The sequence below is a fragment of the Gayadomonas joobiniege G7 genome (assembly GCF_000300815.1).
Lineage (GTDB): Bacteria > Pseudomonadota > Gammaproteobacteria > Enterobacterales > Alteromonadaceae > Catenovulum > Catenovulum joobiniege.
The window spans coordinates 115343-346028 of the sequence record NZ_AMRX01000008.1; the positions used below are offsets into that span (position 1 = coordinate 115343).

The 230686-nt window shown below is 41.3% G+C and carries 163 protein-coding genes, 1 tRNA gene and 6 pseudogenes (1 of these 170 only partly in view); 126 read left to right on the forward strand and 44 right to left on the reverse strand.

The annotated features are described in order from the left end of the window. From C727_RS0115285 to C727_RS20040, 4 genes and pseudogenes are all read left to right on the forward strand, one after another. Nucleotides 1–218, forward strand: the final stretch of a protein-coding gene (locus C727_RS0115285; protein WP_017446526.1) for an arylsulfatase. 1396 nt of this gene lie to the left of the window's left edge; the window shows 218 of its 1614 coding nt (coding positions 1397–1614); the start codon falls outside the window, past its left edge; the stop codon is at nt 216–218. A gap of 81 nt (nt 219–299) precedes the next feature. Then, nucleotides 300–953 (forward strand): DsbA family oxidoreductase, encoded by a 654-nt coding sequence (locus tag C727_RS0115290; protein ID WP_017446527.1) that lies wholly within the window; start codon nt 300–302, stop codon nt 951–953. A 564-nt stretch (nt 954–1517) separates the two neighbouring features. Further along, nucleotides 1518–2150: pseudogene (locus tag C727_RS20035) on the forward strand (PAS domain-containing protein); the annotation flags it as partial. A gap of 159 nt (nt 2151–2309) precedes the next feature. Continuing rightward, nucleotides 2310–2738: pseudogene (locus C727_RS20040) on the forward strand (methyl-accepting chemotaxis protein); the annotation flags it as partial. 112 nt (nt 2739–2850) lie between these two features. Here the strand turns inward: C727_RS20040 and C727_RS0115300 are convergent. Further along, nucleotides 2851–3687, reverse strand: a complete 837-nt coding sequence (locus tag C727_RS0115300) for a helix-turn-helix transcriptional regulator (protein WP_017446529.1) — start codon at nt 3685–3687, stop codon at nt 2851–2853. A 139-nt stretch (nt 3688–3826) separates the two neighbouring features. On the opposite strand from C727_RS0115300, the gene C727_RS18690 reads away from it, so the two are divergent. Further along, nucleotides 3827–4132 carry a SemiSWEET transporter gene (locus C727_RS18690; RefSeq protein ID WP_017446530.1) on the forward strand — a complete coding sequence of 102 codons (306 nt, stop codon included), beginning with the start codon at nt 3827–3829 and terminating at the stop codon, nt 4130–4132. A 51-nt stretch (nt 4133–4183) separates the two neighbouring features. Here C727_RS18690 and C727_RS0115310 read toward each other — a convergent pair whose 3' ends face one another. Together C727_RS0115310 and C727_RS0115315 are read right to left on the reverse strand one after the other, a co-directional pair. After that, on the reverse strand, nt 4184–6043 hold the full coding sequence (locus tag C727_RS0115310; RefSeq protein ID WP_017446531.1) for a DUF5060 domain-containing protein: 1860 nt from the start codon (nt 6041–6043) through the stop codon (nt 4184–4186). A 207-nt stretch (nt 6044–6250) separates the two neighbouring features. Beyond that, nucleotides 6251–8680 (reverse strand): TonB-dependent receptor, encoded by a 2430-nt coding sequence (locus tag C727_RS0115315; RefSeq protein WP_017446532.1) that lies wholly within the window; start codon nt 8678–8680, stop codon nt 6251–6253. Nucleotides 8681–8929: 249 nt separating this feature from the next. Here C727_RS0115315 and C727_RS0115320 point away from each other — a divergent pair, with 249 nt between their 5' ends. The 14 genes from C727_RS0115320 (at nt 8930) to C727_RS0115395 (ending at nt 23155) form a co-directional block, all read left to right on the forward strand. Further along, on the forward strand, nt 8930–9832 hold the full coding sequence (locus C727_RS0115320; protein ID WP_017446533.1) for a cation diffusion facilitator family transporter: 903 nt from the start codon (nt 8930–8932) through the stop codon (nt 9830–9832). 234 nt (nt 9833–10066) lie between these two features. Beyond that, nucleotides 10067–10927, forward strand: coding sequence for an AraC family transcriptional regulator (locus C727_RS0115330; protein ID WP_420196326.1), 861 nt, complete (start codon nt 10067–10069; stop codon nt 10925–10927). A 96-nt stretch (nt 10928–11023) separates the two neighbouring features. Then, nucleotides 11024–12007, forward strand: coding sequence for an MbnP family copper-binding protein (locus C727_RS18695; RefSeq protein WP_017446535.1), 984 nt, complete (start codon nt 11024–11026; stop codon nt 12005–12007). 56 nt (nt 12008–12063) lie between these two features. Continuing rightward, nucleotides 12064–13194, forward strand: a complete 1131-nt coding sequence (locus C727_RS0115340; RefSeq protein ID WP_017446536.1) for an MbnH family di-heme enzyme — start codon at nt 12064–12066, stop codon at nt 13192–13194. A 5-nt stretch (nt 13195–13199) separates the two neighbouring features. Further along, nucleotides 13200–14381, forward strand: coding sequence for a hypothetical protein (locus tag C727_RS0115345; protein WP_017446537.1), 1182 nt, complete (start codon nt 13200–13202; stop codon nt 14379–14381). Nucleotides 14382–14392: 11 nt separating this feature from the next. Next, complete coding sequence (locus C727_RS18700; RefSeq protein WP_017446538.1) at nt 14393–15655, forward strand: sensor histidine kinase; 1263 nt, start codon at nt 14393–14395, stop codon at nt 15653–15655. Then, a complete protein-coding gene (locus C727_RS0115355) occupies nt 15648–16181 on the forward strand; it encodes a response regulator transcription factor (RefSeq protein ID WP_017446539.1) in 534 nt (177 codons plus the stop codon). The genes C727_RS18700 and C727_RS0115355 overlap by 8 nt, the downstream gene beginning before the upstream one ends. 60 nt (nt 16182–16241) lie before the next feature. Further along, on the forward strand, nt 16242–18080 hold the full coding sequence (locus C727_RS0115360) for a monovalent cation:proton antiporter-2 (CPA2) family protein (RefSeq protein WP_017446540.1): 1839 nt from the start codon (nt 16242–16244) through the stop codon (nt 18078–18080). A 66-nt stretch (nt 18081–18146) separates the two neighbouring features. Then, nucleotides 18147–19331, forward strand: a complete 1185-nt coding sequence (locus tag C727_RS0115365; protein ID WP_017446541.1) for a DUF3095 domain-containing protein — start codon at nt 18147–18149, stop codon at nt 19329–19331. An 88-nt stretch (nt 19332–19419) separates the two neighbouring features. After that, nucleotides 19420–20568 (forward strand): hypothetical protein, encoded by a 1149-nt coding sequence (locus tag C727_RS0115370; protein WP_017446542.1) that lies wholly within the window; start codon nt 19420–19422, stop codon nt 20566–20568. A gap of 254 nt (nt 20569–20822) precedes the next feature. Then, nucleotides 20823–21341 carry a hypothetical protein gene (locus C727_RS0115380; protein ID WP_017446544.1) on the forward strand — a complete coding sequence of 173 codons (519 nt, stop codon included), beginning with the start codon at nt 20823–20825 and terminating at the stop codon, nt 21339–21341. Nucleotides 21342–21493: 152 nt separating this feature from the next. Then, nucleotides 21494–21769, forward strand: coding sequence for an HU family DNA-binding protein (locus C727_RS0115385; protein ID WP_017446545.1), 276 nt, complete (start codon nt 21494–21496; stop codon nt 21767–21769). 51 nt (nt 21770–21820) lie between these two features. Beyond that, nucleotides 21821–22186, forward strand: a complete 366-nt coding sequence (locus tag C727_RS0115390) for a hypothetical protein (protein ID WP_017446546.1) — start codon at nt 21821–21823, stop codon at nt 22184–22186. A gap of 75 nt (nt 22187–22261) precedes the next feature. Beyond that, nucleotides 22262–23155 (forward strand): DNA replication terminus site-binding protein, encoded by an 894-nt coding sequence (locus tag C727_RS0115395; RefSeq protein ID WP_017446547.1) that lies wholly within the window; start codon nt 22262–22264, stop codon nt 23153–23155. A 5-nt stretch (nt 23156–23160) separates the two neighbouring features. Here the strand turns inward: C727_RS0115395 and C727_RS0115400 are convergent, their stop codons facing one another. Together C727_RS0115400 and C727_RS0115405 are read right to left on the reverse strand one after the other, a co-directional pair. Continuing rightward, nucleotides 23161–24096, reverse strand: coding sequence for a ParB N-terminal domain-containing protein (locus tag C727_RS0115400; RefSeq protein ID WP_017446548.1), 936 nt, complete (start codon nt 24094–24096; stop codon nt 23161–23163). Between the two features lie 3 nt (nt 24097–24099). Further along, entirely contained in the window at nt 24100–25329 is a 1230-nt protein-coding gene (locus tag C727_RS0115405) for a ParA family protein (RefSeq protein WP_017446549.1), read from the reverse strand. A gap of 645 nt (nt 25330–25974) precedes the next feature. On the opposite strand from C727_RS0115405, the gene C727_RS0115410 reads away from it, so the two are divergent. The 7 genes from C727_RS0115410 to C727_RS0115440 all read left to right on the forward strand — a co-directional run bounded on the left by C727_RS0115410 (nt 25975) and on the right by C727_RS0115440 (nt 33968). Continuing rightward, nucleotides 25975–27468 (forward strand): replication initiation protein, encoded by a 1494-nt coding sequence (locus tag C727_RS0115410; RefSeq protein ID WP_017446550.1) that lies wholly within the window; start codon nt 25975–25977, stop codon nt 27466–27468. A gap of 117 nt (nt 27469–27585) precedes the next feature. Then, on the forward strand, nt 27586–28758 hold the full coding sequence (locus C727_RS0115415) for a XylR family transcriptional regulator (RefSeq protein ID WP_017446551.1): 1173 nt from the start codon (nt 27586–27588) through the stop codon (nt 28756–28758). Between the two features lie 121 nt (nt 28759–28879). Continuing rightward, on the forward strand, nt 28880–29710 hold the full coding sequence (locus tag C727_RS0115420; protein WP_162131406.1) for a UbiA family prenyltransferase: 831 nt from the start codon (nt 28880–28882) through the stop codon (nt 29708–29710). Nucleotides 29711–29717: 7 nt separating this feature from the next. Continuing rightward, the gene (locus C727_RS19180; protein ID WP_017446553.1) at nt 29718–30455 is read left to right on the forward strand and encodes an EboA domain-containing protein; all 738 of its coding nucleotides are present in this window, start codon (nt 29718–29720) and stop codon (nt 30453–30455) included. Between the two features lie 16 nt (nt 30456–30471). Then, a complete protein-coding gene (locus tag C727_RS0115430; RefSeq protein ID WP_017446554.1) occupies nt 30472–31350 on the forward strand; it encodes a TatD family hydrolase in 879 nt (292 codons plus the stop codon). Further along, complete coding sequence (eboE, locus tag C727_RS0115435) at nt 31347–32552, forward strand: metabolite traffic protein EboE (RefSeq protein WP_017446555.1); 1206 nt, start codon at nt 31347–31349, stop codon at nt 32550–32552. The genes C727_RS0115430 and eboE overlap by 4 nt, the downstream gene beginning before the upstream one ends. 9 nt (nt 32553–32561) lie before the next feature. Continuing rightward, a complete protein-coding gene (locus C727_RS0115440) occupies nt 32562–33968 on the forward strand; it encodes an alkaline phosphatase family protein (protein WP_017446556.1) in 1407 nt (468 codons plus the stop codon). 87 nt (nt 33969–34055) lie between these two features. On the opposite strand, the gene C727_RS0115445 is transcribed toward C727_RS0115440, so the two are convergent. Then, nucleotides 34056–36470 (reverse strand): beta-galactosidase, encoded by a 2415-nt coding sequence (locus C727_RS0115445; protein ID WP_017446557.1) that lies wholly within the window; start codon nt 36468–36470, stop codon nt 34056–34058. A 327-nt stretch (nt 36471–36797) separates the two neighbouring features. On the opposite strand from C727_RS0115445, the gene C727_RS0115450 reads away from it, so the two are divergent. The 3 genes from C727_RS0115450 to gnd are packed head-to-tail and all read left to right on the forward strand — an operon-like array spanning nt 36798 to nt 40310. After that, on the forward strand, nt 36798–37877 hold the full coding sequence (locus C727_RS0115450; RefSeq protein ID WP_017446558.1) for a glycoside hydrolase family 117 protein: 1080 nt from the start codon (nt 36798–36800) through the stop codon (nt 37875–37877). 25 nt (nt 37878–37902) lie between these two features. Next, the gene (locus C727_RS0115455) at nt 37903–38835 is read left to right on the forward strand and encodes a sugar kinase (protein ID WP_017446559.1); all 933 of its coding nucleotides are present in this window, start codon (nt 37903–37905) and stop codon (nt 38833–38835) included. Nucleotides 38836–38843: 8 nt separating this feature from the next. Then, nucleotides 38844–40310, forward strand: coding sequence for a decarboxylating NADP(+)-dependent phosphogluconate dehydrogenase (gnd, locus tag C727_RS0115460; RefSeq protein ID WP_017446560.1), 1467 nt, complete (start codon nt 38844–38846; stop codon nt 40308–40310). Between the two features lie 119 nt (nt 40311–40429). On the opposite strand, the gene C727_RS19185 is transcribed toward gnd, so the two are convergent. From C727_RS19185 to C727_RS0115485, 4 genes are all read right to left on the reverse strand, one after another. Next, a complete protein-coding gene (locus C727_RS19185; protein ID WP_017446561.1) occupies nt 40430–44047 on the reverse strand; it encodes an Ig-like domain-containing protein in 3618 nt (1205 codons plus the stop codon). Between the two features lie 64 nt (nt 44048–44111). After that, nucleotides 44112–44723, reverse strand: a complete 612-nt coding sequence (locus tag C727_RS0115475; protein ID WP_017446562.1) for a hypothetical protein — start codon at nt 44721–44723, stop codon at nt 44112–44114. A 217-nt stretch (nt 44724–44940) separates the two neighbouring features. Then, entirely contained in the window at nt 44941–45753 is an 813-nt protein-coding gene (locus C727_RS0115480; protein ID WP_017446563.1) for an alpha/beta hydrolase, read from the reverse strand. Nucleotides 45754–45756: 3 nt separating this feature from the next. Continuing rightward, nucleotides 45757–46869, reverse strand: coding sequence for a Zn-dependent alcohol dehydrogenase (locus C727_RS0115485; protein WP_017446564.1), 1113 nt, complete (start codon nt 46867–46869; stop codon nt 45757–45759). Nucleotides 46870–47010: 141 nt separating this feature from the next. Between C727_RS0115485 and C727_RS0115490 the strand changes: the two genes are divergently transcribed. Further along, the gene (locus tag C727_RS0115490) at nt 47011–47886 is read left to right on the forward strand and encodes an AraC family transcriptional regulator (protein ID WP_017446565.1); all 876 of its coding nucleotides are present in this window, start codon (nt 47011–47013) and stop codon (nt 47884–47886) included. A 932-nt stretch (nt 47887–48818) separates the two neighbouring features. On the opposite strand, the pseudogene C727_RS19410 reads toward C727_RS0115490, so the two are convergent. After that, a pseudogene (locus C727_RS19410) lies at nt 48819–49489 on the reverse strand (transposase); the annotation flags it as partial. Between the two features lie 73 nt (nt 49490–49562). Here C727_RS19410 and C727_RS19415 point away from each other — a divergent pair. Then, nucleotides 49563–49739: pseudogene (locus C727_RS19415) on the forward strand (integrase core domain-containing protein); the annotation flags it as partial. Nucleotides 49740–49761: 22 nt separating this feature from the next. Here C727_RS19415 and C727_RS19595 read toward each other — a convergent pair. The 3 genes from C727_RS19595 to C727_RS0115520 form a co-directional block, all read right to left on the reverse strand. Next, nucleotides 49762–49899 carry a hypothetical protein gene (locus C727_RS19595; protein WP_017446567.1) on the reverse strand — a complete coding sequence of 46 codons (138 nt, stop codon included), beginning with the start codon at nt 49897–49899 and terminating at the stop codon, nt 49762–49764. Next, a complete protein-coding gene (gene tnpA / locus C727_RS0115510) occupies nt 49896–50204 on the reverse strand; it encodes an IS66 family insertion sequence element accessory protein TnpA (protein ID WP_017446568.1) in 309 nt (102 codons plus the stop codon). Before tnpA (C727_RS0115510) ends, C727_RS19595 begins: the two co-directional genes overlap by 4 nt. Nucleotides 50205–50630: 426 nt before the next feature. Continuing rightward, entirely contained in the window at nt 50631–50879 is a 249-nt protein-coding gene (locus C727_RS0115520) for a hypothetical protein (RefSeq protein WP_017446570.1), read from the reverse strand. 301 nt (nt 50880–51180) lie between these two features. Between C727_RS0115520 and C727_RS0115525 the strand changes: the two genes are divergently transcribed. From C727_RS0115525 to C727_RS20045, 4 genes and pseudogenes are all read left to right on the forward strand, one after another. Continuing rightward, nucleotides 51181–52746 carry an IS1182 family transposase gene (locus C727_RS0115525; protein ID WP_017446571.1) on the forward strand — a complete coding sequence of 522 codons (1566 nt, stop codon included), beginning with the start codon at nt 51181–51183 and terminating at the stop codon, nt 52744–52746. Nucleotides 52747–52991: 245 nt separating this feature from the next. Beyond that, nucleotides 52992–53738, forward strand: a complete 747-nt coding sequence (locus C727_RS0115530) for a hypothetical protein (protein WP_155949284.1) — start codon at nt 52992–52994, stop codon at nt 53736–53738. Continuing rightward, nucleotides 53724–53822: transfer RNA gene (locus C727_RS19600), tRNA-OTHER, on the forward strand. Before C727_RS0115530 ends, C727_RS19600 begins: the two co-directional genes overlap by 15 nt. A 139-nt stretch (nt 53823–53961) precedes the next feature. Then, a pseudogene (locus C727_RS20045) lies at nt 53962–54174 on the forward strand (transposase zinc-binding domain-containing protein); the annotation flags it as partial. A gap of 40 nt (nt 54175–54214) precedes the next feature. Here C727_RS20045 and C727_RS0115535 read toward each other — a convergent pair. Beyond that, nucleotides 54215–54760, reverse strand: a complete 546-nt coding sequence (locus C727_RS0115535; RefSeq protein WP_017446573.1) for a redoxin domain-containing protein — start codon at nt 54758–54760, stop codon at nt 54215–54217. 12 nt (nt 54761–54772) lie between these two features. Beyond that, entirely contained in the window at nt 54773–55354 is a 582-nt protein-coding gene (locus C727_RS0115540) for an NAD(P)H-dependent oxidoreductase (protein ID WP_017446574.1), read from the reverse strand. 124 nt (nt 55355–55478) lie between these two features. Between C727_RS0115540 and C727_RS0115545 the strand changes: the two genes are divergently transcribed. Next, nucleotides 55479–55841 carry a winged helix-turn-helix transcriptional regulator gene (locus C727_RS0115545; protein ID WP_017446575.1) on the forward strand — a complete coding sequence of 121 codons (363 nt, stop codon included), beginning with the start codon at nt 55479–55481 and terminating at the stop codon, nt 55839–55841. 273 nt (nt 55842–56114) lie between these two features. Here C727_RS0115545 and C727_RS18725 read toward each other — a convergent pair whose 3' ends face one another. The 4 genes from C727_RS18725 to fdhD all read right to left on the reverse strand — a co-directional run bounded on the left by C727_RS18725 (nt 56115) and on the right by fdhD (nt 60471). Further along, nucleotides 56115–56501: an energy transducer TonB gene (locus C727_RS18725; protein WP_017446576.1), complete on the reverse strand. Its 387-nt coding sequence runs from the start codon at nt 56499–56501 to the stop codon at nt 56115–56117. Nucleotides 56502–56757: 256 nt separating this feature from the next. Beyond that, complete coding sequence (locus tag C727_RS0115560) at nt 56758–57417, reverse strand: HAD family hydrolase (RefSeq protein ID WP_017446578.1); 660 nt, start codon at nt 57415–57417, stop codon at nt 56758–56760. Nucleotides 57418–57482: 65 nt separating this feature from the next. Then, nucleotides 57483–59723 (reverse strand): FdhF/YdeP family oxidoreductase, encoded by a 2241-nt coding sequence (locus tag C727_RS0115565; protein WP_017446579.1) that lies wholly within the window; start codon nt 59721–59723, stop codon nt 57483–57485. Beyond that, on the reverse strand, nt 59710–60471 hold the full coding sequence (fdhD, locus tag C727_RS0115570; protein ID WP_017446580.1) for a formate dehydrogenase accessory sulfurtransferase FdhD: 762 nt from the start codon (nt 60469–60471) through the stop codon (nt 59710–59712). Before fdhD ends, C727_RS0115565 begins: the two co-directional genes overlap by 14 nt. A gap of 130 nt (nt 60472–60601) precedes the next feature. Between fdhD and C727_RS0115575 the strand changes: the two genes are divergently transcribed. Then, on the forward strand, nt 60602–61483 hold the full coding sequence (locus C727_RS0115575; RefSeq protein WP_017446581.1) for a LysR family transcriptional regulator: 882 nt from the start codon (nt 60602–60604) through the stop codon (nt 61481–61483). Between the two features lie 3 nt (nt 61484–61486). On the opposite strand, the gene C727_RS0115580 is transcribed toward C727_RS0115575, so the two are convergent. Continuing rightward, on the reverse strand, nt 61487–62095 hold the full coding sequence (locus tag C727_RS0115580; RefSeq protein ID WP_017446582.1) for a GntR family transcriptional regulator: 609 nt from the start codon (nt 62093–62095) through the stop codon (nt 61487–61489). A 362-nt stretch (nt 62096–62457) separates the two neighbouring features. Here C727_RS0115580 and C727_RS0115585 point away from each other — a divergent pair, with 362 nt between their 5' ends. From C727_RS0115585 to C727_RS0115630, 9 genes are all read left to right on the forward strand, one after another. Then, nucleotides 62458–63609, forward strand: coding sequence for a mandelate racemase/muconate lactonizing enzyme family protein (locus tag C727_RS0115585; RefSeq protein WP_017446583.1), 1152 nt, complete (start codon nt 62458–62460; stop codon nt 63607–63609). An 11-nt stretch (nt 63610–63620) separates the two neighbouring features. After that, nucleotides 63621–64649 (forward strand): zinc-dependent alcohol dehydrogenase, encoded by a 1029-nt coding sequence (locus tag C727_RS0115590; protein WP_017446584.1) that lies wholly within the window; start codon nt 63621–63623, stop codon nt 64647–64649. A gap of 9 nt (nt 64650–64658) precedes the next feature. Next, entirely contained in the window at nt 64659–65423 is a 765-nt protein-coding gene (locus C727_RS0115595) for an SDR family oxidoreductase (RefSeq protein ID WP_017446585.1), read from the forward strand. Between the two features lie 4 nt (nt 65424–65427). Further along, nucleotides 65428–66879: an aldehyde dehydrogenase gene (aldA, locus tag C727_RS0115600; RefSeq protein ID WP_017446586.1), complete on the forward strand. Its 1452-nt coding sequence runs from the start codon at nt 65428–65430 to the stop codon at nt 66877–66879. 127 nt (nt 66880–67006) lie between these two features. Next, a complete protein-coding gene (locus tag C727_RS0115605; protein WP_017446587.1) occupies nt 67007–67879 on the forward strand; it encodes a hypothetical protein in 873 nt (290 codons plus the stop codon). A 370-nt stretch (nt 67880–68249) separates the two neighbouring features. Beyond that, the gene (locus C727_RS0115615; RefSeq protein WP_017446589.1) at nt 68250–71897 is read left to right on the forward strand and encodes a TonB-dependent receptor; all 3648 of its coding nucleotides are present in this window, start codon (nt 68250–68252) and stop codon (nt 71895–71897) included. Nucleotides 71898–71959: 62 nt separating this feature from the next. Next, nucleotides 71960–74026 (forward strand): hypothetical protein, encoded by a 2067-nt coding sequence (locus tag C727_RS0115620; protein WP_017446590.1) that lies wholly within the window; start codon nt 71960–71962, stop codon nt 74024–74026. Between the two features lie 96 nt (nt 74027–74122). Beyond that, nucleotides 74123–75679 (forward strand): tryptophan halogenase family protein, encoded by a 1557-nt coding sequence (locus C727_RS0115625; RefSeq protein WP_017446591.1) that lies wholly within the window; start codon nt 74123–74125, stop codon nt 75677–75679. A gap of 36 nt (nt 75680–75715) precedes the next feature. Beyond that, complete coding sequence (locus C727_RS0115630) at nt 75716–76432, forward strand: SapC family protein (RefSeq protein ID WP_017446592.1); 717 nt, start codon at nt 75716–75718, stop codon at nt 76430–76432. Here C727_RS0115630 and C727_RS0115635 read toward each other — a convergent pair. Beyond that, a complete protein-coding gene (locus C727_RS0115635; RefSeq protein WP_017446593.1) occupies nt 76404–77120 on the reverse strand; it encodes a DUF6445 family protein in 717 nt (238 codons plus the stop codon). The two genes, C727_RS0115630 and C727_RS0115635, sit on opposite strands and share 29 nt — an antisense overlap. Before the next feature lie 244 nt (nt 77121–77364). On the opposite strand from C727_RS0115635, the gene C727_RS18730 reads away from it, so the two are divergent. From C727_RS18730 to C727_RS0115650, 3 genes are all read left to right on the forward strand, one after another. Continuing rightward, on the forward strand, nt 77365–78429 hold the full coding sequence (locus C727_RS18730; RefSeq protein ID WP_017446594.1) for an efflux RND transporter periplasmic adaptor subunit: 1065 nt from the start codon (nt 77365–77367) through the stop codon (nt 78427–78429). Between the two features lie 3 nt (nt 78430–78432). After that, entirely contained in the window at nt 78433–81531 is a 3099-nt protein-coding gene (locus C727_RS0115645; RefSeq protein WP_017446595.1) for an efflux RND transporter permease subunit, read from the forward strand. A gap of 95 nt (nt 81532–81626) precedes the next feature. Next, the gene (locus C727_RS0115650) at nt 81627–82061 is read left to right on the forward strand and encodes a ferritin-like domain-containing protein (RefSeq protein ID WP_017446596.1); all 435 of its coding nucleotides are present in this window, start codon (nt 81627–81629) and stop codon (nt 82059–82061) included. Here the strand turns inward: C727_RS0115650 and C727_RS0115655 are convergent. After that, entirely contained in the window at nt 82058–83086 is a 1029-nt protein-coding gene (locus C727_RS0115655) for a LacI family DNA-binding transcriptional regulator (RefSeq protein ID WP_017446597.1), read from the reverse strand. The two genes, C727_RS0115650 and C727_RS0115655, sit on opposite strands and share 4 nt — an antisense overlap. A 216-nt stretch (nt 83087–83302) precedes the next feature. On the opposite strand from C727_RS0115655, the gene C727_RS0115660 reads away from it, so the two are divergent. The 9 genes from C727_RS0115660 (at nt 83303) to C727_RS0115700 (ending at nt 95643) form a co-directional block, all read left to right on the forward strand. Then, nucleotides 83303–83788, forward strand: coding sequence for a gluconokinase (locus C727_RS0115660; protein ID WP_017446598.1), 486 nt, complete (start codon nt 83303–83305; stop codon nt 83786–83788). Further along, nucleotides 83785–85074 (forward strand): nickel-dependent putative hexonate epimerase, encoded by a 1290-nt coding sequence (locus C727_RS0115665; protein WP_017446599.1) that lies wholly within the window; start codon nt 83785–83787, stop codon nt 85072–85074. Before C727_RS0115660 ends, C727_RS0115665 begins: the two co-directional genes overlap by 4 nt. Then, a complete protein-coding gene (larC, locus tag C727_RS18735; RefSeq protein ID WP_017446600.1) occupies nt 85064–86332 on the forward strand; it encodes a nickel pincer cofactor biosynthesis protein LarC in 1269 nt (422 codons plus the stop codon). Before C727_RS0115665 ends, larC begins: the two co-directional genes overlap by 11 nt. Next, nucleotides 86316–87137, forward strand: coding sequence for an ATP-dependent sacrificial sulfur transferase LarE (larE, locus tag C727_RS0115675; protein WP_017446601.1), 822 nt, complete (start codon nt 86316–86318; stop codon nt 87135–87137). Before larC ends, larE begins: the two co-directional genes overlap by 17 nt. Next, on the forward strand, nt 87124–87786 hold the full coding sequence (gene larB, locus C727_RS0115680) for a nickel pincer cofactor biosynthesis protein LarB (RefSeq protein WP_017446602.1): 663 nt from the start codon (nt 87124–87126) through the stop codon (nt 87784–87786). The genes larE and larB overlap by 14 nt, the downstream gene beginning before the upstream one ends. A 152-nt stretch (nt 87787–87938) precedes the next feature. After that, nucleotides 87939–89168 carry an MFS transporter gene (locus C727_RS0115685; RefSeq protein ID WP_017446603.1) on the forward strand — a complete coding sequence of 410 codons (1230 nt, stop codon included), beginning with the start codon at nt 87939–87941 and terminating at the stop codon, nt 89166–89168. 9 nt (nt 89169–89177) lie between these two features. Further along, a complete protein-coding gene (locus C727_RS18740; protein WP_017446604.1) occupies nt 89178–90626 on the forward strand; it encodes a glycoside hydrolase family 32 protein in 1449 nt (482 codons plus the stop codon). 343 nt (nt 90627–90969) lie between these two features. Next, on the forward strand, nt 90970–93435 hold the full coding sequence (locus tag C727_RS0115695) for a TonB-dependent receptor (RefSeq protein WP_017446605.1): 2466 nt from the start codon (nt 90970–90972) through the stop codon (nt 93433–93435). 234 nt (nt 93436–93669) lie between these two features. After that, nucleotides 93670–95643 carry a glycoside hydrolase family 97 protein gene (locus C727_RS0115700; RefSeq protein ID WP_237742360.1) on the forward strand — a complete coding sequence of 658 codons (1974 nt, stop codon included), beginning with the start codon at nt 93670–93672 and terminating at the stop codon, nt 95641–95643. A 31-nt stretch (nt 95644–95674) separates the two neighbouring features. Here C727_RS0115700 and C727_RS0115705 read toward each other — a convergent pair whose 3' ends face one another. Continuing rightward, nucleotides 95675–97129, reverse strand: coding sequence for a helix-turn-helix transcriptional regulator (locus tag C727_RS0115705; protein WP_017446607.1), 1455 nt, complete (start codon nt 97127–97129; stop codon nt 95675–95677). A gap of 208 nt (nt 97130–97337) precedes the next feature. Between C727_RS0115705 and C727_RS0115710 the strand changes: the two genes are divergently transcribed. The 7 genes from C727_RS0115710 (at nt 97338) to C727_RS0115740 (ending at nt 105707) form a co-directional block, all read left to right on the forward strand. Further along, nucleotides 97338–98765, forward strand: a complete 1428-nt coding sequence (locus C727_RS0115710) for a sulfatase (protein ID WP_017446608.1) — start codon at nt 97338–97340, stop codon at nt 98763–98765. Nucleotides 98766–98791: 26 nt separating this feature from the next. Continuing rightward, the gene (locus C727_RS0115715; RefSeq protein WP_017446609.1) at nt 98792–100252 is read left to right on the forward strand and encodes a sulfatase family protein; all 1461 of its coding nucleotides are present in this window, start codon (nt 98792–98794) and stop codon (nt 100250–100252) included. A gap of 392 nt (nt 100253–100644) precedes the next feature. After that, nucleotides 100645–101646 (forward strand): family 43 glycosylhydrolase, encoded by a 1002-nt coding sequence (locus tag C727_RS0115720; protein WP_017446610.1) that lies wholly within the window; start codon nt 100645–100647, stop codon nt 101644–101646. A 418-nt stretch (nt 101647–102064) separates the two neighbouring features. Continuing rightward, the gene (locus C727_RS0115725) at nt 102065–102760 is read left to right on the forward strand and encodes a spondin domain-containing protein (RefSeq protein WP_017446611.1); all 696 of its coding nucleotides are present in this window, start codon (nt 102065–102067) and stop codon (nt 102758–102760) included. Nucleotides 102761–102772: 12 nt separating this feature from the next. Then, on the forward strand, nt 102773–103489 hold the full coding sequence (locus C727_RS0115730; RefSeq protein WP_017446612.1) for a spondin domain-containing protein: 717 nt from the start codon (nt 102773–102775) through the stop codon (nt 103487–103489). 53 nt (nt 103490–103542) lie between these two features. Then, nucleotides 103543–104232 carry a response regulator transcription factor gene (locus C727_RS0115735; protein WP_017446613.1) on the forward strand — a complete coding sequence of 230 codons (690 nt, stop codon included), beginning with the start codon at nt 103543–103545 and terminating at the stop codon, nt 104230–104232. A gap of 20 nt (nt 104233–104252) precedes the next feature. Continuing rightward, nucleotides 104253–105707 carry a sensor histidine kinase gene (locus tag C727_RS0115740; protein WP_017446614.1) on the forward strand — a complete coding sequence of 485 codons (1455 nt, stop codon included), beginning with the start codon at nt 104253–104255 and terminating at the stop codon, nt 105705–105707. Nucleotide 105708: 1 nt separating this feature from the next. Here C727_RS0115740 and C727_RS0115745 read toward each other — a convergent pair whose 3' ends face one another. Continuing rightward, entirely contained in the window at nt 105709–106587 is an 879-nt protein-coding gene (locus C727_RS0115745; protein WP_017446615.1) for a LysR family transcriptional regulator, read from the reverse strand. 98 nt (nt 106588–106685) lie between these two features. On the opposite strand from C727_RS0115745, the gene C727_RS0115750 reads away from it, so the two are divergent. After that, a complete protein-coding gene (locus tag C727_RS0115750; protein ID WP_017446616.1) occupies nt 106686–107750 on the forward strand; it encodes a YeiH family protein in 1065 nt (354 codons plus the stop codon). 88 nt (nt 107751–107838) lie between these two features. On the opposite strand, the gene uxaC is transcribed toward C727_RS0115750, so the two are convergent. After that, on the reverse strand, nt 107839–109269 hold the full coding sequence (gene uxaC, locus C727_RS0115755; RefSeq protein ID WP_017446617.1) for a glucuronate isomerase: 1431 nt from the start codon (nt 109267–109269) through the stop codon (nt 107839–107841). Between the two features lie 220 nt (nt 109270–109489). Next, nucleotides 109490–111739, reverse strand: a complete 2250-nt coding sequence (locus C727_RS0115760; RefSeq protein ID WP_017446618.1) for an arginine/lysine/ornithine decarboxylase — start codon at nt 111737–111739, stop codon at nt 109490–109492. 436 nt (nt 111740–112175) lie between these two features. Between C727_RS0115760 and C727_RS0115770 the strand changes: the two genes are divergently transcribed. Then, nucleotides 112176–113087, forward strand: a complete 912-nt coding sequence (locus tag C727_RS0115770) for a 2OG-Fe(II) oxygenase family protein (protein WP_017446620.1) — start codon at nt 112176–112178, stop codon at nt 113085–113087. Between the two features lie 2 nt (nt 113088–113089). Here C727_RS0115770 and C727_RS0115775 read toward each other — a convergent pair whose 3' ends face one another. Both C727_RS0115775 and C727_RS0115780 read right to left on the reverse strand, forming a co-directional pair. Continuing rightward, a complete protein-coding gene (locus C727_RS0115775) occupies nt 113090–114652 on the reverse strand; it encodes an alpha-L-fucosidase (RefSeq protein ID WP_017446621.1) in 1563 nt (520 codons plus the stop codon). An 11-nt stretch (nt 114653–114663) separates the two neighbouring features. Next, complete coding sequence (locus C727_RS0115780; RefSeq protein WP_017446622.1) at nt 114664–117495, reverse strand: glycoside hydrolase family 2; 2832 nt, start codon at nt 117493–117495, stop codon at nt 114664–114666. A 261-nt stretch (nt 117496–117756) separates the two neighbouring features. On the opposite strand from C727_RS0115780, the gene C727_RS18745 reads away from it, so the two are divergent. From C727_RS18745 to C727_RS0115865, 14 genes and pseudogenes are all read left to right on the forward strand, one after another. After that, complete coding sequence (locus C727_RS18745) at nt 117757–119220, forward strand: mannitol dehydrogenase family protein (protein WP_017446623.1); 1464 nt, start codon at nt 117757–117759, stop codon at nt 119218–119220. A gap of 73 nt (nt 119221–119293) precedes the next feature. After that, nucleotides 119294–120538 carry a glycoside hydrolase family 16 protein gene (locus C727_RS0115790; protein ID WP_017446624.1) on the forward strand — a complete coding sequence of 415 codons (1245 nt, stop codon included), beginning with the start codon at nt 119294–119296 and terminating at the stop codon, nt 120536–120538. 24 nt (nt 120539–120562) lie between these two features. Further along, the gene (locus C727_RS18750) at nt 120563–121159 is read left to right on the forward strand and encodes an RNA polymerase sigma factor (RefSeq protein WP_017446625.1); all 597 of its coding nucleotides are present in this window, start codon (nt 120563–120565) and stop codon (nt 121157–121159) included. Further along, entirely contained in the window at nt 121152–122711 is a 1560-nt protein-coding gene (locus tag C727_RS0115800; RefSeq protein WP_017446626.1) for a LamG-like jellyroll fold domain-containing protein, read from the forward strand. Before C727_RS18750 ends, C727_RS0115800 begins: the two co-directional genes overlap by 8 nt. Nucleotides 122712–122778: 67 nt before the next feature. After that, entirely contained in the window at nt 122779–125145 is a 2367-nt protein-coding gene (locus C727_RS0115805; protein WP_017446627.1) for a hypothetical protein, read from the forward strand. Between the two features lie 303 nt (nt 125146–125448). Continuing rightward, nucleotides 125449–126951: a sulfatase family protein gene (locus C727_RS0115810; RefSeq protein WP_017446628.1), complete on the forward strand. Its 1503-nt coding sequence runs from the start codon at nt 125449–125451 to the stop codon at nt 126949–126951. A 70-nt stretch (nt 126952–127021) separates the two neighbouring features. Then, nucleotides 127022–128437 (forward strand): sulfatase family protein, encoded by a 1416-nt coding sequence (locus C727_RS0115815; RefSeq protein WP_017446629.1) that lies wholly within the window; start codon nt 127022–127024, stop codon nt 128435–128437. 130 nt (nt 128438–128567) lie between these two features. Then, nucleotides 128568–128957, forward strand: a complete 390-nt coding sequence (locus tag C727_RS0115820; RefSeq protein WP_017446630.1) for an MbcA/ParS/Xre antitoxin family protein — start codon at nt 128568–128570, stop codon at nt 128955–128957. Further along, a pseudogene (locus C727_RS18755) lies at nt 128941–129624 on the forward strand (RES family NAD+ phosphorylase). The gene C727_RS0115820 and the pseudogene C727_RS18755 overlap by 17 nt, the downstream one beginning before the upstream one ends. Before the next feature lie 780 nt (nt 129625–130404). Further along, entirely contained in the window at nt 130405–131319 is a 915-nt protein-coding gene (locus C727_RS0115845) for an alpha/beta hydrolase (protein WP_017446636.1), read from the forward strand. 85 nt (nt 131320–131404) lie between these two features. Continuing rightward, nucleotides 131405–132343 carry an alpha/beta hydrolase gene (locus tag C727_RS0115850; RefSeq protein ID WP_017446637.1) on the forward strand — a complete coding sequence of 313 codons (939 nt, stop codon included), beginning with the start codon at nt 131405–131407 and terminating at the stop codon, nt 132341–132343. Between the two features lie 134 nt (nt 132344–132477). Then, on the forward strand, nt 132478–133377 hold the full coding sequence (locus tag C727_RS0115855) for an AraC family transcriptional regulator (protein ID WP_017446638.1): 900 nt from the start codon (nt 132478–132480) through the stop codon (nt 133375–133377). Between the two features lie 108 nt (nt 133378–133485). Then, nucleotides 133486–134127: a flavodoxin family protein gene (locus C727_RS19190; protein WP_017446639.1), complete on the forward strand. Its 642-nt coding sequence runs from the start codon at nt 133486–133488 to the stop codon at nt 134125–134127. A gap of 28 nt (nt 134128–134155) precedes the next feature. Continuing rightward, nucleotides 134156–134752, forward strand: a complete 597-nt coding sequence (locus tag C727_RS0115865; protein ID WP_017446640.1) for a tyrosine-type recombinase/integrase — start codon at nt 134156–134158, stop codon at nt 134750–134752. A gap of 45 nt (nt 134753–134797) precedes the next feature. On the opposite strand, the gene tnpC is transcribed toward C727_RS0115865, so the two are convergent. From tnpC to tnpA (C727_RS18765), 3 genes are all read right to left on the reverse strand, one after another. Further along, a complete protein-coding gene (gene tnpC, locus C727_RS0115870; RefSeq protein ID WP_017446641.1) occupies nt 134798–136309 on the reverse strand; it encodes an IS66 family transposase in 1512 nt (503 codons plus the stop codon). Nucleotides 136310–136385: 76 nt separating this feature from the next. Next, the gene (gene tnpB, locus C727_RS0115875) at nt 136386–136736 is read right to left on the reverse strand and encodes an IS66 family insertion sequence element accessory protein TnpB (protein WP_017446642.1); all 351 of its coding nucleotides are present in this window, start codon (nt 136734–136736) and stop codon (nt 136386–136388) included. Next, on the reverse strand, nt 136733–137050 hold the full coding sequence (gene tnpA, locus C727_RS18765; RefSeq protein WP_017446643.1) for an IS66 family insertion sequence element accessory protein TnpA: 318 nt from the start codon (nt 137048–137050) through the stop codon (nt 136733–136735). The genes tnpB and tnpA (C727_RS18765) overlap by 4 nt, the downstream gene beginning before the upstream one ends. A gap of 397 nt (nt 137051–137447) precedes the next feature. Here tnpA (C727_RS18765) and C727_RS0115885 point away from each other — a divergent pair, with 397 nt between their 5' ends. Next, nucleotides 137448–137960 carry a hypothetical protein gene (locus C727_RS0115885; RefSeq protein ID WP_017446644.1) on the forward strand — a complete coding sequence of 171 codons (513 nt, stop codon included), beginning with the start codon at nt 137448–137450 and terminating at the stop codon, nt 137958–137960. A gap of 131 nt (nt 137961–138091) precedes the next feature. On the opposite strand, the gene C727_RS0115890 is transcribed toward C727_RS0115885, so the two are convergent. Continuing rightward, nucleotides 138092–141382: a TonB-dependent receptor gene (locus tag C727_RS0115890; RefSeq protein ID WP_017446645.1), complete on the reverse strand. Its 3291-nt coding sequence runs from the start codon at nt 141380–141382 to the stop codon at nt 138092–138094. Nucleotides 141383–141752: 370 nt separating this feature from the next. On the opposite strand from C727_RS0115890, the gene C727_RS0115895 reads away from it, so the two are divergent. Next, a complete protein-coding gene (locus C727_RS0115895; RefSeq protein WP_017446646.1) occupies nt 141753–144206 on the forward strand; it encodes an alpha-amylase family protein in 2454 nt (817 codons plus the stop codon). Nucleotides 144207–144263: 57 nt separating this feature from the next. Here the strand turns inward: C727_RS0115895 and C727_RS0115900 are convergent, their stop codons facing one another. Together C727_RS0115900 and C727_RS0115905 are read right to left on the reverse strand one after the other, a co-directional pair. Further along, nucleotides 144264–145778: a tryptophan halogenase family protein gene (locus C727_RS0115900; RefSeq protein ID WP_017446647.1), complete on the reverse strand. Its 1515-nt coding sequence runs from the start codon at nt 145776–145778 to the stop codon at nt 144264–144266. A 46-nt stretch (nt 145779–145824) separates the two neighbouring features. Continuing rightward, nucleotides 145825–148641: a TonB-dependent receptor gene (locus tag C727_RS0115905; protein WP_017446648.1), complete on the reverse strand. Its 2817-nt coding sequence runs from the start codon at nt 148639–148641 to the stop codon at nt 145825–145827. Nucleotides 148642–148875: 234 nt separating this feature from the next. Here C727_RS0115905 and C727_RS0115910 point away from each other — a divergent pair, with 234 nt between their 5' ends. The 8 genes from C727_RS0115910 (at nt 148876) to C727_RS0115945 (ending at nt 162956) form a co-directional block, all read left to right on the forward strand. Further along, nucleotides 148876–149649 carry an IclR family transcriptional regulator gene (locus tag C727_RS0115910; protein WP_017446649.1) on the forward strand — a complete coding sequence of 258 codons (774 nt, stop codon included), beginning with the start codon at nt 148876–148878 and terminating at the stop codon, nt 149647–149649. 199 nt (nt 149650–149848) lie between these two features. Next, entirely contained in the window at nt 149849–152722 is a 2874-nt protein-coding gene (locus C727_RS0115915; protein WP_017446650.1) for a TonB-dependent receptor, read from the forward strand. 33 nt (nt 152723–152755) lie between these two features. After that, nucleotides 152756–157072, forward strand: coding sequence for an alpha-1,6-glucosidase domain-containing protein (locus tag C727_RS0115920; RefSeq protein ID WP_017446651.1), 4317 nt, complete (start codon nt 152756–152758; stop codon nt 157070–157072). A gap of 261 nt (nt 157073–157333) precedes the next feature. Then, nucleotides 157334–158353, forward strand: coding sequence for a hypothetical protein (locus C727_RS0115925; RefSeq protein WP_017446652.1), 1020 nt, complete (start codon nt 157334–157336; stop codon nt 158351–158353). Nucleotides 158354–158575: 222 nt separating this feature from the next. Next, nucleotides 158576–159388 carry a hypothetical protein gene (locus C727_RS0115930; protein WP_017446653.1) on the forward strand — a complete coding sequence of 271 codons (813 nt, stop codon included), beginning with the start codon at nt 158576–158578 and terminating at the stop codon, nt 159386–159388. A gap of 9 nt (nt 159389–159397) precedes the next feature. Continuing rightward, nucleotides 159398–160435 carry a type 2 periplasmic-binding domain-containing protein gene (locus C727_RS0115935; RefSeq protein ID WP_017446654.1) on the forward strand — a complete coding sequence of 346 codons (1038 nt, stop codon included), beginning with the start codon at nt 159398–159400 and terminating at the stop codon, nt 160433–160435. Further along, nucleotides 160432–161952 carry an ABC transporter permease gene (locus C727_RS0115940; protein ID WP_017446655.1) on the forward strand — a complete coding sequence of 507 codons (1521 nt, stop codon included), beginning with the start codon at nt 160432–160434 and terminating at the stop codon, nt 161950–161952. Before C727_RS0115935 ends, C727_RS0115940 begins: the two co-directional genes overlap by 4 nt. Then, nucleotides 161952–162956, forward strand: coding sequence for an ABC transporter ATP-binding protein (locus tag C727_RS0115945; protein ID WP_017446656.1), 1005 nt, complete (start codon nt 161952–161954; stop codon nt 162954–162956). Before C727_RS0115940 ends, C727_RS0115945 begins: the two co-directional genes overlap by 1 nt. Nucleotides 162957–163012: 56 nt before the next feature. Here C727_RS0115945 and C727_RS0115950 read toward each other — a convergent pair whose 3' ends face one another. Together C727_RS0115950 and C727_RS0115955 are read right to left on the reverse strand one after the other, a co-directional pair. Further along, a complete protein-coding gene (locus tag C727_RS0115950) occupies nt 163013–163882 on the reverse strand; it encodes an EamA family transporter (RefSeq protein ID WP_017446657.1) in 870 nt (289 codons plus the stop codon). A gap of 4 nt (nt 163883–163886) precedes the next feature. Next, complete coding sequence (locus C727_RS0115955; protein ID WP_017446658.1) at nt 163887–165740, reverse strand: TonB-dependent receptor plug domain-containing protein; 1854 nt, start codon at nt 165738–165740, stop codon at nt 163887–163889. A 92-nt stretch (nt 165741–165832) separates the two neighbouring features. Between C727_RS0115955 and C727_RS0115960 the strand changes: the two genes are divergently transcribed. From C727_RS0115960 to C727_RS0115990, 6 genes are all read left to right on the forward strand, one after another. After that, complete coding sequence (locus C727_RS0115960) at nt 165833–166303, forward strand: peptide-methionine (S)-S-oxide reductase (RefSeq protein ID WP_026052757.1); 471 nt, start codon at nt 165833–165835, stop codon at nt 166301–166303. Between the two features lie 85 nt (nt 166304–166388). Beyond that, entirely contained in the window at nt 166389–167693 is a 1305-nt protein-coding gene (locus C727_RS0115965) for a hemolysin family protein (RefSeq protein WP_017446660.1), read from the forward strand. Between the two features lie 165 nt (nt 167694–167858). After that, entirely contained in the window at nt 167859–169919 is a 2061-nt protein-coding gene (locus C727_RS0115970; RefSeq protein WP_017446661.1) for a Sip1-related alpha-galactosidase, read from the forward strand. 121 nt (nt 169920–170040) lie between these two features. After that, nucleotides 170041–171282, forward strand: a complete 1242-nt coding sequence (locus C727_RS0115980; RefSeq protein WP_017446663.1) for a hexokinase family protein — start codon at nt 170041–170043, stop codon at nt 171280–171282. 185 nt (nt 171283–171467) lie between these two features. Next, nucleotides 171468–173039 carry an MFS transporter gene (locus tag C727_RS0115985; protein ID WP_017446664.1) on the forward strand — a complete coding sequence of 524 codons (1572 nt, stop codon included), beginning with the start codon at nt 171468–171470 and terminating at the stop codon, nt 173037–173039. Nucleotides 173040–173112: 73 nt separating this feature from the next. Then, entirely contained in the window at nt 173113–174081 is a 969-nt protein-coding gene (locus C727_RS0115990) for a GGDEF domain-containing protein (protein ID WP_017446665.1), read from the forward strand. A 24-nt stretch (nt 174082–174105) separates the two neighbouring features. On the opposite strand, the gene C727_RS0115995 is transcribed toward C727_RS0115990, so the two are convergent. Continuing rightward, nucleotides 174106–175869: a metallophosphoesterase family protein gene (locus C727_RS0115995; protein ID WP_026052758.1), complete on the reverse strand. Its 1764-nt coding sequence runs from the start codon at nt 175867–175869 to the stop codon at nt 174106–174108. 435 nt (nt 175870–176304) lie between these two features. Here C727_RS0115995 and C727_RS0116000 point away from each other — a divergent pair, with 435 nt between their 5' ends. The 8 genes from C727_RS0116000 (at nt 176305) to C727_RS0116035 (ending at nt 188041) form a co-directional block, all read left to right on the forward strand. Beyond that, complete coding sequence (locus C727_RS0116000) at nt 176305–177000, forward strand: 3-keto-disaccharide hydrolase (RefSeq protein WP_155949285.1); 696 nt, start codon at nt 176305–176307, stop codon at nt 176998–177000. A 10-nt stretch (nt 177001–177010) separates the two neighbouring features. Next, the gene (locus C727_RS0116005; RefSeq protein ID WP_017446668.1) at nt 177011–179452 is read left to right on the forward strand and encodes a PVC-type heme-binding CxxCH protein; all 2442 of its coding nucleotides are present in this window, start codon (nt 177011–177013) and stop codon (nt 179450–179452) included. Nucleotides 179453–179509: 57 nt separating this feature from the next. Beyond that, a complete protein-coding gene (locus tag C727_RS0116010; protein WP_017446669.1) occupies nt 179510–180817 on the forward strand; it encodes a helix-turn-helix transcriptional regulator in 1308 nt (435 codons plus the stop codon). 115 nt (nt 180818–180932) lie between these two features. After that, nucleotides 180933–181949 carry an NHL repeat-containing protein gene (locus C727_RS0116015; protein ID WP_026052759.1) on the forward strand — a complete coding sequence of 339 codons (1017 nt, stop codon included), beginning with the start codon at nt 180933–180935 and terminating at the stop codon, nt 181947–181949. Between the two features lie 3 nt (nt 181950–181952). Further along, nucleotides 181953–184979, forward strand: coding sequence for a PSD1 and planctomycete cytochrome C domain-containing protein (locus C727_RS19195; protein ID WP_017446671.1), 3027 nt, complete (start codon nt 181953–181955; stop codon nt 184977–184979). 4 nt (nt 184980–184983) lie between these two features. After that, nucleotides 184984–186462 carry a DUF1501 domain-containing protein gene (locus C727_RS0116025; protein ID WP_017446672.1) on the forward strand — a complete coding sequence of 493 codons (1479 nt, stop codon included), beginning with the start codon at nt 184984–184986 and terminating at the stop codon, nt 186460–186462. An 11-nt stretch (nt 186463–186473) separates the two neighbouring features. Then, on the forward strand, nt 186474–187391 hold the full coding sequence (locus tag C727_RS0116030; protein WP_017446673.1) for a c-type cytochrome domain-containing protein: 918 nt from the start codon (nt 186474–186476) through the stop codon (nt 187389–187391). Continuing rightward, nucleotides 187391–188041 carry a cytochrome b/b6 domain-containing protein gene (locus C727_RS0116035; protein ID WP_017446674.1) on the forward strand — a complete coding sequence of 217 codons (651 nt, stop codon included), beginning with the start codon at nt 187391–187393 and terminating at the stop codon, nt 188039–188041. The genes C727_RS0116030 and C727_RS0116035 overlap by 1 nt, the downstream gene beginning before the upstream one ends. 38 nt (nt 188042–188079) lie before the next feature. Here C727_RS0116035 and C727_RS0116040 read toward each other — a convergent pair whose 3' ends face one another. After that, nucleotides 188080–190497, reverse strand: coding sequence for a hypothetical protein (locus C727_RS0116040; RefSeq protein ID WP_017446675.1), 2418 nt, complete (start codon nt 190495–190497; stop codon nt 188080–188082). Between the two features lie 191 nt (nt 190498–190688). Here C727_RS0116040 and C727_RS18780 point away from each other — a divergent pair, with 191 nt between their 5' ends. Next, nucleotides 190689–192452 (forward strand): tetratricopeptide repeat protein, encoded by a 1764-nt coding sequence (locus C727_RS18780; protein ID WP_017446676.1) that lies wholly within the window; start codon nt 190689–190691, stop codon nt 192450–192452. A 145-nt stretch (nt 192453–192597) separates the two neighbouring features. After that, the gene (locus C727_RS0116050) at nt 192598–193602 is read left to right on the forward strand and encodes an aldo/keto reductase (RefSeq protein ID WP_017446677.1); all 1005 of its coding nucleotides are present in this window, start codon (nt 192598–192600) and stop codon (nt 193600–193602) included. 835 nt (nt 193603–194437) lie between these two features. Here the strand turns inward: C727_RS0116050 and C727_RS0116055 are convergent. Further along, nucleotides 194438–195574, reverse strand: a complete 1137-nt coding sequence (locus tag C727_RS0116055; protein ID WP_017446678.1) for a 3-dehydroquinate synthase — start codon at nt 195572–195574, stop codon at nt 194438–194440. 271 nt (nt 195575–195845) lie between these two features. Here C727_RS0116055 and C727_RS0116065 point away from each other — a divergent pair, with 271 nt between their 5' ends. The 3 genes from C727_RS0116065 to C727_RS0116075 are packed head-to-tail and all read left to right on the forward strand — an operon-like array spanning nt 195846 to nt 199448. Then, nucleotides 195846–196991: a Gfo/Idh/MocA family protein gene (locus C727_RS0116065; RefSeq protein WP_017446680.1), complete on the forward strand. Its 1146-nt coding sequence runs from the start codon at nt 195846–195848 to the stop codon at nt 196989–196991. A gap of 14 nt (nt 196992–197005) precedes the next feature. After that, nucleotides 197006–198370, forward strand: coding sequence for a divalent metal cation transporter (locus tag C727_RS0116070; RefSeq protein WP_017446681.1), 1365 nt, complete (start codon nt 197006–197008; stop codon nt 198368–198370). A gap of 1 nt (nt 198371) precedes the next feature. Beyond that, nucleotides 198372–199448, forward strand: coding sequence for a Gfo/Idh/MocA family protein (locus C727_RS0116075; protein ID WP_017446682.1), 1077 nt, complete (start codon nt 198372–198374; stop codon nt 199446–199448). 362 nt (nt 199449–199810) lie between these two features. Here the strand turns inward: C727_RS0116075 and C727_RS19200 are convergent, their stop codons facing one another. Next, a complete protein-coding gene (locus tag C727_RS19200) occupies nt 199811–200662 on the reverse strand; it encodes a LytR/AlgR family response regulator transcription factor (RefSeq protein ID WP_017446684.1) in 852 nt (283 codons plus the stop codon). Between the two features lie 228 nt (nt 200663–200890). Here C727_RS19200 and C727_RS19205 point away from each other — a divergent pair, with 228 nt between their 5' ends. After that, nucleotides 200891–202402: a LamG domain-containing protein gene (locus C727_RS19205; protein ID WP_017446685.1), complete on the forward strand. Its 1512-nt coding sequence runs from the start codon at nt 200891–200893 to the stop codon at nt 202400–202402. 40 nt (nt 202403–202442) lie between these two features. On the opposite strand, the gene C727_RS0116095 is transcribed toward C727_RS19205, so the two are convergent. Then, a complete protein-coding gene (locus C727_RS0116095) occupies nt 202443–202733 on the reverse strand; it encodes a putative quinol monooxygenase (RefSeq protein ID WP_017446686.1) in 291 nt (96 codons plus the stop codon). Nucleotides 202734–202878: 145 nt separating this feature from the next. Between C727_RS0116095 and C727_RS0116100 the strand changes: the two genes are divergently transcribed. From C727_RS0116100 to C727_RS18795, 8 genes are all read left to right on the forward strand, one after another. After that, a complete protein-coding gene (locus tag C727_RS0116100; RefSeq protein ID WP_155949287.1) occupies nt 202879–203256 on the forward strand; it encodes a hypothetical protein in 378 nt (125 codons plus the stop codon). A 116-nt stretch (nt 203257–203372) separates the two neighbouring features. After that, complete coding sequence (locus C727_RS0116105; RefSeq protein WP_237742361.1) at nt 203373–205331, forward strand: TonB-dependent receptor plug domain-containing protein; 1959 nt, start codon at nt 203373–203375, stop codon at nt 205329–205331. Between the two features lie 147 nt (nt 205332–205478). Next, on the forward strand, nt 205479–208808 hold the full coding sequence (locus tag C727_RS0116110; RefSeq protein ID WP_017446689.1) for a transglutaminase family protein: 3330 nt from the start codon (nt 205479–205481) through the stop codon (nt 208806–208808). A 25-nt stretch (nt 208809–208833) separates the two neighbouring features. Further along, a complete protein-coding gene (locus tag C727_RS0116115; RefSeq protein WP_237742362.1) occupies nt 208834–211368 on the forward strand; it encodes a circularly permuted type 2 ATP-grasp protein in 2535 nt (844 codons plus the stop codon). Then, nucleotides 211358–212239, forward strand: coding sequence for a transglutaminase family protein (locus C727_RS0116120; protein ID WP_017446691.1), 882 nt, complete (start codon nt 211358–211360; stop codon nt 212237–212239). The genes C727_RS0116115 and C727_RS0116120 overlap by 11 nt, the downstream gene beginning before the upstream one ends. 27 nt (nt 212240–212266) lie before the next feature. Further along, nucleotides 212267–213721, forward strand: a complete 1455-nt coding sequence (locus tag C727_RS0116125; RefSeq protein ID WP_017446692.1) for a circularly permuted type 2 ATP-grasp protein — start codon at nt 212267–212269, stop codon at nt 213719–213721. Continuing rightward, nucleotides 213721–214641, forward strand: coding sequence for an alpha-E domain-containing protein (locus tag C727_RS0116130; RefSeq protein ID WP_017446693.1), 921 nt, complete (start codon nt 213721–213723; stop codon nt 214639–214641). The genes C727_RS0116125 and C727_RS0116130 overlap by 1 nt, the downstream gene beginning before the upstream one ends. A 142-nt stretch (nt 214642–214783) precedes the next feature. Next, nucleotides 214784–216481, forward strand: coding sequence for a metallophosphoesterase family protein (locus tag C727_RS18795; RefSeq protein WP_017446694.1), 1698 nt, complete (start codon nt 214784–214786; stop codon nt 216479–216481). Between the two features lie 37 nt (nt 216482–216518). Here the strand turns inward: C727_RS18795 and C727_RS0116140 are convergent, their stop codons facing one another. Both C727_RS0116140 and C727_RS0116145 read right to left on the reverse strand, forming a co-directional pair. Then, a complete protein-coding gene (locus C727_RS0116140) occupies nt 216519–217298 on the reverse strand; it encodes a LytR/AlgR family response regulator transcription factor (RefSeq protein WP_017446695.1) in 780 nt (259 codons plus the stop codon). Continuing rightward, nucleotides 217295–218431 carry a sensor histidine kinase gene (locus tag C727_RS0116145; RefSeq protein ID WP_040459420.1) on the reverse strand — a complete coding sequence of 379 codons (1137 nt, stop codon included), beginning with the start codon at nt 218429–218431 and terminating at the stop codon, nt 217295–217297. The genes C727_RS0116140 and C727_RS0116145 overlap by 4 nt, the downstream gene beginning before the upstream one ends. 252 nt (nt 218432–218683) lie before the next feature. Between C727_RS0116145 and C727_RS0116150 the strand changes: the two genes are divergently transcribed. The 7 genes from C727_RS0116150 to C727_RS18805 are packed head-to-tail and all read left to right on the forward strand — an operon-like array spanning nt 218684 to nt 230610. Next, a complete protein-coding gene (locus C727_RS0116150) occupies nt 218684–221335 on the forward strand; it encodes a glycoside hydrolase family 16 protein (protein WP_017446697.1) in 2652 nt (883 codons plus the stop codon). Between the two features lie 54 nt (nt 221336–221389). Further along, complete coding sequence (locus tag C727_RS0116155; protein ID WP_017446698.1) at nt 221390–224335, forward strand: TonB-dependent receptor; 2946 nt, start codon at nt 221390–221392, stop codon at nt 224333–224335. A 56-nt stretch (nt 224336–224391) separates the two neighbouring features. Further along, on the forward strand, nt 224392–225933 hold the full coding sequence (locus C727_RS0116160) for a tryptophan halogenase family protein (RefSeq protein WP_017446699.1): 1542 nt from the start codon (nt 224392–224394) through the stop codon (nt 225931–225933). 12 nt (nt 225934–225945) lie between these two features. Next, nucleotides 225946–226674 (forward strand): SapC family protein, encoded by a 729-nt coding sequence (locus C727_RS0116165; protein ID WP_017446700.1) that lies wholly within the window; start codon nt 225946–225948, stop codon nt 226672–226674. Beyond that, complete coding sequence (locus C727_RS0116170) at nt 226664–227683, forward strand: cupin-like domain-containing protein (RefSeq protein ID WP_017446701.1); 1020 nt, start codon at nt 226664–226666, stop codon at nt 227681–227683. Before C727_RS0116165 ends, C727_RS0116170 begins: the two co-directional genes overlap by 11 nt. Nucleotides 227684–227701: 18 nt before the next feature. Next, nucleotides 227702–229432 carry a glycoside hydrolase family 9 protein gene (locus C727_RS18800; RefSeq protein WP_017446702.1) on the forward strand — a complete coding sequence of 577 codons (1731 nt, stop codon included), beginning with the start codon at nt 227702–227704 and terminating at the stop codon, nt 229430–229432. Further along, on the forward strand, nt 229429–230610 hold the full coding sequence (locus C727_RS18805; protein WP_017446703.1) for a GDSL-type esterase/lipase family protein: 1182 nt from the start codon (nt 229429–229431) through the stop codon (nt 230608–230610). Before C727_RS18800 ends, C727_RS18805 begins: the two co-directional genes overlap by 4 nt. The last annotated feature ends 76 nt before the right edge of the window (nt 230611–230686 follow it).

A 230686-nucleotide genomic window follows, 5' to 3' on the forward strand; every position in this document is an offset into this window, starting at 1 on the left:
GAAAAGCTGCATGGAAAGCGCTGCGTACATTTGATAAAAACCATCGTTTGGATCCGCCAGTAGAATTATATGATTTAAAAACGGATCCCGGTGAACAAAATAATTTGGCATCAGAATACCCAGAGGTTGTTGCCCAAGCGAAACAACTAATGCAATCGTCGAGAACGCGATCGACTTTTGAGTACTGGAATTTTGATTATTTACAGCCAGCAAACTAAATTTATTACAAGAGGTAATTTGTTGAGTGATCGTTCAAGTTTGTTTATAGTAAGCATACATATTAAGTTGGAGTTTAAAACGTGAAAGACAAAATTAAGCTGGATATAGTCTCTGATGTTGTTTGTCCTTGGTGCATTATCGGCTATAAACATCTGTCTGCGGCGATTGAATCTTTAGGGATTGAAAACCAAATAAACATTGAGTGGCAACCATTTGAACTCAACCCTGATATGCCAGCGGAAGGCGAAAACCTAGTTGAACATGTTGCGCGTAAGTACGGGGCATCAAAAGCAGATAGCGAACGCGCTCGCGCCCAAATCACACAAGCTGGCGCTGATTATGGATTTACATTTAACTACTTTCCAGAAATGAAAATTGTAAATACCTTTGATGCGCATGTTTTATTGACTTATGCGCACTCAATAGGTAGACAAACTGAGTTAAAAATGCGCTTGTTTGAAGCCTTTTTTAGTGAACAAAAAGACGTGTCTAAACCTGAAGTTTTAATAGAGGCCGCAATTCAAGTTGGCATAGCAGAGGATGAAGCAGCAGCGGCGATTAAAAGTAAACAGTTGCAAACTACAGTGAAATTACGTGAATCTAATTGGCTATCATTGGGAATTGATGGTGTGCCAACTGTTATCATAAATGGCAGTCAGGCGCTCACGGGCGCACACCCAGAGCACAGTTTTAAAGCCGCTCTAAAAAAGGTCATTGCTCAAGCGAACCAATAAATTTAAATCGGTTTAATACAACTAGGTTTGTTATTATGGCTAACCCAAGAAGCAGTTTAATCTCGTTCGCTGATGGGCCTTATTATCATCGTATCCCGATGCGTGCGTCGCAGCTAAGTCAATATAATTAATATATTGATTTATAAAAGGCGCTTTTTGAATCTTTAAGCTGGGTCAACATATTTGCTTTTTATAATATGAGCGGCCGAACTTTCTAAAGAGGAGTATGCTGGCTTTTGCGACGGTTGAGATAAAGCGACTAGTGGGAGGTCATTAAACGTACCGAATAGATGAACTATTTGAAGCGTCAATTAACATAGGGTATTGTATTTAACATAACGTACATTATCGGGTATTTGAAAAAATGCAAAGCAAGTCATGTTTAGTTGTTTTTGTCATATTTAATTGTGGTTTTTAAGTCTATACTTATCAAGAATCCTAGTTAAGTAATCAGGTAGCGTTACGATGTTTTTCGGAAAAAACAAATTATTAAAAGAAGAAAATGCAAGATTATCTGCCGAAGTGCAAACTTATCGGCAAATAAAAGAAAGTTTACAGTATGAAATGATTCATATTGGTTTAAATCAACAAGGCCAAATTACAGATATCAATGATAACTTCACCAAGACTGTTAAACTGACATCTAATCAGACGATAAACCGTCCATTTAAAGATTTGTTAGCACCTGCTTCATTGCAATCTGAGCACAGCCAAGAATTGTTACGCGCTATAAAAGATAAAAAACATTGGCATGGCGCAGTACAAATGCTCGATGGCCAAAATCAACCGGTTTGGTTGCGTGCAATTTTGCAACCCGTTAAATTGAGTGATGGTAATACGAGTCACTTTTTAATTTATGCTACTGAGCTGACTAATACTATCCAATTAGCATTTGAGCATGAAGATTTGGTTAAAGCTCTATATCGTTCATCTGCTGTTATTCAATTCGGTTTAGATGGCATCATATTAGACGCAAACGATAATTTTCTATCTGCCGTTGGTTATTCAAAATCGGAGGTTATCGGTCAACACCATCGAATGTTCTGCCGCCAAGAAGACGCAAACTCAACAGAGTACAAAGAGTTTTGGCAAAAACTGCAGCGCGGTGATTATGTCAGCGGACGTTTTCAGCGTTTGAATAGCCGCGGAGAGCCTTTATGGCTAGAAGCTAGTTATAACCCAATTCATGACTCACAAGGTCGTCTTTATAAAGTTGCTAAATTTGCGACAAATATAACAGAGCAAATGGAACGAGAGTTTGCGATTTCCGAGGCCGCTGAGGTTGCTTATGCAGTCTCCGAAAAAACAGATGCAAATGCGACCCAAGGTCGTCAAGTTATTGATACAACTAAAGATACTATGGAGTCTTTGTCTAAACAAATGGGCTCAGCCGCGCAAGGAATAAGTGAATTAGATAAACAATCACAAAGAGTGACTGAGTTAGTTAAAAGTATCAGCGGTATCGCTGATCAAACAAATCTATTGGCCTTAAATGCTGCGATTGAAGCAGCCCGCGCCGGAGAACAAGGTCGTGGTTTTGCGGTGGTGGCGGATGAAGTTCGACAGTTAGCTTCTCGCACTAATGCAGCAACCGAAGAAATTGTTTCGGTGGTTGCTGAAAATCAAAAATTGACAGTTAAAGCGGTTGAGTTGATACAAGAAAGTCAGAAAAAAGCCGAAGAAGCACTACAATATTCACAAGAATCCGGCAATGTGTTTAATAATATTCAAATAGGTGCACGGGAAGTAGTCGATGCAGTCGGTCAATTTACAAAAAAATTATAAATTAAAATCTCAAGCAGTGTTTAAAATCGCTAAGTTTAATACACTGCTTAACGAAGTTTGTATACGCGTCCTCTTGTCTGACACGCTGTGGTCAATTCAATCATATCGGTGCTTAAAGGCCGCCGGATTTTCGATATTGGCCCGGCGCTAATCCCACCGATTTTTTAAAGCGTTTTGCAAAATTAAACACATCCGAATACCCTACTTGTTCGGCTATTTGTTGGATGCTCCACTGGCTGTTAGTTAACAGATACTTGGCGCGCTGCATCCTGAGCTTAATCAAATATTGAATTGGGCTAAGTTGGAAATGCCTTTTAAATAGTTTATGCAGGTGTGGACTTGAATAATGAATAGTTTGTGCCATTGTCTCTACTGTCCAATCGTAGTGCAGTGATTTTTCAATATCACGCCTTAATTGTTTAAGTTTGGCTATTTCTTCTGATATGGGTGTCGCGTTAAAGGTTTGGTTTAAATAATGAGCCAATAACTTAATACTCGGCGCTCTAAGTTCAGCTGAGCTTTCATAATATAAATGGCCTAACAAGTGAAAAATTTGTTTTCCGTTTGCACAACTATGTATACCTGGGGCCAAATTGTGAAAAGATTGCCAATTAGCGGTATCGTCTAATGCAAACCAAGCCATTTCCCAGTAATCAGCCTGCAACTCTAATAAAAATGATTGACCCGCTGGTATCACTATAATTTGTCCTTTGCGAGCGATGAGTGTTTGTTGATTCATAGTGACAGATATCTCACCGTCGTTGCAGTAAAATAAACTATGTGTATACGGACTAATACGGCCGACTTTATAGTGCCCTCTAAGATGCGATATCCCAGATAGGTGAATGTTTAAACTTTCTAATTCTGGTACTTTTTCGCAATCGACAAAGCGTTCTTTACACGCTTCACCGATCTCTAAAATATCCCCAATATTGTTTGCTAGAACCATATTTTAAGTCCTTATGATAGTTTTGAACATATTAAAGATAGTCTAAACCATACTGTAAAAAGTGCCAGTTTGAGAGAATATACTCATGGCTTAGCAATAAAGCTAACGCCACTTGTTTATTTAAGTGAGGAAGCAAACCATGTCTAACATTGAGCTTTTAGGCTTTGTATCTGCGTTTTTAACAACTATTTCATTTTTGCCACAAGCGATACAAGTGATTAAAACACGCAATACCGAGTCCTTATCACTGGCGATGTATAGCCTGTTCACTTTCGGTGTGGCTGCTTGGACAGTTTATGGCTTCATGATAGGTAACATTGCGGTGATAGCTGCGAACATTATTACCTTCGTTCTTGCTGCTATTATTTTAACTATCAAAATAATCAATGAGTTGAATAAACGTCAAGTTGTCGATGAAACATTAACTGGGAAAGTACAAGGATAATTAGACTTTTAGTTGATCACCGCTGGAAAACCAGCGGTGGATCTTACGATCTTATTGTTCAGCTTCTTTAACAAAGATCACCCAGTCTTTATGCTGATCTTTTGGTGGTTTACCTAAATCGTAAAAGTCAGGCTGCCAATACCCTTCATCTTGCGTATCCGCTTGAAAAGATTTTATGCTACCGGTTTGCAACTCACCACCTTCACGTGGGTTGTACCAATGGATGTTATATTGTCCTTTAAAGCCACGCATTTTTATTTTTAATTCTTTTTTTGCACTTTTTGCAAACATAATATAAAACTCGCCATCTTTTGCTAAAGCCCAACCATGATTCAGTGCTTCGTCTTGATTGACAGCATTTTGATAATCTACATCGATAAGTTTAAAAAAATCTAACGCATATTTGGCTTGGGTCCAGAAATTATCCCGGCTTCTAAAATCTTCAGCTGTTAAGTCTGAATGAGGTCGTTTATATCCAAAATACCATTCTGTCCCCCAGGCGCCAGCTGTTAATGCACCCCAGAGACCATTGGTTCGAGCGTCGTTATGTAAAGGATCAAACTCATCGGGCTGTAATGCATATTCGGCATCACCAGGCTCATCAACTGCCACTGCCAATGGCCGTTCATTGACTACTGGCCAGCTCCGTAATCGTTTAACTTGGTCGTGCACACTGCCAAAATCTTTGCGCCCTGTTTGCAAAGAAACGCCAGTATAATAACTGTCGTTGCCAGTAATATCTTCAAAAAAGTTACCATTGTGGATGACAACATGATGCTTATACGGGTCATTTAAATAAAAGTATTTTGCCATCGCCAAACGTTGCTGGGTGTTTTGAGGCGGCGTTTGATGGTTTGCATACCATTCTCCGTTTTCTTCACCCATGTTCCAGTTCAGAGCCAAATGATGAGAAAACCTAGCAATTAATTCACGATAATAAACTTGCCGCTGCAGGCCCAATCCCCCATTATCTAATAAGCCCTGGTTTTCTACTTCTTGAGTTTTAAAATGTAAAAACAAACCTTTATGTTGAGCGTGGCTGAATATGATATTCCACTGCGCGAGTTTTGATACATCGTACCTATCATAAGTCTCATAATTGATAAATGGGTATACGTTTTGATCGTCGCCTTTAATATTCAAAGTTAAAAAAGAGATTGAATTCATGCCTTTTTGACTTAAATAATTGATCGCACCGATAAGGCCTTTCCCCTTACCATTTTGCCAGCTTGGATCACCTGGTTGCCAATCTTTAATATGTGGTTGCCAAGTTTTTACTAAATGATCTTTATGACCATCATTATGAAAGTCTCCATCAAAATCTTTATATGAAAGCAGATTCTCAGGGGCATCTGGGCCCGCTTTAATAAAATAACCGCCCTGCTCTGAAAATTTTAGGTACGGTTCCCCAACATATTTAAGGCGGCCACGCTGACGAAAGTCTGGATACGGTTTATCTGAAACTTGCACCGTAAATTTGCCTCGTTGGCCATCTAATGGCTGAACGATTTTACCCGTTAATACATTATCAGAGATTGCAACATACGGGCCTGTTCGAAAGCTAATTCGCCAAGACCAGACACCTATTTCATCTGGGCTGAATCTAACGCGCCATTTATTGCCATCAGTTGCACCTGTTTGTGCGGCGTTACCGTCCGCTGCAAAAAATCCGGGCACTTGATAGCTTTTACCTGTTTTTTTATGGATGAAAGTTGCGTTAAGACGGTAGTCTGTAAAAGGATTGATTTTACCTGTTTCGGATGCGTGAGGCCCCTCAAAGGTCAAGTTAATGGTATGCCATTTTTTAAGCTCTCCAGTTATTTGGGGTTGTGCAAGCAAAGGCGCACAAAAAAAATTAAGCACACATAGATAAAACGCAGCATATCGTTGATAAACAGTAAATATTAACATAAGACTCCTTTAAATGTTAACGATAGACTTTAATTGGTTAACATACTATAAGAGGTCAGGAAGATTATCTAGCTCAAACTTCTGTAAAAAATAAAATGGGCAGCTTACGAAGTCGTGTTGAATTGCGAGTAACTTTTTAAAAAATGAATAAAATAGAGCGGCTCAGCGGCCGCTCTATCGGATTATTATGATGTTGAACGATAAAATTTAAAAATAGCCACGTATACCAAAATGCAGAGTTCTTCCGGCTATTGGCGCTTCATCTTTAATAAATGAGGTGTGGTTTTTAGCATAAACATCACCAAGATTATGTGCTTTTAGATACACAGATATATCCTGCTGAGCGATATTGAGGTTATAACTAACATTTGCGTCAATTAGGTTATAGCCGTTAGTTTGGCTTTCATATTGTGCAACTTTGTCCTGACTGTCATAGCGCGTAAAGCTGAGTTTACTTGTGAAAGCTTGCCAGTTGTAATTAATTTCACCGCCAAAGCGCAGTGGCGGTGTGCGAGGTAGATCACCCCCCTCAATTAATTTTGCTCTGACATAATCGGCAAACACTCTTGTTTTCAAATGTTCCGTAGCCTGCCAAACAAATTGTGCTTCAAAACCGTACAGTTTTGCATCTGCATGGTTAAATACAAACACCGGAAGCTCATCTGAATGTTCATGTTCTTCGTCATGATCAGTATCATGTTCATCAGCATCTTCATGCATTTCGTCTTCATGCTCATGTGAAAATTCAGCAAATAGGCCGGTTTCTGCTTGGTAGTAGTAGTTATGAACTCGATTATAAAAAACATTTACAACAAACCCAAAATCACCTTCATATTTTCTGAGCGTCAGATCAATGTTATTAGAAAGTTCCAATGGTTGGTCCGCAGATAACACATCTATATGATATTCGTTTTCAGCTTCTTCGTGAATTTCATATAGTGCGCCAATTTCGTAAGTTTGTGCCCCAATGTGTGGGCCAAAAGAGAGAATTTCTGCTGCAGACGGAGCACGTTCGGCGTGTGATACTGCTATTCCTAAGTTATAGCCCGGCACAAAATCCCAAACTACGCCCCCAGATAAATTTACGGTCGCAAAACTTTGATCAATGGCATCTACTTCAATGTCTTCGGTTGGGTGCTCGTTTTCATGGTCGTCACCGTGTTCATCACCATGTTCATCCTCGTCATGGTGATCTTCGTCGTCACTATGATCTTCGTGGCTGTGTACATCAAACATCTCAATCTGTGAAGATTTCGATTTCAGAGTGATGTACTCAGTGCGTGCGCCAAGCTGCACTAAAAAGTTACCAAAATGTTGTTCTTGCATCATTGCAATTGCGAAAGTTTCATTGTCTGAGGCCGGCGCAAATGCTTCGTCTCCAATGGCAGAAAACTCTGATTTTTTATAATGCAAGCTAATACCACCACGCCAACCAGCGATTTCTTGCTGCATAAAATCGAATTTTGCTTCGCTAGTCTGGTTGCTAAATAAGGTGCCAACTTCGCCATTTTCGATTTCAGCATGTTCGTAATCAGTGTACGATAAACGTGAGTGCAATGCTTTTAATGCGCCACTGTCAATATCTACTTCGCTTTGCAGTTGCACTCTGTCCTGAGTTAAATCTGCATAAACCGATTCACCTTCTTCGCCGTGCCCAGGGATACCATATTCGCGTTCTAACCGACCATAAGAAATTCCAGCATAGCCTTTGTCCGCGATATAACTGACACCCAAAGTGCCGCCCGTACTATCTTCAAAGCTATTATCGACTAGTTGCCTTATGCGATTTTTTTGTTTGCCTGCTTCATAATTTTCAGACTCGCGCCAGAAACCATCTAAATGAAATGCGAACTGCTCGCTACCTGTATTTAAGCTGGCAGACGCAAGTTTCTGCTGATCGTTGGTGCCTTTTTGCAATGTCCACTCACCAAAGGTGTCTGAGCTTTTAGGAATGCGTTCATCTACGACATTAACCACTCCACCAATCGCGCCGCTGCCGTAAAATAACGTCGCTGGGCCTCTAAGTACTTCAATTTGTTGCGCAGTAGTGGCTTCTGTGGTGACTGAGTGATCGGGACCAATACGACTAACGTCGCCAGCATCTAGGCCGTTCTGGCTGATTAATACACGGGGCCCGCTTAAACCTCGAATAACTGGGGTACTTGCAACACCGCCGTACGAGCTAGAATGAACGCCGATTTCTGATTTTAAACTTTCACCTAAAGTACTGGCTTGCTGCTCACGCAAGCGGTCACCGGATAATACACTCACAGGCATCGCTGATTCTATAGTTGACGAGTGAAACGGTGTAGCCGTCACATCTATCACTTCAATTGGCGACGAGACTAGCGTTATAGTTAATGTTTGATTATTTTTTTGATTAAAATCTATCGCTTGGTTTTTATGCGCGTAACCACTGGCAGAAATATGTAGTTCTGGATTTGATTTGTTAGTATTTATTTTAAAACGACCATTCTCATCAGCAATGACTTTTTTATTAGACCCCATTACTGATATTTTTGCTTTGGCAATACTTTTACCATTTGCATTAAGAACCTGGCCGTTAATTGTCTGGGCTTGAGTGGCAGTTGTTAACAGTGCACTGCACACGAGTGCTACTTTGCTTAATTTGTACATATCTCCCTCAGTCTGTTATGTAATAACATTGATAAATGTAATGTTATAGTGTTGCTAGCACTAAATGCAAGTGCTTTCCTTAACTACGCATTAAATCGTTCTGTTTATGAAAAATATAACTATGACGATTCGTTCGGTTATAACTAAGTGATGATAAATGCATTAACACATTGCTTTGTTTGAGAATTTGGGGTTTGTGCGTATTCAACTTATACTCTCATTTATGACAATTTTATTTTAGGATCCCGAATGCACGGACATCATCATCATCATCATAACCAGTCCTCAGACCTTTCAAGTCAACGAATTGGTTGGGCGTTTTTTCTCAACCTGGTTTTTACCATCATTGAGTTTATTGGGGGCTTAATAACCAATAGTACAGCGATAATGGCGGACGCCGTCCATGATCTGGGTGATACGCTGTCGATTGGTAGTGCTTGGGTTCTGCAAAAGCTTGGTAAGCGCGGTGCAACAGCCGAATATACATACGGTTTTTTACGATTGAGTCTGTTAGGCGCTTTAATCAATGGCGTCATTTTATTAGCGGGCTCAATTTGGGTTTTAATGATTGCAATACCCAGGCTTGCCGAACCGGTGCAGCCTGATGCTGAAGGTATGTTCTGGCTGGCTTTATTAGGTGTTTGTGTAAATGGCTACGCCGCTTATAAATTAAGTTCGGGTAAAACATTAAACGAAAAAGTTTTAAATTGGCACTTGATTGAAGATGTACTCGGTTGGGTGGCAGTTTTAGTGGTTTCTGTTGTGCTCATGTTTGTAAACTTACCTATTTTAGATCCTCTGTTATCAATAGGTTTTACTTTATTTGTATTGGTTGGGGTTGCACGTGTGCTTTTTAAAACGTTAAACCTTTTTTTGCAAGCGGTGCCGGATCCTCAGATAAAACGAGCAGCAGAAGATGTGTTTATGAAACAAGCCGAAGTGGACGATGTTCATCATCTACATTTGTGGTCACTGGACGGCGAACAGCATGTACTCACTGCGCATTTAGTTTTGGCAGAACCATTAAGTTCGTTTGATACTATGGCACTCAAGATACGCCTCGCTGACGAGTTAGCGCAATTTAAGTTAGCACATACAACGATAGAATTTGAACATCCTGGTGAAACTTGTCGTGATAAGGTAGACGTATAAATGTCAGATATCATCGTTAGTTTATTCTTTGAGATGATCTTGTACTACCCTGGACACTATTTAGGAAAAATTCTTAAAAAGAAAAACAATCTGCTTTTTTGTATGAGTCTTAGTCTTATCTTTTGGGCATTACTGGCGAGCTCTGGTTTTTTGATTTTTACCCATTATTAGCAGACACATTTATCGTCTTCGATTGTATATTAGCGGTGTCATTTTTACTTGATTGCAGCTGGAGTGAATTTGCAGCCTTTTGTTGAAAAAATATTTTTAGATGAATCCAAGTCGCTTGCGTTATTTGAGCGGACCGAGCCGGATAGCATACCTTTTGAATGGCATCACCATCCAGAAATCGAACTGACTTTAACTTTAAATAGTTATGGTCGTCGTTACATCGGTGATCACATCGAAAACTATTACGAAACTGACCTAGTGCTTGTTGGCAAAGGTACCCCGCATACTTGGGCATCGTGCGGCAAGTATGATGAAAATAAACCCCATAAAGTTTATGTTGTGTGGTTCAGATCGGCTTGGTTAAAGTCGTTAATAGAACTCTGCCCTGAGCTCATATCGCTTGCTAAATTAATTGAAACAGCTCAAGGTGCATTGGTTTTTTCACCGGCATTAGCGCTCAGTGTAAAAGCTCAAATACTCAGTTTATTTGAACTGCCACAAGTTAAGCGACTGCCGGTGTTTATTTCAATTATGACTGAGCTTAGTCAGAGCAGTGCAAAACGCATTATAAGTCCACTGTGGATAAGGACCAGCCAGGATGAGCGTTTGGATCGGGTCTTAAATTATTTGAACAAAAACTATCACAACAAAGTGTCAGTAGAAAAACTTGCAGCCCTTGCTAATTTAAGTGAATCTGCTTTTTATAAACTATTCAAGCAGCACACACGTATAACCCCAAAAGCCTACATTAGCCAATTGAGAATTGGCCGAGCTTGCCAACTTCTTAGTCACAGCGATAAAAAAATAGCGCTAGTTGCCAACCAAGTGGGTTATTTTAGTCTAGCGCAGTTTAACAAAGAGTTTAAACGTCTTAAAAAGCAGACTCCACTTCAGTTTAGAAACCAACAGTCCCCGCAAAATTAATAATGTCGAATGGCTGCGACAATTTGTCACATTGTATTGATTTGGCCACAAGACTATGATTGTCTGATAAAAATATGGAATACGGACCTACAAAAAATGCATCTTAAACTCTTCAAAGTTAGCGGCGTGGCCACCTTTCTAACGTTTGTTTTGAGCGCCTGTGGCTCGGACTCTGCAACCGAAAGTGAATTTGAATCGCCGGCAGATAATTACCCTTTTAAACTTGAATTTGCCGCAAAAAGCCGGGGCGATTCGGCTGATTGTGATACTTTATTGACCGGTTTCGGTAGTGACAATTCACATAGCATTAAAGTCAGTGACCTACGTTTTTACGTTAGTAATATCCAGTTATACGATTTGAATGGGGAAAACATTCATGCCTCGTTCGACGACAGTGAATTTCAATTAAATCACCAAAAAGGTTTTGTCGGTTTAATTGATTTAACCTCAAACACCAGTGGTGCCTGCACAGATGCACAACTGTCGGGTACCCAGCGAGATAATTCTTTCATCAGCGGTGTTAGCCAAGATAATGGGATACGAGCGGTTTCGTTCGATATTGGGGTGCCTCAGAGCGTTATGAAATCTGTAATTAATGCTTATTCGGTAGAAGATGCCCCGACCCCATTAAATGAAATGTATTGGTCGTGGGCGAGTGGATACCGCCATTTTGTTTTAAATTTTCAAATTGAAACCGATCAAGGTGTTAGTGGGCAAGGCTTGGTTCATATTGGAAGTCGAGATTGTGGTGGGGATGGTTTAGTCGCACTAACCGAAAAAGAACAGTGTGATTTTATTAATACTGCAAAGGTTCACTTAGAAAACTTTGATCCAAATCTTAACACCATACTAATTGACTTGCCCGCCTTATTAGCCGATGTGCGGTTTACTGCTACTACAATCGAATCATCGAATGGTGAACATACCTTGGGACATGCATCGGCGTCATCCAGCCCAAGAGTGAGCTGTCACTCTAGCCCTCAGCAAGTAGATTGCCCCGCTATTTTTGAGAACTTAGGTATAAAAATGTCAGATGGGCGTTCGCAATCAAGCACAAACAAGGTATTTATTAAAAATTGATGGGTAATATTTCTCGCTGTTCATCGTTGAACACTTATGTATTCGCGTTAGGCGTCATGTGCCTGTTAGTAGCTTGTTCACCGGAATCATCTAGTGAGCTGATTATCGACCAAAACGAGACTGAACTGCGCAATTTATTAAATTTGCCGGAACATATGCCGTTACCTGCAGTGCCAGAATTTAACCCCATTAGCGCCGAAAAAATAAAACTAGGCCGATTTTTATTTTATGATAAATCTTTATCAGCGAATCAAACTCAATCTTGTAATAGCTGCCATTTTCAATCGCAGGCATTCGCTGACGGAGCACAAACGCCTGTTGGTTCAACAGGCCATGCGTTGGTGCGCAATAGCCAAGGTTTAAGTAATGTTGCCTTTAATGCAACTTTTACTTGGGCAAACAATGGTTTTTTAGAGCTTGAAGACCAATTGAATGTGCCAATTCGAGCGGATGATCCCATTGAACTAGGGGTAACCGATAGCCACTTGGCCGAAGTTTTGACGAGGTTTGACGTTGATCCGAATTATCAAAAAATGTTTGCGGAGGCTTTTCCTGACAGTGAATCTGGCGTTACTATAAATAAAATTATTTTCGCTTTGGCGAGTTTTGTTCGTACCCTTAATTCTGGTCAAAGTGCTTATGATAATTATTTAAATGGTGATAAAAACGCGTTAACTGAACAGCAGAAGTTGGGCCTTAAATTATTTAATGGTGAAAAATTTGAATGTTTTCACTGCCACACCGGGATTAATTTTACAGTGTCGTACCGTGATAGAAATACGACTAATTTGACCTATCCCTTTTTTAATAATGGCTTGTATAACTTAGATGACACTGGTAGCTACCCCGAATCTGATCAGGGTTTATATGACTTAACCTCAAAAGACATGGATAAGGGGTTATTTAGACCGCCAAGTCTCCGAAATATCGCATTAACAGCGCCTTATATGCACGACGGAAGTTTACCAACATTAAGAAGTGTGATTGAACATTATGCTCGGGGCGGTACTTTAACCGCAGCCGGCGAAAATATGGGTGATGGTCGCCTAAATCCAAATAAATCTGCGTTATTGAATGGTTTTGACGCCACCGACGAAGAGATAGATGCGCTGATCGCTTTTTTAGAGTCATTAACGGATTACAACTTTATTTATAATAAAAAACTGTCCGACCCATTTAAGGAATAAAAACAATGCGAATATTTATCATATCAACTGGTTTGGTCACTTCGTTGGTGCATGCACATGCGCCAAGCTCAGCCCATGTCTCTACAGAGATCACAGCGGCAGCGGCTTTTACATGGCGTAGTGGTGAGAGTTTATCGCGAGATGAATATTGGTTGCCTGAGGGTTTTTTACTGGGTGGCGAAGCCATGCCGTATGAAAAAGGCGCAACGCTGGATGATTTCCAACTGCTCGCAAGCAAAAATTTGAATGATGCTTATTTTGTAAGAGGTAAACTCAGTGGGCATAACCATTCAGGTGAAAATACGCTAGAAGTCGAAAATTTATGGCTGGGAAAGTCTTGGCAGAGGCAAAATCAAATATGGCTGATAGAAGTCGGTAAGATGGCGACCGAAGTGACTGAAACAGCAAATTTTCATTCGTCTGATGATGATTTTAGCCAGGCTCATTTATTATCTGATTTTTTTTTCGGCCGTCATTTTGACGATACAGGGCTGCGAGTCACTTGGCAACAAGGCGATAGTACTGTAGGGATTGAAGTTTTTTCGGGTGAAAATTATCCAGCGAGTCGCGGTGAGTACAGTCAGAGTATTTATTTTAAAAAAAACACGTATTTGTTAGGCGCTCAGTTGGATTTAGGACTTTTTGCAATGATAAGCCAAGCTGAACGTCGCGCCGATGAACGTTATAGCGCACATAATCATAACAATGCTGAGCAACAGCCGGATCAAGTATTTTTTACTGGAGACAGTAAAATCTGGGGCAGCTATGTGGCACTATATTACCAGATCAATCATTGGCAGTTCGGCTTAGGTGGAGAAATGATTTTACTTGACAATAGTGGCCAAGTTAATCAGACAACACAATCGGCAAATATAGACAGCGAACAAACCGGTATACGCCTAACAGGAAAGCTTGGGTATCATGCGCACGAAGTGCTGTTTGACTATCAAAAGGTTGCCATTGAAAACAAATTTAGTAAAACCAGCAGCAGTTTTTTAACCAGCGCAAATCTATTTAACCAAGGGTTTGAACCAGAAAGAGTACGTATGTCGTGGCTTTACCATTTGAATGAGCATATATTGTTGCGCAGCGAATGGAGTCGCGAAGCCCTAACTGCCGCTATGGCAAAACAAAACCATATAGGATTTGGCTTACGGTGGCGCTATACTCTCTATTCCGCTCATTAATAGTTTAATTTATGGCCGTTGTTAACCACTTGCTTTTTAATCACTATATTAAAATTCTAATTAGAGTACGTTTTGTTTTTGTTCTTATTCAATTAGCTGCAGTGTTGGCGGCTAAGTTTTGGTGGTCACTGCCCTACCCAATATTGACGCTATTTATGATAGTAGCAGTCAACTTAACGATTAACATGGGGTTTTACTGGCGTTACAGACAAACGCCCAATCCTACGATGGCGGATTTTTTTGTTCAGCTTGCATTCGATATTGTTAGTTTGTCAGTATTGTTGTTTTACGCCGGCGGTGCCAGCAACCCGTTTATATCTTTATTACTGCTGCCAGTGGCTGTGGGCGCGGTCGTATTGCCAAAAGCTCAATTGATCGCTATAAGCTTGATCGCCCTATCTGCGTATTCTTTTTTGCTGCACTCGTTATCGCCGCACATGATGCACCAAATGGATATGAAACAGCATTTTATTGGTATGTGGCTTAACTTTGTACTTTCGGCGTTAGTGGTTATCTCGGTTGTTGCGACTATTGCTAAAACCTTGCAAGCGCAACGAGAAAAACTCAGTCGTTTACGGGAAGAGCAAATGCGGCAGGAGCAATTAGTCGCTTTGGGTACATCCGCTGCACAAATGGCCCACCATTTAGCCACACCACTTGCGACTCTAACTATGTTGCAAGAGGAACTTGAAGAAACAAATCCGCATGATGAGGCGTTAAATCAGCAAATAAAATATCAAATTGAGCGTTGTGGCCAGCAATTAGACAATTTTAGAAAGGTCGCTGAAGCCGTAAAAAGCAATAAACGAACTAATTATTTGGTTTTTGAAATAGCAGCAGCACTCCGAGAAGAGACACTATTATTATTTCCGGAGTGCGATATTCAAATGAAAGTTGAATGCTCTACCGACACCTTTTTACAGACTGATCAAACATTATTACCCGCACTCTTGAACTTAGTACAGAATTCGGTTCAAGCGAGCCGAAATAATGGTTCTGATAAAATCTTATTGCGTTTTAGCGTGCGCGAACAGAGCTTGGTGTTACAGATCCAAGACTTTGGTGCTGGCATCTCAGAGCAAGCGCTCATGTCTCTGGGCTCTGAATTATTACCGAGTCAATCAGGTTTAGGCATGGGGGTATTATTAAGTCATGCAACGTTAAATAGATTAAATGCAGAGTTACGACTTTTTAATGTAAAACCCTGTGGTGCCATTGCAGAAATTGTTTTTAAACAAACTGAGTTTAGCCCTATAGTGACGAACAATGGCTAAGATATTAATCATTGAAGATGAAATTAGTTTTTCGCAAATTTTATGCAAACGCCTTAACCGCCATGGCCACCAATGTTTTCAGGTAGCCTCAATGGAAGCTGCGTTTGCACAAATTATAGATATTTCGCCGGATGCGGTCGTATTAGATATGAAACTCGGTGAACAGAATAGTTTGTTACAACTCCCTAAACTCAGGCAAAAATTACCTGCCGCAAAAATCATTTTGTTAACCGGTTTTGCCAGCATAGCAACCGCTGTTGAAGCGATTAAAGCTGGAGCAGATGATTATCTAGCCAAACCTGTGGCAACTCAAGCGTTATTAAAATTACTATTTGATGATTCAGATATGAATTCAACGGGCGGGGAGCAGACGGAAGATATAATTCCATCACCTGCTCGAGTTGAATGGGAGCATATTCAGCAGGTTCTCAAGCTGAATCAGGGCAATATCTCTCAAACGGCTAGACAGCTCGGTATGCACAGGCGCACTTTACAAAGAAAGCTGTTAAAAAAACCAGCGCGTTAATCTATTTTTTAGCTTATAAGGTAGTAATATCTATAGAACATTAAAAAAGAGATAATAACTATGCTAGGACTTGCGCTTATTTACCTTTTAGCGGCTATTATTGCAGTGCCTGTTGCTAAACGTTTAGGATTAGGCTCTGTACTTGGTTATATATTAGCCGGTTTGATTATCGGGCCGTCGATGTTGAGTTTGGTCGGAGAGCAGACTGATGTGATGCATTTCGCCGAATTTGGTGTCGTTATGATGCTGTTTTTGATTGGCTTAGAGCTGCACCCTGCTCGCCTGTGGCGTTTACGGAAATCTATATTAGGTTTAGGTGGATTACAGGTTATTCTGACAGCCGCTGCAATATTTGTGCTTAGTTTTTGGTCGTTATCTTTGTCTTGGCAAGCAGCCCTTGCACTTTCATTAATGCTAGCCCTTTCTTCCACTGCCATTGTTATACAAACACTTGAAGAAAAAGGCTGGATCAAACAAGAAGCCGGTCAAAATGCCTTTTCTGTTTTACTCTTTCAAGATATTGCCGTAATCCCTATGTTAGCGCTTTTGCCATTGTTAGCGGTAAACCCGGATGCTGCCGATGCGGGTTCTCATGAAAGTCTGATATCGAATATGGCGATCTGGGCTCAGGCGCTAATCGTTGTTGGCGTTATTGGCAGCATTATTTTGGCTGGCCGATATATTTCTGCACCTATCTTTAGATATATTGCAGAAACACGGATGAGAGAAATTTTCACGTTATTTGCATTGTTTTTGGTGATTGGAATTTCGTTTTTGATGCAAGCGATTGGGCTATCTGCCGCCTTGGGCACTTTTTTAGCCGGTGTGGTGTTAGCTGAAAGTGAGTTTAGGCACGAATTAGAAATTAACATAGAGCCTTTCAAGGGCCTTTTATTAGGATTGTTTTTTATTACCGTTGGGGCGCAAATAGACTTGTCGCTGCTGGTGAAAGAATGGGCGTTTGTTTTAATTTGTGTGGTCGCTTTAATCAGCATCAAAGCGGTCATACTTTTTGGTTTGAGCCTGTTATTTAAGTTAACATCTGGTAGCCGGTTATTATTTGCTTTAGCGCTCGCACAGGGCGGTGAATTTGCGTTTGTATTACAATCGGCGACTCGTGAATTGGATATTTTAACTGAGTCACAGAATCAATTAGTGACCTTAGTGGTGATCCTGTCAATGGTATCTGCCCCTTTATTATTGAGTTTGTATGCGCGTTTGGCGGCACATGAAAAGACCCAGAAGAGAGACTATGATGCACCAGAAGAAATACAGCCATCAAAAAACGTTATCATTGCGGGTTATGGGCGTTTTGGACAAGTGGTAGGCCGTCTTTTATCTGCTCAAGGTTATGAGGTTACAGTGTTAGATCATAGCCCAAGCCAGGTTGACTTGTTACGTCGATTTGGCCGTAAAGTGTTTTATGGGGATGCAGGTCGTCCGGATTTGTTAGAAGCAGCGGGCGCAAACCAAGCTCAATTATTGGTGATTGCGATTGACGACCCTTTTAAAAGTTTAGCAATTGTTGATATAGCAAAACAGCACTTCCCTAATCTAAAACTTGCCGTCCGTGCCATTGATCGACGCCACGCTTATCAATTGATAAGTAAAAATGTCGCGGTTTTTAACCGTGAAACATTCGATTCGGCTATTAATGTTGCTGTGGATGCTCTTAAATTGTTAGGAAACTCTGAAGATGAAGCAAAACGGGCCGGCGAAATTTTTCGAGCTCATGATATCGAGTCCTTATATGAATTGCAGCAAATGTGGGGCAATGATCAAAGTTATGGTGTGGCTGTTAAACAAAGAACCGAAGATCTTGCCCAAGTGTTAGCTGAAGACAAAAAAGCCCGATCAGGATTAAAAACCTGTCAAGATCCGGAGAATCAATCACAATAGAGAACGCTTGTAGTTATTCTTATTTAACTTATAGTGAGCACTGAATATGATTAATTATGAGCTAGGATGACATCGCCTAATTTTTATAAAGAGCTGGTTAGTTTTAAAAATTTTGAAGATTTTTCAAACGCCAGTCATTATCGGGTTCTCCCTGACAGCTGGTATATCGCGGTCGCTGATATTAAAAACTCGACTGCCGCAATTGCTGCAGGTAAATATCGAGCCGTGAATGCAATAGGGGTGGCAACAATAGTTGCGGTTCATAATAAATGTGATGGTTATGAGCTTCCATACATTTTTGCAGGCGACGGAGCTTCGATTGCATTTCCATACAATCTACTACAAGCCGTGAAAGAAGCGCTTGTAAGTGCCCAAGGTTTAGCAAAAAATGAGTTTTCTTTAGAGCTAATGATAGGGATTGTGCCTGTCAGTTCCGTTTTAAAACAGGGTTATCAAATTAGTGTTGCTAAATTTCAGGCCAGCGAAGATTATTGCCAAGCTATGTTCAGTGGTGGTGGTTTAGATTATGCTGAGCGTCTCGTTAAACAGCAGGCTCGGCAAGGAACAAGCGACGCCAACTTTGTGATTGATGAACAAAGCATGTTACAAACAAACTGTTTTGATGGTTTTGAGTGTCGTTGGAACCGGATAAAAAGCCCTCATGAAGAGGTTATCGCTTTGTTAGTTAAAGTGCGTGCCGAACATGATGCTAATGTCGTATACTCGGAGTTGAATGAGGCAATTAGCCGCACCTATGGTGATGATAATAACCACCACCCATTACGCGAAGACGCTTTGCGTCTAACCTTATCGCTGCAGCGTTTATACTTAGAGGGCCATATTAAAAGTGCTCATCAAAAATGGTTTATTCGCTTTTTGCATTTATGTAAACTGCTTTGCATTTCTTTATTTGGTCGGCTGTTAATGGCATCAGGTATCACTGCTTTTGGTTGTGATTGGAGTAAATATAAAAAGCGACTGATGCTGAATACAGACTTTAAAAAATATGACGACGTGCTTCGCATGGTGATTTCAGGTACTAAATCTCAGCGATTAGCGTTACTAAAAGCTTTACAATCTCTTCATGAACAGCGAAAAATTTATTACGGGTTAAGCGTGAGTGATGCATCTATTATCACTTGTTTCATTACCGATTACGGTCAAGACCATATTCATTTTTTAGATTTGGATAAAGGGGGGTATGCGTTAGCTGCAAAAGCACTTAAAGAACAGATGCAAAGTAATAATTAATTATTTATTTAGCTTTGTTACCTTGTTTGTTTTTATTTTATCGGTATCATCACGCCCCCTTTAAGTTGTGCAATGTGGCAGAATCATTATGAAAAAATTATTATCCGCGCCGGTGAAGATGAACTTATCTGATTCGGACAATCTTTTATATCAATCAGTTTTGAAGCAGTTAACCAGCCTGAGTTTAAATTTATTAGCGGTAAAAACTGATGAGATTGCGACTGATTTTTTTCATTGGAACCGTGTGTTACTTGATATTTGTTTGCATCAACTTGATTTTGATTTATTAGAACAGAAACAATATCCTGAGTTAATAGCTTGTATTGAGCAGTTACATAAAAACTGTTTAATTGGTCAGTTGAAAATGTTGCGTGTTGTGCCCTGGCCAATATTTGCTAGCGAAGTGCAAGCCCGTAGCGGATGGGTGGAGTCTAGGTTAGCGTTATTAAAAAAGTCTAAATCTTTATTTTTGTGTGGTCTGCAAAATGCGAGTACACCACAACAGAATGCTCTAATTGGAAAGCCTACATCAGATTGGCAGGCCCTCGCATTACCCTCATTTAAAAACAGTCGTTTGTTTGCACAATACATTAGTCTGGCCCGTGATGTATTGGATCAAGCTTTGACATTGATCCCACTCAATGGCGAAGTTAAGCGGTCAGATTACGATGCGTTTATCGACCGTTACAAACATAGTTATTGCCAAACAACAGGCGCTAAAACGGCTCCTTTGTATCCAATCACCCGGATTCTTGCGCTATACCGTCCCGATATTTTTGTTTGTATTGGCGCTATTGAAAGTGATTTAATTGCGGCTGCGTTTAATAGTGATAGATTAGCGCCAGACGCATATTCGGTTTATTGGGAGCAGGTAATAGAAACCATTCAAAACACTGCATTCTGGCGTGCTACACAACCTAATGATGAAAGTGAAATAGAAATTTGGCAACATAGGGTTGCCTTAATAGATATATTTATGCAAGCTGAGTTTTTAACGGCAACTGACAACAATTATTATAAAGCGGTGCAAGCGACGCAAAACGATCCAAAAAAACGAACTGCAAAAATTCCTAAGGTTAGAAAAAAACTTACGCCGGAAGAACTGGTCGATCAAGCCCTTGCGTCACCAGATGTTAGCGAATTTGTAAAAAGTCAACGTGATGCGGTTTTGAGTCAAGTAAAAAACGGTAAAAAAGTTGATCAAGTTATTGCAATGATGCAATCAATTTTTTCATAATTTAAATCATTTATGTACTAGCTGCCAGATCGGATGAAAAAACTGATTCGATACTGGCAGACGATTTACCCCCACAAAATGCTGAAAACTAAAAATCACTGTCAAAACCAAATCGGGCAATTTACCTATATTCATTTAATTTGAACCATTATTTTTCTTAGCAGACAAATTGGTATTTGTGACTTGCCAATGACATCTCAGAACAATTGGATAAGTTGGGTTATACTCTTAATTTTGATCATCAGGTAAAAATTATGTTCGTTCGAATTATATTGTTCGTTTTATATTTTATTTCAGCCAGTTTAAGCTCTATAGTTACAGCCAGCGAAAAAGCAGTTGAGCTTGCATTTGATAACTGCCAAACCCAAATGGAACGTATTTTTAAAACTCAGGTTGATTGCACGGTTCAATACGATGCAATGCAGAACAAAGAAGTATCAGCGATTCTTGCGCCTTTTGCATCGTCTTTAAATTGTAAATTGCCACTTAAATTTAATAAAAAAGAAGTTTATGGTAATTGGATTCAAGAAAATTTAATTTCTCTGCCGAAGCTTGCCATGCAATGCCAACTCACAGGTAAACAAGGCGAAGTTTTTTCCCTTACATCGAATATTAAACCTGTTTGTGATAACGCCTCTGGTCGTTGGCTTTGTAATTTAAATGTTCATAACACCCAAGGTTTAGGCGCACTAGGCGAAATATTACAAAATGCGCTAAACAAAAATACTAATATTCAGGAATACTTAGGTCGCCAGGTTGCGTCAATGAAATAGCTTCCCAACATACAATTTGATGCAACATTAACCAAGTATACAAACATTTGCATAAAAACTATTAAGTTTAGAAAATATGCTTAAGTTTTATTTGCATCTTTCAATCAGGTCGCATAGATTAACGGCCGACTTTATAAAAAAAGGGGTATAAAATGAATAAAACTGAATTAGTAAAAAAAATCGCAGAAAGTGCTGACATCTCTCAAGCAGCAGCAAGTAAAACCGTTGATGCATTAATGGCGTCTGTTACACAAGAGCTTGCCGAAGGTGGTAAAGTTGACTTGATCGGTTTTGGTTCTTTCAGTCTGAAACACAGAGCTGCTCGTAAAGGGCGTAACCCTTCTACCGGCCAAGAAATTGAAATTGCTGCAGCTAATGTTCCTTCTTTTAAACCAGGTAAAGCGTTAAAAGAAGCTGTAAACAAATAAGTTGATTATTTGTTGGCAGGTGTATTCAGACACCTGCTGCCCTACTCTATTATGACATTCGAACAAAAATTTTGGTTTGTCTATCTCACTAATGGCTTAGCTAAAGCGAATCCTTCTCGAATATTTTGTTTATATCATGAGTCAATCTCACATGCCATCGACCTATCGTATCATGAGAGTAAAGCCTATATACGGACAGCCTTAGATAAAGGTGATCATGATCGTCTATTAAATAACTTCCGTGTCGCTCTATACAGGCAAAAACAACAGCAGGTTAATATCACCCTACCTGTACAAGTTTATAATAGGTTTATCGCATTACAAGAGGCATTAGAGTTTGATTGTTTAAGCGATACGCTTGAGTTTTTATTATCTATGGATGATAAAGATTTTAAACGTTATAAAAAACAAAAATAAAAAGGCTAAGACTTCCCAACATACAAAATATAAACTATAATATCAAAACAAACATAAACGTATGTTGGGAAGAAGATGCCAAAAAACAAACTAAAAAATCTATATCAAAAATTAACAACAGAAATAAAACAACTTACTATCCCAGAAGACAACTTTAATCTTGTTTACAAAATAAGTCCGCTAGATGCACAAAAACAGTTACCTAAAACCATAGAAGAAGGACACCTAGAATTAATTAAAGAGGGACTTCTCCACTTTAAACAAGAAAGTGGAGAGATAGTAAAACATGTGACTCGTTATCCTGGCGTGATTTGCGTTAAAGATCCCGATGCTTTTATTCGTTTTACCGAGCAAATTAAAATTATAAATGACTGCAAAGCAGAGATTAAAGCTTTATTAGCTGATCACGGGAAACCTGCTTATTTAAATGATAAAGAATCCGGCGAAAAACGCTATATAGCAAATGATCTCTTATTTGAAACTTTGCCTATGGTCAATCAACTGATGTTAACTCGAAAAATAGATACTTATGATGATGACATAAAGTCTGCTTCATTCTCATGGAACCTAGATTTTATTCATCAAAATATCGATGACTTTATTCATTATAAAGAAAAGTTAGATAAACGCATCCCCTACCCACCGGAATTATTAACAGCAAATGAGTGGCGATTACATATAGAAAAAGTCAAAAATCAAATTGATGCCCATTTAGATAATAATACTTTGGTCAAAATTATCCGCCCTAAACCGATAGAGCCAGTTTTATATTTAGCATTTAATGATGAAAAACCTAAAACTATTAAACCTAAATTACCAGTGATATTATTTTATAGTGGTCGTGAGTTTCCTGTAAAAAAACTTTTAGGTCAGCCGCCAAAGCGGCCAGATGAAATTAAAAATGGAAGGAAGTACAGATATAAGAACATAAGTAAGTACTTACATCTGTACGCGTGTTTGAAACAATAAAGATGTTATGATTTTAAAATTTTTAATAACTGAGCCGACAGTTTTTGTTGATTTTTAGCTAACTCTAAAACCAAAGTTCCGTCGGGTTTGACTTTGGTTTTAACACCTTTTTTATTCATCGACAGCCATGCAATTTCTTGTTCTGTTTTTTCAACAGGTTCGTTCGGCTCATCAAGTTGCTGTAATACCTTTTTAAACCTGGCTTGAATTCGATTGGCTTCTTTTTGACAGCTCCCTTCATCGTTTAAATCAATATCCGTGAGTTCTGATTTTATTTGTTGCGCAACATTAATCAGCTTTTGCTCAGAAATATTGATCAAACTCAGTAAAAATCGAATACTGATATATTTTATCGCTGGAAATAATTTAAACACTGGTTCTGGTATTTTTGTAATAGAAATTGCATTTTGTGCTGTGCCAGTGCTAACACCAAAATGATCTGCTAATTGTCGAACCGATAAACTAGCGGAATTGTCTTGTATTTGCATTGCTCTAATTGACAACGCTAAATCAACTGTTGTCGGCTTTTGGTATTCATCCGCTGATTTAACTAAAATTTTCTCGTCTTCACTCGAAATATTATCGGTTAACCAAACGTAAAAGTTGGCACCTGGCACTAAAGACACTGCATAAGAACGACGCATACCTTCTAACAAAGTCATTTTGTCTTTACTGCCAATCGCTTTTGCCGGTTCGATATTACGCTTCATTTCTTGAATGCTTGGTAAAATATCGTTCACTGCTGCTTTTGTTAAATGTTCGGCGCTGCGTCGGTTAAACGGTGATTTTTTTATTACTTTTGTTACATCTTCACTGCTTATTTTAACTAACCTAAATTGATAAACACCTTTGCCAGTCGGACTGGGCAAGCTCATGGTATCACCAATATTTGGTCGCTTCATTTGTGTTCTGGCACTTTTATAAAAAGAATCGTCAACCATAAATTAATCCTGCGCAGATGATACTGCTTCTAAAAATCTTAACACTTCGTCTTTGAGGGTTTCTGTATAAGTTAAAGCTTTATCTAATTGTTTATCTGTACATAATCCTTCGACTTTTTTTATGTCAAAAATTGTACACTGATTGCGAGCCGCAGCTTCAAACGCATATGAGCTCACCAACTGGCTACTAAAAATATTTTCCCCTAGTGCACGACGCGCTTCATCCATCATGTGTTTATCACGGCCAAATTCAATATTGTAATTTGTCGCTAAGCATTTAAACCATTTAACGTTTTCCCCTTTGTTTGGCAGAGTCGCTAAATGTAATGGTAAATTGCACAAAAAAGAACATGTACTATGCCAATCTAATTCTCTTGGTGTAAAAGGGACAATGATGCCATCACATGCATATTGTGCAGACCATACTAAAGGGTTGATATGAGGACCAGTATCTATCATGATCACATCATAATCATCTCTGATTTCGTCAATGACTTTTTCTTTTAATAAAGAAATATGATCTAATCTACCTTCTTTAGCATAATGCAACCAAGCTTTTTGAGAAAAGCGCTCATCTTCAGAGTAAGATGGTAAGACATGCAATGAAGGTATATGAGTTTCATGAATGCTATTTTTTAAAATTTGTCGATGAGTATAACCTTCTTCACGATATGCTTTATAAAGACCATCTTCTTCATCACCTAACATTAAATCGACTGCTGTCAGTATATCAGTACTGTAGTTTTCCTGTGGCAACAAATAGTTTCTTAACGAGCCTTGGGGATCTAAATCAATTAATAAAACTCGAATACGTTCGTGTAAACCAATTGCAAGTGAAGCGGCTAAAGTTGTTGCCGTTGTTGATTTTCCAGTGCCACCTTTTTGGTTTTGTAGATTAATTACCTGAGTTTTTAAGTTTCTGTCGGACCATTTAGGTAAACCAAAATGGTTCATTAATACATGCATGTGCTTTAGGGTAAACAAATATTTATTTTGTTTTAAAATGGCTGCAGGCACTATGCCGTTTTCAACGGCCTCTTCGTATTTTGCTTTAAAAGTATTACGGGACATTTGGCAAACTTTTGCGGCTTCATTCATATTGAGAGAATTGTTTTCAATAATTCTTTCAATATCACCGACCATGCGTTGATTTAATACGCTTTGATAACGCGAATAATTAAATTCAGTTAACTTTTCGCTTAAATCATTGAGTTTATTGATAACTTTACTCATATTAATGATCTTAAAACAATTAGTAAAAGATTATATTATCAATGATATTGATACTTAACAAGTGTTTTTGATGGTTGTAAGTATCAATATAGACATTCATTATTATACTGATAAGGTGGCAATTTGTGCGTGTTTTATAAAAGCTCAACTGTTTTTTATTAAGGTGGCATAACGTGCTGTTCATGTGTCTGATCTGATCAATATATATAGAGTTATATATATGATCTGATCGATCTACGGATTAGAACTAAAAATCAATAACTTAAACTATTAAAGTGGCTAATTGTAATAGTAAAGAGACAGGTTGTACTTAGTTAAAGTGGCGTCTTGTACATCTTGAGTGGCCTTAGGTACTTAAACAAGTGGCTAACTGTACCTGGTTAAGTGGCTCTATGTACGAGTTTAGTTAGATTAATATCCTTTATTTATAGTACTTGTAGCCACCTTTACCCGTACATAGGGCCTCTTTTTTAAATTAATTTAGTACATTACGCCACCTATAGAGCTTGCATTTATCCGTTTAGTACATATTGCCACCTTAGTATTTTATGATACATTTAATTAACAAGGTGGCGCTTTTTACGTGTTTATTGACAAAGTTACAATTTAAATATATAACACCGTTAGTTTTATTGGGGGAACAAGATGACAGAGTTTGTAGGCTACGGTGAAGAAACAGAACACGGCAATATAGTAACTAAATCTGAACGTGTGATATCGTTTCGGTCAAAAAACGGATCTCTGACATCTGCTTTATATAAATGCATGAACGCAGTTATGATGGCCCTGCAAAATGATGTAACCAAACGTTATGATTCAATAGAAAATGTTGAAGCTCTGCTAGGTAATAGCCATTACGATATTGAATTACCATTATCTAAATTCTGTCAATATATGGAATGGAAGTCTAACAATCTAACAAAAGCTAAAAAAGCCATCTCGTTATTAAAAAACCTTCACATTGAATGGGGCGTTTCAGAAACTCAAGATGGCAAAGGAAATCGACTTGCGGGCGAAGAAGTGGGCTTTCAACAGTATGTGACACGTGCCGAAGTTCTAAATGGGATGCTGACAATACGCTTAGATGCAGACGTTAGACGTGAACTTTTAAATCATGAAGGTCTAAAATCCCTGGCCGTAAATTTAAGAATTGCAAACGGTGCTTGGTCTGATAAATATACTCCTAGGTTGTATGAACTTGCATTGTTTGCCTCTTCAGAGCGAAAAAGACGTTTTTCATATACGGTAGAAAAGTTCCGCGAACTAATGAATGTTAGTTATACTTATGAAAATGGTGAAAAAAAGTGGTCTCACGAAAAGTTCAAAGATTTCAATAAACGAGTGATATCGCCGGCCGTTAAAAATATCAACAATGCTGACTTTGTTGATTTTACTATCACTCCGCAGTTTGTTGGCAAACCAATTCGAGAGATAGTATTCTTCATTCGTGAAAAAGAAGACTTAAGTGATCTTTCTGATAGTAATGAATTTAAGGATGACGTTTTAGAATTGTTAGAAGATTTTGGTTTATTGCACGTTACCCGCCAATTATTAAACGAAACTAACGAAGACCCCAAGTACTTTGACGAACATATTAGTTTAAAAGATCTTCATTATATTAGCTTTAATCTCGATTTATATGAAAAATATGGTCGCAATAAAGACAACCCTGCCCGCTATTTCAAAAAAATGTTGATTAGTAACATTGATAGTTTCGAATCACGTTGGAAGATCATCGAAAAAGAAGAACGAGATAAACTTAAACAAGAAAAAACACGTTTAAAAGCAGCACAAGCTAAATTGAATGAAGACTTGGAACGAGTTGAAGTTAATGTCATTAAAGAATATCGCTGTGAGATAGTTGATAAATATTTAAGTGAGCTTTCGGCGGATGAATTGCTCGAAGTGGAAGCGGCGTGTCGTAAACATCAGCTTAAAAATAACCCGTCAAGTAGTTATATGTACGATAACCTGCCGGTTAAAGCACTGGAAGCTAACTTACGTGAGTTTATTATTAAACACTACGCACCAGAGATATATGTGCGCAGTGAAGTCGATAAACGGGTAAAAAAAGCTCAAAAACTATTTTTAGAAAACCCAGACATTGATGTTGAGTGTTTAACTGACTTTAATAATTAGCGTTAATTTTACCTAATAGCAAAACAAGTTAATGCTATGTGTGCATTTTGAGATTTAAATCTGTTAATATATAAATAGTTATAACTAGGTTTATATTTTTAGTGCAAGGCTCAATTAATGCAAAATGTTAAAAAAGTGGCTGTTCTTTTTAACGCTAATAAGGGGTATGACAGAAAAATAATCAAGGGAATATCAGCTTATATGCGAGAGGTCAGTAACTGGCATATTTGTATTGAGGATGATTTTGTTACCCGACTCGATAATTTGGTCAGCTGGGTTGGAGATGGGATAATTGCAGATTTTGATGATCCTGAGGTCGCAACTTTTATCAAACAAAAATCTTTGCCCTGTGTGGCGGTTGGTGGTTCTTACCGTGATCCTGAGCACTACCCTAAACAGATCCCTTATGTTGCCACGAATAATCAAAAAATCTCTGAATTAGGCGCTAAACACCTACTAAATTTGGGGTTTAAAACATTTGCTTTTTTCACTGGTTTTGTGGGCGAACATTCTCGTTGGGCTGCAGAACGGGAGGTATCTTTTTGCCAGTTTTTAAATCAAAACGGCATTCAAGATAAAGATATTTTTATCTATCGCAGCAGTGAACCAAACAGAGATAGAGTGTTGACGATTAATCTGTTGGCCCGCTGGTTAGTTAGTTTGCCAAAACCTGTTGCTGTGATGGCGCCTTGCGATATGCGTGCCTGGCAGGTTTATGAGGCTTGTCACCAAACTGGGTGTAAAGTCCCTACCGACGTGTCGATTTTAGGTGTTGATGGCGATGAGCTAATTTTGGATATCACAGGAAATCAGCTCAGTACTGTGATGCAAGGTAGCGAGCATATGGGTTATCTGGCTGCTAAATTGTTAGATGGTATGTTAACGGGTAGTAAAACAGAGCCCAGTATCCATATTATAGATCCGATTGGTGTACAGGCGTCTAAGAGTACAGATATTGAAGTTGTGCAAGATAATATAGTGCGTGATGCTATCGCATACATTAAAGAAAATGTCAGGAAAGGTATAAAAGTCGTTCATGTGCTTGAGTATTTGCAGGTTTCTCGGTCTAATTTAGACAAAAGATTTAAACGGGAGATTGGCTCAACAGTTCACGATGTTATTTTTAATGCGCAATTAGAATTAGTTTGCGAGTACCTGCTTAATAGTAAACTGACATTGGCCGAAATTGCCAAAATCCTTGGGTTTAAGTCATCGCAATATATGATTATGGTGTTTAAAAAAACCTTTAATATGACCCCTAGTGAATATCGGAAACGAAATTTAGTTTAACTGTTAACAACCGTCATTTTTTGCTAAATTAACAGTTTTTAACCCTATCGAGTTTGTATCTTATATGGCTTATTTAAAAGCTTTTTTTCAGTTATGTAGAGGCCCGAACGGGTTTTCTGCAGTGTCAAATATTTTGGCAGCGTCAGCCATTGCCACCGCTAGTACTTATGATTTTAGCATCGTATCTTTGATCATGGCTAGTTTGTGTTTATTTTATTCAGGCATGATATTAAACGATTGTTTTGATTATCCAGAAGATAAGATTTATAGACCTAATAGGCCATTAGTAGACGGGCGTATTCGTTTATCGACAGCCTGGGGACTTGGTGCGCTTTTTATGGTTTGCGGTGTTATGTTAGCCTTTTGGTTCAACCCATTGTCTGGTGTTATTGCGAGTATGCTTGCAGGGTTGATTCTTTTATATAACTATCGTTTAAAAAATGGTGTGATTGGTGCATTTATGATGGCCAATTGTCGTTTGTATAACTATTTGTTAGGCGCAAGTTTTGCTGTTGGAATATTCAGTCAATGGCAAGATCTGGTTTTCTGCTTACCTATTGCGCTCTACATATTTGGTTTAACTTATTTAGCCAAACAAGAAGAAGAAGCCAGAGACAAAAGTGCTGTCGCAGTAACTGTATTTTTCGTTTGTGCCGTGATAGCCGCCCTACTTACACTTTTGTGGGTTGTTGGGCCATTTGAGCATTTAAGCAAAATTGGTTTGAGCTTGGCGATTTTGGCTGTTTTCATTCCTTTGTTCCGCGGTATTTTACAAGTTTACGCTGATTTTAAACCGCAAAAAATCCAGCAATTTATCGGTAAAATGCTGATCTATATTATTCCGCTAGATGCCTTGTTAGCCGCTGTTTATGGTCAATTTTTAATTGCTGCTGTTATTTTATCTTTTATCCCGATTTGTCGCTGGTTAGCTTCAAAAACCTATTTAAGTTGATATAACTATGAAAGATTCAAATCTATTTGAACGGCCTGCTGAACAGGTGCTCAACGTTGAACAGGTCGAACACTGGTTGAAACAAGCGACAGAAAGCCTAGCTTGTTCCAGCTATGACTTTGATCATTTTTTAACTTTATCTACACAAAGTAAAAGAGCATTAGGGGATTTTTCAGCTCAGAATCTACCTTCTTTAATGCTGACAAATGTAGATTATTGCCGTGGTGTTTTATTTTATTTATTTATTAAACATTCAGATGAGCAAATTAAACAAAGTGTCGCAGATTATTACCGCTTTGCAGATCCGTCGGAAAAGATATCTTTACTGCGTAGCTTGTATTATCTTGATGAATCAGGTGAGGCGGTTGCAACCGCCCAACGTGCTGCACGAACGAATCAGGTTGATGAATTTTCTGCCCTGGCTTTTGACAACCCCTACCCTGCCGCTCATTTTGAAGATTTAAACTTTAATCAACTGGTCCTTAAGTCCTTGTTTATGGGGTTAGATATTAGTCGCGTTCTGGGCTTATCTAAGCGCCTTAACCCTGCCCTCTCCAATATGGTGTTTTCATACGCAATCGAACAAATGAATGCATCAAGAGATGTCCCTGCTTCGTTATGGTTAGCGGTTATTAAACAAGACTTAGAGACCGCGAATTTATCACTTTCAGATAAGGTTTACCGTTATTACAGCCAAAAAGATCCGGAACATAAACAACAGATGAATGGTCTTAACCTTATTTAATTTATAGGAATTTTTTATGAACTATTTCGATCCGCATATTCATATGCTTTCGCGTACGACAGATGATTACCAAAACATGGCCGATGCCGGTATTGTTGGTGTTATCGAGCCAGCATTTTGGCTCGGACAACCACGTACTCAAGTGGGTTCTTTTATTGATTATTTTGATACCTTAATCGGTTGGGAGCATTTTAGAGCATCTCAATTTGGCATTATGCATTTTTGTACCATGGGATTGAACCCTAAAGAATCTAATGATGTCGAGCTTGCAGAAGCTGTGATGAAAATTTTACCTAGATACTGCCACAAAGAGAATGTTGTTGGTATTGGTGAAATTGGATATGACGATATGACGCCTGAAGAACACAGATTTTTAATGGAACAATTGGCGCTTGCAAAAGAATTAAATTTACCAGTTTTAATTCACACACCCCATAGAGACAAAGTAAATGGAACTAAAAAAACAATAGATGCGATACGCGAAAGTGGTATTGCTGAGGAAATGGTTTTAATTGATCACCTAAATGAACAAACGCTTCCCCTTGTATTAGAGACTGACTGCTGGCGTGGCCATAGTATATATCCAAATACCAAAATGTCTGAACCTCGTATGGTTGCATTGTTAAAAGAATATGGTTTAGAAAAAATGATTGTGAACAGTGCTGCTGACTGGGGCATTAGTGATCCGCTAAAAGTCCCAAAGACGGCCCAGGCCATGTTGGAGTCTGGTTTTAGTGAGGAAGAAGTTGAATTAGTGACGTTCAAAAACCCAATCAATTTTTTTGCGCAAAGTGGTCGCATCTCGTTAGATAGTGTTCGTAGAGCACGGATTGATCAAACTAAAACTTATAATGACAACAGAGTCACTCGTGGTCAGGACCCAATCATTGAATGAGAAAAGTCGCATATTCCCGTGAAGCGTTAGCCTATTGTGCTAACGTACATCCTTGTGCCAATTTAACTCAGTTACAGGAAAACTTAGCTGATTATTCGGCTAAAGTGCGCAATAAAAGAAGCCTGGAATATATGGAAGCCGGCTTGTGGTTATCTGAATCAGTTGCAAATGAATTATATGGATCTGCTGAGCGTATGGATGAGTTTAAAGCAGTTTTGCAAGACAGAGGTATTCAGTTGACTAGTTTAAATGGTTTTCCACAGGTTGACTTTCATCAAGCGGTGGTCAAAGAAAAAGTTTATTTACCCAATTGGTCGGATATTCGACGTTTAAATTATACCGTTAAATTGGCTAAAATTTTGGCTCAATGTCTACCAGACGATAACATCGTTGGCGTAATATCTAGTTTACCCTTGGGTTACGGTAAACATTGGTCGGCCAGATCACAGCAAAATGCTTTTGACCATTTGTTGCTTTTGTTACAACAACTTTTAATGTTAGAAGAACAAACTGGTAAACAGATAGTGATAGCATTAGAAATGGAGCCAGATTGTGTTTTGGAAACGACTGATCAACTATGTGAGTTTTTCAGTTATTTGTACGCCTTTATGGAAAAAGCTGGTTATGCTCCTACGCAAGTTAATAGGCATATAGGGGTTTGTTACGATACCTGTCATCAAGCCGTCATGGCAGAAGATATCACGACTTCACTATCTCGTATTAATCAGTTAGGTATCCATATTGCTAAAGTGCAAATTTCCAGTGCTTTAAAGTTACATGTAACAAATGAAAACCAATTGCTCGAGCTATGCAATACCTTCAACGAGCCAAAATTTTTACATCAAACTCTACTCAAATCTGGCCATAATAATTCGGTGAGATTAAGTGATTTACAAACGGATCCCTTGTTTGAATTTTTTAAGCATCATCCCAAAGGATTTGACTGTTATGTACACTTTCACTTACCGATCTTTTTAGCATCATTACCGGTTAATTATTTTTCGACCACACAAAATCAAATTTTAGAAACACTCGATTTTATTGCCGAGCATTCTCTTAAACCTGTATTAGAAATTGAAACTTATACTTGGCTGGTTTATTTAAGGGATTCTTTCGATAAAGATATCGAAATGATAGATGGAATCGTTAAAGAGTTTGCATGGTTAGAGTCTGCGCTATCAGAGCGTGATTTGTTAAGCTAGGAGAGTATTATGGTTAACCAACAAGGGAAACATCTTGTTGTATTAAATGTTGTCGCCCTTAGCCCATGGATGTTAGGTGAAGATACCCCTAACCTTAATCGTTTATTAGAGTCGGGTTATAAAAAGAATCATTTAAAAGAGGTCGTTCCAGCAGTGACCACAACGTCTCAGGCTTGTATGTTAACAGGCGAAATGCCGAACAAACATGGCATAGTCGCAAATGGTTGGTATTTTAAAGATTTAGCCGAGGTCATGTTTTGGAAACAACCGAATCATCTTGTACAAGCAGAAAAAGTTTGGCATCCGCTTAAAAAGCGTTATCAAAACTTTAAGGTGTCTAAGTTATTTTGGTGGTACAACATGTACGCTGAGGTTGACGCCAGCATCACACCTAGACCTCACTATCTAGCAGACGGCAATAAAATATTTGACCTGTATTCAAGCCCGAGTGGCTTGCATGAGTCGATTGAAAAAAAGATAGGTAAGTTCCCATTTTTTAACTTTTGGGGGCCAAAAGCTGGAATAGGCGCTAGTAAATGGATAGCTGATTGTGCGATAGAAGAATTTAAACGTAACCGCCCTAACCTTCAATTAGTTTATTTGCCACACCTTGACTATAGTTTGCAAAAGTTTGGGCCTGAGAGTCCGCAAGCAAAAGCTGAAATTAAAGCGATTGATGCGGTTATCGGTGAACTCATTCATGAGTTGAGTAGCGAAGGAGCCGAGTTTATATTGTTGTCTGAATATGGCATTACTGAAGTTTCACAAGCTGTCCCAGTGAATCAGATCCTACGAAAATCTGGTTACATTAATGTTCGCCGTACTCATCATATGGAAAATCTAGATTGTGGTGCTTCACGTGCGTTTGCCGCGGTTGACCACCAGGTTGCTCACGTATATATCAAAAACAGCCAAGATATAGCAGCTGTAGAGGCGTTATTACGCGAACAGCCAGGTATTGAATCCGTGTTAAATAAAAGCCAACAGGAAGCATTAGGGTTAGCCCATGAACGTAGCGGTGAATTGCTGTTAATTGCAAAACCGAATGTTTGGTTTACTTACTATTATTGGCTTGATGACGCCAATGCTCCTGAATTTGCACGTACGGTCGATATACATCGTAAACCTGGTTATGACCCTTGTGAAATGTTTATCGACCCTGATTTGAAGTTTCCTTTGCTGTCGGTTGCTAAACGAGTCGCTAAGAAAAAACTGGGTTTCCGTTATCTAATGGATGTGATACCGATTAAACCTGAGCTGATTAAAGGAAGTCACGGACGGCCAGTTGATGATCCTGAACATGGACCTATTCTTATTCTGCCGGAAAAATTACAGCAAAAAATACAAGGTGGAGTCACAACATCCTATTATCATATGACGCAAATCAAATCATTGATTGAGGCGTATTTTAGTTAATTTAAGTTGTTCAACGTTGAACACTAGTATAGGTGAATAGAAAAAGGGTGACCGGAATTAAACCGAGTCACCCTTGGATGGGGAGTCTTATTGTTGTTTCAGTATTAGTTCTTTAACTTCGGGCACATCTTTAAATCGTCTTTCATATAAGTTGCCATGCAGTTCTCTGGCGGCATCGACCATAGCGTTATATGGGATATCAGTCACAGACACAAAACCAACATTATAGTTTTCACCGTCGTAAGCACGCCCGGTAATCGGTGAATCAAGATATTGGAACCAGTGAGCACCAATAAAGTAATTATTGTCTATAACGGACTTCATATAATCTTGATACATACGTGCCCTATCCTCTTGATTCGCTGCGTGGATCAAACCAGGATGGAAAAAGCCTGAAGCTGTAGTACCCATGTGGAACTCCCCAATAATGGTCGGCATGTCTAAATCCTCTAAAAATGCCCATTTTTTCGGGGTAACACCTTCTTTATATAGATTAAAACTTACAACATCGACAAACTCAGCAGATGCTTTGACAACCGGCATAGGCATGCCCCAATCGGCAAAACGAACCCCCATATACATGTGATTTGGGAGGTGTTTTTCTAATGTTTGATCAACAATACGGAAATATTCATGGGCGTATGAATAAAGTAGTTGTTCATAGTCCGCTACTTGTTGGGCATTGTTTGCATCAATCTTGCTATTAAATTCACCTTTATGAAATTGAGCCCAATCTTTAATCTGGGTATTCCAAGCTGTGTTTAATTGTGTGATTGTTTGATATTTTTCACGCATTTTTTGCGTAAACATATTTTTAGTTGGTGATTCATCACCATTTCTGGTTAGCGTATGAATCACTATGCCTAACTCACTGGTTTTTGTTTCAGGACGACCCCAGCTCTTTTCATTATCGATAAACACGCCCACACACCAAGGACTATTTTGCACTTCTTCAGCAATCTTTTTGATGGTCACCTCTGCCCTTTCGGCAAATTTAGGATCGAACACATCTGGTAAACCGCCCCAAAAATCATTGCCGCTAGATACCGTTTTAAAGTCACCAATTATCCAACCGTTAGCAAAATACGGAATGCGTTGGTTATCGTAAAACATAGGGTCAATCCAGTTACCAAAAGAAGTAAAACCCCAACTTAACATACGATCTACGGTCACTTTAGACCAGTCTTTAAGGTAAGAATAAGGGGTTGTTTCACCATATTTACGCTCTAAATTCGCCATATAAAAACTAAATACTTCACCTCTTTCAAGTGGTCCAGAGTGAGCAGCACGACGGTAGCCAAAGTTGTTAGCTAACGGGTCATTATGGTCGGCAGGTAACCATTCAAACATATTTGCGCGCGTTTCAGATACCAAATGTCGGGTACTATGAGCGCGTGCCGGCGGCGGGTTTAAACCTTGTGAATCTTCAGGAGTGACCTCCCCTGCCGTTCTTTGATTAATTGCAGACTGATCATAATCATAACCAGTCAGCGTGGTTGCATTAGACATACGAACGTTGTCGATTCCGGTCGTGAAATATAAATAACCTTCCGGATCAACTAATGTCCACTTGTCACCAATTTTTTCAGTACGAAAATAACCAGTTGCTTCTAATTTAGGGCCATTTCTCCAACCACTATATTTGGATCTATCCCCAAGTTTTTCTCCGCCATTTAAGCGGGCTAACTCAGCGTCTCTTGCTGCATGAAGTTCATCTAACGAGTGAATTTTTTCTTCATATTCTAATCGGGTCGGTTGACCAAATTTATCAACAATATGTTTTAAATAGTCCGGGTCCATCTTAGGGTTGGCCATCACTCGCACATTATCTAACGTAATTTCTTTGTCATGTAAGTTATATTGCACGCTTAAAGAAATTTCTTTTATACCTTTTATATTTAGATTTTTAGTGCCCCACATCCATATAAATTGCACATCGTCAGAATCCCAAGTGGCTGGGTTTGAACGTAAACCCGAGCTTAAGTTTAATTCAACTTTTTCATCATCGGACTCTGAAGGGCTGCCTAAGTCATGCCCTGCCATCTTTGAATAATAAGTTTTACTATCACCAACAGGCACAGTAACGCTTCTGGTATACACTTGCCCGTCGATATCATAAACATTTAAAAACAATTGAGTTGAATACTGGCCATGGTTGGCAATATCAAAAGCTATGCTAAAACTGTCATAGTTTGACCAATCCCATGCTTGTTGTGGTTTAAAATTTACTGCTGAGTATTCATGGTTAGACGAGTCAAAGTTAACCTGCAGAGCTTGTTTTCCTTTAGTTGCTGATTGCTGTACTAAACGCCCTTTTGCATTAACAAAATCGACTGTCATAGGGATTTGCTGGCTTTCGAAGCTAAAGAGGGTTTGTTCCGGTAATTGAGGGACACTGCTTTTTTGTGTTTGTGATTGACAGGCTAAAACAAGCCCGCATAGTGCTGGGATAACCGCTAATTTAAACCCGTTAAATGGATTAACTTGTGTAAGTGATGGCATTGACTACCTCTGTTTAATGACGTAATAAAACAATTGGCTATTTGCAAACAACTAATTAAGTGCATCAAGCGATGATATTTTTTATAATTGTTAACAATTAACTTTAATTGGTATATAGTGCAATATAAACTTAATATCTATTGAGTCAATAATTTTTGAAAAAAAGTTATAGATAATGAGGATTTTTAGGGGAGTTGTAATACACCTTTTTCGGCTGTCAATTTAATATAAGAAATTACGATAAAATATTTTAGTTATGTTTATGTATACGCCGATTCCGTTTACAATATAGTGACAAACGGGGTCGCAAGATGAGGAATCACTATTATGTCTGAAAAAAAATTAAGTCTTGCAAGTAAACGCGCCATCGAACGTGGTTATGATAACAAAGGTCCCGAATGGTTGATCGAATTTGAAGAAGAACCGTTACAAGGTGATTTTGCTTACGAAGAAGGTGTTATCAGACGAGATCCGACTGCTGTCATACAGGTTGATGGAAAATATCATGTTTGGTATACAAAGGGGACAGGCGAAACTGTTGGTTTTGGTTCTACCAATCCTTGTGATAAAGTATTCCCGTGGGATTTGACTGAAGTTTGGCATGCGACCTCAGATGATGGTTTAGTATGGCATGAAGAAGGTTGTGCAATTGCCCGTGGTGAAAGTGGTCGTTACGATGATAGGGCTGTTTTTACGCCAGAGGTTCTAGCTCACGATGGGCGATATTATCTGGTCTATCAGACAGTTCAGTATCCGTATACTAACCGCCAATATGAAGAAATAGCGATAGCACATGCGGATAGCCCTTATGGTCCATGGTTAAAATCTGAACAGCCTATTTTGAGCCCATCAAAAGATGGTGAATGGGACGGTGATGAAGATAATCGTTTTAAAGTTAAATCAAAAGGTAGCTTTGATAGTCACAAAGTTCACGACCCTTGTTTAATGTTTTTTAACGGCCAGTTTTATTTATATTATAAAGGCGAAACTATGGGCGAGGGTATGAATTTTGGTGGTCGAGAAATTAAACATGGTGTTGCCATCGCAGACGATATTTTAGGTCCGTATACTAAGTCTGAATACAACCCAATTAGTAATTCGGGCCATGAAGTTGCAGTTTGGCACTATAATGGTGGTATAGCGTCATTGATTACGACGGATGGGCCAGAAAAAAATACCATTCAATGGGCAAAAGACGGTATTAACTTTGAAATAATGTCGCATATTAAAGGTGCACCAGAAGCTTTAGGTATATTCAGAGACCCACAAGATCGCGAGATAGAGGCACCTGGTTTATACTGGGGCTTATGTCACAAATATGATGATTCTTGGAACTGGAATTATATTTGCCGATATCGGGTAAAGCGTCAGATATTAGATGCAGGGACATTTCAGAACTCCAACTAAAAATAAATAAACCTGTGGAGGTTAAATGGGAAGTATATTAGCGCTCGGCGAGGGCATGGTTGAATTAAAAATGAATGACGGCAAACTCGAACATAAGTTTGCCGGAGACACTTTAAACGCTGCAATTTACGCAAAGCGTTGGGCACCTGAATTAGATATCTATTTTTACTCTGCAGTGGGCTCAGATTTGTTTAGTGAACAAATGCTAGCCTACTTGGGGACAGAAGATATTGGCACAGATGCCATGCTAACAACAGACCTTGCAAACATTGGCATATATGCCATTCAGACGGATGAGACAGGCGAGCGCTCATTTACTTACTGGAGAAAAGATTCTGCCGCAACTCGGATGGTAGAGCTATTAACCTCCGCTGGCGGTACTGACAAGTTGCCGAAAGCTGACTGCATCTTTTTAAGCGGTATTTCATTGGGTATTCTATCTGATGAAAATAAAAAAACTCTGTTCGAAATGTTAACAAAGCTAAAAAGTGCTGGCGCAAAAATCGCTTTTGATCCTAACTTTCGCCCTCGTATGTGGCGAAACACAGAACATGCTGTAGAATGGATCGTTAAAGCGTATCAGTTAGCTGATATTGCTCTACCTGGTTTAGACGAGCATGAAGACATTTTTGGTCATAAAACGGTTGAAGATGTACGTGATTTTATGCAATCTCACCAGGTAAACGAGTTTGTGATCAAAGCAGGTAAAGCTGGGGTATACGCGTTTTCTGGTCAAGAAGAATGTCATATTCCGTTTAATCCAGCGCCTAAACAAGTAGATTCAACCGCGGCAGGGGACTCTTTTGCTGGTACTTATTTAGCTTCTCGTGTCGCCGGTAGTAGCTTAGTAAACTCGATTAAAAATGCCGATTCTGTTGCCAGAGAAGTGGTTCAACATAGCGGTGCAATCATAGATAAACAGTTGTATCAACAAACGTTTAACGCCAACAACAAGTAGAGATTAAAATGAAAGAACTTTCAGATATCGCGGTCGTCGGTTTGGCCGTAATGGGTGAAAACCTGATTTTAAACATGGCTAGTAAAGGATTTACAGTAACTGCATTTAACCGCAGCTACGACAAAGTTGAAAGATTTTTGTCTGGTCGTGCTCAAGGAAAAACAATTCGTGGCGCTGATTCGATTGAATCACTCGTTGCTTCGTTAGAAAAACCTCGCAAAATTATGTTAATGGTGAAATCGGGTCAGCCAGTTGATGATTTCATCGAAAAACTAGTACCCCACTTAGACGAAGGTGACATCATTATTGATGGCGGCAACAGTCAGTTTGAAGATTCAGATCGCCGCACTGCCGCGTTAGCTGAAAAAGGTCTGTTGTACGTTGGTTCTGGTGTGTCTGGCGGCGAAGAAGGCGCATTAAAAGGTCCTTCAATCATGCCTGGAGGTGATGAGCGTGCTTGGCCTTCACTTAAACCAATTTTCCAAGGTATTTCAGCAAAAGTTGCAGACGAAAACGGTGAGTTAACTGCACCTTGTTGTGACTGGGTCGGAGATGGCGGTTCTGGTCACTTTGTAAAAATGGTTCACAACGGCATCGAATACGGCGATATGCAGCTAATTTGTGAAGCCTATTTATTAATGCGCGACCTGTTAGGCATGACAGCTGACGAAATTAAAGAGGTTTTTGTTGAGTGGAACAACACTGAATTAAGCAGTTATTTGATTGAAATTACTGCCGACATCTTTGGATATAAAGAAGATGGTAAAGCATTAGTTGAAAGCATTTTAGATACGGCTGGCCAAAAAGGTACAGGTAAATGGACAGGCGTTACTGCGTTGCACTTAGGTGTACCATTAACCTTAATCGGTGAAGCTGTATTTGCACGTTGTTTATCAGCCATTAAAGAAGAGCGTGTAGATGCGTCTTCGGTATTAAAAGGTCCAAAACCTGAATTTAAAGGTGACCGTCAGGCCTTTTTAAACAGCTTAAAAGATGCACTTTTAGCCTCTAAAATCGTTTCTTACGCACAAGGTTTTGCTTTAATGCGTGAAGCGGCAAAAGAATACAACTGGAAATTAAACTATGGTGCTATCGCATTAATGTGGCGTGGTGGTTGTATCATACGTTCAGTATTTTTAGACAACATTAAAACTGCGTTTGATAAAGACGAGAACTTACGTAACTTATTATTAGACGAATATTTTGCCGACGTTGTTCAAAACGCACAGCAGGGCTGGCGTGAAGTGATTGCTCAGGCTGCTGTTAACGGTATTAGCGTACCTTGTTTAGCCTCTGCATTAACTTATTTTGACGGTTATCGTACGGCTAACTTGCCAGCTAATTTGTTACAAGCTCAGCGTGACTACTTTGGTGCGCATACCTATGAGCGTAAAGACAAAAACCGTGGTGAGTTCTTCCATACTAACTGGACAGGCCGTGGCGGCGACACAGCCTCTACTACTTACGACGTTTAATATAATCTCGCGTTAAAAAATAAAAAAGCCGCACAATTTAATGTGCGGCTTTTTTTGATATCTAGCTTGTTATTCAACGTTGAACAGTAAAAAAACAAGCGGCTTGCGCCGCTTGAGCTTTATTCTGCACAGCGAGGTTTAGTACATAAATCTCTTAGTTTTCGGACATCATTTCTGTGCACTTGACCGTCGCCATCAAAATCGAATTCGATATGTCGTTTTTGTGGATCGCGAATATAACGAACAAATAGAGCGAGATCTTTGCGGTCGACATCTGCGTCCTTGTCAAAATCACCTAAAATTCCAAGCTGGGCATTGAACGGGAATGCATCATTAACATCTAATACGCCGTCATTGTCATCATCGTCATCATGCTTATCTGCGACACCATCTGAATCAAAATCAGCTAAAATACTAATAGGATGTGCAGTTGTTTGATATACAGTGCCGTTGCTGGATTTAAATCGCACAAATAAAAAGTAAAAGTGACCATCCGCTAGCTTTTTGCTTGGCGTGACCCCAGCGAGTGGTACTTGTACGGTAACTTGTCCGTTTTGTTCACCGATCACCGAGTTGTCGTCAACTACAATATCCTTAACGACCGACCAATCAGCTCTAAGGTGGCGCAACATGACTTTAATCCCGTTGAGATCGCCTGATACGGTTTGCCCAGTGCCAGCTGCAAAATCTATTTCGACCGATAACTGGCTATTAGCCGAATAGTCGCTGTTTAGTAGCGTTTGTTTGTTGATTAAGGTTAACCCTGCTGGCACCTCGCTCGCTTCGATATGAATGGGTTGCAAACCAGCGGTATTTACTTGCTTTCCGTTCGAGTCAGCAAAGCGAACAAATAAAAAGTAAAAGTGGCCATCCGGTAGTTCATCACTGGCTGGCACACCTTGCAATGAGATACTGGCAGTTGAGGTACCTTGAGACTGACCAATCACAGTGTCGTCAACGGCAAGGTAGTCTTTTACCACAGACCAATCAGGGCGAAGCTCACGCAACATATATTGAATGCCGTTAAACTTATCGCCTATGGTTTGGCCCGTACCGGCATGAAAATCAGTCGTGACCTGCATTGCGCTGCCACTTTGATAGCTTTGATTAAGGTATTTTGCTGGATCATCTAAGGCTAATGAGGCCTGGATAGCGTCTGGGTCACTAATAATGGTAATTGGATTAACGCCAATAGATTTAGTTTCGCCCGAGGTTGAGCCAAATCGCACAAATAAAAAGTAAAAATGGCCATCCGGTAACTCTGAACTTGGGGTGATGCCCGCCAATGGTAAATTGACCATAGAGGTGCCTCTTTGCTTGCCGATAACTTGGTTGTCATTGAACACAAGATCCTTCACAACAGTCCAGTCGGATCTTAATTCGCGCAACATATAGCTGATACCCGAAAAGCGCTCGTCAATGCGATAACCTGTGCCAGCGTCATAATTGATGCTTACGGGCAAAGTCTGAGTATTAACATATTCAGTGGCGATATACTGATTTCTGTTGTCAAAGCTAATAGAAGCAGGCACAGGATCTTCAACTTGAACATCGGCGGTATCAGAGAAGCCATTGTTTGAACTCGCTGTAATAGTGGCAGTGCCGGGCGATATCGCAGTGACTAAACCTGAGCTATCAACAGTAGCTACAGAAGGATCGCTAGAAACAAAGCTCAACGCCTTGTCTTGAGCATAAAAGGGTAGGGCATAGGCCTCTAGTTGGCTTTGATTATTGGCTGCCAGAATTTGCGTTTGTGGCGTTATTATAACGTTTTGGACGTCGGCTGTTTTATTGCGAATGTCACTGCTAAATTGGTAGGCTTGCATGGTGACGCTGCTGACATGTCCGCCTGAGTCTGAAAAGCGGATTTTTATTTGGTTATCGGTTTGTATTTGCGACATTGGAACGGGCACACGGACTAAACCAAAAAACGCAGGTCGCTGGTTTTGATCATCCCCTTGGATTTCTTGCTCTACCATAACCGAGTTGCCGTTTAACCAAACTTCTGGTTTTAGCGATAATCCATGTTCACGACCTAAACCAATACGAATAACAGCTTCACCAAAAGCTGACGTATTTACTCCATTGATATTAAAAGTTATATCTTGGCCAGCTTGGATTGGAGTTAAATACTCATTTGCATAATATTTTGTTTCATTACTGGTTTGATCAATCACTAACTCATTGGCAAAAGTTAATTTAACGATGGCACTGGCTTCACTGCCTAGCGTAAACATAGGCTCATCATTTGCTAGCTCAAAGGTGTTTAGTACTGGAGCGCCTGTGTTATCAGCATGCAAGTGTCGTACTTGGATAGATTGTGGCGTTAAACCATAGTCTTCAAAATAGTTTAAAAATACTGGCTCTTCTTGGTTATCTAAATTGGCCAATACCACCCAGGCTGTGTTGCCGTCTACGTATGTGTTAAGCATAACGTCAGGATTGGTAGAACGGCTATCTACACGGGTTCCATTAACGCCTTGCCAAAGTTGATATAGTTTTACTAACTCGGTAAATACCCAGTCGTCGCCGACTTCACCTTCTGCTTCGTGTTCTTGTCTTAATAAGCGCCAGTTATAAGGCACCCCATCTACATAACCCCAAGTTGCTTTTGATGTAATAAATGGAATGGTTTTAAGGATTTGGTCGGGACGGTCTAAAAAGCTCATCATTAACGGCGTCATGGCTTTCATAAATACCCAGTCGCGCTGTGGCGTCCAGGGTTTTCCTTCTAATGAATGATCACGGCCACCATATTCCGAAATTAATAATGGTTTGGTCTCACCTAAGGCAATTTTGCTATAGTTTTCGAGCATATCTAACGTGGCTTCTATACGACTGCCTTTAAAGTTAACCGGGCTATCAAATCCCGCTTTGTTCGCGTTGCCTTTTTTATTAAAGTCGTAAAAATGTAGCGAAAAATAATCCATGTATTCGCCACTGGTATCAACAAATAATTTCATCCTGTCGTGCCAGCGCTGGAAGTTATTTTCTTCAAAAATAGGAAATGCCGTTGTATAGCCGCCGATTTTGACTTCGCTATTGACCCGTCTGATGCCTTCAGCCACCTCGTTGTGCAAGTTAAAAACTTGCAACGGCTGCCAACTGCCTGTGGTCACTAACTCCCAAAGCGGCTCGTTTAATATCTCTAAATATTCAGGTCGTTCGTGCCCCATCTCGACTGGTTGGCCGGGGTTGCGATAAAATTCGTTTAAATAATGCCCCATATATTCGCCAATGGCATCGCCGCTGCCTATAGTCCAGCTGGTACCGCCGCAGCATGGTGTGGTGATATGGCCTGGGATATGGGCATGAGCTTGACCCCCAATCATCAAATTTTCGTTGTTTTCATAAGCATGCAAATGCTGGCTATTTTGACCCCAGATAACTTCACGTTGCCGTTTACCGGCAGTTGACATCCAATTAGGGTCAACATATCCAGGCCGATTGGGATCTTCTTGAGACTGATTGAGTTGCCAAACCATACTGCCATTATCGCGGCCAAAATAAACATCGAGTTCATTCACTAGATAGTCAATGACTTGATTTTCGCCTTTGAGATCATTTTCTGTTAACGACGCATGTATGGTAACGAAACGCTCGCGATCAAAGGTATCTGCACCATTGGTATTGTGGCGAACGTTAAGGTTAATTTCGGTTTCTGTCACCGCATAAACTGGGTTAAATGCGCTGCAAACCAAAATAGCAAGCAAGCTGCTGAGCTTTTTAGTTTTCATAACATATCCTGAAGTTTGTTTTTGCTAAGGGGAGGAGGTAATGCGGCGCATCGGCCGCATTGATTTATTTTTTAAATTTTCGTCGATGGGCGAACAATAAAGTTAAAAACGCCGCCAAACCTAAAGGTTCAGGTACTTGAGTGGTGATGCTGGTTTGCATTTGGTCGCCAGCACTCGCCGATAATATATGTTCCTCAAAACTCGAATCGTATAAATTAAAGCTGGTTATTTCAAAATCACCGATGCCCGCTGTTAATGCGGTGAAGTTGATTTCGAACAGTTCATAACTTGTTTTGCCACTGGCAAAAGGTGCAGCTGTGCTTGGATCAACAAAATAAAACAGGCTGGCAAAGACTTCACCAATGTCTTTATCATCGTCGATTAACACCAGATCCCAATCATTAAAACCATCCGCATCCGCATCTAGCGACTGATAGGGTTCGGCCAATAACAGATTGTTAAACGCAATACGACTGGCATCAAAGTTAAAATCGACGTCATACTCAATAATGCTGTCGATTGTCTCGTCTCCATCAAACAGATAACTCACTTGCAACGCAATATTGTCGCCAGGTTGGTAATTGGTTTGATCTGGGGTTATGGTTAAACCAGCTTGGGCAGATAGACTGGTGCCAAGTAATAAACAACTGGTTAATAAAATATTTAGTTTTTTCACAAGCATTCTCCAAAAGGTAGAGGATGACTCGCCTAACGACAACATAACTGAGAGGGGCCACACAAAAGTAAACATAATAAAGATTATTGTTAACAGTTATGTTAATTGTTAATTTGTTTTTGTCAATGATTTGTTTTTTGTATGTGGCAAGAGAAGCGGGGCGTGCCCCGCATTAATAATGATTAATAAACCAAAATTATGTCTATTATGTTTGCGTTTATAAACGCCCGAAAGACGCTTCTATGTCAGCAAAAAACGCGATTGTCGTTTGCACATGTTGATGCCAGTAATCCCAACTATGTTCGCCGTCAAAGGTTGTAAACTCATAGTTAAACTCATGCTGAGTTAACCAGTTATTCAGTTCAACGTTGGACGCGTATAAAACATCATCTTTGCCGCAATCAAACCTTAGGGGCGGCAGTTGTGCTTGATGTAACTTGAACCAGTACTCTAATTCGGCTTCTTGACTGAATAGCGTTTTATATTCAGATAAGTTGGTTGATGTGAAGTGGGCTAGGTCAGTTAATTGACAGATAGAGGAGTGGGCTGATATGCCGCTAAATTTATCTGCATATTTTGCGCCCAAGCGCAGCGCACCATAACCACCCATAGACAAACCGGAAATATACCAACGACTGCTTTCACTCACTTGGCGCACTGTTTGTTTTGTCGCTTGTACCACATCATCAACAATCCATTTTTCAAAGTCGCCATATTGTGGCAGCGGCAAGTAGGCACTGCCGTCCATCAACCCTCCGTCTGACGGCATGGCTAAGATAAAATCAATGCCGCCAAGCTCGGCTTTAATATTTTGATAAGCTTTGTCGACTCCCCCTAGATGCAACCAGACCCAGGCATTACCATACACCCCGTGCAATAAAATGATCACCGGCAGATTTTTACCGTCGGCGTTGACATTGTAATAGAGAATATCTTGGCGACGATTTAAATAAGACGAAAAAACCGTAACAAATTGACAGTTGTCCGGCGTGTGGGCCGGATTAGACACTTCAGTTCTTAAAATAGCCACAGTTTATTCCTCACAAATCCTAATAACACCTTTTGCGATACGGCCATTAAGCATGTCATCAAACCCTTGTGCTAATTCATCCATGCTGTAGGTTTTGGTCACTAATTCGTCTAATTTTAATTGGCCAGATTCGTATAACGACATCAAACGCGGGAAGTCTCGGTCGGGATTACACTGTCCATATAATGGGTTGATATAAATTTTATCCCACTCAAACAATTCACAATCAAAGTCGATTCTTTGTTCTATGCCGCTCGCTTGAACAGCCGTACCTGCACTACGGATAAGCGCTAACGGTGCTGATCCTAATGCAGGGATTGCTGTACACTCAAATGCATAATCAGCACCACGACCGCCGTTAAGCGCTTTTACATCAGCTGCGACATCAACAAAATCTATGTCTTCTTTTTTGGCGATAATGCCGTGTGTTGCACCAAACTTTTTAGCTTGCTCTAATCGCTCTTGGCTAATATCAATGGCAATAATTTTTGCCGCGCCTGAGTGTGCTACACCTTGAATCACATTTAAACCAACACCGCCACAGCCGATCACACAGGCGGTAGAGCCGGCTTTAACATTGGCCGCGTTAACCGCAGAACCCCAACCTGTCATAACACCGCAGCCAACAATAGACGCAGATGAAAACGGCATATCTGTGGTGAGTTTTACGACTGCTTGTTGTTTAACGACGGTATACTCGCACATGGTGCCAAGGTGAAAGGAACGTTCAAGCGGGCCATGCTCGTTGGTGGTAGCCGCTTCGTGTGCGTGGCCCTTTAAACCACAGCCACAAACAGGCGAGTTGTTTTCGCATATGTGCGGGTTACCCTCTAAACATTGAAAACACTCTCCGCACGGGATGGCCCAATTTAAAATAACTTTATCGCCTTTTGCGACTTTAGTCACTCCGTCGCCTACTGCAGTCACCACACCGGCCCCTTCGTGCCCAACAATAAAGGTTTTATTCCAGTTTTGCACCGAATCCCAATCAGTATGACAAATGCCAGACGCGTAAATTTTTACCTGTACTTCGCCTGGACCCGGATCGCCTACTTGCACTTGAGTTAATTCAAACTGGCCTTGGCCGTTAGATACAATTGCTTTTGCCGTCAGCATACATTTCTCCGAATAGTAAATGACGAGCATTTAAACATGGAGTTAACAAAGGTTCTGTAAAAGATGCGTCGGTAAATGTCAAATATTTGCTATTTTTGACTATTATGTGCGATCCTTAGTGTTCCCATCCGCGGAGGTCAAATGACAACAGCAAAAGTATATTGTGAACCTTTTTGTATTAAGCAAGGTTATAACTTCGAAATTCACGAAGTGAGCTATAACGCTGACGATTTTTATAGTTGTTTTATGCATTTTCACGAAGTGCATGAAATTATTATTTTTAAGCAAGTTGAAGGGACTTATTTTTATAGCCAAGGCCAATCGGTTATAAAAAATAATGACATAGTATTTACACCTTGTTTAGAAACCCACGATTTTTCGTTAGCAGATGGCGCTAAAAGTTGGTATATCATTCAGTTTTTACCTGAATTGTTAAGTGCTAAGTCGTTAATGAATGCTCGGCTGTTTTTTCAGCGCGGAATGCATTTGCGATTAAATCAAACCGACCGAGCCGCATTGCAACAGCAAGTTAATTGGCTACTTGAGGCTTATCAAAACGATCCGCATAGCGAGCTATGCAAAGCATTATTAGATGTGATTTTATTATGGTTGGCCGACAAAGCTAAAGCTTTGAACTCAGATAAAGCTGCACCGATAAAACAAAAACAAAATTATCAAAGATTACAACCAGTTATTGAACAGTTTCGAAACCAGTCTGCGGTCAATTTGCCGTTAGAGCAGGCGGCTGAGTTGTGCCATTTATCACCGTCGTATTTTTCGCGTTTGTTTAAAAGCGTTTTTCGCTGCAATTATTCTGAGTATGTCAATCAGCACAAGTTATACAGCGCAGCGCGGCTATTGAGCCAATCGAACAAAAGTGTGACTGAAATTAGTTATGAGTTGGATTTTTCCAGCCCGTCACATTTTATTGCACTGTTTAAAAAACAATTTAACGTGACACCAAAAAAATACAAAAGTCAGTTAAATGATCATTTATTGGCAAAAGCAGTTGATTAGTTGCCTTTTATAACAAACCCTAGTTATGAAATGAGCGAGGATTTTGCATAAATGCTTATTGAGCAAGGTGATTAAAGAAAGTTTATAGGTTGCGGGCAAGAGGTGATAATTTATTAGCAAAAAGTATTGCCCGCAAATCAAAAAACGCAGTGGCGACATTGCTTAGAAGTTTTCCGAACAATTGTGCGGATTGTGCCGCTAGCGGGACTAAAGACGTAGCTCGTTTCTGCCCGTGCGACTTGAAGTCGTATGAAGCGCTGTTCACCGCGATAAGAGTGGACCATCTGTATCACCAGATGACCCTATGGCTCTGAATAAAACAGCGAGCCAGACAATGTAACAAAGCCAATTTGGTGGGAAACAAATCGTGAGAGGCGTTTCTTCCTGATAACCACAATCGGGTAAGTGCTAGGGAATCAGTATGATGAACGTATGTGAATCCATGTAAGGTGCGTTATACGAGAAGCAGCGGAAGTGGTTTATACGCTGTGGCCAAACGGCAATGAGAGTAGGAAAGAGCTTGGGCAGTTATCTTTCGTGATCAATACGCTCTCCGCACTAGAGTGGGCATCTAACCCGATATTGCGTGACATACGGAACAAGGTAAGCCTGTATTTCTCCCTATCAAAAGACACATCAAGATCCGAAGTGGGTCAACTCCTTATGATCCTGACTATCAGGAATATCTGGAGAATAGGAGGACCAACAATTACAGACGAAACACATGGGTTCAACCTGTCTTAACTGCATTGTGATATTGCTGGGTAACATTAGGTTGCCTTAGTGGAGGCTTGAGCCGTATGTAGTGGTCAAGTTAAATTGGCCACAGTTTTATAGTTTAGCCAGAAATTGTCTTCTGACTTGTTTGGTGTCAACCCGTCATTATGTTGATGTGGTCTAACTTGGCTGTAATAATAACCAATGATATATCTTTGTCGAGCCAATAAATTTGGAATAGCGACATGCTCTTTCGCTGCTTTTTTATAAGCATGTTGCAGCGGTAATTGGCAACTTACTAAACCAAGGTTTTTCATCAACTTACTGGCTCGGTAGCGACTTAAGGTTATATCACTTTCATCTTGAGTAATTATGTCACTAATCGTCCGAGCACCAGCCGAGCCGCAGCTTAATTCGTGAGCTTCCCTGACTTTTTCTTGTAATACGAGTTGTTCTGTTGAGGGTAAATTATCTCGTACTAACCAATACTTATAACTGCTTCGGTGAACGCCAAAAACTTCACATAGCATCTTAACTGGATATCGATTTTTATGGCTCTGATTGAGTTTTTCGATTATTTCGAATTATTCAGTGAGTCCGACATCAACAGAGCCGTAGCCTTTTTTAGAATTTCCTTCTCTAATTCAATACGTTCAATTCGCTTTTTAAGTTCTCTGATTTCTATTTGCTCTGGCGTCATCGGTGTTGCTTTTGGTGCTTTACCTTGCCGTTCTTCTTTTAATTGTTTAACCCATTTTCCAATAGTTGAATATCCAACATTCATTGCGTTAGCGGCTTCCTCATGTGTGTAACCATGGTCTAGTACTAATTGCGCTGTTTCTAATCTAAATTCTGGGCTGAAATTTTTACGTGATTTCTTTGCCATTTTTTGTCACCTAATTCTGCTATGAATTAATCATAACATCCTCTAATTAGGTGGCCAAAATCACTCTACCACTACATACATTGAACGATTTAACCGCACCTATCGTGACGAGGTGCTCGATTGCTACATTTTCACCAACCTAAATGAAGTGAAGCAAATCACCCATGATTGGAAAGAACTTTATAACAACGAACGGCCGCATGATTCACTTGATGATATGACGCCCATTGAGTTTAAGAATGCAGCATAAAATTCTACGATAAAGCTGTTACCTAAATGGGATATTTACACCCCAACTCTTGCTCTACCAATACAGCTAAACCATGGGCTTGTTTACGAAAATCAATGGGCTCTCGATAGAGGTAAATCTGTGGCAATGTCAGTGCTGGTCGAAAATAGCGTGTTTTCATAACAGCCTCAACAACTGCGTAACGGTTTGCACATTGGCTGAGGTCACGTCACGAATAACGATGCCATTGGGGAGTTGTAATTGTAGGGGTGCGGTATTCGCAGTTGCTTGATGCGTGAGCTGAACTGGGATAAGTTGTTTGGCCTCTGCATCTGACGGATGCTTTTCTCTCTGTTGCACTTTATGCTGCCAATACAAAAATTGGTGATAGACGAGGCCTTGCGCGCGGCAAAAAGCTGCGCCGGATAAATTGGAAGTTTGCCATGCCTCGTTGAGGGTTTGCCATTTTTGTTCGCGTTCACTCATATCTTTTTTCCTGCGGAATTAATGTGGAATAGAGTGTTACGCGAGTTCGTTTGAAAGTATAGAGGTTGATTTAGTGACGCTTACGCTTCGCTAATATGCCCTACGTGCCTGCGCCCAAAGCTTAGCGTTAGGTTTACAGGTGCTATTCGTTAGCCTCATTGGTCCTGCCTCTTGTCATCTTATAACCAATATGACAAATCTCCGCTATAACAAATAATACTATTATTGCACCGAATTCCGATTGGCAAAATTGGCCGAACATAGTTTGTGGAAAAACTTTATAACCAAGTAAAAGCAATAGTCCTGTTATGAAAAAAGCTAAAACAATCCATAGTATCTCAGCTTTTGTTACGTTTTTCTTCAAATTCACGATTACTTCCTTTATAGGACTTTTATCTGATTTAGTTGAAAGCCCTTAGATTATATTTAATTAAATGTATCGTACAGCCAGCTTCCAATAGCTCTGCCAAGATCGTCTGCACCAAGTGCCGTGGCTCCGTAATAACCTAATGCAAATGCACCTGTCGCAACCCTTAATGGATTTCCAAATAGCATTCCTGTACCAGTTTGGTATGCTGCCAATCCAATTCGACTTGCTTCATATGCATCTCCTCCGCAAACTTCGTTTAATTCAGTTAAAGTAAGCTCTCTTATATCACATTGTTGAGTATTCATAATATTCCCTTGTAAGAAAAGTTGAATATCAATTCTATTATAAATGTCAACGCGTTATACCTACACTTTAGTATAGTTTTTAATTCTTATTTCTTATATTATCCAGCAATAAAAACCTAACAAAGCAATAATGAAAGGGACGCAAAAAGCTTGGCTGGCGTCACTTCGTTCCTAATTATAGCCAAGCCTTTTGCGCCTGTTAAGCGGGCGTTGAGACTGTAGAAAAACCTCAAAATATTGCTTTAACCACAGATCGGTTTGTGATCTAATAGGTGTATCAAATCTTCACAGGAGATTGATTTTGCCTAAGTTTATCCCCACCAACTACAACCAAACTAGCATGGTTGTTATTAATTACGAAGACCAACTGCAAGCCGGTACATTTGAACATGCCATCCACTATTTAATTGAGCACAAACTCGATTTAAGCGTGTTTTATCCTAAATATAAAAATGATGAAAATGGCCGACCTGCCTACGACCCAGCTGTGTTGCTAAAAATCATTCTATTCGCTTATTCTAAAGGTATTACCTCAAGTCGCCAGATCCAATGGTGCTGCGAAACCAACATTATTTTTAAAGCGCTAAGCTGTGACAGCGTGCCGCATTTTACAACGATAGCCGCATTTGTATCTGGGCGTTCGCAAGAAATAGAAAACCTGTTTGAACAGATTTTATTGATATGCCATCAACAAGGGTTACTAGGCAACGAACTGTTTGCCATTGATGGCTGCAAAATGTCATCAAACGCGGCCAAAGAATGGTCTTATACGTTTAAAGAGCTTGAACAAAAACGCGATAAAATAAAACGGCAGCTCCGTCACTATTTAAACAAACACCAGGCAGAAGATAATAACGAACAAACAACAGAGGATGCTCAGCAAAAACGCCACGCGCAAATGATAGCCACGCTCAATCAAGCACACGATAAAATAGATAAATTTTTAAACACAAATAAGCCAAGACAAGGGCGAAGAAACAAAGAAGTAAAAAGCAATATAACAGATAATCAGTCGGCAAAAATGACCACAAGCAAAGGTACGATCCAAGGCTATAACGGACTGGCAACTGTGGATAAAAAACACCAAATTATAGTGGATGCACAAGCCTTTGGTGAAGGGCAAGAGCACTACAGTTTGCAACCTATCTTAAATGCAGTAAAAGCAAGATATAAACGCTTAAATATCAGCGACAATATTTATCAAACAGGCACAATCGTGACAGCAGATACCGGTTTTACGAACGAAGCCAATATGAAATATTTACACGAAAACCAAATTAACGGTTATATACCGGATAACCAGTTCAGAAGCCGCGATCCCAAGTTTAGCGAGCAAAAAACAAAATATGGCAAACGCCATCAAGATGGTAAAAATAAAAAGCGTAAACAGACCATACCTGCGAGTGAATTTGACTTTGATCCAACCGCGCTTAGCTGTACTTGTCCGTCAGGCGAACGTTTAAGTTTTCGTGGTATTAAAGACAATGGCTCAGGTCTGACAACCATTTATTTTGAAGGTCGATTGTTGCAATGCAGGCATTGCCCAATTAAAAGCCACTGTATGCATAATCCAGACTCGGCTAATCATAGAAAAGGCAACGGTAGACAAGTATCATTTAGCTTTAAAAACGATAAAAAGCCGAATTATACAGACTGGATGAAACATAGGGTAGACAGCGAAAAAGGCAAACATATCTACAGCCACAGAATGTCGACGGTAGAGCCCGTGTTTGCCAATATAGGCACACAAAAACGGTTACACCAGTTTAGCTTGCGGGGGCAAACTAAAGTACAAGGCCAATGGCAGTTGTATTGTTTAGTGCATAATATAGAAAAACTGACGAATTATGGAACATTAAGGCATTAATGGGGGGGATATGCCTAAAACCGCGCTTAACAAAGCTGAATACAAGGTTTAAACGCTGTTCAGTTTATTTATCGATTGGATATTATTTATCAAATGGTTGATCAATTAAAAAAAATAGGTAAAAGTGAGTTATAAATTAACAATTAAATAGATTGTGGTTGAACTCTAGTTTAAAAAAAGGGTTTTTCTACAGTCTCGTTAGCTGAATGAGCATGTATCGACCTCCGAGTGTTAGAAACTTTAAGTTGTTTATCGGCGAACTCACGGCTGAGGCCGCCGCTGTCCACGTTTCTCTGCTTGCATCTCAAAAGTGTGAGAGCATTAATAAAAATTACTGGGTTCAAAAATCTGAAGAGGCAGGAATAAAGCTTGAAGGGGTAGCTTCCGAAAAAATAATCAACTCTCAGACAAGGTTTTCATTGGTGTCAATTTACAGTGGTTTTGACTTGTTTTTAGAAGAGTTAGAATTAGAATGTAAGCGCTTTGGTTTCAATTGGAAAAGCCTCGAAAAAGTGTCTCCAATAGAAGTTCTTGAAAAGAACTTCACTAAAGAGCCAGAAAGTAAGACCCGCTTTAGATACGAGACCGACGCAGTTAACTATTTCAGAATATTACGGAATTCTGTAGTTCATCCGAGTGATGAAAATAAGAAAAAGGCAATTGATTTTTACAAATCGAAAAAGGTATCTATCGAATTTATTCGGAATAAATATAGAATGATTACGGCGCCAAACGATCCAGACAGTGTAACCTTCCATGATATAAAATTTTGGTGTCAATTCCTTTTAGATTACACGGAAATCATTGCGGGGTTACTAGAGCCAACGGAAAGTATGATCTATGCTACAGTTCCATTCGGAAATTGGCGAAAGTATGGGAAGAATCATGAGAAACTGAAAAGGGTTGCTCAAAATTACATACATTCTCAATATGCCTATGATTTGGATAAATCCGCCAAAATTATAGAAGAAAATTATGATCCACTCGCTTAATCGGTAAAGCAACTCCCTTCATAAACACCTTGTTGCAGGGTGTTTATGAAGGAGTAGCTCTGAGTTCGAGTCTCAGGTGGGTCTCAGCTAACAAAGCCATCAAATCGATGCTTTTTCCGTTGCTTGGTTTATGGCTGCATTGGACATGCCTCGCAAGCTCGGGGAAGTTATTAAACGGCAACTATAACTGGATAAAAATCCAGTTATATTCTATCTTATTTAGATGGAAACATATTCAATACAATCCCTATTTCAATCTCAATTGAGCGATACCAACATTCGACTCAATGTGCCGCTTTATCAATTAAAAGCAGCTCAAGCTATCAGTCGCTGTCGAACTGCAGCAATGGGAAGTCATGCCCAATATTGTGAGAATGGTCACTTATGCGGGGTGCACTTTAACTCTTGCCGACATCGCGGTTGCCCTCAATGTCAATATACGGTAACTAACCTTGAGTACCATTTTATTTTCGCTCTCACTGGTGCATGCCACGAATTGGATAGTGATTATTCGGGTCGCGTATCCATGCCAAGCCGTTAACTAAAGTCATTAAATCCGGTCTGACAAAGGGGTTATTCGAAATATCAACAACCTGGATTTTACCCTCGGCATTAACGACGAATACACCCGGCTCGGCAAACGGATGGTCGGTTTCCTGCGGCGATCTTGGATCAGAGATGAACAAGCCAAGCACCTTCATCTGATCCAGCGTCAAACCATAAGCGATAGGAAATGAGATATTTAGCTGCTCCAGATGCGCTTGCAGTTGTGATTTGCTGTCACTCGATACCGCGATGATATCGACCTTAATATCCGCTAGGCTCGATTTCATTTTTTCCAGTGCATTTAAATAGCGTGTGCACATGGGGCAATGACGGCCCCGATATACCACAACGAGTTGCCAGTCTGCGCCGTTTTGGGGCATACCCAAGGTTACTGTTTCGCCATTTAACAGAGTTGCCATTATTTCAGGAAAGGCGCTGCCAGGGTGCAACTTTTGGGTGTAGTTTAATGTGGTCATTACAATCATCCTTTAGAAATGTGCATTGAGGTGCTGTTCGAAACGCTTTAGATCATTCTCTACATCGGCATTTTTCATTACGTCAAAACACGCGAAGGTTGGCATCGGCGCCATACCAAAGAACTTGAAGTTCATATGCATCGGGAACAACAAATCATCGACACTCTTACCATCAAAGAACTCTTTGGCATCATCAAAAGATTCAGCAGGGGCGTTAAAGGTTAATGACATCATGTATTTTGTGTTGGTAAGCGTGCCGCCACGGCCATAGTTGGCTTTTGGGTTATCCTGATGGCGACCATCGCCATTACACAGTGCACCACCCATACCCGCAGTGTAAACCTCGTCCATGTATTTTTTAAACGACCAAGGCACGCCCATCCAGTTAACCGGAGTTTGCAGCAATACAACGTCTGCCCATTGGTGATGCTGCAGTTCCTGCTCAACATTGAAATCTTCTTTGATTGCCACTACCCGGGTTGAATAGCCTTTGCTTTCTAATATAGATACGGCATTGTCAACAAGCGTCGCGTTAAGGCGACCTTGAGCAAATGGGTAGTAATGGTGTGCATTAATAATTAATACATTTTTCATTGTTATAACTCCACTAAACAGATAAACACTATGTTATTGAATACTCCAGGTGTATAATAGTAACCTGAGAACAAAGTTCAACTAGTATACTTTTGGTTACCACCTATTTGCCGGAGGGTTTATTTTGGAAAGTGAAGTAAAAACAGATAGTAAGGGGCGAAAAAAAGTTTTAAACGCCTGCATGGAACCCTGTGCTATTGAGAAGGGGATGAGGTTAATTGGTGGCAAATGGACAGGCTCTATCATTTACCATTTGAAAGATGAGCCTGTCAGGTTCAACGATTTAACCCGCATGTTGGGCGGGGCCAGTAAAAAAATGATTGATCAGCGGCTGAAAGAACTGGAAGGCAATGGCATGGTTATTCGAAAAGTCGTTTCAACACGGCCTATTGGGGTGACTTATGAGCTTACGGAATTTGGGCGCTCAGCTTTACACATACTTGATGAATTACGTATATGGTCTACTTCTAATAAAATAGATTTGTGAACCCCCTCAATTTTTAAACCTACGCTCACATAGACAAATGCTTACAAGCGTTGTGTAGTGATTTTTAGAACTTTCCTAAACACTGGGGTTATTTAGTCAGCTTTTGGCACAGAGCCGCCCTTCGGCTCTAAATTGTTTACGTCCAAACACGTGTTTGAGTGAGTTTTCGACCCTCGCACATTCTCGAAATTGTTGTATAAAGCTCGCTCTACTTACTATAATTTAGTACCTAATATCTAGTTTTTGCCGATTGCAGACAATTACCTAATTGAACTAATTCCGATTAAAGTCCAACCGTGTTTCTAGCTTGTATTCTTTTGGGTATTGAACACAATCCTTGAACGTATCTTGGTATTTCCATTTTTGCAGGGCTGCTATCGATACTTTATCAAAAACACCTTCGGGCGAAGACTCTATTATCTGTATGTTCGAAACTGAGCCATTCATTACACTATACGAGAGTTTAACAAAGCCAGTAACCCCATCTTCATATGCTTTTTTGGGGTATCTCGGTTCAATTCTAACAATCGGCTGTATCTCATCAGGTATATAAGTATAGTTTGCCGGATACGAACCGGGATAGGTCTCACATACGTTCATAGGTGTTGTTTTACAGCCTGAAATCACTAATAAAACTGCTGTTATCCCTAATATTCTCATTTATAACTCCAGTGCAAATAACGCTTTAATGTTCATACACATTGAATGTGGATGAATCTCTTGTTGAACGGGCAAACGAGACAACAGGTATAATCAGATGCTGCTAGTTTGGTTTAATTTAAGTCAAAATAATCACTTATTGCAATTTTATTTTTATATGCACAGTGAGGCGGGCACAACTTGCTTTGTTTTTATGGGGATGTTGATTTACAAAGGGTAGAAAAAGCAGCTGATAAATAGGCCAGCTGCTTATTGGTTATAGATCTTGCAGTAAAAACAAAGCGTCTTCAAAACTATTGAGCACATGGGCACAGCGCTTTAATAGCTCAGGTTCAACCGGTAAATAGTCAGGAATGCAAACGGTTTGGCAGCCTGCTTCAAGCGCGGCTGTTACACCAGCCGTTGAATCTTCAAACACTAACATCTCATTGCAAGGTACAGCTAACTTTTGACTGGCTAATTGGTAACATTCGGGAGAAGGTTTAGGGTTTGCAACTTGGTCGCCGGTCACCACTTGATCAAAAAACTGACGAAAATCTGTGCCGGTAAAGCTATGCTCAGCCGATTCTTTAGCACTAGAAGTCACTAAAGCTAATGGTAAGCCGGTTTTTTTTGCTGCGTCAAAAAATTCAACAAACCCCGGTTTTATTGGCATGCCAGCGTTTTTACGTTCATCAATCCAAGCTCGGTTGTACTTTATAAAGTCTTGCATTGGAAAATCTGGCCCAAACATTTTATGGGCACGTTCAAAACATTCGGCTGCGCGTACGCCGACAAATTCGTCGTACATTTGTGCGGTAAAATGTACATTAAATGCTCTGGCTGACTCAACCCATGATTGGCAATAAATCTGCTCACTGTCAAAAATAGTACCGTCTTTATCAAATACGATAGCGGAGATTTTATTTTGCGTCATATGATCCTTAATGATTATTGAGTGTCGATAAAATTGTAAACAAAAGTCTGCTTAAATCACAGTGCTTATTGTTTAATTCTTATCGATTGCTCTGCCGATTTATGCAAACTGACTTCAACCCACTTTGACGTTGGTGTATATGAAGCTTCACCAAAACTGTCTATTGGTATTAATGGGTTAGTTTCTGGGTAATAGGCCGCTAAATTTCCACAGGGTATCTGGTAAGGATACAGCTTAAATCCTGTGACTTTACGAACTTTACCATCTGGCCAATGCGAAGTGATATCGACCTGTTGACCTGATTCAAAACCCAGTGCTTGCATATCTTTTTCGTTAATAAAAATAACATCACGTTCGTTTTGAATGCCTCTGTACCTATCATTTAAACCATAAATGGTCGTATTGTATTGGTCGTGTGCCCGTAAGGTTTGCAAAACAAATTTATCGGTATTGAGATCTGGTAGTTGGCTAGCCAAAAAGTTAGCTTTTTTATTATCAGTGCGCCAGTTGAGTTCAGCCGCCGAGTTGCTTAGATGAAACCCGTGCGGTTGTTTGATTTGGTTTTCAAAATCGGCAAAACCTTCAATCACATGGCTTATTTCTTTGCGGATCAGTCGATAATCATCACGCCAAGCTAACCAATCTATATTTTTGTTCGTTAAAGTTGCTTGGGCAATATTTGCAATAATATCGGTTTCTGAGCGCAATTGTGGACTGATGGGTTCGCTGCGACCTATAGACGCGTGAACCATGCTAAAAGTATCTTCCACAGTGACCGCCTGTGGGCCGCTTTTTTGCTTATCTATTTCGGTGCGACCTAAACAGGGTAAAATTAACGCCTGCTGTCCCGGAGTCACATGGCTACGGTTTAGCTTGGTACTAATTTGCACCGTGAGCTGGGCATTTTTTAATGCGCTTTGCGTAAATTCAGTGTCGGGCGAAGCTGCGGCTATATTGCCACCTAGGCAAATTAATATTTTGCTGTGGCCACTCGCAAGCGCTTTTAGCGCAAAGTGCACATTATGGCCAGGCTGACGGGGCATACTCTGGTGGTATCTTTGTTCAAGTGCGTTTAATAAAGCCGCTGGAGGATTTTCGTTAATGCCCATAGTTCTATTGCCTTGCACATTACTATGACCACGGACAGGGCAGAGTCCAGCACCCGGTCGTCCAAGTTGCCCAGTGAGTAGGTGCAAATTAACAATTTCTCGAATGGTTGCCACCGAATGTTTATGCTGGGTGATGCCCATTGCCCAGCAGGTGATGACATTTTCGCCAGATAAAAATAAGTTAGCTGCATCTGCTATCTGATCTTTGTCGACACCGCTTTGTGCAATAATATCTTGCCAGTTGGTATTTTTTACTTGCGTAACAAACTCAGCAAACCCTGTGGTATTTTGTTCTATAAAGGCTTTGGCAATGGCATCTGGATGGGTTTCTAAAATCATCTTGTTAATACCGCGTAAAATTGCCATGTCCCCGCCTAGTTTAGGGGTTAAATATAAATGGCTAATGTTGGTCGATGACTTTGTTAAAATAGCAACAGGATCTTGTGGGCTGGTAAATTTTTCTAACGCCACTTCTTTTAAATTATTAAAGCTAATAATTTTAGCCCCGCGTTGAGCTGCTTTTTTTAAACTATTCAGCATGCGAGGGTGGTTGGTCCCAGGGTTTTGCCCTAATACAAAAATCCGGTCGGCGGCGTCAAAGTCTGCTAATGTTACTGTTCCTTTGCCCACCCCAATTGCTTGATTAAGCGCCAGGCCACTTGCTTCATGGCACAGGTTACTGCAATCAGGAAAGTTATTGGTACCAAATAAACGGCCAAATAGTTGATAAAGGTACGACACCTCATTGCTGGCCCGACCCGAGGTATATAACTCCAGCTGGTTAGCATCAGAGAGCGCATTGAGCTGTTTGGCGATTAATCCAAATGCATCCGACCAGCTAATGGGTTGGTAATGGTCGCTGTCTCTATCGTAAACCATAGGCTCAGCTAGTCGGCCTTGATATTCTAGCCAATAGTCACTTTGTTTGGCTAAATCAGAGACTGCATGCTGGGCAAAAAATTGTCTATCGATGGTTTTTTCGGTCGACTCCCACGCAATCGCTTTTGCACCATTTTCGCAAAACTTAAAATAACCATCTTTAGCGTCACCCCAAGCACATCCGGGGCAATCAAAACCTTTGTCTTTATTAACGCGCACAAGGTTTTTAATGTTTTCTTTACTGCGTTGACTTTGCAATAGGTGTTTTAACGTTGCTTGAATTGACGGTAAACCGCCGGCTTTATCAGGTTTTTGCATGGTTCAAATCCTGCCAGAGATAATAGTTTATCGTGTTTTGACGACCAATATGAATCAGATTCAGTTGATGTGCTGCGGCCATCTTAACCGCCATTTTTGACGGCGATGCTAAGCTAATTAAATTGCCATAACCGGATTTAATGGCCTTTTGCACTAACTCGCTGCTGCATCGGCTGGAGATTAAAACAGTTCGTGTAACTGGTGAGTTTTTAGCGAGTAACATAGCGCCGGTTACTTTATCCAGTGCATTGTGACGGCCGATATCCTGCTGAAAAAAATCGAACTCACCTTGTTTATTTACCACCGCAGCGGCGTGGATAGCAGCACCGTTGTGAGCGGCTTGATGGCGCTTAGAAAATTTGTCTCGCAAGCCGAGTAAAAGTGCTTGGTCGGGCGCAGGGGCTGGTTTTACTAAAGGCAATTTTGGAAAGGCATAAGTAAGTGCTTGCTTTCCGCATATGCCACATCCTGAAGTGCCTTTTAAGCTTCTCTTGGTTTGTTTAAAAGCCGAAAAACTGCGCTGACTTAGGGTCACTTGTAGTTCAATAAAATCACCGTCGCTGATCACTTCAAATTCATGTAAATCATATAGCCTGGTCAGTAAACCTTCATGGTATAAAAAGCCGATAGCAAAATTTTCTAGCTGAAATGGGCTGATCATCATTACAGCATAGTTAATGCCGTTGATCGTAATTGCAGCTGCAACTTCTTCGGTTAATTGGGCGAGAGACGGGTGGTCTGCTGACATATATTTTGCTTTACGCGATTATTAAATAACGAGTAAGACTAAAAGAGTATGCTCCCAGTCGCTAATTAATAATTTTTATCTTATGATAGGGCTTGTCTATCATAATTAACGAGGTTAATAACTTTTATCAATGAACCTTAAGCACCTAAATTATTTTTATCAACTCTCTATTCATCAGCATTATGGTAAAGCCGCAAAAGCATGTTTTATTACGCAACCGACATTATCGGCCTGTATTCATAGTTTAGAAAAAGAATTAGGGGTTGGTTTGGTCGTGCGAGATAAACATTTTATCGGTTTAACCGAAGAGGGATATCTACTCGCTAAGTTTGCAGAACAAACTTTAACTGCGCAGGCTTCTTTTTCTCAAGCATTAAGTTTATACCGGGGAGAGTTAAGTGGTCTCCTGAGAATCGCTGTGGTGCCACAATCCAGTACTGAAATCATCGAACATATAACAAATTTTAAATCACGCTATAAAAACGTAAAAATACGATTAAATGTGATGCAAAACAGTAGTGTTATTCAGCAACTAAAAGCGCATCAAATAGATTTGGCAGTTGCTTTTAGGCAGAGTTTTAGTGAAGAAAACTTGGCCGAATTTAATGTTCATTCGATAGGTGCAACCGAGATCGCATTGTTGGTGGCGAAAGATAAAAAACATGACTTTGCGGAGAACTCAAAGTGGACACTTGTTGACCTAAAAAAGACTCCGCTGGCTTTGTTAAGTCCAGAAATGCAATTTAGACAGACTTTAGACAAGCAGTTTGAAAGTTTTGGTATATACCCAAAAGTTGAGTTTGAAACGGACTCGTTATTTCATCTGGTTAGTGCAGTAACCAAAATGAAACTAGCCGCGATAGTATCATTAAATACCGCTAAAGTATTAGCGCAGGATCATCCGTTAATTTATTATAAATTAGATTGTCAGAGCTTGGGAGAAACGGCAATCTTTCACCGTAAAAAGCATGTTTCTCCCGTGATTGATAAATTTATTCAAACACTGCTCTAAAAATTATTTTATGTTTTTACGTAATGCTGCGGTGGCCGCTTTAACGTCTTGGGCACGAATACCGTCTAAAATCGTTTTATGTTCATCTACTAAGGTTTGCGATGTTTTTATACGTTGGTAATTCATGCGCATTCTTAAAACGATCGGATACCAGATATTAACCAAGTCTTCGCCGCCTGCTAGGCGAACCAAAAACTGGTGAAATTCGATATCGACTTTTGTCAATTCGGTATATTCTTCATTATCGAAATGAGATTGCATGCGTTCAATTATGCTATCCATCTCTTTTAAATGATTTTCAGTCATCTTGTCCATGACGTTTTTGATCGCAAATTCTTCAATTTTACGACGAATGTCAATTGACAGCTTTTGCATCTCGGCTGACAAAGGGCTACTAACAGATGAACCAATATTGTTTTTGCTAACCACTAAACCCTCTTTGGTTAACTTTAAAAGCACATCTCGGATTGGGCCTCGAGATACACCAAACCGTTCTGCTAATTGCTGTTCATTTAATTTTGTATTGGCCGCCAATTCACCAGAAATGATGTCAGAGCGCAATGCATCAGCAATTTGTTCCCGAACTGGAATAATTTTATTTGTTCTATTCATTTTAACAACCGATTATTAAGTTACTAACTGTTTGGCAAAAATCGAGCTGATAGTCCATTTAACTTGCCTCCCGCCCATCCAAGTTAAATATTCAGCCAATCTGACAAACCCGATATATCAAGACATTTTACTACAAAGATAAGCTTAAAACAGCTTTTTGTCTTAAAAACAGGCAATTGAGCGCCTATTTTTGGTCAAAATATAAGTTTAAAACTGTAATTTTATATTTAATATGTTGACTTAGTTTTAATACTATACTTTTATTTTGTAAATAATTAAAAAAAGATCAACTAAATGTTTGAAATGAATTGTTAACAATGTACAATGGTTTAAAAGCTTAGATTAGTTTAGGAATCAATCCCGTGAAAAGTGTAACTAAAACAGCGCCAGTTTCAGCTATATCTGAAGCCCAAGGCTCACTGATTAAATCAGTAAAAGCAGAATATTATCAAATCCCTTTAGCGGAAGTCTTAAGTGACGCTAAACACGGGGACCATACCCATTTTGAACTGGTTGTATGCCGAGTGCTCACGCACGATGGTTTCGAAGGCGTTGGCTATACCTATACAGGTGGCACAGGTGGCCGCGCCATTTATTCATTGATAGACGATGAATTTAAAACATTTTTAATTGGCCAAGACTCAGCAAGGGTTGAGTATATTTGGGAGAGCATGCTTTACAAGCTGCATTATATCGGCCGCGGCGGCTTATTGAGTTTTGCGATGTCAGCAATAGATATTGCATTGTGGGATATCCGTTGCAAGCGATTAAACCAACCCTTATGGAAAGTGGCCGGCGGGCAAAACAATCGCACGCGTTGTTATGCAGGCGGCATCGATCTTAATTTCAGCGAAGAAAAGCTCTTAAATAATATTCAAGGGTATCTAGATGCTGGGTTTAAAGGTGTGAAAATAAAAGTTGGTAAAACCGACTATCGCGAAGATGTTGCACGAGTTGCTGCCGTTCGAAAACTGATCGGTGATGATACTACTTTTATGGTTGATGCCAACTATTCATTAACGGTGGAAACCGCCATTCGTTTTTCTCGTGCAATCGATCAGTATGACATCAAATGGTTTGAAGAGCCGACGATCCCAGATGACTATTTAGGTTACGCTAGAATTGCAGAAGCCACTAACATCCCGATAGCTATGGGTGAAAATCTTCATACGGTATACGAATTTAATTATGCAGTGCAACAGGCCAAGTTGGGCTTTTTACAACCGGATGCATCAAATATCGGGGGCATCACAGGCTGGTTAAAGGTGGCTAATTTAGCTTACGTAAACAACTTACCTCTGTGTACCCATGGTATGCATGAGTTGCATGTGTCATTGATGTCTTCACAAGCCAATGCAGGTTATATGGAAGTGCATTCATTCCCAATCCATCAATATATCACAGAAAAATTTTCGCTAGACGCCGAAGGCTGTGCACTTGCACCCAATGTTGCCGGCACAGGGGTCGATTTCGATCAGGCTCTGATCGGAAAGTATTTAATTAAACAATCTTAAGGTGAAATAAAATGACCGCAGCACAATATATAGGTAACAAGTCTTTTACCATAGTACCAGGTACTGAGCAGCAACCGAAAGCGGATGAAGTAAAAGTAGCTGTGGGTTATGTGGGTATCTGTGGTACCGATATGCACATATATCACGGCGTAATGGACAAACGAGTTTCTATTCCACAAACCATTGGTCATGAAATGTCTGGCACCGTAGTTGAAGTGGGTGCAGATGTGACCAGTCACAAAGTGGGTGACCGAGTGGTGGTTAGGCCTTTAGACTGGTGTGGTGAGTGTCCAACATGCAATGCCGGCTTTACACATATTTGTCAAAACCTTAAATTTATGGGCATAGACACCCCAGGGGCATTCCAAAATTATTGGACAGTTAAAGCCCGTACATTGCACGATCTGCCGGATAATGTAAGTTTGAAACAAGGCGCGTTAATCGAGCCTTTATCAGTGGCGTGCCACGATATTTCCCGCTCTCGTTTAAAAGCCGGTGAAAAAGCAGTGGTTCTTGGTGGTGGTCCTATCGGCCAGTTAGTCGCAGCGGTTGCCAAAAGTGTTGGTGCCGAAGTATTGGTCTCTGAACCAAACGAAGCGCGTCGTGAATTTGCTGAAAAACAATTAGGTGTTAAAGCAGTTAACCCAATTGAGCAAGATTTGACAGCTTACGTCGATGAATGGACGGATACTAAAGGGGCAGATGTTGTTTTTGAAGTATCAGGTGTACAGCCAGCGATTGATGCAATGACTGCTATTGCCGCACGCCGTGGTCGTATTGTCATGGTCGCTATACATTCGCAAAAACCTCAAGTCGATCTTTTCCAATTTTTCTGGAAAGAATTAGAGCTGTTAGGCGCGCGTGTTTATGAGGCCGCTGACTTTGATATGGCCATTGAGTTAATTAGCTCGGGTAAAGTTGATGTTGACCCTTTTATTACGTCAGTGAGCAAACTTGATGAAATCGGTCAAGCTTTTGCCAATATGGACAATAATCCACAGGGTATGAAAGCATTAGTTTCTTGCAGTGACGAAGAATAAGGAATCTCCATGTTAGATAAATTTAGTTTAAAAGGTAAAGTTGCATTAGTAACAGGTTGTAGTCGTGGTATTGGTTTAGCGATGGCGGAAGCTTTAGCAGAAGCTGGCGCTGACGTGATTGGTGTTTCAGCAAGCTTAAAAAGTGAAGGTTCAGCGCCTGAAAAAGCAGTCACTGCTGCCGGACAAAAGTTCTCTGCATATCAGTGTGATTTTTCTGACCGCAAAAGTTTGTATGCATTTATTGAAAAAGTAAAAGCAGATCATCCTAAAATTGACATTTTAGTCAATAATGCAGGGAACATCTTACGTGACCCTGCGGTTCAGCACAGTGATGAATATTGGGATCAAATCATTGAAATTAACCTGAACTCTCAATTTATCTTAAGCCGTGAATTAGGTAAAGAGATGGTCGAGCGAGGTGAAGGTAAAATTATCTTTACCGCATCTTTGTTAACTTTCCAAGGTGGTATCACTGTACCAGGTTATGCAGCGAGTAAAGGTGCAATCGGCCAATTGACCAAGGCATTGGCAAACGAGTGGGCGAGCAAAGGTGTTAATGTTAATGCAATTGCCCCAGGTTATATTGCCACTGACAATACAGAAGCACTGCGTAATAACCCAGAACGAGCTAAATCTATTTTAGAACGTATTCCACAAGGCCGCTGGGGTGAACCTGAAGACTTTAAAGGTCCGACTGTATTTTTAGCATCAGAAGCTTCTAACTATATGAATGGCGCTGTTGTATTAGTTGACGGCGGTTGGATGGGGAGATAAAACCATGCAAATTCGTAACAATGTAAATTTCATCAATGGTGAATATGTTAAGTCAAGCTCGGCAGAAACCATTGATATCTTGTGCCCTAGCTCGGGTGAGCTAGTGGGCACTATCCCTGCGGGTAGCGTTGAAGATGCTCAGCAAGCATTAGAAATTGCACAAACCGCACAAAAAGGGTGGGCTAAACAAACGGCTCGTGAGCGCGCGACAGTACTGCGTAAATTTGCCGCGTTAATCCGCGAAAATACTGAGCAGTTAGCTGAAATCTTAGTAAAAGAGCAAGGCAAACTCATTGCTGTTGCCCGTATGGAAGTTGGTGCGACAGCAACCTTTATCGAATATGCTTGTGACAATGCACTGACATTGCAAGGCGATATCTTGCCATCTGATAACCCGAACGAAAAAATCTTTATTCATAAAGTACCTCGTGGCGTTGTGGTTGCTATTACTGCGTGGAACTTTCCGCTGGCATTAGCCGGTAGAAAAATAGGTCCTGCGTTAATTACTGGGAACAGCATTGTTGTTAAACCAACTCAAGAAACCCCATTAGCAACAATGGAATTAGGCCGCTTAGCAAATGAAGCAGGCATTCCAGCGGGTGTTTTAAACATTGTTAATGGCACAGGTTCAGTGGTTGGTCAAACCTTATGCGAAAGCCCAATTACTAAGCTAATTACTATGACGGGCAGTACAAGAGCCGGTAAGATCATCTATAAAACCAGCGCGGAACACCTAACCCCAACCATGTTGGAGCTTGGTGGTAAAGCCCCTATGGTGGTGATGGAAGATGCAGATTTAGACAAAGCAGTTGATGATGCTGTGGTCACTCGCTATTTAAACTGTGGTCAAGTCTGTACTTGTGCTGAGCGCTTATATGTACATGAATCTGTTTATGATGAGTTCATCGAAAAATTTGTACCAAAAGTTAAAGCGCTAAAAGTTGGTGATCCAATGGATCCCTCTGTTGATATGGGACCGAAAGTCAATAAAACAGAGATAGAAAACATCGAAAATATCCTTCGTGAAGGTCTTGAGCAAGGCGGTAAACTTATTCTTGGTGGTCAACAAGCCAAAGTTGCTGGATTCGAAGGTGGTAACTGGTTTGAACCAACCATTGTTGCGGATGTTGCGCAAGACAATGTTTTGGTTCACGAAGAAACATTTGGCCCTATTTTACCTATTGTAAAAATCAGCAGTATAGAGCAAGCCATTGAATATACTAATGATAGTGAATACGGTTTATCTGCTTATTTGTATACTGAAAATTTACGCTATATCCATAAAGCGATTGCTGAAATGGAAGTCGGTGAGGTATATGTTAACCGCGGCATAGGTGAGCAACACCAAGGCTTCCACAATGGCTGGAAACAAAGTGGATTTGGCGGCGAAGACGGCAAATATGGTTTAGAACAGTATGTTGAAAAGAAAACCGTCTATTTTAGTGAAAACTACTGATCGTTTTTAGTAAATAAAATCTAGTCGTGTATCAAGCCCACCTAGTTGTGGGCTTTTTTTTAGCTGTTGTTAAATTATTTTTGTGTTATCTTTTAAAAGATATGATGTTTTGGTTTTGAGGTTGCATATGAAAACTCTGTATAAAACTTTTTTGTTTGCCTTAGCTGTTTTGTCTATGCCAGTTGCGGCAGTTACAAAAGTGACGTTTGCCACAGGCGTGTCAGGAAATATAAAAGAACAATACGAATATAATGTTGTAAAGCTAGCGTTAGACTATTCAAAAGATAGGTACGGGGATTATGAGTTGAGTATCCGGCCTGGAGATGATGTCCCTAGTTATACGAGATTAAGGATTGAAGCAGAGAACAATGATTATACTAACATGGTTTATAAAGACTCAGTTTCTAATGATCTCGTTGAGCGTTTAAAGCCAGTACCTTTTCCTGTGGAGTTAGGGGTTTCCAGCTATCGTGTTGGTCTGACGTCTGTCGAAAAAAAAGCTAAATTACAAAATATTGCTTCGCGAAGTCAGGCAAGTGAGTTAAAAATTATTCAGGGTCGTGGTTGGTTAGATGGTGACATTTTGCGTTCACAAGGGTTTACCGTTGTTGAAGGGCGTTATATAGAAGGATTATTTTATATGGCTGCTAACGGCCGAGGTGATCTTTTCCCACTCGGCGCGCATGAATTAAAACGAGAATTGGATAAATTTTCTTATATTGATGGTCTGACCTACGACACTGAAATTTGTATATATTATCCGTTACCAAAGTTTTTATTTACTAATAAAAACAATACTGCACTAGCAGATCGACTTGAGTATGGTTTAAAAGCAGCGTTTGAAAGTGGTTCTTTAACCCACTTATGGAAAAAATTCTTTTATGAGCGGCTACAGTTTGCCGATCTTAAAAATCGTAAAATATTCCGTTTTCAGAACCCACACCTGAGTAAAATTGACCCCTCGTACGAAGCTTACATAATAGATCCGAATATTTTATAAACATTCATACGGTTTAAAGCAGTTTTAAAAAGGGCTAATTAGCCCTTTTTTTATGACCATTTACTGAGGGGAAAAACTCTATTTGAAAAGGGGTGTTCACTTATGATTTTTGTTTATTGTATGCAATTTTGGTTTATTATTTTGTTTTAAGAGGTTTTTATTTGATTTTTAATTTTTTATTAAAAAGTTTAAATCGATGTTTTTTAAACAAAAATAAATATTTTAAACAAATTGAATACAATTAATTGCAATTGCATATTGTTGACATTATTATGTTAATGGTTTGTGGTTGCTGTTGCGGTTAACCATAATTTAAGCCTGGCTTGGAACAAGGTTTAACCAGCCAGACGTATCATTAACGGAGATCATAATGTCAGTATTGAATGCTCAATTTAGATTAAATACTCTGTCGTTGGCGGTTTTGACCAGTATGAGCATGCACACAGTTGCAGCCGAGGCGCCAGAAGACGAAGAAAAAGCCGAAGACGTTGAAGTCATTGAAATTCAGGGTTTTCGTGGCAGTTTGGCAAAATCCATTAACGATAAGCGATACTCTAAAAATATCGCTGATACCATTAACGCCGAAGATATAGGTAAAAATACTGACCAGAATATCGCAGATGCGTTAGGGCGAGTGACTGGGGTGTCTATTGTTAGTCGTGATGGTGAAGGCTCACAGATTACTGTTCGTGGTGCCACCTCACAGCAAAACAATATTTCAATTAATGGTCAGAAAATGACCACTACCGATTTCAGTCAAGCAGTGGATTTAAGCACTTTTTCGTCGGACATATTATCGCGCTTAGAAGTTGTTAAAACGCCCAGTGCAGATCATGACGAAGGTTCATTAGGTGGCAGTGTAAACCTGGTAACTGTAAAACCTTTAGACATTCCTTACAAGATAAAAAACATGAGTTTGCAAGGTCGTTATAACGATTTTGCTGATGAGACGGATTATAAATTACAATTTTCGGTTTCAGAAAAGTTTTTACAAGACACTTTGGGCGTTGTGTTAACGGCTTATAGCGAAACCAATACAACTCGCCGTGACCAATACAGAGCTGAAAACTTTGTAGCTTCTGAAACTCATGCAGTGGCGTCTGACCTTGATGGAAATCTCCTGTCGAATGTACGAGCAATTGAACCACAAACGACCATGTACGAGCTAAACCAGTCTGATACTGACCGCAAAGGCTTGACGTTAGGTGTGCAATGGTTGCCGACCGACAATAGCCAACTAACTTTTGATCTGACTTATACCAAGCAGACAAAAGAAACAATGTATGATGCGGTGTTAACGCGTAAAACAGGGGCTAACCAATCAAATAATGTTGAAGGCGAAGCCCCCCTTAGTAATTATTCTAACTTAATTGCAGATTCAACAGATCCTCAAGCCGACTGGTATGTGATAGATGCACAAACCAATACTTTTGTTAAAAAATTAGATCGATACGGGGCTGGTGATATTCGCCGCTCAGAAGGGGGCACAGATCAAGAAAACCTGAATATCTCAATTAAATACGATATCGACTTGACCGATGATCTGAGAATGGGTGTACAAGTAGGGCATTCAAATAGCCAGTCGAGTAACTTGCCAAATGCCTGGACGGCGATGCAAAACTACCAGCAAGTTGCGTCTCCTCTATTATTTGATGTGCCACTAGATGAATTGCAGCCAGTGGGTTTTGATTGTACCTCGGGTCGTTGCGAAATGGTCACTGGTGATCAATTTATTGGTTTAGGTGAGCACACCGACAATTATACAGATGAAAACGGTGAGTTACAGGCGGGCTGGAATGACAATACTAATGTGGTAACTGGTTACAACCCTGCAGATTTAGAGTCGTACCATCTTGGGTTTATTTCGGTGAATGACACCGAAGTTGAAGATACTTTAAACAATGTTCAAGTCGATTTTGATTATTATCTAGATTTTGGTCCTATCACCTCAATCGAATTTGGTGGTAAATTAAGTCAACGCGAAAAGTTTGTTGATAACCAGCAATATACATTTACCTCATCAACTCAAACCGAAGTGATCACCGACGATTTTGGCAATACTATTGTATTACCTAGTGGCCCTCTGTCTGGTATTCGTGGTTCTATGATTGCGGATGAAAGTGGTTTAGCTTACGACGATTTTATGGAGTCATTAGGTTATGGGCGCAGCCCAGCAACTCAAGGTTGGACGCCAATTGATGTTATCGAAGCGCGTGATCTAGTTTTAGACAACGAAAACACAGTCCCGAATGTTGATAATACTAAAACCCGGAATACAGATCTTGATACTCAGGCAGTTTATTTTAAAACAAACTTTGAGTTGATGGACGGGCGTTTAACCGGTGACATTGGCGTGCGCTATGTTAAAACAGAGGTTGAAACAACGGGTTATGCCGGCGCTAATTTTTGGTCGCACAGTGACTTCAACTTAGAGCGCGAATATGACCATGTAAAACTACGAGAATTAAGAGACACCTCATTGCCTGAGTGTCGCCCACTGAGTTCAGATGACCCTTTAGGTTACACTAAAAAGTTTGAACGGGTTGATGGTTTAGGTTGGGATACTTCATCAGGCCCCGATCCTTCAAACTGGACACGTATTGCCGATCAAGGGGCTTGTCACGATCCAGCTTATGCCGAGTGGTATAGCTTAGTAACAGACAATGTGCCTAACACAGAGCAGGAATTGCCTGCTATCGCGTGGGATTCAATGTGGCGTTATGCGGACGTTTCGACTTCGCATATTTATGGTTGGGACAGCGATGTTATCAATTGGGATGGTTCAACACCGGGTGAACGTGATTATGTTGGCTTTTTACCTGAAACTGTCACGAACCAAAGAACAAAATCTACGCCAGCAGCGGGTACTCACAGTTATAGCAACGTATTACCCAGCTTAAACCTGAACTATGCATTTTCAGACGAATTTGTTGGTCGCTTTGCAATTTCAAAAACCATGACTCGACCTGAAATTGATCAACTAAGACCAGGATTTGCTTTACGTGAAGGCGGCTACTGGGGTGGGGGCAGTTCGTTCTACGGTAGTGAAGTAGATATGTTTAACACTCAGTTAGAGCCATTAGAATCTAACAACTTAGACTTGTCACTTGAGTGGTACTTTAATCCAACGTCTATGTTAAGTGTGGCTTTATTCCACAAAGACATGAAAAACTTTACTGACATCAGTACCGAAATAACCTACTTGCAAGATCTGCGCGAATTTGAAGGTACGATTGATGCCTCTACTATCACTATGCTGGCTGATGACGCTTTGCCTGATAGTGGTTTAGAAGGCTGTATGCCGGTACGTTCCACTGCGGATACTTTCAGAAACGTAAATGATCCTCTGGTATTAAGTAATGACTTAAAAGATCTGTGCCAGCAATTTCAAATCAATAAAGTGGTCAACGGTAAAGGCGCAAAAATCACAGGTTTAGAATTTGGTTATTCGCAGACGTATGATTTTCTACCAGGATTTTTAAGTGGTTTGGGCATGTCAGCTAACTATACCTATCAAGATAGTGAATATGACGCTGATAATTCTGCAGTCACTGGCAAACCGTTACCACAATACCCAGTGGCCGATACCCCTGAGCATACTTATAACTTGACGACTTTCTGGGAGCAAGATGGCCACCAAGTCAGGTTAAGTTATCGTGGTTCATCTGACTCTTTGGTTGGCACTGACTGGAATACTGGTTTTAGAGGGCGAACTTGGAATCAAGGTTCAATTTGGAACGAGGGGCGTGATAGTTTAGATCTGTCTATGTCATACAAGATGAATGAACAAATCAGCTTCACTTTCCAAGCGGTGAATCTAACAGATGAGGCGTACCGAACTTACTTCACAAGCCGAACTTTAGAAGTTGAACGCGTCTATGCAGACAATGAATTGGGTTACGATTTTGTCGCATTTGAAGAAGGCAACCCACTTGAAGGGGATGCGCCTAAATCCCGAACATACACCGAATATAAAGTGGGCACCACTTATCGTTTTGGTATGCGCGTTAACTTCTAATTAAATAAAATCGCTGGCAGTGATTAAGGTGCCAGCGAGTATAGATTATAGGATGTTTTGTTATGAAATTATTTAAACAGTCTCTGTTGGTTGCCGCCATTCTTGCAGGTTTATCGGCTTGTTCAGAAGAAGATTATTCACCGCAAGAAAAGCTTAACGAGAATGCCCCAAGCCACGGCGGTAATATCAATGTTACCGTTAGTGAAAACGACGACTTTCAGTTTTTGTATATGTTAGGTACGCCAACTGGTGCCAAATCGGGCGATGGGGTGGCTGTTGATCTAGATGGGAATACTTTAAGTGTGAGTGACGTAGAAGTGGTTGCTGATGATGCCACAGGGATAGAATTGGGGGACTTAAAAGTCGGCGTTCGTCCGCAGCTTTTAAAAGACCAGTTAGATACTGGTGATACCCGTACTGTGACTATTAACTACAAAGTGACAGACGGCAGTAATGAGGTTGATCGAAGCATGATCATTAATATAGAAGGGGTTGATTATGCGCCAGAAGTACAAGGTGATTTAACCGCAAACTTCACCAAAGATTCAGCTTCGGCAGAAGTGGATCTCTTGGCGAGCGCCAGTGATGCAGACGGTGAAGTATTAACTGTGGCTAACTTAGTTGCCGATGCGAACAACCCCTTCGAGCTGCCAGTAACGGTAACTGATGGCATTTTAACGGTCGATATTGTCTCAGTTAAAGATCAGATCCCAGATGGGAGCAAGCTGACCTTTAATTACACCTATGATGTGAAAGATCATAATCACAATATTGCTCGTGCGCTATCTATCAATATACTCGGGGTTAAAGATGTTGCCGGTGCCCCTTTATTTGCGGAATATTTTTTAACCGCAGAGGTCAATGAAACCGATAATGCAACCACTTATGATTTGATCCAAGGGGCAGTTGACCGCGAAGGCGATGTTATTGTGGTAAAAGACCTTAAACTTGATGGTTCAAATGAATTACCTTTTGCGGCTGAGTTAAAGGGTACGGATTTGAAATTTTACCCAACCGCTTATCTAACCGAGATCCAAGCCGGTAAATCTAAAACCCTTGAATTTAGCTACAAAGTGGCCGACGAAAATGGTAACGAATCTGATGGCGAGCGTACATTAACTATAAAAGTAAATGGTGTTGAGTCGAATTTGGTTGCATTATCCGGTGCTAAGCCCGGCTTTGAGGGATTAGCTGAAGGTGCCATGACAACAAGTTCAGGTTGGTCTAAGTTTGGCTGGGAAAATACCACTCAACCTATGGTCTCAAAAGCCTCTGCTCACTCGGGTGAAAATGGCATTTATTTAGATAAAGGTGTGGGTTTGAATTTAAACTGGAGCGCGCAAGCCGATCGAGTTTATTATTATTCAAGTTGGTTTAAAACAGACGTGCATACAGCGCACTCGGTTTGGCATAATGTGCTGGCTCAAGGTGCTAACTGGTGGGTAGGTGGCACGCGTCCTTGGACTGCCGACTCGTCAAAATGGACCGAAACCAACAAAGTATTTCATACCTTTGACGGTGGCATCGCTCTCTATCCAAATGCATCGATGCAAATTTTTAACGGTCCAGCCGCCTCAAACTCAGATACAGGCGCTCATGTAGATGATATACGCATTGTTGATGTAACCGAGTTGGATGCACAACTGAACAACTTGTTGGCAAATGAAGCTGGCCAGTTTGAAGGGGGTGATCTGCCTCAGAATAATGGCGAAGGTAATATCCAGCTAACAGATGATTCGGCTTATATCAGCTCGGGTCAACAGGCATTATCTGTCGACACGGCACAAAAAGCTGGTTATTCGGTTGATGTTATTTTACCTGTTAAAGCGGGCGCGATAAAAGCTGGCGGCCGCTACATGGTTCAGTTAGATATTCAAGCAACTAACGCGGCTGAAAATGTTAGCCATAATGCGTTTGAGGTAAGCTTACAAACTGCAAATGGCAATGTATTGGCATTTGGTCAAGTTTGGGGCAATGTTAAAAACGATGCCGTGCGTTTAGTTTTAAATACTGAAACGGCAACAGGGACACCCGATTGGCAAACCGAGGATGTGAACCTACGTTTATTGTTTAAACTAGAAAACACCCAATTTTACGTTGATGATGTCGCAATTTTTGCGATCCCTTAGGCATTAACTAAAATAGGACTACTGATGAATAAAGCCCAGTTTTGCTGGGCTTTATTGCTTTTATTTCGCGTTTTATAAAATCTTCTGGAGCTTGTTGTGGTCACTAAAATAAAAAACATAACTATTGTCGGTGGCGGCACCGCCGGATGGTTAACTGCCGGTATTTTGGCTGCTCGTTTGCGCACTCGCATACAGCAAGGTGATTTAACTATCACTCTCTGCGAATCGCCAAATGTGCCAATCATCGGGGTCGGCGAGGGTACTTGGCCAACAATGCCTGCCTCTTTGAAAAGCATGGGCATTGCTGAGAGTGATTTTATTAAAGCCTGTGACGCCTCTTTTAAACAAGGGTCTAAATTTGTTCATTGGGGCTGTGACGACGAACAAAAATCAGATTTTTATTATCATCCGTTTGATGTGCCAGTCGCTGCAATGGAGGGCCTCTTGCCAGAATATTGGCTTCAACACCCCAGCCTTGGTCCAATTGCAGACGCCTTTTCCGTGCAGCAGGCGTTATGTGAAGCCAACCTAGCACCTAAGTTGATAACAGATGGAGAATATAAAAAAATTGCCAATTATGGCTATCATTTGGATGCAGGTAAATTTGCGGAGTTTTTAAAAAATCATTGCATGCAAAAACTGGCGGTGAAACATCAGTTGGCGGATGTGGTTGACGTTAACTTGGACCAGCAAGGGTTTATCCAGTCGCTTAGGCTAGCCGACCAAGCCGATTTAGAGGCTGATTTTTTTATCGATTGCACAGGGTTTAAATCCATTTTATTAGGGCAAGCTTTGGCAGTGCCTTTTAAACCCGCTAAGGATATTTTATTCGCTGATACGGCGATTGCAACCCAAGTGCCTTATCATAGTGATTCGGCTGAGATTAAACCCTATACCCAGTCAACAGCACAAGAAGCGGGCTGGGTGTGGGATATAGGCTTGCCGACACGTCGTGGTGTCGGTTATGTCTTTGCCAGTCAATATTCCAGCGAAGCGCAAGCCAAGCAGGTATTGGCAAACTATATAAAAAGCACTGGGGGGGATCCTGCGCGGCTTAACTATCGCACCATCAATTTTACCGCAGGTCACCGCGAAAAATTTTGGGCAAAAAATTGTGTTGCTGTGGGTTTATCGGCCGGCTTTTTAGAACCCCTTGAAGCCTCTGCTTTGGTCATGGTGGAACTATCCGCAATGATGATTGCTGAGCAATTGCCTGCTGTGCGTGAAACCTTGCATATTGCCGAACAAAGATTCAATCAAAAGTTTGCTTATCGCTGGCAAAGGGCGATAGATTTTTTAAAACTCCATTACCTTTTAAGTCAACGGCAAAGTCCCTTTTGGCAGGCCAATCGGCAGCAATCTTCAGTGCCCGAGAGTTTACAAGCGTTAATGCAATTGTGGCGATATCAGGTGCCTAAAGTATCTGATTTTGAAGCCACTGGTGAGTTGTTCCAAGCTGCGAGTTTTCAGTTTGTTTTATATGGTAGCGGCTTTAAAACAGATCTTATGGTTCACCTGTCTGCGGCAGAAAAGGAGTTTATGCAGCATCAAGCGTTAAAAAATAAACATAATGTTGATAATTTATTAAAACAAGTGCCATCAAACCGTGATTTAATTAATAAAATCAGGCAATATGGGCTTACTAAAAGCTAATAACTCAACATAAAACCAGCAAGAGATTAGAAAAACATGCAAAAACCAAATCTAGAATTATTAGACAAAGAAAAGCATAAAAGTTTAAAAATTGATACGTCCAACATGGACCTCGAAATCAATCGAGCCAATGCTGCATTTGTGGTGGTAAACGAGCTAAGCACTATATGCCATGAGTATCCTGTTTTTATCAGCAAAAACCCACGCACAGGGCAGTTTCAGCTTACCGCGGTTTTAGGGTTTGAAAGTGGTCAAAACTTATATTTACAAAATGGAAAGTGGGACGCGACCTATTTACCATTAGATATTTTACGCCGTCCGTTTCAAGCTATGGTTGATGACGAGGATACTTCATCAGGTCGCATCGCCTTAGATGTTGATAGCGAAATGGTAAGAACTCAGCGCGGACAGGCCTTGTTTGATGAAAACGGAGACGCTAGCCCATATTTACAGCGTATTCAACAAACATTTTCTCAGTTGATGGCTGGTGCAAACCGTAGTCAGGAAATTCTTAAACAAGCCGATGAAATGGAGTTACTGGAACAAGTCACTGTGTCTATGGATAAAAAGGATGGCGAAAAAGTGACCCTGAATGGTCTTTATGCGTTTAAGCAAGAGGCGATTGCTGAGCTTACCGGTGAGGCACTTGAAAAAGCTCATAAAAGCGGTATTTTACAAGTTTGCCATTTGGTTTTATGTTCAGGTGTTCATTTGCAAAAACTTGTTAATTGGGCTGATCAGTTAGATCAATAAACAGGTTGGCTGTTAGTCGCCCTTGTTTAATACTGTTGCGGACATTTAACGCAACATTATCTATATAGGGCGAATGCAACAATCCTCCCGGGTAAACGACCGCCCGGTTTTCCTGCCAAGGCACCACGCCCATTAATTCAAACATATCGCTCGAGTCACTGAAGTACTTCTGTTCAAACATGCCGTGCGTTTGCACATGCCCATTGATGGCATTGATATAGTCCTTGACATTGTTTTGATTGACAACTTCGATGCCGCTTTGCCGGTTGCGATAAAAAGCAGTACCTGAAAATTCGCCAAAATTTAAGTAGTGTGTCATTGCAAAATACCGTGGCAGCTTGCTGTCATAGTGAGGAATACATTGTTCCGGTAACAAGGCTGATTCATCGCGTGTTAATAATGAAAACACACTGGGTTTTATCAAACCCGAAACGGTCCCATCAATTTTGTACACCTGTTTTATCAGTTGGATGAAAAATGTGTTTAAGGTATCCAGATACGCTTGCGGTAGTTGGGCACGCCGGCCTGGATAATAACTGTTTTTTTCTGCTTCAAATTGCGCTCGTGTTTGCGCAAATTCACGCAGTGGATGGCAGTCGGCTAAGAGTTCATCAATGATGATCACAGGCGTTTTTTGTTCGCCAATATGGCTTAATTTTATTTTGCAGTGTTTATTCAAATGGATCATTTTTGTTGCTTTGGTTGTTCTTTTTAATGTGAGTCGCCGAAGTTACTCAGCGTTAAATTAAGTTTTTCAGGTTAAAGTATAAAACAGACTCATCAAAAGTAAATTATGGAGCTTATTTGGCTTTTAATAAAATCTAAAAATATGTGTAAGTATAACGTAAAGGCGCTTATCAACCGGGGCGTTAAAAGGGTAGAATAACGAGCGAATTTTATTCTAATCACACACGCCAGCTAGGGATATTCTAATGAAACAAACCACTCTGTTTTTTTTGGCTACGTTATTTTTTAGCCAGTTCACCATGGCTGAACAAAAAGCCTCACCTGTTTTTGCTGTGACCGCCAGTACGCAAGAATTTTATGATCAAATAGAAGCATTGGGTACGCTAAGAGCAAACGAAAGTGTTGAGTTGACTTCTGTGGTTACTGAACGTGTTGTTGCGATTCATTTTGAAAGTGGCCAGAGAGTCAATCAAGGTGATGTTTTGGTAACTATGGAAACACGGCAAGAAGAAGCGCTGCTAGCAGAGGAAAAGTCTGTCTTGGCAGAAGCCGAACGTCAACTGAATCGAATTTCTCCGTTAGTTAAACGCGGCGCTGCAACCGAATCATCGTTAACCGAAGCGCAATTAAATATTCAAACCGCTAAAGCTAGGATCACCGCGATTGAGTCGCAATTAAAAGACAGACAAATTGTCGCCCCGTTTTCTGGCAAGTTAGGACTTAGAAATATCAGTGTAGGTATTATGGCGCAGCCTGGCACTGTGATCACAACTCTGGATGACGACAGTGTGATGAAGCTGGACTTTTCAATCCCAGAAATATACCTGTCGGCGATAAAAGAAGGCAATCAAATTCAAGCCAGTGCTGCTGCTTATCCGATGCAAACTTTTTCTGGCGTCGTGCAAAGCATTGATAGTCGTGTTGATACGGCCACTCGGTCGATTAGAGTGAGGGTCTTATTGGATAATCCAGATCATATTTTACGTCCTGGTATGCTGATGAGCGTTAAGTTACAAAAAAATCCTCGTCAAGTGATAGTATTGCCTGAAGAGTCTTTAGTACCGCGCGGGCGTAAAAACTATGTTTACGTGGTGAATGACAACAATACTGCTGAGTTTAAACCGGTCAAAATAGGCGCGCGCAAAAAAGGGGTCGTTGAGATTATTTCTGGTGTTCAAGCGGGTGAGCAAGTCGTGACTCATGGCACCTTAAAAATTCAGCCCGGAACTCAAGTAAAAATTACTGCGCAAGATGATGGCCAAACATCTCTGGTGAATCTGCTTAAACAGTCGCAGACACTGGAGGATTAAACTATGTTGTTATCTGATGTGTCGGTAAAAAGGCCGGTATTTGCCAGCGTTTTATCTTTATTATTAATTGCTTTTGGATTGGTGGCTTACGAGCGGCTATCGCTGCGAGAGTACCCTGATATAGATCCGCCTATTGTTACTGTTGAAGTTGAATATCCTGGTGCGCCAGCCAACATTGTTGAAACCCGTATCACTGAAATTATTGAAGAGCGAATTGCCGGTATTGAAGGCATAGAGTTTATCCAGTCTTCATCAGAAGATGGTGAATCTAGTGTCACTATCGAATTTGCAATAGACAGAGATATAGATGCGGCGGCTAATGATGTGCGCGACCGTATCTCTGGGGTTGCTGATAATCTGCCAGATGAGGCTGAGCCTGCCGAAGTGCAAAAAGTGGATAGCAATGATGATGTTATTATTTGGCAAAACTTAGCCAGTGATAATTTGTCAGTGCCAGAGCTAACCGATTATGCCGAGCGCTATTTAGTTGATCAGTATTCGACCCTAGACGGCGTAGCTCGTGTGCGCATTGGTGGTGGTTTAAATTACGCCATGAGAGTTTGGTTAGACAGACAAGCCATGGCCGCGCGTAATGTGACGGCACAAGATATTGAAAGTGCATTGAGAGCTGAAAACGTAGAATTGCCTGCGGGCTCGCTTGAATCGTCTCAGCGGATGTTTAAAGCCAGAGTAGAGCGCAATTTTAAAAAGCCAGAAGACTTCAATGATCTTGTGATTAGACGGGGTGACAATGATTATTTAGTGCGGTTATCAGATGTTGCCAGAGTTGAGTTAGGCGTTGTTGAAGACAGGTTGTTTTTTCGTGGCAACAAAGTGCCTATGGTTGGCATAGGTATTATTAAACAATCTACGGCAAATACGATCGATGTTGCAAATGCCGCGCTCAAATTAACCGAAAAATTAAATAAAAATTTGCCAGATGGCATGAAGATCCACCAAAGCTATAACTCAGCCATATTTATTGAAGCTTCGATTGATGAAGTATTTAGTACACTGATGGTTGCAATTGGCTGTGTTATTTTAGTGATTTATCTATTTTTAGGTAAAGTTCGGGCCATGTTAATTCCTGCCGCGACTGTGCCTGTTTCTTTGATTGCAACTTTCATCGTTATGTATATGAGCAACTTTTCGGTTAATTTACTGACCTTGTTAGCTTTAGTATTAGCGATAGGTATGGTGGTAGACGATGCAATTGTCATGCTTGAAAATATAGTGCGCCGCATGCAAGAGTATGGGGAAACCCCATTAGTCGCTGCTTTTCGTGGTGCACGTCAAGTGGGATTTGCGGTGATCGCAACCACCTTGGTTTTGATGGCTGTGTTTATTCCTATCACCTTTTTAGACGGCGACTTAGGTCGCTTATTTACTGAATTTGCAATCACAATAGCCGCAGCGGTTGGTTTTTCTTCATTGGTTGCACTGACTCTTTGTCCGATGTTAGCTTCAAAATTGTTAAAAACCCAAAATGGCCCACCGAATATGATAGTGCGTTGTGTTGACGCTAGTGTTAAATCGGCTCGGAAATTCTATATCAAACGGTTGAATAGTGTGATCCGTCGACCTCTGTTAACCATCACAGTTTATTTGGCTTTGATGGGGGCGCTGGTTTGGGTATTTGAACAAATCCCATCTGAGTTTGCGCCAGCGGAAGATAGAGGTGCTTTTTTTGTTGCAATCAACGGACCTGAGGGGGCTAGCTTTGACTATATGGAAGAATATATGGATGAAGTCGAAAACCGTTTAATGAAATATGTTGATTCTGGCGAAATAAACCGCTTATTGGTTCGTGCGCCTAGAGGCTTTGGTAAAATTGAGAACTTTAATGGCGGTTTTGTGATTGCCATATTAAATGATTGGTCTGAACGCCGATCTGCTTTTACCATTATGGATGAGATCCGAACAAATTTATCCGACTTACCCGGTATTAGAGCGTTTCCAATTATGCGCCAAAGTTTAGGTGGCGGGGCAGGCAAACCTGTGCAATTTGTATTAAGTGGGCCGACTTACGAAAAACTGGCTGAGTGGCGTGATATTGTGATTGAAAAAGTTAATCAAGGTCCTCCTGTGGTTGAAGGATTAGATTCTGATTATAAAGAAACAAGGCCACAAATCGACTTTGTTGTAGATTATCAACGTGCCGCCGATTTGGGGGTGACTGTGTCTGAAATCGGTTCAACATTAGAAACTATGATGGGGGGCAAAAACGTCACCACGTTTTTAGACGAAGGCGAAGAATACGATGTCATTGTAGAGGGTGAACGAGAGGAGCAGCGTTCGTTTACCGATGCCAGTAATATCTATGTACGCTCAGACCGTAGCCAACAATTAATTCCGCTGTCAAATTTGGTTGAGATTAAAGAGTACGGCGCAGCGCAAACCTTGTCTAGATATAACCGTATTCGCTCAATCACTTTAGAAGCTAATTTGGCAGAGGGTGCTACTTTAGGTGAAGCACTGACATATTTAGAATCGGTTGTACGCGAAAATTTACCGTCTGAAGCGATTATCGATTATAAAGGGCAGAGCCGAGATTTTGTTAACTCAGGTAGCTCCATATTATTTGTGTTTATTTTGGGGATCTGTGTTGTCTTTTTAGTATTAGCAGCACAATTCGAAAGCTGGATCCATCCGCTTGTGATTATGCTGACAGTGCCCCTTGCGTTGGGCGGTGGTTTGTTAGGTTTATATCTATCCGGCAATTCGCTTAACATCTATTCGCAAATTGGCTTAATTATGTTGGTGGGTTTGGCTGCTAAAAATGGCATTTTGATCGTTGAGTTTGCGAACCAGTTGAGGGATCAAGGAATGCAGTTTAATCGTGCATTACTTGCTGCGGCCAGCAAGCGGTTTCGTCCTATTGTTATGACTGGCTTAACCACAGTGGCGGGCTCTGTGCCATTGGTTTTAGCCGCCGGGGCAGGTTCTGAAACAAGGATCACTATTGGGGTGGTCGTTTTAGCGGGTGTTTTTGTGGCAACCATCTTAACCATTTTTATTGTACCTGTGGCTTACCATTTAATTGCCCGTAAAACAGGCTCGCCAGATGATGTTGCAAAACAAATTCAAAAAGAAATGGATTAGCGTTAGGTTTGCCTAATATTTTTGCCACTTAATGTGATCGTTTCCTTCTGACATGGGTACAAAAAAGTGCCCATGTTCAAAAACAGGAGGAAACTATGAGCTCTGTAAATAGTACTTTATCTGAGTTATGTAAATATGATTTTGATGCGGTTGCCGCTTATGAAGCCGCCATTGACAGAGTCGATGATAAAGACGCAAAAATTCAGCTGAAAGTACTTTGCGATGAAAACAAAAACCATACGGTTGCGTTAAATCGCTTTTTAAACCAGCGCGGGGAAGAGGCTGTTACAGGCCCTGATTCAAAAAAGTTATTGACCAAAGGCAAAGTAGTATTGGCCGATATTATGGGTGATGAAAAAATCATCGATGCTATGTTATCAAACGAAAAAGAGATGCTTAATAAGTACTCTGACGCGCTTGAACTGGATGGTCTGACTGTGCAAGAACGAGAAATTTTAACTAAGCATTACAATGACGAGAAGCGTCACAAAGCTTGGTTAGAAGAGCTTTCAGGTTCGCTTAAGCACTAGTCAGAATATAGTCCCGTAGAATCGCGGACAACCAATTCCGGACGTACTAGGCATTTTTGCTGTACAGCGTCCGGATTGTTTTTTTCTATTTTTGCAATCAGTTTACGTGCAGCATATTTGCCCATCTCACTGACCGGCCGTTTGATGGTTGTTAGCTCAGGAATAATACGGGATGCTAATAAGTTATCATCAAAACCACAGACAGAAAGTGCTTCTGGCACCTTAATCGCTAACTCGTGAGCGGCTTTTAGTACGCCGGCTGCCATTTCATCGTTGTTGCAAAAAATCGCGCTGGGGCGTGGATTTTGTTTTAATAAATCAAGTCCTTTTTTAATCGCGGTATGGTAGTCATTATTGCCACTAACCACGAGTTCTTTAGGCAACTTTAAACCCCGTTCTTTTATTGCTTCAATAAAACCAAGCTGACGCTCTTTCGATGAACGGTAATTGTCAGGGCCAGTCATCAAGGCAATTTGTCGATGCCCGAGATCTACTAAAAACTGTGCCACTTCAGCCGCCGCGGCTCTATCATCTGACATGATAAAATTTTCGGCCACCTCATTAGTACCTGAAACTAATCGCACAAAAGGGATTTCTTGTTCTGTTAACACTTCACCTAAAGCATCAACTTCAGAAGCAGGCGGTAGCACTATCACGCCATCAAGTTTAGAGCGGCGAACAAAATTTAAAACATTTTGCTGAAAGTCAGGGCTTTTGTAGCGGCACGGGTGAACTACTAATTCGTAACCTTGCTGGCTGCATACAGATAAAATCCCCCTTTGAGCGTCATCAATGAATAAAGCGTCTGGATTATCGTAAACCAAACCTAATAAATACGAACGGCTAGAGGCAAGGCCCCGGGCTTGTTTGTCTGGTACATAATTGTATTGTGCAATAACCTCGGTAACTTTTGCTTTAGTGGCCGCACCCACTTTAGGGGAGTTATTTATAACACGGGATACAGTACGTTTAGAAACGCCAGATAAGCGTGCAATATCATTAATGGTTATTTTTTGGTCAGGCATTTTTTACACATATTTATCAGTACAGAAGTCTATTTACCATAAAAAATCGGTGCTGCCTACCTTGAGTTGTCTGTCAGGCCAAAACAATTGACTATGCTACCGGTGGCATGTTAAGTTTATTTTAGCATTTACATATTTTCAACAGGCGTAATTGCATTTGCTCAGGTACAATTGGGAAAATTTGGTTAGATCTTTGTCATACAAGGGTAAGAATAGATGATATACATTGTAATGGGAGTAAGTGGTTGCGGTAAGTCTCTGATCGCAGAAAAACTTGCTGCCGAACTCGCTTTGCCGTTTTTTGATGCCGATGATTTTCATAGCCCCGAATCTGTTGCTAAGATGTCACAAGGCATCGCATTAACGGATGCTGACCGCGAGCCATGGCTGCAGGGGTTAGCTAAACAAAGTTTGTTGTGGCAACAAGAAGGGGGGGCTGTTTTAGCCTGTTCAGCGTTAAAACAAAAGTACCGAGATTGGTTAGCGAGCTCGCAGCCTGACGAAGTGCAATTTGTTTATCTAAAAGGATCTTTTGAGCTAATCGAGAGTCGATTATCGGCGCGTAAAAATCATTTTATGGCGGCGTCTTTGTTAACCTCTCAATTTAATACGTTAGAGGAGCCACAAGACGCTATTATTGCAGATATCAGTGAGTCCCCTGAGCAGATCGTGGCCAAAATTTTACAGGAGATCAGAGCATGAGTTATCCGATCCATATTGAAGATACTGAAAATACCCTCTCGGACGATGATTTAAAAATTATCCTGGATAAATTTATTGCAGAAAAAGCCCAGCAAGCAAAACGTGTATTAATTTTACCGCCCGATATTACCCGTTTTTATTCAAAAGCCGGTTTTATCTCTGCATATTTGTATCAACAATTGAAAAACCAAGCCGAAGTTTATTTTTTACCAGCTTTGGGCACTCATGATCCTATGACAGACAAAGAAATAGAGCTTATGTTTGGTCCTGATGTGCCAAAAGACAGGTTTGTTCCTCACAGGTGGCGCACTGACGTTAAAAAGTTTGGGGAGATCAGCGGTCAGCGAATTGCCGAATTATCAGAAGGCAAGTTAGATTACAGCATGGATGTTGCGGCAAACAAACTCCTAGACGAAGGTAACTGGGATCTTATTGTTTCGGTTGGACAAATTGTTCCACACGAAGTCATTGGTATGGCTAACTATACTAAGAATATTTTAGTGGGCACCGGGGGCTCAGATACCATTCATAAATCGCATTTTTTAGGCGCTGTTTATGGCATGGAACGTATTATGGGGCAAATCCGTACTCCAGTTCGAAATGCCTTAGATGAAGGTTTTGATCAATATTTACGTCATTTGCCAATCGAATTTATTTTAACTGTGCTTGGTAGCAAAAATGATAAGTTAGCGCTGCAAGGTGTATTTTGTGGTAATCAAGCTGATACTTACACTCAAGCATGCAAACTAAGCCAACGGTTAAATTTAAACTTACTTGATAAACCCATTAAAAAAGCTGTGGTGTACCTAGAACCAGGTGAATTTAAAACGACTTGGTTAGGTAATAAAGCCATTTACCGCACCCGTATGGCCATGGCTGATGATGGAGAATTGATTGTTTTGGCCCCTGCGCTGCATAGATTTGGTGAAGACATGGAAATAGATGCCCTGATCCGAAAATATGGTTATAAAACGACCGAAGAAACTTTGCAAGCTGTTAAAGATAACCCTGAGTTAGCCAATAACTTGTCGGCGGCAGCGCATTTAATTCATGGCACGGCAGACAAACGATTTAAAGTGACTTATTGCCCAGGAGATGGCGTGAGCCAAGCCGAAATTGAATCTGTGGGTTATGAATATTGCCATTACCAAGAGATGATAAAACAATATCCTCTGGATAAAATGAAAGATGGATGGAATACCTTAGCGTCTGGTGAGGAGGTATTTTATGTTAGCAATCCAGCTTTAGGTTTATGGGCTCATCGGGAGAAATTTGTTGAATCTTAAACAAATAAACCATTTGCATTTAGATGTAGCTGGCGGTATCGCCGGCGATATGTTTATTTGCGCCTGTATTGGTTTACAGCCAGAATTTAAAATAAAAATTGAAGCTTTGGCCGCGCAGTTGCTGCCGTCAGCGGCTGGCCAACTAAAAATATTTGAGGCGAATAGTAGTGGCATTGGCTGTTATAAGCTGAGTTTAACCTCTGAACAGCCGGTAGATAGCTCAGTTCGGTTAACACAAAATGCAGATAAACATCACCATCATCATTCGGCAGAAACATCTTATCAGGCGCTAAAAAACCGTTTATTGGCGCTGCCTATCTCGTCTTTGCACTGTCAAATTTCGTTGCAAATTTTAACCATAATAGCAACCGCTGAAGCAAAAATTCACCAAACCGATTTAAATCATGTGCATTTTCACGAACTCGCCGATTGGGATTCGTTTTTTGATGTGCTGGCAGCCGGGTACCTGTTATCTCAGCTTGCTGGCATAAAATGGTCAGTGTCTGAATTGCCACTCGGTGGCGGTATGGTAAATACTCAACATGGCTTGTTAGCCGTTCCAGCACCGGCAACAGTCGAAATATTATCGGGTTTTGAATTTCGTGATGATGGTATTAAAGGCGAGCGTATTACCCCAACGGGTGCTGCGATTTTGCGTTATCTAAAAGACGCCGATCTTTTAATAGATAAAAAACCACCACTAAAATTGCTTGGATGCGGGTATGGTGGTGGCCACAAAAAGTTTCCAGGCCTGCCCAATGTGCTGCGTATCATGGCTTTTAGCCAAAGCCAGCAATCGCAAGAACCCGATCAGCGCCATCAAATCAGTCAGATTCAATTTGACGTAGATGATATGACGGGGGAAGAGCTGGCATGGGCGCTTGATAAACTACGCGAACAAGCCGGAGTATTGGATGTAACCGCAGTCACAGCGCGCGGTAAAAAAAATCGTGCGAGTGAGCAAATTTCTATTTTGCTTAAACCTAGCGCGCTAACGGCTGTAATTGATGCTTGTTTTAATTTCACCTCAACGATCGGCTTGCGTTGGCTGCATCTTAACCGATCCTGTTTATCGCGCAGCGAAATGAATTTGGCACATGGCTACAGTATTAAAACAGTACAAAGACCGGCTTTTGCTGGGCACGAGATGCAAAACACACAAAAAGTCGATAGTGATGGTTTGTTTAACTGTCAGAGTTTGCAGCAGCGTCGTCAGTTAAAACAACAATTAGAAGCTCCAAATGAAATCAGCAAATAACAAACTTAACCGTCTTGTTGAGGTATTATCCAGTTACCCAAAACTGGCGATTGCCGTGAGCGGCGGCATCGATAGCATGTTACTTATGTATATCACACATCATTATTCTATTAGCCAAGCAGAAGCTGTGCACGCATACTCAGCCGCTGTGCCTAGCTCGGCTTATGCTTTGTTAGATAAATACACACAGCGATATCAATGGTCATTGACCCTAATCGATGCTAAAGAATTAGCCGATCCCCAATACCAAAAAAATCCACTTAACCGCTGTTATTATTGCAAAACTAACTTGTATCAACGAATAGCTGAGCAGTTTAAACAACCTATAGCATCGGGGACAAACCTTGATGATTTAACGGATTTTAGACCTGGCCTGAAAGCAGCCAAAGAGCATAACGTGGTGCAACCTTATGTCGAAGCGGGTATTAGCAAAACAGATATCTATCAAATGGCAAGCGAACTTAATTTAACGGAATTGCAAGATCTACCCGCACAACCTTGTTTAGCCAGCCGAGTGGAAACTGGCATTATGATTGAAGCTGATAAACTCACCTTTATTGATCAAGTTGAAGAAAGTGCAAGGTTTTATGTTGGCAGCGACAAAGTGATCCGCTGCCGACTGACTCAGGCTGGTGTGATATTGCAATTAAGCAGGCTACCAACGGCTGAACAGTCTGTGCCTATGTTGGTAAAAGTACGTCAACTGTGTGAATCTCAAGGACTGGTTTTTTTGGGGGTTGAGCCGTATCAAAAGGGCTCTGCTTTTATTCATAGCGACACTGGAGCCTATTATGCAGCGGGTTAATTGGGACAGTCACCGCGCCGAACGCACAGGTATTGCAGAAGCGGTTTATTGCCCGGGCAAAAGTGCCGGTGTCTTAATCGAAATTTTAGAGCATCATTTAAAAGCCGCCACTTCGGTATTGTTAACGCGTTTAGATCGTCAAGTGTATGACGGATTTGCAGACAGTTATAAAGCGCAGATGGAATACCACGAGCAAGGAAATATTGCGATTTTTAACAAAAAAGATAAAGCTCTGCGAGACTCCGAAATATGCATAGTGACAGCCGGCAGCTCAGATTTACGGCTGGCTTGTGAAGCGCAAGTCACTCTTAAATATTATGGATACAATACGCCAGTGATCGCTGATGTGGGTGTTGCTGGCCTGCATAGATTGCTAAATAGGTTAGATGAAATCAAAAAATATAAGCTTGTAATTGCTATTGCTGGAATGGAAGGCGCTCTGTTTAGTGTTTTAGCGGGTTTGATTAGCGCGCCAGTGATTGCATTACCTAGCTCAGTTGGTTATGGCGTAAGTGAAAATGGGCAAGCCGCGCTGAGTAGTGCATTGTCAGCCTGTGCGCCCGGTATTTTAACGGTTAATATTGATAACGCTTTTGGCGCTGCAACCGCGGCCATTAAAATTTGCCAGCAGTTTCTTCAATCGGAATAATCGAAAAGGGGGCCAGATCTGTGGCACCTCCCCCTCTAATATTAAACATTAGTAGTGAGTATATTTAAAAAAAGTTAATGATTTGTCTTGCATTGAACTAACTTTGAGACTAAATTATCTTAAACGATTAAGTTTTATTAAGAGGCTAGTTTATGCAATCGAGCAATATAGCAACCATTAAATGGTTAACCTATTTAATGTTTATGATGTTTGCGATGACCACAGACGCCGTGGGGGTCATTATTCCTGAGATCATTCGTGAGTTTGATTTAAGTTTAACGGCCGCAGGCGCGTTTCATTATGGGCCAATGGCGGCAATTGCTATCGGTGGTATTGGTTTAGGCTTTTTAGCCGATAAAATTGGCCGTAAAAAAACCATCATTATTGGCCTTGCATTATTTTCGGTGGCATGTGGATTATTTGCAGTTGGCAATACGTTTAGCTTTTTTTTGTTTTTATTGATTTTATCCGGCCTTGCCATTGGTATTTTTAAAACGGGTGCGCTGGCACTGATCGGAGATATTTCTACTACGGCAGAATCTCATACTAAAACCATGAATATTGCTGAAGGTTTTTTTGGTGTGGGGGCTATTATAGGTCCTTTTATTGTCACTGCATTATTGGCTGGCGGGGTAAATTGGAAATTTTTATATATCATTGCTGGTGTGATCTGTATCGTTTTATGCTTAATCGCAGCAGTTGTTGCCTATCCCAAACACATACAAGTAAATACAGATCAAATTAATTTATCGCGCACCATTACAATTTTAAAAAGTCCGTATGCGATGGGTTTTTCGGTTTTGATTGCGCTATACGTTGCAGCCGAGGCCGCTATTTATGTTTGGATGCCAACCTTATTAAAAGATTACACAGGTTCATATACATGGGCTGCAACCTGGTCATTAACCATATTTTTCACCTTTAGAGCTTGCGGTCGTTTTCTGGCAGTTTGGTTTTTAAACGTAGTTAATTGGAAAATTGCGATGGTCGTTTTTTCTGCGGCGATAGCCATATGTTATCTAGCCAGCATCTATTTTGGCTTAGCAGTCGCAGTGTTTTTATTGCCTTTATCCGGATTATTTATGGCCATGATTTATCCAACCTTAAACTCAAAAGGGATTAGTTGTTTTCCTAAACATGAGCACGGGGCGATCGCTGGTGTGCTGTTATTTTCCACCGCGGCGGCGGCTTCATTTGGACCTATGATCATGGGCGTGTATAGCGATTGGATGGGCGGAGAAGCTCGCCATGGGTTTGTATTAGCGGCGGGTTTTGCATTTTTATTATGTGTTGGTTGTGTTTACAACTGGATCTTTGATCCGACCGATCGACATATCAAAGCAGTCGAACAATTAGATCCATCAGTAGAATTAAATAAATAAGGTATTAACATGCCAAATAATATTTTTACGCCACAGTGGCGTCCCAAAGTACACTTCACGCCACAAAAAAACTGGATGAATGATCCCAACGGTTTAGTTTTTTACAATGGCCAATACCATTTATTTTACCAATACAATCCTCATGGCAATGATTGGGGTAATATGAACTGGGGCCATGCTAGTTCTACCGATCTGATTAACTGGCAACATCACCCAATTGCAATTGAGATGGATGTAGCAGGTTTGGGTTACATTTATTCAGGCAGTGCAGTGGTTGATTTTAACAATACCAGTGGTTTACAGCAGGGTGAAGATCCGCCGCTGGTTGCAATATTCACTCATACCCAAGCAGGCTGTGAAACCCAAAGGCAAAGTTTGGCTTTCAGCACAGACGGTGGTTTAAGTTGGCAGCAATATAAAAATAACCCTGTGATTGATAATCCAGGGTTGCTTGACTTTAGAGATCCTAAAGTATTTTGGCACACACCAAGCCAACATTGGATCTTGGTGCTCACCGCGGGTCATCAAATTAATTTTTATCGTTCCGAAAACTTATTCAATTGGCAATATATAAGCAGTTTCGGTGAAGACGACGGCTGTCATGGCGGTGAGTGGGAATGTCCTGATTTATTTGAATTAAGGACAAAAGACGGTGAAAAAAAGTGGGTTTTACTAGTTAGTTTAGTGCCTGGTGGGCCAAATGGAGGCAACGGCACTCAGTATTTTGTTGGTGATTTTGATGGGCAAACCTTTGCACCAGAACATAAAGATGTGCGCTGGTTAGACTATGGACCCGATAATTATGCAGGTGTTACTTGGGACGGAAAACAAAAGTTAGACAATAGACGTACCTTGGTTGCCTGGATGTCGAACTGGATTTATGCCGCAGACATGCCCACCTTTCCGTGGCGCGGCGCTATGTGTTTGCCTCGAGATTTATCATTGATAAAACACAATCAATCATTTTTTGTAAGCAATCAGCCGGCTAAAGAGATTGATGATAATCTAATTACTTTTGCGAAACATAGCCAAACTGCGACCGATGTTAATTGCGAACTGCCAACGGATAGTGCGTTAGATATTAAAGTGAGCGCTGAAGTAAACCAAGGCGATAAGCTTTATATTCGATTTAGCAACAGTGATGGTGAAGTTGTTGAACTGAAATACTTGCCAGATCATCAGAAAGTTGTTGTTGATCGCAGCCGAGCTGGTTGGCAATACAAGTTGTGGCGCACCCCGCGGTTAGAAGCAGATACCACCACATCTGAGGGGCTGATAAACTGTCGTTTAGTATTAGATGCCAGTTCCTTGGAGGTATTTTGGCAAGATGGAACTACCACGATGACAATTTGCCTTTTGCCAACTTCAGCGTTTAATAAAATCGAATTGGCAAGCAGTCAATTAGGCACTAAATGTCTTGAGTTATCTCGTATCCGGCACCAATCTGCTACCGATTAAATTAACAGAATCAGAGTAAGTATTTATCCATTTTTTACTTAAAGGTTAACACTTAATTAAAGGGTGTTAACCTTGAGTCTAATTTTTAAGTTTTCAATTGTAACTTATCCCTTCCCAACGAATTTATTAATTAATTAAAAAAACGTTAAAAAACATTGGTTTATTGTTTTTTTTGTTATATTTAAAATAAATTAAATTATTTTGTTTACAAAATTAAAACATCGATCTATGATTACATCAATCTTAATCGTTTAAGTTATTTTAGAATGTTGCTTTTCCGATTCTTAATTTAAGTCTGCGTGTGGTCGGCTTAGATACTTTTAACTTGTTTGGGGATACAAAGATGAACAAAACATTTAAATACTCCTTGATTGCTTTATCTATTAACTCTGTTTTTGCCGCGGGCGCGTTAGCCCAGGACGCACAAAAAACAGATGAAAAAGCAGAATCAGATTTTGAAACCATAGTAGTCACTGGCTCGCCGGGCGGCCGCACGCAAATTGAGTCTGCAATGGCTGTAACCAGTGTTGACGCAGACATGATTAAAGATTTTCAGCCAAGCTCTGAATCTGAAGTATTTAGAATGATCCCCGGCATTCAGGTATCAGGTACCGCGGGTCCTGGTGGTAATTCAAATATTGCCGTGCGCGGTTTACCAGTTGCAACAGGTGGCTCTCCGTTTGTGCAAATTCAAGAAGATGGTTTACCCACAGTGTTATTTGGCGATATTCAATTTGGTAACAATGACTATTGGACGCGATTTGACTCATCAGTTGAGCGTGTTGAAGGGGTGCGGGGCGGTACCGCTGGCACATTTGCTTCGCAAGCACCAGGCGCAATCATTAACTATATTAGTAACTATGGTCAATATGACGGCGGACACGTTAAGTTAACCACCGGGGTTGGCTATGATGAAACTAAAGTAGATTTTAGATATGGCGGTTTTGCAAGTGACAGCGTTAATTACCATGTTGGTGGATACTATAAAGTTGGGAAAGGACCATTGGATGCTGGTTATGTGGTAAGCGATAGCATGCAAATTAAAGCCAACTTAACTAAGTATTTAGCAGATGACACTAGTTACATTCGCTTCTTAGTTAAATTAGCTGATACCCAAGAACCTAATTACACTGGTTCACCAGCACTGGCAAAAGCAAGCAAAAATTCAGACGGTAGTTATTCGATTAGTGATATCAAAGCTTATCCAGGCTTTGATGGGCGTGACAGGTCGAACTATTCAATTAATAACCAAAACTTTTTGGTATTTAATCGAGAAGGTGGATTAGAGCGAGTTAATTTATCTGGTATTAGCACTCAAGCATTATCAATTGGTACTGAATTGCATTATGAGTTTGAAGATGAGTTGATTTTAGATAACAAAATGCGTTGGACAGATATGAGCGGTTCCTTTTCGAGCTCATTTTTGGGGATGACGCCGGTTGGCGATTTAAACCTAGTTTATGCAAACGGACCAATGCAAGGCGCAACCTATGATAAAGCTTATTACGATGGCAATGTAAACGTACATACTAATGTCGGAGACATTGGCAGCTTTGTGAACGACCTAACCTTATCAAAAGAATTTTATGTCGATGGCAATACTTTGTCTGTTCGCGGTGGTTTTTTCTACATGAATCAGAATATTGCTCAAGATTGGCATCCAAACCAAGCGTATAAAGAACTGGGGGGTAATAATCCAGCGATGCTTGATGTGTTTGATGATTCTGGTAACCAGTTAACGGCAAACGGGATTGCTGGTTTTAATAATGCGTGGGGTTCAGCGATTGCTCGTGAAGTTGATTTAACCTATACCGATTCTGCGCCTTATGTGTCTGTTGATTTAGACACAGATTTGTTCACCTTAGATGCCAGTGTACGTCGCGATACAGTAGATGCTTCAGGTTGGGCAGTGGGTTCAAGTGGTCAAGTTATTGATGTTGAGGTGAGCGGTGCAGGTGTCATTGTCCCTGGCCTTATTCCCGATGGCGACGGTGAATATTTAGACTACTCAGTAAGCTACAACTCATGGACTGTGGGTGGTTTGTATAAATTTAGTGATGACACTAGTTTCTTTATTCGTGGGTCACGCGGTGGACGATTTAATGCCGACCGCCAAGTTTTAAGTGGCAAAATTAACCCGAATGGTTCGTTAACTGAAGCAGGCGAAACAGCGGCGGTCGATTTTGTAAATCAATATGAAATAGGCGTCAAAAACCGTGGTGATGTTGGCGGTGGTTATGGTTATTACACATTTGAAATGACCTTGTTGCAAGGCGATTTTACTCAAAGCGCCTTTGAGCCTACATCAACTCCGTCCTGTCCAAACGGTGGCTGCGTACTAGACAGTGAATATGAATCTCAAGGGGCCGAAATACTTGGGACACTAAGATTTGGCGGTTTAAACCTGATTGCTAACGCAACCATTACCGATGCTAAAGCTCGCGCTGCTGGTGATGCCGGTTGGAGTGAAGCTTGGGAGATCCCTAATTTAACTTACACTATGTCGGCAAATTATGAGTTTAATGATGAGCTTACCGCTGGTTTAAATATGACAGGTCAAACCGAAACCTATGCACGAGGTTCGTTGGATAAATACGAAGGTTCGACTACTTGGGGGGCGAGTTTGCGTTACGCCCCATCTGAAAATCTTGAGTTTAGCGTAACTGGTTACAATATTTTTGACCAATTCGCCGTGCGTAGCCCAGGACAGATTATAAACGTAGACGAAGCGAATCAGACAGCCGTATTACTGGTCAATCCAACATTAGGGCGGACGGTTACAGCGTCAGTCAAAGTGAGTTTTGAATAAGCGCATCGATTGTTAAAAAGCAGTCGTCAGGCTCACCTGAATTTTGGACTGCTTTAAATCGTTTTATTGGAATATTCGTTATATCGGCGGATTCTATTGCAGCCCTACTGTTTGAGTCCCTGATATTATTTAGGTTTTTATTGAGATATCAGCATGAACAATTTTAATAGATGCAAAAGGAAATATTTTGGATGTAACGGCAAAAAGCTTTTTGCGGGTTTAATTGGGGGGATTTTGTTTGCTAGTTTTTCTTTACAAGCTGCGCAAACCTATAAACTACTTTCACCGGATGCCAATATCAAAGTTAAGTTAGAAGTTGAAAATGGTCTAACTTATCAGGTAGAAGTAGGCGGTAAACCCGTGATAGCTCGGTCTGAACTAGACCTTATTATCGCAAACCATCCTAGCCTATCTGCTAACGCAAAAGTTTTAAACACGAATAAAACGAAGATGGAGGAATGGCTGGAACCTGAAGTTAAAGTTAAGTCAGCAAAAATCAAAAATCATTATAATGAATTGGAATTGATTTTCGACAATCAATATCATATCCAATTCCGAGCGTTTGACAATGGTATCGCTTACCGATTTAAAACCAATCTTAAAAAAGATATCCAGGTTGACCATGAAGTGGCTGAATTTAATTTTTATGGCGACTCATTAGTTTATTTCCCTCAGGAAGAAAGTTTTTATTCGCATAACGAAAGAAGTTATCTAAAAAAACAGCTATCTGATATTGCGAGCACTGATTTGGCTAGTACCCCGACACTCGTTGACAGTAAAGGCGTTAAGGTTTTAATTACCGAAACTGCGCTTGAGGATTATGCGGGTTTATGGTTATTAGGCAATGGCGGGGGATTAACTGGCACTTTTGCCAACTATCCGTTGGCTAAACAGGCTTTGAAACCCTTGGTAGACAGGAATGAGCCTATCACTAAGCGAGCTAATTATATTGCAAAAACTGACGGTGAGCGAGAGTTCCCTTGGCGAGTATTAGCGATTGCGGAAAATGATGCCGACTTAATTACAAACCAGTTAACTTATCAGTTGGCTAAACCGAATCAAATTGGCGATACCAGCTGGATTAAACCAGGGAAAGTTGCTTGGGATTGGTACAATGCGAATAATCTGTTTGGAGTAGATTTTAAGGCTGGTGTTAATACACAAACATATAAATACTACATTGATTTTGCAGCAGATTACGGACTTGAATACGTTATTTTAGATGAAGGCTGGTATCCGTTAGGAAACTTAATGGGAACTGTGCCAGAAATGGATGTGCCAGAGATCATTGCGTATGCAAAGCGCAAAAGCGTAGATATTATTTTATGGACCTCATGGCTGACTTTAAGAGATCAATTTGATGAAGCCATGGACCGTTTTGCTGAACTTGGCGCTGTTGGTATTAAACCAGACTTTTTTCAGCGAGATGATCAGCAAATGGTTAATTTTTATTGGAAAATCGCCGAAGAAGCCGCTAAACGAAAATTACTAGTTGATTATCATGGCTCTTATAAACCGGCCGGTTTAAGACGCACTTATCCTAACGTTATTTCAAGGGAAGGCGTTAAAGGTTTAGAGTGGAACAAGTGGAGCCAAGATAGCACGCCCGAGCACAATACAACTTTGCCATTTATTCGAATGGTTGCTGGACCCATGGATTATACACCGGGTGCAATGTCGAATGCGGTCGGGCCAAAAGCTTTTGGAAAAGTTGATTATGACGGACACGCACCTGATCATAAAGATTTTTCAATTCGATTTATAAGACCTATGAGTCAAACAACTCGGGTGCATCAGATGGCTATGCTTACTGTGTTTGAGAGCCCTTTGCAGATGATGGCAGATTCTCCCAGTCGCTATCGAAAAGAAAATGAGTCAGCACGTTTTATGGCCAAAGTTCCGACAGTATGGGATGACACTAAGGTTTTACACGGTCAAATAGGGGACTTTATTAGCGTCGCTCGCCTAAATGGTAATACTTGGTTTGTTGGGACACTAAATGATGAGAATGCACGTGAATTAAATTTGGATCTTTCATTTTTAGCTGGCGGGAAAAAATACCAAATGACTATTTTTGAAGACGGAATCAATGCAGATAAATTTGCTGAAGATTACAAAAAGCGAGTTATTGAAGTTGATAAAAATACCAAATTGACAATGAAACTTGCCGCCGGCGGCGGATATACAGCAAGAATTGAAGCGCTATAAAAATTTTTACTAATGATTGCGAGCCATTTTATTAGGCTCGCGTCATATTTTTTTGATAGGCTTTGGGACTTTGGCCAGTGTGTTTTTTAAAAGCTGTTGAAAAATATGCTGAGTTATTAAAACCCACTTCAAAGGCCGTTTCGGTTACACTTTTGACGGTTAATAGCTGTTTTGCTTTTTCCATTCTAACTTGGATCAGATATTGATTGATGGTTTGCCCTGTTTTTTGTTTAAATAATTTTATTGCGCGTGAGCGGCTAATACCAACTTGCTCACAAATCAGTTCTAAATTCAAATTTTGATGATAATGCGCCAACATATACTGCTTAAGCTGTTCTATTAACCTTAGATCGACGTCTTTGGTGGCTGCTGAGTGTGTTTTTGTTGCTAAAAATTTAGCTTGTTTTAGCAGTTCGTGATCGATTTCAGGCTGTGAATTGGCGGCTTTGATCTTTTTGCCACTCGCCTCTAATGTGGCAATTAATTCACTTGAATCGTTGTAGCGGTAAATGGCGCTATCAAATAACATAAATAAAACTTCTTTTGCCCGCAGCCGGTAGGTTTCCAAGTCATGCTGACAGAATTCAGCCAGGTTTTCCGAAAACATATTAAAGTGAGCGTTTACTATCTCTTTATTCCTTGAATTTAAGCTGCTTATAAAAGCTTCTCTTTCCCTAAAGGGATAGGCTTCACTGATGCTTTGTGGGTAAAACTGGCTAAACTGATTATTGCTTGGGGCGCTAAACTGGGCGATGGCCAGTTGGTTTTGCAAGCTATGATGCTGATTTTGTTTAAGCTGAGTTTGCCGAATATCTTGAAATACAGCCCACGCCCAAACAAGCGCGGTCACGCTGGCACCACCATAATATAACCCCCACTGCTTAAAAATAAGGCCAAATGTCATGCACAAGCAAAGCCAAATCGTACCTAAACACAATACAATGACTTTTTTCCTACCGGCAGTATTTGCCTTTTCAGTGATGATCCGGAATAAAATTAAACAGCAAGGAACCAATAAAATACAATTGACCAGAAGTACTTGTGATAAATAAACAAACTCGGGATCAAATAAGGGTGTTGGCCATGGCAATTCCTGCTGGTTCATTTGGCTAAGTGGGGGCGATGTTAAAAAAAAGCCGCACCAAATGAACCCAAGGACATACGGAATTTTGTAAAAAAAGCTTTTTATATCAACCTGAGCAATGGTCAATAAACCATTGCATACCGAGGGAATGCCCACTGCGAATAAAAGAATATTTCGAGTTAAATCATAATACCGGTTAGCAGATTCAAACGGTAACATGTTAATCAATGGGCCGGTTAAAAAAAACGTAAAACACAGCATGAATGTGGCAAAATGACCATATGCCTGCATTTTGTAGCGAACTAAACTGAAATAAACCAACACCATCAAAAACACATTCGCCGCGCCAAAAGGCACTATGCCTTGTATTAAAATATCCCACGAAATGTTCAATGTGCTCATTTTAACTCAGTATATATTTATGCGACCAAGGGTCATCTAATATGAAATAAAAACAATCATAACATAAATTGTATAAAGTTTACTTTAACGGCTGTGTTATCAAAAAATATCTTTTTTTTAACTTTAAATAGTCGATTTTGAACGTATTAACAGACCTTTTATGAGAAAAATATAAATATCAATCAAACAATAAAAGGTCTTTAACCCTATGTTTAAACTTGTATGCTACTTACGGCAAAACGCGAAAAAGCTGAGCGTTTGGCTTAGCATGAGCTTATTTTTTTGCTCGTCCACCGCATTTGCAAAACAACCTAATATTTTATTTATTTTATCCGATGATGCGGGGTATCACGATTTTGGCTTTCACGGTAGTCAAACTATGAAAACGCCAAATTTAGATATGCTAGCGGAACAAGGTATTTTATTTAAACAAGCTTATGTCAGCGCAGCGGTCTGTGGCCCGTCGCGAGCTGGAATTTTAACTGGACAATATCAGCAAAAGTTTGGTTATGAAGAAAACAACGTGCCCGGTTATATGAGTGAATCTGGCACCACGGGTGACGACATGGGCTTGCCGTTAGATTTAAAAATACTGCCAGAATATTTAAAAGAGCAGGGCTACCAAACGGCCCTAATCGGCAAGTGGCACCAAGGTAATGCAGATAGATTTCACCCGACTAAACGAGGATTTGATTATTTTTATGGATTTAGAGGCGGTGCCCGAAGTTATTATGAGTTTAATGAAAAAAATAAAACCAGCCGCGACGAGGATTATCTAGAGCAAGGTTTTAAAAATTATAAAGAATCTAAAGATTATTTAACCAAAGCACTAGCCGATAGCACCATTGAATTTATTGAAGATAATCAAAATAAACCATTTTTTGCGTTTTTATCTTTTACCGCCGTGCATACGCCAATGGAAGCGATACCCGAAGACCTGGCTCAGTTTCCAGACCTAAGCGGTAAGCGTAAAACGTTGGCCGCCATGACCTTAGCTATGGATCGGGAAATTGGTCGTGTACTGTCTAAACTAGATCAATTAGGTTTAGCCGACAATACAATCGTGGTGTATACCAACGACAACGGTGGCCCAAGTGATACAAATGCGTCAAACAATGCGCCTTTTTCTGGTACCAAAGCAAATCACTATGAAGGCGGCATTCGAGTGCCTTTTATTTTGCGTTGGCCAAATTTAAAAACCGACCTTAAGACCTACAACTCACCTATTATTACGTTAGATTTATTACCGACTTTTGTGCATGCCGCTGGCGGAAATGTTGGCAACAACCAAGCGTTAGATGGGGTTAATTTAATCCCTTATTTAGAGGGAAAAAAATCGCCCCCTGCGCATCAGCGCTTGTATTGGAAAAAAGAAAATCGAGGTGCAATCCGTGATGGTGATTGGAAGCTATTAAGATTTCCTGATAGACCCGCCGAGTTATATCAAATCGCGGAAGATCCCGCGGAACAAAATAACTTGGCTTATCAGTATCCAGAAAAAGTTAAAGCTTTATATAAAGCGCTATTTGATTGGGAGCTTACGCTAGAACGACCTTTATGGCAGCTTAAACGTGAGTTTGAGGGTAAAGCTATGCAGCGTATCGACAGTTATCGTCAACCGCCGGTTTTAGATTAAATTTAATAACAATAAGAGAGACTATTATGAGAAAGTTATGCAAAAAGATTTTAAACAAGCCGATACAAATTGCTTGTTTAATACTTGCTGGGTTATCTACGGTGCAAGCGAATGACAGACCAAATATCATTGTTTTATTGGCTGACGATTTAGGCTATAACGATGTTGGTTTTACCGGCGAAACCCCTATTCAAACCCCTAATATAGACAAGCTGGCTAATAACGGGGTGATTTTTAAAAACGGCTATGTCACCCATCCTTATTGCGGGCCGTCGCGCGCTGGTATGTTAACTGGCCGCTATCAAGCGCGATTTGGAATGGAAAACAATGTTTCCTATTCGCCAGATGACAAATATATGGGCCTGCCGTTAACCGAAAAAACCTTTGCTAAAAGGTTGCAAGCCGTCGGCTACAAAACGGCTATCATTGGTAAGTGGCATTTAGGGGGGGCACCACACTTCCAACCCAATGAGCGTGGTTTTGATTATTTTTATGGCTTTTTAGATGGTGGTCATCAATATATGCCGGGTGAAGAACATGTTGGTGCTGGCGGTTATTTATTACCTGTGATGCGTAATAAACAACCAGCTGGATTTGATGAGTATTTAACCACTGCACTGAGCAAAGATGCGGCTCGTTTTATTGAGCGTAACCATAAACAACCCTTCATGTTGTTTATGTCATACAATGCGCCTCATGCCCCTTTGCAAGCCCCGCAAAAGACGATCGATAAATATAGCCACATAAAAGATAAAAACCGCCGTATTTATGCCGCTATGGTAGACGAGATGGATCAGGGTATTGGCCATATTGTAAAAACGCTAGAAAAAACAGATTTACTCAATAATACTCTGATTTTCTTTTTGTCTGATAATGGCGGTGTGTATCCTGAAGAATGGTTACCCACTTTCGATTGGGCTGATAATAGCCCGTTTAGACGCGGTAAAGTTGCTTTGTTAGAAGGTGGAATCCACGTGCCTTTTATTGCCCATTGGCCTGCTAAAATTAAACCAGGTTTAACCTTTGATGGTTTGGTTTCGTCGTTAGATATCGCTGCAACCTCAGTTGCTATTGCCGGTGCTGATGATTCGGATGGTCTATTAGAAGGTAAAAATTTAGTGCCTTACCTAACCGGTAAAAAAACAGGCTCACCTCATAAAGCTTTGTTTTGGCGGTTAGAAGAAGCTGATCATATTTATGCAGTTAGAACACCAACAGCCAAATATATGCGTCAGCCTTTGCCAAATGTCGGCCGCAGCTTTTTTGATATGGCCAAAGATCCTAACGAAACAAATAACATTGTTGACCAGAGACCTAAACAGCAAGCAGAACTCGCTAAATTATGGAATCAGTGGAACAGCAAAAACATCAACAGCATATTGCTGCAGTCATGGGAATATAAAAAAGCACGTGACGATTTTTACCAACAACTGTTTGAGCAAAACAAAGCCGATGCTAAAAATAGGACGGTATATACCATTGAATAAAACAATAGCCGAGGGTTAGCCCCTCGACTATTTTAATTTTGGTCATCCTAAGGGACGTTATGGTATGTAACCTATTCACCGAGTTGAGACCTTGGAATAAGAATTAACGCATGACCAAGGTTCCCATACAATGAGCGTGCAACAATAGCGCGCATATGCTCACAATAAATCATCGCAAACAGCCAAGGCGTTTAAAACGGGCAGTATGAGTAATGTCTGGCGCAAACGGTAAGTGAAACTCATCTAAACCCATCAGGTTGGTGTAGGCGTCGCTCTGCAATTGAACAATCGAGTTGCAATAATCCTCTTAATCGATTCTAATTAACATTAATTTAACGCGAAAACTTAAGTTAAATGGATTGCTAAAGCTAACCTAACAAGGATAACTATAAATGATGATAAAACATGTCAAACAATTCATAGAGTATAAATTATTGATTGTTGGGGTTTTACTTTTTTCTGTGTCGATAGCATGTCAAGGGAGCCAGAAATATAAAGATACAGAAACGGTCACAGTGTCGTATTCCAAAGTTACAGGTATTGGCAAAGAAAAAGGCGTAATGCGCAGAGATCCAAGTGACGTGATTAAAGTCAATAATTTATATTATGTTTGGTATTCAAAAGGTCCATTAAAAACAGGTTATGATGCCACAATTTGGTATGCGACCTCTCCAGATGGACATCAGTGGACAGAAAAAGGGATGGCGTTAGCAAAAGGAAAACAAGGTTCTTGGGAAGCTGGTAGTGTTTTTACACCTAACATTATGAAAGCAGAAGGAAAATATTGGCTTTTTTATACAGGGACCTCTAAAAATTATGGTAAGGGATTTAATCCTGACTCAAAAATAGGGGTCGCTGTTTCCAATTCTCCCGATGGACCTTGGGAGCGATTGTCAAGCAATCCAATTTTAAGCAATAGTAAAAATCCAGAAGATTTTGATAGTCACTTAATTGATGATGCTTGTTTGATTGTAAAAAATAATCAATATTGGCTGTATTATAAAGGCAGAAAGTTAGGCGAAACCCCGCATCATACAAAAATGGGGGTTGCTGTGGCAAATCACCCAGAAGGACCTTACATCAAGTATAAAGGAAATCCTGTCATTAATGGTGGGCATGCCGTTTTAGCTTGGCCTAAAGGAACAGGTGTAGCGGCGATCATTGGCAAAACAGGTCCGGAAGATTTGGTTAGGTCGGTTTTGTATTCTGATGATGGATATCATTTTAAAAAGATATTTAATGTTAAAAATGGCCCAGATGCTGGCGGGGCTTACCGAAACAATCATTTTTTAGATAACGGAAAGGCACCACGTATCAATTGGGGTATTGAAATAGAAAGTACCAAGCACTCTCTACCTTTTTTGCACAGATATGAGATAAATTGGCCAAAATAAATGGTATTCCTCGGGTAAAGGGCGCTTTACACAGAGACAGTCAGCTTTGCCCGACCACCATGAGATTCATTCACACTCTATAGGTGTCTGAAAACTTATTAACATAGGTGGTTTCGTATCAATTCCTAAGTCATCTTTAGTAAAGCACATGACAATACCAGTCATTCCGTAGTGAAGTGCGTGGATCGAAGCACCGAGTGACGGAAACATCCACTTAATTTGAACAATTTTTTTTATGGCAGGAACAACAAGCCGTAATTCGAGTTTTGTAATATAGAGCTCTCATGAGTAAATAGCGACTCAACACACGGCAAACACTATTTTTCCTTGTGATACTTTTGTGAGAATTAAATCATTTTTTTGGGATATTTTTTGGCCAAACTTGGTATCAGTTAAATAACCAAAAGGGCACTAAAAAATGAAATTTAATCGTATCGCAAAACTTTTAACTGCAGCGGCAGTTGTTTGTTCAACTTCAGCCAATGCAGCGGATATTGACTTAAAACTCGTTAATTTGACGCAAGGCATTGCCTTTACCCCTGTACTGGTTGCCGCGCACGATAACAATAGCTATTTGTTTAAAGCTGGCGAAGCTGCTTCTGCCGCATTAGAAGCGATGGCAGAGGGGGGCAATACGGCTGACTTAAAAGCTATGGCTGAAAGCGCCGGAGCCACTACTTTAGATCTCACTTCAGCACCAACCCTTGCCGGGGCAACTAGTATGGGCAGCTTAAACACTGGTGACAATATGTATCTATCGTTAACTGCTATGTTATTACCCACTAACGACGGTTTTGTTGGTTTAGATAGCTGGCAGATCCCAAGCGAAGCGGGCACTTATACGATAATGCTAAATGCTTATGATGCCGGTACTGAAGCCAACGATGAATTAATTGTCGCTGGTGCGGCTGCAACACCTGGCATACCAGCCAACCCAAGTGGTAACAGCGGCAGCAATGGCACTGGTGTTAGTAGCAGCGATAGCAATGATACCGTTCATATCCATCCTGGCAATATTGGTGACACTGATGCGATTGGTGGTGTCTCAGATTTAGACAGCCGAGTGCATCGCTGGTTAAACCCAATTGCTAAACTTGTTGTTACCGTTAAATAAACTGGAGGCAATATGAATATCGTTTTAAAAAACAAACGACTGAATTGTTTAGCTGTCAGTTGTGCCTTTGCTTTATCAGCTTGTTCAATTGACTTTAACAGCGATGACGACGAGATGGAAACGCTCGAACCACCAGTTAAACGTATTTATCAGGTTAGTTTGAGTAATTTTACCCAAGATCAACCGTTTTCACCGCCCGCTTTATTTACCCATGCTGCTGACTATTCACTTTGGCAAGTGGCGCAACCTGCTTCAGTAGCACTTGAATATTTAGCGGAAGGAGGCAACGCCATGCAGTTAAGCGAATTGTCGGCCATTAAATACAAAATGTTAAAAGAAATGCCTTTGCCTCCGGGAGACACAACTAATTGGACACTTGAGCTAGATGAAAACACTAGTGAGCGTATTAGTATTGTCACCATGTTGGTCAACACCAATGATGCTTTTACTGGTATCACCGCTAAATCGCTGCAAATGCTAGCTGTTGGCGACAGTTATACTGTGATGTTGCACGCTTACGATGCTGGAACGGAAGTTAATGATGAAATTAACATACCTGGGCCGGCTGCGTCTGGTGAAGGTTTTAATGTATCAAGATCTGGCGATATCGACCGAGTCGCGATTCACCCAGGCGTGCTCACCGAGTATGAATTAACAGGGTCCGTTTTAAGTGCTTCACATAAGTTTGACAACCCAGTTGGCAAAATAATGGTTAAAAGAATGCAATAAAAAACCTAAATTCCCGCTCCTTATAAAATAGTTAAGTGGTTCAGGGGCGGGATATGCAAAACAGAGTACTTTTGGTTGAAGATAATGCCGACATAGCAAATATCATTAAAATTAATTTATCGATGTTGGATTTAAATGTCGAGAGTTATGACGACGGCAGTCAAGCGTATAAGAGGTTACATAAACCCTACTCGTTGGCGATATTCGATATTATGCTGCCGGGCACAGATGGTTTAAAACTATGTCGCCGCTTACGCCAATTACAACCACAAATAGCGATAATTTTATTAACGGCAAAAAATACCGAACTTGATGTAGTCACTGGGCTGGAGAGTGGCGCTGATGACTATTTAACTAAACCTTTTTCTGTTTTGGAATTACAAGCTAGGGTAAAAGCACAGTTGCGGCGCGTTAAACAAACCACATCCGAGTTGCAGGAAAATAAACCTGTGCTGCAATTTGCGCAACTAACCATCAACCCTAATTTGTACCAAGTTAAAAATGGTCAACAAGTTATCGACACCACAGCAAAAGAGTTTGAGCTGTTATATTTTTTAGCTAAAAACCCACAGCGAGTATTTGGCCGAGAACAATTATTACAAGAAATTTGGGGCATGCAACATCATGGCGCGGCACATACTGTAAACTCAACCATGAACCGATTGCGTGCCAAATTAGAGTCAGATTCATCTAACCCCAAATGGTTAAAAACTGTCTGGGGTGTTGGTTACAAATTTACTTAACTTTAATTGGGGCAGGTAAGATGTTTAAAACACTCGGGGGGCAGTTAAGTGTGGTTTGTGGGGCGATGTTTATAATCGCTGCGGTGGTTCTTAGCCATTGGTATATGCAAAGCAGTGAGCAATTAGCCAACCAAGTAAAACAAGATCTGCACAAAGATCTTGCTCATCACATCGTTTACGATGATGTTTATTTAAAACAAGGCATTATAGACACAGAAAAATTAAAACAAGCGTTCCATACCCAAATGTTATTGGGCCCTGAGTGGGAGTTTTATGCCTTAGATGTAAAAGGGAGAGTATTGGCTTATTCGGCTCCGCCGGCCGTTGTTAAATTGAGTCATATTAATTTATCCCCAGTCAAACATTATTTGGCCGAAAACGCTTTGCCGATATACGGAGATGATCCGAGAACCCCAGGTAAGCGCAAAATATTCTCTGCTGCGCCTATCACCAACGAACAAGGCCAACTGACTGGTTATTTGTATGTTATTGTTGGCGGTCAAAAATTAGACTCACTTTACACCCAGTTATCACAAAATAAATGGTTAAAAGACAGTGCGTTAGTTATTTTTATTGCACTGGTTTTTACTTTGGTTGTATTGTTATTTGCAATTCGAGTGATCACTCGGCCACTTTCTCAATTAAGCGAAAAAGCTTTGGCTTATGTGAATAACGATTTTGCCCGCTTGAGCCAGGTGGGTAATACCGGCTACCGAAGCAAAGAAATTCAAAACTTAGAGTATAGTTTTATTAATGCAGCCGAGCATATTAAACGTCAGCTTAAACAAATTAAAAATACCGAAGAGTTACGACGTGAGCTGCTGTCCCATATCTCGCATGATTTTAAAACACCGTTAGCAGCACTCAATGGTTATTTGGAAACCTGGATGATTAGCGAGCCGTCGCAACGGAGCGAGAAGTTGATCGGCAGCGCATTAAAAAATGGTAACCAAATTGTCCAATTGGTTGATCAACTGTTTGAACTATCACGCTTAAAAAGTGGGGATATTCAATTTACGCCTGAGCCGGTTAACCTGGTTGAACTAACCTATGATGTGATCCATCGGCTACAATTACAAGCTGACCAGAGCCAAGTTGACTTAACGGTAGAGTCGGCCCAATCCGATTTAATGGTTGTTGCTGATATTGCCAAATTAGAGCGTATTTTGGTAAATTTGATCGATAATGCAATTCGCCACACGCCGACGCATGGTCGGGTTAAAATAAGTGTTAAACCCGAACAAACTGGAATTTTAGTTTCAGTGCAAGATAATGGCAAAGGGATCCCAGATGCTGAAATCAGCAAAATTTTTGAACCTAAGTTTCAAGCCAGCAATAGCGAAAAAAGTTCAGATAATCAAGGTCTTGGACTGTCAATAGTGCAACACCTATTGCAACTTCATGGCAGTCACGTTGAGGTAGATAGCGAAACCGGAAAAGGCAGTTGTTTTAGTTTTAACTTGCAAGCTTGTTAAGTTATTCTGCATAAAGAACAGCCTCAAAAGCTAACGCGGCATGAGACGATGGGCGATCTTTAAACTGCAGTTGCAATAATGGTCTAGCCATGTCCATGTGCTCAAATTCGACTAGGCTTTGAAGTTTGCCTAACGCAATTAAATCAGCGCAAACCACTTGCGGTAACAAAGCTATGCCTAAACCTTGTGCCGCTGCGTGGGCGATGGCTTCGTTGCTGCCAAGCTGGATAACGTTTTGCGGTTGAATCTTGAGTTTTTCTAGCCATTTAAGGCTCATTTCTAGGGTGCCAGAGCCTGGCTCTCTTAATAACCATACTTGTTCGTTTAACCACTTTTGTGTGTTTTTGCCTATCTGCTGGTCACAGCTGAGCACGACACTCATTTTGTCTTGCTGCCAGTGGCGGCTGATAATGCCTGTTTGATGTGGGCTGCCTTCTACCAAGGCCAAGTCTATTGTGCAGTCTAATAATGCCTGCTCAATTTGTGCAGTATTAGCCACTTGTACTTCAATTTTGATATCTGGATATTTTTGTTTGAATTTTGCTAAATAAGGCGGCAGCCAATAATTGGCAATTGTGGTACTCGTCCCTATCAATAACGCGCCTTTTTTTAAGCCTTTACGCGCATTAATATCATCAATTGCCGCTTTTTCAATCGCAAAAATACTTCTGGCATGCGCGTACAAGGCGTTTCCGCTAGCGGTTAAGGTTAATTTTTTACCTTTAGCGGCACGCTCAATTAGTTGCATATCTAATTGATGTTCAAGTTCTTTTAATGCTTTCGACACCGCGGGTTGGCTAATAAACAAAGCATCAGCCGCTTGCGAAAAACTGGCTAATCTAGCAACGGTATGAAAAACCCTGAGAGCATGCAGATTCATTGTATAACCTAAAGTAATCAAATCATTATTTAAATGTATTTGAGTTATATATTACACTTTTTTAAACTAAGGACAAGTTAATAAACGGAGGCGCCAAGATGGCAAACTTAAATTTTTCTCTTCGCTTACCAAATATAAATCACACATTAGCTGAACGCCGTTGGTGGTTGGGTTTGGTATTAGTGGGGGTAATTGCCGCGTTAGCGATTAATTTAAGTCATTCGGCTTGGTTGCAACCTTATAAGTTAAGTCCACTCACCATTGGCATAGTGCTGGGTGTGATGATTGGCAATACAATATTTTCAAAAATCGCTAAACAAACGGATATTGGGGTCGATTATGCTAAATCTTGGCTTTTAAAAGCAGGCGTGATTCTATTTGGTTTTAAAATTACCTTTAGCCAAGTGGCGAGTGTGGGCTGGCAGGGTATGTTGACCGATGCGATCATGCTTAGTGGTACTTTTTTATTGGCCATTTGCTTAACTAAAAAAGTCTTTAACCTTGATGAACAAACCGCTATTTTAATCGGTGCTGGAAGCTCTATTTGCGGTGCTGCGGCAGTCATGGCAACTGAGCCTGTGATAAGAGCGCAAGCCCACAAGGTTTCTGTTGCAGTAGCCACCGTGGTGGTGTTTGGTACTTTGAGTATGTTTGCATATCCTATGTTATATCCTTACATGGGGATATCAGAGCATGCTTATGGAATTTTTGTCGGCTCAACGATTCACGAGGTCGCTCAGGTTGTTGCTGCAGGCAACGCGGTTAGCAAAGATGCGGCAGATATAGCCGTTATTGAAAAGATGCTACGTGTAATGTTACTAGCGCCATTTTTATTTATTTTATCTTTTTATTGCAACCGAAAAAATGCAGCGCAGACTCGCGTCAAAGAAAAAACTGGCACTGTATTTATTCCTTGGTTTGCGCTGTTTTTTATCATGGCTAGTGGCATTAATTCATTGGGTTTATTGTCAAATCAATTGATTAAAGACCTCGCTTATCTTGATAACATTTTACTTACGGTGGCTATGGTCGCTTTGGGGTTACGAACCCACGTAGGCGCCATCCGGCAAGCCGGTGTTAAACCTTTATTACTTGCAGGCTGTTTGTTTATGTTTTTAACAGTCGGAGGTTTTTTAATTAATGCAGGCATCGCAAAATTTTAAACAGGAGTAATAACAAGGCAGAGCCATTTATTTGGCCCTGTCTTGTATCAAAACCATCGAGTCTGCTGCAAAATGCACACCCACGTCATCACGCGCGAGTTTTTTGATAGGCTTCTTTAGCTAAGCGATAACTAAGATCATGAATCAACTCAAATGCCGCCGACTCGGACAATCTATGCTCTGCTACTAATTGAGCTAAAAAGCGACAATCAATTCTTCTTGCAACATCGTGGCGCGCTGGAATGGATAAAAAGGCACGGGTATCATCGTTAAAACCCACAGTATTATAAAATCCGGCTGTTTCGGTAATATTGTGGCGATAGCGTAACATACCTTCTGGACTGTCATGAAACCACCACGCCGGACCTAATTTTAAACAAGGGTAGTGACCCGCGAGCGGAGCCAGTTCGCGTGCATAAGTAGACTCGTCTAGGGTGAACAAAATAAGCCGTAAATCTTTTTCGCTGCCAAAGCGAGATAACAGAGGTTTTAAGGCTGCAACAAAATCTGTTCGCACTGGGATATCACAGCCTTTATCTGGCCCAAAAGCCTCAAAAACCTTTACATTATGATTACGGTGACAGCCAGGGTGCAATTGCATCACCATACCGTCTTCAAGACTCATGGCGGCCATTTCGGTCAGCATTTGAGCTCTAAAAAGCTCTCTTTGCTCAGTATTGGCGGTGCCCTGAATAACCAGATTGAATAATTTTTCGCTATCGGCTGAGCTTAAATTGGCCGTTTTCGCGGACGGGTGTCCGTGGTCTGTAGCGGTTGCGCCATGTGCTCTAAAAAACTCACGACGGTTTTTAAGCGCATTTAAATAACCTTGCCAATTATCTGTGCTTTCGCCACTTAACTGAGCTAGCGTTTGCAAGTTATTTAGAAAGTTAGGATTGTCTGGGTCAACGACGTCATCCGGCCTAAACGTGGTAATTACGGTATTTTCTAAACCAGTACCTTTAAGTTTGGCGTGATGCTTTAGTGGATCTGTTGCGCCTTCTGTGGTGGCTAATAATTCAATATTGAACTTTTTTAATAAAGCTCTCGGTTTAAAATCAGCACTCGCTAATTGTTGGTTTATGCTGTGATAATACTGCTCGGCATTCGCGCTGCATAGGGTTTCGGTAAAACCGAATACTTCACTAAACACATAATCCATCCAGATTCTGGAAGGAGTGGCATTGAACAGATGATAGTTGGCGGCAAAAATTTGCCATATTTTTAAATGATCGGTTTCACTTGCACCCCCATCTATGCGACGGATGCCTAACGCTTCTAATCCGATACCTTGGCTATACAGCATTCTAAATACATAATGGTCGGGAATTATGAGTAATTCGGTGGCGTTGTTAAAGTTCTTATTGTCGGCAAACCAGCTTGGATCTGTGTGGCCGTGCGGACTAATAATAGGGACGTCCGAAATACTTTCATATAAAGCTCGGCTGATTTCACGCTGTTTAGGATCAGCGCTAAATAAACGGTCGGGATGTAGGTCTAACGCTTGAATCTGCTTCACTGCTTTATGCCTCTTTGTTAGTTGCTTTAATTATGGTTTGCTACCGGTGGCAATGATAAGCGGCAAGCCTGCTAGGGTCAAGTTCAAAAAGTGCTCATTTAAGTATCAGTATGTTAAAAAAAGTCTGGCCCGCTTTGAGGGCGCGCCAGAGCTTGTGGACAATTGTTGCCTTGCCGACTCCAACAGAGTATCCGCGGAAGGAATTATGTTATGAAGCGGCTTATTCCATAACCACATCAACAAAATATTCAGTTTTACCGCCGTCAGTCTCTGCTATCAAACCATGCACATAGGTTTCAAATCCTGCAAAGCGGGCATTAAAGTCACGAACAAATTTTAGATATTTAACGACTGTAGTATTAAAACGTTCACCCGGTACCATTAACGGAATGCCAGGAGGGTATGGGGTCACTAACATCGCAGTAATACGGCCCTCAATTTCATCAACTGAAACTCGCTCTACCGCTTTATCGGTCATTTTTGCCCACGCCTGACTTGGGATCATTGCCATTTCAACTTCACTTAAATACATATCAGTTGTGACTCTCGCCACATCATAATCGCGGTACATTTGGTGGATTGACTGACACAAATCTTGTAACCCTATCGCTGCATATTCAGGGTGTTTTGCAGCAAATTCAGGCATGACTCGGTAAATAGGCAAATTATGATCATAATCGTCTTTAAACTGCTGTAACTCAGTCACCATTGAATTCCATCGGCCTTTAGTAATGCCAATTGTAAACATGATAAAAAATGAATAGAGACCAGTTTTTTCGATAATAATGCCATGCTCCGCTAAATACTTGCTAACGATTGCGGCCGGGATACCTGTGGCAGCGAAGTCGCCTTGAATATTTAATCCTGGGGTCATTAATGTTGCTTTAATTGGATCTAGCATATTAAAACCCGTTTCGACTTGCTCAAACCCATGCCATTGTTCGTCTTGGCGGATCACCCAATCGGCTTGCTCGCCAATACCTGACGGACACAATGTTTCAGGCCCCCACACTTGAAACCACCAATCATCTTCCCCTAAATCAGCGTCTACTTTACGCATAGCACGGCGAAAATCTAACGCTTCGGTTAATGATTCGGCTACTAACGCGCGGCCCCCAGGGGCTTCCATCATAGCAGCGGCAACATCGCAGGAAGCAATAATCGAATATTGTGGACTGGTTGATGAGTGCATTAAATAAGATTCATTAAACCTATGCCGATCGAGCTTGTGCTGGCTGCCATCTTTTACGAGTATTTGTGATGCTTGCGACAACCCTGCCAATAGCTTGTGCGTTGACTGGGTAGAAAACACTAAAGGTGCTGCCACTGATGGTTGATTTGCATCACCTTCCATTGCATACATTTTTTGATAAAACTCATGGAAGCTGGCATGGGGTAACCAAGCTTCATCAAAATGCAGGGTGTCAATCACACCTGTCAATTGCTGTTTAATCGTTTCTACATTGTAGATAACGCCATCATAGGTGCTCTGTGTCAAAGTTAAAATTTTGGGCTTTTTAACTTTTGCTGCGCGTGCAAATGGGTTAGCTTCAATTAATTGATTGATATGTTCCGCTGTAAACGCATGACGTGGTATTGGGCCAATAATGCCATAGTGGTTTCGGCTTGGTCGCAAAAATACTGGAATTGCACCTGTCATTATGATCGAGTGCAAAACTGATTTATGGCAGTTGCGGTCAACCACGACCACATCACCAGGCGATACATTGGCGTGCCAGACAATTTTATTGGATGTAGAGGTACCATTGGTGACAAAAAACAAATGGTCGCAGCTGAAAATGCGTGCAGCGTTTAGTTCACTCTCAGCCACAGGGCCAGTGTGATCTAACAATTGTCCAAGTTCATCAACAGAGTTACAAACATCTGCGCGCAGCATATTCTCACCAAAAAACTGGTGAAACATTTGGCCAACGGGGCTTTTTAAAAAGGCAACGCCGCCCGAATGTCCGGGGCAGTGCCATGAATAAGAGCTGTCTTCAGCATAATGCATAAGTGCTTTAAAAAACGGAGGCGCTAATGCATTTAAGTACTTTTGAGCTTCACGAACTATATATCGGGCGACAAACTCAGGGGTATCTTCAAACATATGAATAAAACCGTGTAACTCACGCAATAAAGAAAGCGGGATCTGCTGCGCAGTTTGAGTTTCACCATATAAAAAGATTGGGATATCAGCGTTGCGTTGGCGGATGGCACGGATAAACTCATCAATTTGGGCGATCGCATCCTGTTTGCCGTCTGCAAATTCGTCATCATCAATGGATAATACAAAACAACAAGCGCGTGAGGCTTGCGGTGCAAAACTACGGAGATCACCAAAGCTGGTAAGCCCTAAAATTTCGAAGTCTAAGGCGCTAATGGCATCGGCCAGATCGCGAATGCCTGAACCCGAGATGTTTTCTGAACGGAAGTCTTCGTCAATAATGACAACAGGGAATTTAAATTTCATTTTTATATCCAAAAAAGCTAAGTAGAGATCACCCGAGCTCTTATTGGATTGCGCGACAGTTGGCAAAGAGATCAGGTAAAAAAATAACCCACCGCTCTGCCTCGCCAAATGATATTGACCGCGCCAGCTTGTTCGCGCGAATTAAAACACTTTTGACGAAAAAATAAAGTTTTTTTTTATTAAATTTTTGAGGACGCATTTTAGTTAAAAAACTGTGCCAATCTAGATTAACGCAAGCGAATGGAGTAGAAACGCTTTGTAATACCTATTAGCCTAAGGTTAGGTATTATTTTCAAAATATTTTTGATTCTTTTTGATGATCTGCCTGGTTTATCTATCTTTGGCTATGTAATAACTTGTTGTTTTATTCATATTAAGGCCTTCAGACTGTGCTTGAGAAAATGCGCAAAAGAAGGCAGTTGACGAGGACTTTAGAATGTCGTTTGAGTATTTACAGCAAGCACGATCACTATCATTGCCAACCCGAGAGCAGATTCTAATACGCTCACCCGAGGTACAGGCATTTTGGCATAACAACCGCACCCTGTTGCAAAATGCTTGGCCGCAGTGGCAGCAGAGTTTAGCGGATGGAGTGATTAAATTGGATGAAGATTTAATCGACCAAAAAATGCGCCATGCGGTCACTCAAGCTTGGGCCAACCCAGAATTAGAAGATAATGTAAAAAGCTTATGGCATTCTGTGGTGCCAGGCGTTTATCAAGCGCATTTATTTTCACCGCAAAAACTGGCGACTTTAAGACAGTTTTTTGAACAAGCAGCGGCGAGTGAAATCCCGCTTCGAGCGCCCTACGGTATCGCACTTAACCGCCATGGTGCTATGTTAGATCCACGATCTGAAGGCTATTTAGCCGCACCAGAGTTTCAGGTATTTTATCGGCGGTTGATGGATAAATACATTCGTCCGATCGGACGTTTATTGTTTCCTGAAATAACTGGCTTTGATTCGCAAACCTTTGGTTTTTCGATTCAATATGAAGCTGGAGTTGATGCTTCACTACGCATGCACACAGACGCATCTTCAGTTACATTAAATGTTAATTTAAATCTACCTGATGAAAGTTTTACAGGTTCAGAAGTCGATTTTTATGATCCCTCAACAGGCCGAAAAAAGCGGGTTACTTTTACACCCGGTCTGGCATTAATCCACAGAGGGAATGTGGCGCACGCAGCACAGCCAATTACCAGCGGAAAAAGAACCAACATGGTGTTGTGGTTGTACGGCCAACACGGCCAAATCCCTATGCCTAGCGACCGTCAACAAGTGCTTTCTGCCCATCAACGCTGGCAAGTACCAGCCGTTGAAATGGACATGAGTGCGCCATTTTAGTTTTAATGCAAATGCAATTTAAACACGTTGGCTATATCGTTTAAACCATGTTCGGGCACTGTGAAATTAAAGCTATAACTATCGTCCAACCAGCTTATGTTCTCGCCACTGCTGAGTAAAGTCACTTTTTGTACTGGACTTGGCGGTGCGTATCTGTGGCGACCTAAAGGTTTTATTTTTATGGTGCTGCCGGCTTTAGGTCTACCTAATACAAAAACATAAATGGCTTTGCCATCTTTTGCTTGGGTAAAACGCACATCTTCAGCACTATAATCTATTTTTGCCGATTGCCCATCATGGCTACTGTTTTTGCTGCCTGCTGTGCCGTAACCATAAGTATCATACGGGCGGGTATTGTAAACCGCCTCACCATGTATCTTGAGCCACTGGCCGATTTGTTTTAATGCGGTGCGCTGAGGTTGGTTGATAGTGCCATTAGCCATGGGCGAGACATTTAATAATACAATACCGTTTTTACTCCAAACATCAATCATGTTGCGAATGACGAGTGCGGCATCTTTGTACTTTTCGCCTTCGATATATGACCAGCGACTCTCGCCCAAGGTAATATCTGTCATCCACGGCAGTGGGTGTTGGTCGCGTCGCCCACCTTGCTCAAAATCCAGCACACTGTAGCTTAACGGCATGTCGTTGTGTTTGTGTACAGTCACAACTTGCTGCCCAGTCTGCTCTGCATGATTGAAATAATGCGCGACCATTTGGTTACGATATGATTTAGGGATCATATTTAACCATGAATCAAACCAAATGATATCGGGTGAATAATTGTCAACGACCTCATTGACTTGATCGAGCCAATATTGATTGAACTGATTTATATCTTCAAAGTTACCAAATAGCTTACGCAGTTTAGGATCATTGGTCGTGGTTGGCGAGCCTTCATACCAAGGGTAGTGACTATTAAAGTCTTTTACCCCAGTTGGACGGGGCCCTTTATTTCGCTGACCATTGCGCGCATGGTGAAAGGTTGCAATGGTTTTTAAGCCGTTTTTTTTAAGTGCCGTAAAAAGCTCGCCTAAAATATCTTTTTTCGGCCCCATGTCGGCAGCGTTCCAAGGATTCACTTCGCTATCCCACATTGCAAAACCGTCATGATGCTGGGCGACAGGGCCAGCAAATTTTGCACCAGAGGTTTTAAATAAGTTAGCCCATTCTTCGGCATCAAAGTGCTCTGCCGTAAACATAGGAATAAAATCTTGATAGCCAAATTTTTCTACTGGGCCATAGGTTTTTACATGGTGTTTGTATACTGGATGATTTTTACGGTACATGTTGCCGGGATACCAGGCAGTGCCAAAAGCAGGCACACTGTAGGGACCCCAGTGAAAATATATACCTAATTTTGCATCAACAAACCACTCGGGCGCAGCAACATGCTGCACCAAAGAGGTTTCATTGGGGCTGTACTTTGGGTTATTGGCAAATACAGCGGGCGCACATAACAAACCAGAAGCGACAAGCCATGCGCGACAGATCTTGGACCAGTTTGCGGTGATTTTTGGTTTTTTTACCCCGGTTGTTGTAAACCCTGTTGTTGGTAACATAGTGCCTCCTTTTACTTTGCCAGCTGAAACTTAACTTGACCTTTGATCGGGCCTGACACCTTTTGAGGTTCACCCTGAGGACCCGCCTCATGTGCATACATAAATTTTGTCCCTATGCCCGGAATTTTATGAAACAGGTGCAAGCCGCCTTCCGTTGGATAGTTCCAAACCGCGTGGATGGGTGATTCGTGAGTGCGGTTTAATTTTTTAGGATGAACCGATTCAACAGGGATGCTATTTGACGGTCGTAAAACGCCTAAATATTCACTACCGCTTTGACTGATTAATAAACTCTGTTGTGATTTTAAGTTTAATTTCATCCACCGAACATCACTAAAAATACCTTTAAATTCTGCTTGTCCCCACATATTTAACCCTGTGAGTTTATCGTTATAGTCGTTTTGATAATGCCCAAATTGCACACCTTGCAAACGGTTAGCCCACACGCGATAAGGGCCTTTGCCGACCCACTCTTTGCTGCTCACTTGATTTTCTGGCAGTTCAAAACCAACCGCTAAATAAGTTAGCTTTTGATCAATAGCTGCAAATTGATACTCAAGCTCAATAATGGCTTGTGGCGTTATAGTCCATTTAATCTGCTCAGATTTATCGTTGGTCGCAACGATTTGATAGGCGTTTCCTTGCCAGCGGGTTTGTGCTTGCCAGTTCGCGTTAAAGTTTAGTTTTTGCTCTAGCGTAGCGGCATGCAAACTTGGCCCTTTGCCTAAACCCGAATCTTGCTTATTGATACTGGCTTTGAGCAGTTGGCCATTTTGTGGTGAAAACTGCCAGTGTTGTTCGCCGACAGCGATATTAAATGGGTTATTTTTATCCACTGTGATCTTGTGGTTTTTTTGTTTAAAAACATCGTAGCTTTTGTCTATCGGCAAGGACCATTGCATCACTTCATTTTTGTGCGGATCGGTTGCGCTTATTTGCAGTGCGTCGGCCGTTTGCCAACCAGTTGGCAATGAGATGGTTAATTCACCCTGCGTGCCTGGTCCTATATCCGCGCCTGCCATGTGTCCATCGGCTATTGTTTGTTGTCCGTTTTGATCGAATTTTACGAGTTGCCATCTAAATTGGCAGTCCTGCAAGTTGGTTTGATAAAACTCGTTTTTTACCCTGATATCACCATCAAAGTTGCTGTTCAGGTTTTCAGTTTTTATTTGAATTGGCGACCAAAGCTCACGCACCGCATAATAGCTGGCTTCTTTTTGACCAAAAGGGCCAACCATGCCGTCAGAGGATTTATTGCCATGAGTGTCTAGTTTACCCTCCATATCAGAGCGAGCCACAGCTGCATCAGCCCAGCACCATAAAACGCCGCCAGCGCCTGTTTTTGAGTTTTTCATGGCTTGCCAATAGTCTTGCAAGCCAGCGCCATGGCCTCCATCGTAAAGTCCATGCAAAAATTCGGTCGGTAGATAAACAGTTGGTTTAGACAGTTTTTCTAAAAATTCATCATATTCGGGGTAATGAAAAGTCTCTATACCTTCGAAGTTTGTCCACGGGTGGATGACATGGCGATCTTGCAGATCATATAAATGATAAAGATCGTCAATTTCTAGGTTAAAACCACTTTCGTTCCCGTTTGCCCATAAAATCACCGAAGGATGGTTTTGATATTTAGTGACGATTTCGTAAGCAATATTACGTGCGATAGGGGTATCAATCCAAGGGTCATGCCAGTTGGTCAGTTCAGTGATCACCATCAAACCTAGCTCGTCACAGGCTTCCATAAATTCGGTCGTTGGCGGTAAGTGAGAGCGCACTAAGTTAATATTTGCCGATTTAATCTCACGTGCGTCTTTCCATGCTTTTTCTTTATCAATTGCACGACCTGTGATTGGATCAAAAACATTGCGGTTAACCCCTTTAACTAAGATCTTTTGTCCGTTTAAATAAAAACCGTCTTGGCGGCGCACTTCAAAGGTTCTAAAACCAAACTTTTGTTGGTAAGCGGAAACGGTTTGGCCGTCTTTACGTAACTCAACCCTAACTTGATATAGATTTGGATATTCAGGAGACCATGTTTTAGCGTTTTTGATCTGGGTTTGCATACGAACGCGTCCACTGCCATGTAGCATTGGAATCGACATGGGTTCACCAACATTTTCCCCATTTATGGTTTGAATTTGCGCGTAAACTTCATCAACGTAAATGGGTGGGGTCTTTTTAAATTTGGTAATGTAGTTGAGCTGCGGAAATACATCCATTTTAAAGTCGCCATTGGCTTTAGCATCAATTGCGACTCGGTTAATAAAGCTTTTATTTTGCACTTCGAGATAGACAGGGCGATAAATACCACCAAACACCCAATAATCCGCTTTACGCTCGGCGTGATCTAAACTGTCGTTGTCGGGTTTCTTTTTTACGATAACGGTTAATTCGTTTTCAGCACCATATTTTAGGGCTTTGGTTTTGCTTAAATCATGGCGAAATGGCACATAACCGCCCATATTATCCACACCAAGTTTTTCACCGTTTAAAAAAACACTGGTTTGTGTCATTGAGCCCTCAAAAACTAATCTTACATGTTTGTTTTTCCAGTCGTTTGGGGCAAAAAATTGAGTTTTGTAAGTGCCAACTTCATCGTGTTTTTCTGCTGGCAAATCGTGACCATAATTATAATGGCCAAAACCTTGCTGCTCCCAATTAGATGGCACAGGTATATCATGCCATTGGCCGCACTTGCGGCCGTCAGAGCATTTAAACTGCCAGTTAATTGCATCACTGGTGCCTTTGCCAGATAAATATACCCGTTGCGCTGTTTTGTCGCTGGCAGTGCTAGCAAAACTAAAACATAAAAAACAAATTAACGATAAAATTTTTTTGAGCATAGGTGTTCCTTTTAATTCACCAGTATCAGAGTTGACAGTTTAAAATTTAAATATTGTATAGATAACTGTTAACACATTGTGTATTTGACACATGAAATTGTGATTTTTTATATGATTTTAAGTCTATGGTCGGTATAAACTAGGATTTTAGTGAGTATCAATTATATTTGTTGCAGTGTTGCCACCGGTGGCATATAGTGCGGTTAATCGCATGTAAAACGAACGTTAAAATTAACCTTAGACAGACAGGGGTGTTTAAAAATGCACAATCGCTCACGCTTAAACAAACAAAAATTAGCAGATTTGAAAATCGGGCAAACGAACTTTAGTGCCCCAAAATATGATCCGGAGCAGTTAACGATTGGCATAGTGCACCTAGGTCTAGGTAATTTTCATCGTGCGCACCAAGCTATGTACACCGAGCAACTTTTAAATAAAGGTGAAGATCTAAACTGGGGGATTTGTGGTGTTAGTATGCGTAATCAAGATTTGCAGCAAAAAATGCAGCAACAAGACAATTTATTTACCGTTGCAATAACCGACAAACAAGATAAATATCAGGTTGTTGCTGCTATCAAAGAAGTTTTGGTCGCGGCTCAACAACTACCACAGGTACTGCGACGCCTCGCTGCCCGTGAGACTAAAATTGTGTCTCTTACGGTGACCGAAAAAGGCTATTGTTTAAACTCGGCCGGTGAATTAGATCTAAATTTGCCCCAAATACAAGCAGACATTGCAGATCCCCATACGCCTGCTACGGCTGTTGGCATCTTAGTCGCAGGATTACAACTAAGGTTCCAAGCCGGTATCCCAGCTTTTAATGTAATTGCCTGTGATAATCTGCCAGCAAATGGCGATAAATTGGCGCGGGCAGTGATCCAACTGGCCGAAAAATCTTATCCTGAACTCGCAGTTTGGATTAAAAACAATGTACAGTTTCCAAATACAATGGTGGATTGTATTACCCCTGCAACTGAGCAGGCAATTTTGGGACAAGTTAGTGAAGCAACGGGTTATAAAGATTTAGCCGCCGTACCAAGAGAAGGTTTTTCGCAATGGGTGATCGAAAACACGCTAACGGGCGAGCGGCCGCAATGGGAAAATGCTGGGGTTATTTTTACGGATGATGTTGAAAGTTATGAGCATGCAAAACTGAGAATCTTAAACGGCTTGCATTCAACGCTAGCCTATCTTGGGACATTGCTCGGGTATACCAGTGTATTTGAAGCCGTTAGTGATAAAAAATTAAAACACTTTTTAATAAAATTGCTTGAAGAAGAGATAATTCCAACAATTAATCCACCTAAAGGATTAAATCTTGCTGCTTATTCGCGAGACATAATTGCTCGTTTCGAAAACCCTAAAATTCGTCATTTACTGAGTCAAATAGCCTGTGATGGTTCAATTAAAATACCCGTACGAATTTTAGCGCCTGCGCTTGATAACTTAAAAGCTGAACGAGAGAACAATGGTTTGTATTGGGTGATTGCTGCTTGGATGCAATTTTTACATAAGGCGTATTTAGCGGGTGAAACAATTAATGATCCTAGAGCTGACGAAATTATAGCTTGTTTACAGCAGTTTGGTGATCAGGCGCTAACCAATGTAAATGTTTTTTTTGCGATCCCAGATTTAATTCCAGTTGAAATTAAATGCTCAAATGAGGTTAAAAATCAGGTTGCGCATCGACTCGCAAACATAAATGATTTGACGAACCACCTTTAAGTTGAATAAAAATATGTGTCGTTATTGTCTGTTGTTAACAAAGGTGAGGTAACACTAACAAAAAGGATAAATAATGACTCTTAATAAATTAACATCATCTGTATTTTTATTGGCCATCACTAATTCCGTATTCAGCGCTGATCAAACCCAAGCTGAGCGATTAGCCAATGCGCCCCAAATTGATTTAAGTCAATGGCAATTAGCCTGGCATGATGAGTTTGACTACCCGGACGATGAGCTGGATAAAAAATGGATATCGCAAAATGGACCAACAGAAAATGAATGGGTATTGAGCAGCCGATGGCGCGAGAATGCGATTGTTAAAGATGGTGTATTACATTTATTAAGCCGAAAAGAATCCCGTGGTGGCCAAGATTGGACCACGGGCAATGTTTGGACCAAACGCACTTTTGGTTATGGCTATTTTGAAGCTAAATTTAAATATGCTGGGGCTTATGGGACCAATAACTCATTTTGGTTCTGGCCAAGACAAGGGGTGCCAGAAGGGCAAAAAGCTTGTGAAATAGACATTAATGAGGGGCACTACCCAAACATTATTAATACTAATGTACACAACTGGACCGATACTTATACCTTGCCAAGTGGACGAGTAAGTCATGAAGACGATCAAAAACACTGGACGCTAAAAGGCGATCCAAATCATAAAATTGTTTTAAACAAATCAGTCAGGGTCACCAAAGTTCGCCTGACTTCAAATAATCCAGCATCCATCCACATTTCTGAATTTAAAGTTTTTGACCAAGATAAAACTGAAAATTTAGCACACGCAAGCGATACTCAGTTAAAAACCAATGGGGTTTTTAACAAGCTACCATCAAAACCCGAATATGCAATTGACGGACGAGAGGATACCCGCTGGGTATCTGCTAAACATGGTAAAAAATGGTTAGAGTTGAGTTGGTCGGAGCCAAAAAGCATTCAGTCTATTGAATTTAAGAATGGTTGGCTGCAAGAATATGGTGATTCAAAAGGCTTTTATCGTAACCTTATAAGTGACTATCGTCTTGAGTATTTTGCAGACAATCAGTGGCACACCGCAAAAGTATATAATGCTGCTGACGTTGCCGACTTTTCGCAGCAGTATCACACCTTTGGTTTAGAGTGGGATAAAGACTATTTTAAATTTTATTTAGATGGCAAACTTTATCATACCATGCGCAACAAAGTGTGTTTTAGCGAAACCAGCCTGTTATTCAGCTTAGCCATATTACGTGCAGGCATTGCGGGCCCAGTGACTGATGAGATTGATGGCACAAGTATGAAGATAGATTGGGTGCGCTACTACCAAAAAAAATAATAGAGGAACAGGCAATTTTATTTTATGCCTAAACATAACAAACCGGATCACAGCGCTAGCGACGACAGAGCTGTGATCCAAGCCGTACTCAACGGCCAACTGCAAGCTTATTCAATATTGGTAGAGCGACACCAAAGTGCCGTGAAAAGCAGTTTACGTTTGCGCTTGCCAATTGCGGCCGAGGCAGAAGATTTAACTCAAGAAGCCTTTATTTTAGCCTACAACAAACTTGTTGAGTTTGATCATAGTCAATCATTTGCAGCTTGGGTAAGGGGGATTGGCTTAAATCTAGTTAAGAATCACCGGCGAAAACAGGCGAGAGTTGAATTAGAGTCAGCCCATGAATGGGAGCTTGAGCAGTTACTCACCACTGAACTTGAGCACAATTTTGATTTTACGACCGAATCAAACAAATTATTAGCGTTAGAAACCTGTTTTGAAAAATTAAATGAACAATCGCGTGAACTCATGAGTGCTCATTATCAACAAGGTTTTTCGCTGGTTGAACTCGGCAAAAAGTACCAGTTAAGACATTCTGCAATGACAATGAGAATGTTTCGGATACGAGAAAAATTAGCGCAGTGTATTAATCGTCAAGTAAAGAGGTTAGAGGATGAGTGAGCAAAACCAGTTAACGTCAGCACAAATTCAATTACTCTCTGATTATATGGCAGGCGAATATAATGCTGCTGAGATTTTACAGCAATGCCGACACAGTCCAGCGTTTAAACGGGCACTCGTCGAGCAAGTTGGGACCGATCGCCTACTGAATATTAAATTGGCAGCAACCAACAGTTTGACCAAAGAGGCAATCATGGCTCGAATCAGCCCATCGAGATATCAGCAGCAAAAAACAATAAAAAGATGGAGTAGATGGGGCTACGGGATTGCTGCTGGCGTCCTTTTGATGGTGTCTATATTGATGTTTAATTCTTATCAAATTAACTCAAACAGGCTTGTTTTGGTGACTAAAGTCGCTGCGAGTGTATCAGCTTCGCAACCTTTGTTAGCTGGGCGCACTTTGCAAGTAGGGCGGCTGACGCTAGATTCGGGTTATAGTGAACTTAAACTCAATAATGGTGTGATATTGGTTTTAGAAGCACCGGTTGAGCTAAATATAAAATCGAATGATTTAGTGATTTTAACCAAAGGTAAGCTTGTCGCTAAGGTACCTGAAAATGCAATTGGTTTTAAAGTCGCCACGCCAAGCTCAGAAATTATTGATTTAGGGACTGAATTTGCAGTTGATGTGAATGAGGTTGGAGACAGTCAAATTCATGTATTAGATGGCGAGGTTAAAGCAAGGGGCAAGCAGTCACAGCGTTTTGAACATTTGCATAAAGATCAGGGGTTGAGCATAAGCATGAGTCAAAAAATTGCTCGTATTAAAAGTCAGCCCCATTTATTTATGCGTGTTTTGCCGGGGAAATCTGCTGATAAACCTGATTATTTGCATTGGTCGTTTGAGCAAAAAACGGCGATGGGTTTTGTGTCAAGCGGGACTATGAAAAATGCTAATGCTTTTCCAGCCATTGATCGCAGTGAACAAGAGGGTGGGGCAGCACTTAAACATGAATCTGGGGTATTTGGCAAGGCGGTTTATTTTAATGGCATTAATAACTGGCTTGAAACTGAATTTCCAGGCATTGCCGGTAATCACCCAAGAACTTTAGCCTTTTGGCTAAAAGTTCCAGCTGATTTTGATATCCATCAAGCATTTGGCATTGTCAGCTGGGGCGTCCAAAAAAATTATGCTTCGTGGCAAATTTCGCCGAATCCGTATCCACAAAATGGCCCACTTGGTCGACTTAGAGTGGGCACATATAATGCTCAGATAGTGGGTTCAACTGATTTAAGAGATGGCCAATGGCACCATATTGCAGTGGTCATGTATGGCGGTCAAAGTTCAGATATTTCGACGCATGTGCTTATTTATGTTGATGGTCAGTTAGAAAAAACTCATGGTAAATCTATCGCTCGCTTAAATACTCAGATCACCGACCAAGCGTCTCGGCCTCTATCTTTGGGGCGTAATATAGGTTATCGAGAAGAAGATGTATATGTTAGAGATAAATTTTTTCGCGGCGCTGTGGATGAGCTATTTGTTTTTGCCGCAGCCTTAGATCAACAGCAAATTATTCGGTTAATGAAACAAAATAAAATTGAAAAATAAAAGTGTCATTATTGTTTTTTGTTGACAAAGATTAGGGAGGATTACAAATACAAAAAGGTTTTAACGAATGCAAAAAATGCAAAAAACATTCAAGCGTAATAAAAAGGCAATGGCGGCACTGCTGGTTGCCTCAGCAATAACGACGCTGGCGAGCGGTTGTTCTGAATCAGACAAAGCAGAACAACAAACTAAACTTAATACGCAGGGCAGCACAGAAAAGTCAGATCCAAGCTTAGTGCTTGCAAATTTTGAACAAACACCAAGTGATTACAGCTTAAACAAAATAAATATAAATACTAAAACAGTTGCCAATGGTGAGTTTGGACAGGGTTTACAGTTAACTTTTTCAACTCAAGATAGAACTTCGGGCATAGAATTAAAGCCGAAACAGCCCTGGGTAGCCCCCCAGTTAGATCAGCTGGCATTTAAATATGACGTGTACAACAACGGTGATCATTCGGTGATGTTAAGCACCAATATTACAGGCCTAGATGGTAAAACCCAGCGCCGAACGGTTGCGGTAGATAAAGGTGAACGTATCACTTTGTATTTTGAGCTGGCTGGTTACCATTTAGATTTTGATACTGGCTTGCGAGACACCCCGCCTACATTTGATACTGATGAGCGAAAAATGGTCATTCGTGGCGGTAAAGCCGAGGTTGATTTTAGTAAAATATTTGCGATTAAAATTTATACCGAAACCCAAATTCGTCCGACTCAGGTGGTGATTGATAATCTACGCCTAGAAGCAACACCAGAGCCGAATAAAGGTTATTTAGCAGGCTTTGTTGATAAATTTGGGCAGCGTGCTGACATGGACTTTGAACTTAAAGTGCATTCCGAGGCTGAATTAAAGCGTATTGCGGACGAAGAATTAAAAACACTGGCCACGCCAGTTGATTGGCCTGAGCGTAGTCGTTTTGGAGGTTGGAAAAATGGCCCTAAATTGGCCGCGACAGGTTATTTTAGAACCGAAAAAGTAGAAGACAAATGGGCGTTAGTGGATCCCGATGGTTATTTGTATTTTTCAAGCGGTATTGCCAACTCGCGGATGTCGAACACCTCAACCTTTACTGGGATAGATTACAAAGACGACTCGGTTCGTTATATAGATCCTAACGATGTTACGCCAGAAGACTCACAAGGGGTCACAGGTGATTACCGCGAGGCTCAAAAAACGGCTTATGTGGCAAATAAGCTGCGCCACAATATGTTTCAGTGGTTACCTGATTATGACAGCCCATTGGCTGAACACTATGGTTACCGACGATCTGCACATAAAGGCCCAATGGAACATGGTGAAGTGTTTAGTTTTTACCGTGCAAACTTAGAACGAAGATACGGCCAGAGTGCACCCAATTCTTTTATACAAGACTGGCGTGAAGTCACTTTAAAACGTATGCAAAACTGGGGGTTTACCTCATTTGGTAACTGGACAGATCCTATGTTTTATCAAGACACTCAAATGCCGTATTTTGCTAATGGCTGGATCATTGGTGATTTTAAACGCTTGAGTTCAGGTTTTGATATTTGGGGAGAATTGCCCGATCCTTTCGATCCTGAGTTTGCTCGCCGAGCCCGAGTGACCACCGAAGTGATTGCCGACGAGGTTAAAAATAGCCCTTGGTGTGTGGGCATTTTTATTGACAACGAAATGAGTTGGGGTGGTGATGGCGCCCCTCAAAGACGTTATGGCGTTGTGTTGAACGCGTTATCACAACCGGCAGCCGAGAGTCCGGCCAAACAACATTTATTTAAGTTGTTAAAAGATAAATATGCCAATATTGATCAGTTAAATGTGGCTTGGGGCAGTCAATTAGTCGACTGGAAAACGCTGGAAAGTGGCGTAAATTACAAGGATAAAACCGAGTTCAGCCAAGGGTTAATTGATGATCTGGCATGGTTGTTAGGTGTTTATGCCGAACAATACTTTAAAGTGGTAAAAGAGTCGATTAAAGCTGTGATGCCAAATCACCTATATATGGGGGCGCGTTTTACCAATTGGGGAACTTCACCAGAAGTTCGCGAAGCGGCTAAAAAGCATGTTGATGTTATGAGCTTTAACTATTACCGAGAAGGGTTAGATAAAATGACATGGGGGTATTTAGAAGGGTTAGATATGCCAACCATCATTGGTGAGTTTCATATTGGTAGTACAGACTCAGGAAACCCAAACCCTGGCATTATTCATGCGCCAAATCAAAAAGAGCGTGCTGTCATGTATAAAAACTATATGGAAACTGCGCGCGATAATCCTTATATCGTTGGGGCTCATTGGTTCCAATATATAGACTCGCCGATTACTGGGCGCGCGCACGATGGTGAAAATTATAATGTTGGGTTTGTCACAACAACGGATATTCCTTATCCGCATTTGATTAACGCAGCGAAAGATTTTCATAGCGACTTATATAAAAAACGTTTTGCTGATTAACAAGCTGATCGACTAATAGCAGTCACAGGCCGTTACCTTATTAACGGTCTGTGCTGGTTTTTACCCTTCATTCTCAATCAATCCTATTATATTGGGCGATTTAGCCTAACACTTTTGTACCGAATCTTTCCCTGCTTAATAAAATATATCGGCTTTATAAAACATGTATCAGTGCGCTTTGGGATGTCAAAAAAATAAACTTTTTATTTACAAAGTTTAACTTCTCTATTATTGTTTTGTATGTGATTCTTTGTTTGTTATATAAAATATCTGCAAAAAAATAGTCAATAGGTTTATAAGAATATGAAAGTAATCAATTTTGTAAAAGCAAGTTTGCTTTTACCCTTGTTTGTTTTAAACGCAGGTTGCGAATCAAATGCCCCGACTGCCGAGCAAAACTCAGCTAAACCTAATCAAGTAGAAAAGGTTAAAAAACCCAATATTGTCATTATTTTTGCCGACGATCTGGGTTATGGCGATATTAGTTCATTTGGTGCCGAAGGCATACGAACCCCCAATATCGACTCTATTGGCAAAGAGGGTTTTATCAGCCGTGACTTTTTTATTCCTGCGAATGTTTGTAGCCCGTCGAGAGCTTCGTTATTAACCGGGCGGTATCCAATGCGAAACGGTGTGCCGCTGGCAGTACACGCCAATAAAAAACATCGAAATGCCAATTACGGTTTGTCCGCAGATGAAGTCACTTTACCAGAGATGCTTAAAGCGTCTGGTTATCGCAGCTTGGTAGTTGGTAAATGGCATTTGGGTTGGGAGCAGGGCTCACATCCGCTTGATGCGGGCTTTGATGAACATTTTGGCTTAATATCAAATTATCATCATACCGGTAAAAATAATGCTCGATACGAGTATATGAAAGATTTTGATAGCCTGTATCGAGGTCGCGAAAAAGTGGCTGAAAACGTAGATTTAAGGCAAGTTACTAAGCGATATACAGACGAAGTAATTGATTTTATTGAACGTGAAAAAGACGGCCCATTTTTTGTTTATTTTGCCCATAATATTGTGCATGCGCCGCATCGCCCCCGTGCTGAATTTGAAGGGACCTCTGAAAAAGGCAAATACGGCGATTTTATTCACGAAATGGATTACAGTACTGGGCGTGTATTAGCTGCTTTGGAGCGTTTAGGTTTAGAAGAAGATACCTTGGTTATTTTTACGTCTGATAATGGCGCTAATTATTCTGGTGACAATGGTATTTTAAATGGCGTTAAATACACCACTATGGAAGGCGGACACAGAGTACCTGCTATGTTTAAGTGGCCAGGTGTGATCCCTGCCGGCCAAGACTCTAATACGACTTTAAGTTCAATGGATATTTTTCCACTTATTGCGGATATTACCGGTAGTCAGATGCCAGCTGACAGAGTGATTGATGGTAAAAACATCATTGGTGTTTTACGTGGCGAAGAAACTGAATCGCCGCACAAGGTGCTTTATTATTACAACGGCACGAATTTACAAGCCATTCGCAAAGGTAAGTGGAAGCTTCACCTGCCGCGCACAGTGGCCGATCAACCGTTTTGGAATGAAAACGAAATTGGTGGCCGTATTTATGTTGAGTTAGATAAACCTATGTTATTTAATTTAGCGACAGATACAGGCGAGCGACATGATGTTGCTGATAAGTATCCTGAAATCCTTGCATCATTTAACCAAGATATAAAATATGCCCGTGAAGTTTTAGGCGATGTTAATGTCATCGGCTCAGATCAGCGAGTACCTCCGATGAAAAATCCACAAAAAATAAACCGTTGGTGGGTAAAAAATAAAACCTCTAAAAATTAATCATTATTGAGTCCCTGCGTTTGCCGCTGTCGAGCTAAATGACAGCGGCGAACCCTTGATAGGATCTTGCATGAAATTCGCTTTAAAGTTGTTGGTTATTTTATTATCGATTTACAGTTTTTTGACTATTTCGGCGACCGCACAGCAGCGTAAACCAAACTTTATTGTTATTCTGACCGACGACCAAGGTTATGCTGATTTGGGTGCATTTGGTGGTCACCATGTCGCCACGCCTAACCTTGATAAAATGGCCGCCGAAGGCTCAAAATTAACAAACTTTTATGTTGGCGGTTCTATTTGCACACCGTCTCGGGCCGCTCTATTAACCGGCTCTTATCCAGTTAGAAACGGCATGGCTGACCGAGTTTATTTGGCGAACGATAAATATGGCCTCCACTCGAACGAAATTACCATTGCCGAGCTGTTAAAATCGGCAGACTATAAAACGGGGCTGTTTGGCAAGTGGCATTTGGGTGACCATCCAGATTTTATGCCTACTATGCAAGGCTTTGATGAGTTTTTTGGTTTACCCTATAGCCATGATATTCATCCTTTTCATCCAAATAAAAAGCATAACTTTCCGCCATTGCCGCTAATGGAGATGGAGAAGGTGATAGAAACCGACCCCGATGCCGACTATTTAACGCGCAGGATCACTGAAAGAGCCGTTGAATTTATTGCTAACCATAAAGATCAGCCGTTTTTTTTATACCTTGCACATCCAATTCCTCATAGACCTATTCATATGTCCAAAAAATTTATGAAGAATGTGCCCGAATCTATTAAAAGTGTCTTAAAGAATGAAGTGGGGGTGGATTATAAAACGCGCGATAAATTGTATAACGCTTCCATCAGCGAAATTGACTGGTCTGTTGGACAAGTTTTAGAGGCTTTAAAGACACAAGGTATTGATGAAAATACCTTGGTTGTTTTTACCTCAGATAATGGACCCTCGGTTGGCAGCGCGGTCCCTTTGTCGGGGAAAAAAGGAAGCAGCTATGAAGGCGGTGTGCGAGTGCCTGCTATCGTGCGTTGGCCCGGTACCATTAAAGCGGGCAGCCAGCATGCACAAATAGTTACAGCAATGGACTTATTACCAACCTTTGCGGCATTAGCCGAGGTTGCCATCCCCAACGACCGAGTGATTGATGGTAAAAATATATTGCCCGTATTACTTAATAATCAACCTAGCCCTCATCAAGCCATTTTTTATCACACCAAAAGGCACCTTGATGCGGTTCGCGCAGGCAAGTGGAAATTGCATTTGGGCAATCCCAAAGGCACCGCAAAACATCAGCTGCATAGAGGTAAAGGGGCGGTTTCGGCAATGCCAGCGCTATATAACTTAGAAACGGATATTGCGGAGCGGAACAACTTGATCACCGAATTTCCAGAGGTTGTGAAACAATTAAAAGCCTTAGCCGACGATTTTAAAAAGAGCTTAAAAAACCACAGCCGACCGGTCGGCCAGATAGAAGGGCATTGATGTTAACCACATACGTTTGAGTAAATGCTAGTGAGTTAGCAGTTTTGTAGCTGCATATATGCAGTGAACATTGATTTAACTCTATATGTGGAGTATATTTTTATATAGTACACAAGTGGAGAGCCTAATCATGTCAGCCATAGATCAAGCGACTTTGACGCAAAACCCTGAAAAAACGGCTCAAGTTGCCCTGTCGGTGTTTTTTAATATTATGGCCGCTTGGGGGGTAAGAACGAAAGACCAGATCGTTTTACTTGGTAAACCTGCCGAATCAACCTTTTATAACTGGAAAAAAGGCAAAGCCTCTAATTTATCAGTTGATACACTTGAACGTATCTCCTATGTGATGGGCATATATAAAGCATTAGGCATTTTATTTCCGACCCGCGAACAAGCAGATGCTTGGCCCAAAAAACCGAATAAAGCCTTTAATAATGAGTCGGCATTAGCCTTTATGTTAAAAGGTAGCATGACACATTTGAGTGACTTGCGGAGATACCTGGATGCCCAACGAGGTTAATACCTTTTTACCTCACTGGGAAAAGCTACACAGATTAGTACCCAGTCACTTTCCGCCCATTGATTTATTTGAAAACGTTGCCTCGCCCGATGAGCTTGAGATAGTTTTTGCGATTGAATCCCTGACCAACGACAGGCTTAGAGAACAAGTTGGCGATTTAGCGCGAGTGCCAGTTGAAGAAAGAATTGCCGGACCCGGTTCAACACCAGTCATGGCAGCATTTACCCATATTGCGGTCGCCACTCGTTTTTCGGATGGCACTGAGTACGGTGTGTATTATGGCGCAAAAGATCTGAATACCGCCTTTGCTTAAACTATCTACCACCGCGAAAAGTTTTTAGCAGCAACCAAGGAGCCAGACACAGAGCTGACTATGCGTTGTTATATTAACCGAGTGGCATTAGCACTGCATGACATACGGGGCGAAACATTTGCACATTTACATGGTGAGGATTATTCAGCGCCACAAGCATTTGCCAAACAAATGCGTGCCAGTGGCAGCAATGGTTTATTGTATAACAGTGTGCGTGACAAAGGCGGTGAATGTGTTGCTGCGTTTAAACCTAAAGCGATCACCATTCCGGTTCAAGGTGGACATTACAAATATATTTGGAGCGGTAAAAAACAAAAAATAGAAAATATCCTGCAAGTGAGTCTGATTAAATAGTCTTATGGCAGCGAAACTCAATCATTTTTAGACGAAAGCTAGAAGGGGATAAAGCCGTAAAACGTTGAACACTTAAATTATCTAACAACATGATTTGCACTAGCTCAGTTACAAAAGCATGCCTAACAGTGTGGGCCGTTAAAAAATAAAGTTGCAAAAAATGACTCATTTGACTTAAATTAAAGCTCATTAAGCGAACAAACGCGCTAAAAACGGAATGATGAAATGCAAACAAAAAGGAAATCACCTGCCATGCCAGCCCAGCTTGAAAAAGCAAATGCCTATAACATAAATCAAACCGTACAACAGCGTTGTTTGCCCGTTCAACAAGAGGTTCATAGACACTCAATGTGTATGAGCACTAAAGCGGTATGTTTTTAGGAGAGTTTGATGAAGTTAATTTATTCTAGTGTATTTCTCTTAAGTTTTTTTTTATCGAGTTGTATGGCAACTAGAGCAAATCTTGGCGTAAACAAACCAAATACAGATGGTGATGCACCAATATTAGATTGATGTAAGAAGCAATAGCAAACATCAAAAGAAACCAAGGCTGTATTTATATCTATCTGATTTTAAGTTCTAAATCACTATTAAGAGTTTAAGGGAGCAACACGATAAAGCTAAGCAAAACGAAACCTTGTTATTTTAGGCAATCATTGTCTCGTTTTGGGCAAACAACGCTTTTCATTACTCCCTATACTCGTTTGTAAATCAAGAGCACAGAGAACAACACGGTTTTTGCTCTTAATAAACCAACAACACTCGTTAGGAACTATGCAAATGAACAAAGTTACTTTCCCAAATACGAATGGTCTGAACATCACACTCGCTGGCCTAATCAACTTTCCTGCTGATTTTGACAAAACCCAACGTTACCCAGCGATTGTTGTTTCACATCCAGGTGGCGGCGTTAAAGAGCAAACCGCTGGTACTTACGCGAAAAATCTGGCTGAACAAGGCTTCATCGCGATTGCCTACGATGCATCATACCAAGGTGAAAGCACTGGCGAGCCACGTCAGCTAGAAAATCCACACGTTCGTACTGAAGATGTGAGTGCCGTGATTGACTACCTAACCACATTAGAATACGTCGACAGCGACCGCATTGGTGCAATGGGCGTTTGTGCTGGCGCAGGTTACACCGTCAATGCTGCAATTAACGACCGTCGAATCAAAGCACTTGCCACTGTGAGCATGGTTAACATTGGTCAAATGTTCCGTAACGGTTGGGAGAACAACGTTAAAGACAACGAAGCAATGCCTTACATCGAGGCAGGCTCAGGTGCGAGAACATCGGATGCCACTGGCGCAGATATCGCAACCATGCCTTTAGCACCAATGAATGAGGCTGATGCTCCGAATGAAGAGCTTCGTCAAGCGTGGGAATACTACCACACTGAACGAGCGGCTCGCCCAACAGCACCGGGCTTTGCAACTGCACGCAGCTTAACTCAAATCATCACCTATGATGCGTTCTTCAAAGCAGAAGCCTTTTTAACTCAGCCACTTCTTACGGTGGTTGGCAGTGAAGCGGGCAGCAAATGGATGAGTGATGACTTGATGGAGCGAGCTGCAAGTAACGACAAACAGATGCATGTGGTAAACGGTGCAAACCATATGGAGCTTTATGATATTGAAGCACCTGTGTCAGAAGCAACTAAAGCGTTAACGGTTTTCTTCCAGCGCACTCTGTAACCAAACGATTAAAGCCATAACACAAGGTTAATGGCACGAGGCTCTAGCTTTGAGCCTTTTTTCCAAAGAATTAGGTAAAACGATTATGAATACTAAAAAAGTGACGTTCAAAAACGCGGACATGGCTTGGGATATGTCAGCACTAATTTTGCTACCAGAAGCGTTCGATGAATCAAAATGTTACCCAACAATGATCAGCGTTCACCCTTTTGGCAGCTGTAAAGAGCAAACATCGAGCGCTGTCTATGGTAAAGCACTAGCAGAACTGGGCTATGTCGTTATCGCCTTTGATGCGAGCTTTCAAGGTGAATCGGGTGGCGTACCTCGCTATGTTGAAGATCCAAGCCAACGCGTGGAAGACATCAGTCGTGTGATTGATTACGCCGTGACTCTCCCTTATGTAGATGCAGACCGAATCGGTGGTCTTGGTATCTGTGGTGGCGGTGCCTATATCTTTAATTCAGCACTGACAGAGAAGCGTTTGAAAGCAGTTGTCGGTATTACACCTGTTAATGTTGGACGCCTGTTCCGAGAAGGTTTCAGCATGCATGATCCTCTCTCTGCATTGGATGCAATGGCAACTCAACGTACTGCGGAGGCTCGTGGCGAAGCGTTACAAGTCAATGAACTTCTACCACCAAGTGTTGAATTTGCAAAAGAGAATGGCTTAACCGATCGCGATGTACTTGAAGCAACGGATTACTACAAAACGTCACGTGGTCAAGCAGAGAATGGTGCGACTCGTATGTTGTTCTCTCATGCTCAAAAGACACTAAGTTGGGATGCATTCGCCTTTGCTGAAACGTTAATGACTCAACCAATGATGGCTGTGATTGGTCAAAAAGTGGGGGCATTTGGCGCTTACCGAGATGGTCAGGAAATTTATGGTCGCTCATTTGCATCGAAAGATCGTCAACTGGTTGAGTTGGAAGATTGGTCTCATTATGAGCTGTACGATCATCCAGAAGCTGTGGGTTTAGCGATGGATAAGGTTGCGCCTTTTCTTGAAACTCACCTTAAGTAGCTGAACACCTAAGAAACTGAGTCAGTGACGATAAAGCGGTGGTATGCTTGCCGTACCTCCGCTTATTTCACATAGAGCGCTATTTTCATTAAATAGCAATCATCAATTACAAATCAATGGTGTAGAGAAAGGTTATGTTAACAACGCAAGGCAATGACAACATCCAACGTTTAGCTGATAAAGCATTCGCTTATGGCAAAACGGAGGGTGATCATAATACAAGCATCAAGGGGCTGACGGCTCATATCAGAAATAACCCAACCGAGCCATTGCACTGCATCTACACCTTGAGTTTGTCGATGATTCTACAGGGTGGAAAACAGCTAGCCATTGAAAATGACTTGCTTCCTTGTGTTGCAGGACAATCGATGCTGACGACCTTTGATTTGCCTGTCGTTTCTCATGTCACCGAAGCAACCCGTTACAACCCATTTGTCGCGCTCGTGCTAAAGCTTGATTATGAACTCATTATACAGACTTGTGCCGAGCTTGAACTCGATAAACCTGCGCGTGATATGAAATACAAGGCCATATCTATTCATGATATTGATGCAGGGCTTTGCAATGCGGTGATGCGTCTGCTTGATTTAGAAAAAGAGCCTATCTACCTTGAGAGCTTAGCGCCGTTAATCAAAAAAGAAATCATCACCCGTTTGTTGCTCGGGCCGCATGGCGCTCATTTACGCTATTTAGCATCTTCAGGCTCACCAAGTACGAAAATATTGAATGTGGTGACATGGATGAAGTCGAACTTGGCGAGCGATGTTGACATCAACGCGTTGGCTGAGCGAGCGCATATGAGTGCGTCCTCCTTTAGACAACATTTTAAGTCGCTAACGGGAACAAGTCCGCTTCAATACATCAAAAACCTCCGCTTGCAAGAAGCAAGAGACAAGATGCTGTTGAACGGTTTAGATGCAAGCCAAGCAAGTGGGTTGGTAGGTTATGAAAGCGCTTCCCAGTTTAGCCGAGAATACAGTCGCTTGTTTGGGTTTCCGCCTCAGAAAGACATTCAGCGTTTGCGTCAAGCTTGAGTTTAATGAGGTTAGATTTCTTCAGGCTAGAGCCGTTTATCACTGTTTCTATTTTTAAGTGTACGGCGCTGAGTATTGGAAAAATATTAAATAGAAAGGCAGATCAATATGTCAAAGTGGATGATTATTCTCGCGATTTTTAGCGTGGTGGCAATCATTGCAGGTTATCACTACTACAGAACTCAGACTCACTGGGTTGCTTCGGATGATTACAAAAAGCCAAGTGAAAATCAGGCTCAAACCTTAGTAGTCAGCTATTCAAGAACAGGGAATACAGAAGCGGCAGCAAAAGAAGCGGCGAAGTTTTTTGATGCTGACCTAATCACCATTCAAGCGCCAGCATATATCAATGATTTAAGCGGCTTAAAACAAGCCTCCGATGATGCAATGGCAGAGCTTGAAACTACAGACCTTATCCATGAACCGATTGATTTACAGCAATATGATCTGATTATACTTAGCACCCCTACATGGTGGTTTAGACCTGCCGTACCTATGTGGGCGTTTGTAAATAGTCAGCAGTTTTATGGAAAGAAAGTCTTCTTGATGATGACTGGCAACAGTCGTTACGAACCAGCAATGATTGAGAAATTCGCCGATCGTGTTACTGCACAAAATGGCGAGTACCTAGATATGTTGTTTGTGCAACGTGGTCGAATTTTTTGGCAAAAAAGCAAACAGGAAGTTAATGCAGAAGTGAGTGATGCGTTATCACAGCTTAACCAGAAATGGGAAGATATTTTGAACTGAGAGTATTAGGCCACATGAGGTTATGGCGATGGCACATCAGAATTGCTCGCAAAAAACAGGAGTTAAGAAACCGTTTAGGTTAGAGGAGATCTGGCGAATCAGAACTCGGCTTGAACTCAGTGATAATTTGATGGAGTTAGCTCTACTCAACCTCGCAATTGATAGTAAGCTACGTTCAAACGACCTTTTGTCATTAAAGGTGTCGGATGTTTCATCAAATTTTCTGGTTTTCAATCGTGTCCAGTACGTCCAGAAGAAGACTGGCAATGACGTTCAGTTTGAAATCACTCAGAGAACTCAACAAACCTTGAGTCATTGGATTAAAGATCAAAACCTCCAACCAACCGACTACTTATACCCGAGCCCCCGAAGATCAAACCAACCCTTAAGTTACTCATACTACAGAAAAATAATTCGGAGTTGGGCTCTTGCGCTAGGGCATTACCCTGACCTCTATGGCACTCATTCATTACGCCGAACTAAAGCTACATTGATCTATCAGAAGACCAAAAACATTCGAGCAATTCAACTTTTACTTGGACACACCAAAATCGAAAATACCATCAAGTATTTGGGTGTTGAGTTGGAGGATGCTCTCCGATTATCCGAAGACATTGAGAGTTGATTGATAAGGTTTAATTATCAAATGGTAAGCTCGGCTAAACCACACCTAGCGTTTGATATTCCAAGGTAGTAAATCATGGATTTGGCAATCCGGTTTGCAGATTTGGGTTAAACAATCGCTAATATAATCGTAAGGTATTAATCCATTGGCCTTTGCAGTTTCCACTATGCTGTAGAGCATTGCACTGGCGTTAGCCCCTTTAGCTGTTTGGCTAAAGAGCCAATTTTTGCGACCAACCACAAAGGGCTTTATCGCTCGCTCTGCGCGATTGTTGTCTATGGATAAATGTCCATCATCACGATACTGAATTAATTTATCCCATTGATTTAAACTGTAGCCAATTGCTTCCCCTAATTTGGATTTTGGTAAGGTATTGAGTAATGACTTTTCCAGCCAGCTTTTATATTGCTCAATGAGTGGAGCCGATTCTTTTTGTCTGACTGCCTGTTTTTCTGCCGCTGTTTTATCTTTGATTCTGGTCTCAACCCGATATAGCTTTTGAATATGATTGAGCGCCCAGTTCGCTTTTCCCGTTTTACCTTTAGGCTGAGCTTTTTCCGCTTCAATGAACTTACGTCTGGCATGTGCCCAGCAGCCTGCCAGTTTGGCTTTGGTTTGTTCATAACCTTGATAGCCATCTACTTGCAGGTAGCCAGAGTAGTCCTGTAAAAAATTAACCGGACAACTGCCACTGCGACTGGCTTGATATTCATATAGTACGATATTTTTAAATGGGTTATTTTCAACAGGCGTGTCTATGCCTGTGCAATAAAGCCACATGTAGGATTTGATTTTGTCATCACTCACTACATTCACAGTGGTTTCATCTGCTTGAATCACGCTTTGTTCCAGTAAGAATTGATGCAATCTGTCATGCAGCGGTTTAAATAAACTGGCACATTTTATTATCCAATCAGACATGGTTTGCCGACTGATTTCTATACCATGTTGTTTAAACATGGTTTCTTGCCGGTAAAGTGGCAAGGCATATTGATATTTACTGGTGATGATTTGGCTTAATAAACTCGGTGTCGCAATGCCTTTTGAAATTGGACTCGCTGGCATCGGGGCTTGTTTGATTCTGACTTGCGCAGCGTGATTTTCACAAGCTCGGCAACTGTATTTTGGCCGAATATGCTCAATGACTTTGATTTGCGCCGGAATAAACTCGAGCTTTTCCGATTTGTCTTCGCCCATTTTATGCAGCTCGTCACCACAACAGTCACAGCTTTTATTTTCAATGTCGTGAACAATGACTTCACGTGGCAAATCAGCCGGTAACGCAGTACGTTTGGCTTTTTTTCGAGTATAAGTCACGGTTTGGGGTTCTGATTCAGAAACTGGCGCTAACTCTGCAACCTCTTCAGCTTCGTTAAATAAGTCACCTTGCGCTGGGTGGCCCTCAGCCGATTGGCCGAATTGCTTTTGTTGAGCCAAACGAAATTGCTCAAGTAAACGTTGGTTTTCTTGAGTGAGTGACACATTTAATTGCTGCGCTTGGTTAAGTTTATCTTCCAGTTCAGCAATACGCTTTAAGAGTTTTTCTTGCTCATTCATAAAGCTATTTTACCTTGCAACTAGCTGATTATCTGCACATTATTTAGACTAAAAGCTGATCAGGTATGATCTAACGTTATAAGCTCAAGCTTGATAAAGTCAGCGGTTTATGACCCACAATATCAAAGCCGTCCAGTAGCCAATTGAGTTGTTGCTGTGACAAAACAAGCTTGTTTTTATGCTCTGCATTCGGCCATTTGAATTTGTCTTTTTCGAGCTTTTTATACCAGAGTGCAAAACCGGTTTTATCCCAATACAAGATTTTGAGTTTATCTTTACCTTTATTGCAGAAAATAAACACGGCACCAGACATCACGTTTAAATTCATTTCAGCAACGACGATATTCGCAAGGCCATTAATGGATTTTCGAAAATCAACGACTGGACGGTGCAGGTAAATAGCACCGGGTTCAACAAACATCTTCATGTGTTAACAGCCTGCATCAACTGACCGAGCCATTGTGCGTTAATATTTTCAGGCAGGTGCAATTGAGCTTCACCCATGGTTAGAATCAGCATATCTCCGGAAGGTCGCTGAACCTCTGTTGCCAGCGTGGTGACTTGAACAAAAGCAGATTCATGCTGATGATTTAATAAACCATCCCGCTTAAAATCACTGCGTCTGGCATAAAAGTTTTGAACATTGATCCGGTGCTGGCGGGCAAATTCAGCAACGGATAAGTCACTGTTTTGTTGTTCCTGAATCAGTTCAAACCATTGTTCACGAGTACGTCGTGGCATATCTAATCTCCAAAATAAATTGAGTGATTAGATTAGTTGGATTGTAAATTGATTCAAATGTGTGGTTTAACCGACGCTTACATCAAATGGTAGTAAATTGGAGTTTTTACTCTAGCACGTTTCTGTCCAAAAATGAGTTAGCTCTACTGTCTGCTTCTCGCTCATTTTCGAAATTGCGCAGCTAGACCTATTGAGTAATAGTACCTAATATCTTGTGCGTGCCAGAAGTGATCTTGTCCGGTGATGCTTTGATTTCTTTGGGTAGGACTTTATTGCCATTTTGGTCTAAAATGCAGACATATAAAGAACGGGAGTGTAGATCTATTCCACAGTAATAGGGATGGATGTTATTGTAATAATATCAGTGAGTGAGGCATTCTGCTTTCAGGGAAGTTTCGTGAAATATTTAATTTTACTTTTAATATCAATACTATCATTCGCGGCTAAATCAAATCCGGTTGGTGATTGTCAGGGCACACCTAACGAAGCTGTAACAGCGTTACCTTCGCCTCTAGATAATTGGGGACAAATTGTCTGCACACCTTACGGGCACATCATTTCCAATAAGCGGGGTTATATTTGGTCAAATGTTGGTGCATATAACCCAGTGATGATTCCATCACAAATGGTTCGCACAAGCCCCAAAAGCATTGGAAATAGTTCATATTTCACATCAATCGAAATGAATTTATTGCAAGACGAAGAAGCAGCTTCGTCGATTAAATTATTTGAAACCGGGTTTGATAAATCGCCCAATACGCCAAAGGTTTATGCTCTGCGTGTTAAATCTGTATCAGGTAAAGAATTAAGCTTTAAGTTTTTTGATTTCGGCGATTCTCAATGGGGTATGTGGTGTAATGAATCATGTGATCCCAATTCAAAGTTTATGATTTTGAATATGGCTAAGTAAAAGCCAAATCGGTTAGCCGAGGGCGAGATTATCTGCAGTTGTATTAGACTACGACAAACAATATGTATTTTTAAAATCCTCCGCAAACTGCACCTCCTTGTGCAGTGTTCTTGTAACAGTATTTTTTAATGTTAAAAAGTGGCTCGAACACCTAAGCGGTAGATGGTTCCTGTACTCCACTCGCGAATGGTTCTTGATTTATTTGCGTCTCCATCCAAGGCATTCCCTTCGCTTTGAAAATTGCTATCCGAAAGGTTGGTGTAATATTGACGATAGGTGCGTTTATTAAGATTGACCGCATTAAAAGTTAATGTGATCGCGTCGGTTAATTGATAATTAGCCGATAAATCTAATTGACCACCGCCTTCGTTCCAAAGCGCTCCAGATTCAAACGAACGACGCGCGAGCGAGTCAGTTCGGTAGTTATATGCTAAGCGTATTAGGTTGCCGTTTCTTTCCCAGAACGTAGACATGTTATATGTGTGCTTTGAAATGTTTTCCATCGGCATCGCAGCAAACACAGTATTTAAAGCACCCACTTCTTCATCAGTAATAGAGTCTGAATAAGTGTAGTTAATGGCTGTACCTAAGCCTGAGAATAATCCAGGTAAAAAGCTAAAGTTTTGGTTATATCCAATTTCTACCCCTTTGTTGGTACCACCTGAACCATTACGGATCGCCGAGATTAAAATGGTATCACAGTATTTTGATGCTTCGCTGGTAACAGATTGCCACTGGTGTCTATGGTCCACCAAACAATTTATTCCTTGCGCTTGCGCAGCTTCATATTCCAGGCTTTCGCCATTCGGCTTTTCTATTAAGATATCCTGAATTGGATCAAGGGTTTGTAGCTCTTCATCTGAGATACCCCGTAAATCCTCCCAATGGCCATTAATAGAGGCATTTTCTTCAAAGTTGCTCATGTCTTTATAAAAGAGTGCGGCCGACAAGGCACCACCATCACCAAAGTACCATTCATAAGATAGATCATAGTTTATTGATTCAAGCGGCTCTAGATATGGGTTGCTTACAGTCCCATTGGAGTTACCGCCACCCCAGACAAATTCGCGCATAGTATAACTGGGTTTTAACGAGTCTATTTTGGGTCTGGCCATGGTTTTAGAGGTCGCAAAACGAATAACCATATCGTCATTGAGCTGGTAATTAAGTGTTAAACTCGGCAGGTATAGCTCCGTTGTATTACGAGCCTTTGACGCAAATTGAGCGGGATCTTCTGGGGTTGAACCATCTACATATCGAGCTCGGCGATCAGGCGTTAGATCATAGTCGGCGTCATAACAGCTTTGTCCTGAGATAGGGCCCCAAACACCGTTTGCATCGAATCCACCAGCAGGATTGGCAATTTGATCGCCGTCTGAATTTGTTGTAAATAACTGTTCATCGGTACACGCTGGCAAGCTGCTATCTTCTGCAATTTTGATCAGCTCTCTATCCATAACTGCGGTATTTTGAAAGTCGACTGAGGAGTATCCCAAACTTTCAACTTCAGTTTTAACATAGCGGATACCTAAATTACCGGTTAAATCATCATCCAAAAAGGCAAAGTTAGCTTTTAAATAAGCTGCACTATTTGTTAATGAAATGTCTCTGTCATTCGCTAAGTTGGGTATTAGTCGAACGTTTTCACTGTTAGCAAATAATAAATCAAATGCTTTACGTGCATTTATCGTCCACCAGCCGTCGGTATTTGCAGTGCGTTGGTAGCCAAGCTCTGCTAAAAAATTATCGCCATGTGGTGTTAAGCCATCGGTTACTTGCGAAAGTCTAACGGAGTCGATTGCCTGACCTAAAGTTTCTTGCCCATCAGGGTTTGGGATGCCTTCAAACCAGTATTCTTGGTTAAACACAGATTTATCACGGGTTTGATATTTAGCACCAAACTCTAATTTGGTGATTGGTCCCATAAACACATCATAATCAAAGTCGATATAGAGTGCTTTTTGTTTGTCTCGCATTATGCGGTCGCGTGACACGGCTTGTTGCAAATGGATGGCATTCAGATCGTCTGGGTTATAGCCAGTGGTGACAACATTATCATCTGGATCTTCACCCGCGGCACCCGTTTGGTTGGGGCCAAAATCAACAATGCCTTCACCAGTCACAATATAACATTGGCCCGAAGTACAATCGTACCCAGTTGGCTCTATTACATCAGGGTCTACGGCTATTAACAAATCGTTAGCGACATGGGCGTAATTATTAGAGTTTAAGTAGCTGTAATAGTCATCATCTGCAGTGGTTTTTGAATATCCTAAACGCAGATCCATGCGCAGGGCATCGGTAAAATAATGTTTTACGTCTAGGCTAAAAATTCGGTTATCGGTTTCAACGCCAGATTGAAGGCGATCCGTTCGACCTCGAGCCGTTCTATCTAGTTTTTTTACAAACATTTGCTTGCTGGCATCGTAAACTAACCAAGGATCATCGGGATCTAAAATTTGCTCCATATCTTTATCTAAAAATGCATCGGTTGAGCCAAGCGATGCGATTGTATTGTCGTCTGTGACTCTATACTGATCAGACATGGTAGCATCTAAACTAATTTCTGTGCTATCGGACAGCGCCCATTGTAAAACTGAGGTAAAGCCTTTGCGCTCCATCTCATTTTGAAATAATTTAAAGCCGCTTCTAGAGTTAACATAACCCGTGACTGGCCCTGTTAGTTCGCCTGTATTTGCATCAATGGCGTTATCGGCACTAAAAACATTGAGCCGATCAGTAAAAAACATGTCTTTGCGTTGTGCTTGGGTTTCGGTAAATGCGGTAATGTAGACTCCCAGACTGTCATTTAAAAACTTGCTGGAAAACGAACCAGACAGTTTATAATCATTCTCTTCGGCAAAATCATCGTATCTAGCTTGGGCCTCCAAAACCCGTCTGTCCTCTTTTGCATTTAACGGACGAAATGTTTTTAAAACAATGTTTGCGCCTAAGCTGCCTTCATCCTGATCGGCTGCTGCGGTTTTTATCACTTCAATAGAGTTTAAAATATCTGACGAAAAGGCACTCAAATCAACTGCTTGGTTTTCGGTACTGCTGGTTAAAATAATTCCATTTAATGAGATGTTATTTAAGTTGGGGCCCGCGCCGCGCACAGTTACTGTAGTGCCATCACCTTCGCCGGCACCACCGCCGCGTTGAATAGATACCCCAGTGATCCTTTGCAGTGCTTCACCTATGTCTTGGTCGGCTGATTTACCAATATCTTCAGCAAAAATAGAATCACTAATAGAGTCGTTTAAACGTTTATTGCTCAGCGAGCGCGCTAAGCTGCCTTTAAACCCTTTTACTTCGATAATTTCCACATCTGAATCTTGCTCTGCAGAAATAACATGAGGTGAACTAAATAACGCAGAGGTTATGGCAAGACTAATTGAGGTTCTACGTGCTATTTTTAACATCCTGATTCCTTATTGTGTGTGATATTACGTCTTTGTGTGAATCACATGTAAAATAGATCCATTATATTTAAATGTAAAGGGGTTTGTTAATTTAATTTATCGTTTGTTTAATTATTTAATATGTTCTGTGATTATTATGAACGGCAGATGTCGGTTTTATCCCTTAGTGGGTTTGATGACTAATTAAGATAAAGGTATAAGACACAGTTTAAGGGAGCAAACAAAGCTGATTTAAGTCAGTGTGGAATAAAAGAAAAGCCAAATGTTAATTTTACTTTAAATAAATAGTTGTAGTTTTATTTAGAATCAAACATAATATGTTTATAAATGTATTAATTAAAATCAGCCCAGACATATTCGGAGCTTAATCATGTTAAATAAAATCACTCAAGTGTTACTTGCCAGTGCCTTGCCGTTTTTTATGCTTGCTTGTAGCGAAAGCACGGCAGACGCCAGCACTGAGGCGGCAAATGTTCAATCCTCTTCAGCAACACAATCACTGCAGGCATCTGCAAACCCTTTGGTTCAATCTGCACAGCAAAAAATGCAAACGCTAGAACAAAAAATGGCGCAGGCGCAAGCTAAAGGCATAGATGTTACTCGCGAAAAAACGGTTTTATGGTTTGCGAAAGAGTTTTTAAAATTTGCTGACTGGGATCAGAATAATCAAGCGGCAGTAGAAAAAGCGTTTTCGTATTACGGCCCATATAAAGACAGATCTAAACAATTAGCTGCTGATTTACCGGATTTTGAGCGTAAAAAAGTAAATGAGATATTAGCGGCGGGCATTGCTGAGCTAACTTCAGTATTAAACGGTGAAATCAAGCGTCGCCCAGTTAATAAAGTTGACTGGCAAAATATTGAAGTGGCCGACAATATGTTAAAAAGCAATGGTCGTCCTATTTTTTTATATGATTATTTTTCTAAAACAGTCGGCCAGCCACTGACCAATAAAGATATTTATAACGATCACTTGGGGGCCATTTATCATGGTGGTGAAAACTTATATCCAGTCGATCATGACAGAGCCATTAACTCCTTTTTATTAAAAGAAGACTGGAGCTATGATCAAGCATTGTTAAAAGAAGTCACCGAAATTGACAACTCCAATGTTGGTTTTTTAATTTATTGGAATATGGGGATTCCAGAGTGGGTTGAAAAACAAGAGCCAGAAGTACGTAAAGGACGCTCGCTGTTTACCGGATACGATATTGATAACCCCTTAGTTCGTAAGCTTTGGGGTAAAATTGCTAAAGATACCGGCGAGCTAACCCGCGGCAAAAAAGTGACCCAATTGGGTTATATCCTGGCCAACGAACCACATTGGTACTCTGAGTCAGATCACTGGAGTCACAGGTTCCAAGAGATGAATGATATTTCATCTTATACATTAGAGAATTTCCGCAGCTGGTTAAAAGAAAAATATCAGGGCAATATCAAAGCGCTGAATCAAAATTGGGGCACAGAATTTAATACATTTTCTGCAGTCGATATCGACATTCCAATTAATAAAAATACGCAAGGAACACCCATTTGGTATGACTGGAACCGCTATCACATGGACAGAAGTATAAACTGGTTTACTCACTTGCAAGGTGAATTGAGCAAAGGGAACCCAGACGCAGATACTCATATTAAAATCATGCCAAACATGTTCAGCGAAAATAATCGATCGCATGGTATCGACGTAGAAGCCTTAACTGAGCTCACCAGCATGATAGGAAATGATGCAAAAGCAGCCGAAAAGCGCTTTTTGCATCTTAGTAAAGAGCAAGAGTGGGAAAAGCATTATGCTTATTTATGGGAAGAGCTCAGTGTTTCATACGACTTTATGGAGTCGGTTGCACCGAATAAAATTCATGTAAACTCAGAATCGCATTTTTTATCGGCGTCTTGGTGGCGTGATCTGGATACTTCAGTTGAGTACGTAGATAACGTTTACTGGTTAGCGACTTTACAAGGTATGGATGCAAATATGGCTTGGTTTTGGGCGCGCGATCCGGATGGTTCGTTTGAAGATAGATTAGAAGGCGAGCTCAACTTTTTTGATCCTGCGCTGGCGGGGTCGTTTGCAGGCTCGGTTAACCAGCAGCCACATATTGCCAATGCCTTTACCCAGGTTATGTACGACTTAAACAGCTTTTCAGAAGAAATTATTGAATTGCGTAAACAGCGCAGGCCTATCCGCATGTTTTACTCTGAAACCTCGGCTATTAATAAAAAATCTCATATGTCGCAGCAATTTAAGCTGTATGAAAAATTATTTTTTGAAGGCTTCCCGGTCGGTTATGCAACTAAAAATATTATCAACAAACAGGATAATCAGCAGTGGGATTCTATTGTTGTTTATAAAACTGAATTTGTGACCCAAGCCGAATTGGCGGCTTTACAAAGTTATTTAGATCAAGGCGGCACTGTGATTGTAGATAGTGCAAAAAGTTTAAGTAAAAACGAATATGGGCAGCCTCACAAGCAGTCTTTAACCGCAAGCAAGGGTGAGTTGATTCAATTAGATGGCAAGCAGAGCGTCAGCGAGATACGTGATTTGGCACTCGCTAAATCAGCGGCTGGTCTACCAGAGGTTCAACTGCTTCAAGACAATGGCACAGAGCATAAAGGCGTTCGTTGGCAAGCGGTTAAGCAGGCCGACGCTAGTTATTTAGTCAGTTTATTAAATTTAGGTAAAACGACTGCAAAAATTAGTCTAGGTGTAAAAGATAAAAGCTCTGTCAGTGTTATTGATATGTTTACCCAAAACAGTCAAGCAACTGAGTTTGAAATACCGTCAAAAGGCGTTATGTTGCTAAAAGTTAGCGCTAAATAATGCGCTTTATCTAGTGCAAGCCGAGTTGATTAGGCGCGGCTTGCACTTGTTTATACGTCATTGTTTATTTAATAAAGCCGCTAAATAATCGGCGTGGCTAAGCTTTTCGGCAGCACTTCTGTGCAATGCCTGATACGAATCTTTTAACGCCCCCTCTATCATATTGGTATTTGAACGCGCGACCAGGGGATCTTGTCCCGTTGGCATTAAGCCCATGCCTGTAAGTACTGCGTACCAAGAGTCGGTTGCAAATAAATCATCTGGATTATGCTGTAAGCGGCCATAATTTTTAAATAGTGCTAATTTTTGTTGCAGCGAGTCGGGGATTACGGCATGTTGCCAGCAGCGCCAAAACTCCGAATCCGTGCGCTCGCTTAAACAGTAGTGGGCTATTATAAAATCCCGAATATTAAGATACTCGCTATCCATGCGCCTGTTATATTCGTTTGTCGTCGCCTCGGATAGGTTTTTGTCAGGTAAACTTTGCACAAAATTGAGCACAGCTTTCATAATTAAATGAATGCTGGTTGACTCTAGCGGCTCTAAAAAACCTGAAGAAAGGCCCACACTTAAACAGTTTTTATACCAGATTTTATTGCGTTTTCCGGTTCTAAAACGGACCTGACGTGGCTCAGTTAAGCAGTTTTGTTCGCCAAGTTGTTCTACTAAGTGATCACTGGCTTGCTCAGGGCTGGTAAAATCCCGGCTAAAAACATAACCGTTACCAGTGCGGCTTTGCAATGGGATCTGCCAGCACCAACCTGATGGCTGCGCAATGGCTCTAGTATAAGGACGCGGCGCTTGGTGAGCTTTACTCTGTAGTGCGATAGCTGTATCTACCGGCAAATATTCTTGCCAGTCTTGATAGCCAACCCGTAAGGCTTTATTTATTAACACCGCGGCTTGGCCACTGCAATCAAAATAAAAATCGCCGCTGAGGTTTCCGTGTTGTTTCAACGTTAAATCTTTTATTGTGCCCGACGGCGACAGATTAACCTGTTCAACCCTATCTGAGATGTGGGTGACCCCTAAATTTAAGCTATAAGACTTTAAATAATCAGCGACCAAAGCGGCATTAAAATGCAGCGCAAATGCACTGGCGCTTAAATTACTTTTTTCTCCGGGGCGTGGGGCATAAAATCGGTTTTGTTCGGCTAAATGCACAGCAGGTGAAAAATCGGTAAACTGAAACTGACCTTGCTGAGCGTAATGGTTTAACCAATGTTGATAAAAATCTAGCCCATCTATTTGGTTGCCAATTTTGCCAAATGGATGCCAATAGTTATGATTATTTTGCCGCCAGTTTTCAAATTTAATGGCGAGTTTAAAAGTTGAATCTGTGTTTTTTATAAAGTCTTTCAGTGGTATTCGTAAAAACGCAAGCAGATCAACAAAAGAGGGGATAGTGGCTTCGCCAACCCCTATCGTTGGGATATCTGGCGCTTCGATTAAACTAATATTAACTTTTAGGTGTTTTAGGCTGTGGGCTAATATGGCTGCGGTCATCCAACCAGCTGTACCACCACCAACAATCACATAATTTTGAATAGGGTTTATTTTTGGTATTTGCATGCAATTAAAATCACCCGACGTAAGGCGTCGGGTGATGCCTGTTAAATTAGTACTTAATGGTAATACCCGCTTGCAAGCGGCGACCCGAATAAGATACTAAAGTAACACGTTCGCGAACATCTGCATATTCTAAGATGTTTTCATTGGTCAGATTTATCGCCTCAGCACTCAAGGTGATATTTTCATCAATATCGTACGAGGTACTAAAATCTAGCTGACCATATTCATCAACATGGTGTGGTAAGCTTCCCCCATTATTGCCTTGGCGCAGGTTTAAAAACTTGTCGCGCCAGTTGTAGGCGATTCTGGCTTGAAAACCATCTTTGTCATAAAACGCAATTAGGTTGTAGGCGTGTTTTGACAAGCCTTCTACGCCTGTGCCCGGAGAGAGTACATTTTCTTGTTCAAACGCATCAATATTATCGTCTTCACTATCACTATAGGTATAGTTTGCTTGCACACCAAAACCACTCATCCAGCCCGGCAGGTAATCAAAATAATGTAAACCGGCAATTTCAGCGCCGGTCACAGAGCCGCCATCACGGTTGGTTTTTTCGGTGACTAATTCGTTTAATGGTCCCCAATCTTCAATGGTTACACCTGTCGGCACTGAGGTAACAGATTGTGAGATAAATGAATCAATTTTTTTGTGGAATAAACCAACACTATAACTATTGCCTGAGTCATCATAATGTTCTAATGATAGATCAAACTGAGTCGCTTTATATGGCTGTAAATAAGGATTGCCACCAGTTTGTGCAAAATCACCAGCACGTACATCAGAGTATGCACGGTCAACACCTATATCTTCAATGGCAGGCCGGGTGATCACTTTGGCCGCGGCACCTTTTAAATAAAATCCGTTTTCAAAATCTAAATTAACATTCACACTAGGCAACAGCTCGTTATAATCTGTGCCTTCATTTATCGCGAGCGGGTCAGTATATTCAATCGATAATAAAACGCCGTCAGAAGATGTGCCATTGCTGTAATCTCGCTCAATCGATATGCGTTCTTTACGATAACCAAAAGATTCAGTTTCGGTTGAGACATAGCGTAAACCAAAATTACCCGACCATAAAAAGTGATCGTATTCACCATCAAAGTTCGCTTGCCCGTATACGGCAAAAGTTTCTTCTGTATTGCGAACAGATTCAGATGGTTTAGGTAGCTCAACCGCCCAATCAGGTTCCTTGCGGAGATCGCCAATTGCTTCGATATAACCAGGTAAATCTGTGATTAGCACAAAATCTCGCGGAAAGTCACCGGGTTCGTCGGCTAAAAAGTCCGCGTCGCTATTAATGGCAAAAAAGTCATCTGCTAAATCTAATGAGGTACCACAGATATTTACCTGCTCATCTTCTGGTAAATCTTCGTTATAGCAGTTGTACGGGTTATTAAATACTTGTTTGGATTTTTCCCGATCGGTATAGGCAAAACCCATATCGATTGAGCGTAAAAATTCATGTTCTATTTCATAACTCGCATCAAATTTAAATTCGATCACTTCATCTTCTAAGTTACGATAGTCAGTATCATTCCAGTGAGCACGGATGGCGGCTGGATCACTGGTATCTACGGTTGAGTCAATCGTAATAATGTCGCCGCCACGGCTGTCAAACTTGATATAGTCCTGCCCTTCGATCAAACCGAGTTCTTGATTCGGCTGATAACCTGGGTCACCAGGTTTTACACTCTGGTCAACATCTGGGTTAACAAAATGTGGTACAAACTGATTATTTTGTGGGGTGGCTTCGGCTTTTGAGTAAGCTAAATCGACATTAAATTTCCAATTATCAACATAAAGCTCTGTATTCCAGCCGGCCGCTAAAGTATCTGAAGATTCACCGACCACTTTAAATAAACCATCAATTGGGCTGGCCGCTTTAGTGGCGGCTAACGCAGTGCCATTTTCTGAAACAATAACATCTTGCCAGCCTGCATATTGCAGTGGAACTTGAATACCATTGCTTAGCGCTTCGCGGCTAAAGTCGGAATACAGTAGGTCAAACGTATGGGTTAAATCTTCTGTTGGCGCCCATTGTAAGGTGGTATTAAAACTCGTACGTTCTCGTTCTTCAGTATCCGAGCTGTAATAAGCGCGTCCAGGATACCAAATTTTACCGCTGGTAATGGCGTTTCCGTTGGTATCTGTGATGGGGCCCGGTGCCCACTCGGTATTGGCGGCATCAAAAGTTTCCCAAAAGTTACTGCCAGCGCTATCAATGCGGTTAGTCACAGATAAATGTGATAAGCCGACTAAAACACCAAAGGTATTATTTAAAAATGTATTGCTGACGATACCGCTGAATTTAGGATCATATTCTTCGGCTAAATCGTTATATCGCACGTGCACTGAACCTGCTGCTTGTAAACCAGGTGTTCTTAATGGTTTAGCTGTGGTCACGTTAACATAGGCACCTAAACTGCCTTCTGCAATATTGGCACGTGAGGCTTTGATGACATCTGCACCTGAAATTAACTCAGACGGCAAGACCTGAAAATCAAATTCGCGGCCACGATCTGTGGTTGCTATGGTTCTGTGGTTTATTTTTACCGCATTAAATTTAGGGCCAAAACCACGCACAGTGACTTTTGCGCCTTCGCCATTAGTACGCGAAATAGAAACACCAGTAATACGCTGTAATGACTCTGCAACATTCTGGTCGGGGAATTTACCAATGTCTTCGGCCACTATGCTGTCTTGAATGGAAGGTGCATTTTTTTTAATGTCCATTGACTCGGTTAAACTACTGCGGATCCCGCTCACTTTAATTACTTCTGGTTCTTTTTCGGCGGCGTGGCTGTTTAATGCTGTTATTACGGCCAGGGTGACCGGTAGGATAGAGTGCTTAAGTTTCATTTTTTCTCCATTTTTATATGAACAACTATACTCATATATAAACCTACACCGAATGAAAAATAAAATAAAACACTTTGTTAACTAAAAATAGTAAATACTTGACATTTTTTAACCTTTTTTGGGAATGGTCAACGAGCCACTAAACTTGGTCTCAAGGCCGTTTGGGTAAATGCAATATTATCTTTGCCATTTGTGTTATATGATCTTGATAAAACAAACAATGGGATAAATTAGGTGACACAAAAGGCGACCGAAAATAAATATGCAGTTCCCGCATTAGACAAAGGGTTAGATATTTTAGAATATTTAACAACGCAAGAAATACCTAAATCGCAAACTGAAATTGCACATGGTTTAGGCCGTAAACCCAACGAAATATACCGCGTACTGGTTGGTTTAGAGGCACGAGGATATTTAATTCGTGACGAATTGAGTGGCCGTTTTAGCTTAAGTTTAAAATTGTATAACCTATCGCGATCGATCTCGCCAATTGACCGTCTTAGACAAACAGCATTGCCTCACATGGAAGATCTAGCGGTGCGTATTGGCCAGTCTTGTCATTTAAGTATGTTGTATCAGAGCCAGACTATGGTGATCATTCAAGCCCGTAGTCAGGTGCCTGTGTCGATAAACATTGCTGAAGGCTCAGTATTTTCAACATTGCAGACCACCTCAGGTCTGGTGTTATTAGCAAATAGCAATGATGAAGTTAGAGAGATGATTTTGCAGCGTGAAAAATCATTTCAGCGTCAAAACAAACAAAAAAAACAAGCCCTTTATCAGCAATTAGAAAACATTAGAGCAGACGGTTTTTTGCTTGCCGACAACCAAACCACTGAAGGCGTTTGTGATTTAGCCGCGCTCATAGGCCAACCGGAAGGTAAGGTGGTGGCGTCACTGGCAGTCTCTAGCTTAAAAAGCCGTGTTAGCTCCACCTCTCTGCAAGATAAAATGATAAAAGAAGTTAAAAAAACCGCGCAAAAAATTGCTCAGCAACTCGGTTGTTAGTTTTATGCATACGTATGCATATTCAGAAAATCAATTTTAATAGAATTTTAAGTTATTGAATCTTAATAAATTAATTGAAATGTGAAATATATGCATCGGATGAATACGTATGCATAAACATACCCAAATGTGAACTTTATGTTTATTCTCTAAGAACATTAATTTAACAAACGTTATTTATGTTCTATGGGGAGAACTTATGTTCCATGTTAAACCAAAAGCGCTTACATTAGCTCTAGCCACCGCAGGACTCTGGTCTGGGTCTATTTATGCGCAACAAGCAAATGGTCAAACCGAACAAGACGCTATCGCTGAGCAGGACAGTGACATTGAAGTTATTTCAGTGACGGGTTTTAGGCGCAGCTTAATCGACTCGATTAATACTAAACGTTTTTCTGATACGGTATCTGAACAGTTATCAGCAGATGATTTAGGCGCACTGCCAGACGTTTCTATGGCTGATGCGTTAACCCGTTTGCCGGGTGTGTCTGCGGTTAGAACTGGTGGGCAAGCGGCCGAGATCAATATTCGAGGTATGTCGGGTGGTTTTGTTTTTTCTACTTTAAATGGGCGTGAACAGGTTTCTACAAAAGGCGAGCGAAGCATAGAGTACGACCAATACCCATCTGAACTGATTTCGTCCGCTGCCGTGTATAAATCGCCTAAAGTCTCTCATATTGAAGGCGGTGTGGCTGGTACGGTTGAGCTTAAAACGGCCAGCCCCTTAGCCATTAGTGAAGACTATAAAATAAATTTAAACGCGCGCGGTATGTATAACGATAGGGCTTCGTCAGTTGCCGACGCAAACGAGTATGGCTATCGTTTAAGTGGCTCATACCAAGCGAAGTTTTTGCAAGATACGTTAGGCGTTGCCGTCGGCTACTCGCGTTTGTATCAGCCCAGTGTCTCTGAGCAATTTGTTGGTTTGCAATACAATGCAGAAGATACAGATAACCCAGGGTATTATTTTAGCGAAGGCATGGAGCTTCAGCACCGAGGTGGTGAAGAGACGCGCGATGGATACATGTTGGTATTAGAGTATCAACCTCATGACGATGTTAAATTAAAATTTGATGGTTTTTGGTCAAAATTTGATACCGAAGCATTTGCTCGCGGCTACCGTGTAAAATTAGAAGCCAATTCAGCTGCGACCGCAAATTTAACCACAGTGCCATACGGCGACGGTAATTTTTCTTATATTGGCGGTACTTTTAATCGCACAACAAATGGCAATACCCGTGTTGAGATAACCAATGACGATAATACCGACTCAGACAAAGTTCGCAGTGTTGGTCTTAACCTTGATTGGTTGATCACTGATAAATTGTCCGCCAATTTAGATATTTCTAACTCTTATGCGAGCAGCAATTTCCGCAATGGTCTTTTATGGGCGTTAGTGGCCGAAGATGCAAACGCTGATACACCTGTGTTAGATGGCAATGTTTCGATTAATTATCAGTTAAACGGTTTGAACTTGCCAGATTTAGGTTTTAACCAAGCTGATGAGTTTATTGATATTGATAAAGTGATGGTGTCTAAATATGGCATTTATCCTTATGTCAATACCGATGAGTTAGATGCGGTACGGTTAGATTTTAAATACTTATTAGAATCTGACATTTTTTCGTCAATCGAATTTGGTATGCGTCACTCAGATCGTGAATACCGCAATGACAGATCGGTTTATGAATTTGGCGCAGATAACAGCTTTTCGAGTGCTGAGCCACCACTTAAATTAACCGAAGATATGGTTGAAGTAGTTGATTGGAAAGGTGACTTTGACTATTTTCCAAGTTATTTAGCCATTGATATCGATAAAGCGCTGAATGCTTGGTTCCCTGACGGTGTGCCTCAGCCACAGCAAACGTGGGGCTCAGGTGCGCCAGGTGTTGTCAATCCATTAGAAGGTTCAAATAAAGAAACCGCTTGGTCGGTTTTGCAAAGCGGCACTGTGTTTGAAACCGTTTCGGCCGGTTATTTAATGGCCAATATCGACACTTATTTAATGGATATTCCAGTGACGGGTAACCTGGGTGTGCGTGTAGTTAAAAGCAAACAAAGTGCAACCACATTAGAAGATGTTGGTGGCGATCCTTTATTGGGTGCGCAAAATATTAAAGACCAAGCGGGTTACATCAATGAAAATTATGCGCCCGGTATCAAAGGCATAGAATATACAGATTACCTGCCCCAGCTTAACTTAAACTTTCAGTTAACAGATCAAGACCAAGTTCGTTTTGCGGTTGCTGATGTAATGTCACGTCCACCGATTCATAGGTTATCTTCTAACACCAGTTATACCATAGGTGACGATGGTTTGATTTCGGCCACCAGTACCAATAGCCCAGATTTAAAACCTTTTTATGCAACCCAGTATGACTTGTCATACGAGCGCTATTTTAACGAAACAGATGGCGCTTTAGTGGTGGCTTTATTTATGAAGGATATTGATTCAACGGGTATCACCACAATCACCATCCCTGAATATGACTTTGCTGGCAATGGCTTTAATGTGCCTGAGTATGTAGAAAACGACGATGGTGTCCGTTTTGCCACGCGCAACGGTGATTATAGCGTTGCCTTTAATGATCAAAATGGCGGGTATGTGCGTGGTTTAGAGTTTGCGTATACCCAGGTCTTTTCTATGTTGCCGCAGCCGTTTGATGGTTTAGGTTTAAGTTTTAGTTACTCGTATACCGAAAGTGAAATAGAAAAAGACGTTTCTTTGGGCTCAGAGACCATCAATATTCCATTGGAAGGTTTATCAAAAAATGTCAGTACCACCACTTTATTTTACGAATACCAAGGATTTGATACACGTTTAAGTGTTCGTTCGCGAGACAAGTTTGTATCAGATCAAGTGGCGGTAGAAGCCCAAACCGTATTTTTTGATGGCGAAACCGTGGTTGACTATCAAGCCTCTTACAAATTTGACGAACAGTTGTCGGTGTTGTTTCAGGCCAACAACCTGACCGATGCACCTACGCGCAGTTACTTTGGCATAGAAGAAAAAACAGGCACGCTGCAATATTTTGGCCGCCAGTTTTATCTTGGTGTGAACTATTCAATGTAAGCGAAATTGTGACAATTATTCAGGAAAACTATTATGAAATTTAATCATCCATTTAATTTATTGCCATTGGCGACCCTGATCAGTCTGTCACTGGCCGGTTGTGGTGGCGCAGGTAATGATACTGAAAGTGGCCAAGTACTGCTGAGCTGCGAAAACCCGCAAGTTCCAAATGCTGCTGGCGATGCTTGTGTGGATCCCGAACCTATTTTTTGTCCAGTGCCTACAGTGCCAGACGAAAAAAATGAAAGCTGTGTGGCTGGGGTTGATCCAACAGCACCGGATCCGGTTTATTTTCCAAAAGACAATGAAGCTGTGCTCTATTTTAATAAAGCCGATGGTGAGTACGAAGGCTATCGTCTACACACTTGGAATAATGATGCATGCGACAGCTATGCGCCAAGCGCAATTGCCGCCTCTTGGGACAATGGTTTAGTTCATACAGACGTAGATCCAAATTATGGTGCTTATTGGGTGCTGCAATTAAAAGAAGGTTTCGGCGATTGTGGTAACTTTATTATTCACGTTGGCACCGACGATGCAGGCAAAGAAATGGGCGGTTCTGACTTTAAAATGCCGCTAAAACAAGCTGACGACACCTTTGCTAGAATGAACTTTACCTTTAGTAAAGAAGCCTCAGTGTTTGAATATCCGGTCGTTAGTTTAGGTGAGCGGCCCCTTGCGATTGAAGGTCGCAGTGCTCATATGGTCGATGCGTACACCTTAGTATGGGATACCACAGATGTGGACGTTGCCGAGGTGAAATTACATTCGTCAATGGCAGCAGACATTCAAGTAGACGATGATTCAAATGTGTCTGGCGACACTGTCGCTTTTAGTGCGACCAACTTAACCGCAGAGCAAGCAGATAGATTACCTGCAATTGCAAGTTGGCCTGCATACAGCGCCTCATTAACGGCTGACGAAAGCAAAAAATTATTAAAAGCACAATTGGTGGCCGTTGCGTATAACAGTGACGGTAAACCAGTTAAAGCCTCTTATGTGCAAACAGCTAAAGCTTTGGATGCTCTGTATACCATGGGTGAACAAGACGCTGACGAAGCTGAACTTGGCGTTATTTATGATAACGGCGCTATTATTAGCTCGGTTTGGGCGCCGACTGCACAAAAGGTACGTTTAAAAGTTTATGATGCCGATAAAAGCGAAATTGCGACTCATGATATGGATTATGACGAGGCTACGGGTATATGGCGCTATGAAGGTGACTCAGGTTTAGACCGCAAATTTTATCAATTTGAGGTGACGGTTTATCACCCAGTGAGCGAACAACTCGAAACCTTATTAACATCAGATCCCTATTCAGTGAGTTTGTCGACCAATGGCGAATATTCGCAATTTGTTAATTTAGACGACGCCGATTTAAAACCAGTTGATTGGGATAGCCACAGCATTCCAACGATCACAAACATCGAAGATGCGGTTTTATTAGAAGGTCACATTAGAGACTTTAGTATTTTAGATACCACAGTCAGTGAGAAAAACAGAGGAAAATACCTAGCTTTTACCGAAACTGACTCAAATGCAGTACAGTATTTAAAACGCTTGCAAAGTGCCGGTGTCACTCATTTTCATATGTTGCCAGCAAATGACATTGCGACCATTGAAGAAAACCCAAGTGACCGTATTGATTTAAACAATACAGTGGCTGAGTTATGTGAAGTTAAATCAGAAAGTAAACTTTGTGGTCAAGGTATAAATGATCAAACTTTGATGCAAGTGCTTGAAGATATAAAATTTTATGAGTTTATTGATGCGCAAGAGTTGATCACCGAAATCCAAAATTTGGATGGCTTTAACTGGGGTTATGACCCTCATCATTTCAACGCGCCAGAAGGTAGTTATGCCAGTGATCCAGATGGTGTTGCGCGGATAAAAGAAATGCGTGAAATGAATAAAGCCTTGCACGAAATGGGCTTAAGAGTGGTATTAGATGTAGTGTACAACCACACCAGTGCCTCGGGTTTATGGGATAACTCAGTTTTTGACAAAGTTGTTCCGGGTTATTACCACAGACTCAATGAAGAAACAGGTGCCGTTTATAATTCAAGCTGCTGTGATAATACGGCTACCGAAAATAAAATGTTTGATAAGTTTATCAAAGACTCTTTGGTGATGTGGGCTGAGCATTATAAGTTTGACTCATTCCGTTTCGACATTATGGGTCATTTACCGGTTGAAACCATTTTAGAAGCGCGTGACTTAGTGGCCGAAATCGATCCGGATACCTATTTTTACGGTGAAGGTTGGAACTTTGGTGATGATGTGCGTAACGATCGCTTATTTACCCAAGCCACTCAACCAAACTTGGCCGGCTCAGAAGTAGGTACTTTTAACGACAGACCGCGAGACCATATCCGCAGCGGTACTTTGTTTAACGAAGATGGCAGCTTAAATTCGCAAGATCAAATCCGATTAGGTTTAGCGGGCACCATTAGCGACTTTTTATTAAAGAGCTATCAAGGGGGTGTGGCCGAAGGCAGTTCATATGGCAATGCCAGCTACGCAAAAGATCCAGCAGACGTCATCAACTATATTTCTAAACATGATAATGAAACTCTTTGGGACCAATTACAGTATGGTTTACCTGCCAGCATGTCGCTGAACGAGCGTGTGCGCGCTCATAGTCAAGCGGCGGCCATCCCGTTATTGAGTCAAGGTATTCCGTTTTTCCAACTAGGGGTCGATCTGCTTCGTTCTAAATCAATGGACAGAGACAGTTATAATTCGGGAGACTGGTTTAACCGAATTGACTTATCGGGCCAGACTCATAACTGGAACATAGGTTTACCTGTCGCAGAAAAAAATGAAGAAAAATGGCCTGAAATTCTCAAACTGTCAGTCGCAGTGGATGCCGCAGGCGTCAATGAGTTGATGCATAGTCAAGCTGTGTTCGAAGAGTTTTTAAGGATCCGTCAGGATAGCCCTTTATTCCGGTTAACCACCGCCAATGACATTATTAACCGAGTTGGTTTTCATAATATTGGTGAGCGGCAGCAACAAGGTGTGATTGTCATGAGTATTGACGATGGTTTAGGTCTTGCCGACTTAGATCCTAAGTATGACGCTATTCTTGTTATGATTAATGCCACTGATGAAAGCCAGACTCAAACCGTACCGACTGCGGCAGGTTTTGAATTGCATCCAATTTTGCAAAATTCTTATGACCTAGACGTACAAGGTGCCACCTTTGTTGAGGGCGACGCCGAAGGCAGCTTTACAGTGCCCCCACTGACCACTGCTGTTTTTGTTAAAAATCAAGCAGATACTCAAGGTGCTGGTTTGTCAGCGGATGCCACTCAAGGTGCGCCTGATGTTGTGCCTTATGGTGATACCAAGGTGTATTTGCGTGGTGATATGAACGGCTGGAGCACTGAAATGCCATTAAATTACATAGGTGGCGGAAAGTACGAGGTACGAGCCGAGTTAATGGCGGCAACCACGTATAACTTTAAATTTGGTTCAGATCCTTGGGATGCAATTAATATAGGCACAACCGAAGGGGGCAGTTTAGCACTGACCGCAGGTATGACAGAAACCTTAGTGTCTGGTGGCAACCCTGGTAACTTAAGTTTTACCCCAGAGCGTGATGGCACCTTTATCTTTACGTTAGATGCTTCAAATAAAGACGCACCTTTAGCCACCATTGTTAATGAAGAACCCTTTGTTGGTGTTGACGTTTATTTGCGCGGCGATATGAACAGCTGGAGCACAGATAACCCTATGGTTTACCAAGGTGGCCGAGTGTACACTGCAAGCATGACTTTAGATGCGGATACTTACAATTTTAAAGTGGCTGATGCCGATTGGGGTGGTCAAGGAGTCAACTTTGGCGCTGAGTCAGCCGATGAAGCCAGTGTTGAACTGGCTACCGTTGAATACCTAACCGCAGGTAGCCAAGATAATTTATCACTTACACTAACCGAAACGACTGAAGTGATCTTTATCTTAGATATGAGCAACCTTGAGCCTAAGCTAAAAGTCTTTAAACAAAACTTTTTTGCAGACACCACTGCCTTGTTGCGTGGAGAGATGAATGGCTGGGGTGACACAGATGCGCTGTCTTATAATAATGATGGTAGCTACTCGATTGATGTTGAATTAGAAGCACGTAGTTATAGCTTTAAAGTAGCGGATGCTGACTGGGGTGGCCAAGGGATTAATTTGGGTGCGACTTCAGCCGACGAGGCAAGCTTAACATTAGGCGAGTCTGCACAAATGTCAGCTGGCAGTCAGGACAATTTCAGCATAGACATACCAGCCGCAGGCATGTATCGCTTTACCGTAACAGGGCCAGATGCAACTCAGCCTAGCCTAACGGTAACAGCGCTTTAACTAACTTAGGTTAATTAGACAGATAAAAATCCGATGATCACAAGTCATCGGATTTTTTTTATTATTAGATGAACGGCAAATGCCAAAATGAGATGATAACTGTGTTGCTAAATAGAAAACTGGCACAAAGCGATGAGTCAGCTTATTATTGAATTCGGGGGAGGTCTCGAAAGGTACATTAACTAAATGGCTGTTACACAGAATCTGTTACAGGCTTCTAACGAGTGTATTGAGATAATACAAATATAAAGGAATTTTAGTTTGAGTCCTAGAGATAACAAAATTGATGTTTTAAAAGGGATGCTCACCCTCGGCATGGTTTTCGCTCACACGATTCAGTTTCTCGATGGTAGCTACAATCCAATTCTCCAAGCTGTTTCTACCTACACTAACCTTGTCTCTTTTTCTGGCTTTTTAGGTTGTTTTGGTTTTGCTTGTTGGATCGCTTACCTATCTAAGCAAAGTATTCCATGGAAAAAGGTTAGCTCTACTGTTGTAAAATGCTATTTTGCGTTTGTTTTATCTGGTATTGCGTTTCGGTATTTCGTCTCAGGTCAAAGCCTTGACTTAGAGGGGATTATGAAAATTGTGGGACTCAGAGATATTCCTGGTTACTCCGAATTTCTTATTGCATTTGCTTTAATTACGGTTGCATCTTGTATTTTTGCGCCTTTGTTAAGGCTTTTAGTTGCTGACATTAGACGAGTGTGTGTTTTTTCACTTGCAATATTAGTATTTGCACAATTTCTGCCTCAAACATTTATTTATGATCCATGGATAGGGCTTTTGTTAGGTGGTTCTGAGTTTTCTTACTTTCCCATTGTTTTATACTCACCAATATTTGTAATTGGCGCTTGGATAGCTCATTCCCAACATAAATATAGTATCATTTCTTTGTCTGCTGCTATTGTTTTGGTGTTGATATTTAGCATGCTTACATTTGCTGAAATTAGTGTTGATCGATTCCCTCCGGATGCTATTTGGCTTATTGCTTCTTCCTCATTAGCATATATTTATTTAGGCCTATCCATATTCATCACAGACAAATGCCCTAGGTGGATAAAGCTCTATCTTAATTCAGTTGGGCAGAATGTGCTTTACTATCTATTATTTTCAAATATCGTATTATTCATATGCTATTACCTTGGTGTGAGAGGTACTTTTACGACTGTTCAGACGTGTGTCGCTTATTTTTGTCTTATGGGCATAATTTATTTTTCCCAGTGGATTAGCGTCGACTTTTCGAGTGCTAACCGGGCCGTTAAATCGAATTTGAAATAGCCTCATCGACTTATTATGTATCTGTAGTTGCTATAGAATGAATGCGTATTAAAAATTCACCATTGGTGATGGCTATGAGGCTGCTAGAATCAGTGAGTGAACAACTTATGCAAGTTTATTTGTCCAAGAAGTTTTGTTTTATTAAACAAATATGACAGAAGGTTTACTTTTAAGATAGGAATAAGTATCATTCGCACATTCTCCCATCAATACGAGCTTGTTATGAAATCATTCAAATTAATCCCCTCTGCATTATTTTTATCGCTGACGTTAAGCTCAGTTTTATTCAGTCAAACTGCGTTAGCGAATGGTGCGATTGGCGATCATGTTAATCACATGCAGGATCATTTAAAAGAATATACAGAAGAAGTGCATTGGTTAGTTAAAAACTTTAATTCTGTTGTTGATAAATACGAGCAGGGTGGTAAAAAAGCGACCGATTCTGATCAACTAATCGAGTTTTGGGAAGAAGTTGATTTTCATTCTGCCATTGAAACTCAGTATGTGCCTATTTATGCCAGTATTTGGCAAGGTATTTACGGCGTAAAACAAAATATAGATAAAGGTGCCTCGATTGATATTGTTCGTCGTGAGCAGGACAAGCTCAATCAAGCCTTGTGGCAGGCATTAGGAGCGGTTAAACTTGCAGCCCAGTATCAGCAGCGCGGTTTAATTAAAAACATTCAAACCACAGAGGTTGAACCAACAACAGCGCCAGAAGTGATAGAAGACATTCAAACTCGTCTAGATCGTGTGGTTGCTAAATACGCAGAGCAGTTAACCGAAGTTGCCGTCACTTTAGTTCATGACACTTATTTGCAACGTTTTGAGGGCATCGAAGGTGCTTTAATTGAGCAAGACGCCAACTTAGTGGAAGATCTTGAAAAAGATTTTAACGTGACTTTACCACAAGCGCTGCAAGGTAAACAAAGTGTCGACCAGGTACGCCAGGTTGTTGCCTCTATGAAACAAAAGTTAAACCGCGCCAAAAAATTGCTGGCCGATGCAGAGGCTAGCAGAAAATCCGTTTTTTAAGGACTTTTTATGCATCGCAGAAGGTTTATCCAAGGGTTAACGGCTGCTGGCGTAGTCGCTAGCCTTCCGGGTTCGTTTAGTGCCGCGTATGCGGCGGTTTCAACGGCCATTTCAGTAGAATCTTTGCCAAAATTAAAAGGCGATTTAACCTTATATTTGGGGCGTGGTGAAGGGGGCTTGTACGAAAACGTACTTGAGGCAATTAAACAGCGCAACCCTCAACTTAATTTAAAAATTCGCCGCGGCGCCACCGCTGCGCTAGCCAATATGCTGATTGCAGAAGCAAAAGCAGGCGTTAAACGGGCTGACTTATTTTGGGCGGTAGATACCGGATCTGTAGGCATGATCACAGATGCAGGCCTAGCTAAAGCATTGCCCGCCGACTTGTCAAAACAACTTAAACCGGGTTTTCAATATCCGGGTTGGTCACCTGTCACTGGACGTATCAGAACACTTCCTTATAACCCGAATCGAGTCAGTTTAAATGAGATCCCAGATGATGTTATGGCACTGGCCGATAGCAAATTGCAAATAGGCTGGGCACCTGCTTACGCGTCATTTCAGTCGTTTGTCACCGCGATGCGCATCTTAGAAGGTGAAAAAGCCACGGCCGACTGGTTAAAAGGGGTAAGTCGTCACGCAAAATCTTATGCTGGCGAATTAGGGGTGGTAATGGGCGTTGAGCGTGGCGAAGTAGATTTAGGGTTTGCTAATCATTATTACACGCTGAGACTAAAAGCGGGTAAACCAGATGCTAACCTAGATTTGGCATTTACTAAAAACGATGCCGGGTGTTTAGTCAATTGCAGTGGTATAGTTGCTCTAACGGAAGGTGACCTAGCCAGCAACTTTATTCGCTATTTATTAACTGAGCAAGTTCAGTCTTATTTGTCGAGTGAAGCTTACGAAATTCCGCTCGTTAACGGGGTTGCTCCGCCGGCTGGATTGGTCCCATTAGCCAGTATCTCACCCCCACAAATGGATCTGCGCAAGTTAGCAGATTTTCGGCCAACCCTTAACCTGATGAGAAAAGTTGGCGTACTGTGACAAATCTGCCTAAATCTTACCCGCTGGCATTGCTCATTGCGCTGCTGGCGCTGTTACCTGTGGTGGTGCTTTTTCAACTTGCGTCAGACAGCGCCGACTTTTTTGATTCACGCAACTTAACCGTATTAGGCAACACCCTAGCCCTGATGGGGTTAACCGTTTTAGGTTCAGTGTTAATCGGTGTGCCACTTGCATTTTTTACTGCGTATGTAAAGTTACCACTGCAGCGGTTGTGGTTGATTTTATTTGCATCCCCGCTCGCGCTGCCCAGTTATGTGGGGGCTTTTACTTTATATTTTTCATTTGGCCGGGGCGGTGAAATAGAAAACCTGCTAGGCTTTAGCCCACCGCCAGTCAGTGGTTTATGGGGCACGGCTTTGGTCATGTCTTTGTATACTTATCCATTTGTCATGATGACAACCCGAGCAGCGTTGCTCAGTCAGGATGCAAGTCTTATTAATGCCGCGCGAACATTGGGTTTATCTTTAACGCAAAGTATTTGGCGTATTGTCCTGCCAAGACTTTTTAATAGTGTGGCGGCTGGCGCTTTGCTGGCTGCGCTGTATGCCTTGTCAGATTTTGGCACACCCGCTATTTTGGGGTTAGATACTTTCACACGGGTAATTTTTGTTGAATATAACGCCTTTGGACTCAGTCAGGCAGCTATGCTTTCTTTACAGCTTATGCTCGTTGTTGTACTGGTTTTATATTTAGAGTCTCAAGTTAAAGCGACCAGAGAAAGGCCTGGTAAACACCTTAATTTTTGGCCGGCGCACTGGCAATCTGCCTTAATGGTACTCGCCGGGCTGATACCTTTTGTGATTTCTGTGGTATTGCCATTAGTCATATTTATGATTTGGCTGTTACGAGAGGGCAGTAGTGGGTTTGAGTGGTCGTTTGCGTGGAATTCTGCATACGCTTCTTTTATTGCGGCATTGGTGGCTATTGTTGCAGCTATGCCAGTGGCTTATGCGGCAATTGCCGGTAAAGCTGGGCGGTTGATGGAAAGGGTAACCTATTTTGGTTTTGGTGTGCCTGGCATAGTTATGGGCACAGCTTTGGTGTATTTAGGTTTACAGTTGCCTTTTTTATATCAAACACTGACATTGCTTGTGATTGCTTATGTCCTTCGGTTTTTGCCGTTAGCAGTGGGTAGTATCCGAACCACCACAGAAAACCTTGATGCCAGTTTAGTTAAAGCTGCCCGTGTATTGGGGGCGTCCCCGCGTGAAGCATTTATGAGAGTCACTTTGCCGTTAACCCTAAGGGGAATGATAGCGGGCGCGGCATTGGTTTTTTTAGAAGCCATGCGGGAGTTGCCAGCGACTTTGATGTTAGGTCCAACAGGGTTTGAAACTTTAGCTACTTATTTGTGGCGGGTTTACGAAGCGGGTTATTTTGGACGCGCAGCACTACCTGGTTTGATGTTGGTTTTAATTTCGGGTTTAGGCCTTATATTAATGCTTAGCGGCGAGCGACGTGCCGAATTTTCCGTAACAGAGGACAACAAGCAATAATGCTAAAAGTAACAAATTTAACCGTTAGCTATGGGCAAACAAAAGTTGTTGATCGATTAAATTTAGCGCTCGATGATGACGAAATTCTAATGCTTGTTGGCCCAACAGGGTGCGGAAAAACAACCATTTTACAAGCGTTGGCGGGTTTGATCCCCATTTCTGACGGCGAAATCAGTTTACCGGGATGGACAGCAACCGCGAAAAAAACGGTTGCGCCGGAAAAACGTAATGTGGGCATGGTGTTTCAAGACTTTGCGCTGTTTCCACATTTGACCGTACAGGAAAACGTTTGTTTTAAACTTAAAGATAATAAACTAGCCGACCACTGGATTAACTTATTAGGTTTAGATGCATTTAGAGACGCCAAGCCGGGTCGTTTATCGGGTGGCCAAAAGCAGCGGGTTGCACTGGCTCGTACGCTGGCGCACGAACCCTCGTTTGTCCTGTTGGACGAACCGCTGTCTAATTTAGATGCAGCGCTTAAAGACAGTTTGCGCTGGGAAATCCGACAAGCACTCAAAGAAGCTAAAGTTCCCGCAATTTGGGTGACGCATGATCAAGACGAAGCTTTATCTGTCGGTGACAGAGTCGGCATTTTAAACAAAGGCCGCCTAGAACAACTGGCCTCACCTGAGATCTGTTTTGACCAACCGGCCAGCCGTTTTGTGGCAAGGTTTTTGGGCGAAGCGTCATTTTTACCAGCCAAGATTGTGGGAAATTGTGCCCAAACCGAGCTGGGATCTGCCCCCGTGCGTGCGCAAGCCGATTTAGCCCAGTGTGATCTGTTAATTCGTCCCGATGATTTATCTTTGCAGGCCGTGAGCTCGGGTGGTAACGGGCAAGTTGATTGGCAGCGCTTTGAAGGTGAATCTCGCTTGTACGCAGTGACACTCGATGGAGGCGTGCAAGTTAAAGTACGTAGCAGCCACGAAAACTCAATTAAAATAGGTGAGCGAGTGGCGGTTGTTGTGGCTACGACTCACCCACTGGCCGTGTTTGTTTAAAGGATAAGCTGCCTTCAGGATGGGTGGGCTATTGAGGTGGCACTCTCTTTGCCAACTCAATTAGCCTGTTTATATTTAGCAATAGCGAGTGCACTGGCAATCAGGGCTGCGCCCACAGCTAAACGAGTTAGTTGTTCGGGTGTGCTATTGTTGGCTTCTCCAAAAATAAAAAGTGATGCAAACATTGCAAGCGGCACAACCGCATTGTTAAAAGTGGCTAACATGGCGACCGAAGTTTTGGTTGCGCCTTTATTCCAAAAAAAGAAACCTAAACCCGATGCGACAATACCTAAATAAACCATAGCTAGCCATTGGTTTAGATTGGCCTCAAGAGGTATTGGCGAACGTTCACTTATTAACAAAGTCGCTATCGATGTCATAATGGCTGCCCCTAAGTATAAATAGGCAAATAAGTTAACATCTTTAAGATGAGGGCGGGCAAGCTTCCAATCTCGATACCAAACTTGACCCAATGCAAATGCCAAATTGGCGATTTGCATTAATAAAAAGCCGCGCCATAGGTTATCCGCCCCTAAACTTTGTGTTTTGATAACGGCAGCGCCTGCAACTGACAATAATGCAGCTAACAAGGGCCACGCAGACCATTGGCGATGTTTAAGGTTATTGATGATCACCACGTAGATGGGCGTCATAATGCTAAACAGCGCAACCAAGTGTGACGGGATATAGTTAAATGCACTTAGGTAGCAGGTATACATTAGGCCAAACTGCACTGCACCTAATATGATTAATTGTACTTTTTCTAAAGCGCTGGTCGGCGCAAATTTTTGCCAAGGTAAAAACACTAAAAAGGCTAACCACAAACGCGTATCAGCCACTTGCAAAAGGTCTAAGCCTTTTAAAGTGCTGCCGATGATGCCAAAAGAAAAGGCCCAAATTATTGTAGTTAGCGCTAAATATTGCATTTTGTTACCACTGATACGTCAAACTGGCAGTATATTGTTCTCCACGGCCTGGTGTGCCTGGAACTTCCTGGAAGGCTTCGTCCCAAATATTGTCACCAGCTAACGTAAAGTATAAACCGCTGACTTGTGCAACATGGTAGTTGATACTGACATGGGTAAAAAATGCTGTGTCAGGACCACTGCGGAGAGCATTTTCAGTTTGTTGGCGCCACTCGTTGTCTAATTTTACTTCAACTTGTTCGATTGGTTGCCAAATCACACCCAGTGTAACCCGATGATCTGGGTAGTTGAGTGCATAAAAGCTTGCGTCAATCTCTTCGCTGCCATAGTCTTCGGATTTGTGCAGATAGGTATAACTGGCAATGATATCGGCATGTTCAAAGCGCTTTTGTGCCAGTAGTTCGAGGCCTGAAGTATCAATATCTACTGGGTTTGCAAACCGCGCTGAGGTAGATTCAAAATTAAAGGTCCAATCCGTTAAATTATCGTCTTTACGAAAAAAAACGGCACTGTTTAACAACCAGTTTAAGCTTTCTAACGTGAAACCGAGTTCAATATTTTGGCTGCTTTCACGACCCAGTTCGTAGTTACTTCGAAACAAACCACCTGTGTCGCTTCCGCCAATGGCTGTATACCCGGCTACTTGGCTGGCTTCAGCATAGGATAAATACCAAGTATGTGCTGTGCCATCACGATTCTGGGTGCGCCACTGTACGTCGCCAAGGATTGAGAATTCAGATGCGTCTCTGTTGGTATCGTTAAAGGCTGCGCCTAATCTGACTTTAACTTGTTCTAACTGAGCTAACTGAATTTTATATTCAGGTAAAACGCTGAGTTTTAAATAATTGCGCGAGGTAAAGTTATTCTCCAATGAAGTTGACTCAATGCTGTCAGCGATAATTTGACCGGCATAATTAATCGCAACCTGCGAATCAATAGAATGGTGACCAGATACTGCAATCGAGGTGACTTGGGTTTCGTGGAATGATTCAAATACAGCTGGGTTTTCGCGCGAAAAAACATAATGATCTTTATGTTTACGATAATAGGCAGAGATCTCAAAATGGCTATCGTCTGTATAAGTTTGCTGGTGGTTCAGCATCAGCAGATGCGTTTTTAGATCTTCAGTCTCATTTACATTAAAAGGGGTGTACATGTTCGGCCAGCCAAAAAACTTTTCTTGCACACCAACAAAGAGGTCGGTTTGACTGTTTTGACCTAATAACTGAACTCGACCCGCTGCTCTTTTAAAATCGTGATCGCCAAATTCGATTGAGCCATCGCTTTGCGAATGGGATACTTCGCCCTGCAAACCCATTTGCCAGTCATTGTCGTTTTTCAACTCAAATAAGGTGCCAGCTTGTACGCTTTGCAAATTAAACCCATTGTTACCTGCACCTAACGACAATTGGCCGCCGTCTCTTATTTTAGTCCAACCAAAAGCGACTGTACCCACTGAACTGTTAACGCCAAACAAGGCATTGTCTGCGCCAGTGAATATCTGTGCAGAGGTTAACATGCTAGGTGCAATGGGTAGCTCAGAGACATAATGTCCGGTTTGAGGATCTAATAAAGTTGCACTACCCACACTAAAACCGGTATTTTCAAAAATACCACCGCGTATGGTGACATCTGCTTGCGCTTCTGCCATGTTTCTTGACTGAAGGTCAACTCTAGGATCATATTCTAAGTTAGATACGGGGGCATCAAAGGTTCCTACAGGGGTTTGGTTGGCGGTCGCTGATGCTTCTACTGTGATACTTTCAATTTTTTTGTCACTGGTGGTTGCGGCTGCTAAATAAAAACTCGGTATCATATAACCAAGCGCAGGCAAAATAAAAGGCAAAGCTCTTGTCATTCTAATATTCTCTTTTACGTGATTTATCTGTAAAGTGACCTAATTTTGCGCGCTATTGTATCTTAAATCGAAAAAATTGCATGACTAATAAAATACAAACCCTCTATTTTGCAGGTGGCTGCTTATGGGGGGTACAAGAATTTATGAAACACTTGCCAGGTGTGATTAGTACCGAAGCTGGTCGAGCGAATGGCAAAACGAACACCACTAAAGGGCCTTACGATGGTTATGCCGAATGTGTAAAAGTGACTTTTACAACAGAGCAAGTGTCGCTTTATCAGCTGCTTAGTTATTTTTTTGAAATTATCGATCCTTACAGTTTAAACCAGCAAGGTGAAGATATTGGGCCTAAGTACCGCACGGGTATCTACAGCCAAGATCCAGATCATTTGGCGATAGCTAGAGATTTTATTAATGTGCAAAAAGATGCTCCGCGCATTAAGGTCGAGGTTATGCCGCTGAAAAATTATGTTAAAAGTGATGATGAACATCAGGACAGGCTGACTCGTTTTCCAAACGACTATTGCCACATTCCGCAAGCCTTGTTGAACAAATTCAAATAACCCTGTTTGGCCATAAAAACTGTTTGCTAAAGCGATTAAACAGGCGTATACAGCATTTTTAATTCACCGATTTTGGAATACTTCTGTGGACTTGGTTTGGGTTGTACTTCTTATTGGGTTTAGCGCAGTTTTTGCACTTTGTGAAATATCATTAGCGGCAGCTCGCAAAGTTAAATTACAGTCTTTAGTTGAGTTAGGCGATCTTAGAGCGGTTAAGGTTTTAAACTTGCAAGCCAGCGCTCATCAGTTTTTTGCAGCAGTTCAGGTGGTATTAAATGCCCTCGCCATTGTTGCAGGTATGGTCGGGGAGTCTGCTTTTACGCCTTATATTTTTCAGTTTTTGAGTTGGATCATAACTGGTATATCGCATGATATACAGGAATATACTGTGTTGCTTGCTCAAATAGCCTCAGTGTGTTCTTTTTTATTAATTACTGGGCTATTTGTATTGTTTGCTGACCTTTTGCCTAAGCGTATTGCTATGGTGATCCCTGAGACTGTCGCGATACGTTTTATTCATATCATGCTAGCCAGTGTGTGGCTGTTTAAACCTGTGATCTGGTTTTTTAATTTATCAGCAGACTTAATCATTAAGCTTTTTCATCTGCCAACGCAGAGAGACGAACAAGTGACAAGAAATGATGTTGCTGCGGTCATAGAACAAAGTGCCGAGCAGGGGGAGTTATGTCAGCAGGAACAACATTTAATTGGAAATATTTTAGATTTAAACCAGACCTGTATCACTCAAGTGATGCATAACAGAGACACTTTAATATGCTTAAATTCACAACAAACCCAAGCTGATCAAACTGAACTTATCCAAAATAGTCAGGCTAGCCTATTTTTATTAGATGACGGTTCGTTAGACAAGGTCACCGCGTACGTTGAAACCAAACAACTGTTAGATAATTTGCTCGCAGGGCGTCCACTGTTAGATCAAAGTTCAGCACCTTTCAAATCACCCCTTGTTTTGTTAGAGACAATGACGGTCGCGGATGCGTTTACCATGCTTAAAACTAAAAATGTTCAATGTGCATTGGTTATCAACGAGTTTTCCACTGTGCTGGGCATGGTTACTTTGGAGCAAATTTTAAATTTGATTGCATTAAAAGATAGCCAGGGTATTGAGCAAATGTTTGCCCAAAAGGATGTGTATCATTGGTTTGTCCAAGGAGATATGGCGTTAAAAGATTTTCAGCAAACTGTTATTAAATACGAGTTTGAGTCGGTTGAAGCCATTGAAACCCTCGCAGGGTTTGTGATCCACCATTTTAAACACTTTCCTCATCGGGGGGACACACTTGAAATAGAGGGTTTTAAGTTTGTCGTCCGTTCAGTAGAAGGTTTTTCAATCAAAGAAATAGAAGTGATAGGTAAAAGCGAGCGATGAATGAAGATTAATTTAAATCAATGTAACGGTTTGGCGAAACCAGATTTTAAAAAACTAAATACGGTGGGTCACTCGCCCGTTCGTTAAAAAATTTTATGCGGATACGATAATTGAACCTGTTTATATATTAGAGCAATTTTTAATAATTTTTACAGGGACCTGGATATGATAAAGCTGTATGTAGTGATCGCCTTTTCGTTTTTTTTAACCGCGTTTAAGCCCGTGTTGGCGGCGATAAAGATCACTGACGCAAAACGGCAATTGATTGAAGTGAATTTGCCTACCACAATACCAAACCAAGAGGGTATGGTGTTGAGTCAGGAGATTGATTTACCTGACTTCAAACAGGGCGTCTATTACCGCCCTTTTACTCGAGAGGGGCGCGGTTTTATCGCTAGAGGCAACCGAGTCGAAGCAGTGGCGTTTAATAACATCCGTGAGCTAGTTAATTACCAACCGTCGCAGACCCGAGACGCTCATATTAATGTGCAGCAAGGCCAATTCATGTTGCTGGAGTTGCTTGATGGGCGTTATTTGGCGGTGTTACCTATGACCTCGGATAAGGTGTATGGTCAGTTTTTTATTGAACAGAATAAGGTGATAATTAAAACCGGTAACTTCGGCAGCCAAGCCGTGTCAGGTAAGATTCCGTTACTCATTTGGGCGTATGGTGATTCTCCATATGCGGCGACTGAGGCTGTTTGGCAACAAGTTTTTGCGTCTGGATATGTGGCTGCTGAACCACGAGAATTTAAAAACTACCCGCAAGAGCCCTATGGTTATTTAGGTTGGTGTTCATGGGAGCATTATAAAACGAAAATTTCGCAAACCGTGATAACCGATGCATTTAAAACGTTAGAAAAAAGTGATGCACCTTTTCGCTGGGTGATGGTGGATGACGGATATTTAGACCAAAAACGTGGCCAGTTATTAAGTTTTGGGGTTGATAAAAAGAAATTTCCAAACGGTTGGCAACCTATAATGGATTTAAAAAAATCCGAAACCATAAAGTGGGTGGGTATTTGGCGTAATTTTGGCGGTTATATGAATGGGGTTTCACCAGAGCACACAATGCAGGACTTAAAACCCTATTTAACTCCAGTTAAACGAGCAAACACTGTATTACCAGATGGTACCGCAGAAGGGGCAAAAGCCTTTTACGATAAAATGATCGCGGATACCAAAAACAATGGTTTTGATTTTATAAAAGTTGATTTTCACACTCATACGTTTGACTTATATAAAGGCTCGTTAGATCCAGTGGGTGCTATGCGGCAAAATAATGAAGCACTTGAAAATGCAACACATAAAATGAATGTACCGTTATTAAACTGTATTGCTCAACCGAATATCAATTCTTTGCAAACCAAATATAGCGCGTTAACCCGCTCTAGCCCGGATTATAATCAAAAAGATAAAAACAAAAATAAATCAAATACCTATCAAAGTTTTGCCAACCATTTGTGGATGAATCAAACGGTTTGGGGGGATTTAGATATGTTTCATACTCATGACAAAAGGGATGTTCAGCCAATGGCGATTGCACGTGCGATTTCAGGTGGGCCAGTTTATATCTCCGATGAGCCATCAAAAGTTAAATCTGATGTGCTGATTCCATTTGCTTATGAAGACGGTAAGTTATTAAGAACCTCAGCGCCTGCAACCTTATTACCAGAAAGCTTTTTTATTCATCCATTCCGTGACGATAATGTGTTTAGGGTGATAGCGCCTATGAATAATAACGTTGCTGCGATAGCGTTATTTAACTTTGCCGAAAGCGGGAAAACCTTATCGAGCCAATTTAGTGCTAAAGATTACCCGTATGCAGGTGAATTATTAAAACCTAATAATGGACCTTGGTCACTGCCTGATGAGGGCTTATTAGTGTATGACCCACAATCAAAATCAGTTTCTGGGTTAGCTTCAGTTCATAGCACTCAGATTGATAATTTTAGCGCTAAGTTGTTTTTCCTTTATCCTAAAAACAAAGGTTGGGCGGTCATTGGCCGTAGTGATAAATATTTGCCTGGCGCAGCCGTCTCGATAAACGAGATAACACAAAAGAGAATCACTTTTTATTTAGAAGAGTCGGGTCCTTTATTAGTTTGGAGCGAGTCTGGAACGCCAATCATGAACGACGCTAAATTTACCTCCCTAGGTGGTGGTTTATATCAGGCAGAACTGGATATTCGACCTGGTCGTCAATTATTGACGATCACAAGATAAGGTTTTTATCAAATACTCACTGTAATCTTTTTTAAAATACGCTTATATTGAGCGTATTTTAAAACCTGTAAAAGCGCACTTAGATTTGGTTTAAGTTCGCTTTTTTTCATAGAGTTAGCTTATGGCTTTGCCAGTGACTTCAACCGCTGAAAAATTTACCCTGTCTAATAGTCAACTGCATAGGCTGGCTGATGACTTTCATCAACAAATTGAAGCGGGGATGGCCAACCAAGCCAGCCAATTGAAGTGTTTACCCACTCATATAAGTATTGATCCGAGTAGAGGCTATTATGGAAATGCAATGGTACTCGATCTTGGCGGTTCTAATTTACGTGCTGCCAATGTCAAACTTAATGGTTTAGGGTTGGCGATTGAAAAGGACGTTAACGTTAAAATGCCGTGGCAGCGTGGCGTAGCGTTTTGCAAACAAAATTTGTTACAAATTCAAGCGGAAGCTTTGGCTCAAGTTAGTCAGAGATCTTTGCCGGTCGGTTATTGTTTTTCCTTTCCAGCACAGAGCATCGAGCGAGGTGATGCGGTACTAGTAGAGTGGACCAAAGGTATTCATGTCCCTGACATGCAAGGTGAAGCTGTAGGTCAAACATTAACAGAGTTCTTTGCCAAAAAGTATGGTCGCCGTTTGTTAGATGTTGCCGTTATCAACGACACTGTGGCTAGCTTATTAGCCGGTTTAATTGACCAAAAACCGGATGCATACTTTGGTCTAATTGTTGGAACTGGTTGTAATCTTGCCGGTTTGTACCCTGCTTATTTATTTAGCCAATTTCCGCGACAAAAGAAGAATCTCAACTATCTAGCTGTCAATTTAGAATCTGGCAATTTTATTCCAGTTGGGTTAAATGAGTTTGATCGCCAGCTAGATTTAAGCTCTGAAAATACAGGCTTGCAACGATTTGAGAAAGCCACTTCGGGTTTATATTTAGGCCGTTTATACAAATTAGCCTTGCCCAATACTTCTTTTGATCCCTCTTTAGGCGCTTTTGCACTTAATCAATTAATCGACAGTGAAAACGTCAGCAATGACGAAATTTCAGTGGCGGTGAGCATTATGCTGCGCTCTGCACATCTTGTTGCCGGCCAACTGTTAGGCCTTGCTTTGCATTATTCAGCCAGGGTCGAGTCATATGTGTCTCGTATTAAAGTTGTTTGTGAAGGCAGCTTATTTAACTCCAAAAGTGACCGCTTAGGTCCTTACCGACAATTGGTTTTAAATAAGTTAAATCAGCTGTTAAAAGAGCGGCAGTTATCTTCGCTGGAGATAGAGCTTTGTCATATACCACAAGCTAATTATATGGGTGCTGCAGTCGCGGCTATCGCGAACCAGTCAGCCTTAGCCCAGTAATATGATTCTGATTAAGGTTAAATTATTAATGGTGTTAACTAGAGTAAACTTTTAAATTAGATTGGATTATTGTCAACAATATAATGTATAATTAAAATGTTTTTATTGTTAAATCTGTACTTTTAATTAACAATGTTCTTTTTAAGAATAAAAATTATCTTAGACTAACAAGAGATCCAATTATCATGCAGCAAGCTAACCGAAATGCGTTATGTTACGCTTTTATCGTCGCAATAGGCGGTTTTATTTTTGGCCTGGATATTATGTTAATATCCGGTACTTTCCAATACACTACGCTGGAATTTGGTTTAAGCGCCATCGAAAAAGGCAATATTGCTGCCGCACCTAATTATGGTGCTTTAGTTGCTTTGCTGGTCGCAGGTTATTTCTGTGAACGCTTAGGGCGTAAAAAAACGCTCATGATCATAGCGGCACTTTATATTATCTCGGCTGTTGGGTCAGCGTTTGCACCCAGTTATTTAACTTTATTTTTAGCTCGTTTAATTGGCGGGTTAGCGTTTACCTCGCTTAGTTTGGCATCTATGTATATTGGCGAAATTGCACCGCCCCAGATGCGAGGTAAATTGGTTGGTTTAAACCAATTTAATATCGTTATCGGTATTTTAACGGCCACTATTTTAAATTATTTATTAGTCGAATGGGTGAGCGACGGTGGTGTTGCTTGGGCTAGTGCAATAGGCTTAACAGAAGGAAACGTTTGGCGTTGGATGTTAGGGTTAGAAATTATCCCAGCCGTTATTTGGTTTTTGCTGTTACTTAAAATACCAGAGAGTCCACGTTGGTTGATGCTTAATCACAGAGAACATGAAGTACATGCAGTGTTAGAAAAGATCTTGCCGCCAGAACAAGTTAAAGGGCAATATCAGCAAATTAAAGAAAACTTAAAAACCACCGACCATGCATTATCTTATTCAGAGCAAATTAAAATATTGTTTGGTAAAAAAATGCGTTTGGCTTTAGCTATCGGCATGTTTATGGCTGCTGTTCAGGCGCTTTCTGGTATGAATGCAATTTTGTCCTTTATGCCGATGATCTTTCAACAAGTGGGCGGTGGCCAATCGTCTTTTGAACAGTCTATTTGGGTGAGTTTAATTGGTACTTTTTTCACCTTCTTAGCGCTTATTCTAATCGATAGACTGGGACGACGAAAAATCTTATTAGGTGGATTAACTGTATGTGCAGCGGCGCTCGCAACTGTCACTTACGGGTTTTACGATGCGACTTATGTGATAAGTGCTGAATCCGCCGCGCAGTTTGCTAGCCAAGTAGACAATGTAAATTTAACCAGTTTGGTCGGCACTGTATATCAAACAGACATTGCGTTTAAAAACGCTGTGGTTGGGGCCATTGGTCAAGATGCTTTTGTTGCTATCGAATCTGATCTTTTAGTGGCTGCGACACAAATTCAGGGGATGTTGGTTCTTGCAGGTATCATCACCTTTGTGTGTTCGTATAATTTTTCACTTGGGCCAATTTTATGGATTTTGTTTTCTGAAATTTTTCCAACCAAAGTACGTGCTATTGCGATTACCTCGAGCGCCCTTATCGCAACCATCTTTGGCGGTATATTAGTCCCGACATTATTCCCTTGGCAGCTTGAAAACTTTGGGGCGGCTTATACCTTTTTAGCGTATGCAGGCTTTTGTATTCTTGGTTTTATCGTAATGGCAAAAATAATGCCTGAAACTAAAGGTAAAACTATTGAAGAAATTGAAAGTATGATGGGGCATAAGTAATAAAATAAAGTTTAATTTTCTTGACTAGCCTTCACTGACTGCTATCTTAAAATAGCAAAAAGTGAGGCTTTCAATGAAAAAAGCACAAATTCCCCAAAATGAATTAAAGCGGCTAGAAGCCTTGCGGGCCCTAAAAATTTTAGATACCGCGAAAGAAGAAAGATTTGATCGCATTACTCGGTTGGCGTCTCGTATTTTTCAGGTACCAGTTGCGATCGTTTCTTTAGTTGATGAAAACCGAGTCTGGTGCAAATCGACACATGGCCTCTCGTTAAATGAAGTGCCTAGAGATATGTCGTTTTGCGGCCATGCCATCAACTACAATAATTTTTTTATAGTGCATGATACCCATCTTGATGATAGATTCCATGACCACCCGTTTGTAATAAATCCACCCAATATTCGTTTTTATGCAGCCAGCCCTATTACAGTCAATTTTGATTTACGCTTGGGCACACTCTGTTTATTAGACTACAAACCACGCGTTTTTAATGACGAAGAAAAAATTATCTTACAAGATTTAACGCGTTTAGCTGAAAATGAAATTAGTGCATTACAGCACTCAACGTTATATGAACTTACTCAGATCTCCGACCGTCGAGGTTTTAATTTATTGGCGCCGTATGCGCTATCATGGTGTAAGCGCGAAGCATTACCGGCCTGTATAGTGGTGTTTGACTTAGACAATTTTAAATCAATCAATGATACTTTTGGGCATTTAGAAGGAGATAAAGCGCTTATCGTATTTTCGAGCATTTTACGCCGTGTATTGAGAAATTCGGATGTTTTTGCGCGCATAGGCGGGGATGAGTTTGTTGCCATATTGACTGATACCCAATGCATTGACGTACAACTTGTAATGACAAGATTACGTGCGCATATTATAGAATTTAATCAGCGGAATCCAAACAACTATCAGCTTAGTTTTAGTTATGGATGCCACGACCTGACAGCCGAGCAAACAATTAATTTATCTGACAGTTTAGCTGCAGCAGATCGCCAAATGTATAAAAATAAAGCCGCCAAAAAGCGGCTTTATTAATTTATTGATCACTTATCAAAAGAATTATTTTTGGATAAATGCTAATTCAGCATCTTGTTTTAAAACCGCCCACCAGCGGTTTCCAAATTGTTGATCATAACCCACTAAAGCCTGATCCGCACAGGCCGAATCTCGGCTCGGTTCATTTTCAATAAAGTCTGAGTTCCAACTTGCGTTTAAGATACAAGCTTCTTCTGCAAGCGCTGCCCAGCCGTTGTCCGTTTTTATAGCAAGCTGCACATCTGCTGCATTGATGTTTTCGGGCAGAGTGATTTCAACTGCGTACGGGTCTGCTGGCGCATTGCGAATGTCCCATTCTTGCGTTGCATAAGCTGGCAGGATGACTGCCGATTTGGCACCGCCGTCAGTTTGTGAACCTGCTAATCCAGTTGATGTTGTAATGTCTTTTTCAACACCATAATCATCTTGGTAAATACCAGTCTGGTTTTGGAGCCCACTAATTATAAGAATATCACTGACTGTTTGCTCACTCGCGGGCAACCAACTGAGTGTGACATGTTCTTTTAAATCCATAGTGGTTTCAGGAAAGATCATTTCATCGGCATCATAGTCTGGGATCACTCGATTTGGACCATTTAAATTAGGTGTCCAATTTTCGTGATACTGAAAGAGCCATTGATACGCTAACCGAACCAAGTCATTCATGGTCTCAGCGCGCGTAAAACCTGGGGTATAACTCATATCTCTGGTTCGTGAGTCGGTTCGGTTAAAAGTATTGTTAAAACCGCCAGCTAAACGTGCAAAAGTCCCATCGGTAGCATAACATTCGTTCGTCACGTATTCAGGTTGCAAAACCATAACTGGGCGAGTGTCGGGTAAAATAGAGTTAGCATAAAAAACAGATTCGCAGCGATTCGTACTGCGAGAAAATTTATCTAGCAGTTTCCAATCTGCATCAAAAGACTCACTGGCATCATTCGAGTGTGCATTATGATTTGCAAAATAAGATACATAATCCACACGTGTTCCGTTAAAAGTCAATATTGATGAGTTCACATCATACCCAGGATCTGAACTTTGATCTGTTTGGTTTTTTTGCGACACAATCATTTGCACCAAATCACGTTCACCGTATCTGAATTCGTAACCTTTATAGGAGGCATTACCCGCCATAATTTGAGTATAAACATCCATTCGGTAATTGCCGCCGCTTGGGGTTGCAGATGAAGGGTAGGTGGTTAGCGCAGTTTTGGCACTAATCAGTGATCTTTGATATTGGTGTTCATGCCCTTGCACATAAATAACATCATGATCGGCGAATAATTCACGGATTTTAGGCTGTACAGAATACACCCAATCATCCCCTTTGGTGCCATCAACAATTTGCTCTCGTGTTTGGCCGTATTTTGCGCCGATTAAACCATCATGGCTCGCCACTACAATATGATCGACCTGGTCTGCTTTATCTTCAATGGTGGTTTTAATCCATTCAAAAGCGATTGGCAAGTTATAATATGCAAGTCCAATAACCAAAACATTTTCACGGATCACATAATAGTTAACCCATTCGTAACCAGGCATGTGCACGGCATCCTCTGGGATGAAGTGTTTCATGTGATTGATCCAGTTGACAGTATATGCATAACTCGTTTCATGGTTACCCATAACAGGTAAAAACTCAATGCCTTGATCAGCATATTGTTCAGCGACCGAGCGCCATTCGTTAAATTCAATTTCCGAACCGCCATCGGTTAAATCGCCCAACGCAATAACCATATCCACGTCCATAGCGCTTTGCTGTTTTAACAGCTCTGACATAGGGTGCATCGCCACGTGGGCTTGACCTTGAGCATCTGATCCGCCTTGCGTATCAGGTAGTAGACCAATTTTAAACTCAGCAGATTTCGGGTGCTCAGGCATCGTATCTGGCACCTCTGTTCCTGTACCCGTGTCCGTCTCTGTCTCTTCTGTGTTTGTTTCATCGTTGGAGTTCAAGTCGATTGAACAGGCTGTGGTTAGCATTAAACTTGCCGCCAGCAAGAGCGAATTTTTAATATCAGTCATATCTCTTCCTTAGTTATTGTATTTTTAGATCGCTTATTGTGACTTGTACCCCTTGACCAAAATCCCACCAATAAGCGCTGATAATTTAAACGTTAAAATGTTTCGTTCTTGGGTCGATTAGATGACGTTTCAAATTTGAAGTATTGTGATTAGTTAAATGTTTAGTTAAGATTGAGTTAACTAATTTATTGAGGATCAATGATGCAACTTTCAAAGTTAATAACCGGGGCGGGGCTCAGCTTGTTTTTAAGCTTTACTGCCGCAGCGGAAACCCTATCGGATAGTCTAGATAATTGGAAAAATGTTTATCCTTATGGAGAAGTTAAAAAATCCGGTGAAAGCCTTGCGCTGATCTCTACAGGCAACTGGTTTTTATTAAGCAAAGCTCGCTATAGCGACTTTATCCTTGAAGCAGACGTGAAAATGCCAGCGGTAGACAAAGAGTATTCTAACAGTGGTATTATTTTTCGAGCCCAAGTTGGTACGAAAAAAGATGGTACTCAGTATGCTTATGGATACCAAGCCGAAGTTGACCCAAGCGATCGCAAATGGAGTGGCGGTCTGTACGAGCAGGGAACCGCTCGACAGTGGTTATTTCCGCAACATAAAACACGCTCTAAACCGGGTGAAAAATTTAAGAAGAACTTGTCACCTGAATGGACAGATAAAAAAGCCAACGCTTATAAACACACCCAATGGAATCACTACAAAATTAAAGCCCAAGGTGAGCATATTCAAATTTGGGTAAACGATGTGTTAACCGTTGACGTAATTGATAGCAATCTAAGCGAGGGTCATGTTGGTATTCAGCATCATGGCAGCGCCAAATTTAAAAATCATGGTGATAGAACTAATACAGTATTGTTTAAAAATATTCAAATTACTCCACTTTAAGTTGAAGACTATGACAAAAGATTTCAGTCGAGCTATTTTTACTGGCTATTTGTTAGTACAAATGGCCACCTTTTCTCAATCGGCATTTTCGCAAATTGCGCAAGTAACTGATCTTAAAGATAATGAAAACTCGCAGCCAGAAGTCCGAAAAATGAAAGGCGATCGCGACGGTCATGTGATGCAGGACGTGATCCCAAAAAATGAGATCCCACCTGCCCCTATTTTATCAGTCGAAGCGTCATTAAAAGCTATGCAGGTAGCGGATGGTTTTGTGGTTGAGCCTGTGGTTTCTGAGCCTAATGTTTTTAACCCAGTTGCAATGGCATTTGATGGCAATGGTCGTATCTGGGTGGCAGAAATGACGCGTTACATGCCCAATATCTATGGAGATGGCGAAAACGTGCCCGAAGGCAACATTGTGATGTTGGAAGATCAAAATAATGATGGCAAGGTGGACAAACGTACTGTGCTTATCTCTGATGCGATATTGCCAAGGACCATAAGTTTAGTTAAAGGTGGCATATTGTACGCTGACCATACGCAACTATTTTTTGCCCGAATTGAGCAAAAAAAAGGTGAGGTCATTATGGTGAAGCGAGATGTGGTTGACCCAGAATATGCTCTAGGTGGCAGTCTTGAGCATAAACCTAATACCATGTTGTACAACTTAGACAATTGGTACTACAACGCAAAAAGCTATAAAAAATATCAGGTATTGCCGCTCGCCGCTGAGCTACCCAATGGTGCGACAGAAATTTATCGTAATGATTTATGGAAAATGGTTAAAGCCGATACGGATTATCGTGGTCAGTGGGGCGTAACCCATGACGACTTTGGGCGTTTATATCATAATGGTAATAGCTCACCGATTCAGGGGGAATATCTGCTTCCTGGCACATTACGACAAAATCCTGGTTTTTGGCCAAAAAACCAAGCTGATCGCATAGGTCCTGCTAACATTTATCCTGCTCGTATGAACCCAGGTGTTAACCGAGGTTATTTAGACGGATTTTTAATAGAAGAGGGCGAAAACAGAGGTAAACTTAAAGGCTTTACTGCGGCCAGTGGTAGCTTGATTTACCGTGGTGATAATTACCCCACGCGTTTTTACGGTATGGGCTTAACACCAGGGCCAGCTGCTAATTTAATTTCAGCTCGTTATGTTTCACAAGGTCACGGTAAGATGCAGGGGGAGTTGATTTACCCAGGACACGAATGGTTAGCTTCAACCGATGAGCGGTTTCGTCCAGTCAACATGTATACAGCACCGGACGGCACTATCTACTTTTTAGACATGTATCATGGCATTTTGCAGCACAAAGAGTTTTTAACGACTTATTTGAGTGAGCAAATTAAAGCGCGTGAATTAGATAAAAATAACAATACAATGGGCCGAATTTATCGAGTTCGTTGGGCTGACAAGCCACGTGGTGAACAACCTAAGATGATTGGCAAAAACGCTCGCGAGTTAGTGCCTTATTTAAGCCATGCAAATGGTTGGTGGCGTGATACAGCGCGACGTTTAATTATTCAAAGTCAGCCAGATAAGTCTATTGTAACACCGATCAAAGCAGCGCTAAATAATGCAATAAAAAGCGATAATTTTCCTGTCGCAGCCAATTTATTATGGACGCTACATGCATTAAATGGTTTAGATTTAAATACGTTAAAAACTGCACTGACGGATTCAAACCTGCAAATTGCAGCCACTGCGGTTGCAGTTTCAGATGCTATCCCTGAATCGGAGCAAAATCAGCTTATTGTTTTGCTTAAAAATTTAATTTCAAAAGATTATGACTTGGCATTACAAGCCGCCGCAGTTTCCGCGCGCTTAAAGGTTGCAAATGCGATTGAGTTAAACTTAGCTGTGCTTGAGCAGTATTTAGATGAACCTTTAGTTCGCGAAGTGGTTGTTAGTGGGTTAGGCACCCGTAGCAAGGCCTTTATCGAAAAATTGGGCCAGCACCCTGATGCTAAGCTTATGTATATGTTGAACAATTTAGGTAAAAAACCAGCTGATCGTACTAACAGAGCCCAGTTAAGCTCGCTCGGACAAACGTTATATGATGAAGGTAAAACCTTATATTCAGGATCGGCAGCTTGTTTTGGTTGTCACGGTGCAGACGGCAGTGGTATTGATGGTTTAGGGCCTACTTTTTGGCAAAGCGAGTGGGTGATTGACGATAAACAAAAGCTAGCAAAAGTGCTATTACATGGGTTATCTGGCCCTATCTGGGTTAAAAAATCTCGCTGGGAAACCTCAGCTGTGATGCCTGGGCTAGCGGCCAGAACCGATATCAGCGATAGAGACTTAGCGGCAATTGCGACTTATATCCGAAACGCTTGGGGTAATACAGCCGACACCGGTAGCCATGTTGAACCTGAGTTAATAAAAGAAGTACGTAACGCAACCAAAAACCGACAGCAACCCTATAAGCAGGAAGATTTTTAAATCAACTGATTGATGGAATTCTTCAGTGATAGTGCGACGCTCATACGGTTTTTAATCATGCCGGTTATATCATCACAGATAATTATTTCTGTGATGATATATTTTGTTTTAGTGCGCCGGCAAATCAGCCGAGAGTATGCTTATTACCTACTTTTTTTAGCTTGCCTAGCCTATTTTTTGTTTGGCCGTTCACTACAGCATTTTTCAGCGCCTGAGGTATCCGTTTGGCTACTGTATAGCAGAGTGTTTTTATTGTTTTCGCTTGGTATGCCAGCGCTAATAATTGGTGCTAGTTTGCAAGTTGGGTTAAAACGATCTGCTTATCTAATGTACCTGCCTTGGTTAATCGGAAGCTTGTTTGGGGTCTGTTATGTCTATTTTATGGGGGTCTTTCAAGGTGTTTTTGAACCTTTTCTGCTGACGGCTCAGATACCCTTAAAAGCGCATCAGCAGTATGCCCACCTAGCGCAGATTTGGGCTGGTTTTAGCTTGTTATTATTGCCTTGTGTACTGCTAATAATAAAAGCTCAGTATCATCAGATGCAACTTAATCTAAACCCATTTTTAATGGGGGCTTTAAGTTTTGCGCTGTTATTTTTTTTGGGAAGTTCAGGTTATATTGAGTACTGGTTTTATTATACGGGCTCCGTAATCTGTGCGCTATGTTGGGCTTACGCGGTCTTTCAAAATATACGCAATATTAAAGGTAAAGCTGCTCTGCTAAAAGACGAGCTTTTGTTTCAAATTAAATCAAGCCGAGCTGAAAAAAGTGAAGAAATTAGTGATCTACTTGGGCGACTCGAAAAAACATCCGAAGGCGACTTAGAGCTATATAAAATTCGAGTACGTGATATTTTAAATAGACTAACGGACTCAAGCATTGAAGCCGGCGGTGATTCGAGCAGTTTAATATTGCGCCATCAGGTTAAAAACCAGGCCATTGATAGTAGCCAAAATATGGCCGAGTTATCTCGTTTAGTTGCGGAAGAAGCAGCCGAATACTCAGACTTGTTGGCTCAAAGTGCTGACTTACGCATTAAAAAACAGGTTGATGCGGCGAAAACTTATTTGTTCAAAGAGGCGCATAATACAATCGACTTTGACGAGCTCGCAAACCATATTGGCATAAGTAAAGGGCATCTGATGCGGGTATTTAAATCTCACATGGGAGTCACCCTAAATCAATATCTTGCGCAAATTCGCATTGAAAAAGCAAAAGTTTTTTTAAAAACTCATTCAGTAACAGACACAGCGATCGCCGTTGGTTTTAACAATTCTAATTATTTTTCTACTGTTTTCAAAAAACAAGTTGGTTGTACACCAGGCCAGTTTAAAATAAAAATAACCTCTAACACTATGAATTAAATGATATTAGTGTTTGTGTTGTTAATTTGTAGTCAATCTGTTGATATTTTAGAGGTCACTTTTCCCTCAATAATTTAGTGTGTTGGTTAACCTATTAAAAAGTTACGGCACACAAATGAGTCATAAGATTTTTAAATATATTTTATTTTCACTTTGTTTAAGTTCAGCGGTGAGTGCTCATGACGAGATTTTTCATCACCTAACACAAAGCGATCACTGGCCTAAGCTGGCTGATGGCCGGAGTATAATCGGTAACTCACATGGAGGCATTGATGTCGCTAATAATGGACATGTTTTTGTTAGTGTGATTGGTCCTAATGGTGGCATTCAAGTTTACAATGAAAAGGGGGAATATCTAAAAAATGTGCCAAATGCACCAAAAGATATTCATGGTTTTGTGATCCAAGCGGATGCTAGCGGTGAGGAGTTCATCTATGGGGCTGAAATGTCGGGGCATCAGATTTTTAAAATGCGATTGTCCGGTGAACGGGTATTGAATATTGACGCATTAGCACAAATTCCAAAAAAATATCACAAACCTCAGCAAGTCAATAAAAAAGGTTGGACACCACCTCCGTTGCGGTTAACAGCCACAGCGGTTAATCAACATGGTGAGCTTTATGTTGTTGATGGGTATGGGCTTGATTATATTCATAGATTTTCGGCAGATGGCCGCTATTTGAGTACGTTTGCTGGCAAAGATGCGCCGTGGAACTTTAACAACTGCCATAAAATTTATATTGATCCCAGATACCAGCCAAACCGAATTTTGTGCGCTGACCGAGCCAACCATAGACTGGTTCATTTAACTATGGACGGGCAACTGATAGGTAATTACGCCACTCATTTACGCCGACCTAGCGCGATAGATTTTTATCAGGATTATGCCGCCGTCGCCGAAATATCTGGCCGAGTCACTCTATTAGATAAAAAAGGCCAAGTCATACAATATCTAGGGACAAATGATAACCGCGGTGAGACAGATAAAAATAAAACGCCACCAGAAAAATGGCGCCAAGGGGTTTTTACCTCACCGCACGGTATTAGCTTTGACCAACAAGGCAACCTATACATTTCTGAATATAACAAATGGGGTCGCATTTTACGTTTTGACCTTAAGTTAGCGGAGTGATAAATGGGTTGGGTAAAGTTAATTTGTTTATGTAGTTTAATTAGCCAGCTAATGTTAGGTTGCAAGGCTGAACCAGAAGCAGGCACGGAAGCTAAAATTAGCTTTAATAAGGATATTAGGCCTATTTTAACCGAGCACTGTACAGGCTGTCATGGCGGCGTGAGCAAACAAGCCGGTGTGTCATTTGTATATCAAAAAGAAGCTTTTGGCCGCGGTCACTCAGGACGTCTAACGATAAAACCCGGCGACCCAGATGGATCTGAGCTGATAGCTCGATTAGAAACTTCGGATAAACGCTTACGCATGCCGTACAATGCGCCACCTTTGTCGCCAGAAAAAATACAAAAGCTCAGGCGATGGATCAAACAAGGTGCTAAGTGGGAAAAACACTGGGCGTTTAAAAAACCAGTTAAAAGATCACCGCCAGCCGAATCAACTGATAGTGAAAATCCAATCGATCAATTTATTCAGCGTTCATTACGATCGCAAAACCTACAAATGAATGTAAGGGCAGATAAATACCGTCAGCTGCGTCGGTTAAGCCTAGATCTGATTGGCTTACCGCCAACTTTATCAGAAATCGAAGAATTTATCGCTGATCAATCAGATACAGCTTATGAAACGCAAGTTGACCGCTTGTTAGCATCGCCGCATTTTGGTGAGCGTTGGGCCGCTATGTGGCTCGATTTGGCCAGATATGCTGATAGCCAAGGTTATACTAGAGATGAATATAGGGCCAGTTGGCCATACCGTGATTGGGTGATCAAAGCTTTTAATAAAAACCTGCCCTACGATCAATTTGTGACTAAACAATTGGCAGGCGATTTATTACCAAATAACAAACTACCCGATTTAATTGCCACTGGCTTTCACCGGCAAACCCCAGTCAATAGTGAAGGGGGGACAGATGATGAAGAGTTTAGGCTAGTAGCAGTGATGGACAGAGTCGCAACCACTTGGCAAGCGATTAATGGTTTAACAATGGAGTGTGTGCAGTGCCATTCACATCCTTATGATCCGATTGAGCATCAAGAATATTATCAGTCGTTGGCCTTTTTTAATACTCAAAGAGATGCCGACAGACGTCACGATGGTCCGCATTTGTTAATAGCCGATGATAAAGAAAAACAATCCAAGGTTTTTGATTGGCAAATGCGTTTGAATGAATTGGAAAACTTGGCATTGACACAAACTCACCAATTGAATCAATCCGTGAAGGATTGGACAAAGTTGCCAATTGTTCGTGTGCTGAGTGATGATAAAACCGCTTTACAAGATGAAATATCGGTTTTAAAAAAACGTATTCAGCGATTAGATGCAGATAGTCAAAAATATGCTTTACGCTTTGCTAAGCGCAGTTTAGAACAACGCCAAGCACGTTTAGCTCAATTATCCGATTCAAATTATCGGCCGCAACCACTAACGGTTAAAAACGGCGAACTCAATCACAAAGCCCCTTTCAGCGCTAAAACTCGGCTAGTTATGACAACTCATCCGGTAGAGCATCGGCAAGCCTTAGCAGCTATTAAATTTTCAGTATTGCCACTAAATGAGCAGAAAGCACGGCATACACCCGAATTTGCTGTTTCGCTTGATCATATAGATATTTATAAACGAACAAAAAACGGTCAAAGTGACAAATTAGCGATTAAAGATTTTTTAAGTTTGCAAAGCGAATCAATTGCCGATCAACTCACTCGTCTTGCTGATGGTAAAAATAGGGGTGCGGCAAACGGCTTGTACAGTCATCGCTTGTTCTCACCACTTGAAACTATTGCTGTTTTTGAAAAAAAATTAAACCTTGAAGTCGGTGATGCAATTGAGGTTGTGATTAAACAATATCAGTATCGTAACTTAAACGAAGGCATGCCGTCTGAATTACATAGGTTTAAAATTTCGGCCAGCCAAGACGAAAGTCTAATTGAGTATGCTGTTAGTCAGGCACGCCAACAACTGATTGCGCAATATAAGCAGGTGAATGAACAGCTAAAACCTATTAAAGGCACTAAGTTGCCGATCATGCAAGAGCAGGATAAGTTTAATCAGCGTGGTACCGCTTTGTTCTCACGGGGTAATTTTTTAGCCAAACAAGGCCCTTTGTTAACACCAGAGACGCCAGCTATTTTCCCTCCGATGGTGGAGCAAAAAAAGCTTGATCGCCTGGCATTAGCCAATTGGTTTTTTGATAAAGATCAGCCGTTAACTGCCCGTGTTGCAGTCAATCACTTTTGGCAACAGTTGTTTGGTCAAGGGTTGGTCAGAACCGTAGGCGATTTTGGTAGCTCGGGTGAGCCGCCCAGTCACCCTGAATTGTTAGATTATTTAGCGCTCACTTTTCAAAATAACTTTGAATGGAATATTAAAAAACTGATTAAACTCATGGTAATGAGTGACACCTATCGGCGATCATCCAATGTCACAAATATAGAGCAAGACCGGCAGAACCTTTGGTTATCTAGAGCCAACAAACGTCGTTTAAGCGCCGAAATGATTCGTGACCAGGCACTTGTCACCAGTGGACTTTTTAACGCTGAAATGTTTGGCAAACCTGTGATGCCACCGCAACCCAGTGGCATCTGGGGTCGCAAGGGGCGTGTGATTAAAGACTGGCAAACTGCAAATGACGCAAATCGATATCGACGTGCAATTTATACCTTTATTAAACGCGCTTATATCTACCCTAGCTTTTTAACCTTTGATATGGAAACAAGAGAAATCAGCCATGGTAAACGCATTGCAACTAATACGCCTTTGCAAGCGCTGGTGACATTAAACGATCCCGTTTTTGTCGAAGCGGCAAATGCGCTTGGTGTTTTGATTCAAAAAGATTATTTAACCGATAAAAATATACAACGAGCTTTACGTAGAGGTTTTTTAAAAGTGACTTCGCGTCCGCCAACTGAGAATGAAATTAGCGAAATAAAAAACACCTGGATGGCACTTTTAACCGCTACTGACGACCAGCAGACGTTAGCCTTTAGCCAGATAGGGGCGCTTTTACTCAACTTGGATGCCGCGTTAACAAGGTAAACTTATGCAGAAATTTTTATATCAGCAATTGCAGCAGCAAACGCGACGCGAGTTTTTAGCGGGGAGTGGCCGGCTGTTAAGCAGTGCGTTTTTGGCCACCACCTTGCCCAACCTAACGTTTGCGAGCGAGAGCCAATTAGATTTTAGTCGACCTATAAGTCAGCCACTAGCACCGTTGCCGCCTCAATATCCAAGCAAAGTTAAACGGGTTATTTATATGCATATGGCGGGGGCACCTAGCCAACTCGAACTTTTTGATTATAAACCCGAGCTTGCCAAATACGACGGCAAACTCTGCCCGGATGAATTTTTGGCGGGCAAGCGCTTTGCTTTTATTTCAGGGCGTCCGAGTTTATTGGGTCCAAAAGCACGATTTTCTCAACATGGTCAGAGCGGTGCTTGGATTTCTGATCATTTACCTCAGCTACAAAAACATGCAGATGATTTGTGTTTTATTAAATCTATGCATACAGATCAGTTTAATCATGCGCCGGCACAACTTTTGGTCCATACCGGTCATGCTTTGTCGGGACATCCATCCATTGGCGCTTGGACGACCTATGGTTTAGGCAGTATGAATCAAAATTTGCCTGGCTATATGGTACTTGTGTCTGGTGGACGCGATCCAGATGGTGGCAAACAACTTTGGGGATCTGGGTTTTTGCCAAGTGCCTATCAAGGGGTACGCTGTCGTTCGCAGGGTGATCCCATTTTGTATTTAAGTAATCCTGATCAAGTTTCTAGGTCATTGCGGCGAGTTTTATTAGATGGTTTAAAAAACTTAAATCAACAAAACTATCAAAGTGAAGGCGACCCTGAAACGCTCACGCGGGTCGCACAATACGAGATGGCGTATCGAATGCAGTTAGAAGCTTCCGATGCGTTTTCAATTGAACAAGAATCAGCCCAAACTTTAACTGCGTATGGCGCGACGCCCGGCCAAGGCAGTTTTGCAAATAATTGTTTATTGGCTCGTCGTTTAGCAGAGCGGGATGTGCGTTTTATTCAATTATTTGATTATGGTTGGGACTCTCATGGCAGTAACAAAAGTGAAGCATTAGATGCCGGATTTATCGATAAATGTCGGCAAATAGACCAGCCGGTTGCCGCTTTATTAACAGATTTAAAAAACAGAGGTTTGTTAGAAGATACTCTAGTTATATGGGGCGGCGAATTTGGGCGTACACCTATGCAGGAAAATCGTGGTGGTGTTGATAATGCATTCGCTGGCCGCGACCATCACCCCAATGCATATACTATGTGGATGGCTGGGGCAGGGGTCAAGGCTGGATATAGCCATGGGCAAACCGATGATATGGGCTATGAGATCGTTAAAGATCCCGTAAGTATCCATGATTTTCACGCCACCTTGTTGTATTTATTAGGCTTTAATCATCATGATTTAAATTATCGGTTTCAAGGATTAAACCAAAAGCTCACTGGCGTTAAAGAAGCTCATATTATTGCTGAGTTACTCGCATAAAAGGCCTATTTATGACTGCAAAAAGTTATTTTGTATCTGTATTTATAGTCACTTTATTTTTGCTTGGGCTGATCCTGAGCCAGCAGCCTGCGTGGTTACAATGGAGTAAAGAAACCTTGTTTGGATTTCCTAAATTACAAGCGCAGCAAGATTCTTTTTATCAACAAAGAGTAGATCCTATTTTTGCGCGTTATTGCACCGAGTGTCATCAAAAAGACAAAGTTAAAGGCCAGCTTAGGTTGGATAGTTACCGGCAAACTCTGTTTGGTGGGCGCAGTGGTGAACTGTTATCCACAAATGGTCGAATGAGTGTTTTATTGGAACGCATGCAATTACCAGCGGATCATCGTTTAGCTATGCCACCCTATGGACGAAAACGCCATACCGAAGCAGAGTTAGAAATTATTAAACTTTGGCTCGCAAAGGGTGCGTCTGGACAATTAACTGAAGCTGACTTTCCAGAGGCGCCCAAGGCAAAGCGGTATATAGATTTTGAACCTTATCAACCAGAGCAAGTGGCGGCTTTACGGTCAAATCATGCAGCTGAGGTGGCACAACTGCAAGTTAAGTATCCGTTTAATGTTCAATATGTCGCAAGAACCTCTCACTATCTTGAGATCATTCATTTAAGCTCGGCGCCGGTCGCTGATTCTCTATTTTTGCAGCTAGGGCCGGTGGCAAATATTGTGCAAAAACTTAATTTGCGCAATGCAGCTGTCAGTGACCAAGCCGTTATTTCTTGGCTGCAAATGCCGTCGCTGACATACATTAATATCGCTGCGACGCAACTAAGCGCAGAGGCCGTAACTAAGCTGCTTAGCTTAGGTAACTTAAAGCAGCTAGTGATCAATAAAAGCCTGTTAGTACACATACCCATAAAAAAATTTGAACAAGCAGGCATTCAAGTACGCGGTATCGAGGGCGGGTGATGACTGATAAAAAAGTTTGGGATTTAGGGGTACGTATTTTTCACTGGTTATTAGTCCTAGGCATGATAGCAGCCTGGTTCACCATTGAATATCGTTTTATGCAGGCGCATGCCATTGTCGGATATGGAATTAGTATGTTATTGATTTATAGACTCGTTTGGGGCTTTTTAGGTTCGACGACGGCGCGTTTTAGCTATTTTATATGTTCACCGATAGCGGCTTTTTGTTACTTAAAAGCTTCGTTACAGCAAAAAGCAAGATCTTATACAGGCCACAATCCGGCTGGCAGTTGGATGGTGTTGTTTATGTTGCTGATTTTGTTTTTGCAAGTGCTCAGTGGTTTTTTTGCAAACAATGATTTAGGTTTTAGTGGGCCTTTTGCTGACTGGGTTAATAAAACACAATCGGACCAACTCACTCAATGGCATGGATTAAATTTTTATCTTATTTTAGCCGCGATTTGGTTGCACTTAGTAGCGGTATTCTTTTATCAGATAGTAAAAAAAGAGCCGCTTATTCAAGCCATGATTGGTGGGCGAAAACCTAGTAAGTATATTGGTGATGACCAATATTTAAAGTTTGTTTCTAACCGAGTGGCTGTTTTAGTTTGGTTATTTTCGTTAGCCGTGATTTTATTGGTCGTTTTATAACAGGCACTCACTCCCAGTAAAGGAGTGAGTGCAAAAGATTAATTAAGTGTATATTGAATCTTTTTACTGCTAGTGACCACTTGCAGCGCCATACTACTGACATAACCGCCGTTGTCAGCAAACTCAATCTGAACATTATTATCGCTTTGCAGTGCTGAGTAAGGCACAGGGATCTCTATCACACCAAAAAAGTTTTCGCGGCCAGTTTTTGATTTCCCTTGTTTTTGATCATAACCTCTAAAATCACTGGGTACGGTTAGCGTGACACCATTAATTGTTACTTTTGGTGTTAAGGATTTACCATGATCGCGCCCTAAACCCATTCTTAGCACAGCATATCCTTGACTGCCAACATTCACATCATCGATGTTAAAACTCATTGGACTATAGGCTTGTATTGCCTGTAAGTACTCACTAGCATAATATTTAATTGTACTCGCTGATTCTTTTTGATTGATATCACTGCTATAAGTGAGTTTGATAATTTGAGTGGCTTCGGCAGGTAAAACCCAATTATCAGGCAACTCAGTCATATTAGTGATTTGATAATCAACTGTATTTTGCTCACTATAACCAAGCGTTTTGATTTCAACCGAACTTAATGAATTATTATCAACGCCTAAAGTATTCAACTGGATTGCTCTATCATCAAACTCTAAGCTGGTTAACACCACATAAGCCGTTTTACCATCAATAAATACTTGGCTTTGAATATCTAAGTCTGTGCTTGTGCTAACGGCGCGTTTACCAGCTACCTCTTTCCATAGTTTGTAAAAATAAATATGATCAGAATAAACCCAGTCTGTATTATTGCTGCCATCACGCTCAAACTGTTGGATCATCAAACGGCTCGAATAGGCGATGCTGGTATCATCATCTTTTATTCGACGACCCCATTCTGCTTTCACAGGAATAAAAGGGATCACTTTAGCTATCGTATCGGGACGCTCTAAAAACTGAGTATTCATGCTGGTAATTGAGCGTACCTTTTCGGCATCCCTTTGCGGGCTCCAATCTTGGTTAACCATGATATGAGTCGATGAGCCCACTTCGGAAATTACAATTGGTTTAATTTCCCCAAGTTTTATTTGGCTATATTGCTCTAACATATCTAAAGTGGCTTCTAAATTACTGCCACGGCGATAACGCTCTGAGTTTTTAAACTCAGGAAAATCGTACAAATGGATTGAATAAAAATCCATGTATTCGCCGGATGTATCAATAAACAATTTGTCTCTGTCATGCCAGCGCTGAAAGTTGTTTTTATCAAAATCTGGAAAAGCTATCGTATAACCTCCCACTAAAATATCATGGTTGTCACTAATTTTAGCTATCTCTTTGGCCACAGTATTATGAAACTCAAAGACTTTTAGCGGCTCCACATAATTTGTTTCACCTTCTCTGTCTGTACTTAAATCGTATAAAGGTTCGTTCATCACTTCAAAGTATTTAGGTTTAGGGGGCCCAGCATCTTCTGATGATTGACGGTAAAAGTTTTGCAAATATCGAGCAAAATATTCTCCGGTGGCAGTTCCTAATGGTTCATTAGCAGTATCTGTCTGTGAAAATGACCATTTTGGCTCAGCTAATTTTGCCACTGGCGTGATCTCTGTGCCTTCTGGCCAATAAGGGTGCTGTTGGCCACCAACTATCATTCCGGCCATGCGATCTTCAAGTTGACGGCCATTTTTAAATTTAGCTTGCTGGCTGTTGTCGTATGTCCAGTTAGAATCGCCCGCGCGGCTTATTAGACTGGCAGGGTCAACATAACCGGGTCGGCTATCATCTTGGCGAACATTGCGTAAATTCCAGCCCAAGCTACCAGTTTCACGTCCAAAATAAACGTTATGGCCTTCAATAAAATCAAACACTAAGTCATCACCTAATGCATTGGCAGCATTGTTACTATGGCTATCGTTTTGTCCCCAGTCATTTTCGACGTTGCTTGAATGTATTGTGATGTATTTTTCGCGCTCAAAACTATCAATGCCATTTATGCTGTGCAAGGTATCTAAATGCACATTGACCTGGGTGCCATTAAACGTAGGGGCCGCTAAGGTGGTGATAATAAAGTCTGCTTGTTTATCGCCAATGAATAAAGTGGCGGTATGGGAACTAGCGTGCTCAGATTTGCTTTTAGCTCTGACAGATATGCTATCGCCCAGCTTTATAGTGCCGCTTTGATTAGTAAAAGCTGAGCCATTAACAGAGTATTCTCCATCCGTTATTTTTATTGCGGTCGGCGCATTAATACCTGCTACTTTAAAGGGTTTGCTTGTTACCCAAGTATCTAAAGCAATGCCTGTTATTGCGTCAAGGGTAAAGCGGTCAGGGCTGGTATCGATAACGGCAGTTGGTTCTTTAGTTTCTGTCGAACCGCCACCACCACAGGCCGTTAAAAAAAGGCTTACACAAATCGCTAAACTTAGTTTATTGCTCACAAAGGCTTTATTCATTTATCTATTTCTCACTACAGTAAGTTGAAATCATGTGCAGTTTATCATTAAATATTGATAATTGTTAACAGTTAATTGATTTTATGTGCCGTCTGTTAAGCTTTATGGTGTTTGTCGAGTGAGTGTGCTTGTTTTAACTTTTTAACAAAATTGGTTTAAAATTAGATTTTAACAAGGGTAAAGGCTAGGGAATGAAATACATAATAGCGCTGATCATCAGCATAAGTTTTGCGCTCAACGCAACTGAAAAGGCCACTGAATTGGCGCAAAAAGCAAGCGCCGGAGATAGTGAAGCGCAATATCAATTAGCCGTTCTATATCAAAAAGGGGATACGGTTGAGCAAGACGAGGTTAAAGCCTTTAACTGGTTTCAACAAGCTGCCCATTTAGGCCATAGCGATGCGCAAAATAGTTTAGCCATTGCTTATTTAGAGGGGCAGGGTGTTGAACAAAATAAAGCCTTGGCGGTTAAATGGTATAAACAAGCAGCGGAGCAGGGCAATCGTAACGCCCAATATAACTTGGCTTGGTGTTATGAAAAGGGCGAAGGGGCTGAGAAAAATCTATCACAAGCATTTTTTTGGTACCAACAAGCTGCAGAGCAAGGCGACTTAGATGCACAGAGTGTTGTTGCTTGGATGTATGCAACGGCTCAAGGCACCAAGTTGAATTACGAACAGGCCTATCAATGGTATTTAAAAGCTGCAACACAAGGCCACGCGGGTGCGCAAAATAGTTTAGGTTCATTATATGAAAATGGCCAAGGTGTTGAGGCAGATCCGACTAAAGCATATTCATGGTATTTAAAAGCGGCAGAGCAGGGTTCAGCTTATGCTCAATATAATTTGGCATCTCTATACGAAGATGGTTTAGGGGTAGAAGCTGATCCTCAGCAAGCATTTATTTGGTATAAAATGGCCGCTGAGCAAGGGGATGCTGATGCCCAAAATATGGTGGGTGTTTTTTATAATACAGGAACGGGTGTTGAAAAAGACCCAGAGGCAGGGTTTCACTGGTATAAAAAAGCCGCCGAGCAAGGTTTAATGATTGCTGAATACAACTTAGCCTGGATGTATGAAAATGGCGTAGGGGTTGAACAATCGGCCGCAGAAGCGATGGTTTGGTATCAAAAGGCGGCATTGCAAGGCTATGCGGCGGCTCAATATCAGTTAGGTTATATTTATGCCAACGGTGAATTAACAGAGCAAGATTATGCGGCAGCAGTGCACTGGTATCAAAAAGCGTCAGAGCTAGGCTACCCAGATGCACAGAATAATTTAGGTAACTTATACGAAAAAGGTAAAGGGGTAGCGCAAAATTATAAAAAGGCGGCTTTTTGGTATTTAAAATCTGCTGAGCAGGGCAATGTTTATGCGCAATATAATCTAGCGTTGGCTTATGAAGACGGCCGCGGGGTCGAGCAAAATTATCAGCAAGCGGCCATATGGTATCGTAAAGCGGCTGAGGCTGGCGATTCAGATGCACAAAATGCACTAGGGAATTTATATGATACCGGCCAAGGTGTCAGCAAAAATTCGCAAACGGCTGTAAAATGGTATCGCTTATCAGCCCAACAAGGTAATTATATTGGCCAATACAATTTAGCTTGGATGTACGACCATGGCGTTGGCGTAGCCAAAGATAAAGCGGCTGCGGTTATTTGGTATCGTAAATCTGCTGAGCAAGGTTATGCTAGTGCACAAAATAACCTAGCGGTGTGTTACGACAGTGGAGAAGGTGTTCGTGAAGATGATAAACAAGCTTTTTATTGGTTTAAAAAAGCCGCTGAAAATGGAGATCCAACCGGTCAATCCAATTTGGCCATTTTTTATTCGGATGGCGTAGGCGTACAGAAAAATAAAATTAAAGCTAAATACTGGGCAGGCATTAGTTGTGAAAATGGGAATAAAGGCGCTTGCGAGTTAGCACAGTCGTTAGCTGGTAGCGGTTATTAATGGTAGCAGTGCGGAAACGCTAAAAAAGAGTTATCCACAGAAACAGTGGATAACTATGTGAGCAGGTTGCGAATAAAGCGCTTTTTTATTTTTACTATTGTATTTAATTTGGTATATTTGTATATAAAAATAAATTAGGATCTTTATGAGCACAGTTAAGCTTCCAAAAATCATTTTTGGCACCAGTAGCCTAGGTAACCTGTTTGTTGAACTGGATAAACAAACTAAAACTCAGCTCGTTGACGCGGCCATTCAAAATAGTCCAGATACGGTTATTTTTGATAGCGCTGGAAAATACGGTGCAGGGCTTGCGTTAGAGTCCATCTCGACTGCTTTATCAGAGCTAAACATAGCACCAGAGGCGGTTAAAATTAGTAATAAGTTAGGTTGGAAAAGGGCACCGTTAAAAACAGCCGAGCCAACCTTTGAGCCGGGCGCATGGGTTAATATCAAACATGATGCGGTGCAAGATATTTCTTATCAAGGTATTTTAGACTGTTACCATGAAGGCAATCAATTGTTGTCACCGTATCAGGCTAAAATTGTTTCTGTTCATGATCCAGATGAATATTTGGCTGCGGCGACCGATCAAGCCGATTTAGATCAGCGTAAAGCAGATATTTTAGAGGCTTACCGGGCTTTGCAAGCTTTACGTGATTGCGGCGAAGTTGAATCTGTAGGCGTGGGGGCTAAAGATGTTTCTGTTATCGACTTTATTAGCGATCACGTTCGGCTGGATTGGGCGATGTTTGCTTGTTCGTTGACGCCTTTTACTCATAAAAAATCGACTTTAGATCTCATCAAAAAGTTACATCAGCAAGGTGTTAAAATTATTAACTCGGCTGTTTTTAACTCAGGGTTTTTATTAGGGAGTGATAATCTGGATTATAAAAAAGTGTCCAGAGAAACCCACCCCGAAGCATTTGCTTGGCGTGATAAGTTCCATCAACTTTGTGATAAGTACCAGATAACGGGTGCACAAGCTTGTGTGCAATTTTCATTTTTATTTGACGGCGTTGAATCGATTGCGCTGAGCTCAAGCTCGCCTAAGCGCGTTAAGTCTAACATAAGTTTGAGCGAAGCAGACGTGCCTAAAGCCTTTTGGCAAGATATGTATCATCAGGGTTTGATTAAAATAAAAATTACCTAAAAGTACATCAGGCCACCTTACAAGAGCGATTATTGCACTTAAATGACAAGGTGGCCGCTTTTAATCTTCTTTAAACAAGCACAGTATGCCACCTTTTCCATATATCGGTTAGCATTTAGCTAGTACAGTTAGCCACCTTGGGATGCTTTTTATTTTAGTGCTGCCGTGAATTTGTTTAAAGGTGGCCATTTGTACTTTTTATATTGGCTGGCAAAACGCTGGCTGAGGCTTTATTATGCGCTAAAGGTGGCTATTTGTACTTCGAATGGGCATTATGTTAGGCCTATTTGGGTCGCTGCACCGCTAATTCGAAAAAAGGTGGCTAACTGTACGTATTTATTGATTGCATGTGTTTTTTCGGTGTTGCACTTTATAGTAAGGTGGCTAACTGTACGGCTCTAACTTTGAATGAACGATTAAAAAACCTTGAGTTGAGCAGGGAAAATAGTCATTTTAATAGAAGGTGGCCAGATGTACTTATAAAATCAGACTAGCCGATTAAAGAATTAAAGCAGGTAAATATCACAAGGTGGCTATATGTACTTTAATAAAAATACAATAGAAAGGAAAGGTGGCTAATTGTACGGGCTAGATCTGAAAAAATTGACCTACGGTGGCTAAAAGTACGATCAAAAAATTAGCTAAAGCGAGCAAAGGCGGCTGATTGTACGACTTGGTAGCCAAGGTGGCGATTTGTACTTAGTGTTTTTCGGAGCTCATTTAAGATACTTGATTAACTGAACTTGTTGGCTGGTTGCATAAACGTAAAAGTGGCCTAATGTACTGAGTACAATAAGCCACTTTTACGCAATGTTTGTGCATCACCAACGTATTGTTAGCAAGCTAGTTCTAATTCTGAGCTTTGTAATTGAGCAATGGATTTTTTCATCCATTCGCTGTTTATATGGTTAGCTTCAAAACCAGAGCCTAGGTTATTCAACAAAGTGATGCATAACCGGCCTCCTAGATGCTCTTTAAATTCATTTAAGGCTTGTTCAACATCTAACTGCTGCAATGCGCTATGATTTAAAGTAAACCCTAAAGTTGTTAACAAGGTAATAATTTTATTGGCATCCGCTTGTGTTAAATGACCCGCATAAACCGAATATAAACTGTCAATAGCAATACCAATGGCAACGGCTTCGCCGTGCCTGAGTTCGTTATTAGAAAGCTCTTCTAGCTTGTGAGCAGACCAATGACCAAAATCTAACGGCCGAGCCGAGCCGAACTCAAAAGGGTCGCCATTGGTTGCAATATGATCAAGATGCCATTTTGCCCCTTTAATGATCATATTTTTCATCGCAGCGGTCTCAAATTGAGCTAGTTCAAAACGGTCAGCATAAAGCTGGTTGAAAAACTCTTTATCTTTGATTAAGGCAACTTTAATGGCTTCAGCAATGCCGCAGCGTTTGTCTCGCACTTGCAAACTATTTAATAGCGTAAAATCATTAATCACCGCAAAGGGTGGTACAAAAGTGCCTAAATAATTTTTGCGTTTATTAAAATTAATTGCGTTTTTAACGCCGACCCCAGCATCGTTTTGTCCTAACACTGTTGATGGTAAACGAATAAGGCGAATACCTCTGTGTGCTGTTGCTGCAGCATAACCAACAGCATCTACTACAGCGCCGCCACCAACAACAATGATATAAGAATGACGGTCAATTTTATAATCTGCCACGGCTTGATAAATGTCTTCAAGCCATTGGGTATGGTTTTTACAGTCTTCACCACCAGGAATAATCAAAGTATCACTTAGCTTTAACTCGGCGGCGGCTAGATAATCAGCGACTTTTTGTGATAACTCGGGATGACAAGCGGCTACCTCGCTGTCGAGACATAATAAAAACTCGGGACGATCACTCAGATTATCAATTAGCTTTATTAACGATTGATTATTCGAAGAAAAGGTATCTTCAGTAAAGATCACTGGATACTGATAGCTAACTGTAAAGCTCTGATTGATTTGCATAGAGCCCCCTTAAAAACTCAATAAATTCAGTAAACGCATATTTAAAACTAAATTAAAAAAAATAGCAAAAGGGCAAATAATAAAATTTAACCATTTTTGTACGAAATTTAATAAGTTTATATGTAAACGTATTGATTTTCTTTTAAAATTATTTTTAATTTCCAAACGCGAAATTTTTTTTAAATCGGTTTTTGGTGAAAGTATTTGGGTTGAGTTGTTATTAATGTTATAAAATACCACCCAAACAGTTAACATATGATAAAGGGACCTCATGCAAACCATTAAGCTAGGGGTGATTGGTTTAGGCAATATTGCCCGCCAGCACATCCAAAATATTCTCAGCGGTGCGGTTAAAAACTGCCATTTAGTGGCGGTTTGTTCACGTTCTGTGAATTCATCCGAGTATCCGGATGTTGAACACTTTAATGATTATAAACAAATGATTGATTCGGGGTTAATCGACAGTGTGTTGATTGCAAGCCCTACTTTTGCTCATTTTGAAATGGCCCAATATGCCTTAAATAAACAAATGCACCTGATGTTAGAAAAACCGATTGGTTTATCTTCTTATGAAGGTGAGCTGCTATTAAAGTTGAAGACTGACAATGTTCAATTTGCGCTAATGCTTAACCAACGAACCGATCCGGTTTATCAAAAGATGCACCAGCTTGTTCAGTCAAACCAGTTTGGTGCAATTACCCGTACTCACTGGACAATGACGAACTGGTTTAGACCGGATATTTATTTTCAAACCAGTGACTGGCGCGCAACTTGGAAAGGCGAAGGTGGCGGTTTGTTGGTTAACCAATGCATCCATAATCTAGATATTTTTCAGTGGATATGTGGTGTGCCGAACAGCATTATCGCACAGTGTGGATTTGGCAAATATCACAACATTGAGGTAGAGGATGAAGCGACTGCTTTTTTTAATTATGAAAATGGTGCCACCGGTGTCTTTGTTGGATCAACTGGTGAAGCGCCCGGTGTTAATCGGTTTGACATCATCTGTGAAAAAGGCAGCTTGCACTTCGACTCCGGACAATTAACCATTGTTGAAAACGATCAAACAACGGCTGAATTCTGTTATCAAACTGACGAAATGTTTGGTATGCCTCAAAATCAAACTTATCAATGGCAACCACCAACAGAGAAAGTGAATCAGCATGCTGTTGTAATGAACAATTTTGTCGCAGCTATCCTAACTGGAGAAAAGTTAATTGCACCCGCAGAAGAAGGATTAGCGTCGTTAGATATTGCAAATGGGATTTTATTATCGAGTTGGCTTGATGCGAAAGTTGTGCTACCGCTAGACAGAACGGTTTATCAAGCAGAATTAGATAAAAAAATAGCAGCTTCGAGCTTTCGTAATAAGTCGAATGCTGAAGTAAAAATTGATATGAATGCTTCATATCGTTGAGCTAAGGAAACACAATGTCAGCAGAATTAGAGAGTATCCGAGCACTTGCCGGTAAAGCTTGGTATCAAAGGTTGCCTACTTATTTAAAGTTAAGTGGCCCAGGTTGGTTACAAGGTGCGATGACACTTGGTGGCGGCAGTGCGGTGACGTCGTTGAGTATAGGTGCTATATTTGGCTATGAACTTTTGTGGGTGCAGCCACTAGCCGTTATCATTGGCTGTATTATGTTATTCGCACTCTCTCATCAAACTTTGCACACCCAAATAAAACCTTTTACTGCAATGAAAAAGTATGTGAATGCTCCACTAGCTTGGGCCTGGGCGATAGCTGCATTTGCGTCAAGTATCATTTGGGGGTTTGCGCATTATCCGCTGGCGGCCGCTATGCTCGAAGAAATTGTTTTGGTGAGTAGTGGCTTTTCGGTTGATCAGGAAAATACCTTAGGTCGCGACTTATACCTGTTGCTGTTGGCTGTGATCATTTGGGCTGGGTGTGCGTTTACCGCTTGGCGCTACGGCGATCATGAAAACGGCAAAAATAACGCGGTTAAAATATTTGAAACTGGCATTAAAATATTAAGTGCATTAATAATTATCGCTTTTGCTTGGGTCGTTATATCTGCATCGCTTAACGGTAAAGTAGACTGGGGCGCTGTTTTAGCGGGTTATATTCCATCCTCATTGCCCGATGACGCGCAAGGGGTCACTGTGGTCATGGCCGCACTTGGCAGCGCGGTTGGTATCAATATGACGTTTATCTATGGTTACACCCTGTTGCATAAAAAATGGACCGCTGAACATGCCGAATTGGCGCGCTATGACATTGGTTTAGGTCTGGTTATTCCATTTATTTTAGTGACCAGCTTGATTTCTATTGCTGCGGCTGGCGCGTTTTATGGATCAGATATGGATATTCAAGGAAAACTTAGCCCTACCCAAGCTGGCACCATGTTTATGTCGGCAGGTTTAGATGAAGTGACCAGTCGGTTGGTTTTTGCTTTTGGTATTTTGGGGATGGCAGTTGGCTCATTAGTCATGCACATGCTTTGCTGTGGCAGTGCTGCTGCGGCCATGTTCAATTGGTCAGAAAAAAGCTTAAAATACAAACTGGCTTTATTGGCACCAACACCAGCAATTTTAGGGGTATTTGTATGGAAAACCATGGGCGCTTACGTGGTGCTACCGACTTCCGCGATATGTGGGTTTTTATTACCAGTGGCTTATATCGGTTGGGCAGTATTAAATAATAAAAAAGCGTATTTAGGTCGTGCAATGCCAGCGGGGAACAAACGTATCTGGATTAATCTCGCGATGACGATTTGTATTATCACAGTTTTGGCGAGTGTAGTGTATTCAACTTATATTAAGTTAGGAAGTTAACATGACCGTAAATGCAAAAGACGGCGCAAATTATGCGCCGCTTGGACAATCAAAAAAAGTGGTGGCGCCGGGCGAATTCATATTTTCTGTGGCTTTTTTAGATCATGGGCATATTAACGGGCAAACCAATGGTTTATTACAGGCCGGTGGCACATTAAAATATGTTTATGATAGAGATCCCAAACGGTTAGCCGCATTTTGCGAACGCTATCCGCAGGCTAAAGTAGCCGATAGTTTTGAACAGATTTTATCCGACCCTGACACTCGTTTAGTTGCCAGCGCGGCCATTCCGCATGAAAGAGCGCAAATTGGCATTCAAGTGATGCACGCTGGAAAAGACTATTTTACCGACAAGTCGCCGTTTACTACCTTAGCTCAGTTAGAAGAAGTTAAAAACGTGGTATCCCAGACCCAGCAAATTTATGCCGTTTATTATGCTGAGCGTTTGCACAATGAAGCGGCTTGGCAGGCTGGAGAAATGATTAAACAGGGAGCGATTGGCCGTGTACTTCAGGTGATTAACCTAGCACCACACCGGCTGGCAAAAGAGACTCGACCTGATTGGTTTTTTGATAAAGGCTGTTACGGTGGTATTTTAACCGATATAGGATCTCACCAAGTTGAGCAGTTTTTAACGTATGCGGGCGCACAAGATGCCAACATAAACTTTGCACGAGTTGAAAACTTTAATAATCCGGATAAACCCGGTTTAGAAGATTTTGGCGAAATTTCTATGACTGCGGATAATGGCGCTTCATTTTACACCCGCGTTGATTGGTTTACGCCTGCAGGACAAGCCGTTTGGGGCGATGGCAGAACTGTCATCATGGGGACTAACGGGGTAATTGAATGCCGTAAATATACAGATGTTGCACGGCAAAGTCCTGTATCTAAAATCTTTTTAACCGATGCCAACGGCGAACAGGAAATTGATTGTCTAGGACAGTCTGAATTTCCTTATTTCGGCCAGTTAATTTTGGATGTGCTTAATCGAACGGATTTAGCAATGAGCCAGAGCCATACTTTTAAAGCTGCTGAGCTTAGCATGCGCGCACAAAAATTGGCTGAGTCGAGTTAAAATTTATTTAGTTACTATTGATTCAACGGGCATTTTGACGCGGTAGAAGCAGATGATAACTTGCCTTGTAAGATTTCCAATATAGCCCTGAGAGAAGTCGATGGGCTGGGCAATCAGCTGATATTTGTCCTTCTACCGCATCTTTCAGAGCCTGCGCTTTGGCTACAGCTTTCACTAATAAGACGATGCTTCTGGATTCTAGGATTGTAGCTATTCCCATTGTTATTGCTGATCGAGGTCATTAAATGCAATGTGGCCGTTGGAACCGATACCTAACATTGGTTATCCCTGCCAAAAATCGTGAATTCACTATGTATTCACGATTAAGACTCCAAGTGGATAAACGAACACTGTGCTTGGCTTTATTTCGTAACAATATTTTTAAAGTGTGGCATTGCGGTTAGATATTTTTTTCCTAATCTAAGTGTTTGGCCGTTGGCTAACTCAGCTTCTAGTTTTGAAGGACAAACACTCGCAACGGCCGACAGGTTGACCAAATAAGATCTATGAATACGGATAAACTGGTTTGAATCTAACTCACATTGCATTTGTTTCATTGTTTTTCGCAGAAGGTAGTGCTCGTTTTCCGTGTTGATTTCTAGATAGTTTCCACTGACGTTAATAAACTGAATAGATTTTATATCAATTAATACACGTTTATTGCCTTTATAAACCAGTAATTTATCGTCGTGTGCTTTTGTTGGCATGCTGGAGGTATTAGTCTGTTTTTCCCATTTGGCGGTTGTTGTTAGTTTATCTGCATGCAAGTGGCAAATCAGCAGTGCTAATCCAGAAGCCAACAAATAACGTGGAAAGTAGAGTAAAAAGGTATCGGATGCCGAATAACCTGCAATCCAATATTCTACCGCAATGCGATAGATTGCCGCTATCAAAACACAAGAGACTAAACCGCCCAAAATAGCGAATTGTTTGATTTTACGTTCTGAACCTGGTTTTATCGCGCTCTGTATTAAAACAGGAGAAACCGCAAGCCAGACAATCCAGTCTTTTAAAACGCATTGAAATGCCTGAGCAAAGCTAGTGTACATAGGTTTATTAATGACCAGCATTTGGCTATAGCAATAAAAGGTCATAAAGCCTAAAAACACAACCCAAGAGAGCAGTAACATACCTATATATCGCGTTTGTGCAGCTGATAAGTGTATTAAACCGAGTGGTTGAATCAATGCGTTTTTTACTCGAATTTGAATCATTAGCTTTAACGCCAATAGCAAAATATTTACAAATAATTGGTTTAGTTTAGCGGTTTGCTGATTAAAATAGAATGGTAGATTGTGTTCAGTTGTCCAAACAAGCTGCGATATAACTGACTTTTATCCCTTATTTAACACTTTTATCCCATTTTTCTTTCGGCTGACTCTGATCAGGTTTATTTTTGACTATCAAAATATTTATACACTTGTTTGGGAAATCTGACCGATATGACAAAATTTATGTTGAGCTGGGCATTTATAGCTCCGATTTTAACTACGCTGCAAGTCAACGCAGAGCCACCTAAGCCACCGTTGGGTAAAAAGTGGGTGCTGAACGAAAAATTCTCTGATGAATTTAATGGCACAGAATTGGATAAAACAAAGTGGTACGACTATCACCCCACTTGGGCAGGGAGAGAGCCGGGTATTTTTTTACCGTCGCAAATTACGGTTAAAGAAGGTCTGCTGCGCATAAAAGGTGAAAAACTGCCACAAGACAAAGTGATCACATCCGGCGACATAGTCACAGAAGAAGGCACGCCAAGAACATATAGTGTTGCTGGCGGTGCTGTGATTTCGAAAACTGAAGATGCCTATTTTGGTTATTACGAAGCTAGGTTCAAAGCGGCAAAAACCACTATGTCTACCACCTTTTGGCTTGCGACTCGTAACTGGGATTTTGCCGGACCTGAAGATTGTAAAGACAGATACGGCCTAGAACTCGACATTCAAGAGTCGATTGGCCGGGAAGGTAATTTTGATGGCAAAGTTTTTGCCAAAGGCATGCATTCTAATGGACATTTTTGGTATGCAGGGTGTGATGGTAAGATGCAAGATCTACGCTCGCCCCAAGTCACTTTTAAATCAGAACAACTTGCTTCAGATAGCTTTAATACTTATGGCGGTTGGTGGCATAACGAGTCGTCTGCCAGCTTTTATTATAATAATGGCAAGCCTAAATTTATGGCTTTTTACAATGAGGTTAAAGAAAAACCGTTTGACCAGCCGATGGGCGTCAATTTAGTCTCAGAAACTTATCCGTTTCCTTGGGTGGAACTACCCAATGACGAGGAACTGGCTGATCCAGATAAAAATGTTGCTTATTATGATTGGGTGCGTGCGTATAAATTGGTTGATGCCAAGCTTGCAAATGACTCAGCCAGTTTATCGGAAACTTCTGCGCTTCCCGCTATTTACAACGACCAGGCTCAGATAGAAACAGACGCCGTTCGGTTAGTTGACCAAAATACGCTAAGCTTGTTATTAACCTATAAAATTAATCAAGACAGCATTATTCGGATAACGTTAAGCGATGAGCTTGGTGTAAACTTAGCAACATCAAAACTGCCCGTCGAAGCCGGCTACGCATTTATGCCGATAGAAATCATAACTAGCCAATCACTAACGCCTTCTCAGCACTATCGGGTTTCACTGCAAATTGAAACGCTAAATACAGTGCAACAAGCGCCGCTTGTATTTGCCAAAACATTTGTTTTACCTATTGCTACGACTTGGCAAAGCCAGTTTAAAAAAAATTTACCAACTTGGACACTCAGTCCTGAGCAAGAATTAAAGGTTGCTGGTGAGCGGGCAGTTTTTCAATATAGTATTCGCAACCAAAAAAATGAATCTGCGCAAGAGGGCATTAGTTACAATAATCAAATTGATGTTAGAGGGCTAGATTCCGGCGAGTATACAATTGTTTTGGATGGCGTTTTAAAAGCTAAATTTAAAAAATAAAACGAGCCAGTGCCGAGATAAGCTAAGCACTGGCCTTAGCTTATTCTAAATGTGTCATTTGGTGGATATTTGCAGACTCAATTAAACCTTGAGTTTTTTCACCAAACTGGCGAATGTGCTCTGATTGCATATGGTCTTGCCAAGCCTCGAAACTGGCCCAGTTTTCATAAAAAATAAAATGTGAAGGTGCTTGATTATCTTGATGTAGCTCATAATCAAGACAGCCAGCTTCTTGTTTAGTCGGTTCAATGAGTCCAATTAGGGCTTGTTTAACTCTCTCTATTTGGTCTTTTTCAGCGTAAATATCAGCAATGACGGTTAACTTTGTCATACTCTGCTCCAGTAAGGTCCAGTTCAGCCAGTGTATCATATGAATGGTTACATATAGGAAAACTTGCACCTGTAAAATTCGCAAGTCTGTGATAAACTTGGCTAACTAAAAAAACAACTTGGTTTATATCTCTGTACGAGCGATTGTGAAAAAAGAGAAGCTTAAAAAGTTGATGGCCCTAAGACACTATACCTTATTTATTTGGCTCATCCTTTGGTTGCCATTTGGCAGCCAAGCGAATATACCGATCGCTGATATCCCTTGTGCAGATGAATTGCCGCAAAATTTATCCGCTAATAACGCTGCATCAGCAGATCAAGAACAAGACAATTGCTGCGATTGGGAGTGTTGCGATGGCCAATGCAGTTGTTTGGGGCATTTTTGTAGCCCAGCGCTTTATTTAACAGGCGATAGGCTCGAGTACTGGCCAAAGTTTATCTCTCAGTTTTACCGTAAATCATTACAAGAACCAGACGAAGTCTGGCATCAGCAGCCTTATCGGCCACCCATTTTTATCTCATAAGCCAGATTAAAAATCGATAGCGATTTTAATATTAGCTAACCAGCATACATAGGCTGGTTTGTATCATTTTGTTTGAGGTAAAAATGAATCATTATTCATATAAACGGGCGGCCGTAATGCTGCTATCAATTACATCTACATTTGCGGCTCTGGCCGATGAAAATCACTCAGAACATGCTCATGATGAGCACCATAAACAGGAAGCAGAAATAGAAACCATTCAAGTACGTGCGTCACGGCTTGGACGTATTGTCACTGAGTCAGCGACTCGTATTGAGCTGATTAATGGCGAAGAAATACAAGAAAAAGCCATTATGCGGCCTGGAAATATCTCTATGTTAGTGGCTGAAACTGGCGGCGTTCGGGTGCAAACCACATCGCCTTCATTGGGCAGCGCCAATATTCGTTTGCAGGGTTTGTATGGCCGCTATACCCAATTATTAAGTGATGGTTTACCCCTGTATGGTGGCCAAACTGCATCTATCGGTTTGTTGCAAATTCCACCGACCGATTTAGCCAACGTTGAAATTATTAAAGGATCAGCTTCATCTTTATATGGAGGTTCAGCGCTTGGCGGGGTGATCAATTTAATTTCTCGAACGCCAAAAAATCACTTCGAAGGAGAAGTGATGGGGAACCTGACATCTAAAAATGGTCAGGATTTAACGTCTTATTTCGCCACGCCCATTTCAGATTCGTTAAAAGCTTCGTTTACCTCAGGTATCCATCATCAAAAAGAACAAGACTTAGACCATGATGGTTGGATTGATTTAGCTGGATATGAGCGTGTTAATGTACGCCCAAGGTTTTACTGGCAAGGGGAAAATGATGATAATTTGTACCTGACATTGGGTGCCATGAAAGAGCAGCGGCAAGGTGGGACACAAGGGCAAGCCGTTATGCCAGACGGCCAGTCCTATAAACAAGCACAAGATAGTTTACGCACCGATTTAGGTTTTATTTACGATAGAGCAATTGGCCAAGTGCTTAATATTAATGTTCGTGGCTCGGCAATGAAACAATCACACGATCACCAATATGGGCCTCGTTTTGAAGAGGATACGCACGAGAGTTATTTATTAGAATCGAGTGTGTCTGGTTATAACCATGCCTTTGCGTGGGTATTTGGAGTGGCCTATCAGACCGATCAATTCAGCTCGCAACAGTATCCAGAGTTTGATTATAGCTATCAAGTGCCTGGCCTGTTTGGGCAACTGGATTATGATATCGGCGAAGCTTTGTCGCTTTCGCTAAGTGGTCGAGGCGATTGGCATAGCCAATACGGTACCCAATTTAGCCCACGTTTGTCAGTATTATATCATCCAGAAAATTGGACCATCCGTGGTGCTTACGGTAAAGGTTTTTTTGCCCCTAGCCCTTTTATTGAAGATATTGATGAAGTGGGTTTATCCCGTTTAATGCCATTAGAAGATCTCAACGCCGAAGAGGCAACGACCGCATCGGTTGATGTGAGTTATATCGCTGGCAATGCCGAAACCAGCCTGACCTTATTTGCCTCTGACATTGAGCAGGTGACCGAGCTTGCAACGCTTGCACAGGAATCGGATTCTGGCAAACGCGTGCAATTAGTTAATACGCTAGGTGAGAGTCAAATTCGTGGTGCTGAGTTATTGTTACGTTACCGCTGGCACGATTTTAAAGTAACTGGTAGTTATTTATATACAGATGCGACTAAATTAAACCCGTCTACAGACGGCCGAGTGCCGCTCACCCTGACACCACGTCATTCGGCTGGGGTTGTGGTTATGTGGGAAGAGCATGGCAGTCATATCGTGGGTTTTGAGTCTTATTACACAGGCACACAAAGGTTGGTTGATAACCCCTATTTGAACCAGAGCAAAGCGTATTGGCATTTAGGTTTACTCGCACAAATCACCCTTGGCCGAGTGAGTTGGTTTGTCAATGCCGAAAATCTGCTAAACGTTAGGCAAAGCAAAGAGCATTCGCTTATTTTGCCCCAACAAGCGCCGAGTGGCCGCTGGACAACAGACATTTGGTCTAGAAATGACGGTTTTACCGTTAATGCGGGTTTTAGGTTTAAATTCGACAGTTAATGGCAAATCATTACCATCGCTTGTGTCTTTGAGTGGTGGTAATTTTGCAAACAACGCCTACGCTTAATAAAACTTTAATAAAATATTCGTTGGCAGGCATGGCAATTGCTTATTAAAGTGGAAGCATAAAGGGCAGAGGACGAATACATGACCATTACAGTTGGCATTACGCACCATACGGAATACACCTACGATAAGAACATTCAGCTGGACCCGCACCTATTTCGATTACGACCTGCACCACATTGTCGCACTCCAATAAAAAGTTACTCGTTAAAAATATTCCCACAAGATCATTTTATTAATTGGCAACAGGATCCGTTTGGAAATTATTTAGCACGTGTGGTTTTTCCAGAAAAAACCGATAAATTTTATTTCACAGTCGATTTAGTTGCAGAGATGACGGTGATTAATCCGTTTGACTTTTTTTTAGAGAGTTATGCCGAAAAATTTCCTTTTAGTTATCCAGACCGATTAGCAAAAGATTTATCACCCTATTTAGAAACTCTGCCCGTGTCAGAGACCTTTGCTGAGTGGATTGCTAGCCAAACGCCTGAAAAACCTGTCTCTACAATCGATTTTATTGTTGCGGTGAATCAATTTGTATATCAAAAAATTGAATATGGTATTCGAATGGAACCTGGTGTGCAAACGGTTGATGAAACAATCAAAAAACAGTCAGGTTCATGTCGGGATTCTGCTTGGTTATTGGTTCAGTTGTGTCGTAACCTAGGATTAGCGGCTCGTTTTGTTTCTGGGTATCTGGTTCAACTAGCGCCTGACGAAAAATCTCTAGATGGGCCGAGTGGTCCCGAAGAGGATTTTACCGATCTGCATGCCTGGACCGAAGTTTATGTACCCGGGGCCGGTTGGATAGGGCTAGATCCGACCTCAGGCTTGTTTGCCGGTGAAGGTCATATTCCGCTTGCTTGTACCCCTGAGCCCAGCACGGCAGCGCCTGTTACCGGAGCTTTAGAAGAATGTAAAACGATAGATTTTAATTTTGCCAATAAGGTTACTCGCGTACATGAGATGCCTCGCGTAACTAAACCTTACTCTGAAGCGCAATGGAGTGAAATTAACCAATTAGGTCAATCGGTTGATCAAGCATTGAGCCAGCATCAAATAGAGCTAACTATGGGGGGGGAACCAACCTTCATCTCAATTGATGACATGGAAAGTGCTCAGTGGAACACAGCAGCCGATGGTAAAGACAAGCGTAGACTCGCTCATCAATTGTTTTTAAAAATGCAGGACGAGTTTAGCTATGGCGGTATTCGACATTATGGGCAAGGTAAATGGTACCCAGGCGAGCCACTACCCAGATGGCAATACGCCTGTTACTGGCGCAAAGATGGTCATAAGTTATGGCACGATAATAGTCTGCTCGCTGATTTAAACAAAGCAACCAACTATAGCGAAAAAGACGCAAAATTATTTACCGAGGCTTTAGTTGGACAGTTAGGTTTAAATCAAAAGGTGATCACCACAGCGTATGAAGATGTTTTATATCATTTATGGCAAGAAGGCGCTTTGCCAATAGATCCATCACCGGATGAACCTGAACTATTGCAAGCCATGACCAGAGCGGGTTTTTTAAAAAAACTAGAGCGTGGGTTAGACAAAGCAGCCGGATACGTGATCCCGCTGCAAATTGAACAGGGCCGATGGGAGTCTTGTGTATGGCAGTTTAAACGCCAACATTGTTTTTTACTACCGGGTGATTCGCCACTCGGTTATCGTTTGCCGTTAGACAGCTTAACCGGTACTTTAGCTTTTATTGAGCGGGATTTAAGCGACATTCCGGCTACTTTGAGTAGCCAGACGAGCAAAGCGTTTAAACAAAAACAATCAGGACGGGTGGTTGAGTCAGTTATTAAAACAGCCATGGCCATTGAAGCCAGAGACGGCCATATCTATATATTTATGCCACCGTTAAGTCACGCTGAAGACTATTGTAAACTGCTCAATGCTATTGAAGCGGTTGCTGACACATTGGCTATGCCGGTTGTGATTGAAGGTTATTCGCCACCTGGTGATCCAAGAATAGAAAAATTTGCGGTTACTCCAGATCCAGGTGTAATAGAGGTTAATATTCACCCGTCGGTGAGTTGGACTGAACTGGTGAAAAAAACAGAAGTCCTCTACGCGCTGGCAAAAACTTGTCGCTTAGGCACAGATAAATTTATGATAGATGGCCGTCACACAGGAACGGGCGGCGGTAATCATGTCACTATGGGTGCGAGTAGCCCTCTGCAAAGCCCATTTTTACGTCGGCCAGACGTCTTGCGCAGTTTTATTACCTACTGGCAGCATCATCCAGGGTTATCCTATTTATTTTCTGGTTTGTTTATCGGCCCAACCAGTCAAGCCCCCAGAGTTGATGAAGCCAGGGATGAATTGTTATACGAATTAGAAATTGCATTCGCCCAAATGCCGAGTGGAGAAAGCCCACAACCTTGGTTAGTTGACCGGTTATTGCGTAATTTGCTGGTTGATTTAACTGGCAATACACATAGAGCCGAATTTTGTATTGATAAGCTCTATTCTCCTGATTCGGCCAGCGGTCGGCTTGGCATAGTTGAGTTTAGAGGATTCGAAATGCCGCCCCATGAGCGCATGAGTATGTTGCAAATGCTGCTATTAAGAACCTTATTAGTTTGGTTTTGGCAACAACCTTACCATAAGCCGCTGGTGCGTTGGGGAACTGAGTTACACGATAAATTTTTATTGCCCGACTTTGTTAAACAGGACATTGCCGAGGTATGCAAAGATCTGCAAGAAGCGGGATATCCGGTTAAACTAAGTTGGTTTGAGCCATTTTTTGAGTTTAGGTTTCCTCGCTGTGGGTTTAAAAAAATTGAAGGGATCGAGCTTGAACTTAGAACCGCGATCGAGCCTTGGCATGTATTAGGTGAAGAATCGACGAGTTCAGGGACTTCTCGTTATGTTGATTCATCGCTTGAGCGGGTGCAAATTAAAGTATCTGGTTTGGTAGGCGAGCGTTATATAGTGACCTGTAATGGTCGCCGCGTGCCAATGAAAACAGTATCAGACAAAGGCACTATGGTGGCTGGAGTGCGTTTTCGGGCGTGGCAACCTGCTAGCGCTTTGCATCCGACGATAGGGGTGCATGCACCTTTGATTTTTGATCTATACGATAGTTGGGCCGGTCGCTCTGTGGGCGGTTTTACCTATCATGTTGCGCACCCAGGAGGGCGAAGTTTTGCCACCTTGCCTATTAATGCATTTGAAGCCGAAGGGCGTCGCCTTGCAAGATTTTGGGATCATGGTCATAGCCCAAATACTCAGCACCAATTAAACCAATATAAGGACACGAGTTGGCAGCCAAACCAAATGCAATATGTATGCGTCGACCATGAACCTCTTGTTGATTTTGTATTACCAGCGGAAGAAGCGCCCAATTACGAGTATCCCAATACTTTAGATTTACGTCGCAAAATACACTTTAAATAAATAGCATATATACTGAGGTATATCTTTGTACTACAGCGAATCACATAATATGTTGCAAATGCCAGAGTGGCTGTCTGAATATTTAAACGGGTCACATCAACATGATGAAGTTGAACACCACTGCGGCGGTGATACTCGGCATTGGGATGATTTATTTGCCCGACTTGCAAACTTGAGCGAAAAAGACATTCATTTACGCAGTAATGAGATTAAACGTTTACTGCAAGACAGCGGCGTGACACAAGCAGATACTCAAGAGTTAAACTGGCGTTTAGACCCGCTGCCCTTAATGCTATCTGAAGCTGATTGGAAAATTATTAAAAAAGGCGTTAGCCAGCGCCTTAAATTGTTCAACTTAATCGCTGATGATCTATATGGCGAGCAAAAATTAATTCACGAAGGGACGATAAGTGCTGCGCATTTGCATGCATCAGATGAATACACCCGTGAATGTTTCAGCCTTTCACATAAACAGGTGAAAGTGACCTTACTTGCAGTAGATTTGTACCGAGACCGGCAAGGTCAATTCAGGGTATTGCAAGATCATATTCAAAAGCCGCAGGGGTTGGGGTTGTTATTAGAAAACCGCGTGATCGCACGGCGCGTGATGAGCGATGAGTTTTCTGAATGCAATGTCCAGCGTATTGCTGACTTTTTTAATCGTTTTCAGCGGTGCATTAATGACTCGACTCCGGGCAGTTTAGATCCTCGTGTCGTGGTGCTTAGCAAAGGGCCTGAAGATGTATATTATTCTGAGCAAGCCTTTTTGGCCGCCTATATGGGATATACCTTGGTGCGCAGCGCGGATTTAACCGTGCGCAAAGGCAAAGTTTGGTTAAAGTCTTTAAAGGGGTTAAAAAAAGTTGATCTCATTGTCCGTTGGATGGCTGATTCTCAATTAGATTCGCTTGAGCAAAACGATTATTCAATTGATGGCATACCTGGCCTCTTGCATGCTTACCGCAGTAAAAATGTTGAGCTGATTAATCCGGTCGGTAGCGGTGTATTAGAGTGCCCCAGCGTGACCAGCAACATTAAAACCATTGCTGATAAGTGGTTGCAAGAGCCTTTGATCTTGCAAGAAAGCTCAATCGTTGCCGCAACTGACCCCGCAGCCGAAACTTTACATAATGATCCGAGTGGTTTTGAATTGTACAACTATGCCGATAGCCAGTTTAAGCTTGATGGTGATAGTCAAGCAGGGCAGATTCAAGAAGCGCTGGCAAGCAACAATCATATGTATTATTTCCGCGAGAAACCTGAATATAGTAGTGCACCTTTTTGGGACAAGCAGGCGCTTGTTGCTCGGCCAATAAAAATTCGATGTTTTGCACTCGCGTCCGCTGATGGGATTAGTGTGCTTCCTTCTGCGCTTTGTTTAGTTGCCGGAAAATCAGAGACTGAAAATTGGATTAAAGATACATGGGTGACCTCTGCCGATCCTCAGCATACGAGCGTGATAAAACGAAAATCCGTACCGACAATGGCGGATCTTGCTTTGTTAGATGGTGTTATTCCGTCACGTACGGCTGAAAATCTTTTTTGGCTTGGTCGATATTTGGAGCGAGGCGAGAATACAGTGCGTATGTTACGGTTATTGATTGACCGTTATACAGAATTTTCGGTTTACCCCGATAGCAATAATAAAAAAATTGTTACCCGTTTAGTCTCGGCAGCGGTAAATCAGGCGATTGTTTTTCCATACAATAAATATCAGTTTGTTGAAGATTCATTGGTCTCCCATATACCGCGCGAAATTACCGCTAACATTTTGTGTGACAATCAGCATGCAGGGAGTTTATTAAACACGATAAAGGCTTTAGTTAACAGCGCATTACAGGTACGTGACCTGTTGTCTGCTGATAGTTGGCGAATGATCGACGATATTCGCGATCAGATAAAACGTATTGAGCGTTTACCAACCGGTTTTTCCACTCGTGTAATGCAAGCGATTGCCGATCAGGTCATTTCGAGTTTAATGGCCTTTAATGGTTCAATCGCCGATGTCATGGCTGACAATAATGGTTGGTTTATGCTGGATATAGGTCGTCGAGTTGAACGCAGCACTCAACTAGTGCAAGTTAGCAGTGCACTCCTAACTGAGCAACTAAGTGATACAGAACAATTAAATATGCTTGAAGCTGTTTTGATTAGCCAAGTGAGTTTAATTACCCACAAGCGACGTTATCGCATGTATCAGAGTATAGAAACTGGATTGGAACTTTTGTTATTAGATGCACAGTATCCCAGATCTTTATTGTATCAACTTGAGCATCTTGATCACTTATGCCAATTACTGCCGTCATCTAAGGATAACGGAAGATACGAAGCACATCGAAAACTGTTGTTAAAAATGAGAACCTTGTGTCACCTTGCAGAAGCGCCACAATTGGCCGTTGCTGAGCAAAAAAATCGAATTGAATTAAATAAAGCAATGCAGCAAATATTCCAGTTGCTTGAACAGTTTTCTGAAGTATTAACTGTACAATATTTTTCTCACACTAAACCTGCGGTATCTCTCAATTCCAATATAGGGAGCATAGAGCGTAGTGAAGTATAAAGTTAAACACACGACTCACTATCAATATAGTGAAGCAGTTAGTCTGTGCCAAAATCAGGCTCGCTTAAAACCTATAAGTAATCAGCGGCAAACCTGTTTGAGCCATTGTATTCGCACTCAACCAGAAGCGGATTACCTTGATTATTTTATCGATTATTTTGGTAATCAGGCGACTGTTTTTGAAATTTCGACTCAACATGACGAGTTAATAGTGACAGCTGAAAGTGAAGTTGAAATTTTTGAGTTCAGAGAAAGGCAACTTTTTTTATCAGAAGAAGCCTGGGAATCTGTCGCACTGAAAATTCAATTAGCTGATACGCCCGAGTTATTATCAACGATCGAATTTGCACAAGCTTCAGAGTTTACGCCTGTCAGTGCAGATATTCATGCTTATGCTTGCCAATCTTTTTTGCCTGGGCGCGCATTAATTAGTGCTACGAAAGACCTTATGGCACGAATTTTTAATGACTTTCAATACGAATCTGGTTTTACCACTATTAGCACACCGTTAAGTGAAGTTTTTGCACATAAAAAGGGCGTTTGCCAAGATTTTGCACATTTTGCGCTCGCCTGTTTGCGTAGCTTGGGAATTCCTGGACGTTACGTAAGTGGTTACATAGAAACCCTGCCACCAGAAGGTCAAGAAAAACTGGAAGGTGCGGATGCAACACATGCTTGGTTTGCGGTTTATGTTCCTGATTTAGGTTGGGTTGATTTTGACCCAACCAACAATGTTATGCCCGAAACACAACATATTACGTTGGCTGTTGGGCGAGACTTTGCTGATGTGACTCCGCTCAAAGGTATCGTGTTTGGGGGGGGCATGCACCAATTATCCGTTGCAGTCGATATGAATCGGATTGAGGAATAAAAATACTTTAATTGGAAGGAGACAGCCGTGAGTATTAATTGGCTTAAATATAAAAGCGAGCCGTTTTATGACGAATTGATCAAACAAAACGGACAACCACGGAGCCATAGTGCCAGTTTAGCGCAATACTTGGCCGACTTATCGGACGAAGAATTATTGTCTGCTCGAGCCGCAGCTGATTTTGCGATTAAAGAAATGGGCATTACATTTACGGTGTATGGGGAAGATAGTTCTATCGATCGTTCATGGCCGGTTGACATAGTGCCTAGAGTGATCGGTAAAACTGAATGGCAAGCGATAGAAGAAGGACTTAAACAAAGAGTAAAAGCGCTTAATTTGTTTATTGATGACCTTTATCATGAACAAAATATTATTAAAGACGGGGTCTTCCCGGCCGATTTATTAGCCAAATCAGTGAATTTCCGGCCCCAATGCAAAGGAATTAAACCGCCGCATGGGATTTGGGCACATATTTGCGGCTCAGATTTGGTGCGTGATGATCAAGGCACTGTTTATGTGTTAGAAGATAATTTACGGGTGCCGTCTGGCGTTTCATATATGGTTGAAAATCGCTCTGTCATGAAGCGTGTTTTTCCTGAGCTATTTGAAAGTAACGATATTTTGCCGGTGAACGACTACTCATCGCAACTATTTGATATGCTCGGTGCTATGTCGCCAAGAAAAGGTGAGGTACCCGAGGTGGTTGTGCTGACCCCAGGTATATACAACTCAGCCTATTTTGAACATTGTTATCTAGCGCAGCAAATGGGATGCGAACTGGTAGAAGGACGCGATCTCATTGTTCAAGATGATGATTGTGTTTATATGAAAACTATTTATGGTTTAAAACGAGTTGATGTTGTGTATCGCAGAGTTGACGATCTCTTTTTAGATCCAGAAGTATTTAATTCGGATTCTACTTTGGGTGTTGCTGGGTTAATGCGGGCTTGGAGCAAAGGTAATGTTGCATTAGTCAATGCGCCGGGCGCTGGCGTTGCCGACGATAAAGTCGTCTATTCATTTGTGCCAGAGATCATTAAGTATTATTTAAATGAAGAAATAAAACTACCTAATGTCCCCACCTACAAATGTATGGACCCAGATGATATGCAATATGTCATTGCTCATATTAGTGAGCTTGTGGTTAAACCCGCCAATGAATCCGGTGGTTATGGATTGCTGATAGGGCCAAAATCGACTAAAAAAGAGCAACAAGAATGCATTAAACGCATTAAAGCCGATCCGCGCAATTATATTGCACAGCCAACGTTAAATTTGTCGACTGTGCCAACCATGGTCGATAATCATGTTGAAGGTCGCCACGTTGATTTAAGACCTTTTATTTTATCGTCTGGCCAACAAACTTATGTCACGACGGGCGGTTTAACTCGGGTGGCTCTGGTAAAAGGTTCGCTGGTGGTTAATTCATCCCAGGGTGGTGGTAGCAAAGACACATGGATTGTTGATGAGGAGGGTGCCTAATGTTATCCAGAGTTGTAGAGACCTTATACTGGACCAGTCGGTATGTTGAACGGGCTGAAAATGTTGCCCGCCTAATCAATGTCAATAACTTATTATTAATGGACTTACCAAAAGGCGTCTCAACAGGTTGGGAGCCTATTATTGATATTATTGGATCTCGTGAAATCTATTTGCAAAGCCATAAAGATTTTAATGACAGAGCCGCGGTAAAATTTCTGGTTGCTAACCAAAATAACCCTTCGTCGATTGTGAATTCGTTGCAGGCCGCCCGTGAAAATGCTCGCACCGTCCGGGACGTGATTCCGCGTTCTGTTTGGGAGGGTATTAATAGTTTAGCTAACTATGTTAAAGACAATCAGAACGAAGGTTTTAGTAAACGGGGACGTTTTGCCTTTTTAAAACATGTGATAGAAAGTGCGCATTTGATTTCTGGGGCGTTAGAAGCCACCTGCAATCATGATCAAAGATATATGTTTATGCGCTTTGGATCTGTTTTAGAGCGGGCTGATATGACCACCCGTATTTTGGACGTACGCTCAGCTAATTTAATTGAATCAGAGACAGATAGACCGTTTGAAAATATTCAATGGATTAGTGTATTACGCTCCTTAAGTGGTTATCAAATGTACCGTCAACAAATGGGCGTACGGGTCAATCGTGCTGATGTGATTGAGTTTATGTTACACAGCGAAGTGTTTGCACGCTCTGTTTTATTTTGTTTATATGAAATGCAGCGATATAGCGAACCTTTGCCAAATAGCGAGCAGGTCCATAGAGTGATTCAGGATGTAATTAAAGATCTCACTCACACGAATGTTCGTAGTTTAAAAAATGGTCACTTGCATGAGTTTTTAGATCAAATTCAAATAGATTTAGCCCAAATTCATAATCAAATAAGTGAGTTGTATTTTTTGAAATAAAATGCCTGAAGGAGCAGGCAATAAGCCAAAAAAACCAGTGATAGGTTGGCTAATTATTTATAAAATACTTCATCATTTAGTCATGGCGCTGTCATAGGTTTTTTTCACACTAGCGCTCTTAAAATATTAGGAGCGTCAGATAATGAATGTACCAATGATACGCCCTGCTATCGCGGCGGCGTTGTTTTCACTCGCAGGTTGTCAACTGCAAATAGACACCACTGATGAACAAGTGGACAACAATAATGATTCGCAAACGCCGATTGTAACCAGCCAGTATATTGTTTTACCCTACCTTCAAAACCCCAGCCAAGAACAAATTAGCATTATTTGGTTTAGCGATACACCTGAAGTGGCTTCGGTTGAAGTGGCTGGTGTTGGAACTTTTCAATCTCAAGCACAACAAGCGGATGCATTGAGCTATGGCGATTCAGAAATAGCGTATATCCATGGCGATAAAAACTACGGAAATATTCATTCCGAGGTAGCCGATGGACAAGCACCCACTATGGCATACAAACACTATGTAAGGGTGTATGGACTCTCCCCTAATACTCAGTATACCTACCGAGTTAAACAGGTAGGAGCAGATGAATTTAGTGCAACGTTTAAAACAGCACCGAGCAAAAATAGCCGTGAGAGTATTCGTTTTATTGCGATGTCAGATATGGAAACAGAACCAGAATCAACCCAAAAAACGGTTCGCTGGACGGCCAGTGCTTTAGCCATCGGAGGGGATAAATTAGGTACAGACCCAGACACTTATACGCGTCAGTATCCAGTCGATCAAACGACTGGTTATCAAGCAAATCTGCGTTATGCGGCAGAGCAAAAACCAGACTTTTGGGTGATTGCGGGTGACTTAGTTGAAAAAGGTGGTCGTCAGTTAGATTGGGATGAGTTTTGGCGACACAGTGCCGGTGAATGGGGGCAACTTGCATCAAACACGCCTATTTTTCCGGCACTGGGTAATCATGAAAACTACTGGCATCCTGATGATCCAGGATATAATGCCGATGCTTCTATGCTGTCATACGATAAGTGGAATACCTATTGGGATCTACCCAATAACCAAGCGAGTGATGAGCGGTACAATAAGCGTTATTATCGAGTAGATTATGGTCCTGTGACTTTAATTACGCTAGATTCATCAAATGGTAATGATGCCGATGCAAGTCAAGATACCAATCTGTTTATTGATGGCGCCGCGTCGCGTGTACCAGATTTTAATAATGGTTCTGAGCAATGGAATTGGGCCAAGCGTGAACTGGCGGATGCCCAAGCCGATGGCCAAGTGATTTTTGTTCAGTTTCACCACAGTGCCTTTGGCACAGGGGTTCATAGCATGCCGTCTGGCACGGCCGGTATTGCCAATGGTGAAGATAGCCAATCTGGGATGCCGATGCGAATTTATCACGAGCTATTTAGCCAATACGGTGTCACCGCTGTTTTATCGGGGCACGATGAGTTAGTTGAATATGTAGAAATTGACGGGGTGAGTTATTGGGATGTTGGTTTTGCCGGTGATGGGCTGCGAGGGCCTGGTTATCCACCAACGACTGATTATGTACCATTTGACCTATTGCCGGAAGCTGGCCAAAATTCACATTGGAGTGCGCACGGGGATGCGCCTGAAGTATGGGATGGCGCAAAACTGGTGTCTGGCGGTAAACACTATGGCTTTTTAGAGATAGAAGTACGCCCAGAGGGAGACAAGAATTTTAATGTTATAATGACACCTAAGTATGTATTTCCTATCACAAATGAATCAGGTCAAGCGACCGGTGAGTTTGACTACCGTCAGTATGATAAACAGGTACAGATCACTGTGATTCGTTAATCAAACGTATATGATTAAGCTTAAATAAAAGCCGGTGTTAACCACCGGCTTCAAAAAAGGCTTTGATTTGGTCTTTATTGCTGCGACTGACTTTAACCTGTTCATTGTGCCCTAAATCTAATAAATACTCACCTTTGGGTAGCGGTTTTGCGCCCTTTATAAAATTAAGATTGACTATCGTAGAGCGGTGGATCCGTTTAAAAGTGCTTTGGTCTAGTTCTTTTAAAAGTTTGCTCAGTGTTGTGCGTTTGATATGGGTTTTGCCATTAGCATGAATACAGCAATAATCACCGGCAGCATCGATCCAAGCAATTTCGTTTTGTTCAACTAAGGTGATTTCATCATTATCTTTAATAACTATCTTTTCTTTGTTATTGGCTGCATTATATTTGTCGATGAGCTTCACGGCATGAATAAGATGGCTTTTGTTGTTATGCTCTTGGCGTGCAGATAAACGTTCCGCCGCCCTAGTTAGCGCACGTTCGATATGAGCCGCATCTATGGGTTTTAAAATATAGTCAACGGCATTTAAATCAAATGCATTAATTGCAAATTCTTCAAACGCGGTTGCAAAAACAACAGCAGGCATAAGCTCGGCTTGAATTTTTTTTACTGTGTCTAAACCACTTAAACCTGGCATTTGAATGTCCATAAAAACTAAGTCTGGCTGGTTTTGATTAATAAACTGAATTGCCTGTTCACCATTGTTGCAGCTGCCGATTACCTTTATGTTTTTATATTCGTTTAACCGTTTTTCCATTAAACGTATCGCTAATGGTTCGTCATCAACTAATAAAACACTCAAAGTTTGTGTCATGAATCATCCCGCTGAGTTCTAAATGGAATTTGTATAAGTATGGTTAAACCACCTTCATCACTGACAAGGTAGTCAAATTTATGATTGTCCGGATACATAGCTTGCAAGCGTTGCTGAATATTTTTTAGCCCTATGCCACGATTATGATTGCCATCTATTTTAATGGGTTGATTGCTATAGTCGTGGCCGGAATCACTAATTTTGATGACGAGTTTATCGAGCGCTTTTTCGATCATTACCTCAACAGAGCCACCGTGTGGTGATTTAGAAATCACATGTTTCATAGAATTTTCTACAATAGGCTGCAGAATCATAGAGGGTACTAAACAGTTTTGGGTTTCGTGTGGCATATCTAAATTAAAAAGCAATCTGTCTTCAAAACGAACTTCTTCGATTTCCATGTATAAACATAAAGATTCTACTTCTTCTTTTAATGTCACTTCGATATCTGGGTCTTTGTCAATCGAATAGCGTAAAAATCGACTTAAATTAATCACCATTTTTTGTGCGCTTTGGTTTTCTTCTAATTCAATTAACGAATTAATTGCATTGAGGGTGTTCGATAAAAAGTGTGGGTTTAACTGATATCGCAACATTTTTAATTGAGCGTCGCGAGCCAGTTTTTGTGCTTGCACACGTTTAATCTCTTCTTGTTGTGATTTCGCTTGAGCTTCTACCAATACTTTATGCTCAGCTTGCAGTAGGTGATAATAGACCAATAAATGTAAAATGGCACACCAGCAACTAAAAATAAAAATGCCGCCAAAATACCAACCACCAAAATTCCACCAGATATTATCTTCCGCTGTCATATAGACAAAAGCTAGCATTCTGGCCACTGTCCAAACAAAGGCGATCAATAAAATAAATAAAAGTATGACAAGCGCTCTTTTTAAATGTGTGTAGTTCCAGACATCAAACACCACTTTTTGTAGTGTTAAACAGAGCATTAGGCCTAATGCCGATTGGGTTATTAAGTGCGCAATATAACCTAAATGAAATTGACCATACCATAGGGTTAAAGTGGTAAAACTGACCAAACAAATAAATACCCAAAAACCAATGTTGTAATAAAGATAAGTTTTTTTTGGGGTATGACCTAAATGAGAGTCTAAAAAGTGAATAACGTCCATAACAGTTGGCCTAGTGGGCGTACCCTTGCGTTTAAATTGCTCAATGGATAGCATTACTTTCTCACTCTTTTTTAATAATATCAATATAACAACATTGTAAAGTTTATTGCGCAGGATCCAATTATTAACCGTCCCATTAACCGCATCAGACTCCCCAGTCATCGCATTTAGATACGCTTTATTAACGCTTGTGTTACATTTTTGAGTGAGCAGTCTATGTTTATTGTACAAATAGTCTTGATGGGAGACACCATGGATACAAAAATTACACCGTTAAAGTTCAAAGCAGCCTCGTGCTTTGCTTTATTGTCTGCAGCTTTATATGGCTGTGGTGGTGACGTTACGACCGAAACCAATTACCAAGCCGTTGATCCGGCTGAACCCGTGAGCGATTGGACACTTGTATGGTCAGATGAGTTTGAAGGTGATCAGATAGATAGCAAAAAATGGTCATATGAAATCAATTGTGACGGTGGTGGCAATCAAGAGCAGCAGTGTTATACCGACAGTGACGAAAATGCTTATCTTGAAGATGGCATGTTGCATATTGTTGCTAAACCAGCAGAAGAAGGCAGTGCGCTTCCTTATACGTCTGCACGATTGCGCACGAAAGACAAAGCGGATTGGACGTATGGCCGCTTTGAAATACGTGCCAAGTTACCATCAGGTCAGGGCAGTTGGCCTGCATTTTGGATGTTGCCGACAGATAATGTTTATGGGGGCTGGCCGCATTCAGGTGAAATTGATATTTTAGAAGCTGTTAATTTAAAGGTGCCGTTAGAGGGATCGGATGATTTAGAGTCTAGCGTTCATGGTACTTTGCATTATGGAAAATCCTGGCCTAATAACGCCAGCTCTGGTACTGCCTATACTTTCCCGCAAGATCAAAACCCAGCGGATGATTTTCATACTTATGCTATTGAATGGCAAAAAGGTGAAATACGTTGGTATGTAGACGGAACCTTGTATGCAACTCAGCGAAAATCAGAAACCCGTATTAATTCACTTGGGCAGGTTACTGGCTTGCGCCACCGTGGTTGGTTTGCTAACTATTATGATCCTATCACAGGTGAGTTAACCGACTATTATACAGACGCCCCATTTAATCAAGATTTTCATCTATTGTTAAATTTGGCAGTGGGTGGTAGCTGGGCAGGTAGTGTAAACCAAGGAGGCATTGATGCTGCTGCGTTCGCCAACGGTCAACACTTTGTGGTTGATTATGTGCGGGTTTACGAATGTTCTGTTAATCCCAATACGGGAGCCGGTTGTGAAACCGTTGCACCAGGTTATAACGATGATGAAGATAAATTGGTTGAAGGTGCAGCGCCGATCCCAAGCCCTCCATCAACGGGAAACGAACCAGATCTGACAATTTTTGATGATGCCGAAAACAGTGATTGGCCACTTTGGGTAGACAGCAGCGACGGCGCAGCCGAAGTTGTGCAAGATGATGAATACGGAGCGGTTGCGCAATTTACGATTGGCGCGTCGCCGACTGTGGCTGGGTTTATCACGCGAGATTTAGACGATCCTAAACCCTATAATGCAACGTCTAAGGTGGCAACAGGAACAGTGGAATTTGATTTTAAAATGGTGTCTGCACCTGAGACGGCGGATGCACAATGGTATTTAAAAGTAGAGGGTGGTGATCAATCGAATGCCGCTGATTTAGCTTTTAGTACCGGCAGTGTAGAAAAAGTCGCGCCAGTATTAGGCCAGTGGCAGCATTACACTTTTAAACTTAGTGATTTAGAAAGTGGGGGATTAGATCCCAGCGGTATTTTTGTCAATATGATTTTTCCAGCTTGGGGGCAAGGTGCCGGTGCCGTTTATCAAATTGATAATTTTGTGATCGGTGATGGTGGCAGTGTGACTTACCCAGAACTTGTCTTATTTGAAGACCAAGCCAATGCAGACTGGCAGCCGTGGGACTGCTGCGGTGGTTCAACACCCATTGAAGTCATGGATGATGGTGAACATGGCAACACAGTTGAATTTACCATTAACGGTTCAACCGTAGTGGGTTTTAAACCAGCTGACGGTAGCAATGTTAACTTTAATGCTACTGCATTAGAGGCAGAAGGCGTTTTACAGTTCGACTTAAAAGTGATGAGCCAACCAACAGGTGGTGAGACCAACTGGCTGGTTAAAGTCGAAAGCGGTGCGCAAACTGGGGCCATAGAGTTGGATTTAACCGAAAGCCTCGAAGGCACAGCACCTAAAACGGGTGAATGGCAGACTTATACGTTTCCAATTAGCCAGTTAACCAACAGCACTTTAGATCCGTCAGCGATTGATGTGATTATGGTATTCCCAGCTTGGGGCCCCGGCGATGGTGCAGTATTTCGTTTAGACAATGTTAAAATTTACCATCCTAACGCTGACAATGGCACAAACTCCGGCAGTGGCGATAGTCTGGTTTTAGTTGAAGACTCGGTGAGCAGTCAATTTTCTCCTTGGGATTGCTGCGGTGGTTCTACTCCAGTGGTTGTTGATGACGAAACTCAAGGCACTGCGGTTGAGTTTACCAAAACCATTGGTGAAACCGTATTAGGCTTTTTTGTTGCCGACGGTCAAAATAACTACGATGCTTCCCATTTAGTTAATTCAGGTGTACTGCAATTTGACATGAAGGTGACAAACTTAACGGGTGATTTTGCTTGGTTCTTAAAATTAGAAAGCACAAATAATAGTGATTTTGTACAACTGGATCTCACAGCAAGCAACGAAGGTCATGTCCCGGTCGAAGGTCAATGGCAAACTTACACCTTTGATTTGAGCGATTTAGACTCTGCAACCTTAGATCTCAGTGATATTAAGATCCTAATGGTTTTTCCAGCATGGGAGAGTGGTGCGGGTACAGTGTATCGAATTGATAACTTTAAAATTTATCAGCCGTAAATTGGCAAGTTTAAGTTAATTATCGTCAAAAATTTTAAAGAACTAGGTAAAATTATGAACTCAAAAACATTTAAATTAAACTCAATTGCGGCCTCTTTAAGTTTATCTTTGGGAGCTGCTGGTTTTGTATTGCCTGCTTATGCGGCAGAAGGGCAAGCAAACGAAACCGAAGTTGCTGAAGTGATTCAGGTAAAAGGTATTCGTGGCAGCTTAATTAGAGCGATGGATATCAAACGCAGCAGTAGTGGGGTTATTGATGCCATTTCAGCCGAAGAAATGGGTAAATTCCCAGATACTAACTTAGCTGAATCGTTAGGCCGTATTACCGGTGTTTCTATTAGTCGCTCAAATGGTGAGGGCAGTCAAATTACCGTTCGAGGTTTTGGTCCCGACTTTAATTTAATTATGTTAAATGGCCGCCAAATGCCAGGCACTGGTTATAACCGCTCATTCGATTTAGAAAACTTGTCCCCAGATGGAGTAAGTGCGCTTGAATTGCAAAAAACGGCGAGAGCTGAAACACCGACTGGTGGTTTAGGTGCTACTGTCAATATTCGCACGACTAAACCATTGGCATCACCAGGCTTAAAATATACTGTCTCGGCAAAAGGGATATATGATGAGTCAGTTGAGACAGGTGATAGCTTAACGCCCCAGTTGTCGGCATTATACAGCAATACTTTTGCTGGAAATACGATAGGAGTTGCGGTGAGCCTGTCACACCAAGAACGTAATTTCCAACAGCAAAGCGCTTCTATATCAGGCTGGCAGATAGATCAAGGTTTGGGTGATGCGACTGGCTCAGATGCTATTGATAATCGCCCTAATACGGTCAACGAAGCGGGCGAAACGGTAAAAGCGGGTCACACCTATTTACCACGAGGTTTTGGATATCAAATTAACAATGTTGAGCGTACCCGTTCCAATGGTCAAGTGACTTTCCAATACGCGCCGACAGACACTTTGACTGCAACATTAGATTATACCGCGAGTGAAGCAGTAACCGCTGAAGAGAGCATGTCTTTTGGTGTTTGGTTTAACTATGGCGGTAATATTAAATCTTATGAGTTGGACGAAAATGGTACTGCGATTAAATTTAACGAAGCAAATAACGACTATGCTCATACGGCCAGAAAAGGCACGACGGAAGTTAAAGCACGTTCATTGGGCTTAAATTTAGAGTGGCAAGCAACTCCGGATTTACATTTAGAGTTAGATTATCATGATTCGAGCAATGAAACAGATAATGGTGCCGATCCGGGTAGTCAGAGCTCTCCATTTATTATCATAGCGCCAAATAACTTAGTCTCAAAAACTTATGACTATACAACCGGTGATATCCCACAGTTAGAAATGTTTTGGCCTCAAGGAGAAGCAGAAGCCTTACCGGAAGATTTTGATGTGACTTTTGCAGAATTTTTGCGCAATCAGGGTAAATCGGAAATAGAGCAACTTCAGTTTAATTCTGAATGGGTTAACCCAGACTACGGCATTTTATCTAATATTCGTGGTGGGTTGGCTTATACCAAACAAACTTTGTCTGGTGCAAATTATAGCTCAGGGCAGCAAGGACCAGTGGGTTATGCTGGCAATCAGGCAATTTTCCCAGATAGTATGTTTACCCGTGTGCAGCTGAATGACTTTTTAGATGAGTTTTCCAGTGGCGGTGACAATATGGTGACTGACTACTATTATGATTATGATTTTGACGAAGCCATGACCCGTACTGCTGCATTTTTTGATAATTTCAGCACAGATCCTATGTCGGGTACTAGTTCGTTTGATGATTTAGAAGAAGTCACTACAAGTGCTTATTTGCAATCAGCGTTAGTGTTTGATTTATTTGATAAACCGGCTGATTTAAATTTTGGCGTGCGTTACGAAAAAACGGAAGTTACCAGCATTGTAAACCAAGATCGTCCAGAAGCGATCCAGTGGGTTAGCCCAACTGAATGGAATCTTGCGTTTAGTAGCGAAACCGACAGCTATAGTGTCGATGCTGATTATGATGTGATTTTGCCAATGATGGATTTTAAAATCGAACTGACAGATGATTTTATTGCGCGTTTTTCTGCTGGTAAATCAATCTCTCGAGCACCTCTGGGTGATTTGAAAGCGACTCAGTCTCTATCAAGTCGTCCTAAACCTGGTTCACGCACTGGCTCGTCAGGCAATCCTGGATTATTGCCGTACGAAGCAACTAACATAGATTTGTCGTTTGAATATTATTACGATGATGCGAGCTATGTTTCACTCGGTTTATTCCAAAAAACGGTTAATGATTGGATTGCGAATCTGTCAACCGAGACTGAAATTGACGGTTTACGGGATCCGCTCGAAGGCGCCCGTGCCCAACAGGCGATTGCTGATATCCGCGCGGCGAATGGTAACCCTACTTATAGTCCAGAAATTGAAGAAATTTATCAGCAAATTGTGGACAATGGTGGCGCCGATGCAAATGGCATTATCAGCCAAAATGCTGATGATCCATTAGCCGTATGGCGAGTGACTCAGCCGTTAAACTATGAAGACCAAAAACAAACGCGTGGTTTTGAATTTGCGTTACAACATATGTTTGGCGATACTGGATTTGGGACAGGCGTAAACATTACCGTAGTGGATAGCGACAATACTTACGACAATGACGCTGTGTTTGAAATACAAACCCCGCTAGTGGGTTTAAGTGATTCGGCTAACTTCCAAGGCTTTTACGAAAAAGACGGTTTGTCCGTTAAATTAACGTATAGCTGGCGTGATGGGTATTTGATTGGCGTAGGTCAAGAGCAAGGTAGTTCAGATAACCCGCCGCAATACCATGAAGATTTTGGTCAGTTAGATTTTAGTGTGAATTATGATGTGTCTAATAACCTATCTGTTTCGTTTGAGGGGGTTAACTTAACCAATGAAACTGAACGTGGTTACGGGCGGTATCAAGAGCAATTCCTTTTTGCAAGACAATATGGTGCCCGTTATATTGTAGGTGCACGCTATAGCTTTTAAATAAAGAAGCAAGCTCAGCAAAGCCGCTTAGGCGGCTTTGTTTTTTAGGAGGTTAAGTGGCAAAACCCATTCAAAAAGTGGTTATTCTCGGTGGCGGTGCTGCGGGTTGGTTAACCGCAGGTACCTTAGCCGCCGAACATTTATCGGCTCAGCCAGATGGTTTAGAAGTGGTCTTGGTTGAATCACCCGATGTTAAAATCTTAGGTGTTGGCGAAGGAACCTGGCCAACAATGCGGGCAACATTAAATAAAATGGGCATTAAAGAAGCTGATTTTATACGTGAATGCGACGCGGCCTTTAAACAAGGTGCAAAATTTTGTCAGTGGACTCACAATGACAAACAAGATTTTTATTACCACCCGTTGGTTTTGCCACATAACTTTAATCAAATTAACTTAGCGCAATATTGGTCAAATGAATACGAGTTAAGTTTTGCGGATGCAGTATGTCCGCAAAGTCAATTGTGTGAGCAAGGTCTGGCACCAAAACAAATCAGTACACCAGAATATGCTCATGTTGCAAACTATGCCTACCATCTAGACGCGGGTAAGTTTACTCAATTTTTAAAAAAACACTGTTTAGAACGTCTGGGTGTTCAGTATATTCAAGATCATATTGATTCAGTTCAAGGCGATCCTAACTCTGATATTAAAGGTTTAGTTGGACGTAAAAGTGGTTTAATCAGTGGTGACCTATTTATTGATTGCAGTGGTTTTGCCGCTCGTTTGATTGCGGATCATTATCAGGTAGCCCATATCAGCCAAAAAAATGTGTTATTTAATGATACTGCCATTGCAGCTCATGTTAAGTATCCGCAACCAGACAGCCCAATTGCCAGCCATACTGTCTCTACAGCGACAGCGAACGGCTGGATTTGGGATATAGGCTTACAGTCACGCCGTGGGGTCGGCCATGTGTTTGCGTCAGATTATGTATCGCATGCTGAAGCAGAGCAGCAGTTAATAGATTATATTACCGCCACAAGTGAGATGAATGCGGATGAGATAAGTTGTAAAACGCTGAACCTAAATCCAGGATATCGAGAAAAATTCTGGGTAAAAAATTGTGTCGCTATCGGGGTATCTGCCGGTTTTATTGAGCCGTTAGAAGCATCGGCGTTGGTTTTGGTCGAGTTATCTGCGGCTATGTTGAGTGAAAATTTACCGGCTGACCGAGCGGTAATGGAGATAGCCGCAAAACGTTTTAACGAGACATTTAATTACCGTTGGCAACGCATAATAGATTTTTTAAAACTCCATTATTGTATAAGCCAACGGGATGATTCTAACTATTGGCGAGATCATAGAGATCCGGCGAGTTGGCCTGAATCTTTGTCTGAATTGCTGGCAATGTGGCAATATCAAGGACCTTGGAAAAAAGATTTTACGCACATTGAAGAGGTATTCCCATCGGCCAGTTATCAATATGTTTTGTATGGCATGGGATATCAGCATAAAACGCACTCTAGAGCCTCCCGCACCCGTCAGCAGCTTCATCTCGCACAAGCGGGTTTTGCACAAAATCAACAGATAACCGAAAAAATGCTCGCGCATTTACCGGCGCATCGCCGCCTTATTAATCATATCATTCAAGCATAACAGGGTAATTAAATGGCTGAACACGAGCTTTTAGACAATATTAAACATAAAAATTTACGTATTATCCGCCAGTATGGTGCCGAATTTGGTGACAACCTCAGCTATGCACGGGTATTTGTGCCTGAATTAACTCAGGCACAAGCCTGTTATCCTATATTTTTTGTAAAAAATGCTGAAGAACAATTAGAACCTGTGGCTTTGTTTGGTTTTGAACAGGGAGAAAACTTGTTTTTACAAAACAGTGATTGGCAAGCCAATTATATTCCTTGGAGTATCCAGAGAGCGCCTTTTTTAATTGGCTTTCAGGAACCCATCGCGGGTGGGGGGGAACCCGAGCCAGTTGTATATGTGGATATGCAACACCCTAGAGTGAGTGACAGTGAAGGGCAATCCGTGTTTTTACCGCATGGCGGTCAATCTGACTATTTGCAATATATCAGTCAATTGTTAGCCAGCATTCACCAAGGGCATCAAAACAATCAAGATTTTGTCCGTACCTTAAGTGAATACAATTTGATTGAGGCTGCCCAATTAGAGGTAGAACTCGACAATCATAAAAAATACAAAATGGGTGATTTATTCGCCATATCAGAAGAAAAACTAGCCGCGCTTAAAGCAGACGAATTATACAAACTAAAACAATCCGGTTATTTGTCTGCAATCTATATGGTAATTGCGTCGACAGCTCAATTAAGCGAACTCATCCGACGTAAAAACCAAACCGTTAAAAATGGCAGTTGATTATCACCTTTTGCCGTCTGTACCGACCGTAGAGGCTGGGCCGAACGACAACTTATTTGAACTGGTTGAAGCGTACGCGGAACCGGTCGTTATTAAAGGGGCTGTAAAAGGCTGGCCTGTGGTTCAAGCAGGGCTAACATCTGCGGAAGAGCTTTTAGGCTATTTACGGTCGTTTAGTTGTCAGAAACAAGTTCATCTGATGTCCTTGCCAAAGGATAAAAATGCTCGTTATTTTTACAACCAAGACTTATCTGGCATGAATTTTAAGCGTCAAATGCACTCGTTTGACGCTGTGCTAGAGATGCTCTTGCTGCAAGTAACCAAGTCGCAATCAAGCGAGTATTTGTACATGGGGTCTACGCAGGTGGATGCGGTTTTACCTAATTACCGCCAATATAATGATCTTAACGGGTGTTTGCCGTCTGCGTGGGCCAGTGTTTGGCTTGGCAATCAATCACGTATTGCCACCCATTATGATGTGCCAGATAACTTGGCCTGTAACTTAGCAGGTGAACGACGTTTTACCCTGTTCCCTCCTGAGCAAATTAAAAACCTTTATCCTGGTCCTATCGACTATACGCCCGCAGGTCAAGTGACCAGCATGGTTGATTTTGCCAATCCGGATGTTGAACGTTATCCGCGTTTTAAAGATGCCTTAAAAACCGCTATGGTTGCAGAATTGTCTGCTGGTGATGTCGTATATATACCCAGTATGTGGTGGCATCATGTCGAAGGCTTAAGCTCGGTTAATTTGTTACAAAATTATTGGTGGCGCCCGGTTCCCGCCTATGCTGGCAACCCGACAGATGCATTACTCCATGCTTTATTATCTATAAAAGACTTACCTTCTGAGCAAAAACAGCACTGGAAAGCCTTGTTTGAATATTATATCTTTAGCGACATAGATTTAACGCATTTACCAATCGATCGCCAAGGTGTGTTGAACTGTCTTACCGAAGACAGTGCACGTAAGTTGCGTGGACTTTTATTGAATAAATTAAATCGCTAACCGAATAAAGGCGGGTAAATGAACAAGGGTTTTATCTTCGCTGTCAGCTTGTTTTTGACAACGCTAATGGCTTGTCAGCCGACCCCAAATAATAAACATGTCAAGGTCACAGGCCCCGTCATGTATAACCAACTGGGCTACCCCGTCACTGCTAATAAACAAGTGTTTTTACAAAGTGACGGGCCAGTGCATTTTAAAGTCGCCGATAAAAGCGGCGAACTGGTTCTGACAGGTGTGAGCACTAAACCCAAACATTGGCCGTTTGCAGCCCAAGATTATGTCATGCTGGATCTTAAACAATTGCATTGCCCAGGGGTTTACAAACTTTTTATTCCGGATTCGGGGTTATCACCGGTTATTATAAATATAAATGACCAAGTTTATCAGCAAGCGCTAACGCAAGTGACTAAAGCTTTTTATTTTAATCGGGCTGGCACAGCACTTAAAAGTGAACATGCAGGCATTTATGCACGCGCAGCGGGTCATACTGGAAAAACCGCTATCATCCATGCTTCGGCGGCTGATGCGATGCGGCCAGCGGGCACTCAGGTCGAAATTGGTAAAGGTTGGTACGACGCAGGTGACTATAATCAGTATGTGGTAAATGGTAGTGTTGCTTTAGCCAGTCTGTTATTAGCTTATCAAGACTTTCCGATAATGAAGCAACTGTCGCTTAATATTCCAAAAAGCGAGCATCACCAAACGGATATGTTAGACGAAATTTTGTGGCAATTGGATTGGTTAAGCAAGATGCAGGACCCAAATGATGGTGGGGTCTACCATAAGCTAACGACTAAAAAGTTTACTGGCAAAGTTATGCCGGACGAAGCCTTGTCAGAGCGCTACTTAGTGGCTAAGTCTGTCACAGCCAGTTTGGATTTTTCTGCGGTAATGGCGTTAGCCTCTAGAGTGTTGGTAAAAGTCTTACCAGTGCATGCAAATGAATATCTAGCGGCGGCCAAAAAGGCTTATATATGGGCCCTAAAACACCCAAAACAGGTTTATCAGCAGCCAGCAGATATACATACAGGGGAATATGCTAGCCGAATAGAACAATTAAATGACGAGTGGTTCTGGGCAACGTCAGAGTTGGCTATTGTTACTGAGCAAGCTGATTTATGGCAAAAAATCCCAACAAATATTGAGATACAAGTTGCTTCATGGAGCCAAGTGGCAGCATTTGCTTATTTTGCATTGGCTAAACAAGAAACTAACCTGAAATGGCAGCAACAAGCTCAGCGGCTAATTGTTCAGCTTGCCGATGAGCTTGTTAAAACTTATCAAAATTCATCATTGGCCGTTACCATGGGACACCATAAAAATGATTTTATTTGGGGAAGTAATGGGACTGCCGCCAATCAACTGATGATCCTTGCCAAGGCTTATCAGATCTCGCAAAAAGCTGAGTATAAATTAGCCATGCAAGGTACGCTCGATTATTTAATGGGTAAAAACCCGACGGGATATTTGTTTATTACTGGCATGGGTACTTATTCACCGGTCGATATTCATCATAGGATCTCGGCGGCAGATAAGGTTAAAGCACCTGTGCCTGGCTGGTTAGTCGGCGGCCCCCATGCGGGTCAACAAGATAAATGTAACGGGTATCCCTCCGAGCTCCCCGCGTTGTCTTATTTGGATACTTGGTGTAGTTATTCAACCAACGAGGTGGCGATTAATTGGAATGCGGCGCTGGTTTACGCGTTAGCTGCGTTTAACGAACAAAAAAACGAGAGAGAAAAAGAATGATGTACAAAGTTACAAGCTATCGCAAACTGGCGACGCTTCTTCTGCTTAATGTGGGTTTGATGACCATTCTCAAACCAGCCATGGCAGGTTTTTCGTTGCAAGCAGCAGGACCTTTGACCGACCAGAATACGGAAATACAAGTCATTGATAGCACCAATCGCTCGAGTTCTGTGCAATGGGTACCAGATACAAAAATTAAGCTCGCAGATTTTTATCAAGCCAAAAGCTTATCTTTTTATATAAAAGCGGAAGATGCGCAAAAATCGTCATTGAATATAAAATTGGACTGTGGCCGAGAATGCTCTGGCCAATTGAATATTGAACCTTGGTTAACGGTTCATTCAGACACGGGGTGGCATCATTTATCCATTCCCGTAAACTGTTTTAACCACCCCGAGGCGCAAACCGATTGGCCGCGACCCACGTTAACATTTGAGCGCATTGGCAACGCGAAAGTGTTTCTTAAAGATATTTCAATGAGCGAAAAAGTAACGACGAACTATGCTTGCACTGAGCCTGAGTTGCGAGCAATAACGCCAGCACCACTCAATACTTATTGGGCTAAATCTTGGTGGAAGCAACGGCATCAACAAAAATTGCTTGAAAAAATTAACATAGATCCCGAGCTAATTTTGATCGGGGATTCGATCACCCACGGTTGGGAACGCAAAGGAAAAGCAGTTTGGCAGCACTGGTTTGCTGATATTAAAACGCTTAATTTAGGCTTTTCGGGCGACCGCACCGAAAACGTTCTCTGGCGTTTGCAAAATGGTGAAGTGGACGGTCTGAATCCTGAACTTGTAGTCATTATGATAGGCACCAATAATACCGGCCACCGGATGGAAGCGCCTGAGTATATTGCAAAAGGCATAGAGCAGATTGTTCGTGAGCTAAAAAAACGTTTACCAGAAAGCCAGATTTTATTATTGGATATCTTCCCTCGAGGCGAAGAACCGAACCATGCCATGCGAGTGAATAACGCCAAAACAAATGCCAGGTTAAATGAACTAGGCAAAAAGTATGATCTGCTAAGAGCTAATTTTAATCCTGCATTTTTGAATAATGATCAGACTTTATCAAAAGAGATCATGCCTGATTGGCTGCACCCAAATGAAAAAGGCTATCAAATTTGGGCTACCAAACTGGCACCTTATTTCAAAAAATACCTAGCCGATTGAATTTTTTGATCGCCGAAATCAGCAAGAAGCGATTGAGGTCGCAAAAACATTAGGCTGGCAAACTTATCCAGAGTTA

Excerpts from the sequence above, each read along its gene's own strand:
- C727_RS0115300 (WP_017446529.1), bottom strand. The coding sequence starts at position 3,687 with ATGGTTCTAGCAAACAATATTGGGGATATTTTAGAGATCGGTGAAGCG.
- C727_RS18690 (WP_017446530.1), top strand. The coding sequence starts at position 3,827 with ATGTCTAACATTGAGCTTTTAGGCTTTGTATCTGCGTTTTTAACAACT.
- C727_RS0115310 (WP_017446531.1), bottom strand. The coding sequence starts at position 6,043 with ATGTTAATATTTACTGTTTATCAACGATATGCTGCGTTTTATCTATGT.
- C727_RS0115315 (WP_017446532.1), bottom strand. The coding sequence starts at position 8,680 with ATGTACAAATTAAGCAAAGTAGCACTCGTGTGCAGTGCACTGTTAACA.
- C727_RS0115320 (WP_017446533.1), top strand. The coding sequence starts at position 8,930 with ATGCACGGACATCATCATCATCATCATAACCAGTCCTCAGACCTTTCA.
- C727_RS18695 (WP_017446535.1), top strand. The coding sequence starts at position 11,024 with ATGCATCTTAAACTCTTCAAAGTTAGCGGCGTGGCCACCTTTCTAACG.
- C727_RS0115340 (WP_017446536.1), top strand. The coding sequence starts at position 12,064 with ATGTGCCTGTTAGTAGCTTGTTCACCGGAATCATCTAGTGAGCTGATT.
- C727_RS0115345 (WP_017446537.1), top strand. The coding sequence starts at position 13,200 with ATGCGAATATTTATCATATCAACTGGTTTGGTCACTTCGTTGGTGCAT.
- C727_RS18700 (WP_017446538.1), top strand. The coding sequence starts at position 14,393 with ATGGCCGTTGTTAACCACTTGCTTTTTAATCACTATATTAAAATTCTA.
- C727_RS0115355 (WP_017446539.1), top strand. The coding sequence starts at position 15,648 with ATGGCTAAGATATTAATCATTGAAGATGAAATTAGTTTTTCGCAAATT.
- C727_RS0115360 (WP_017446540.1), top strand. The coding sequence starts at position 16,242 with ATGCTAGGACTTGCGCTTATTTACCTTTTAGCGGCTATTATTGCAGTG.
- C727_RS0115365 (WP_017446541.1), top strand. The coding sequence starts at position 18,147 with ATGACATCGCCTAATTTTTATAAAGAGCTGGTTAGTTTTAAAAATTTT.
- C727_RS0115370 (WP_017446542.1), top strand. The coding sequence starts at position 19,420 with ATGAAAAAATTATTATCCGCGCCGGTGAAGATGAACTTATCTGATTCG.
- C727_RS0115380 (WP_017446544.1), top strand. The coding sequence starts at position 20,823 with ATGTTCGTTCGAATTATATTGTTCGTTTTATATTTTATTTCAGCCAGT.
- C727_RS0115385 (WP_017446545.1), top strand. The coding sequence starts at position 21,494 with ATGAATAAAACTGAATTAGTAAAAAAAATCGCAGAAAGTGCTGACATC.
- C727_RS0115390 (WP_017446546.1), top strand. The coding sequence starts at position 21,821 with ATGACATTCGAACAAAAATTTTGGTTTGTCTATCTCACTAATGGCTTA.
- C727_RS0115395 (WP_017446547.1), top strand. The coding sequence starts at position 22,262 with ATGCCAAAAAACAAACTAAAAAATCTATATCAAAAATTAACAACAGAA.
- C727_RS0115400 (WP_017446548.1), bottom strand. The coding sequence starts at position 24,096 with ATGGTTGACGATTCTTTTTATAAAAGTGCCAGAACACAAATGAAGCGA.
- C727_RS0115405 (WP_017446549.1), bottom strand. The coding sequence starts at position 25,329 with ATGAGTAAAGTTATCAATAAACTCAATGATTTAAGCGAAAAGTTAACT.
- C727_RS0115410 (WP_017446550.1), top strand. The coding sequence starts at position 25,975 with ATGACAGAGTTTGTAGGCTACGGTGAAGAAACAGAACACGGCAATATA.
- C727_RS0115415 (WP_017446551.1), top strand. The coding sequence starts at position 27,586 with ATGCAAAATGTTAAAAAAGTGGCTGTTCTTTTTAACGCTAATAAGGGG.
- C727_RS19180 (WP_017446553.1), top strand. The coding sequence starts at position 29,718 with ATGAAAGATTCAAATCTATTTGAACGGCCTGCTGAACAGGTGCTCAAC.
- C727_RS0115430 (WP_017446554.1), top strand. The coding sequence starts at position 30,472 with ATGAACTATTTCGATCCGCATATTCATATGCTTTCGCGTACGACAGAT.
- eboE (WP_017446555.1), top strand. The coding sequence starts at position 31,347 with ATGAGAAAAGTCGCATATTCCCGTGAAGCGTTAGCCTATTGTGCTAAC.
- C727_RS0115440 (WP_017446556.1), top strand. The coding sequence starts at position 32,562 with ATGGTTAACCAACAAGGGAAACATCTTGTTGTATTAAATGTTGTCGCC.
- C727_RS0115445 (WP_017446557.1), bottom strand. The coding sequence starts at position 36,470 with ATGCCATCACTTACACAAGTTAATCCATTTAACGGGTTTAAATTAGCG.
- C727_RS0115450 (WP_017446558.1), top strand. The coding sequence starts at position 36,798 with ATGTCTGAAAAAAAATTAAGTCTTGCAAGTAAACGCGCCATCGAACGT.
- C727_RS0115455 (WP_017446559.1), top strand. The coding sequence starts at position 37,903 with ATGGGAAGTATATTAGCGCTCGGCGAGGGCATGGTTGAATTAAAAATG.
- gnd (WP_017446560.1), top strand. The coding sequence starts at position 38,844 with ATGAAAGAACTTTCAGATATCGCGGTCGTCGGTTTGGCCGTAATGGGT.
- C727_RS19185 (WP_017446561.1), bottom strand. The coding sequence starts at position 44,047 with ATGAAAACTAAAAAGCTCAGCAGCTTGCTTGCTATTTTGGTTTGCAGC.
- C727_RS0115485 (WP_017446564.1), bottom strand. The coding sequence starts at position 46,869 with ATGCTGACGGCAAAAGCAATTGTATCTAACGGCCAAGGCCAGTTTGAA.
- C727_RS0115490 (WP_017446565.1), top strand. The coding sequence starts at position 47,011 with ATGACAACAGCAAAAGTATATTGTGAACCTTTTTGTATTAAGCAAGGT.
- C727_RS19595 (WP_017446567.1), bottom strand. The coding sequence starts at position 49,899 with ATGAAAACACGCTATTTTCGACCAGCACTGACATTGCCACAGATTTAC.
- tnpA (WP_017446568.1), bottom strand. The coding sequence starts at position 50,204 with ATGAGTGAACGCGAACAAAAATGGCAAACCCTCAACGAGGCATGGCAA.
- C727_RS0115520 (WP_017446570.1), bottom strand. The coding sequence starts at position 50,879 with ATGAATACTCAACAATGTGATATAAGAGAGCTTACTTTAACTGAATTA.
- C727_RS0115535 (WP_017446573.1), bottom strand. The coding sequence starts at position 54,760 with ATGACCACATTAAACTACACCCAAAAGTTGCACCCTGGCAGCGCCTTT.
- C727_RS0115540 (WP_017446574.1), bottom strand. The coding sequence starts at position 55,354 with ATGAAAAATGTATTAATTATTAATGCACACCATTACTACCCATTTGCT.
- C727_RS18725 (WP_017446576.1), bottom strand. The coding sequence starts at position 56,501 with ATGAGAATATTAGGGATAACAGCAGTTTTATTAGTGATTTCAGGCTGT.
- C727_RS0115560 (WP_017446578.1), bottom strand. The coding sequence starts at position 57,417 with ATGACGCAAAATAAAATCTCCGCTATCGTATTTGATAAAGACGGTACT.
- C727_RS0115565 (WP_017446579.1), bottom strand. The coding sequence starts at position 59,723 with ATGCAAAAACCTGATAAAGCCGGCGGTTTACCGTCAATTCAAGCAACG.
- fdhD (WP_017446580.1), bottom strand. The coding sequence starts at position 60,471 with ATGTCAGCAGACCACCCGTCTCTCGCCCAATTAACCGAAGAAGTTGCA.
- C727_RS0115575 (WP_017446581.1), top strand. The coding sequence starts at position 60,602 with ATGAACCTTAAGCACCTAAATTATTTTTATCAACTCTCTATTCATCAG.
- C727_RS0115580 (WP_017446582.1), bottom strand. The coding sequence starts at position 62,095 with ATGAATAGAACAAATAAAATTATTCCAGTTCGGGAACAAATTGCTGAT.
- C727_RS0115590 (WP_017446584.1), top strand. The coding sequence starts at position 63,621 with ATGACCGCAGCACAATATATAGGTAACAAGTCTTTTACCATAGTACCA.
- C727_RS0115595 (WP_017446585.1), top strand. The coding sequence starts at position 64,659 with ATGTTAGATAAATTTAGTTTAAAAGGTAAAGTTGCATTAGTAACAGGT.
- aldA (WP_017446586.1), top strand. The coding sequence starts at position 65,428 with ATGCAAATTCGTAACAATGTAAATTTCATCAATGGTGAATATGTTAAG.
- C727_RS0115605 (WP_017446587.1), top strand. The coding sequence starts at position 67,007 with ATGAAAACTCTGTATAAAACTTTTTTGTTTGCCTTAGCTGTTTTGTCT.
- C727_RS0115615 (WP_017446589.1), top strand. The coding sequence starts at position 68,250 with ATGTCAGTATTGAATGCTCAATTTAGATTAAATACTCTGTCGTTGGCG.
- C727_RS0115620 (WP_017446590.1), top strand. The coding sequence starts at position 71,960 with ATGAAATTATTTAAACAGTCTCTGTTGGTTGCCGCCATTCTTGCAGGT.
- C727_RS0115630 (WP_017446592.1), top strand. The coding sequence starts at position 75,716 with ATGCAAAAACCAAATCTAGAATTATTAGACAAAGAAAAGCATAAAAGT.
- C727_RS0115635 (WP_017446593.1), bottom strand. The coding sequence starts at position 77,120 with ATGATCCATTTGAATAAACACTGCAAAATAAAATTAAGCCATATTGGC.
- C727_RS18730 (WP_017446594.1), top strand. The coding sequence starts at position 77,365 with ATGAAACAAACCACTCTGTTTTTTTTGGCTACGTTATTTTTTAGCCAG.
- C727_RS0115645 (WP_017446595.1), top strand. The coding sequence starts at position 78,433 with ATGTTGTTATCTGATGTGTCGGTAAAAAGGCCGGTATTTGCCAGCGTT.
- C727_RS0115650 (WP_017446596.1), top strand. The coding sequence starts at position 81,627 with ATGAGCTCTGTAAATAGTACTTTATCTGAGTTATGTAAATATGATTTT.
- C727_RS0115655 (WP_017446597.1), bottom strand. The coding sequence starts at position 83,086 with ATGCCTGACCAAAAAATAACCATTAATGATATTGCACGCTTATCTGGC.
- C727_RS0115660 (WP_017446598.1), top strand. The coding sequence starts at position 83,303 with ATGATATACATTGTAATGGGAGTAAGTGGTTGCGGTAAGTCTCTGATC.
- C727_RS0115665 (WP_017446599.1), top strand. The coding sequence starts at position 83,785 with ATGAGTTATCCGATCCATATTGAAGATACTGAAAATACCCTCTCGGAC.
- larE (WP_017446601.1), top strand. The coding sequence starts at position 86,316 with ATGAAATCAGCAAATAACAAACTTAACCGTCTTGTTGAGGTATTATCC.
- larB (WP_017446602.1), top strand. The coding sequence starts at position 87,124 with ATGCAGCGGGTTAATTGGGACAGTCACCGCGCCGAACGCACAGGTATT.
- C727_RS0115685 (WP_017446603.1), top strand. The coding sequence starts at position 87,939 with ATGCAATCGAGCAATATAGCAACCATTAAATGGTTAACCTATTTAATG.
- C727_RS18740 (WP_017446604.1), top strand. The coding sequence starts at position 89,178 with ATGCCAAATAATATTTTTACGCCACAGTGGCGTCCCAAAGTACACTTC.
- C727_RS0115695 (WP_017446605.1), top strand. The coding sequence starts at position 90,970 with ATGAACAAAACATTTAAATACTCCTTGATTGCTTTATCTATTAACTCT.
- C727_RS0115705 (WP_017446607.1), bottom strand. The coding sequence starts at position 97,129 with ATGAGCACATTGAACATTTCGTGGGATATTTTAATACAAGGCATAGTG.
- C727_RS0115710 (WP_017446608.1), top strand. The coding sequence starts at position 97,338 with ATGTTTAAACTTGTATGCTACTTACGGCAAAACGCGAAAAAGCTGAGC.
- C727_RS0115715 (WP_017446609.1), top strand. The coding sequence starts at position 98,792 with ATGAGAAAGTTATGCAAAAAGATTTTAAACAAGCCGATACAAATTGCT.
- C727_RS0115720 (WP_017446610.1), top strand. The coding sequence starts at position 100,645 with ATGATGATAAAACATGTCAAACAATTCATAGAGTATAAATTATTGATT.
- C727_RS0115725 (WP_017446611.1), top strand. The coding sequence starts at position 102,065 with ATGAAATTTAATCGTATCGCAAAACTTTTAACTGCAGCGGCAGTTGTT.
- C727_RS0115730 (WP_017446612.1), top strand. The coding sequence starts at position 102,773 with ATGAATATCGTTTTAAAAAACAAACGACTGAATTGTTTAGCTGTCAGT.
- C727_RS0115735 (WP_017446613.1), top strand. The coding sequence starts at position 103,543 with ATGCAAAACAGAGTACTTTTGGTTGAAGATAATGCCGACATAGCAAAT.
- C727_RS0115740 (WP_017446614.1), top strand. The coding sequence starts at position 104,253 with ATGTTTAAAACACTCGGGGGGCAGTTAAGTGTGGTTTGTGGGGCGATG.
- C727_RS0115745 (WP_017446615.1), bottom strand. The coding sequence starts at position 106,587 with ATGAATCTGCATGCTCTCAGGGTTTTTCATACCGTTGCTAGATTAGCC.
- C727_RS0115750 (WP_017446616.1), top strand. The coding sequence starts at position 106,686 with ATGGCAAACTTAAATTTTTCTCTTCGCTTACCAAATATAAATCACACA.
- C727_RS0115760 (WP_017446618.1), bottom strand. The coding sequence starts at position 111,739 with ATGAAATTTAAATTCCCTGTTGTCATTATTGACGAAGACTTCCGTTCA.
- C727_RS0115770 (WP_017446620.1), top strand. The coding sequence starts at position 112,176 with ATGTCGTTTGAGTATTTACAGCAAGCACGATCACTATCATTGCCAACC.
- C727_RS0115775 (WP_017446621.1), bottom strand. The coding sequence starts at position 114,652 with ATGTTACCAACAACAGGGTTTACAACAACCGGGGTAAAAAAACCAAAA.
- C727_RS0115780 (WP_017446622.1), bottom strand. The coding sequence starts at position 117,495 with ATGCTCAAAAAAATTTTATCGTTAATTTGTTTTTTATGTTTTAGTTTT.
- C727_RS18745 (WP_017446623.1), top strand. The coding sequence starts at position 117,757 with ATGCACAATCGCTCACGCTTAAACAAACAAAAATTAGCAGATTTGAAA.
- C727_RS0115790 (WP_017446624.1), top strand. The coding sequence starts at position 119,294 with ATGACTCTTAATAAATTAACATCATCTGTATTTTTATTGGCCATCACT.
- C727_RS18750 (WP_017446625.1), top strand. The coding sequence starts at position 120,563 with ATGCCTAAACATAACAAACCGGATCACAGCGCTAGCGACGACAGAGCT.
- C727_RS0115800 (WP_017446626.1), top strand. The coding sequence starts at position 121,152 with ATGAGTGAGCAAAACCAGTTAACGTCAGCACAAATTCAATTACTCTCT.
- C727_RS0115805 (WP_017446627.1), top strand. The coding sequence starts at position 122,779 with ATGCAAAAAATGCAAAAAACATTCAAGCGTAATAAAAAGGCAATGGCG.
- C727_RS0115810 (WP_017446628.1), top strand. The coding sequence starts at position 125,449 with ATGAAAGTAATCAATTTTGTAAAAGCAAGTTTGCTTTTACCCTTGTTT.
- C727_RS0115815 (WP_017446629.1), top strand. The coding sequence starts at position 127,022 with ATGAAATTCGCTTTAAAGTTGTTGGTTATTTTATTATCGATTTACAGT.
- C727_RS0115820 (WP_017446630.1), top strand. The coding sequence starts at position 128,568 with ATGTCAGCCATAGATCAAGCGACTTTGACGCAAAACCCTGAAAAAACG.
- C727_RS0115845 (WP_017446636.1), top strand. The coding sequence starts at position 130,405 with ATGAACAAAGTTACTTTCCCAAATACGAATGGTCTGAACATCACACTC.
- C727_RS0115850 (WP_017446637.1), top strand. The coding sequence starts at position 131,405 with ATGAATACTAAAAAAGTGACGTTCAAAAACGCGGACATGGCTTGGGAT.
- C727_RS0115855 (WP_017446638.1), top strand. The coding sequence starts at position 132,478 with ATGTTAACAACGCAAGGCAATGACAACATCCAACGTTTAGCTGATAAA.
- C727_RS19190 (WP_017446639.1), top strand. The coding sequence starts at position 133,486 with ATGTCAAAGTGGATGATTATTCTCGCGATTTTTAGCGTGGTGGCAATC.
- C727_RS0115865 (WP_017446640.1), top strand. The coding sequence starts at position 134,156 with ATGGCACATCAGAATTGCTCGCAAAAAACAGGAGTTAAGAAACCGTTT.
- tnpC (WP_017446641.1), bottom strand. The coding sequence starts at position 136,309 with ATGAATGAGCAAGAAAAACTCTTAAAGCGTATTGCTGAACTGGAAGAT.
- tnpB (WP_017446642.1), bottom strand. The coding sequence starts at position 136,736 with ATGAAGATGTTTGTTGAACCCGGTGCTATTTACCTGCACCGTCCAGTC.
- tnpA (WP_017446643.1), bottom strand. The coding sequence starts at position 137,050 with ATGCCACGACGTACTCGTGAACAATGGTTTGAACTGATTCAGGAACAA.
- C727_RS0115890 (WP_017446645.1), bottom strand. The coding sequence starts at position 141,382 with ATGTTAAAAATAGCACGTAGAACCTCAATTAGTCTTGCCATAACCTCT.
- C727_RS0115895 (WP_017446646.1), top strand. The coding sequence starts at position 141,753 with ATGTTAAATAAAATCACTCAAGTGTTACTTGCCAGTGCCTTGCCGTTT.
- C727_RS0115900 (WP_017446647.1), bottom strand. The coding sequence starts at position 145,778 with ATGCAAATACCAAAAATAAACCCTATTCAAAATTATGTGATTGTTGGT.
- C727_RS0115905 (WP_017446648.1), bottom strand. The coding sequence starts at position 148,641 with ATGAAACTTAAGCACTCTATCCTACCGGTCACCCTGGCCGTAATAACA.
- C727_RS0115915 (WP_017446650.1), top strand. The coding sequence starts at position 149,849 with ATGTTCCATGTTAAACCAAAAGCGCTTACATTAGCTCTAGCCACCGCA.
- C727_RS0115920 (WP_017446651.1), top strand. The coding sequence starts at position 152,756 with ATGAAATTTAATCATCCATTTAATTTATTGCCATTGGCGACCCTGATC.
- C727_RS0115930 (WP_017446653.1), top strand. The coding sequence starts at position 158,576 with ATGAAATCATTCAAATTAATCCCCTCTGCATTATTTTTATCGCTGACG.
- C727_RS0115935 (WP_017446654.1), top strand. The coding sequence starts at position 159,398 with ATGCATCGCAGAAGGTTTATCCAAGGGTTAACGGCTGCTGGCGTAGTC.
- C727_RS0115945 (WP_017446656.1), top strand. The coding sequence starts at position 161,952 with ATGCTAAAAGTAACAAATTTAACCGTTAGCTATGGGCAAACAAAAGTT.
- C727_RS0115950 (WP_017446657.1), bottom strand. The coding sequence starts at position 163,882 with ATGCAATATTTAGCGCTAACTACAATAATTTGGGCCTTTTCTTTTGGC.
- C727_RS0115955 (WP_017446658.1), bottom strand. The coding sequence starts at position 165,740 with ATGACAAGAGCTTTGCCTTTTATTTTGCCTGCGCTTGGTTATATGATA.
- C727_RS0115970 (WP_017446661.1), top strand. The coding sequence starts at position 167,859 with ATGATAAAGCTGTATGTAGTGATCGCCTTTTCGTTTTTTTTAACCGCG.
- C727_RS0115980 (WP_017446663.1), top strand. The coding sequence starts at position 170,041 with ATGGCTTTGCCAGTGACTTCAACCGCTGAAAAATTTACCCTGTCTAAT.
- C727_RS0115985 (WP_017446664.1), top strand. The coding sequence starts at position 171,468 with ATGCAGCAAGCTAACCGAAATGCGTTATGTTACGCTTTTATCGTCGCA.
- C727_RS0115990 (WP_017446665.1), top strand. The coding sequence starts at position 173,113 with ATGAAAAAAGCACAAATTCCCCAAAATGAATTAAAGCGGCTAGAAGCC.
- C727_RS0115995 (WP_026052758.1), bottom strand. The coding sequence starts at position 175,869 with ATGCACCCTATGTCAGAGCTGTTAAAACAGCAAAGCGCTATGGACGTG.
- C727_RS0116000 (WP_155949285.1), top strand. The coding sequence starts at position 176,305 with ATGATGCAACTTTCAAAGTTAATAACCGGGGCGGGGCTCAGCTTGTTT.
- C727_RS0116005 (WP_017446668.1), top strand. The coding sequence starts at position 177,011 with ATGACAAAAGATTTCAGTCGAGCTATTTTTACTGGCTATTTGTTAGTA.
- C727_RS0116010 (WP_017446669.1), top strand. The coding sequence starts at position 179,510 with ATGCCGGTTATATCATCACAGATAATTATTTCTGTGATGATATATTTT.
- C727_RS0116015 (WP_026052759.1), top strand. The coding sequence starts at position 180,933 with ATGAGTCATAAGATTTTTAAATATATTTTATTTTCACTTTGTTTAAGT.
- C727_RS19195 (WP_017446671.1), top strand. The coding sequence starts at position 181,953 with ATGGGTTGGGTAAAGTTAATTTGTTTATGTAGTTTAATTAGCCAGCTA.
- C727_RS0116025 (WP_017446672.1), top strand. The coding sequence starts at position 184,984 with ATGCAGAAATTTTTATATCAGCAATTGCAGCAGCAAACGCGACGCGAG.
- C727_RS0116030 (WP_017446673.1), top strand. The coding sequence starts at position 186,474 with ATGACTGCAAAAAGTTATTTTGTATCTGTATTTATAGTCACTTTATTT.
- C727_RS0116035 (WP_017446674.1), top strand. The coding sequence starts at position 187,391 with ATGACTGATAAAAAAGTTTGGGATTTAGGGGTACGTATTTTTCACTGG.
- C727_RS0116040 (WP_017446675.1), bottom strand. The coding sequence starts at position 190,497 with ATGAATAAAGCCTTTGTGAGCAATAAACTAAGTTTAGCGATTTGTGTA.
- C727_RS18780 (WP_017446676.1), top strand. The coding sequence starts at position 190,689 with ATGAAATACATAATAGCGCTGATCATCAGCATAAGTTTTGCGCTCAAC.
- C727_RS0116050 (WP_017446677.1), top strand. The coding sequence starts at position 192,598 with ATGAGCACAGTTAAGCTTCCAAAAATCATTTTTGGCACCAGTAGCCTA.
- C727_RS0116055 (WP_017446678.1), bottom strand. The coding sequence starts at position 195,574 with ATGCAAATCAATCAGAGCTTTACAGTTAGCTATCAGTATCCAGTGATC.
- C727_RS0116065 (WP_017446680.1), top strand. The coding sequence starts at position 195,846 with ATGCAAACCATTAAGCTAGGGGTGATTGGTTTAGGCAATATTGCCCGC.
- C727_RS0116070 (WP_017446681.1), top strand. The coding sequence starts at position 197,006 with ATGTCAGCAGAATTAGAGAGTATCCGAGCACTTGCCGGTAAAGCTTGG.
- C727_RS0116075 (WP_017446682.1), top strand. The coding sequence starts at position 198,372 with ATGACCGTAAATGCAAAAGACGGCGCAAATTATGCGCCGCTTGGACAA.
- C727_RS19200 (WP_017446684.1), bottom strand. The coding sequence starts at position 200,662 with ATGATTCAAATTCGAGTAAAAAACGCATTGATTCAACCACTCGGTTTA.
- C727_RS19205 (WP_017446685.1), top strand. The coding sequence starts at position 200,891 with ATGACAAAATTTATGTTGAGCTGGGCATTTATAGCTCCGATTTTAACT.
- C727_RS0116095 (WP_017446686.1), bottom strand. The coding sequence starts at position 202,733 with ATGACAAAGTTAACCGTCATTGCTGATATTTACGCTGAAAAAGACCAA.
- C727_RS0116105 (WP_237742361.1), top strand. The coding sequence starts at position 203,373 with ATGCTGCTATCAATTACATCTACATTTGCGGCTCTGGCCGATGAAAAT.
- C727_RS0116110 (WP_017446689.1), top strand. The coding sequence starts at position 205,479 with ATGACCATTACAGTTGGCATTACGCACCATACGGAATACACCTACGAT.
- C727_RS0116130 (WP_017446693.1), top strand. The coding sequence starts at position 213,721 with ATGTTATCCAGAGTTGTAGAGACCTTATACTGGACCAGTCGGTATGTT.
- C727_RS18795 (WP_017446694.1), top strand. The coding sequence starts at position 214,784 with ATGAATGTACCAATGATACGCCCTGCTATCGCGGCGGCGTTGTTTTCA.
- C727_RS0116140 (WP_017446695.1), bottom strand. The coding sequence starts at position 217,298 with ATGACACAAACTTTGAGTGTTTTATTAGTTGATGACGAACCATTAGCG.
- C727_RS0116145 (WP_040459420.1), bottom strand. The coding sequence starts at position 218,431 with ATGGACGTTATTCACTTTTTAGACTCTCATTTAGGTCATACCCCAAAA.
- C727_RS0116150 (WP_017446697.1), top strand. The coding sequence starts at position 218,684 with ATGGATACAAAAATTACACCGTTAAAGTTCAAAGCAGCCTCGTGCTTT.
- C727_RS0116155 (WP_017446698.1), top strand. The coding sequence starts at position 221,390 with ATGAACTCAAAAACATTTAAATTAAACTCAATTGCGGCCTCTTTAAGT.
- C727_RS0116165 (WP_017446700.1), top strand. The coding sequence starts at position 225,946 with ATGGCTGAACACGAGCTTTTAGACAATATTAAACATAAAAATTTACGT.
- C727_RS0116170 (WP_017446701.1), top strand. The coding sequence starts at position 226,664 with ATGGCAGTTGATTATCACCTTTTGCCGTCTGTACCGACCGTAGAGGCT.
- C727_RS18800 (WP_017446702.1), top strand. The coding sequence starts at position 227,702 with ATGAACAAGGGTTTTATCTTCGCTGTCAGCTTGTTTTTGACAACGCTA.
- C727_RS18805 (WP_017446703.1), top strand. The coding sequence starts at position 229,429 with ATGATGTACAAAGTTACAAGCTATCGCAAACTGGCGACGCTTCTTCTG.